We start from the raw sequence: 230,686 nt of genomic DNA, 5'->3' as shown, positions 1-230,686 counted from the left end.
TAGACCGTTTTTTTAAGACTTTTACATCAAGTTATGTAACAATTTTTCAAATTACTGCCAGCTCTTTACAGACATTAGAAAGAAGAGCTTTCAACTCTTCCAAACACAACGACCACCTGTGCATTTAACGAAAGAGCAAAAAAACAGAGTAACAAATTCATCTGCTACTCTGTCTTTAAATTATTATTTTGTTAACTCGTCAACTCCTTAACTCGTTAACTTGTAAACTCGTCAACTTGATTTACTACTTCTTGACAACTTTCACTGTCTTGTAAATCTTACCATCTTTGAGCACCTGCACGAGGTACATACCCTTTGCACCAGTGATAGCTACGTTTACTACCTGCCCCTGTGCAGCTTCAAAGCTATTGCTTTGGAGGAGTGCGCCAGTTGTACCGAGCACGTTGATAGTGTAACGACCATAGTCAGCAAAGCGCAGATTTACGCTCTCTACGAATGGGTTAGGATAAACAGAGAAGCCGAGCTGTGCATCAACATCATTGATAGCATTTGCCTCAGAAGTAATCTCAACGATTTCCTCAACGGTCTTCTCAGCCTCACCCCAGCCGTTCTTCAGCTTCAAGGTTACGTTCTTCTTACCAGGAGCAGCGTAGGTTACTACAGCTGTCTTATCTGTAGAAGAAGAAATCTGACCATCACCCAAAGTCCAAGTAGGAACAGTCTTGATATCATATGTACCTACAATACCAGGGAAACCCAAAACATTGTTGTTAGGCTGCTGGTCTACGTAAGAAGCACCAGATGTATTCTCACCACCGCTACCATCGACAACGACAACAGAACCATCGTATTCACTACCAGCTTTACCCATATTCTTAAACTTCATGCCGTTAGCTTCCTCGAAGGTGAAGTAAGCCTGCAATCCATCAGGAATCTCATCTGCCTTATAGCCCTTCATCGCTTGCAATACTTCCTCGTCAGAGAGTGGCTTATTCCATACCTGAACCTCATCAATGACACCATTGAATCCGCTCTTGTAAACACCACCACCGCCAATGAAGATGTCAGCTACCTTATTAGCATCGATACGTGTATCAGTCTGTGCAACATCCTCACGACGCTTAGAGTTTGCAAAGCTGTGGCTTGCTACCTGACGACCATTGAAGTAAATCTTCTGGATATTACCATCAGTATGTGTTACCACAATGTGATTCCAAACACCAGGAGTTACGTTATAACCAGTAGACATCACATCCTCGTAAGGATTGTCGTGAGCTGTCCAACCCATAGTGTTGAATGAGATTTCATTAGCTTTGTGCAACTTACTTTGACCCTGCCACTCTGGACGGATTGTTACCCAAAGGTCGCCCCAGTTATTGTGAGGCCACTTATCGTGGATAGAGTTCTTATTGATAAGGTTCGTACCCTGCTTATCGTGATTGAACTTGTCAGCCTTGAACCAAAGCGCGTAAGAATAAGACTTACCCTGCTGAACATTACCAGGGATGCGGAACATCTTAGGGTCGGTGATTTCAAGACCACGTGATGCCTTACCCTCTCCGAGACGACCGTCGTAAGTGTAAGTTACGTTCTGCCCTGTCTTCTCTGTTGTCTTGTCAGCTGTGATGTTGTTAATCTGAGGAACAGCTCCTGTAGCCTCTGGTGTAATCTTCACCTTACCACGTACAATCGTCTCCTGACCCTTGCTATCAACAACAACAAGGTCGTATGTTCCTTCTTTAGCAACCGTAAGCTTAGCACTTGTACCGCTTGCAGCTTGTGCGGCAACAGTTCCTGTAACAGCATCCTGCAACTTCCATTCCTTAGCAGCAGGAACCATCTCGTCCAAATACTTGAGAGTGAACTCCTCGTTTGGTTTAATAACTGGACGGTCTGCAACAACATCGCTCAATGGCTGGTTGTAATCTACATTCATATACTCTGACCAAACAATCTCAGAACCCTTCTTGCCATCAGGAGAAACGGCACGTACACCGAAACGGCACTGGCGTTTGTCAGCACCTGATACCATTGGAGCATCTACAACATAGGCAGCCCAAGAAGTAGTAGCGGTAAGTAGTTGCTGCTTCTGTCCCTTCTGCTGGAAGTAGATTTCATAATACCATGTACCTACCTCGTCGTTGTAAGTCTTATCCCATCCTGACTCTTCCTTAGAAGCATACTGCATCTTGAAGTCGCAAGCATTGTAACGACCACGGAGTATCTCAACCTTCTTGATAGTAGGAGCTACAGTAGCAAAGCTCTTCGCATTGTCACGGAGAGCCATCTCACCAACACGCAACTCATAGTTAGCAGGAGTCTTCTCAACAACGAGACCCATCATAGCAACCTTATCACCAGCAGCCAATCCGAGTTCAGAAGCCTTTACTGTGAAGGTCTTCCACTTACCTTCAGCCTCAACAGCTGGCAATGCTACCTCTTTGTATTCGGTAACGTGGTCCTTCAAAGCAACAAAGAACTTAGCATGAGAATCCATGCCTGCGACAGTCTTATAGGTAACAGAGAACTCATAATCAGGCTTTACCTCAAGCATTGTCTTGAAGAGCTTTACTCGTGAGAAGTCAGTCTGACCAGAGATTGACAGACATGAGCCACCCCAGTAAGCATCATCAAAGGTTAGTTCTGCCTTTGCAAGACCGTTGATATTACCAGTATTCACTTGATCGGTGCGGTCAGTAATCCACCAACGCCAAGTTGGCATATAGTCCTGTGTATTGAGGTTATACCACTTGTGGTCGAAAGTAACCTCACCATCCTTACGGAAGCTCAAACCATTACCAAGATTAAAACGTGAAACGAATGGAACCTGCTGGATAGTGGACTTCGCTGAAAGGAAAGTTGCAAGACCGTGGAAATTCTTCAAACTTGCATTAGCCAAATTACAATCAGTGTTGATAGCTGGCAACAAAGCTGGGTTGTTGTTACCGCCACTGAAGATAAGCTCCTGCTTCTTCAGATAAGTCTTCTGAATAGCAATGTCAGATGTACCATCGTCTGTTGCACTCTGGTGGATAAGACTCTGTGAGTGAGCACCCCAGAAACCAATAGAGATATTGTTGTTCAACAGTGCGCTCCAACTTGCTTGCCTCAAGCCACGTCCTTGAATATCAAAGCCTGCATAATAGTCGAAACTGCTACGTCCTAAGCTATTAGCTGTAGTTACAGAACGACGCAAAAGTTCGCCATCCCAGTTGTAGTTAGCAAAGAGCATATCGGTAGCAATATTGTCCTTATTACCGAAAATCTTCTGGTTATGGTTTCCCAAACCACCATCAAAATGGATATAACCATTATCTGAAGTACCATCATACCAGTGTACTTCAAACTTCCACTTGATAGCCTCTGCTTCCTTATGACATGCAACAAAGAACTCGGTCAACTGTGACATAACAGTAGAGCTTGTACGGAACTCAGAGTTAAAACCGATACCATTGATACCGTAATATTTCATCATACGAACCAATGGCTCTGCATAGATATACTTACCGTCCTTCTTTTGGATAAGCTTGTACAATATTCTTCCGTAGATATCAGAAGTCCAACCACTTGGGTAAACAGTCTGACCATAAGGGATAGACATCACACAACCCACAGTAACACCGTTCTTATGAGCAACGTCAGTCAGACCTGCAGTAGAACGAACCCAAGGTGAAGTCCAGTTTCCGTGAATATCAATGTATGACCACAAACTGAAGTTATCACCCTCAAAGCAATAACGAGGAAGAGCCTTCCACTTAGAGGTAGGGTCGTCAAGCGGTGTCCAAAGACACATCTTACGCTCGCTATTCACCTCTGAACGTACCTTATAGTCGCCGTCTTTGATACGGTCGAGTGGACGAACACGAGAGATGAAGAACTGGTCGTCAATCTCGCTGACGTCCTGTGGTTGCTTCTTCTCGCCTTTCAACCATGCTTCAAGGTAGTTAGGCAGGTTCTCAAACTTAGCATCTTGGATGTCCAATGGATGTGTTGGCGTACGCTGTGCACTCATGCTGAGACAGCTCGCCAATGCCAAAGATGCAAACAAAGTAATCCTTTTCATAATAATAATTGTTTAGTTGATAAATGATTTTAGGTATATACAGCCATACACATACAGCCATATAAGGTTTGTTTATTTCTGTTTAGCAATAATGCTATTTAGTTATAATTCTTTTATGTACCCAAAGTTTAGATGCTTTTATAAGCAATAAGATCAGGTTAAAAACATAAGTGCCAGAGGAGTAGAGCTCCTTCCAGCACTTACAGAATTATTTACTTACAGATAAATTTCACTGTACGGAGTGTCTTACCGTCCTTCTTGACATTCACGACGTAAACGCCCTGAACACCAAGATGGAGACGTACAGACTCTGCACCATTCACTGAAACAGCCTTACTTGCAACCATCTGACCATTGGTAGAGAATACCTGAACAAGGTAGTTGCCCGGTGTCTCAACATCAAACAATACGTCACGGTCGATAGCGTAAACCTTCATGTCAGCAGCCTCAGTGCCGTTGATACCTGTTGGATCAGCCTTCACCTTAATTACCTTGAAGGTACGAGTGTCAGAACCGTGAGCATTGGTCAAGGTCAATGTAACCTCATAGTCACCAGCCTTAGCATACTTCAACTTCGCTGTACCAGCCTGATCGTTACCTGACTGTGAAGTGATAGTAGCCTTCTTAGCTGTCCACTCTGCAGTAGTTGTCACTTGGAAATTACCAGAAACGAATGCACTACCAGCATCATAAGTTGGAGCATCTGGAACAAGCGTTGTAACACCCTCACCAGTACCTGCCTTCAACTCACCGTGAGCAATCTTAGCAGTACCAACCTTACTTGCGAAGTAGTGGTCTGCAGCTGCATCAGACTCGAAGTCCCAGTAAGCCTTCATACCTGCATCTGTAGTAGCTGTAGACATCATTGTTTTTGTAGCCTCAGCCTCAGAGATAGCCTTGTCGAAGAACTTAACATCATCAACAGTACCATTAATAGCAGCTGCTCCGGCACGACCAAAGCCAATACCGAGAATATTCTCTTCCCACCATGCATTGTTTGCAAAACGAGCTGTATTAAGACCATCGCCCTGCTGACCATTATACTCCCAGTTATGAGCCTTAGCAGCCTTACCATTGATATAAACCATAGGCTTGGTATCTGTACCGTTACCTTCCATAGCCAAAACGAAGTGTGTCCAAGCACCCGGAACGAAGTCAACCTTCCAACGCTGCTTGTACTCCTTAGCACCACCAGCATTCTTCTCACGGAGTGTCACCTCATAAACACCTGTGTTAGGATCGTATGTAGTCCACATAGAACCCCAGTTATTCTGTGGCCAGTCAGTACCAGGATGACGCATATCTACAATCTGAGTACCACCAGTGAAGCCATTGAACTTAACCCAGAATGCGAGTGACCAAGCCTGATTGTTCTTGCTTGTATTATTAAAGCCGAGCTCAGAAACCTTAACACCTACTGGTTTCTCAAGGAGTTTAACACCTCTTGAGCCTGAACCGTCAGCCTTCTTACCCTCGTACTTCATTGTTACCTCCTTATTGGCAACAACCTCAATGCTTGTCTCGCTATCATCAGCTGTCAGCTTATTGATGTGAGGAACAGCACCTACTGCATTAGAAGTAATCTGAACATAGTTAGAGTAAGTTACTTCCTTGTCTACACGACCAGAAGTTGAAGCTACCTTACCATTGAGAATGAGGTTATAGAAACCTACATTAGCAATGCCAGTCACCTTAATCTCTGTAGCGTTGTTTGCCTGAGCAACGACGTTACCAGAACCATCAACAATCTTCCAGTTACCAGCCTCGTGACGTGGGTCAACATAAGCGATAGTGAACTCCTCGTTTGGCTTAATCACAGACTTGTCTGCCTTGATTTCGTCGTTGTAGTCATAGTTTGTGAAGATTTCGTGATCCTCGCCCCAAGCGATAGCACTTTCCTTCTTCATATCAAGAGATACTGCAGACACACCGAACTTAACCTTGCCCTGACCCTTGAGGTCAACAGGAACAGAATAGAACATACCTGCCCATGAAGTGGTTACACCCATGAGGATAGGCTCCTTGCCCTCCTGCTGTGCCCAGAGCTTAAAGAGAGAAGTCTTCACGTCTGTGTTGTAGCAAGGCTCGCCCTTTGCCTTAGTGTTAGGCATGTTGAAGATAATCTTAGCATCAACGCCATTCTTTGCAGCGTGCAACAAGGTTGTCTTTACATCGATTGGCTGTGCTGGAGCATCGAAGCTACCACGAACGATTGAGAACTCACCGAGGTAGAGATTCAAGTCGGCAGCATTCTCCATCTTGAGTGCAACGAGTGCAAGTGTCTTACCGTTCAAGTCGCCACCAACAGTGATAGTCTTCTCAACCCACTTATCCTCATCAGCCTCATCAGCAGTTGTCAATACTGGATAAGCCTTCTCTGCGTTTACATTATCTTCTGTAGCGAATACCAAAGAAGCATCAGCCTTACCACCCTTAACCTTATAACGGAAGGTGATAACGTCGCCTGTCTTCAAAGCATACTTTGTCTTGAAGAGGTGGAGATACTCCTTAGGAGTAGAACCATGTACACGAACAGTAGAACCACCCATGTAAGCATCGTCCCATACGAACTCTGCATCAAGACCAGTTGCAGGAACATCAGCCGCGGTACGACCGAGCAACTTGCTTGCAAACCACCAACGCCATGTTGGCAAGTAATCCTGTACACCTACGTTAGCCCATGGGCGATCGTTCTGACGAACACCACCATAGTTGAAGAACTTACCGTTACCGAGGTTGAAGTAAGTAATCAATGGCTCCTGTGTCAAGTCCCAAGACATAGAACTACGTGCGGTCATCATAGCTGACATACCGTGGAAATCTGTGTTATCAGCATTGTACTGCATGCTGTGTGAAATCTCAGGAGTAGTAACAGGGTTACGTGAACCGCTTGAGAACCAACGTTCTGTACGCAACATATAAGTACGCTGCTGTGTCTCTGGGTCACTACCCTTCTCACCACGACTCTCAAAGAACATGTTCTGTGAGTGAGCACCCCAAAGACCGATTGAGATTGGGTACTTCTTCAAAAGCGGCCAACGTACAGTACTATATGTTTTTGGTTCGCCTCCCTGCATATTGAAACCTGCGTAGAGGTCCAATGGGTTACGGTGAAGTTCCTCAGCCTTAGCTACTGAATTCTCCAATAACCAAGAACGGTTCCAGTTATAGTTGAAGAAAAGGTCTGCAGCCTCGCTACCACTTTCACCGAAGATAGTCTTGTTATGATCGCCCAGACCTTGGTCGAAAGTAACACGACCTTGATCATTAGTACCATCATACCAAATATTTTCAAAAATAGGATTATAAGGTCTGATTGCTTTGTTGAGTTTTACGTGGAAATCTCTAACTGCTTTTGTAACACGACCTGCAGTATAATACTCAGAAAACTCAGAGTTATAACCGAAACCGTCATAACCGTAGTACTTCATATAGTCAGCTACAGTCTGAATATCAGAACCTGCGAGTGTAGTCAGTGATCTACTCCACTCACCTTTAAGCTGACCATCAGGAATACCAGCAACAGAAGATACAGCTACACCATTCTTATGTGCAACGTCCAACAAAGCTGCAGGAATACGACCTAAGCCGCAGTTCCAGTCACCCCAGTGAGTTACGTAAGGCCACATTGAGAATACCTCAGAGTCGAAGACACCATCAGGGAGAGCGTTCTTACTTGGCACGTTCCATGGCAGCCAAGCAAGGAGCTTCTTGTCGTTTGTCTCTGTAAGGTCCGTACGAACCTGTGTTCCTTCGTAACGGAAACGCTGCTTTGGTTTTACACGAGAGATGAAGAAGTTATCATCATCATTGATTTTAGGGTTAGACTTTGACCAACTGCGAAGTTTGTTTGGAAACTGCAGAGATTCAAAGCCCCACTGAATATAGTTGCTCTTAAGTTCCTGCGCCATCAAAGTAGATGGAATCAGGCAGCAACCAAAAAGAAGTAAATGAATTCTTCTCATAATTGATTTGGGTTTTGTTATTGAATAATTGTAAATCTAATTACGACTTATACCTGCTTTCTCCCTTTAAGGAGTATAGCTTATGTCCAAGGACAAGATTCTAAAGCAGTGCTGTCTGCTCTTATTTCCCACATGAGTTATTCACTATTGACTTACAACGTAATCCTAATGAATTCCTCTTACCGTCTTCATCTGATGTGCTAACGCCCCGCACGTGTTGTGCTAATGGTAAACACCACTCGTGTTGATGCCTTATAACTTTTCAAAATGTAGCTTGGCTATGAGTAATTAGTTGTTAAAAGACAGCTAAAAACTTTACCTATAAAAGCGGAACAAGGTTACCCGACTCGATGAAATCAAGCCAGATAACCTTATTCTTAAGAGATTACTTATTACTTAATAGTAACTTTCTGTGTACGGATAACATTATTGTTCTGCATCTTAACGAGGTAAACACCTGCTGGCAACTCATTTGTGTTGAAAGACTTTGGATTAACCAAGCTCTTCACAGTCTGACCATCAACAGAGAATACCCATGCACGCTCAACATTCTCGAAGATTACCTTACCACCAGCAACTGTGAGCTGTGAAGCAGCACCTACACCAGCTGATGCGATGTTAGTAGAACCGCCCTCGAGCATCTCTGGCTGTTCAGCTTCACCCTTATCGTGAGTATCAGCCTTAGCACCACGACCTGGATTTGTACCTGTGATGGTTACACCGAAGTCAATAGCGAAGCCCTTGTTAAACTTACCTGTTGGTGTTAAACCACCCTGGAACCATGCATCACAGAATACGAGACGGATACGGCTCTTACCTGGCTTAGCATCATCAGGCACTTTGAATGTGTATTCATTCAGCTGCTGAACTTGTTCAGGAGATCCTGCACGAACCTTTCCGAAGAACAAGATACACTCACCAGCTTCTTTATTTTCTGTTATTTTATCAGGATTAAACTGGTAATCACCATTCAAGTCCATCCACGCCTTACCCATACAGTAGCGGAGGTCATCATGGCTGTGATCTATGCCATCAAATGCTTCATGACCCTTAATCTTAACAGTAACAGTAGTACCCTGTTTAACTTCCAATACCTGATCAGTTGCATCAACATAGTTTTCCTTGTTTCCTGCGGGTCCCTTTGCTGTGTAATCAATATTCTTGGTACCACCTTCTGTCTGGAATTTCTCTACATAGCGAATCTTTCTTGCAGTTTCAGCACCAGCAGCAGACTCGTCAAGTTCAACCTTGCCATACTCTTCCTTCTTAGGCTCTGGCAATTTGCTTTGGTTAGCACGTGGAACAGCAACCCACTGTATCTTTGAATAAGTCTTCAAGTCGGTACTTACTGAACGAACACCAATGAATGGTTTGTCATTAACATCTTTGAACTGGATGTTAGGGATGTAAGTAGCCCACTGTGAAGTACGACCTACCTCAGAAACCTTACCATTCTCACCATTCTTATAGAGTATCTCGAAGTGGTCGATGTTAGCCTCGTCATTGTAAACAGTCGGCTTGTCACCGACCTCCTTATCAATTCCCCATACTGCCTTAACAGAGAGAGAAGACTTTGTCTCTTCCTTCACCTGGATAGTCAAATCCTTAACAGCTGCAGGAGTAGCCTGTACATCGTCATTCAACTCAATCTTACCAACGAGAACGTTATAGTTAGCATCTGAGTTCTTCACACGCAGACCGATACGCTCAATCTTCTGGCCAGCAGTAATATCGTTCAGCTCAACCTTTTTCTCTGCCCAGTTTGCGTTCTCAGTGTCACCCAGTGCGTAAGCCTTCCATGAACCGTTTACACGAACGATGAGAGAGAGTTTGCTCTCAGTTTCACCCTCTTTGCCAGTCTTGATAGCCACCTTTGCTACCACCTTACCCTTTGAAGGAGTTAGGTTAGTCTTAAAGAGAATGACGTCTGTACCATTGGCATTGTTTACACCCTTCAGACGCAGACAAGCGCCACCCGTGTAAGCATCCTCATTTGTCAATGAAGGCTGTACTGCAGTACTTGCAGTTTCCGTATTCTCGTTAACAACCATCCAACGATAAGTTGGAACAACGTCCTGGCTACTCATATTATACCATGAACCAGCTGTTCTCTTACCCTTATAGTTGTAGCGATCACCATTACCCATATTAAAGTGGGTCGCGAATGGAAGGTTACCAGAGATAGCAGTACGCTCTGGAATCCAAGATGCAAGACCAGCGAACTTGCTCAATGCGGGTGTGCTACCCTGTGCCTCCATTTCGTTACCAGTGTCACTGATTGCAGGACGAGACAATGGGTTACGATTACCACCAGAGAAAGCACGCTCAAGAGATGCCTGATAGTTACTCATACGCTCCATTGCGTCACCACCTGTATTGTAGCTCCAGAAACGACTTTCAGCATGCTCACCCCAAAGACAGATACCACAACGCTTAGCATCCTCATTCTTGTTAAGTCTGCTCCATCCTCTGTTCATGGTTACAATCCATACACCTGCATAAAGCCCGTCAGCAGAACCCATCGTTCTTTCAGCTTCCTTTACAGAGCTGTCCATATACCAACTGAAGTCATTATTTGAATAATTTAACATTAATTCGGAGATTCGCTTATCCTTTCTTGGTCCCCATATATGATCAGAATTATGCTGAGTCAATCTTGAGCTATTCGTATAGTACATGACCTTGAAGTCATCAAATCCTTCTTCTTTCGCTATCTGATAAAGCTCTTGATGGAATGCGATATTGTCTGCCTTTGTATAATTGCTTGTGCTCTCCCAGTTATAATTAATACCATCAAAACCGAGGAAGCGCATACAGTTGATGAGCGGATGTGTATAAAGGAACTTGCCGTTAGCATCCTTTTGCATGATAAAGCTTTCCCAGCTATCTGCAGCACCACCTGTTGTATGATCGAAGAACTTAATACCAGCAAAGATGCTTGTACCGTTACGGTGAGCAGCATCCGCCCATGAACCTGGAGCTTGGAACAAACCATAGTTCCATGCACCGAAGAGGTTGGTATAGTTCCACATTGAAAAGTTATCATTAGCAAATGTGCTTGAAGGATAACCACCGAGATTCTTACCTGCACCACCAGGAATATTCATAAAGAGGTTACGATTCTCGTAGGTGTCTTTGATAAGACGGTCAGCACGTGACTCAATAGCACGCTTCTTTACGTGGGTACGGATAAACTCAACCTCATCCTTGATACCCCATGCTTTAAGGTCAGCGTCAGTAGGATACTTACGTCCCTGCTTTATAAGCTCTGCAAAATGCTTTAGCAAAGTCTGGTCACCAAGTTTAGAAAGGTCATAAACCTGCGTAGAAGCAGTAGGAGACATCTCTGTCTGTGCAGCAGCACCCATTGGTGACATAGCCAACATAGCAGCTACTACCCACGCACTAAGAGTAATTCTTTTGTTCATAAAAATGTTTATTTAGTTATTTTATTAAATTGGTAATCCCAGTAGTGAAAAAACTACTCTCTCCACCACTGGGATTAAACTCTATTCTAATTCAAAAACATCGTTTAGAAATTTGATGTAGTCTTATCCCAGAAGAGACGAGTTGCCATCTTGTCAGGACCGCCCAACGCTGGGATACCAGTGTTGTCAACATCCTGCTTGGTAGCAATGTCCTGTGTACCTGGGAAAGGCAGACGGTGCATGATGTCACCAGAAGAGAGACTACCATCAGCCTCATCGATATTCAGGACATTTAACTTACGTGGATAGCCTGTGCGACGAAGATCGTTCCAAGCCTCGAAACCATTAGGATAAGTTGCAATATACTTCTGGGTGATAATCTTCTCAAGCTTTGTCTCCTGTGAATCGCTATCGTTCCATTTTACACCGATAGTAATTGGAGAAGCAGCATCAGGCGTATCACCTGTAGGATCCTTGTAAACGTAAGCTACAGGGTTCTCCTGTGCCATGTAGGTATTAATCCATGCGTCATACCAGTTAACACCAGTTGTACCATCAGGAGCAGTACCATCCATTGACTTCATCTCTGGGTCCTCACAGTTACCATTGCGGATACCAAGCTCATAGAAGTGCTGTGCGCTACCACCCATGTTCCAACCACGGAGTGCACCCTCAGCACGGAGGAAGCAAACCTCTGCATACTTCATAATCTCCAGTGGTGCATTGTCGAAATATTGTGCACTCAATTTACTGAAAGCGATATACTGGTTCTCGTCATATCCCTGACCTTCACCAGGGTGTGTACCTGTACGGATACCACAGATACGTGTGCCTGCTGCCGTAATCTCACCTGTCTTATTGTTTACAATCTGGTTAGAGTTCTTCTCAAAGAGATACTTCAACCATGGATGATTAAAGCTCTTGAGGATAATTTCCATTGTTGCACTCATACGCGCATCACCCCAGTTTTCAACTCCTGGCAATGGGTGAGAGAAACCTAAAACACCTGGACGGATAGATACCTCCTGGCTTACGTTCTCGATAACGCCATCAGCAACAGCCTCTTCAGCTAATTTCTTTGCACGAGCAGGGTCACTCTTAACCATGTGCATAGCAAGACGAAGCTTGAGAGAGTTAGCAAAGCGTGCCCAGTTCTTCATTGTACCATCAGAAACACCACCCTCATTCATCACGAGGAAGCGAGACTTGAACTCTTCAACGAGTTTCTGCTTGTAAGCAGCTGGTTTCTGATCAAAATAATGGAAGCAAGCAATCGCAGTGTCAAGGTTATTGATAACATCATCATAGACATCTTCAACCTTATTATAAGTATATGGACCTACCTGGAGGTTGGTCTTCAATTCACGGTAAGGCATAGGGCCATAAACATCGGCAACCTCAACAGCCTGGAAGTTGAAGAGTGTAAGGTAAGCAGCCTTCATCTCAGGGATAGCGTTTATCTTATCATGGTTAAGGATTGGCACCACTGCGGTCTTCATCTCAGTGAATGAGCCCCAAGCACCACCATAGCACTTCTGGTCAATAGCATAAGAAGATGCAAGACGAATCTTAGAATACTGGAAGAAGGTATGAGGAATAACTGTATATTCAGCATAGTTGTCAACACCGAGAGAGTACTGATACTGATAAGCATGAGCACCTGGGTGCTCACCTCTCTTACCACCACGCATAGAGAACTGACCGCCTGCACCAGCATCAAGAAGATCCTGCATCGCTGTCATAGCCTCGCCAGCTGCTGCAGCGTCAGCAGCCGTACGATAAGGAATGCTGTCTACCACACCACGAGAAGTAACTTTATCAACATTCTTGGTTGTAGAGTTGAACTCATCACCAGGATTGTCATAATCGAGACAAGATTGTAGTCCCAGTGTAGGCAATGCCATCGCCATGAGTACGATTATATGTTTACTTTTCATTGTCTTATTTCTTTAGATTGTTTAATATTGAATTACCTTTTCTTCACTACAACCTTCAGGTTTAGAAGTTAGCCTTCAGTGAGAAACCGAATGAGCGTGAAGATGGCATATTGAAGCTCTCAAACGCTCCGAGACCATTCTGTGTAGACAGAGATACGTCTGGGTCTGTTGGTGCATCCTTGTAGATGAAGAACAAGTTACGAGCGATGAATGAGAGGGTCAAGTTACGGTTCTGACCGAAGAGGTCACGGAAGGTATAACCCAATGAAAGTTCACGCAGACGGAAGTTTGTTCCGTTGTAGAGATAGCTTGATGGGTTGCTTGATGCACCAAGTGCCTGATAATAAGACTGGATAGGAACAATTCTTCCGCTACCATCGTTAAGAACCATACCCGGAACATTACCATAGTCAGAAGCAACAATGTTATTCTTCTCAGCATTTAGACGAGCCTCAGCTGTACGCTTAGAAGCACCAATATAGTCAAGATAAGCTTCTGTCAGAGAGAGTACCTTACCACCGATACGACCATTGATGAGGAATGAAAGCTGGAACTCCTTATAGTTAAAGGTATTGGTCCAACCCATCTGCCACTTAGAGTTCATGTTGCCAAGGAAGCGATCGTTAGAACCAGTCTTGTCAAACATTGGCTCACCCTTAGCGGTCAGCTTGATATGTCCTTTCTCGTCACGGAGGAAATCGCCAGCATAGATGTCACCAATAGAGCCACCTTTCTTATAGATGACCTTAGCCTCACCGACCGTCTGCTGATACTTACGTGATGTACCATCCTTGTCATAACCAGTCTCAAGAATCTTGTTATCATTAAATGAGAGGTTATAAGATGTACGCCAACGGAAGTTTCTACCGAACTTGAAGTCATAACCGATAGTTGCCTCGAAACCAGTATTGCGAACCTTAGCAGAGTTCAACAGCTCTGTGTTACCACCGAGAGAACCCAACTCCATGTAGAGGTTCTTCACAATTGTATTATAGAAGGTGAAGTCAAAGCTCAAACGGTTGTTCAAGAACAATGACTCAATACCTGTCTCGAATGAACCAGTCTCCTCTGGTACTGGTGAGAAGTCGAGTAGCTTATTACCTGACAATGCACCAGTCTGAAGGTTACGACTCATTGCACCGTATGCCTTGTTAGGAATAGAGTTACCTACTGAAGAGTAAGAAACACGATACTTCAAGAAGTTAAACCAATCTGGCAACTTAACCAACTGGCTAACTATAGCATTCGCACCAACACCGAAGTAGCCATAGTTATCGGTATTAATTTTACCGAGCTGCTTGAAGTAACGGAAAGGACGATACCAGTCACGACGATAAGATGCATCGAGGTAAATAGTCTCCTTCCAACCTACCTGACCTGTGAAGAGATAAGAACGGTCCCAGTTAGAGCTCTTGTCTGTGTTTGTTACACCGTAGCCACCTGCACTGGTATCAAAGTAGTTGACCAATGTTGGGAGCTTACGCATAAGGCGATCATAGTAAGTAGCGACAGCATCAGTACCCTTATACTCTCCCTTAACGGTGTGACCTACGAAACCTGCAGTTGCAGATACAGAGTAGTCACCCAATGTCTTGTTATATGACAAGAGGTAGTCAGTATAAAGTTCTGTGGTCTTGTCATCTGAATCCCAGAAGTGTCCATAGTCATCCATTGAAGCAGGAAGGAAAGTTGTAGCGTAACGTGTACTACGACTCTTATAACGCAACTGGCTATAGTTAACGCGTGCTTGGAATGTCAAGCCGTCATAGATATCAACGTTTGCCTGCAAGGTTCCAAAGATACGGCTCTCCTTCTGCTGGCTGTTAGCCATGTTCAGCAACCAGTATGGGTTGTTGTTTGGATGAGAGAGGAATGCCCACTCCTGTTGAGGACCTGTCAGGGTAGTGCGTGCACCTGATGTCCATGTAAAGTTAGAACCATTAAGCTTATAATAAGATGACGGGTTTGACAACCACTTACCCTCAGCATTTATATAATGATTACGGTAGTAATCCATGTCGATATTCTGTGGTGCAGTGTAGAGATGGTAAAGGGGGTTACCAACTGTACCACCACCAGGACGGTTCTTCGTCTTAGACTCAGTATAATTCAATGAAGCATCAATGTGGAGACGCTTGAAGAAGTTATATGTCTGACGGAAACTGATTGAGTTACGGTTGTAAGAGTTGTTACGCATCATACCTGTTGCATGGCTATTTGCCAGAGAAACGTATGTGCGTGAAATCTCTGTACCACCTGACAGCGAGATAGAGTTGTTGGTTGTCACACCTGTACGGAAGAAGTCTGCCACATCATCGCCAGCATGATTACGGAGGTAAACATTATGACGACGTGCCATAATAGGATTCTTCTGTGCATCAAGACCGATCTGCTCCTCAGGATAACCTACCCAACGCTCATCCAGCGGAGAACGTACGACGAGGTCGTTACTTGAGCGATCAGCAAGCTTGCCTCCCCAGTTGTTCAATGATAACGCACCAGTTGTTGCATCAACTGTTGAACCGTAAACTTTCTGAATCTTTGGAGTCAATAATGGTGAGTCGAAAGTGACGTTTGATGTAACGTTGATATCAACCTTACCCTCACGACCCTTCTTTGTGGTAATCATGATAACACCATTGGCTGCACGTGAACCGTAAAGCGCAGCAGCGTTAGCACCCTTGAGGACGTTGATTGACTCAATATCGTCTGGGTTAATCAATGACAATGGGTCAGAACCCTCAGACATACCTGTTGAACCGAAGCCCTCGCCACTCATATCCTTCTGACCACGAATACCGTTACTCATTGGCACACCGTCAACAACGATGAGAGGAGAACTGTTACCGAGGATAGAGCGGTTACCACGAAGAACAATCTTTGAAGCACCACCAGCACCACCAGCACTTGGCGTAATAGTAATACCTGCAACCTTACCCTCGAGTGAGTTAGCAGCATTAGGGTCCTGCACTTTCATGAGGTCTTCTGCCTTCACCTGCTGGGTAGCATAGGTAAGAGACTTCTCCTTACGCATAATACCCATAGCGGTAACAACGACCTCGTTCATGGTGTTAGCTTCCTCCTTCAATGTAACATTGACTGTGCCCTTACCACCAACAGGGATGGTCTGTGCAGCATAGCCGATGTAAGAGAAGACGAGCTTCGCGTTAGCTGTGGTATTGAGGGTATAGTTACCATCAATATCCGTTACTGTGCCATTGGTGGTACCCTCAACGAGGATAGTAGCACCAATAAGCGGTTCGCCGGTTGAGTCAACGACACGACCGGTCACTTTGTGATTGCCATTCTGCTGTACAGACTGCACTGCAGCTTTAGCGTTTGTACCTGCGTAGACACCTGTAGGCGCCAATGCCAATGATAGAGCAAAGGCAGCCGAGAAGTACAGATGCTTCTGCTTTGATTCTTTAAAGATTCTCATCAGGTTTAGGTTTTAAACTTTTAATTTATTTATTTTCCTAATTTTATTTCAATTGATTTTGGATAATGCCAAAGGCTTCATCTTTATACAGCCCTATATAATAAGGTGTAATTGACTTGGTTTTTTGTTTATATCCTTTAGGCACATTATTATGTATTACCATCTTTAACTCGTGGAGTTTTATCTGAAGAATGTGTCAACACTTAATCCTCTGATAGTAAAGATGTTAAATCTTGTTCAGTTCACAATTCATAAAGTTGCGCCTGAGGGCATCTACAAAACAAACAACTTTAATATTAATAATACTTACTTTAATGTTGATATTTAACATATATAAACATATAAAGGGCACGACACCGGCATCCCCTCCCCCAACCTGCCCCCCATAGGGAGGGGAGTGAAATGCGAGATACCCAAAAATTAAGGGAATAAAGCTAAAGAACTACGAATTGCAAGAAAAGCCTCACCCCCTTACCCCTCTCCGATTGGAGAGGGGAGTAATTAGCGAGATACCCCAAAAATTAAGAGAATAAATCTACAGAACTAAGAATGTCAAGAATGAATGTATAAAAGAGTCGGTGACAGGACAAGCAACTTGTTTACTCGTTAACCCGTTAACAGAAAGATTAATCTATAAATATAAAGGAGTTTGAGTTAAACAAGCTTCTGTACACCTTCGGTTTATTCTTAGTATTACAACGTTTTGCTCACAATTCACCCCCTGTCATCCATAATCATAGTGAATTTAACCCTCCGCACCATATGTGTTAACCCTCCGCACCACATGTGCAGAGTACCAGCACCACTGTAAATGATGGTAAACATTCACACAAACATTATATGAAATAAAACCTTAAAACATCCTATTTCGTTGGCAAAAGTGTTAAAGTGTAAAACGCTAAAACTAAACTGAACAAATAACTTCTTTCTATGGTTAGCAAATTATTAGCAAATTAGTCCCCCTCCCCTTTCGGGGAGGGTCGGGGTGGGGCTTTGACCGTCAGGTCTCTGTGAGGTTCGTTAGCAAAAATGAAATCTGTTACATCTGTGAATTCTGTGAGAAAACAGAATTAATTCATAATTCATAATTCACAATTCATAATTATGATTACCATTGTTTGCTGTGTTTTATCTCAACAAGCAACTTATTCACTCGTCAACCCGTTAACTTGTCAACTCGCCAATTGAAAAAGCAACTTGTTCATATGTTACTCTGTCTTATCTCGCAAGCAACTTGTTCACTTGTCAACTTGCTCACTTGTCAACTTACCAATTGAAAAAGCAACTTGTTCATATGTTACTCTGTCTTATCTCGCAAGCAACTTGTTCACTTGTCAACTTGTTCACTTGTCAACTTGCTCACTTGTCAACTTGCCAATTGAAAAAGCAACTTGTTCATATTTTACCCTGTCTTATCTCGCAAGCAACTTGTTCACTTGTCAACTTGTTAACTTGTCAACTCGCAAAGCTTGTCAACTTGCAAAGCTCGTTAACTAAAAAAGCGCCAAGACCCGAAAGGTCTTGGCGCTGTGTGACTAACGCTTTGGAATTATTATTGCGCTGATTTAGTAGTTTGACTCCTCAACCTGGAAGAAGCTCTGTGGGTGGTTGCAAACAGGGCAAACAGCTGGAGCCTTCTTGCCGATAACGATGTGACCACAGTTGCGGCACTGCCAGATGCAGTCGCCATCACGTGAGAATACCACGCTGTCCTCGATGTTCTTCAAGAGCTTGCGGTAACGCTCCTCGTGGTGCTTCTCAACCTTACCAACGCCACGGAACTTAACAGCCAACTCTGGGAAGCCCTCTTCGATAGCGTCCTTTGCCATCTGCTCGTACATATCAGTCCACTCGTAGTTCTCACCAGCTGCTGCGTCAGCAAGGTTCTGAGTAGTTGTTGGGATGTTACCCTCGTGGAGGAACTTGAACCAAATCTTAGCGTGCTCCTTCTCATTGCGTGCAGTTTCCTCGAAGAAACCTGCAATCTGCTCATAGCCGTCCTTCTTAGCCTTTGAAGCATAGTAAAGATACTTAGTGTGAGCCTGACTCTCGCCTGCGAAAGCGTTCTTAAGGTTCTGCTCAGTCTTAGTACCCTTCAAAGCTGCTGGGTTGAACTCCTTGAACTTCTCTGCTTTAACGTGGCATACTGGGCACTCTGCTGGAGCCTCTGTTCCCTCGTGGATATAACCACAAACGGTGCAAATAAATTGTTTCTTCATAATGTTCTTGTATTATAATGTTTTGTATAAATCAATAATCCCGAATGAATAGTCTAAAAAAAAATGTACTGATAATCAGTTTAATATGGGATATCTCTTACCCTGTAATAATTTCATTTTTGTGTTTGCAAAGGTATTAATTATTTCTTGAACGTTCAATCTTTATCGCCGCTTTTTTGTTTGAAAAGGTCTATTTAGACGATGGATAATTAGTAAAAGACCTACTGGTCTATCAACTAACCAATCCTATCAACCATGTGTTTATTTGTGCGATTCTCCATCAGTCACAACATTAACAATGGGGCTACGCCCTACTGGTCGGCTACAAGTTCAAAACATAACCCTGACCGTTCTTTTAGTCTGAACTTTTCTTCTTCTTCAATCTCTCTTGGCAGCAACTACCAATTCTATGGTTTCTCTGAGGAACTGAAATGGTAGTTGAAACGAGGTTCAACGGCATGGGAGGGGCAGACTGACTATTCATGTTCTGCCCCCTCTCTGTCCTCAATATTCTGAAAAGTCAGAGAATATTTTGTCATTTAAGGTGGAAAGTGGTGCAGATACAGATTTTAACTAAACAAGGTAATTCCGTAAAATAAACATGCCCACTTGTTAGAAGTTATATTTTGTCACGACAACATTTTTCTTCATTCGAAAATGTTTCTATTATGAGGGTGTGTCAAAATATAAATAATAACTTGACAACTTTCAAAGTATAAGTATTCTTTTTCTAAAAGCAAAGAAAAGACCATCTCTTTACTCAAAAATGAGTACAGAAATGGTCTTTTTTTATTGGAGTGTGTCAAACTGTAAGATTATCAAAATGGTAATTGCATTTTGACACACCCTCTTATTTTTATTGTTAGTTTTTGGCACAATAAATATCACCCAATATTCAACACCCAACACACCTCCCCAATCTTTCAAGAGCCCTTCTTCCTTATGATTAAAACTACTTGACTTTCTTGTGATTAATCCGTATCTTTGTAGCTGAAAGAACAAATAGAAGACTTAAAGAAGATGGAAATAATTAGAAAAGAAGCATATAAAACCACGACATGGAAAGGTGGTATCACTCGTCAGATTTTTATCTCACCTACTGATGGCGACCTCGCTGCACGCCGTTTCGACCTGCGCATATCCTCTGCCATCATTGACAATACAGAGAGTGACTTCTCCGATTTCAGGGGCTTCACACGTTACATCCTACCTTTGGAGGGTGAGATTACCTTATTCAAGAACGATGAATACATACCGCTATCGCACAATTCCTTTTACCAGTTTGAGGGTAATGAGAAAGTCCGTTCTGAGAATACGCAGGGTGCCATCGACTTCAATATCATCGTGCGCCATGGTATCACCGTTGAACTGGGCATCTTTCACAACACCCAATTCACGGACAGCCGCCCAAGACTCGTCTTTGCCCTCGATGACTGCATGATTGACGACACTTCCCTCGCCAAGCACGATACCGCCCTCCTCACAGAGTCCTTTCAACTAAAAGGGGAAGCAGTCGTAGTTGAATAGTTAACGAGCGAACGACTTTCAGTGGACGAGTAGACGGGTGAACGAGTGGACGAGTGAACAAGTAAACAAGTGAACAAGTGGACGAGTTATCCCACCATACATATAACTCGTTCACTCGTAAACTTGTAAACCCGTCAACTTGAAGGAAACCCGTCAACTCAAAGGACTCACCTTATGCCCCTTACCGTTTCTATCTTTAACAATTACAACCTGCTTGGTAGCTGTGCGACTATTCGCGGTCTTCACGCCAGAGAGCGTATAGGTCTCGGCAGGCTGTTGAGGAGTAGCAGAGAGACTACTGATGCCTGTTGACGACTGCAACGGTGTATAACTAAAGGAAATCGTGTTATCGCTATTACGGACGATACCCTTGACACCAGCCTGATCACTTACATTATAGTTCGTATAGAAATTCAGACGAGGGTCGGTACTCTTCGTCAGACTATTATTCAAATCAGTTGGGAAAGGGTCATTGTTCTGGGTGTCGTTATCAAGCTGACCATCCACAGGAACAATCGTGAAGCGTGGATGACGCTGTGCCGAAGCAGTGTTGAGGTTATTCATCATCCATGAACGAGCATCGAAATCAACGTGGAACATCATCAATCCGTGTCCGGGCAGTTCGCTATCCCAACGATGAGGAGTGCGATTTTCGAGGATATAGTATTCGTTCTTCGTGTCTGGATTATAGAGGAAGTAGGCATCACCACCCTCAGAGAGTCCTTTCATATTCTTCACTTCCATAGCCTTATCGTCAAGTGTGATAAGTTTCAGCCAACCCATATATGCCTTTTCGTAAGCATCATAGCCAGCTGGGACTGTACCGATACCAGTACCGTTATAAGCATTCATAATACTCTCTGGACCACCATTATAGCTACCGGCACACATCAAGTCATATCGACCAGAACCAACGTTATTGCCGCCACGTGTATCGTAAAAGTCGGGCAGACCGAGACAGTGAGAGAACTCATGACAAATGGTTCCGATTCCTGAGTAGAAGACACGTTCCTTGCCATTGAGCTGCGCACGGATAATCTCGTTGCTACAAGCATAGGTATTAATGGTTATTCCGTTAAAAGTCAGCGCATCCAGTCCTGCATCCGAGAGCGAATACTTATGTGGCCAGATGGTATTAGCATTACCGCCAGTCGCCTCACCCTCACCAGCATAGACGACATAAACCTGCTCAACCTCGCCATCGCCGTCCCAGTCGTATTGACGGAAGTCTACCTGCTCCTTGATAGCATTGCAAGCATCAATAATCATCTGCGGCGCATTCGCATCATTTTGACGACTTGTACGCTCACCATAATATTTATACGGATGCTTGAGCTTTACGGGTCCGATGACATCGAAAGTGAGGTCGAACTTACCGTTGCTCTGGTCGAGGAAATAATCATGTACACTACCAATAGCACCGTTATTATTCGTATATCCCACCTTGTTAAGCATATTCTCATAGAGCGACTTGACATCATTCTCACGTGGTCGGAGTGTCAATACGTCCTTAGGATTCTTGAAAGCCATATCCTCAAACTCAACCAAGACAACAAGTCCTTTCTTTTTACCTTCCCAAGTCGTACCGAAACCCTGCCCGAAAGGCTTTGAGCTCACGTGTATCTCTTTCTGTCTTTGCAGTTGTCTTACCTGTTGAAGGGCAGCTGCCACAAGTTCCTCTCTATCCTTGCGCAATCCTTTTTCATGTGCCAGCACCGACGTAGCCACTAACTGATTATCCTCAATGCGAGCATAATAGTAATTACCATCGTGTGGCAGCAAGGGTATGCCGTCATCAGTCAGCGCATAATTAAAATGCTCATCACCCACGGTCATAACCTTCAGTACCGTTCCATCCACTTGTTTAATACTCCGCCACATTCGCATAGCTGGAATGGCAAAAGATGACGTAGCAAGCATGCCACTTACCAAAAGGGTTATAATTTTCTTCATACAACTGCTTTTTAATAATAATTATATAGTTTTCAATCGACAAGATCTTATCTTTTGAAAGAAAATGCAAAGATAAAGAAAAAAAGAAGAGGGAAAAGGAAAGCATTAAAAAAAGACAGAATGTACAGAAGAACATATAGTAGAATGACAGACAGAATGTACATAGACAGAATGACATAAGGACATTTGTTATAAATGACATATAGATACCAACTTGAAACAAACTCATCAACTAAAACATGTTCCTATGTTACTTTGTCTTTAACTACCCTGTCTACAAGCAACTTGTTCACTCGTCAACTCGTTAACCCGTCAACTCGTACAAAAACGTTCCTATGTTACTTTGTCTTTAACTACCCTGTCTACAAGCAACTTGTTCACTCGTCAACTCGTTAACCCGTCAACTCGTACAAAAACGTTCCTATGTTACTTTGTCTTTAATTACCCTGCCTACAAGCAACTTGTTCACTTGTCAACTCGTTAACCCGTCAACTCGTACAAAAACCCTTTGTTTAAACAAAAGAATATATATTTATATAATTCGGCGACAAAAAAGTGTAAAGTTTAATTATTTCAGCAATCTACTTATTTGTCGCAGCTTAGCAATCATTTGCAAACAAGGAAAGTTACTAATTTGTCGCCACGCCTTACAAACTACTGATTTACACAACATTACAAACAAAGAAAATCAAGCGAAATAAAGTAGGCAACAAATTAGTAACGATAAAAACAAAAGAAAAAGAACACAAACAAGTAATATTTGTAAAGAAAAGAGAAAGATAAGGCAACAACCTTCCTTATACGTCTCTCCGTACTTCCCTATCCGTCGAACAATCTGGAAAAAGACTCCCTTTTTGTCGCACAGAACCTACCATTCCGTCAGGGAACACCTCCCATGGAGTCGTACGAAGCTTACTTATTCGTCGCCATCTTATGACGTAAGTGTCTGTGTGTTAAAGAAGTATCATTCCCTAAACAAGTCTAAACAAGAGACCAACAATGATTGTCTAAGTACAAGACGGATGTTTGTGAGAGAGTTTTACAAACAAGAACTGACTCCCAAGCTGGTTGCCAATGCTGTCAGTACGGTTACGAGAATCTGCAAAATATGTTTCCAAATAGGTTTATTCATAAGTTCTAAATTAATTATAGTGGGTTCTATCAACTAACTTTGTCATACTTCGCGACTACCTTCGATGGCAAAGTGCTATTGAACGCAGAAGTTATACGAGCATAACAACTGCGCGAACTGACAATATGAGCCAAAGAGAGTCCGATAGATGACAAAACGTAACCCATGATTTAATGATTTGATTTCGGTGGTAATTAATAGAACTCACCTTACCCCAATCGCTCCATAGCTCGTAAAACATTATTACAATGAATTCTATTGCGCCCAAACCGACTTAGGGTAAAGGTGAATACTAAATGGAGAGCAGAGAGTGCAACATTGACACTCCCTTACTCTCACTGTTCAAAACGCACGACTATGCATGAGCCTCAGTAGACGGAGTATTCGCTTCAGGCTCTGGACCAGCTGAAGGCTTATTATCCTTCTTCTTGCCCTTGTCCTTAGCCTTATCGGCAGCCTTTGGCGCATCATACTGAACAGCCTCCTGAATGCGCAGACCGCTGATGAGGTTCTTCACACGACGATGCATGGCATCAACGGTCACCGTTGGCGCAAAGAGCACGTGCGCACCATAGATGTCTCGCTGTGCATTGAAGTCCTTAGCCTTCTCAACCCCCTGAGAATGAATACCTACACGGAAAGTTCCCAATCCGTCGAGCTTCACACGGTTACCATCCTTGAGGACTTGGTTCATCTCGAACACCAACGCACTGATAACAGCCAGAATGTCTGGCTCTGTAACAGTACAACGTTCACTGATACGCTGAGCGAGATCCTTAACACCAACAAGGTCTGGAGATACCGCACGGGCATACCAAAAACCCTTGCGCTTGCTGTTCTTACGATTGTCCTGATACATACGAAATTTGATTGACATAACTTGAAAAATTAAAAAGTGAAACAAAGAAATTATTGAAATAAAAAAAATGAAATCTTAACTCAATGCTCTAATAAGACAGAGGCAAATCCTCTCCGTGGCTCCACGCACGACGGTGCCTCCGTGACTTACATCGCTTTATTTTTATTACTCCTCCGTGTCCTGCTTTTCTCTGTGTGATACTACCTTTAAACTAAGTGGCAAACCTATTACTGAAGACCCTTCTTCCCACTCCTCATCGCCCTTGCCGTTCGCCAGTCCTCACCCCCTCCCCACACAAAAAGAAGGGGGAGGGACAACTACCTAAAAGACATACTGCGACAAAAAAGTGTAAAAATATGTAAACGAGTAAACAAGTAAATAAATGAACACGTAAACAGATAAAAAGATAAACAAACAAATAACTAAAAACACAAAAGAGCAAAAACGTATAAAAATATAAAGGTAAAAGTTGGAAAACACAAAAACGTAAAAACATACTTCATCATAAATATAAACAACTAAAAATATGAAAAGATATTCACGTAAATAATTAAAATATTTACTATCAATAACTTAAAGAGCATTTTCCGCACTCACAGCGACAAAAAAGTGAAAACTTCAACCCTCGCCACTACCCTATTTATCCCCAAGAATCTGGTGTCTATTCTTCCCATCACGCTTATAACTGATATGAATCCACCGCTTTTTTACCGACTCCTGCGGCTCAAGAATCATCTGATCGAAGTTTGTTTTGGCAAGGACAGCCGCATATTTCCGACACATTTCCAGTCCTGTGACATGAATATCAACCGCCTCACCCCGCAAATGTTGCGAATGTTCAGCCCCATGAACAGCCTTATTGAGTGCCTCACAGCGATAACCTCCAACGACTATCACACGTCCTACACGCCTTCTGAGCGGCTCTAAAACACTTTTACAAAGTGCCCGAAGATTCTCCATCACCTCCTCTCGTGAGCTCTCACCTTCTGCAGGAACTACCGCTGGCACATTCTTAATACACATGCTCACCGCCGTCCCCGAACGCAGCATCTCGCCCACCGTGAAATGAGGAGAGAGCCGCTCCTCAAAATCTATTTCAGCAGAATGACTATCGTTTATCATACACATTAATTATAGATTATTTGGTTTATAAAAATTCCCTTTCGTCATCCCTTTATTTCTGATGACGATGCAAAGGTACAACACTAAAATGCCGATTGCAAGAAAGATATATGTAGTAATATAAGTAGATGGGTGGACAAGTTAACAAGTGGATGGGTGGACAAGTTGACAAGGTACTTGTAAAGACTGGGTAAAGGAAAGACTGGGTAAGAGAAGACGAGATAAGAGAAGACAAAGTAACAAAGGAACAGCTGTTGGGTTATAACTCAGAATTTGTAAGACAGAATGTACACATTCCATATATAATAAACGTATGTAGACACAAGACCCCAGTAAGAGGGCATACAACAGTCAACCCATTCTCTCGTTCACCTGTTAACTAACCAATAAGGTACAGGATTACACGTTAATTAATAAATTGAGCAGGTTCAAAAATAGATAGAAAAAATAGTTTGTCGAATTGTTTTTGTAAATTAGTAATCACTAAACAACTGATTTTAAAGACAAAATAACAAAACTGTTATGGAAGCAAAATAGAGAAAACAAGTGAGTTATCCAAACTTTTGAGTGTTAAAACTCGAATGAGTGATGATTTATTTCATCTTTCTGGCAAGTTTGGCATCGGTCACCTGTTTTCTCTGCTGTCATTGGAGAAACAGGAAGGAGCTTCGGCTTCGGAATTGATCCTTTCTCTTTGCCTCTTCCGCATTGTGGATGAAAGAATTCACAGTATATGCAAACATAAGATATATGAGCTTTCAAATCATGGTAAGAACTGTTTCTATCGGATGATGATTCGCCCACAGATGGATTTGGAGACACTTGATGAAACACTTTACCCTGCGTTATGAAACTCAACATGGAATGGCTGAAGCATTGAAAAATGGAATAAAGTATGTGGACAGACTGATTAACTTCTATTATACATGTGTTAAAACTCAATGGATATGGAGGACGACAAGCAAAGGTGTATGAGAGAAAACAGTGTTTCAAGGGGTGGGAAAGTTTAGTAAAATAATGCCTCCCCACGCGTGCTCTGCAAGTAATGTCTCGTGAAAACGACTTATCTCAAAATTCAAACCCACGTATCAATTCTGCTTGCCCTCTCTCGTAAGAACAAGCATAGCTCCGTGTCATCACCACGGCAAAAGCCACACGGTCGAAACCCCAGACCAAGCACGACTGATAGCAATCGCCAACCACCATACGAGATTGATTACACTTACCACTTCAAGACCCAACGGAGGCTCACTCCTCCTCCCTCGGACATATCAACAATGGGCAGTGGCCAACCACTGGGCGACAGGGTGTCCGCCATAGCAAAGCGACTACCGATAAAAAGAAAGCAAGCCTTGGTGCCACACTATGGTGAATCCAAGACTTGCTTGTAAGTATAAGTTAGGGGTTGAAGCCGAATGTTCGAGATTATAAGTTCGATTCACGAAAGCCTGCCCCATGGGGGGAACTTCTTAAATGATTAAGTTATGTTTCGCTTATACCATTTAACCAAATGACAGCTAATAACAAAAATGTAAATCAGAGAAACAAGCATATATACATCGCTTAATAGCGATACCCATATCTTGAAACAATTGATTTCGCAAAGTATCTGTGCTATAAGGACTATGCAAAAGAACAAATTTACATAGAACCAATGCAAGCTATATTTAGCAATCCACTGCATTAACATGGTTGCATTGCTGCTTTTTTTATATTTAGAGCCACTGCTAATAGAAACACCTTTGCTTTTAATCTGCTCTCTGAGGTCATCTTTAGATGTTTTACCAGACACAACAAAAGCCACACTTAGAGTAAGCAACGATAAAGAAATACCCAACATCGCTATACCCCAAGTAAGGATAACAATTAACGAATCTTTCGAAAATGTTAGTTGCAGAATAAGTCCTTCAATAGACATTCTATATTGGCTTTGATGGTCTCGGTTTCGAATAATTTATGATTTACAATATCATTTTCTTCTACCTCCAACTCGAAATTAAAGCTATCCTCAAAGGCTTGCTCTAAAGATACCTTCGCATCTTTTACTCGTTCTGTTATTTTCGCTGTCAATTTTCGTTTATCAGTGGCAAAGATACGAAAAATTCTTTGTGCATATCCATCAAAAGAATTATCTGTAATCAAATCTTCAGCGTCAGATGAAGCCACATTCTCTAAACTTATAGTGGTTTCTTTTCTATTCTTCGCACTATAAGTGTAAGATGCGAGTTTAGGCGGCAGAGTAACATCAGTTCCGTCTTCAAAATTTGAAAGGAGTATTTCTATACGAACAAGTTTTTGAGCAGTTCTAATCTCTTCTTTGAATTTATCTTCCTTTATATTGCGAATTGGGGCATCAAAAACAGTTTTGAGCATATTACGTGCCAGCTGACTCATATCAAGATTTAACTTTGACGGGTCTTCGTATATGAAGACATACAAGAACCAATGCCCTTTTGTTGTCCTATCTTTAGGAAAAACTATTCTGGGATAGAGTAAAACTATGTTTGTAGAAATTGTAAGTTTATCTGCATAGTCAACATGTGTAGGATTCTCTTTATCGTTGTCATGGCGAAGAAAACCGCCACACAAATTAGTTCTTTCCGTAGAAACACGCAACAAAAGAGCATGGTCTTCTCCAAACTTTATGTCCTCTGCTTGTATTTCTGCAACAGAAACAGATTCACTCTTTCCTTTCTTTCCAAACTGACAAAGATTAGAGTTCTGCTCGTTATATGTATTGATATCTCTTTTGAGTTTATCAATAATATCTTGCTCTTTCAAGTCAAAAAGTGTTCCTGTATCATACTCTTTCATCTCAGAAAGATAAACAGGAATCTTCAATAGTAATTTCTTTGGTTTCTGATTTTTCGCCATTGTTTCAGATGTAAAAGAGAAATTTTGTTATAGAAATAACTCTTACTTGTTTAAAGTGAATGTACATTTGGGATAGTTTGAGCATCCATAGAAACGACCATATTTTCCACGTCGTTCAACAAGCATACCTCCGCATCTTGGGCATACACCATGTTGAATCTTATTTCGGGTGTCATATCGCTTGCTTTTTGCGTTGTACTTGTGTTCACGTATAGCTCCTTTCTCTTGTGTCCAACTGCTCGCTTCAATACGGCTGATGATTTTCGTTTTGAGTTCCTGACTAATTACAGTGTCTTTATATTGTAAGAAGGTATCTTTCAAATAATATCGGTTAACCACAATGTGGTTGTTGACATTGACTTTGAGGTCTGCCTCGTTATTGAATACAACGATAGGCACAAATGGAATATTGCCTAAATCCTTCAGCATGAACTTCAAGAAACGAATATGCCCATCATTTTGCAGAAGTGGGCTGTAAAAGGCTGACTTGTGTCCGTATATGCTTTGCGTCCAATATTCGGTGCTCTCCCCACCGAAAATCCAACCTTTATAGCCTTTGGTCTCAATTACAAACACGGCATAGGGTGATACCACAATATGATCAATTTGTGTTGACCTACCATTGCTCATGAAGAGAACATTGTCTATGACATGATACTCTTCAGGTAGTTGCATTAGCTTATGATGCACCATTTTCTCTGCAATCTTACCTTTGTTGAAACGAAGGTAAAGGATTGCGAAGAAAATTAGCAGTGGTATGAGTGTAACTATTATCATATTGTTACAGAGGGTGTACTATCTGTTTTATATCACAAGGTTTATGTCTGTACTACTAATATGTGGAATAGGCTCATTTGTCCCTTCTAACATATACACCAAAGACGGTTTCTTGCTCTTTGTGCCTTTTGCTTTGTCAAGTCCAACAGACTCTACAATATAGTAGCCGATAACTCGCTCCTTGTCGTGCAAAACCAAGCGACTAATACTGAGCAATTCAGGATGCTCTTCTATGTCAGAATCGCTAATTCCATATTTGAACTGCATGTACCTGAAGATATTTTTGTTTTCGGCCTTGCTACAATATGCAATCAAAGTGCCTCGATTATGCTTTGAGAAGTATAGAGCTTTCGGCTCAAAGAGGGACAATTGAATCCATTCTCCATTTGTTTCTTCCTCTTCTAAACTTTGGTATTTGTGAACTAAAGGTAAGGGGGCTTGCTTTGAAACACATTTAACAAGAGTATGGGCTATGTGCCACATCATAACTGGTGGCACTGCATTACCGATTGCCTTGTATTGTCTTATCTGTGACACAGAATCAAACAGGAAAGTGTCGGGGAACGACTGTATACGTGCCGCCTCACGAGAAGAGAATCTTCTGTAACGCTCACCAACCATATAGACGGGGTCTGTGCTGTTTAGGCTTACTTTTGCAAGGTGTGCACTTATCGTATTACACGGCTCATCAAGTTGCATGGCTCGTCCTTTGTTCATCTTTTGACGAACAGCCATCATGCCAGCAACAGCCTTTTCACTGAAGAATAATGATTCGTCGGTGTCGGATTCTTGCGAAATGACATCACGCAAAACCTTTCTGTCTGCCTGTTTGACTTTTGCTGGATAGGAAAATTTATGGTAGTCTTCAAAATCCCGAAAACCAATGATGATGACACGCTCTCGTTTTTGAGGAACGCCATATTCCGAAGCATTGAGCAGTTTATGTACAACGGTATAGCCAGCTGCCTTAAACTCGCTCATAATCATAGGGAAGGCTTGTCCTTTATTAGCAGAGAGTAATCCCTTGACATTCTCTGCAATAAAGAAACGAGGTTGACGCTCCTTTAAGATTTTTACCATCTCAAAGAAGAGCATTCCCCTTTCATCCTTATATCCCAAGCGTGGCGGATTTTGTGCAGAAATAGAAAATGACTGACAAGGAAAACCGCCAATAAGCATATCGAAGTCTGGTATCTCGTTGATGTCAATATCGCGTACATCTTTAACGATGCACTTATGTTCAAAGTTGGCATTATATATTTGAGTACAGTAATTGTCGTTGTCAACAGAGTAGACAATTTCAAACGGATTCTTCTTATACTCTTTTCCAAGATAAGAGAAACCGCCCAACACGCCTAAGTCCATGCCACCACATCCACAAAACAGCGAGGCTACTTTTATCTTTTCCATGCTAAAATTTCTGTTGGTTCAAACATGTTTGAGTCGAAAGAAACTTCCATACCATCACGTGGCATCGCTTCAATCTTATCTGTCTTGTATAAAGCAACTGGGTTCCTGAGAACAATCAGTACCTTGCTATGCGCACTAAGCATCAAGCGATAGACACAGTAATGCTCTTTGATTGTATTGGCAACTCGCCACTCGTTTGGCGACATGTGGAAGCCGTACATCTGGATTTTCTGTTTGCTCACAGTTGTCTTTACTTCAATATAGCGGTGGTCCTCGGTTCCGTCACCCTCAAAGCTATCTATGTCAAAGCCCGGACGGTATGATGGGCTGTCAACAATTTGGACGAGTTTAATGAATTGCTCGCCGTAGCCATTGATTTTCAAACGCATCTTTTCATGACCACAAATAATTGCTTCGCCAAGGTTTCCTATGTCCTTTGTCGTTCTATCGCCAGAGACAACATCCTGTATTCTCTCACCGAATACAATATCTATTTCATCATCTTGTTGCAGCAGACTTCTGATGTCGGTCTTGAACATATCTGGCTTCATGGAGTCGTTGACGTATGCAAACCAATTTGGCTCTACAGCTGAAAGACTTGCGGTGTCGAGGTCATTCTGACCATAGAAAGATTCATATCCCTTAAACCAAGTTTTATCCTTGGCAAAGGCCTGAATAGCTTGGAGCTCATTGCCTTTCAGATAAAAGTAGCTGCCATTTTTGGTAAGCAAATCGGCAAGCTCCATGTAATCAAGAATGTCTCCAGCATACCTTGTCATATCACCCTTTGTGCGTGAAGCACCTGTGAGTGACTTCGTATGTGGGTCGGCTGGGTTATAGTATTTGATTTGATTCTTACGGTTGTCAAGGATGGTCTTGGCAACTTGCTTAGGAGAAATCTGCCCACTGGTTACTCGAACATCGTTAAATATGCAGTAGGTGGCTTCCTCGGCAGACAAAGACATCTCCTTTACGCTGTTTTCGGAACTCAACAGCTCATTACCTGCCAATAATACCTGAATGATGGTCTTGGCTGGTTTGAATCGTATATTCAAATAGATAATGTCCTTCAAGTCCTGTGGCTTCATGTGCCCACCAGGGAATTGAAATGACATAAGGAAAAGTCTGAAAAACTGAGTGAGGTCTTGGTTCTCGTACAAGAACGTTGCCATTTTGGATGTACGAGTAATGTCAGCCTCCTTGTCTTCTACATAGAAGCCAAAGAGTGCTGGGATTTCTGTTCGCCAATTATGTAAAGTCTTTTCTGCCATATCAATGTTACCAGGGAACATCCTTATGGCATTCAAGTACTTCTTATTATAATCCTCACAACTACAATCTGGAATGCGGCAACATTCTCCAGCCATATAAAGAAGAACATTCTCAATATTGCTTTTGAAGCGTGGTCGTACAAAATGGATTCTATGCCAGTATTTGTCTGGCAGATTATAGTATTTTATTTCTTGCTTGGCCATAATGTTTCTTTCAAATGTTTAGCAATAGCGTTCGCCATCAATGGGGGGACGGCATTGCCGACCTGTTTGTATTGGCTCGTTTTACTGCATGTGAACACAAACGTGTCTGGAAATGATTGTATTCTTGCACTCTCTCTAACTGTTGGAACTCTATTCCATTTGTAGTGAAAGTGATGTCTGTGTCCTGTATCAATGGTTATACTTGGTGCTTTACTGTTTAAGCGTGTCCATGCGATATGAACTTTTCTTATACCCTGTAAAGATTCGGGCAGGTCTTTGTAGTTGCCGCCGTCAGGAACAAGGTTGATAATGTCTATTGTCTTTTGGTTGTGTTCGGTAGTCTCATGATTAAAAACACCACTGCTGTTTGCACGGATAAATTTTTGATAATCGTTCTGAGGCTCTACCGCATACTTGTCGCCATCTGTCATAGAGCATTCAGGCAAGTCTGACAATGCTTCACCTGTTGTAACCTTATGCTCTACCTCTGGCAGATTAAAGTCGAACTCGCCATTTTTCAAGCCAACGAAAACAGCTCTTCTTCTATTTTGAGGTACGCCATAATTCGAGGCAGTAAGCACCTTGCATTGAACATTGTATCCCAATGCCTCAAAATCATCAAGGATTGCCTTTTTGATAACACCCTCTCCCATTGACAATATGTTAGGCACATTTTCCATGACAAAAGCCTTGGGCTGGAAATGAGCCACCATTGCAACAAACCTTTTATAGAGTTGGTTTCGCTCGTCCTCTATTATTCTTTTTCCTGCAACAGAAAAACCCTGACAAGGAGGTCCACCGATAATGACATCTACATTATTCGTTTGTATCGCCTCTTCAACTTCTTGTGGTGTCAATGCCAAAAGGTCTGCACACAAGGTTTTCGCACCAGGACGATTATATGCGTAGGTCCTCAGTGCATCTTGCCAATGGTCTATGGCAATAAGACTTTCAAAACCTGCCATTTCAAATCCAAGCGACAAACCGCCACATCCTGAAAAGAGGTCAATGAATGTATGTTTCTTGTTCATTCAGTTTCTCTTTATTATTTAATTTCTTTGAGGTTGTCACGAACAATAGTCAAGAAATTCGTCTCGTCATCCAAATCTTCTCCTTGAAATTGTTGGTTGAGTGTGGCGATTACATCCTCAATTTTATTTATTTGCTCTTGAAGCAGCATCTGTTTTTCTTCACTCATAAAGCTAATCTATTTTCTTCATTATGGTTTATCTCCAAAAGGTCTTTAATATCGACCTTTAATATTTCGGCCAACTCTACCAACTGCAACACAGATGGTTGTATTCTGTTTGAACGCCAACGTGATATGGTAACCTCAGATAGATTCATCTTTGTTGCCAAGTCGCTATTGGTTAAATATTTGTCAGCCATAAAAACACGCAATCGGTTTCTGCACGTAGTCTTTGCCATGTCATTTATGATTTTATCTATGCGTCAAAGTTACCACTTTTTTTATACTTTGGTCATTTTATGATAACCATTTGTCATAAACGTGCATTTTTGAATAAAATAGAGGGCAAATAATAAGAAAAACGAGGGTGTGTCAAAATGCAAATACTATTTTGATAATCTTACAGTTTGAAACAATCCAATAAAGAATGACCATTTCTGTACTCGATTTTGAGTAAAGAAATGGTCTTTTCTTTGCTTTAAGAAAAAATACTTATAGTTTGAAAGATGTCAAGTTATTAATTTGCATTTTGACACACCCTCGTTTATGAGGGATTTTAGACTACATCACACCACTAACAGGTACGTTCACGATGTTGTGAACGGGGAACTTCTCGCAACCGATATAGAGGGTATCGAAAGTGTCGGAGCCGTCGGTGCGGTGTTCGAGGAAGTCTTCTTCACTCTCTGAGAGCTTTTCGCCTGACTTGTCCTTACGGAAGCCGTTGCGCCTTCGGCTGACACCTGCCGAATGGATGGCAAGAATAAGGTCGGAGTTGTTGGAGCGGTTGAAGAATAGCATGAGTCGCAGCTTGCCCACAAAGCCTTGGTTGATGAGGAAATATTTCTCGTTGTGGCACATCGGGTTGCCGAGATAGACAGCCTCCACCTGCCAGCCGTGGCGTTCATCTGCGAGTCGAGAGTAAAGGGTTGAGAGAGATTTGGGATAATGGGAAGTTCTTATCGATATAGTCGTAGTCCGTGGCATCGTACTTGTGCGCCTCGCGCATGGATGAATAGAAACCGTCCTTGGCAATTCCAATCCTCTGACACTGGATAGAGGTTTGGAAGGTCAGGGACGTTAGGTCGCGCTTCATCTGCTTGATGTAGTCCTCGCCGAGGAGCTGCAGGTTCTCGATGCACTATACGTGAATCATATCTTCTTCCCATTTTCTTATTCCATGCATTTACTTGCCGAGTCGCTCTGTATGACTTTCCATTTTTAGCAATCATGCCACCACTTATACCTGTTTTAACAACTCTACCTACCGTAAACATTTTTTAAGTAAGTATTAACGGCTCACGTTCATGGGCATTCACAAAGCAATTTGGCTAAAATAGCCATGAAATAGAGGGGTGGGAAACTTTAGTAAATGATATATTTAGTTTCGCTGCTGATGCAGCATAATATTTAACGGACTATTGTATTAAGCAACTTGTTTGTTCATCAACTCACTAATACCCCCATATCATCAGTGAGAAAATGAAAAGGCTATTTGTCTTGATGTCATTCTGTCTAATATTAGAACTTGACACCTCTTATTTGACACCTCTTACTTGCTTATCAAGTAGATTGTTTATCTTTGTAACAAAAGTGTAACAGGCTACGTCAAGTTGAAAGACAAACAAGATGAAGACAAGCAAATAAGAGATTCAGGCTCTAACGTCCTATAGGAGTTAAAAAGTTATAAATTGTCGTATACGTCTTCTTTCTCCCAGAAGTCGAAATTATATTCCTTTGCCCCAGCTTCTGTGTCGTTAGGGGCTTCGGGAGCTGTAATAGTGTTCTCTGAAAAACTATCCAATAGGCTTTCAGTCGTTATCGTATAAATATCGATTATAGGATTTAAGTATTGTTTTTTCATCATCTTATTATTTTATAAATATCTTTTTTCCTTTGTAGATGTATATACCCATGGGGAGTTTTGATTGTGCGAAACGCTTTCCAAGACATAAACCATTCAGGGTATAGATGTCGTCATCACTGTCTAAGGTGAGTGTACTTAAGCCAGTGGTTTCATCGGCAATCTGCATCTTGGCAGGTGCTATTGCATTTGATTTTGTTTGGAAATAACAGCGATAGGCAGGGATAACGACACCACCATCGTTGTTAGCCTTTACAAAGCTACCATTGGCTGCAGAATAGATATAATAGGATGTTTCGACTGTTGAGACCTTCTTTACCTTGCTCATTGTACCCACAAAGCTGTATTCGCCTATCGTTACAGGAATGGCATTGCCAGAGAGGAGTGCCTTATTTTGGAAAGGATGAAGGCTTTTCTCGGTGCTGTTGGCAATAAAGACATAAGGCTTAAAAGCCTCGATTGAGTTGCACGATTTTAAGGTAAAGATGCCGTTTGCAGCACCTGTCAGCTGATAGAGCTTTCCATTGAGCTGTGCAGCTTCTGTCGGACTGATGTTGAAAGGCAGACAGAGCGTACTCTTCACATTCTCCTTAAATTCACGTTCAAAGATATTGTCGGTGTTGCTGCCAGTACTGGTCATTGCCGTCATCGTGTAATAGCCGCCATTGGTGAAGGCATATTCATTGCTTTTCTGTGTACCTGTGGCTACTCCGTTATTAAACATAATCATTGTAGGTACGCCCGTAGCATTGCAGGTCCACTTCCATATTTTGTTGCCATTGGCAGCCTTTCCGATGTATTCACACTGCTGTCCCGGCCAGCTTCCACCTGTATAATTTGAATGGCTATCCCATGCCCAGCAAGCAACCTTGCTCCATGATGCAGGCGACTCAAAGAAAGCTACGGTTTCGTTGTTCTTAAAGGTGAGCAAATCAACTTCTCCAGCTACGTCTTCTTTCTCATATTGTGCGGTGTTATCCGTAGCATTGTTGTTGCTGTAGGTATAGAAGACATCCTTCGTAATACCTTTAATATCGCCTGTCTTCGTAGCATCGCCACCTTTATTGAGCAGGAAGTTGAGTCGGTCGGTCTTGAAGGTCATATAATAGAAAACCTTATCACCCACCATTCTTTTCTGTGTCAACAGACTTCCCGGATAACCATCAGTGAGCGGACTATTATCGTCCTGCCACGCATAGAGATAAAGTGGTTGCTCATTTGCTTCCACATAAACCGTGACATCCTTGGTAGGATTCGTTTCCTTATAGAAAGCATAGTTTGGGTTTTCTGCCGTTCCTGCTGATACGAGTGTGTAGCCTTCAGTGTTAACTCCCTGTGGATAACCACTGATAACCATAATCTTACTCTTCTCACCCTGCACGATTGTCACATATCCACCATCGTAGTACTTGCCAGAAACAATCCGACTCTGATTGGTGATACCAGCCTCGTTACGTGCAGCAATCATCTTCTGCAGCTCCGTTTGATAGGCTTTCCAATGAGGAAGGAAGATGCAAGGTGTACCCGGCATTGCCAAGATGAAAGCATTGGCAGCTAAAATATTGTTCTGCAGTTTCTCACCGTTTTCGTTGCGATAAGTATCGTGATTGTCAATAAAAGTCACCGCATAGCGACTCATATTTGGGTCGCCAGCCACACCCTTATTGGTCAGTGCACCCCAATTACCGTTTCCGAAGGCGTTGTTAATGATATATTTCAAAGGGAAATCGAAGGCTGCTGAGGTGTATCCTGTGCCCTTAATCCAGCCTACCACGTTATTATAATCGGCGTCCCAATACTCTCCAACAGAAAATTCCGGATTGGCATCTTCGTTGTATATCTTGATAAACTCCGCACCATAGCCCTTCACCATATCGTATCTGAAACCCTTATAGCCCATTTCTTCCTTGAGAAACTGCAGATAGGTTTTTACGTTCTTCTGCACATTCTCGCTCGTATGATCTAAGTCACGATAACCAAAATGGTCGCCTGTATCGTAATTGCCAGAAACTGGGAACTTGTCTTTAGCCTCGTCATCTCGACAGATATCAGCCAATGACCATTTAAGTTTCTTCCCATTCCATTCCTCTTCTGGGAAGTCGCACCAGTCTGTGTTACCGCTCTTATGATTTATCACCACGTCCTCTATCACGGCTACATTTTTAGCATTAAATGTGGCAATCATCTGTTTAAGTTCGTCCTGCGTACCGAAAGAGCTGTTCTGCTTGAACCACCATACAGGGTTATAGCCCATACTCTTGCCATCACCAAAGGTGTTACAGAAACCACTCTGTGGTACCCAGATAGAATTGAAACTCTGGCTGATAACATCGGCTTGTGATTGCAGTTTCGTCCATTGGCTGTCTTCGTAAGAGTCCCAATAGAACGCTTGTAGCATAACTCCTTGATACTTAGCAGGCCATCCCTGACTAAATCCCTGCAGCAACGTCAGCAGGAATGAAAATAGTAAAAGTAATCGTTTCATTTTTAATTATATATTAGGTTTTATTTGCAAATATAACGTTTTAAAGCATATTACTCCGAGTCGATGAAGTTATTCTATACTTTATATTGCGCAAACGTTTGCAGGACAAAGAAAGCACAACACATGTCATTCCCTCTGTTTATCATATACATTCTGTCTCTTTTTACCTTCCTATCCTTTTAGCTTTTTTCCAGTCTATGCCTCATCTATACGTCAATGCAATAAAGCTCTGTGTGTTTCGTAGCCCTTTAGCTCTCTGTGCTGCATCGTATCTGTTCATCTGTGAGAGAGAATAATTTGAGCATTAACCTTTAGGAAGTGTACTCTGTGAGAAAACATAATAAGCTTACTTTATCACTCCAAATCACGGATGAACCCAATAGTAATCACAAATAAGTTTTTGAAAAATCATTACATAATTTCAAAGAAAACATATATAAGTTAAGGCAAAAACACATATAAAAAGCAAGGTTGCAACCAACAGTAAATCAATTAGTTATAAAGTCATGCAAGAAAAGGTGCTTAGTTAGACTTCAAAAGGGCGTTAGTAAGAGCTCAAAAGGGCATCTGTTGCAAGTCAATTGGGCGTTAATTGCAAGCCATTTCATGCCCTTTTAATTCACAATCTTTGAATTTTATTTACAACACGAAGAACTTTGAACATAGAACTTTGAGGTTTTAATTTTGAGCTTTAATATCCTTTTATACCTTCCGTTTTTTCTCTTTCATTGCAATAACGTTCTGTGCAACCTCTAACCTTTAGGTCTCTGTGAGCGTAAGCAATCTGTATATCTGTGGCATCTGTGAGAAGATAAAATGATTAATTATTTCTTGTACTTTCTATCTTCTGTTCCTTTTGTGCTTCCGTCTTTTACTCTTTCATTGCAATAACGTTCTGTGCTATCTCTAACCTTTAGGTTTCTGTGAGCATAAGCAATCTGTATATCTGTGGCATCTGTGAGAAGATAAAATGATTAATTATTTCTTGTACTTTCTATCGTCTGGTCCTTTTGTGCTTCTGTCTTTCTCTCTTTCATTGCAATAACGTTCTGTGCTATCTCCGACCTTTAGGTCTCTGTGAGCATAAGCAATCTGTATATCTGTGGCATCTGTGAGAGGATAAAATGATTAATTATTTCTTGTTCTTTCTATCATCTGGTCCTTTTGTGCTTCTGTCTTTTTCTCTTTCATTGCAATAACGTTCTGTGCTATCTCTAACCTTTAGGTCTCTGTGAGCATAAGCAATCTGTATATCTGTGGCATCTGTGAGAAGATAAAATGATTAATTATTTCTTGTACTTTCTATCATCTGGTCCTTTTGTGCTTCTGTCTTTTTCTCTTTCATTGCAATAACGTTCTGTGCTATCTCTAACCTTTAGGTTTCTGTGAGCATAAGCAATCTGTATATCTGTGGCATCTGTGAGAGGATAAAATGATTAATTATTTCTTGTACTTTCTATCTTCTTTCTTTTTGCATTATGTTCAGAATGTCTTTCCCACTCCTACTATACCTTTATTCATCTGTTACCCTGTCTCTGTACCTGCTGTTCATCATGTCTTTCATGACCTCAAACCACGTCTTAATGTAAATTATTTTCAAAAACTTACTATTTTGTCGGTAAATACAAGAGACCATAGTACACAAAATCTTCCCTTTTTGTCTCGCACTTTTCACCATAATGTTATAACAATCTATAATATAATGTATTATGATATTTAAGACCATTTAGAAAACAACGACAATACATCATACTTTTATTAAGCTTTAGCTTTATCAATCATAGAAACGCTCGTTATTTTGTCTTATATAACACCTTTTTGTATGAATTATTCATAAACATAGCTTACTCCTTCCCTATTCGTCGCACCTAACCTCCTAAGTTGTCGACTACCCCACCCTTTTAGCTACTAAAGTGTCGCACCATCCTTACTAATTAGTCGCACCATTCTTCCCTATCTGTCGTCACAAACTTCCTAAAGTGTCGCCGATTAACCTTGTAACTACTTAAAGAACAATAAGTTGAAAGTCCTCTACTAATATCTAATAATGATTACATAACGATATTCTAAGTTAAGAAGATGTGTTTTGTTTTAAGAAAATATATATTTTTTCGGTGGGGGAAGAAGACTTTAAACAAAGCTTTTGGGCGCAACCTCCCTTTTTGTCGCACATACGTTTTAGGAACGGTGCAGGCGTTTTCTGTTTTGCTGTAGGCTTGGAGGACGAGCGTTTTGAGTCGGGTTTTCATTTCCGTTTCATGGTTTTGTGGTTTTTTAGTCGGCGGTTTCGGGTAGGAAATTTTGGTGAGATTCATGTCGGGTTGGCAGTAGGTTTTGTTTCGTTTTCTTATTTTTATTACCGTTGATCTTTGCTTTATTCGGTTGTTTTTTAGGCGGTTACACAGGATTCTTATTATCTTCAAATATGTTTTTATATATTTGTGTATCAGTATATTATCGCTTTTTAATTTTCTTAGAGGTTATTATTTACTTCTTCGTATTCAATGATTAAAGTGCGGAGATGCGTCAGGACGTTTGTATGTTTTTCTTTGTTATCAGCTTGTCGGTATTCGTATCGAATTTAGAAGGATTATTTCTTCTTTTCATTGTTCAAACTTTTCGGTTTTTATGTTCATATTTTAGGAAGGTTATTCGCATTGAGTTTTCTTCTTTTCATGACTTTGTCGACATCCTTTTTACGTGTTTTGACGTGAGAGTTTTTCCTCCTTTTTTGTCGCACTTGAGCCCTTTTTCGTTCTTAATCATTCACAAAATGCTGTTTTATCGCTTAAAGATAACGGAGACAAATAGGGAAGCTATTTTCGATACTACCCTACTCTATTTGTTCGATAAAGCATTGATATTAATGAAGTTATGGATATTTTTTTTCTCTTTTACGTTCGAAAAGTACCAAAACTTGTCACTTTTTTGTCGCACTTTACTTTTATCAATATTTATTTTCTATTGATATTCAGTTTATTATGTTGCTTTCTTAAGTCAATAAAGAATATTCCTTTTTTGTCGTTTTATGCTCTCAAAGCATGGTAATTTTGATTTATAACACAGCTATCGACTGTTATTTTTCTCCTATTAAATCTATAAGTAGTAAGAATGTTCCTATTTTGTCGACTCTCACAATTGCTTTTTATTCAGTTTTCTCTCCCTATTTGTCGCACCATTCACCATAGGCTTGCTGAGGTTTTTCCTATTCTTGTAATGTTATATGCCTTTCGCACCATATGTGCGGAGCCTTAGTAAGATAATAAATAATGTGCGCAGAGACTTATCATGAGTTTATGATATTTCCATAACAGAATGCTTTGCCGCTACTTCCACGTTTGCCCAATACAGATTCGGTAAGTTTTTCAAAGCCCAACTTTGAGAAAACGTCCATAATGTGATAAATTCCACCGTAAGAAGTGATATTCTCGTTTTTAATTGCTATCTTTGCCATGTCAGTTTTTTGCTTACTTGTTATGTCTGCAGCACCAAGATAGGTGAAATTTCTGACATATCCAGGTGTTTTGAGAACTTTATTTCTCAGGAACTTGGATTTCTTACAAGAATTTATGCTGCGGGATTAAGGATCTTATTAAATTTCAGGAAAAAATCTATTTTTCTATCATGCTTTCATAATTTAGCATTACTTTTGCAGTTATATTAATAGAACTAACATTATAATTACATATGGCAATATTACCACAAGCCCCTCTTGTAGAGGTTATATTTGAAATTAGATGGAATGCAAACAATTCTGTTGACTTGCAAAAATATCAGATTGTGGTTGGCACTCTTTCTGCAGCTCTTACCGATAAGTTTGAATTACCTTCTGCATTGCTGCCTATCGGTAACATCCCGCTTCAGGCTATGCTTGGGCAAGTTGTATACCGGTCTAAGAATAAAGAGAATAAAAATCTTCTATATCAGACAGGGCCAGGAGTAGTTAGTGTTAATTATGCAGGTAATCAGTATGATTGGGATTTATTCAAGCCTCAGATAATAAATGTTATAGACAAGTTTGCGCAGTTATATCATTTTAATGATAACACAACGCTTACTATGCAACTGCGTTATCTAGATTTTTTCGATAAAGATCCGGCTGACGACACAATGGATTTTGTTAAACGATATTTCCATCTCAACATCAATGCTGATTATATTGACCATCCTCAGGGTTTAGGTTTCTCATGTGAGGAGCAGAAAGATGCTGGCATTTTCAGATTTGCATTGAACCGTGGGCAAAAAGATGGTCGTAGAGATGGCTTTATACTGGAGAGCAGTATCCAAAATACAATTAAAGCAAATATGCTTTTAGAAACAGATGATAAAGAGAGATTCTTGGGTATTCTTGATAATTCTCACGTTTTCCTAAGCAATTTCTTTAAGAATATCACGAGAGGATCACTTTATGAATCATTCAAAGTAAAAAAGGGAAAGAAGGATGAACAATAACGATTATTTCAAGACTGATCTTCGCACTTCGGTGGTCTTTCATGAGAGCAAAAAAAATCATGGGCTGACACACGTTGATGGGCTTCAGAAAGTAGTACGTACGTTAGTGCTTACTGCATTAATGTCTTCAGTTGGTGTAGCTGGAGCAAATTCTATTTGCTATGTAGATGAGAGGTCAACATCATCTGTAAGCTTATCTTCTTTTAATGAAAATTTCATAGTTAAGTCTTCTTTTTCTTCAGTTACACCTATCGAGGACACGTTTGTCAATGTTGTTGATGATGAGGAATATGATGATGTAGAAGCAATACTTTATTTTGCACATTCTGAAGGAATGGCTAGAGATGCAAAAATGAAAATCATTAGCCGTGACAAAGGCTACATTAGTTTGACTGATGAACTTTTTGAAGATTTCGATTATGAATAAAGATGACACTTCTTGGTATGAAAAAATAGAGTATAGTGAAGGTATGGCAATAGAACAAGGAGACATTTTGTTTGATTGTCCATATTATGATGTACTAAGTGATGGTATTAATGAGGAGATACATGCAAAGGTTGTAGAATATAATGTCGTAATTGTGACACAATCGTGTGACATTGCAAACAATAAGGTAGATAAGATATTTGTAGCTCCTTGGACATATATATCTGAAGTTATTTCCAAACGTTCAGAATTCCTCGAAAGGTCTATGAGTACAAAGGAAAAGAAAAGTCTCTTCAAGCATCTAGCTACTGGTGTTATGCCTAGTTACCATATTCTCGATAAAGATATAGAAAAGGGACTTGGGGATTATCCTGTGATTGATTTTAGTAATGCATTTACTATTTCACAAAAAACTTTGAAAAGTACTATTGCTAAACGTGGCTATGTCATTCGTCTAATCTCTCCCTATAAAGAGCATTTATCTCAAGCTTTTGCACGCTTCTTTATGCGTGTTGGTTTACCAAGTAGCCTGACTAACCCTTTTTAAAACGGTTATTATTATCAATAGTCCGTTAAATATTATGCTGCATCAGCAGCGAAACTAAATATATCATTTATCCTTTCTTTATTTAATGGCATGTTCGGACTTTTCTCGACAGGTCAATAATTCGTTGCGCGTAATAGGCATTAATCATCTTCGCTTTAAGGCGACCGATGGACGTACCAAGTTTCTTGCACATAATTTTCGCCACATTGAGTGCTGTGAATGAAGAGTTGAAAGCAAACTCAAGTTTTCTCTTGTCGCGTGCCTGACAAACCCTTGGGATGACCATCAAAAGAAAAAGCATTTCCATGACGTTTGTTTGAATACTTTTGTTTAACTTTGCTCCATCTCCAGTACTAAATGCTGCTTTGCAGAGCTTCATATATCGACTAATCAAGTTGGTTATCAGCATAAACTTTATTGTCTTTTTACATCTATAAAGTTACAGAGATTCAATGAAATAGTCGATTTTATTAAGTTATATTTTGTTACCTAATTATCTCTTTTTTAGAGACCTGTCATGTTTTCTTTCTGCCACAATACCTGTTAGCTTAGGGACGAAAGATTCGTAAACCACAAAATTTTAACGGACTATTGTAATAAGGGAATATTGCTAATAAAAAACCAGAGTAAACACTCTGGCTGGAATGGAGGACGTGTCCTAATAGGGATTAAACGCTCCCTCCACACCACAAAGATAGATATTTGTTTTTATTCCACAAAACAATAGTCCGTTAAATATTATGCTGCATCAGCAGCAAAACTAAATATATCATTTATCCTTTCTTTATTTAATGGCTTGTTCGGGCTCTTCTCGAACACGTCAATAATTCGTTGCGGGTAATAGGCATTGATCATCTTCGCTTTAAGGCGACCGATGGACGTACCAAGTTCCTTGCACATAATTTTTGCCACATTGAGTGCCGTGAATGAAGAAAGAGCCAAAAAATACTTCCATAACAGAATGCTTTGCCGCTACTTCCACGTTTGCTTAATACGGATTCGGTAAGTTTTTCAAAGCCCAACTTTGAGAAAACGTCCATAATGTGATAAATTCCACCGAAAGAAGTGATATTCTCGTTTTTAATTGCTACCTTTGCCATGTCAGATTTTTGCTTACTTGTTATGTTTGCAGCACCAAGATAGGTGAAATTTCTGACATATCCAAGTGTTTTAAGAACTTTATTTCTCAGACACTTGGAGTTCTCACAAGAATTTATGCTGCGGAATTAAGGTATTAATATATTGTCGAAACAGATAGTTAGTTGCTGGCGCATTAAATGGTTGGGGCTTTACGCTTTCTTCTTGTTATCACTTCTGTCATGTGATACGGGATTTATTCTTCCGTTAGATAACAACAAGTTTAGCCATGATATTCATTTATCAGAGAATCGTATGGTTAAGGTCAGCAGTGTGTACTTCGGTGGCTGGTATTACCTTCTCTTTAATTATAACCCCAATCGGTCATTAGACCTCAATATGTATAATTCTTATTACTATGGTATTGTTTCCTAACATCTTTTATTTTCTTATCGGCATCTTGTGTGTCTTTGTAACTTGACGTAGCCCGCTACGCCTGCGTTACAAAGCCAAACAATCTGCTCGATAATAAAACAAAATATGTTTAGGCTCTAATGACCGATTGGGGTTAAAGGGAGAATATGTAATGAATCCTGACTCTTTACAGTTGGACTTTTATGATAAGAATATAAAGGTAGGGAAGTCTTTTTCGTTCTCTGGAACCAATACATATAAAGCCAATAATACGCACGTAAAGAATAGAATCATCTCAGTTCAATTACGTTATGAACACCAAGGCAAAGGGGGCGAAGATTCTTTAGCCTTATCTATTCTACCATCAGATTTTCTTATGTGTAATGAGAAAAGAGTGCTTACTGATTCGTTGAGAATAGTGTTGAGGAAGGCAAAGAGGAAATAGTTCTTTTGTAACTCAGTCTGGCTTATTGTGTAATAGATTCAGATTATCACTCCCTATTGCTGAAGAGCCCAACTTATGGGAATGATATTGCGTATTGCCTCAAGTCACATTGTGGGGTAAGGGGATATTGTAGGCAAAAGTGGGTGCTTCAAGTTCAAATTATCTGCAAATTCAATAATGAGAGGATGTGTACACGCAAGAAGGACGTTGAAAGGCTTAGTTGCGGATTTGAGGCTATACTATATTAAAGTTTCATCTTCACCCCTATCTCTGCCACCTTCGCAGCATCATAATCGGCCTTGATGCGAGCATAATCTCTGCCGCCATACGAGCTTGGAACAAGATAATAGAATGGCTCTCCATACTTCTCCAGCACCACATCGATATATAATATCTCTCCTGTCAGCAGGCGCATCATGGGCAGATGGTCGTATCTGAAGCGTACCTCCATCACTCGACAGTTATACTGACGTGCCTCCTCCAAATGGTCAAACATGCTCAGATCCGTCGTAAAGTAGGCCTCGTCAATACTGCAAAACAAGTGGAATTTGCCCGCAATCATGGTGAAGACTACGCCTTTGAACTTATTGTTTTTATACGCCAAGTAAGAACCATGATACGCAAAAGGCAGGTGGGCGTAAGAGGAAAGTGCCTCTAAATACTCCGCCTCGCTGATGCGTTGGCAGTCTTGGAAGTCGTACAGTCGTGCCACAGCCATCGCCTCATCTTCATGGTACACACTTCTTGCCACACCCTCTTCTTCTCTGAAATCGTGCACCACCTGTCCACCTCTAAGATAGGCATATTCTGGCCAATCATAGCCGTGAATGAGCAAATACGAGTCTAACAGATGCAGATCCCGACGTATGATAATCTCGTGAAGTATATCTTGCATGGGCTTCAACGCTTTCACGGCGTGGGCTACCGGCCCGCAAGCCTCTATCTTGAGCATCAGGCTGCTCTCTGACAACGCATGCGCCGTCTCAAAAACATAGTCTTGCCACATACCCCTCCATACCTTTGCGAGCCTTCTCTCTATCTCTTCCTGCTCCGTCTGCCAGTTGCTGCGACGCAGCGGAATCACCACCGAGAAGCGCATCTGCTCTCCGCTTCCCGTGAGCAATCCTACCTCCGTCAGCTCATAGGCGTACACCATCGAGTCTTCAAAAGCAAGCACTCTATTCTGCCCTGCGGCAATCTCCTGATGCGTCAGTGCCTCTATGGCTGTGGAAAAATTGTCTTCCCGTTCGATGCGATAGCTCTCGGTCGGTGCTTCCTCGCTCGCTGGCAATGCATCCGTGCCGTCCTCCGCCTTATCTGCCGACGTCTCCATCTCCAGCACGTCACGCTTCTCGGCCCGCTTCTCGGTGTAATGCTCTGCCCAGATGAGCGCCCCGCCGATGAGCAGACCTATCACTGTCGGCCCCTTACCGCCATCGGCAACGACCCCTAAGACCAATGCTCCGATTGCTCTCAAGACAATAGCAATGAGCAGCCATTGAAGTATAGAGTTGATAAAATGATGGTTCATATATGGTTTACCTTACCTTAATTCCGCAGCATAAACTCTTGTGAGAACTCCAAGTGCCTGAGAAACAAAGTTCTCAAAACACTTGGATATGTCAGAAATTTCACCTATCTTGATGCTGCAAACATAACAAGTAAGCAAAAATCTGACATGGCAAAGGTAGCAATTAAAAACGTGAATATCACTTCTTTCGGTGGAATTTATCACATTATGGACGTTTTCTCAAAGTTGGGCTTTGAAAAACTTACCGAATCTGTATTGGGTAAACGTGGAAGTAGCGGCAAAGCATTCTGTTATGGAAGTATTTTTTGTGTTTTTTCATACTTCCCCATTGGTTTGGGTGGGGGATTTTATGCTTAGAAAAGAGCCAAGAAACACCGAAGCACCTCATATCAACATATAGAGCCCCAAAATGACGTCTCAACATATAAAATTTTCTCACAAGAAAAAATACTGCGGAATTAAGGATATAAGAGTTTTGTTTTATTCCTCTATATTTCAGATGATCATTGTCTTTCCTTTCATTGTTTTGAAGTATTTTTCGTTTTGCTGTCACTCCTCTCACTCAGTTTTATGTTGTAACCGTTTGGTTTATAGTTGTTTTATTTTAATTGTTAAAAGTGACAGCAACTTTAATCTAAACTCTTCTTGTTAGTCTTTTAAGTCTTTTCATATTTGTTTGTCATCCTTTTTTGCCAACCATCTGTTTTTTGTCTTTTTATCTCCTAATCTTTTTATTTTATATTTTTTTCTTTATGTTACTTTGTCTTTATGTCATTCTGTCTCTCTTATAGCTCTGTCTTTTTTTGTTATTCTGTCTCTTTTTCATCTTTTTGTCGCACATTCTCTCCCCTATTTTTCCTCTCACTTTTAGCTATCTTTTTACGGTTTTATCTCTTTATTTTTTGATATTTTTGCTTGAATATTTAAGTATATAAAAATACTTTTATCGTTTTATTTCTTTGTTTGTTTATCTACTTTATTTTTCTTTTTGTTGTTTATTTATGTAAGTGGATTTTTAGTTTAATGTGTTATAATATAATTCTATATTTATATAAGAATATAATATTATTTTTGTGTGCTTGGTTTTTATAAATATATAAATATGTTTTAGCGTATATAGATACTTAAATAAGGAAGTATATAAATATGTTTATATTTTGTTTTTTGTCCCTTCTTATTCTCAATATACATAATTATATAAAACTATATTGTCTCTTATGCATTTATTTTTTTCTTATATTACTGCTTAATTTTCTCTTTTTCTTTATTCGTGGTTTATTTTTATATTTATCTATTTCTTTTTTACATATTCTTCTTAAATCTTTTTTAATTTGTTGGTACTTTTAATGTTTGGTCTATTTTTCTTTTTCTTAATTGTTTTCATACTTTTCTTTCTTGATTCTTTGTTGTTTTTTGTACTTTAGAAGTTTTTTCTTTGTTTTCAATCTTATTTTGAGTTCTTATTCTTTATATAATTTACTTTCGAGCCATTCTTTTACATCTTAACTACTTGTATATTAATATTCTATATATTTATTGAAATCATTATTTATGTTTTTATTTCCTTTTTTATTTATCTGATTCTTATTTGTTTTATTTTCGAGCGTCTTGTGTCAGCTTTCTAATAGCTTTTTTATTTCTTGTTTTCGATGAAATCATTTTTTTTTAGTGTTTTTCTTTTGTTTTTACTTAGTACTTTCGTATTGCTCTCTTTTTATTCTTTCCCCAATTTCTGTAGTTACCCATTGATTATTAGTATTCTGTATTTTTATATATTCATGTAATTATATTCTTGTATTTTCTTCCATTTCATCGAGTCTTTTTTATTACTTCGTTGTCTGATGTCATGATCTCCTGCTGTTTTTCTTATACGCCATTATCTTTGGCTTGTAATATATTTGTTCTTTTTGTCGTTATTATATTCTTTACTGCTATTTTACGTTTTCTACTTTTTATTCTTGCTTTTTCTGATTTTGCTTAAGTGTTTGCGTAATTATTTTTTTATGTATCTCCTTAATAATATAAATATATAGTTTCTTTTATGCTTTTGTTTATCTTGAAAGTATAGAAATATATAAAAACATAAAAGTATTTTATGGTTAAGTCTCATCCTTTTCTATTTTTGATATTTATTTATTTACATCTTTGTTTATAAATAGTAGTACATAAATACATAAATATATAAAAAGATTAAAGCGTAAAAGGGTAAATATTTTATTGTATTTTTGCTTTCTTATCTTTTTATTTTTCTCATTAAAAATGTTTAGATGTATTTGCTTGTTTCGATAATTAGATGTATATTTGCAAGTATAAAAATATAACCACATCAATATGTGTGTATTTATTTGAACCTATCTTTATATAAATATATATGAAATTAAAGACATTTTCTATTACATCAAAGGCAGGTCAGGTTCTGAATTGGAGTTTGAGTTTGTTTGTTGTTTTTAGTGTCTTCAATTTGGTTGATGGTTGGACATCGACGCCAAATGATGGACAAGGAGTTTTCACTCAGGCTTTCGCTACCCTACAGGGGAATGATTGTATTCGTGCAGTTGAATATTTTATGATTGCAGCAACAAAATTGACGATGCTGGAGACCTTCCGTAGATGTTTAAATAAGAATGGTTACAAAGCGGTTCAGTTGACGCTTACCATTATGATGGCGCTCATATTTAGCCTGGCACTTGCTGACATATTGCCAATGTTCCTTTTTAGCTCAGAAGATCGTGTACAGGCGATACTCAATGGTGGATTGCCTTCACTCTTCACGTCTTTCTCGAAAATTGCTTATTTAGTTCTTGTCCTCACAAAATTTATTTTGTGTGTACAATTGGTGAAGAATTTCGCTGGTAAGATTCGCTTGTTTGGTGTCTCATTGTTTGGCTGTCAGCTGTTGTCATGGGTGATTGATTTGGTTTACTTGTTTGTATATACTTATGTAGGCGGTGTATCGATGGCGGACATATCAACACTTTATACTTTTATCACTCTGTTTAATTTCGTTATTCTTTTACTTCCATTCTGTATATTAAAAACCACGATGGTTAAGAACGATTAAGATGAAGTCATTTCAGATTAATGCACAACCGATGCTCCCCCACCCCATCTGATTAATCTGCCCTCAAGAAACAATTTTCTCAGAGAAGGGAAAAAGGTTGTTTATAATTTGAGATTTTGCGGATAGGGGATTAGAAAACTAAAAAAATCGCAGAAATGAAAGGTCATGGAGTAGGGGAGAGTTGACAGAATGAAAGTGTTATTAGATATAAAACTATTATAATGTAAACACTCTTAGAGTATAAGAAACAATAATGATATAAATTAATATCAATATGATGTTTTTAAAGTTGTCAGAGTTGTTGATGAAAGGAGACAAAATAGCACTTGAAAGGCTTGAAAAAGCTATTGGAAAGGCGAAAACTATAAAAAAGTCCTTTCTTTACACATAAAACGATAAACGTCGCAAAGTAAAGAGTGGGGAGAGGTAGCCAACTCGCATTTATCTGACGATAGGAAAAGCAGAGATGGCAAAATGCGTAAATAGATGAATAAATAAAGATGTAAATATTTAAATACGCAAACACGTATATATGCAAATGAAAATATAAATATTTGAACGTGTAAATAGATAAACAAAGAAATAAACAAGAAAGTAAAAATATAAATATATAAACAATGAAGAATAAGAAAATTGTTTTTGCAAATCAGAAAGGTGGAGTAGGGAAGAGCACGCTGTGCATCCTCTTTGCTAATTATCTTGCTGCAAAGGGTAAGGACGTGTGTATCATTGATACCGACTTGCAGAAGACTATTCTGATGCAGCGCCGAAAGGACAAGCTCATCTATGAGGGCGAAGAAGAGCCATATAACGTGCAGGACTTCGATGTGACAGATGTCGAGACAATGCAGACGCTCGTCGACTCAGCTTCGCAGGTGGAGGGTTACGTGCTGTTCGACTCACCAGGTAACATCAGTGAGGACGGTTTAGCACCGCTCTTCGTGGGTGCCGACTATATTGTTTGTCCTTATGAATACGAGGATAAGGCACTCGATTCAACGGGTGTCTTCGTGCAGGTGCTCAATGTGTTGCGCGAGCATAACCCACAGATGAACGCACAACTCTTCTTCGTTCCTAACCGCATCGACCCTCGTATCGGTACGGCTGAAGAGCAAGAGATGTGGCGCAGAACCGATGAGGTGTTTGGTAACTTCGGACGTGTCACACCCGTTGTCAACAGCCGTGCGACACTTAAGCGTACAAACACTTTTGAATTGCTTGGTACGCAGCGCGATGCAGTGAAGAAAGCGTTTGATTATATGCTGAGGAGGATGAAGTAAAAACCTCCCCCCAGCCCCCTCCGAAAGAGGGGGAGTGCCTAACGGGATGAAGTTGGATAAAACTGGACAAGGTAGGTTAGATAAAAGTCAAGCAGATTAGGTTGGACAAACGATGTTAGACAATGCTAACTGAGAAGACTTCGTGAGGAGCGCAATAGGGGAGAGAGGATGACGAAGGGACACATCAAGAGAAGGGAAATGATAAGGTCCCACGTTTATATATAATAATGTAAAAATAAAGATACAATGGCTAAGAAGAAGAAAACAATGGTTATGATGCCTGGTGCAATGACCGACTTGGCACATAGCGTACAGAAGGGTGCAAGACCAGCTCCTACTACTAACGCAGAGGAGACGACGACGGATGGGCAGGAAGCTAACGAGCCTGTACAGTATGATACAGGCAGTGTTGAGCAGGAGGTGCGTACTCAAGTTGAGGAACAGCAGGCTGCACGGTTTGCTGAACCAGCACAGACTGTTGAAGAACCCATCGCGCCTGCTGCCCAAACAAGTCAGTTCGGACGAGTAGAGCCTAAGCAAGAGGCTACTGACCGTAAGGACCGCACCGCACCAGCTGCAAAGAAGCTCCCAAAGGCGGAGGGCAGACAGTTAGCGCGTGAGTATTCGCTTGCAAAGGATAGCGGTGAGGATAGCTGGCAGATATTCCTCGACTTGGCACGCGACTATAAGGCACGCGACTCTCGTTTAGCAACCGTTTATATCGACTCAGACCTCAAGGGTGTCCTCGATCGTCTGAAGTCTGCAACGAGTGTGAAGCTACCTTCAACAGCCTTGCTGAGTGCCATTGTTGCTCGCTTCGTCTTCGAGCATGAGAAGGACATTAAGAACGCTATTTTCGGAGAGAGCTTGCTGTAAGCAAAAAAACTCCCAACTGGTCCCCACCCCCGACCCCTCCCCCATAGGGAGGGCGTGAAATGCGAGATACCCCCCACGAGTTAAGGCAATGAATGTACGGAACAACGAATTGCATGAATTGCACGAATGAATGTTACAAGACTACGAATGATGCAATTTACACGAAATGAAAAAGGTAAGTAACAGGCAAATAACTTGTTTTCTAAAAACTCGCTTACCCCAACTAAAAAGCGAGATACCCTTATGAATTTTCGACTGATTGCTTGTTGGCAGATTGTTGATAGATTGCTTGCTGGGTCAGATAAAGTACATGATGCACATAACCTTATATGATTTGTACAAATCGTGCGAAGTGATGGACAGATATCGTTAAAAGATTTTTTGAGTAGACACCAATAAATAAAGTATTTAGCTATGGAAGAAAATGAAGCACTTCGACAAAGGACAAGACATAAACGTCTTCGCGTAACCTTCCCAGATGGAAAGGTGTTTTGCTGTATGAGATCTATCGCTACGATGATAGCCACATTGAAAGAGATTGGGTCTGACAGTTTTCCGCAGATAGACATGACGATGTGCCACCTCCCACTCTTGTCAAAGACCGTATATCCTAAGTATGAAGAATGGATGAAGCCCGTCTGCGATGGCTGGTATGTTAACACACAGTCTGATACAGAGACGAAGTATATGCAGCTGCGGTCTATCAGTGATCAGCTCGCCTTGGGACTTGTCGTTGAGGTAGGGACTGATTTTGAGTTGTATAATGACATCGAGACGAAGAGGAAGAAGCGTAATCGTGACAGTCTGCAGGTAACGTTCCCCGATGGGGAGATAATCGACAAAGGTCGTGCTACGGAAACCTATTTTGAGGCGATAAAGAAGATGGGCGTCGACGATGTCATGCGTAAACATATCCCATGGGGCAAATACGATCTGATTACCTCTACACAGCAAACTAAGTATCAGGTGCAGCTCGATGAACACCGTTGGCTTACCACCCCTTCTACAACGAAGGAGAAAGCAAAGATCCTGCGTGTTGTCAGTGCTATGCTTCGCATTAAGATTGATGTTACCTGCGGTTAGACAGAAGCTAAAATGTCAGACGGAATATGCATAACATCCGATGTGATGTAGCTAATCATGCAACACATAGTAAAATGGCTGCATGAATTTTGATGATTTTTGTCATCGCAATCGCCAATAGTTGGGGAGTGTATTTCTACATTCAGGACAAGAAAAATCTAAAGCATAATTTTTTCGGTATTTTTGAGAAGGAGCTGTAGGAACGTATCGGAGGGTGTGTCAAAATGCAAATTCCATTTTGATAATCCTACAGTTTGAAACAATTCATTAAAAAGACCATTTCTGTACTCGATTTTGAGTAAAGAAATGGTCTTTTCTTTGCCTTTAGAAGAACCCTACTTATAGATTGAAAGTTGTCAAGTTATTAATTTGCATTTTGACACACCCTCTTTCTTTCTTCTTTCATACCTTTGTTGTAAAGGTAATTCAAATTCAAAAAGCGGATTATTAAAGAATTAATATGAAAAGGTTTTTTGCATCGGAAGACGATAATAAAGTAGGTAGCCAAGACTGTCTTGACTATCTATTTGTTTAACGCATAACTTCGCTCCTTCCGTTAAAGCTATACGAAAAACATCCACGCATTTAACGGAAGAACTCTATATAACCCCCATTCTCCGTATCATCCGTAAAAGTAGGTGTTCAGCTTCTCTGCTGTGTTGAAACAGTAAGACCTGTCAGATGTTTTTTCAAAACTCAACTTTGAAAAACATCCGTAATATGATAAATTCCTCCGAAAGAAGTGATATTCTCGTTTTTAATTGCTACCTTTGTCATGTCAGATTTTTGTTTATTTGTTAAGTTTGCATCACCAAGATAGGTGAAAATTCTGACATCTCAAAGTGTTTTGAGAACTTTGTTTGTCAGGCACTTGTATTTCCTAAAAGATTTTACGCTGCGGAATTAAGGTATAATAGAATAACATGGCAACAATTCAGATAAAAAATCTTGGACCAATCAAAGATACTGGTCTAATCAATCTAACCGATGTGCTGCTTGTCATCGGTCGCCAAAGTTCTGGTAAGAGCACTTTCATGAAGGTGTTATGCTTCTGCCGTTGGATAGAGAAGAAGATAATGACTTCTTTTGATAACACAATTCAGGCATATACACACAACAAGCGTTTTACCAGGGAGCTGAAACAATTTCACCGTATTGATGAAATGTATTTCAAGGAGGGCACCGAAATCATTTATGACGGTGATATGGTTACTATCTCACTGACAGGTGTTGACCAGAATGCTAAAATCAACCGCAAGTTAGAGGCTTGGGAGGATAGGTATAATTCCAAACTGTCCTATATTCCGGCTGAAAGAAATCTCGTTTCTGCCGTTCAGAACATCAATGACACGTATAAAGCAAAGGAAAGGGATTCCATCTTCAATTTCATACAGGAGTGGTATGAGGCAAAGGATACTTATGGCTCTGATAACAAGTTGAATCTTTCTCTGACAGATGATTTCAAATATTATAGCGATAAAGGACTTGATTATGTGGTGCTGCCAAACGGCAAGCCTATAACTTCTTTCTATGCTTCAAGCGGTGTCCAGTCAATCATGCCTATCGACGTGATGACAGATTATATTATGGGTGTAGTAGGAAAGGTAGTCAAATTCAGTATGACGGATTTGATGAACCGCCTCATGGAGTCGTTAGATACGGATGTACGCAATGAAATCGTACATGGTGCCCATGAGGTCACGGAAGAGGAGTTGGCTCCAATCCGTGAGAAGATGAAATACCAGTCGGCACAACTTTTCATAGAAGAGCCGGAGCAGAACCTCTATCCCGATGCGCAACGTAAACTTGTGCAGAACATCATACGCCATCTGAAAGCTGTGAAGTCAGTTGGCAAGCATCGTTCTATGGTGGTACTCACTACACATAGCCCTTACGTGCTGTCAATACTCAATGTCTTGATAGCAGATGCAGCAGCCGTTGAGAAGAAGCCCGGCGACGAAAGGCTTAAAGATGTGATTGACGAAAGTACGTTGCTTCCAACAGATGCTTTCTCGGCATATTTCATCAACAAAGATGGTGTGTTCGAGGACATCAAAGATATGGAGATACCGATGCTCTCTGGTATAAACTTGGATAGTGTCTCTGATTGGGTCGATGAGCATGTGGGTCGTATCAATGAAATATTATACGCAGAATAGTCATGGGGAAAAGTACATACGAGAACTTGACTCGTGCTGGGTATCAGGCTGAACAGTCCCTCGAAGTACGTAAAACGGTTGCCACACGGGAGCAAGGAAAGAAATACACTCTTGACATTCAAGGGAATCTGCGGTCTGCGGTCTTTCAAGTTGACGGTTACATCATAAAGACTGGTGTCAAATGTGACAAGTTGGTGATGGTACAGACATCGGCAGGGTCTAAGGAAGCATGGACACAGATATTCGTTGAACTGAAAGGGCATGATGCCATTCATGGCATGCAACAGCTGCTTGCAACAGCAAATAATCCTACATTCGACAGCTTTAGCAATCGGCAAAGGAAAGCTCGTCTGGTAGCGACATCATTTCCTACGAACAAGGCGAATCCCAAATTGGAGAAACTGAAGATTGAGTTTGCCAAACTGAATGTCGATTATAAGAACATTAAACCTGGTCAGACAGACCGTTTGTAATAAAGGAGAAACTCAATTCCGCAGCGTTTTTTCTTGTGAGGCGATTTTTATGTTGAGATTTCTTTTAGGGGCTCTATATGTTGTTATGAGGTTTTTCGGTGTTTTTGAGAAGAGCTGTAGGAACGTATCGCCTCTTACGAAAGCGTGAGAAGTTTCTTTCTTCTTTCATACCTCGTGTTGTAAAAATAATTCAAATTCAAAAAAACAATAGGGCGTTTATTGTCTTTCAATTAACGCCCTATTGGCTTCTAAAAGATGCCCTTTTGAGGTCTTACTAACGCCCTTTAAGACCCTTACTAATGCCCTTTTGAAACCGCCTTTGTAATCTGTTGAGAACAAGTAACTTACAAAGGAACTAAAATTACTTCTTTTGATGCCTTTTCCAAGTCTTTGAAGATTTTTTTGTAAAGATAATTCAGCGTGTTTGACCTTCTATTTTTGCCGTTAAAGACATAATGCTCATGCTGAGCGTGCCAACAAAAAAAACCTTGGCGGAGAGCCAAGGTTCTTTTCAGCGGTGCGTACGAGACTCGAACTCGTGACCTCCTGCGTGACAGGCAGGCATTCTAACCAACTGAACTAACGCACCATGCATTACAGATTTGGGGTTTCAGCGGTGCGTACGAGACTCGAACTCGTGACCTCCTGCGTGACAGGCAGGCATTCTAACCAACTGAACTAACGCACCAAAATGGATAATTAAAACCCTTTTTCTGTTTTGCGTGTGCAAAGGTAGTAATAAAAATCTATTCTACCAAAAATTTTATCCTTTTTCTATAAAAAGTTGCATTATCCTTGCATCTTTATATTTCCCATCACAATAAAGCCATTCTTTTAAGATGCTTCCATTTGTAAATCCTATCGAGGAGAGGCAGTGGATTGAGACTTCGTTCTCAACGTCTACGACGGCATAGATTTGTTTCAGATGTAGACCGCTGCGGGTATAGTCGATTAAGGCTGAAATAGCCGCGTGAGCATAGCCTTGTTGGCGGAAGGGTTTCATGATGATGATACCCATTTCAGCCCGCTGGTGCTTCGGGTCGAAGTTGACGAGGTCGATGACGCCAACAATCTTCTGCTCCCAATTCTCAATCATCATACGAAGTTGTCCGTCGATATAGATGTCGTTTTTCGCATCGGCAATGTAATTATGCAGTGCATAACGGCTGTAAGGAACATTCGTAGTACTGATATTCCACAGGCTACGGTCGTTCTCAATATGATAGAGTATATCGAGGTCTTCAGGTTCCATCGCTCTCAATCTTACTTTCACGTGCTGTTTCTTTTCCATATTTTAATCTCCTATCACTTCCATCATGGTGATGATTCTGTTTTCCTTCTTGTGGTAGAAACCAATATGAATATTCTGCAAGGGCTGTTGAGCAAAGACGTTCAGAATGTCTTGATAGCTGAAGAGTTCGGTGTCATAGACGATGCAGTAGTTCTTACCCTTTCCACCAAACTGTTTAATCAGTTCGGTATGCGTTCGTTCTAAATCGTCCTTCTCCGTCACCCGATACTCTGCCACCAAGGCATTATCGGTTGCAAGATGTTGACATTTTTCTACCACGTCTTCACCTACCGCAAATATATAATGAGGGAACGACTTGGCTATTGATATGCGAAATCCCAACTTCTTTCGCGTTGCGCGGATGGTTGTACCTATCAGTGAGCCAAGGGCTTTCATATAGATAGCCGTCTTTATGGGCAGTCGCCACAATGCGTTCATACCGCCATAATGCTTGCGGAAGAAGATGAGCATGGCATCATAGAAGACGTGGACATATCGGAAGCTGGACTTCTGTGTGCTCTCGCCCTTATAGTGCAGGATGCGCACAGGCAGATACCAGTTTTCAAAACCGGCTTTCAGCAGTCGATAGCTCAGGTCGACATCCTCGCCATACATAAAGTAATCCTCATCTAATAATCCTATCTTGTCTAAGGCTGTCTTACGCAGGAAGCAGTAAGCACCACTAATAACCTCAATCTTGCCTGGTTCGTCCCACGGCAGACTACCCATATAATAATGTGCAAAGTGGTCGTTCTGTGGGAAGTGTTTGCAAAGTCCTATCATCTTATAGAACGAAACCAGGGGAGAAGGCAAGCCACGACGGCTCTCCAAAGCACGTTCGCCAATGTGCGTAAGCATCTGTACGCCAAGTCCTCCAGCTTTTGGATGGTTGTCCATAAAGTCAATTGACGCACGGATAACGTCCTCACCCACAACCGTATCGGGGTTTAATAGTAAGACATACTCGCCCTTACTCTGTCGGATAGCAATATTATTGCCACAAGCAAAACCTAAGTTGTGTGCGCTGGCAATAAAATGTACGTCAGGGAAACGGCTGCGAAGATAGGTGACAGAGTCGTCGTGAGAATGATTGTCAACCACAAAAACCTCAGCTTCAACGCCTTTCAAAGCACGCTGAAGACTCTTCAAACACTGTTCGAGATAGTATTTTACGTTATAATTAACGATGACAACGCTTAGCTTCATTTACTCCTGCTTTGAATTATCCATCGCACATTCGTGTTCGCAACGCTTCTTGCTGGGATAGACGAAGCATAGGCTCAATGCCAAGATAACGGCAAGATAGAAGAAACTTACGTTATCCCCGAAGGCATAGTAGAAGAAGGTGTTGAGTATCATCGGTATGCAAAGCATCATCATTCGTACGCTACCCCAAAAGAGGAGCTTGCGACTGACGTGGCTCTCGTCCGTATGCAAGTCGGAACGCACGTATCCAATCTTGAAAAGGAAAAGCGACAGGGGGATGACAGCAAGGGTCAGCAACTGCATTAAGAATTGCGTGGTGACCATATTCGTGCTCTCAATATCTGCCCATCCGCCAGGCAAAAGCAGTTCAAGCTCATACACAGCGATAATCAGTAATGTGATAAACGCAGAGCCAATAAGCTCAGAAAGGAGTATTTTTCTTGTTTTGTCCATAGTCATGATTAAGAGTCAAGCGGTGTACGGTTCAGAATACTTCTGCCCAACGTCACCTCATCAGTATATTCAAGTTCGTCACCAACAGAGATACCACGAGCAATCACCGATAGTTTCACGCCCGTGTCTTTCAGCTTTCGTGAGATATAAAAGTTGGTCGTGTCGCCCTCCATCGTACTGGCAAGGGCAAGGATGACTTCCTTTACGCCTCCCTCCTCCACGCGTCGTACGAGCGAGTCAATCTCTAAGTCGTTCGGTCCGATACCATCCATGGGAGAGATGATACCGCCTAAGACGTGATAGAGTCCGTGAAACTGTTGCGTATTCTCAATTGCCATCACGTCCTGAACGTTCTCTACCACACAAACCAGCGAGGCATCTCGGCGTGCGTCAGAACAGATAGAACATGTCTCATCGTCAGAAATATTATGGCAAACCTTACAATACTTCACATCGTGCTTCACCCGTATGACAGCATCGGCAAAGCTATCCACGTCATCAGTCGACTGGCGTAGCAGATGCAAAACAAGGCGTAGGGCCGTCTTACGCCCCACACCTGGCAACTGTGAGAAAGCCTCTACGGCACGCTCTAAGAGTTGAGAAGGGTATTGTTGCATTTAAAAATTAATTCTCGTAGGCTCGAGATATAGATAAGGAGGATAGTTGTTGCTATCCTCTTTTTAGGACAGTCGTTTCTTGTAGCGATATAGGGATACACCATCTGGTGTATCCCCATTTTAAGACAGCCAGTCCACAAAATAATATCAGTTTTCGTTCTCTTCGATTAATCATCAAAGAGGTAGATGCCAAGACCTAATTTCAAGCCAATTGATGAATAATCATGATCCTTGAATGACTGATCATAATAGATAGCAGGCTCTATCGTTACCGAGCGGTTGATGAAGAAAGCATAACCCAACTCAACACCAGGCAATAGGTCGTTATAGCTGTGATTAGCATGGAGGAGCTTCACATTCGCACCCAAATAGAGTCCGTTTTGTGTGATATAGTAACGTCCACCAACACCCACACTGATATGGTCGGCAACGGTCTCTGAACCATTGTGTGCAGCATCCACCATCGCAAGTACCATCACATCATCCCAAGGGAAGTAACCAGCCTTTGCCTGCAAGCCAATATTTAAGCCATCTTTACCATTATAGTGCAAGTTAAGTCCTGTAAGGGAAGCACCAAAATAACCCTTGCCCTCTTGAAACTGTGCAAATGCACCGACACTCACTACCATTGCTGCAACGAGCAACATAAATCTTTTTATCATAGTAATATAACGATATAAATATAAAATTTGGATTGACAAGTAACCCCATCGGGGTTCTGTCAACATTCTAAGACAAAGGTAAAAATAATATTTGGATTGAGGAAAAAATTGACATTCTTTATAAAATAGATGGTGCCACCAAGGCTTTTGCCTATTATTTCATGGCAAGCAAATTCAGTTCCATTGTCAGTTGTAATAGACTTGACATACTCTTTGAATGGAGATGGCAAATGTATTACAGTGCGTGCCAGCTCTTTGCATTTTTTCCTTTGATATTCTATTATGCCATGCAACATGCATGTTATCTTCTATCTATGATTTGTCTTTGAACAAATAAAGCAGCTATAGGCAAAGTCCCATACTTTCTTCGTTAATTTCTTTTCTACTTCTCTTTATTTAATATTACGACTTTCTTCTATTAGTTTTTCTTTTGATGGTAATTTTTCTACGTTAAGGACGAAGGCTATTTTCTCATCATATATTAAAGTTAAATATCCTTTATGTTCCCATTCTTTTAATACAGGAAGTATTCTTTCCCTTTCTGTATATATAATTGGAGGAAAGCTATCCCATGTCCAGATAGGGCTATATGCAAATGGATCATGACAAATATAAGTTGCCAATACACGAACAATTTTTATTCTCTTCATATTATTTTAATGTTATTGTTCTACCTGTTTTCAAGTTCACCATTCTCATCAATCATTATTTGAAATTCAGGTTCTCTTCTATTAGTTTTTCTTTTGATGGTAATTTCTCTGGAATAAAAGAAAAAACAATGTCGTCATCTTCTATTAATTTTATATATCCATTTTTAGTCGAATATGTTGAAAAATGGGTATGGTTTCTTAGGCTATATATTAGCTTATTGGTTCTTTTATCAAGCTATTTGCTTACTCATAAGTGTATTAAAAGCAAAAGTTCCACCCTGGTACGCATTTAAAAGAGGCATGGTGGAAACTGTCACGACAAAGATAGTTCTTTTATTTTAATCTTGCAAGTCTTTAGAGTAAATCTTTGAAAATCATGGAAAAAGGCAAATTGATATATGAATAGAGTCGATTTTGTTTTCTGCTTTATTTGTGTTTGTAAACTATTTTCACTCATCTCAAAACCAATACATGCTCTTTAGGGCTCTAAAAGATGCTCTTTTGGCTTGCAAAAGATGCCCTTTAAGGTTCTTACTAACGCCCTTTTGAACCCTTACTAAGCACCTTTTGAAATACAGTCTTGCAAATGCTTGATGGCAAGTAACTTACATGGGTGATTTTGATACTCGTTTTTAGGTTTATATTCGGTTTTTTTTACGGCTTGTTTTGTAAATAAAATTCCAATGCTTCAAGTGGCAAAGTCGCAAAGGCACATTTGTCACAAGGGGCGGCAAACCGCATATTCATCGGAAAGAAAGAGAGATAGTTTCCATGAAGAAAGCAGATTTTATTACTCCTCATTCAGCATAAACCGCTTTTTAGAGTGGATTTTAACGTGTATTTCGCCACATTATATTAAAAAACGAATAGAAGTCATCTACCATACGAAATAATTTAGTAATTTTGTCCTCGGTGGCTATTGTGGTTTCTGTTTGTAGTTCTTTAGAGAGCACACGATAAAGGGGTAGAATTACATTATCACTGAATTTACAGATACTTATACCCCATTGAACTCAGATTATTTAGTCCCTCAAATTCACGTATATTATTATTTCATATATGAAGAAGCTTTTTTTATTTACGCTCCTTTGCGTAATAACGATTACAACACACGCACAGACAAATCTTTCTGACTATCTTACGAAGCGGATGCCGAAGCGGGAGACACGTGCCGTTTGGCTGACGACACTGGCTAACCTCGACTGGCCGAAGACTTACGCACGGTCGGCAGAGAGTATTGAACAGCAGAAACAGGAACTGATTGACATCCTCGATAAATACCAGAAAGCAAATATTAACACCGTCCTCTTACAGGCACGTGTGCGTGCAGCAACGATTTATCCGTCGGATATCGAACCATGGGATCGGTGTATCACAGGCATTGAGGGTGGGGCACCGGGTTATGGTTATGACCCGCTTGCCTTTGCCGTGACGGAATGTCACAAACGTGGTATGGAACTCCATGCTTGGATAGCAACGATTCCCGTAGGTGCAAAAAACTCGTTGGGCTGCAGAACGCTGAAACAGAAGGGCTTCCGAATCAGAAACTACGCTACGGGTTCTTATCTCGACCCTGCCGACCCTTCTGTCGCTCCTTACTTGGCGAGTATCTGTGGAGAGATTGTGAGAAAGTATGATGTGGATGGTATCAACCTCGATTATATCCGCTATCCTGATGGATGGCCACGCCCTTCCTATCGTGATGGTGACACACCAGATGAGCGTCGTAGCAATATCACAGCCATTGTGCGTGCTATTCATGACGAGGTGAAAGCTATCAAACCGTGGGTGAAGATGTCGTGCTCACCAATCGGTAAGCATGCTGACCTCAGTCGTTATAGTTCAAAGAATTTCAATGCCCACGATCGTGTTTCACAAGAGGCGCAGGAGTGGATGAGATTAGGGTTGATGGACCAGCTCTATCCGATGCAATACTTCCGTGGCGACAACTATTATCCTTTTGTTGCAGACTGGGTTGAGAATGCTTATAAGCGTGAGATAGTGACAGGTTTGGGTACTTACTTCCTCGATCCACGTGAGGGTAATTGGACGTTGGGCGAACTGACTCGTCAGATGTACGTCAGTCGTGACCTCGGAGTGGGACATGCTCATTTCCGTTCTTACTTCCTCACGGCTAACAAGCAGGGTGTCTACGACTTTGAGAAGCAGTTTAATACTACGCTTTCCCTCCCTCATAAGATGCAGGGTGTTGTGTCAACGGCTGCCATGCCATATGCTGTCAATTCCTCATTAGTAGAACGTCGAGAGGATAAGTCGGTGATTCTGAGGTGGAAGGCGGTCACTCCTTATTATAATATATACGCCAGCTACACCTATCCTGTTGATACTGAGGATGCGCGAAACCTGCTCTTTACACGCTATACTGGGCAGACGCTGCAGTTGAAGAACGTCAATCCTAATCTCTATTTTGCGGTTAGAGGTATGGACCCTTACGGATTAGAAACGCCTGCTTTACAGGAGAATATGAAGTCTTCGACGCTTTCGAAGTCTCCTGCTACACTGCTCGCTAATGATGGAAACGCCCTTACCCTCCCTGCTGCAGCAAAGCTAACGGATGCCGATCGTTATGTAATCCTCTCTTTGCAGGGTGTTATTCTCCGCATCGTTAATGCTAAATCATTAAAAAACAACCAGTTATATATCGGTTCCCTGTCCGACGGTATGTATTCCCTCAAGGTCTACAACCATAAGAAAAAGTCTTTCGCCTTAGGCTCATTCATGGTCAAGAGGACTTCGAAGTAGACGAGTTAACCAGTTGCTTGTAGACAGGGTATGTAAAGACAGAGTAACATAAGAACAAGTTTTTTAGTTAACAAGTTTTTAGTCAACGAATAAACCAGTTGATAAGTAAACAAGTTATATGCTTTGTTTGCTATCAACTGGTTTATTTTTTTTATCTATCAAGTAACATGTCAACTCGTTTACTTGTTCACGTGTCAACTTGTCCATTTGTTACTCGAAAGAACTTTGTTCATCTGTTACTTTGTCTTCAATTACTCTGTCTACAAGCAACTGGTTCACTTGTCCACTTGTTAACTCGTCAACTATAAATCTGTGAATTCTCCGACCTTTAGGTCTCTGAGCCTTTCAGTGTGCAAAAAGGAAATCTGTTCTTTCTGTTCCTCTGTGTCATCTGTGAGAGAATGCTGTGATAGAGTAGCTCTTTATTTTCTCACAGATAGCACAGATAAACAGAGTCCATAGGACACACAGAAACCTAAAGGTTATTGATAACACAGAACGTTAAAACACAAATTCAGCACAAGCAACTCGTTCACTTGCTAACTTGTTACCAAACAGAACTTTGTTCATCTGTTACTTTGTCTTTTATTTTCCCTGTCTACAAGCAACTCGTTAACCTGTCCACCCGTTCACTCTGTCATTTTAAAAGCTGTTCACGTGGAGTTTCAATGATAGTCATCACAAAGACATCATTCACTTTGCGTCGCTCTTCGTTTGAGGCAAGGCGGTCTCTCTCAGCCTTATACAAAGTCTTAACCTTCTCAGGACCCTCCATCAACCTGATGGCAGCATAGCGGTTTATCTCGTGTGCACTATCATGATCTTTCTCATAGAGTCTCTTGAAATTTGCCTCTGCACGCTTGTAGTAGTTCATTGCTTCCTTTTTATTCCCCAACTTCTCATAGAACATACCAGCACCAAGAAGTGTGTAAGGTTCTATTGGATTACGCTTTAGGTAAGCATTTAGCGTCTCTAACGCCTATGTCAATTCACCTTGATTTTTGAGATATTCCGCCTTGTTAGCGTAAGCAAGCTGATAGTCAGGGTCCTTCTCAATAGCACAATCAAGCAGGGTCATCGCCTTCTTCACAGAGTCAGGTGAGTTCGAGTGATTTGTATAAGCGTCTACCGCCTGGTTGTTTAACACGATTACAGCTGAGTCAGGTTTATGACCACAGCAAAGTTTCTCATTGCGTTGTGCGTTGCAGGGTGTCAATGTTAGAAACATGAATAGCGATAATGCCAAAAGAAAATAACGATTCATTGTTTTTAACCTTAATTCCGCAGCACTTTTTCTTGTGAGATGATTTTGTGTATTGAGACATCTTTTTGCCTCTACATGTGATAGGAAGCGACCTTAGGCTGGAATTTGCCCTTACAGGCGCATAAAATCCCCCACCCAAACCAATGGGGAAGTATGAAAAACCACAAAGACATGCTGTTTATTCAAGGAATACTTCAGAGTAGTAGGTTTTATTTGTATATAGGTTCAGAACGTTCTGCCTTCCAGTGCGCACCCATTTTGCTGGCACGCTGACAAAATGTAGGATAAAGGCTTTCAGTCTGCTTGTCTTTTTCAATGGCTTGACCTTCTCGCTGATATGACGGATGAGATAGAGATAGAAGTTCTTCAGCATGGCGGTAACCATCATGAAAACCATGTTCTCAGCCATAAAGGAAAATGGCAGATGCGACCATCCGAAGTCATTGTTCTGTATATCGAAGTTCTTTTCGCTTGCTCCACGCTCATTATAAAATGTAATGATGTCTTTCTCAGTAGATGTCCAGTTATTGGTGAGGATACAGCGGTATGTGTATATTACTCCGAACATATCCGTCTGCTCCCTGCCATCCTTGTCTTTCAAAGGACTACGCTGTACGACAAGCCTGTATGACTTTCCTTCGATGAGGTCGTCCATGCTGACAGAGGTGACATCGCATCTCTCATAACCAACTTCAATGCTCTTCCATTCTTTCAGCTGGTGGAAGTCCTCGCATCGGCTGCCACAGTTGGCAGCACGTATATAGAACGTGTTGCAGCGCTGCTCTACGGTTTGGATGATTTCCTTTGAGAACGACCCGCAGTCAGCACGGAAACGCTCTATTACCACACCAAGTTCTGAGGTCACACGGTCCATAATGCGACGGAGCGTGTCTTCTTGATGGAATCTCACATTGGTGTTTCCGTCACGATTCTCACCTCCGACTATGATTCCCCCAATGGAAGCCCAACCAGGGAAATAGCCAAAATCCTGCTTGTAAGAATACTTTGCATCGAACTTGTGGGCTGGAATAAACTGGCGGTCAAAGTCTAAGTCAACATGGCTACCCACCTTTATAAGCCCCATCCTCCGTATCATTCGTAAAAGTAAGGTATTCAACTTTTCTGCCGTGTTGAAACTATACGACTTGTCGGAAGTCTCGCTCTTATAGACAATATTTTTCTCGGCAAGCTCCTTTAGTCCGCGCCCCACAGTGTCGGCACCGGGTAATAGCGTGTCAGGTCTCTGCTTGAACTGCCCAATAAGCGCATTGATGTCCTCAAGGCATTCTCCACCACAAAGGTAGCTGAAGAAGAGAGAGCCGAAAATACTTCCATGGCTGAATGCTTTGCCACTACTTCCACGTTTACCCAATACAGATTCGGTAAGTTTTTCAAAGCCTAACTTTGAGAAAACGTCCATAATGTGATAAATTCCACCGAAAGAAGTGATATTCTCGTTTTTAATTGCTACCTTTGTCATGTCAGATTTTTGCTTACTTGTTATGTTTGCAGCACCAAGATAGGTGAAAATTCTGACATATCCAAGTGTTTTGAAGACTTTGTTTCTCAGGCACTTGGAGTTCTTACAAGAATTTATGCTGCGGAATTAAGGGAAAGGAAAACTATAATTATAATAGCTCACCGTTTATCAACAATAAAAGCTTCTGAACAAATTATTGTATTGGAGAGTGGAAAAGTTGTGGAACAAGGTTCGCATGAGCAATTATTATCTAATAAAGGGGCTTATCATAAATTGTGGAAAGAACAATTTGAGTATAGTAACTAAAAATATAACTTTGAGGTATATTGTTTATTATGAAGTATTCAAAAAGAAAAAGAATAGTGGCAAGTACTGGTCTTACAAACCTTTATTATATAAAGAAGTTGTTAGGTTTCCTCTTTTACGCATTTTTTATATGTATATTTGCCCTTATTATAAATAATTTGATTTATCAATTTTGCACTCCTAAAACTTTATCTTATGCTCGGTGGATAGCAACACCCATAGGGGAATTGATAGAAATATTTTTTGTATACATAGCATTAGGTCTCTCAGCGATATGTATTGGCAAGGCTAAATTGAACTTAGGAACGATAAAAAGAGAGAAAATAGCCCTTCTTACGCTATTGTGTATACTTGTAGCCTTAACCGAATGCTTACCTGAGGTGAGTCTTATAACAGCTCTATCACAAATTATAGGGGAGGTTCCAGAAACTGATCTTATTAAGAATATTAATGTTGGTACATTTTTTAGTGTTTGTATATTAGCTCCCATTGTGGAAGAGTTGTTTTTCCGTGGAGTAGTAGAAAGGATTTTATTAAAGTTGAAAACTTCTCCATGGGTAGGCATTATCGCATCTGCTATGCTCTTTACTATGATACATGAGTTCCCGTATCAAGCTATAGGCGCTTTTATAGGTGGAGTGATATATGGGTGGGTTTATTATAAAACAAAGAGTATTTATCTCACCTTTAGCATGCATGCGGTTAATAATATCATTGCTTTCATTGGAATTTTTTTGGATGATGGAGTAGGGAGTTCTGACGCATTTCCTCCCATTCTTTATGTCTTTGCAGGGCTTTCTTTGCTGCTTTTCATTTTCTTTATTGTTAAATTATCTTATAAACTAAAAGATTTTTAGAGAGTGAAATAATTTTGCACTCATAGTTAATAGTTTTGTAACGTGACAAGAAAAAATCTTGAAACTATTATTATTAACTTTTAAAACTTAAAATTATGAGTAATCCTAATTTGTATCGTACTCTTTCACAAGAGGAAATGAGGAATATCAATGGTGGTATTCCTTGGAAGGCTATTGGTAAGTTTCTTCTTAAAACTGGTGTTGTAGCAGCAGTTGAAGAATGTGTTTCAGGTGTTATTGATTGGGTGAGAAAACGGCTCTAATTAAAAGAGAAAAGTTATGAAGAATTATTATTTAGAACTTTCTAAAGATGAAATGACCTCTATAAATGGAGGAATTCCGATGCGAAATGGCTTTGAAATATTTAAAAAAATAGCAAAGTCCATTATTGATGCCTTTCGCCACGCAGGTGAGATATGGGCCTAATACAAAATTAAATAAGTAAGTAATGGACTTTTTTGGTTGCAAAATACGAAAGCTATATTTATTTTAGAGATATATTGTACTGAATATTTTTAGAGTCAAGTGTGTTTTTATAAAATGTTTCAGTATTTTTGTAACATAAGGAACTGATACTTACGAAAGTATTAATTAAAGGTGACTATATACGACATTACCCTAAATATACGAAACACCGTTTAACTCAACAGATTAGGCGGTGTTTTATATTGTAATAACATCTATAATCTTATACTTGATATAATAAATCAAATATATAATCGTTATTATAACAAAGTTAATAAAGAAAAGCCGCCGTTACGGTGTCAAAATAACAGCAGCTTTGAGAAGACACATCTATCGTGTTGCCGCACGAATATAGAGTGGGGTGTTACATTACACGGATGTCTAATAATAACGACATCCGTTTTTATCTTAATCCCCTTTCTTATGAATGTGAGGCTTCAAAGATGGTGTATTACCAGGTGTCTGCTTATTGTCTCTTTGACGTCTGTCAGGTTTTCCTGTAGTAACAGCAATTCTTTTTGGTCCAGGTTTAATTCCCATTGAGTAACCATTTTGATTCAACATGTAAACTCCCCTTTTATAATGGAGTTGAAGCTCCACTATCTTATATCGAAAGATTAGTAGAAACGCTGCATCCTATTAGGTTTTCAGCAAGCAAGTGCCTATGACACCTTTTAAATAAATGCAACAATGATACCCCCATAACTGCATTATTGTGGGGATAACCCCACGTTAATATATGAATTAACTAAAGTTTCTCACCCAAATAAATAGATAGAAAAAAAACAGTTTGTCGAATTTTCTTTGTAAATTAGTAATCGCTAAAGAACTGATTTTAAAGACAAGACAACAAAACTGTTATAGAAACAAAAATAGAGAAAATAAGTGAGTTATCCAAACTTTTGAGTGTTAAAACTCGAATGAGTGATGATTTATTTCATCTTTTTGGCATCGGTCACCTGTTATCTCGCCTGTCATAAGAGAAACATGATGGAGTCTCGGCTTCGCAAGCAACTGGTTTACTTGTCCACTCGTTTACTTGTCCACTTACCATGTTACTCTGTCTTTTATTTACCCTGTCTACAAGCAACTTGGTCACTCGTCCACTGGTTGACTCGTCTACTTACCATGTTACTCTGTCTTTTATTTACCCTATCTACAAGCAACTGGTTGACTTGCCTACTTGTTGACTTGTCTACTTTTCAACAAAAAAACTTCACAACCTTGCATTTTCAATAAATTTTGCTATATTTGCAAATTGTTTAATACATATGTATCACATGTTTGTTGAGATTATAGATATTTCATACTATGAGTTTAAGCTGTAGTCACTGTTTATGGAAGGCTCAAGAAGAGTTTTGTCTGTCCTTTTATATGATAGAGAAAGTTTTTCACAATTGGATTTAATAAGATCAGACTAAATATAACAAAGTTTATGAGTAAAAAGTTACTTATGTGTTTTGCCATGCTGTTTATGTGCGTAAGCGCAGCATTGGCACAAACTAAAATTTCGGGTACCGTAGTGTCGGCCGACGATAACGAGCCTGTTATCGGTGCTACCATTATGGTCGTGGGCACCAAGTCGGGTGCAGTAACCGATGTTGATGGTAAGTTTTCGCTTACCACTGACGTTGCTAATCCTCAGATCACTGTGGGCTATATCGGTATGGCATCGCAGACGCTGAAGGGTACTACCGACATGAAGGTGGTGCTTAAGTCAAGCACTCAGACACTGAACGAGGTTGTTGTGACGGGTCTTACCCGCACCGACCGCCGTCTCTTTACGGGTGCAACGGACAAGGTTGATGCTGAGAAGGCGCGCCTGAGTGGTGTGGCAGATATCAGCCGTTCGCTTGAAGGTCAGGCAGCGGGTGTGTCTGTTCAGAACGTCAGCGGAACCTTCGGTACGTCTCCAAAGATTCGTATTCGTGGTGCCACCTCTATCTACGGTAGCAGTAAGCCACTTTGGGTTGTCGATGGTGTGATCATGGAAGATGCAGCCAATGTCGGTGCAGACGACTTAGCTTCGGGTAATCCAGAGACCCTTATCTCTTCTGCAATTGCAGGTCTTAATGCCGATGATATCGAGAGCTTCCAGATTTTGAAGGACGGTTCGGCAACCTCTATCTATGGTGCGCGTGCGATGGCAGGTGTGATTGTTGTTACTACTAAGAAAGGTAAGCAGGGACAGGCACACATCAGCTATACAGGTGAGTTCACCTCTCGCCTTGTACCCTCTTATAGCAACTTCGATATCCTCGACTCAAAGGAGCAGATGGGTATTTATAGAGAGTTGGCAGATAAGGGCTGGTTGAATTTCTCTGAGGTACTCAATGGTAGCGAATATGGTGTGTATGGTAAGATGTACGAGATGATCAACAAGTACAATGCAAGCACAGGTCAATTCGGTTTGGAGAATACCACAGAGGCACGCAACCGCTATCTACAGCGTGCAGAGTTCCGCAATACCAACTGGTTTAAGGAGTTGTTCTCATCTAATATTATGCAAAGCCACTCAATCAGCTTGAGCGGTGGTACACAGAAGTCAAACTACTATGCATCGTTCAGTGCATTGTTAGACCCGGGATGGTATAAACAGAGTAACGTAAACCGTTATACCCTCAACGTGAACCTCACACAGCATTTGACAGAGAAGCTGTCGTTGAACCTCATTGGTGGTGCGGCTTATCGTAAGCAGCGTGCACCGGGAACACTTGGTCAGGACGTTGACGTAGTAGGTGGTGAGGTGAAGCGTGACTTCGACATCAACCCTTACTCATACGCAAGCAACACCTCACGTGTACTTGACCCATCAGCAACATACGTTGCGAACTATGCGCCATTCAACATCTTCAATGAGTTGGATAACAACTATATCGACCTCAACACGATTGATGCTCGTTTCCAGTTGGAATTGAAGTATAAGCCAATCAAGGGCTTAGAGTTATCACTCTTGGGTGCATTTAAGTATATGACTTCTACACAGGAGCATTTTGTAAAGGACAATTCTAATCAGGCATTAGCTTATCGTGCGATGGCTAACGGAATTATCCGCGATGCTAACAAGTATCTTTATAAAGACCCATCAAACCCTTATGTATTGCCAATGACCGTGTTGCCATACGGTGGTTTGTATCATAAAGGTGACAACCGCATGAGCGATTATGACATTCGTGCAACCGCTAACTATAGCCGCACCTTTGCCGATAAGCATATCATGAACCTCTTCGGTGGTATGGAGTTGAAGAGTATTGAACGTCAGCGCAATGCCTTCGAGGGTGCTGGTCTGCGTTATGATGCAGGTATGGTTCCATTCTATATCTATCAGTATTTCAAGCGTGCATTGGAGTCGGGCAATACTTATTATACCATTAACCCAACCAACTCACGCAGTGTAGCCTTCTACGGCAACGCTACTTACAGCTATCAGGGCCGTTACGTCTTCAATGGTACCCTTCGTTATGAGGGCTCAAACCAGATGGGGCGCAATTCAAGCGCACGCTGGATGCCAACATGGAACGTGTCTGGAGCATGGAATGTGCATGAGGAGAACTGGTTTAATAAGCTCTCTCCATTGAATAAGCTTACCTTACGCGCCTCTTACAGTCTTACAGGTACGCCTCCAGATGCTTCTTATAGCAACTCAACCGCTATCATCACAGCCTCAACTCCTTTCCGTCTCTTCGCAGAAGATCAGGAGCCACAGCTTGAGCTTAGCGAGTTGGCAAACTCAACACTTACCTATGAGAAGAAGAACGAGTTGAACCTCGGTTTCGATGCATCTTTGTGGAACAACCGCTTAGGTGTTACTTTCGACTATTATACACGTAGAAACTTCGACGAAATTGGTCCGATGATTACCGCTGGTTTGGGTGGTGAGATTATTCGTGCAGCCAACGTTGCCGAGATGAATTCTAATGGTCTTGAGTTGAGTATCTCTTCTGTTAACATTAAGAAGAAGAACTTCTCTTGGACAACAAGCTTCATCTACTCTTATGCAACGACCGAGATTACAAAGCTCTTCAATCAAGGTAACGTGATGAGCTTGGTGAGCGGTAACGGTTTTGCCAAGAAGGGTTATCCTGCTCGTGCCTTGTTCTCAATCCCATTCATGGGCTTGAACAGCGATGGTATGCCAATGGTTCTCAATGAGAAGGGACAGGTGACAACCGATGATATCAACTTCCAAGAGCGTACAAAGACCGACTTCTTGAAGTATGAAGGTCCAACTGATCCAACGCATACAGGTTCTGTGGGCAATATGTTCAGCTATCATGGTTTCCGTCTGAACGTGTTCTTCACTTACGCTTTCGGTAACGTAGTACGCCTTGATCCTAAGTTCCGTGCACGTTATAACGACCTCGTTTCAATGACTAATGCGTTCAAGAACCGTTGGATGGCAGCTGGTGAGGAGAAAGAAACCAATGTTCCCGGTATTCTTTCTAAGAGCCAGTACATGGCAAACACCAATGTTCGCTTGGGCTACAACGCCTATAACTACAGCGATGCACGTATTGCAAAGGGCGACTTCATCCGCCTCAAGGAGATTTCTTTGGGCTATGACTTCCCTGCACAGATGTTCCAAAACAGCATGATTAAGAATGCATCGTTGAAGCTTCAGGCTACCAACCTCTTCCTTCTCTATGCTGACAAGCGACTCAATGGTCAGGATCCAGAGTTCTATAATGTGGGTGGTGTTGCATCGCCAATGCCAAAACAATTTACGCTAACAGTAAAACTTGGACTTTAAAACTTATGAAGATGAAAGTCAAAAATATATTATATACTTGCCAGTGGCTGCGATTTCGCTTGCACTTACTTCGTGTAACGATTTCCTTAACAAGTATCCAGACAGCCGCATGGACCTTAAGAACCCTACGGAGGTGAGCCAATTGTTGGTAAGCGCTTATCCACAAGCACACCCAGCTTACCTCACTGAGATGTATTCGGACAATACTGACGAGCAACTGCATAGTACATGGAGTGCGTTCGACAGATTCCAAGAGCAGGCTTATCAGTGGAAAGACATTGACGATGTGAGCAATACCGAGACCCCTTATCAGCTCTGGTCAGCGCATTATGCAGCTATATCAGCTTGTAATGAGGCGATTGAATACATTGAGCGTACTGTCAAGGATGCGCAGTCAGAGGAAGACTATCGTGCACAGTTGGGCGAGGCTTTGCTCTGTAGAGCGTTCTCAATGTTCCAGTTATCAACCGTCTTCTGTCAGGCTTACGACAAGACGACGGCTGCCAACCAGTTAGGTTTACCTTATCCAACAGAGCCAGAGAAGGTTGTTGGTCGATTGATAGAGCGTGGTACGCTGGCTGAACTCTATCAGAAGATTGAGGCAGATATGCTGAAGGGTATTGCTCTTGTCGGTACAAAGTATGCGAAGCCTAAGTTCCACTTCACCAAGCAGGCAGCTTACGCTTTCGCAACTCGCTTCTATCTCTATGCACAGCAGTATGACAAGGCAGTGAAGTATGCTAACATGGTATTGGGCGATCAGCCAGCAGATATCCTCCGCAACTGGGCAGAGTGGAACCGCTTAGGTCCAAGTGGTAACGTACAGCCAAACGCCTTTGTAAATGCAAGCAACACTGCCAACATCATGTTGTTGCCAGTTCCTTCACAGTGGGGTGTTATCAGTATTCCTATTCAGGCTGGTAGCAAGTATGCGCATGGCGAATTGATTAGCAAGAACGAAACCTTGCAGGCGCCGGGTCCATGGGGTGACAGCGGTTCAACGCTTAACTATACCGTTCTTTATAATAATGGTGTATCAAAGTACTGCTTGCGTAAAATCCCTTACGTACCTAAGGTGATTGATGCAACAGCAGAGATTGGTATTCCTTACGGTGAGTATGCTGTGTTCAGCACAGACATTACCCTGCTTGAGCGTGCTGAGGCTTATGCGCTCTTAGGTCAATATGACAAGGCATTGAAAGACATCAACACCGAGTTGACCGTCTTCTCAAAGACCAAGAAGCAGCTCACGCTTGCGGATATTCAAGACTTCTATGGTTCGATGGCTTACTACACATCAACAAAACCAACACCAAAGAAGAAGCTGAACCCATTGTTTGCAGTAGAGGCTACCATACAGGAACCTCTTTTGCAGTGTCTCTTACAGTTGAAGCGATTGGTAACCATCCATGAGGGTTTCCGTCTTCAGGATGTTAAACGTTATGGTATCACAATGTATCGTAGAAAGATTGATGTGCAGTCAAACGTTACTGCCGTAACTGACTCTATGAAGGTTGGCGACCCACGCTTAGCTATTCAGTTGCCACAGGACGTAATATCAGCTGGTGTGACACCTAACCCACGTAATAATTAAAACGAGCCGTTATGAAAAAGTATTTATATTTGGTTGCAATCGCTATCGTCAGCTGTGGCGCAATCTTGTCTTCATGTAGTGATGACAAGGTAAGCGGTGATTCGATCTTCTTGACTGAGGCTGTACATCGTAATGCCTTTGACCAGTGGTTGTATAAGAACTACACCATGCCTTATAATATAGAGTTCCAGTATCGTTTGAAGACGGAGGAGACCGAGCAGGCTTATAACTTCGTGCCTGCTGACTCTGCAAAGACTGTTAAGCTTGCTATCCTCACAAAGTATATGTGGTTTGATGCTTATGCCGAGACCGTTGGTCTTGATTTTATTAAGGAGAATGCGCCACGTATCATCGTTGTTACTGGTACACCGGGTTACACACGTTATCGCACAGAGGTAATCGGTAGCGCTGAGGGTGGCTATAAGGTAAGATTAGGTAAGGTAAATGCCCTTACCGATGACCAGCTGAAGGACTATGGTAGTATGAATAACTACTATTTCCACACGATGCACCATGAGTTCATGCACATTCTTAATCAGAAGAAGCCTTACGATGAGTCGTATGATAACATCTCACGTTCTGACTACGTAAGTGGTAACTGGACTTCTATCCCTGACAAGAAAGCGCAGAGCATGGGTTTCGTTTCGGCTTACTCTATGGAGAATCCTGCTGAGGATATTGCTGAACTTTACTCTATCTACGTGACCAGTACGCCAGAGGATTGGGCTACAATCATGAAGAATGCGGGTAACAAGGGCGGTACGATTATCAACAAAAAGCTGAAGATCATTCGCGAGTACATGAGCAATTCATGGAATGTTGACATCGAACTGCTGCGCAATGCAATCCTCAGAAGAGGTGGAAAGATTGGTACACTCGACCTGAACACACTGGAATAAGAGAACGGGCAGTGTACATATTATCAATAAATAAATAAACAAGGGCTTCTGACTTAGGCTGAAACTCCCCATGCAAGGGTGTGAGAGAGCATAAAAGTCTAAGTTCAGAACCTGATAAAAGTAAATGAATACGCAAATGAAAAAGGTATATTTACTATTCATGGCTATCGTACTGACACTTTCTTTGCAATCGTGTCTGCATGACGATAAGACCACTTTCGACCTCCCTGCGGCTGAGCGAATCGAGAAGAAGGTTGCTGACTATAAGGCACTTTTAGAGTCATCAGAGGATGGTTGGGTAATGCAGTATTATACGGGAAAGAACTATAGCTACGGTGGTTACACGCTGTTGCTGAAGTTCAAGAACGGCCATGTTACCGCTATGGGTGACGTGAAGGACGTTGAGGCAAAGGCTACTTCGGGCTACGATGTAGTGAAAGACTTGGGTCCTACCTTGTCATTCAATGAGTATAACGCAGTGATTCACCCACTGGCTGAGACTTGGTTGGGTAGTCCTGACGGTGCGCAGGGCGACTATGAGTTCTCTATCCTCCGTGCTACTAACGACAGCATCTTCGTGCGTGGTCGCAAGTGGCACAATGATATGGTCCTCACACGCCTGCCAAAGGGTACTAACTGGGAAGAGTATATGCTCGGTCTTGTGACGGTAATGGAAGGTATGAATGTTGAGACCTACGACTTTGTCTTGGGTAATGACACCTTAGGACAGGGAACACTCACACAAGAGGTGAGACGTCTTACTGTTACCTTAGGCGATAAGAAGTGGGAGATGCCTTATTGTACAACCAATACAGGTATCGTACTCCGTGAGCCTATCGTCATCGGTAACAAGAAGTATCAACGCTTTACATGGAACGAGGAAGACCACTCGCTGACACAAGACGACCTTAAAATCATTCAGTTCTTGCCTAAGAGCCATAAGAGCATTGACTTCTGGGTTGGCGAATGGCAATTGAAGACCAACCTACGTAAGCGTATTAGGCTTACCTTGGAAAAGGGTTCTGTGGCGAATACGCTGAAGGGTAAGTTGAATATTAACAATATCAATTATGAAATCCTCATGACTTACGACCCTGCAACAGGACACCTTGAGCTTCCTGGACAGCCAGTGACCGACCCTACTTATAAGTATCCAGCAGGTATCGTAATGATTCCAGCATCGCAGAAGGAGGGCAAACTCTTCGGTGAAGGAAAGGGTAGCTTGTTCTTCACATGGGATGAAGATATGCAGCGTGCAAAGGCTGAAGACAGCGGACAGATTACAGGACACGAAGTAGATTCCTTCTTCGGTGTAGCTTACGGCGAAGACTTGCAGCCTATTACCGATGCAAGTGGCAACTATGTATTTGCCTTCACATTGCCAAATATCCAGTACATGACGAAAATTAATTAATTATGAAGAAGTATATTTCAATATTCATGCTCGTTGCAGCTGCCGCTCTCGGAACGGCATGCAGCAACGACAATAACGAACTGCCTGAATATGCTGCGGGATTGAATGTCGTAAAGGCACAGACAGCATTTAACGTGATTGGTGGAACAAACATGGTGAAGATGGCTTCCGAACCTGCCAAGGCTTATGCACAAGATGCGTGGCTTACGGTTACGAAGAAAGCTGAGACACTTGAGTTGACTGCAGCGACAAATACCAGTCCACAGTCGCGCAACACGCTCCTTGTTATTAAGAACCTTCAGGGCGACTCTATCACCCTTAACGTTCAGCAGGAAGGTGTCACCTTCGGTCTGCCTGCTGGTGAGGATATCTTCACCGATGACAAGGCTATTCAGAAGACGCTCATCGCTACGGCTAACGTACCTGTCACCTATGTTACTACGGGCGACTGGATTACCGTTGAGCAGAAAGGTAACGAAGTAGGCGTAAAGGTGGCTGAGAACACGACGGGTAAGGCACGTGTAGGCTGGGTTATCGCTAAGGCAGTGGGCTTAGTTGACTCGTTGAAGGTGGTTCAGGCTTCATTATCAGACTTCGTTGGCGAATACAAGCAGACAGCAAAGATGCGTAACGCTGACCGTAGCTTGTCGAGAAAGACCTCTGACGTGCGTATCGAGGCTGCAGCTGGTACCAACAAGGCTAACTTCATTGTTGATAACAAATACACGTGGCCAGTAGACTTTATCCCTGGTAAGGGATTTAAGATGACCAACGGTAAGGTAGTCTTCAAGAACGAGGTGCAGACAGGTGTTTACGAATACTTTATCTCAGTTATCGTTGCTGACGACTTCAGTAAGGAGCACGAGACAGCCATCAATGGTACGCAGGAGAGCATCCTTCTTTCAATTGATGACACAGGCAACCTCGTATTCAAAGAGGCACAGAAACTTGCCTCTGAGCAAACCTTCTCATCTTACGGCTGGAACCGCTTTTCTGATACCAAACCAGTTATGGGTGCCTATCGTGGAATAGGTGAGGTGTATGTACAACCAAAACTTACACGCAAGTAGATTTTATAGTTGACGAGTTGACAAGTTAACTGCTCTATAACGATTCGTGTGGGTTGTTTGACCTGATTAGAATATCTGTTGTATTTATAAAAGAAGTATTTGTTCAGTTTAGTTTTAGCGTTTTACACTTAAACACTTTAGCCAACGGAAAAGGATGTTTTAAGGTCTTATTTCATACAATGTGTGTGAATGTTTACCATCATTTGCTGTTGTGCTGATACTCTGCACATGTGGTGCGGATGCTTAACACCACATGTGCGGAGGGTTAAATGCACTATGATATATGGATGACAGGGAATGAATAGTGAGCAAAACGTTGTAATACTAAGAATAAACAGGAGGTGTGTAGAAGCTTGTTTAGCGAAAACTCCTTTATATTTGTAGTAATCCGTCTTCTTCTGTCCAGCCATAAAGCCATTAAACATAGGAACACTGGCAAGGAAAAAACTATTCACCCACACGTTTCGTTATAGAGCCGGTATCTCGGTATTCACGCCCTCTCTCCAATCGGAGAGGGGTGGGGGTGAGGCTTCAGAGATGAGGGGGTGGGGGTGAGGATTTCTTTTCCTTCTATCTCTCACAACAAGCAATCTGTTAACTTGAAAACATTCTGTCATTCTTTGTTATTATGAGATAAATTCTGTACTTTTGTATCTATAATAAGATTGAAAAAGATATGGAACCATTGGCAGAACGATTGCGACCGCGCACGCTCGACGATTATATCGGACAGGAACACCTCGTTGGTGAGGGGGCTGTGCTCCGACGTATGATCGATTCGGGACGTATTGCATCGTTTATCCTTTGGGGACCACCAGGCGTGGGGAAGACTACGCTGGCACAGATTATCGCCAACCGCTTAGAGACACCATTCTATACGCTCTCTGCAGTGACGAGTGGCGTAAAGGATGTGCGTGATGTCATCGAAAGGGCACAGAGTGGGCGGTTCTTCAACTCTGCCTCACCGATACTCTTCATTGATGAAATCCATCGTTTCTCAAAGTCGCAACAGGACTCGCTCTTGGGCGCAGTAGAGAAAGGAACAGTGACGCTTATCGGTGCAACGACTGAGAACCCATCCTTTGAAGTAATTCGTCCGTTGCTCTCTCGCTGTCAGCTCTATACGCTGAAATCGTTGGAGAAGGAGGATTTATTGAAACTGTTGCACCGTGCAGTGACACAAGATGTGGAACTGAAGAAGCGGAATATCGAACTGCGTGAGACGGGTGCTCTCCTGCGTTATAGTGGGGGCGATGCACGTAAGTTGCTGAATATCATCGACCTTATCATGGCTGCCGAGTCGGGTAATGATATTGTGATAACGGATAAGATGGTGGAGGAACGCTTGCAGGAGAATCCGTTGGCGTATGATAAGGATGGTGAGATGCACTATGATATCATCTCGGCATTCATCAAGTCTATCCGTGGCTCCGACCCTGATGCAGCCCTCTACTGGATGGCAAGAATGATTGAGGGCGGAGAAGACCCGAAGTTCATTGCGCGCCGTGTCGTCATCAGTGCAGCAGAAGACATCGGGCTTGCTAACCCTAACGCCCTGCTGTTAGCGAATGCAGCCTTTGATGCTGTGACGAAGATTGGTTGGCCTGAAGGTCGAATACCATTAGCGGAGGCGGTAGTCTATCTGGCTCGATCGAAGAAGGATAATTCCGCATACGTAGGCATCAATAATGCGATAGAGTTAGTGAGACAGACAGGCAACTTGCCTGTACCACTTCATCTACGCAATGCACCGACAAAGTTGATGAAGGACCTTGGTTACAGCGATGGATATAAGTATCCGCACGATTACCCAGGACATTACGTAGAGCAGCAGTATATGCCGGATGAGTTGGTACCTCCCCCAACCCCTCCGAAGGAGGGGAGCACCTAACGGAGTGTTATCTCCCTATGTTTCCCCTTATGATAGTAATAATATGTAGCGAAAGCTCACTAAATTGTACCCCAAACCCAACCAAATTGTGCCTCAAACCCAACCAAACTGTACCCCATTAGGCACTCCCCTCCCTTTTGGGGAGGGGAGTGCCTAATGGAGTGTTATCTCCCTATGTTTCCCCTTATGATAGTAATAATATGTAGCGAAAGCTACCAAATCCTACCCCGAACCCAACCAAATTATGCCTCAAACCCTACCAAACTGTGTCCCGTTAGGCACTCCCCTCCCTTTTGGGGAGGGGTTGGGGGAGAGGTTCTAACACCCAACAAACATGAAAATAGCAATTCTCGACTGCCATGCAGTCAACCCTGGCGACCTCTCATGGGAGCCGATAAAGGAAATAGCAGAGTGCGTTATCTATGAACGCACAAGTCAGGAACAAGTTGTTGAACGAGCAAAAGATGCTGATGGTATTCTTATTAATAAGGTGAACATCACACGTGAAGTACTCGAACAGCTACCACGATTGAAGTATATCGGTGAGTTAGCAACGGGTTATAACAATATCGATGTTGCTGCAGCTCACGAACGTGGTATCGTTGTGTGCAATATCCCTGCATATAGCACGGATAGCGTGGCGCAGCACGTCTTTGCCCTGCTCTTGAACGCTACCACACGAGTTGATCATTACGCTGAGGCTGTGCGCCGTGGTGAATGGAGCAAACAGCAAGACTTCTGCTACTGGGACACACCACTCGTGGAACTCGCAGGTAAGACACTCGGTATCGTTGGCTTGGGTAACATCGGAAAGAAGGTAGCAATGATTGCACATGCAATGGGGATGGATATCTCGGCTTGCACGAGTAAGAACAGTAGCGACCTGCCAGAGTGTATTCGTAAGACGACACTCGAAGGTCTGCTCAGTACGTCTGACGTCATCAGCTTGCATTGTCCGCTAACAGATGAGAATACACGTATGATTAATGCCGACACTCTGAAGGGCGTACGTCGTGGTGCCATCCTCATCAATACAGGACGTGGCGGACTCGTCGACGAGCAGGCTGTTGCTGATGCTCTTGAGAGTGGACAACTCGCTGCTTATTGTGCCGACGTGCTGACTGAGGAACCTCCTCGTGCTGACAATCCGCTTTTCCGTCAGCCAAATGCCTTTATCACGCCTCACATCGCTTGGGCAACACGCGACGCACGTGAACGGCTGATGGCAATATGTGTGCAGAATATTAAACAGTTTATAGCAGGGGAGCCACAGAACGAGGTGTGAAGCCCCACCCCGACCCTCCCCGAAGGGGGAGGGAGGAAGCCTCCCCCAACCCCTCCGAAAGGAGGGGAGTGCAGATAACAAAGGGAAGTATTCTAAATGCATGGAGCCAATGAGCATAGCTTACATAGAGGGGTTAAATAATTACAATATGTAAATCAAATTTCTTTGTTGTCTAACAATGAGGAGATACTCTAAGTTCATCGAGGCAATGAGCATAGCTTACATAGAGGGGTTAAGTAATTATAATATGTAAATTAGATTTCTTTATTGTACAACAATGAGGAGATATACTTAATACTTACGAAGAAAGTATAGCGAACCTTATCCTATTTGTCTCCCTCCCCTTTCGGGGAGGGTCGGGGTGGGGCTTTTAATTTTCAAATATGATCTACACTGATCCTCATCTTGTCCGTACGCTTCAGGTGATACTGGAGTTTCTCGGAACATTTGCGTTTGCCATATCAGGCATCCGCCACGCTGCACAGAAACACTTCGACTGGTTCGGAGGGTATGTCTGTGGGTTTGCCGTCGCCATCGGTGGCGGTACGATTCGTGACACGATGTTAGGCGTGCGCCCATTCTGGACCGCAAATATCATGTATGTACTCTGTACTGGTCTTGCGCTTTTCCTCGTCATCTTGTCACGTAGGTGGATACGTCGCCTTAGCAATGCGTGGTTCGTCTTCGATACACTCGGCTTGGCACTCTTCACGATAGCCGGTATTCAAAAGACTATCGCCTTAGGACATCCCTTTTGGGTAGCCATTATCATGGGTTGTATCACTGGTGTGGCAGGCGGTGTAATCCGTGACGTATTGCTCAATAATATCCCTGTTATCTTCCACAAAGAGATTTACGCTATGGCGAGTGTGGCAGGAGGACTCATCTATTGGGCACTCTTCTCATTGGGAGTGTCACTTCCAGTAACTGTCATTGTAACCTTCCTTGCCATCTGTTTAATTCGTTTTATTGCAGTGGGTTACCACATCTCTCTCCCCACGTTGCATGATGACGAAGAAAAAAAATAATAAAAAAGATTGCGAAACATTTGGTGGAACGAATAAAAAGCAATACCTTTGCACTCGCAATTCAGAAATGATTGATTTAATCATCATCTGTTGCAACCATTATTATGGTTCCGTAGCTCAACTGAATAGAGCACTTGACTACGGATCAAGAGGTTACAGGTTTGAATCCTGTCGGAATCACAAAAGGAACATTTGCAAGAGTGTTCCTTTTTTTTGCATTAGCCTATAAACTTTGAAGTTTGAACTTTGAAGTTTGGGGTCAGTCCTAAAATACTTAGTTTTTATCTTGATGAGCATAAGGTTGCGGGGGTCTTCTATCTTCTTGTTTCTTTGTCGTTTGAAATAAAAATCGTACCTTTGCAGCCAAATTATTATATAATAAGGTATTAGAAAAAGATGATTACACTTTCAAACCTTGCTATCCAATTCGGCAAGAGAGTTCTATACAAGGACGTCAACTTAAAGTTTACACCAGGTAATATTTACGGTGTCATTGGTGCTAATGGTGCTGGTAAATCAACCTTGCTCCGCGCCATCTCTGGCGACTTAGAGCCAAACAAGGGAACAGTAGAACTGGGTCCAGGCGAGCGTCTGTCTGTATTGGAACAGGACCACTTCAAATATGATGAGTATAAGGTAATGGATACCGTTCTCATGGGACATGAGGTGCTCTGGCAGAATATGAAAGAGCGTGAGGAACTTTACGCTAAGCCAGAGATGACAGAAGAGGATGGTAATCGTGCTGCCGACTTAGAGTTGAAGTTTGCTGAGATGAACGGATGGGAGGCTGAGAGTAATGCTGCACAACTGCTTCAGAACCTTGGTGTTAAGGAGGATTTGCATGAGAAGCAGATGTCACAGCTCTCAAATACGGAGAAGGTGCGTGTGATGTTGGCTAAGGCTCTCTTTGGTAAGCCTGAGAACTTGTTGCTCGATGAGCCTACTAACGACCTCGACCTTGAGACCGTTGAGTGGTTAGAGGACTATCTCGGTGAGATTGACGAGCATCAGACAGTATTGGTTGTATCGCACGACCGTCACTTCCTCGATTCTGTCAGCACACAGACTATCGACATCGACTTCGGTAAAGTAACGGTCTTTGCGGGTAACTACTCATTCTGGTATGAGAGTTCACAGTTGGCTTTACGTCAGGCTCAGAACCAGAAGATGAAGGCTGAGGAGAAGAAGAAGCAGTTGGAGGAGTTCATCCGCCGATTCTCTGCCAATGTGGCTAAGAGTAAGCAGACAACATCACGTAAGAAGATGTTGGAGCGTCTGAACGTAGAGGAGATTCGTCCATCAAGCCGTAAATATCCGGGTATTATCTTCTCTATGGAGCGCGAACCTGGTAACCAGATTCTTGAGGTTGAGAACTTGAAGGCTGTTGATGAAGATGGAACAGTACTCTTTGATAACGTGAACTTCAATATTGAGAAAGGACAGAAGGTTGTCTTCCTCTCTCGTAACGCAAAGGCTATGACTGCGCTCTTCGAGATTATCAACGGCAATCGCAAGCCTGATGGTGGTACATATAACTGGGGTATAACCATCACCACGGCTTACCTCCCATTGGACAATACCGATTTTTTCAATTGCGATTTGAACCTTGTTGACTGGTTGTCACAGTATGGTCCTGGTAACGAAGTGGCGATGAAAGGCTTCTTGGGTCGTATGTTGTTCAAGCAGGAAGAGGTTGAGAAGAAGGTGAACGTACTCTCTGGAGGCGAGAAGATGCGTTGTATGATTGCACGTATGCAGCTGCAGAACGCAAACTGTTTGATTCTTGACACACCAACCAACCACCTTGACTTGGAGAGTATTCAGGCTTTCAATAACAACCTGATTGGCTTTAAGGGTAACATCCTCTTCAGTTCACACGACCACGAGTTCATCAACACCGTGGCTGACCGTATCATCGAGTTGACGCCAAAGGGTACTATCGACAAGCTGATGAGCTACGATGAATATATCCATGACGAGCAGATTAAGGAACAAAAAGCTGGAATGTACTAAGATTGTTGAAACATGGCATACAATTTGCAAGTGTATACCATAACAAATAGTGCGATTAAATTATGAGTAAGAAAGAAATAAAGGTCGAAGGCGAAGATTTGGAGTTGAACAACGAAGAAACAACCCTAAACGAAGCTGACACACAGACTGATGAGTCAAACGAAGAGAAAGTTCCTGCAGAGGAAGAACTTGATCTACTGACCGCTGCACAGACAGAAGTTGAACAGTGGAAGGATAAGTATGTCCGTCTCGTTGCTGAGTTTGACAACTATAAGAAACGTACGCTGAAGGAGAAGTCTGAACTGATTCTCAACGGAAGTGAGAAGACTGTAGATGCCATTCTACCTATCCTTGACGACTTTGAACGTGCTCTTGCTGACAATACTGAGGATCCACAGGCTATCAAAGAGGGTTTTGAACTTATCTATAAGAAGTTTATGAAGACCTTGGAGACACTCGGTGTTAAGAAGATTAAGACCGATGATGCCGACTTCAACGTTGATTATCACGAAGCGATTGCAATGGTTCCTGGCATGGGAGACGATAAGAAGGGTAAGGTTATTGATTGTGTACAGACGGGTTATACGCTCAACGACAAAGTAATTCGTCACGCAAAGGTAGCAGTAGGACAATAGTAAGATGGCGAAAAGAGATTACTATGAGGTGTTAGGTGTCAGCAAAGATGCCTCTGACAACGAAATAAAGATAGCATACAGAAAACTGGCTATTAAATATCATCCTGACCGTAATCCAGGTGATGAAGAGGCTGAAGCTAAGTTCAAAGAAGCTGCCGAAGCATACGATGTATTACACGATCCACAGAAACGCCAACAGTATGATCAGTTTGGCTTCAATGCCTCTGGTGGCTTTGGTGAAAGTCCGTTCGGTGCAGGTGGTTTTTCTATGGACGACATCTTCTCAATGTTTGGCGATGTGTTCGGTGGACATGGTCGAGGCTTCAGTGGCTTCGGAGGTGGCGGGCATCAGGCTCCTAAATATCGTGGCACCGATCTTCGTTTGAAAGTTCGTCTGTCATTACAAGAGGTTGCTACAGGCGTTACTAAGAAGTTTAAGGTGCGCAAAGATGTGACCTGTGACCACTGTCATGGCTCTGGTGCAGAGAGTGGTAGCGGTACAGAGACTTGTCAGAACTGTCATGGCTCGGGTGTTGAAATCCGAACACAGCAGAGCATCTTTGGTATGATGCAGACCCAAACCGTCTGCCACGTATGTAATGGTGAGGGAACTATCATTAAAAACAAGTGTACTCACTGTCACGGCGAAGGCGTTGTAAAGGGCGAGGAGGTTGTTGAAATCAATATCCCTGCTGGTGTTGCAGAAGGTATGGTCGTCAATGTCCCAGGCAAGGGTAATGCTGGTAAGCACAATGGTGTGGCTGGTAATATCCAAGTTTATATTGAGGAAGAGGATAAAGATACCTTCATTCGTGACGGACAGAACATCATCTATAATCTCTTACTCGACTTCCCTACGGCAACATTAGGTGGTCAGGTTGACATCCCGACCATTGATGGTAGCAATGTGAAGATTAAGATTGAACCAGGAACACAACCTGGTAAAACACTCCGCTTGCGTGGTAAGGGTCTTCCAGCAGTACAAGGCTACGGTAGCGGCGTTGGAGACTTAGTGGTTCACATCAGCGTTTATGTCCCAAAAGAACTGAGCAAGGAAGAAAAGAAAATGATTGAAGAATTGCGTAATAGCGATAACTTCCAAGGCGATAAAAAGACCAAATGCTCTATCTTTGAAAACTTTAAGAAGCTCTTCAGTTAAGCAAGTTGACGAGTTTGACGAGTTGACGAGTGAACAAGTTAAATGAGTTGATAAGTCGAACAAGTTGACGAGTAAACGAGTTTTTAATTAGCAATGAGTTTACAAACAAAATTGAAATAATGATTATATGCCCCATTAGCCTTCATTGGCTAATGGGGCTAAATCGTTTCCTTACATTTCATCAACACCCAACACCCATCACCCATCACCCATCATGACCTACCAAGAAACCGTAAAATATCTATTCAACAGCACCCCCGTCTTCGAACACATCGGGGCATCGGCTTATAAAGAAGGACTTGAAACGACAAAGGCATTAGATGAACATTTCGGGCATCCACATACCCACTTCCTTTCAATCCATATTGCAGGAACCAACGGCAAGGGTTCATGCTCACACACTTTAGCTGCCATCCTCCAAGCTGAAGGATATAAAGTAGGACTCTATACCAGTCCGCACCTCGTTGACTTCCGCGAACGTATCAGAGTCAATGGAGAAATGATATCTGAACAGGAGGTTATTGACTTTGTTGAACAGGAACGCAACTTCTTTGAGCCACTGCACCCCTCGTTTTTTGAACTCACAACAGCATTAGCTTTCAAGCATTTTGCAGAGCAAAAGGTAGATATCGCCATCATTGAGGTGGGCTTAGGCGGTAGACTTGATTGTACAAACATTATCACTCCTATCTTATCAATTATCACCAATATATCACTCGACCATACCCAGTTCCTCGGTAATACGCTCGCAGCTATCGCAGCAGAGAAGGCTGGTATTATCAAACATCGTGTACCTGTCATTATTGGCGAGTCTGTCCCTGAAACAGAGATTGTTTTCAAGGCAAAAGCACAGAAAGAGGATGCCCTCATTGTCTTTGCAGAAGATATCCCAGCCGTACTTTCATCCCACGCTCTCCCCGATGGTGGCATCGCTTATCAAACTCGTTTTTTTGGCGATTTTGTGGGCGAATTAGGTGGTAGCTACCAAGAGAAGAACGCTAACACGGTGCTTATAGCCGTTATGCAGCTGTATAATAACGGTATTATCAAGCGTACTGACAGCATTGCGGAAGGCTTCGCCAATGTCTGTGAAGCAACAGGACTAATGGGAAGATGGCAGAGACTCCAAACGAGTCCATTAGTTATTTGCGACACAGGGCATAACATTGGAGGTTGGACCTATCTCTCACAGCAAATCAAGCGTCAACAATGTAAGCAGAAGCGCATTGTCTTTGGTATGGTGGATGATAAAGACCTACATGCTGTTATGTCTATGCTCTCCGATGATGCCATTTACTATTGGACACAACCAAGTACACATCGTGCTTTCCCTGCAGAGAAAGTTGCCAAAACAGGCGACAACTACGACCTACACGGAAAGGTCTACCCAACCGTCCTTGAAGCCTACCAAGCCGCCCTTCATGATGCCGCCCAATCCGACTTCATCTTCGTTGGTGGCTCCAGCTATGTGGTTGCCGACCTGCTGACAAACCTACAAGGGGAGTAGCATCCCTTCTTTGCAAACATCCTATTACTAAACAAAGTTAGTCTGACGAAACTACTCTACAATAAGCTCACGGAAATATAAAGGTTTTAGATACAATGAACATTTCCATAAGCCAGTGGTAATAGGAAGAAACCATAAGATAGTTCTCATTTAGAATTTTCAGCACGCTACTTCTCATCTACATTCATTTTAACGATCATTGAAATGAGGTTAAGAGCTCAATGTGTTGGATGGTATAGTCAAGCGGCAATATTGGGTCATTTCGATAGAGATTTTGACTATACCAGATTACCGCCTCTTGTAGAGTTTCTATTGGGATGACCTTAGTGGAAAGTAATAACTTGAAAGAATCATTTGAGCCATTATCGCTTTCAATTCTCTTGAGCAACTCTTCTTTATGATGTTTATTCAGACTCAAATTATATGCAACAAGCAGTCTGGCTGTTTCCCAAACAGCCAACCTAGACACATTATCTCTATCATATTCGTCTTCAATGAATACATTTCTAGGCAAGGTGCTTTCTATTTGATTAAGCAATTCTTGTACTGTAATATTCTTACTAACTATTTGGGCATATAAATTGCTATCAGTTGAGCGAAAACATGTTAATATCAAAATAGTACTTGGATTTACATATTGATTTGCCTTAAATGTTAGAAGTACAAGTCTTATATGGGCACATATTTTCTCCATCTGTCGTAAATTTAGATGCATATATTCAAAAAGGATGCGTGCCATTTTTAAGAATTCTTCTTTTTCTTCCAGTAAGTTTTTAGGTCTTAATTCCGATGCAAAGAATATATCAAATTCATATGCTTCATAAAGATATTTCGTGAATTTATCCACATTAGGTTCTGGTAATTTATATTCTATGTCAATAAATCGTTTCAAGTACTCTTCTGCATTTAAGTTATCACTACCATAGTATCCACAAATAGAATGGCATAATTGCTCTTTGTCTATTGAAAGAACAAATACGATATTGGATACAGAGAATAAATGTTTGACACGTTCTAATACTTTGACTGCAAAACGTGGATTACAACGGTCTAATTCATCAATTATAAAAATCAATGGTTTGCCATCCTGTGTGGTGAATTCGACAAGATTTTCAAGAGCCTTACGGAACTCTTCCATTGACTGACATTGCTCAACAAAGTCATCAATTACTTTGTCAAATGAATCTGCTATTTCTTTCATTGCTGATCCAATTAATTCAACGACATCTTCACCTAAACACTTTTTTGTTAATCCTTTGGCTATAGATGGTAACATGCCTGATGCCACTTTCCCTGCAGCTGCAGCAAACTTCGTGAATTTGACTTTGGCATCATCGCCTTCCGCCATATCACGAAACTGACTAATCATACCTATAATTGGGTCAGTGGTAAAATCATGTTCCCATACATTAAAATGTAGGACATTAAAATGTTGATTTTCAAGGCTCTTTTTCCACATTTTTACAAATGTTGTTTTTCCACTTCCCCATTTTCCATCTATTGCCAATACACATCCTTGGTTCTGACTGACAACAGTTGTTAAAATATTCGCATATTGATGACGACCAAGCTTGCAATTTTTGAAGGGGTTATCTTTTTCTATAATTGGTGCAGGTAGTTTAGAAATCATATTTATGTTTAAAGATTTATGCTTGATTACTAAATAAGTTTGGAGTTGTTTGCATATACAACCAATTTTGATATTCTTGTATTTTCTTTTGAGAAATACCTATACTTGAATAATCCACTATTTTGGAAAGTCGATAAAGGTTGATTCTCATTAGTAATTCTCTACTAACTATACGCTTTGCATCCATAAAACAGATATTTTGTATAAACTGTTTAAGCAAATCGCTTTGTAGAATAAAAAGAGTAAGCTTTGCATATTCAATATTTTCAAATCCTAACAGATAGCAAGTGTCATCAACCATTACGGGCTTACCAGCAAAAGGTTCGACTAAAGAAAACATTAAATCTGAATATAAAGCGGAAATTACTATCTTATATGGAGCAAAAGAATAATCTCCTAATCCAAAAACGCTAAACCTCGGTTTATTTTTGTATATGATACTCTTTCTTCCATCTAAATATGTAGCATGTGATAAGAGATAGGAATATGTTTTGGGAGCCCTTTCTTTTAAAATCGAAGTATTTTCAGTAATATTCGTTTGAGGTAGTATTAAATATTTTCTAATACCTTTCAGTCCTTTTCCTATATCAGAACTTTTAAGTAGAGGGAAAATAGTGATGTCATCAACATCAACAATCTCTTTAAGTCCATTTATATAAATAGAATTATTCTTGGAAAGTTCCATGACTTTTGAACAGTCATGTTTTATTCCTGAACGCCATATTAATGGGGATTGACCGTCAAGGAAACTTGTTTGTCCATAATCTTTAATATTGGATACAAAAGCTTCATTTACCCATCCAAAAGAATGGGTAATTTGTTTTGTGTAAAAGTTATATGATATACATTCTTTTTGACAATGGCTTCCAATATGACACTCAAATAAAGATGCCGGAACAGAGACGTTGAATTCTTTTTTTGCATCGAAAACAAGTTGTCTAACATCTTGTATATGACGAGGATAGAAATATTGTCTATGCATAATATTCTTTATAACCGAGTTTTTTACAAGCAACGCTATATGTGTATCACTATGATATGAAAAAGCGTCAATTATCTGATTGCAAATACTTTCTGCAATATCAAAATTTCCTTTACCTGTGATAGCTTCTATTCCCTTTGTCTTTTTTATGTTTCCTTTTATAGGCAGATTCATTCCATCATTTTTCCCTAAACCACTATTTGTTACCCAAGGCGGATTACCTATAACTAAGATGTTTTGATTCTGATTCCGAATGGCTATTTCTCTAAAATCGAAAGTGAACACATCTGTATTGTAGAGTTCATAGCTGACAATGAGCTTGTTCGTTTGGTATTCTTGAAGTTTTCTTTCTGCTTGTTCAATATATCCTTTAAAAATTTCTATTCCGTAAACTTTTTTCACCGTTTGAAATACATCTATGGCTGCCGATATAAAATTACCGACCCCACAAGTAGGCTCCACAATAATATCCGGGGAAATACCTCTATCTTTCAAATATAGGCAAACACTTTTGGCAAACTCATAGCTGGTTTGCCAATCGCCATAATTTTCTCGAATTGTATCCTTTTTTGAAAGTAACGTTTTAGGTGTTTTACTTATTAACATCCGAATATTTAACAATTTGAGTTATACCATCAATATTTTCCACCATATTTACAATTCTTCTATATTGTAATCTCCATTGTAATGCATTGGAAATCGTTAGATAACCAACTTTCGGTGGATTCCTTAGAATATTCTCTGCCATGTTCATTAAAGTTACCTCATCAGAAGGTATTTGATGGTCAATTAAAAATGCAAAAATGTCATCAGCATTCCCATTGTTGTTAATGATATTCAATAAACCTGTTGTTGTCTGGTAATCTGCAGTTCGAGAAGATTCTATAAAAGAGCAGGAAAGGAAATTTAACCCTCCTTTTTTAGTTCTACCGTTGTCCGTCTTTTGATAAACAAAAACGATTAAATTATAACCAAGTCCATAAATTTTCTGGTTGCTATCCTTAAATGGACAACTTGACTGTGGCTGTTTAATTGAAGTTACTTTAATATCTGTATTTAAAGATGGCAAATCAAGTCCGTTAGCAGAACTGCCAATTGTAATATCATACTGTTGCTCTAAATATTCTTGGAACAAATGTTCAACAAAAGTTCCTACTGCTTTTCCATCAGTAACGCCAAATAGTTCAGAACGATAATGCCCACTTTCTTTTTCACAAAACTTTTTCGCTGCAATTTGAAGTTCTGCAATATTTAATATTTTCTTAGTCATATCTAAATGTTTTATTTGCTTGGATTAATTAATTCGCGGCGGTCAACCTCTAAAAGTTCAGCAATACGTGTAAGTGTTATCAAATCAGGTTGTTGTACATTAGTACACCATTTTGAAACGGTCGAAGGAACTTTACCCAATTTTTCCGCTAACCATTTACTGGTTCGTTTCTTTTCAACAAGGACAATCTTTAGTCTGTTTATATCATTCATACGCCATATAGTTGATTTGTACGCAAAGATAGTGATTTTTAGTGAAAGTATTTATGTTCCCATGAATTAAAATATTTTATCAGACATTCGGAGTAAAATATTTCAACATATTCTGTTATATATAGTCATTTATCCTCATGTCAGATGCAAAGGTAGCCAGCCTCATTGAATATGGAAAAGTCAAACGGCAAATCGTTAGGAGTAGTTTCTTTCTCTTGTGGAGAGTAAACAGTCCCAGGCTCTTTCTCCTTTCATCTGCTTGGCTTAATAAAGCGTCCGAAAATGGGACAAACGACTGACGAAATAGTAGAAAAATCAACTCAAACAATAGTTCTTTTTTTGAGGAGCTATTACATACGCCATTATTTTTACTAATCTTTCCGACTTTTTAGAAATATTAGACAGGCGTTTTATAGATATTTTTTGCAAAGAGTAGTAAAATAACAGTGGCTTGCACTTTGAAAGTACAAGCCACTATAAAGTTGCATGATAGGCATTTCTATTTTAGTTTATCTTTTATGAACTGCGCCATTTCGTGCATTTGGGTAGCAAAGAGAACAGGAATGCCATTATTATCCTCATTATAATGTTCTAAGCTATTCTTTATACCTTCATCCATATGATTAAAAGCATACTTGCCATTTAGTCCTCCTTTTACAACTTCGTTGCAACACCGCTTGAGTTTTTGACTTCGTTTGTCGGTAGAGGATGTTGTTATACAATCCAAATCAGTTTTAGGAGTATTCTTGTAACAATAGTATAACCATATCTCAAAGCAAGGATTACTTATTATCCATCTTCCAGTATCATCTTTTGACTTAGAAGAAAGAATATCTCTGAGTTGTTTGTAAAACTCGTCAACATCGGTAAGTAGAAAAACATCATCTATTTCGTCTAAACGATATGATTGATTATCGATAATAATTTCACCTTTTTCACGAGTATTCTTCCATATTTCCTGCATTTGAGAAGGATTTAGTCCTTGCTTTTCTTTCGACAAGAATAATGCCTTTAAGATAGAGGATTTATTGCCTTTAATAAGTTCCTTCAAGAAATCCTTTTCTCTTTTTTCTCCACCAGAGATAATAAAGATAAGTGATGGCACACGAAAGCTATCACCCTTTTGGTACTCTGGAGAGACATTAGAAGGTATGATGAAATGGTTAGTTTCATCATCCTCAACCTCAGTTGATATGTTCTCTGCATCTGTATGTCCTTCATTTACTCGAGGACGAATAGGCGTTTCTGGCTCCTGTTTTGATTCATCCTTCTTATATGAAAGCTTTGAAAGGTCCATAAGGCATTAGATTTTTAGCTCTCCTATAAAGGGAATGGCACCATAACGTCCTTCCATATACCCATTTGCAATATTAATGGTATTATGGATTTTGAAATCATTTAATGAGTACATGTGGGTACTACCTTCTTTTTTCTCGACCATCCAAACTTCATCTGTTCGGATAAATTTTTGATCCAGCAAACATGTCTCATGGGTTGTAAATATCAGTTGACCCGTTGTGTCTTGGCTTGAAAAGATTTTTACTAATTCTCTTATAAGATATGGATGGATACTATGTTCAATTTCATCAATCAAGACGGTTTTGCCTTCCCTTATTGCATCATAAAAGGCAGGCGCAAGATTGAATAGGCGAACAGTTCCATCTGACTGCGCCTCAATATCCATATCTTTTGAAAAGCCGTTTTTCCCAAACTGTTCAAACATCATCTGGCTAATCTTTCTAACCCCATCTTCAATGGTGATATTTCGTCTAATTCTGTTGTCCTTTGTTATTTGAGATATTCCACCAGATTGCATTTTGTTTAATTTCTCTATTAACGATTCGGCCTCATTGTGAGAACGAATCCATTCATCAAAATCCTCTGTTTGAACTTTGACCGTATTGATTCCTAAATCAACAGCCTTGAATAGAGCCGATGTAAACTCAGTGATTTCTTTATTTCTTCTAAAAAGTTCAATTAAGCCAGGAATGAACGAATGAAAGCCGATTAGTAATAATTCTTCGTGAAACCAATTCTTCGCAATAACAATGTTCTTATCTGATAAAACAGGCATATCATCATTAATTGTCAATAAACTGGCAAAAGGATTTTTTTCTAACCATGCTTTAATCATTTTGTCCACCTCATCTGATGGTTTTACTGCAAAAGACAAAATGTTGCCTTCTCTTGTAAATACATCTTTATTCTCTTTAACACCAAGTCCAGATTCCATTAGAGTCTCAGATCTAATCCCCTCTTCACCAATTCCAACAGAATAGATAAACGCTTTTCCTGCTTTTGTAACAAACTCTATAGCCAGATTTATTGGTTGAGAAGCAGGATTCTTCTTTAAAGCATAAAAATATCTTGAAACTTTAGATTGATTTAAAAATTCTTTATTAGTCACTAATAACTTGATAAAGTCAACAGCTTTCAGCATATTGGATTTTCCAGCACCATTGGCACCATATATAGCAGCCATTCTTAGTGTTGGTAATCCTGCAGCCATAGTAATATGATTGGGGAGAGACTCCTTTCTCATATTAGGGAACATATCAAATTGAACCTTATCTTCAAAAGACAGGAAATTCTCTATTATTACTCTGAGTAACATAACGTACAAATTTAAATGATCATAAATGATAAAATACAGATAGCATCTAAATGTATCTGTTATTTTATAGGTGCAAATATACAAAAAAATATATATATGCCGTGAAAAATTCACGCAAATTAACTGCATACAATATTCTCATTCACCTCACGGCTCGCCCAAAGTCTCGACAATCATTGGCACTTGTCGTGGTTTGAAGACACGCTGGTGGAATGTGTAGCCGATTGCAGAAAGCCACTCGGACAAGCCGGGATAGAGATTTATATCACCAAAAAGTTACATTGGGATATTTTTGTAAAAAAGACTTTTAAGGAAAGACTATGTAATCTTTTAGGGGTATAAGGTAATTGCTTTGCTATTGCTAAAATGTACGTAGGTTAATTCAGCGTAGGGGAATCATTGTGTTCATATTCCCGTCTGGAGGAGATAAAGGAGATGGGAGAGGGTCAGCTTTGTTTGTTTTGTTTTTTTTCTACTTTGTCTATTTTCTTTACCGCTTATTCTTTACTTGATGCTTAATTGGCTTCAAAAAGACACCTAATTAGCTTTCAAAAGATGCCCTTTAAGGCTTCAAAAGATGCCCTTTTGGAGGCTTAAAGGGCACCTATTGAAATACTGTTCTGTAGTAGCCTGATAATCAATGCGTTGTTGGTGTACTGAAAATCTTATTTTCTCTTTGATTTTAGGTATAGCAAGATGTATTTTATGTAAATAAAATTCGCAATACGTTTGGGGTATTTCCTTCTATATTGGTTTGATGGTTTAGATATAAATAAGTGCCAAGCCCGTGAAGGCTTAGCACTTATTTATGTCGTATGATGCTACTACTATGGTATGACGATAAGTTCAAGGCTGTCAGATTTGACTTTCACTTTCAGCCAGTCATAAAGTTGTTTTTTATTGTTGTTAGCAAGTGGTTTTGAAGTCTTTACTACTGCGACAATATGATTATCAATCAATGTTGTGTCGGTGAATGATTCAGAAGCCTTTGAAAGTATAATGCTCTTTGCAGTAGGACAGATAACCTTAAGCTCGTCTTTCATGTCGTTTGCCAGAACAGGATAATGCGTATAGGAAGTTAGCTCCTTCTTTAGCACATCGTTGTTATATATAAGTTCTTGCCATTCAGACGTATTCTTATCTCCTACGAATAACTGATCTTTCTTCTTGTGTTTCAGAATCAATAAACTGTCAGAGGTTGTACCTTGTATGACTTTTAGTTTATAACCTTCAAGCTGATAGTCTGTCATTGTTTTTTGTGCTTTTGCTATTGTGTCCGCAGGGATAGGATTACCCACAGCCACTACATGAAGCGTTTTGGTTTGGAGGTCATATTCATGTGAGAGGATATTAGTTCCGTTATACTGAAGTTCCTTTGCTATGAACTGTTCTATATTATTTTCAAAGACACTTTGTTTGATAATGTTCCATGTCATGTAGCTGGCAGGAATAATCGTGATAATGATGATACTAATGATGTAATAATTTACTCGTTTCATTTGCTCACGATTAACAAACTCTTTTCTGCGAAACTTCATGAAATGTGCGCCCAAGCAGGTTGTAAAAGCGATGAACACTGTATTGATGAAATATAGATAGAAGGCGCCAAAGAAGTAGGAAGTGTTGTGCACAGCCAGTCCGTAACCTGCTGTACAGAGGGGTGGCATCAGGGCTGTTGCAATGGCAACACCTGGCAACACGTTGTTTTTACCTCTTGTCGCTAATGCTAAGAAGCCAGCAGCACCACCGAAAAGAGCGATTAGCACGTCGTAAAGAGTTGGTGAAGTGCGTGCTAAGAGTTCCGATTGTGCATCTGTGATAGGCGAGATGGTAAAATAGGTCATTGCAGTGATGACACTGATGAACGTACTTACCAAATAGTTTTTTATAGACTGTCTGAAAAGAGTTAGGTCTGCTATCCCTATTGCCAATCCCATACCAATGATAGGTCCCATTAATGGAGAGATGAGCATGGCGCCAATAATTACAGCTGTTGAATTGACGTTCAGACCTAATGATGCAATAAAAATGGCGAAGATGAGTATCCAGAGATTAGAACCTTGAAAGTTGATTCCGTCAGTTATTTGTTTAACAACATCTTTCTCGCTGTCCTTGTCAGGCAAGACGTTGAAATAACTCTTAATTACTTGCCATAATGTCTGTTTGTTATATTGCTGCATTTTTTTACTTTCTTACAAAGATACTTATTTAATGGAATATATCAAGCGCTTTCTTAGATTACTGGTAATTAGTTGGTTGGTATCGTAACTTATTGCCTTTTGCCTTTGTCTTTTGATATTTGCCCTTTGCCTTTTGTTTTTATTTTTCTTTTGTACATTCTTTCCTTTTTACAATGGCGTCAGCCTTCTGTGCATTCCCCGACCTTTAGGTCTCTGAGCGTTTCGACACTCAAAAGAAAATCTGTTCTTTCTGTTCGACACTCAAAAGAAAATCTGTTTAGGCTCTAATGACCGATATGGTTTTAAAGTTATAAAAGTCAAAAGACAAACTTTCCACTCCGAATTTATGAAGACAAAAAAAGAGTACCAAGAAAACTTGATACTCTTTTTTAATTATGTTAGATTTTAGTGTGCAAATTACTTGCCACCCTCCATCTTCTTCTTCAAGTCAGCGAGAACACCGAGGTCGCCGAGAGATGTACCTGCTGCAACGTTGTTGATAGCAGCTGCATCATTCTTTTGCTTGCCCTGGTTTGCTGAACGCTGGCGACGTGGCTCTTCCTTAACCTCCTCGAATGTGCGAGAGTGAGAGAGGATGATACGCTTAGTGTCCTTAACGAACTCGATTACCATGAATGGAAGAACCTCACCAAGCTGTGCCTGTGTGCCGTCCTGCTTAACAAGGTGCTTTGGAGTTGCGAAGCCCTCACCACCCTCAGCGAGTGAGATAACGGCACCCTTGTCCATTGACTCAGTAATCTTACCCTCGTGGATTGAACCAGGAGTGTAGATTGCCTCGTACTCATCCCAAGGATTAGTCTCGAGCTGCTTGTGACCAAGGCTCAAACGACGGTTCTCCTTGTCGATTTCGAGAACTATAACCTCAATCTCTGCACCCTGTGAGGTGAACTCTGATGGATGCTTAACCTTCTTAGTCCAAGAGAGGTCGCTGATGTGGATAAGACCGTCAACACCTTCCTCAAGCTCTACGAAGATACCGAAGTTAGTGAAGTTGCGAACCTTAGCAATGTGCTTAGAGCCTACTGGATACTTAACCTCGATAGACTCCCATGGGTCTTCCTTGAGCTGCTTGATGCCGAGAGACATCTTACGCTCGTCGCGGTCGAGTGTGAGGATAACTGCCTCAACCTCGTCGCCAACCTTCATGAACTCCTGTGCTGAACGCAGGTGCTGGCTCCAGCTCATCTCTGAAACGTGGATCAAGCCCTCTACGCCTGGCTGAATCTCAACGAATGCACCATAGTCGGCCATAACAACTACCTTACCCTTCACGTGGTCGCCAACCTTGAGGTTTGGATCCAGTGAATCCCATGGGTGTTGAGTGAGCTGCTTGATACCGAGAGCGATACGCTTCTTCTCCTCATCGAAGTCGAGGATAACAACGTTAATCTTCTGGTCGAGTGCAACAACCTCGTGTGGATCGCTTACGCGACCCCAAGAGAGGTCAGTGATATGTACGAGTCCGTCAACACCACCGAGGTCAACGAATACACCGTAAGAGGTGATGTTCTTAACAGTACCCTCGAGAATCTGACCCTTCTCAAGGTGAGAGATAATCTCCTTGCGCTGTGCTTCAAGCTCAGCCTCGATGAGTGCTTTGTGTGAAACGACTACGTTACGGAACTCCTGGTTAATCTTAACAACCTTGAACTCCATTGTCTTACCAACGAATAAGTCGTAGTCGCGTATAGGGTGAACGTCAATCTGGCTGCCTGGAAGGAATGCCTCAATACCGAATACGTCAACAATCATACCACCCTTAGTGCGGCTCTTGATGTAACCCTGGATAACCTCGTCGTTCTCCAGTGCCTTGTTGATATTTTCCCAGCTCTTCTGGAGGCGTGCCTTCTTGTGAGAAAGAACGAGCTGACCGCTCTTGTCCTCTTGGTTCTCAACGTAAACCTCTACCTTGTCACCAGCCTTGAGCTCTGGGTTGTAACGGAATTCAGAAGCAGGGATGATACCATCGCTCTTGTAGCCGATGTTAACAACTACTTCCTTCTTGTCAACTGAAATAACAGTACCTTCAACTACCTGATGCTCCTGGATTTTGTTAAGAGTTTCGTCATAAGCCTTAGTAAGATCGTTCTTACTTGCCTCAGCGTGTGCGCCGTTCTCGAACTCATCCCAGTTGAAGTCAGCTAAAGGCTGTACATTCTGGACGTCTTTGAAATTTGTCATAAAGTGTTTAAAAAATAATTTAATTAATAAAGTTCGACTTTATATTATCTGTAATATGGGCGTAGTTCGCCCAAATCGGGTGCAAAGTTACGAATAATATTCTGTATATTAGTGCTTTGCTTCTCTTTTTTGTTTTTTTCTTTCTACTTCCGAAGATATCGCTTACTCTGTTGAAATCCTTCTTCAAAATCAAGCCTATGCCCTGCGTTGTCAGTGAGTTACGTGTGAAGTAACGGTCGTTGGTTTGATTATAGAAACGGAAAGCTACGTTACCGCTTGGTAGGAGGAGGTAACGGATGTCGAAATCGCCGATGAAGGATGATTTATCCTTTGCTACATTGTTTCGATAACCGAACTGCCCGTTGAAGAGCAGGCGGTTGTTGAGCATACTTCCTGAGAGCATTCCCTCGTACTCAGCATTGTCGAAGCCTTCGTTACCTGTGGCAATATTAGCACCAAAGTTCCAGTTATTATCTTTCACAACGTTGGATAATACGGTGTTGATTTGTTGTGAAATCGTACCAGAAAGTAGACTCTGCATAGCAAGGGATGTACGACTTGGTGCCTCACTGTTGCGTGCCGTATTGTTATTATTGCTCTGCGGATAGAAGCGTCCAACAGCCAACAGGTAGAGTACTTGCTGGTTAAGTTCTTGCTCTGAGTTCAGGATAGAGCGTATCATCTGTTGGGCATCAGGCGAGAGTGTTGGGAGGTCGAGACCGAAGGAGACGGTTGGTGCGCCTGGCGTTCCTTCAATGTTAAGCAGACAGTTTACCTTTGTGTTGTTTGCCGTGAATGATTTTCCGAGTCCGAGGTCGCCCAATGGAACAGAGTTGATGATATAGTTTGCTTTCAGATTTAATGCAGCATTGAATGGGTCGCCGCCGAAGGCTATTGTTGAGCCAGGCTGGAAGATAAACTGCTTCTTGATAATGTTTTGAATTGTGAGGTTATACTGTCCGTGGTCCACGTTGTAGTTTCCAAAGAGCTGGAAGGCACCCTTATTATAATAGGTAGCACGAATCATTCCCGAACCGTTCAGCTGGATATTATCACCAGTGGCTTCATCAAGCAGTACTCCGAGCGTAAGATTAGGATTGGTGCGTAGGAGGAAGTTGATGTGCAGGTCGCTTGGTATGTCTCTGAATTTCACAATGTTTGTTGCCTTTTTAGGGGCATGTTTCGCTGCAAAGCTTAGTGTGTCAGCAGCTTCAGGAGTTAATACGCCAATGCTATCCTTGGGCACGTTAATCCATCGTATGAAGTTGTTTGTACCCGCATCATTGGTAGAGCTGGCATCGTATGTTATATAGGTATTTCTCTCAGGTTCCATGTCAATATTCATGGTTGTTGAGCCAGGTTCACCTTTTATATTACATTTACCAGTACCATATACTACGCCCCAGAAAGCATCCTTACCTTGCTTCTTTGGGAAGTTATAGGCGAGGAGGTTACGTGCGAAGATATTGATGTCGTAGGTAAGATGGGTAAGATACTTATGGTGTAATCCACCTGTGACGATACCAATGTGTCCGTGAGGGTCGGTGATGGTGTCATTGCCAAAGATAATCTCGTTTGGAATCATGCGTACACGTGCGTCACGCATCTTATAGGTAACTCCTATTGGTTTTACATATACGCTTCCGTTCACCTGCATATCACCTTCAAGATTGATGGCGCTAAGGGGTCCGACAACTTTACACCAGCCATTTCCTTGCACTTGAATCTTATCCATAAAGGAGCCACAGAAGCTCTTTAGGAAGTAGAGAGGCGTGTTATGGGCAAAGATAGGTAGGTTGATATAGCTCTTTTTAATGTCTACATAGCCGTTGATGTCAGTGCGTGCGCCATCGCCAGCATCGGCATATGCATCAATATTGATTTTACCTTCCTTGTCATTATAGTTAGCTTCTGCATAGAGTGTACCCATGTCGCCCTCTTCAAACTGGAAGTCTTGTACCTCGAGGTTCGCTTGTAGCTGTGGGTGATGGAAGAATGATTTGATAGAAGCTGTGCCCGAAGCCGTTCCTGCAAATGAAACACTATGGAAATTGACAAGGTTAAGAATATATGGAACGTTGATATCCTTAAATCTTACAAGGATCGAATCGCTTTGATTACCAGAGGTTTGTCCGTTGGCAATGATATGCTGATTGTTGTTAGAAAGTTCAAAGTGGTCAATGATGAGATTGTTCCGATGATAGGAAATATCAGAAGGTTGCACTTGCAGAGCTATGGAGTCAAAGTTGATTTCAGATGGGTTGAGGTGTAAGTGGGTCTCTAAGTCGCCATGACGACGTGAGAAAGAAGCAATGCTATTAACATTACCATATATCGCAGAAAGCCCTGGTAGGCGGAAAGAAATGTCTGAACTTATAGCGTTGTTAGCGATAAGTCCTTGTGCATTAATAATAACATGAGGTCCTTTCTCTCCCTTTCGTTCGGCAGAGATATTCGTCTGCAAACCTTGTGGTTCACTCTTGATGTTCAGAATGAGGTTGTTAATCTGTTGTCCTGCATAGGTCACGTCAGGTGCGTTGATATGCAAATCAATTTCGTTTTGACGTTCTCGTACAAGTCCTGTAAGCCTCATAGCGTGAGAAGAAGTGATTTTTGTTTTAAGCAGACTGTTTATAAACTTCGTGTCATTCAGGCGTAAAGTGAAGGCATAATTAGCCTTTCCACGCCCAAAGTTATAGTGTGGAGTCGGTTGGAAAAGACTCGGGATATAATGCTCTAATATGCGCCTTATGCTTTGTGGAAGTTGGCTATAATCATATTGTCCAGCAAGGTGCAGCTCGCCAAAGTCGGTCTGTGCATCAAGTGACTTACCTAATAGTCCGTTGTTAGCCTTGATGTTTAACTGGTTAAGAGCGATGTTCTGTCCTTCGCCAGACATAGAGAAGTTGTTGACATCGAGGTTTCCTATGACATCATTTAGGCTTGCGCCCTGTCCTTTTATCTTAGAAGTAAAAGAGATTGTTCTATTGCCCAAAGCCTCCGTCAGTTGAAGTTTGTGCAAGTTGACGGCATCAGCAATAATAGAGATGTCAGTAGACAGTTTCCCTTTTCGTTGTAGAAAAGCCATAATATTGGTCGCTTTGCCGTCAATAGTCAGCTTTCCGTTAGGATCGTTGATGGCTGTCTTGCCTGTGAAAATGTCGTTCTGATAGCTTCCGTCAAGGTGGATATTCTTGTAGGTATAACCCTTATAATAGAAGGAAGAGACGTCGCCCATTGCGGTGAGAGAAGATAGGTCGGTGTTGCCTTCTACCTTAATATTCGTGCTTACTATGCCAAAGTCATTATTGTCAAGTACTTTCGCAAGGTTTAAGTCGGTTGTATTGATAGATCCTTGAATGTTCTTTCCGTGAAGAATTGTAGCTAATTGAACATTTCCGGCATCTGTGTTCAGCTGTCCTTTTGCAGTATATTTTCCCATGTTATGCGCAAAGGTGCCAAGATAGTGGATATCACCCATGTTACTCAAAGGCTTAGGGAGGGACTGATGAGTAACTTTGGCAATGGATTGAAGGACGTTTTTACTAACCTTCAGCGGACTGAAAGTGATGTCCCATGTAGGCTTCTTTTGAATGTTTTTTACCCAACCTTTTGCCTTTATCTGGGTTGAAAGTGTTGGGTCGGAAATGTTAAGTTGCTTTACCAATACTGACTGGCTCGTACCCTCAGCATCAACATTAGCTGTGTAGTTAGTCGTTATGGACTTTAACTCGGGTAGGATAGGGGAGAAGTCGGAAGGCTTTACGGAGGCTTTAAATCCATTTATTGCGTAGCGCAAAGTGCTGAAATCTAACTTCTTGTTGTTGAACTTGTAAGTTGTAAGTAACTCTTTTAGGGCAATCTTACTATTAGCTCCTTCGAAAACGAAGTCACGTAAGTTGGCTTGCTTTTGATTAGCTCTCAAATCAAAGGCTAACTGCTTAACTTCTAAGCCTGATGACTCTTTGAAAGCCAATGTCCTTAGGTCTGCCCATACACTTGTGTCATCTAACTTGTGAAGAATAATATAAGACGAAATGTTGTAGAGGTTGATATGATTCAGGTTCAGACGTTTAGGCGTTGTTGGAGCATCCAAACAGTCGTACTTTATGCTACCATGTCGGATAACAAGGCTGTTGATGGATAAATGCAATGGAGTGTGACTTGTAGTGTCCTTAGATGCTAATGAGTCCAAGACAAACTGGAAGTTTGCTTTGGCATTTTTGCTTGTTTTATAGAGTTCTGCTTGCAAACCAAATATCTGTGCAGAGGAGATATTAATCTCTCCTGTGCGTAGAAGATGCCAGATGTCGACTCTTGCTCCAACACGTGATGCCGATAGCATCTTCTTATGACTTTGGTCATAGATGAGGATATCGTCCAATACAAAGCGGTTGATAAAACCTAAATCAATCCGCCCTACGTGCACTTCTGTGCCTAATTTGTTACCTGCTACATCACCTACTTTTTGGGCAAGAAAACCCTGTACTGCTGGTATGTGCAGCAGTACGATTGTGGTTATGTAAAGACCCGCTATGGTCCATATAACCCATCGTATAATTGTCCTAAGTTTCTTCAATGCGTCTACAAAACTACTAAAAAAACGTTTTATACTGAAATTATTATATCTAAATGTGCCAAATCTGCTTAAATTTTGCTACATTTGCAGAAAATAAGTTGCGTTCGGCAAATTGAAAATAAGTTTTCTTTGCCCTCACTTGCATTATTTTTGCAGAAAATAAGCTGCGTTCGGCAAATTGAAAATAAGTTTTCTTTGCTCTCACTTGCGTTATTTTTGCAGAAAATAAGCTGCGTTCGGCAAAGCGAAGGTCCGTTTACTTTATGCTTTGTCCAGCTTATTCAGGACGGAAAAGATTAGAATGAAATAATATAAAATCTGGTATGGCAAATGTAATTAAGTTACGAAAGGGCTTAGACATTAACCTTACAGGACGCGCGCAGGAACAGATGTTGCCTGTGAAATCATCTACGGAATACGCATTGGTTCCAGATGACTTCCCAGGATTGACACCTAAGGTAACCGTTCGTGAAGGTGATCATGTCCGAGCTGGTGACCCATTGTTTGTTGACAAAGGGTGCACTGAAGTTAGCTTCGCTTCTCCTGTGAGCGGTACCGTCACAGCTGTTGAGCGCGGAGAAAGACGTAAGGTGTTGCGTGTGAAGATTGCTGCCGATGCGCAGCAGGAATATGCTGACTTCGGCGTGAAGGACGTGGCGGGCTTATCCGCTGATGATGTCAAGGCTTCATTGCTGCAGGCGGGATTGTTTGGTTATATCAACCAGCTACCTTATGCTGTTGCTACACGTCCAGACACAGAACCAAAGGCTATCTTTGTGTCTGCACTTCGTGATAAACCTTTGCAAGGCGACTTTGAGTTTGAGTTGAATGGTCAGGAGAAAGACTTCCAGACTGGTTTGACAGCTCTCGCCAAGATTGCAAAGGTTTATTTGGGTATTGGTGCTAAGCAGTCGGCTACTGCGCTGACCGGAGCAAAGAACGTTGAGGTAACTGTGTTTGATGGTCCTTGCCCAGCAGGTAATGTTGGTGTACAGGTAAATCATATTAATCCAGTTAATAAGGGCGAAGTGGTATGGACTGTTGATCCAACAGCTGTTATCTTCTTCGGTCGTTTGTTCAACACTGGTAAGGTAAACCTCACTCGTCGTGTTGCCATTGCTGGTAGCATGGTAAAGCAGACAGGCTATGTTGATGCCCTTGTTGGTACTCCTTTGAAGCAAATCCTTGCAGATAACGTTGCTGACGGTTGTCATGTTCGTATTCTCAATGGTAATCCTCTCACTGGCGTTATTGCCAATGACGAGACAGTGCTCGGTGCTCATACTTCTGAGGTAACTTTGATTCCAGAGGGTGATGACGTGCACGAAATCTTTGGTTGGATGCTCCCTCGTCTCAATGACTTCTCAACCTCTCACAGCTATTTCAGCTGGTTGCAGGGCAAGAAGACGTACAACCTCGATGCACGTCTCAAGGGTGGCGAACGTCACATGATTATGAGTGGCGAGTACGACAAAGTGTTACCAATGGATATCTATAGCGAGTACCTTATCAAGTCAATTCTCTCAGGCAATATTGATAGCCAAGAGCAGTTGGGTATCTACGAGGTAAGTCCAGAGGACTTTGCGCTCGCTGAGTTCGTTGACAGTTCCAAGTTGCCTTTGCAGAAGATAGTTCGTGAGGGCTTGGATATCCTAAGAAAAGAGAATGCATAGGGGTCTTATGAGCCCACAATAACTTTAACTATGGTTTCAAATAAAGTTTCTCAGAATGTCATCAGCAGTCAGTCAACAATCGGTTATGGACCTGCAAGAATGTTGCCAATGCCTTTTCGACGTATTACAAACGCTTTGTAATAGTTGTACAAAGGGCTTGTAATAACATTACAAAGCCTTTGTAACCATTCTGGAAACAGAAACTTTGGACTTTAAGAACCCTATAATAAAAGTAATATGAGTTTAAGAAATTATCTCGATAAGATACGCCCGAACTTTGAAAAGGGCGGAAAGCTTCACGCTTTCAAGAGTGTCTACGATGGTTTCGAGACGTTCCTTTATGTTCCTAATGAGACATCAAAGAGCGGAACTTCTATCCACGACGCAATTGATTCGAAGCGAATTATGAGTATAGTCGTACTGGCAGTAGTACCTGCTATGCTCTTCGGTATGTATAATATCGGTTATCAGAATGCCTTAGCAGCTGGCAAGTTGGCTGATGCTACTTGCTGGGGTATGTTCCTTTATGGTCTGCTTGCGCTGTTGCCAAATATCCTCGTGTCCTACATTGTCGGCTTAGGCATTGAGTTTGCTTGGGCACAGATGAAGGGTGAGGAGATACAGGAAGGTTACCTTGTATCAGGTATTCTGATTCCATTGATTATCCCTGTGACCACACCACTTTGGATACTCGTGCTTGCAGTAGCCTTTGCGGTAATCTTTACGAAGGAAATCTTCGGTGGAACAGGTATGAACCTCTTTAACGTTGCTTTGGCTGCACGTGCCTTCCTCTTCTTCTCTTATCCAAGTAAGATGACAGGTGATAGCATCTGGGTAGCACATAATTCAATCTGCGGTCTTGGCTATAACCTGCCTGACGGTTTCACAATGGCAACCCCATTGGGCGAGATAGCGCAGGGAACAACAGTGAATACTTCTGTATGCGATATGATAGTTGGTCTTATCCCAGGCTCTGTTGGTGAGACATCAGTTATCGCTATCGCTATCGGTGCTGTTATCCTTCTTTGGACGAACATCGCCAGCTGGAAGACAATGTTGAGCGTATTCCTCGGTGGTACCGTGATGGGACTTATCTTCCATTCAACGGGTGCAACACCAATTCAGTGGTATGAACACCTCGTCTTAGGTGGTTTCTGCTTCGGTGCAGTCTTCATGGCAACCGACCCAGTGACATCAGCACGTACAGAGACAGGTAAGTGGGTATATGGTTTCTTTATTGGTGCGATGGCAATTATTATCCGTGTGATGAACCCAGGTTATCCAGAGGGTATGATGCTCGCCATCCTCTTTGGTAATATGTTTGCTCCACTCATTGACTACTGTGTAGTTCAGTCAAACATCAGCAAGCGCGCAAAGCGTGCTAAATAAATAAGGAGGACGAAGAAATGAAAACAAATAGTAATTCTTATACAATTATCTATTCTGCCATCCTCGTGCTGATAGTAGCCTTTTTGCTTGCATTCGTGTTCAAAGCATTGAAGCCAATGCAGGATGCTAATGTACAGCTTGATCAGCAGAAGCAGATTCTCTTTGCGCTCAATCAGAATCGTGATATGAGCAATGAGGAGGCACTTAAACTTTGGAAGAAGATTATCGTGGCAGATGATATCATCAATGCTGACGGTAAGGTTGTTGAGGCTGGAAAGCAAGGTGGTGTTGATGCTGGCTTTAAGTTGAATAGTAAGGATGCCAAGGAAGGCAAACTCGCATTGTTCCGTTGCAAGGTAGATGGTCAGGATAAGTATGTTATCCCTGTTTATGGTAACGGTCTTTGGGGTCCTATCAACGGTTTCATCGCTATCAATGGTGATAAGCGAACGGTCTTCGGTGCTTACTTCAACCACGAGAGTGAGACAGCTGGTCTCGGTGCTGAAATCAAAGACAACAAGGCATGGCAGGATTTGTTCAAGGGTAAGCATCTCTTTAGTGGAAACGATACTCAGAATATAGCACTTGCTGTTGAAAAGAAGATCAAAGACCCATCTACGCAGGTAGATGCCGTAACAGGTGCTACGCTTACCAGTAATGGTGTGACAGAGATGCTTCAGACAAAGAAGGGTGGACTTCAACCTTACGTTAAATTTCTGAACAGCAAATAACATTCTAATCTTTTAGAACAATAAGAATATGGATTTATTCTCAAAACAAAATAGAGAGGTGTTCAGTAATCCACTGAACCTGGACAACCCAATTTTGGTTCAGGTCCTTGGTATCTGTTCTGCCCTTGCCGTAACTTCACAGCTGAAGCCGGCGATTGTTATGGGACTTGCCGTTACTATTATTACGGCATTCTCTAATGTTATTATCTCACTTATCCGCAACACCATTCCTAACCGTATTCGTATTATCGTGCAGTTGGTCGTTGTGGCAGCTTTGGTAACTGTTGTTAGTCAGGTGCTTAAGGCCGTAGCTTACGATGTGAGTGTAGAGCTTTCTGTCTATGTCGGACTGATTATTACCAATTGTATCCTTATGGGACGTCTTGAGGCTTTCGCTATGACCAACAAGCCTTGGCCAAGTTTCCTTGATGGTATTGGTAACGGACTCGGTTATGCGCTGATTCTTGTTATCGTAGGTGCTGTTCGTGAATTCTTCGGTCGTGGCTCATTGCTTGGCTTTAAGATTATCCCACAGAGCTTCTATGATGCTGGTTATATGGATAACGGAATGATGTCAATGCCAGCAATGGCACTCATCCTCCTTGGTTGTGTTATTTGGATTCATCGTGCATATTTCTATAAAGAAGACAAGAAGTAATTATGGAACATCTTATTAGTTTATTCTTCCGGTCCATCTTTGTGGACAATATGATATTTGCGTTCTTCCTCGGTATGTGTTCATACCTTGCTGTTTCAAAGAGCGTGAAGACGTCATTGGGACTTGGTGTGGCTGTAACATTCGTGTTACTTGTTACTACACCAGTCAACTATCTCTTGCTGACAAAGGTTCTCGGACCTGACTGTCTGGCAGAGGGAGTAGACCTTACCTATCTTAGTTTTATCCTCTTTATTGCTGTCATTGCTGGTATCGTACAGATTGTGGAGATGGCAGTTGAGAAGTTTTCACCTTCACTTTACGGTGCGTTGGGTATCTTCCTTCCACTGATTGCCGTTAACTGTGCAATCATGGGTGCATCACTCTTTATGCAGCAGCGTATTGGTCTTGACCCAGCAAGCACACAGTATATCGGTAGTGTATGGGATGCACTTGTCTATGGTACAGGTTCTGGTCTTGGCTGGACATTGGCTATCGTGGCAATGGGTGCTATTCGTGAGAAGATGGAATATTCTGATGTACCAAAGCCTTTGCAGGGTCTTGGCATCACATTTATTACAGTAGGACTGATGGCAATGGCAATGATGTGCTTCTCAGGTCTTAAAATCTAAGTAAACAATGGGACAATTCATAACAATAAGTATTGTGGTATTCCTTATCACCATCCTTGTGTTGGTGATTCTCCTGCTTGTGTCTAAGAAGTATCTCAGCCCAAGCGGAAAGGTAAAGATAACAATTAACGGTGACAAGGAGATGACCGTTGATCAGGGTAGCTCAGTATTGTCTACACTGAACGAGAACGGGGTGTTCCTCCCTTCTGCTTGTGGTGGTAAGGGCAGCTGTGGCCAGTGTAAGCTGCAGGTAGTAGAAGGTGGCGGTGAGATTCTCGACTCTGAGCGTCCTCACTTCAGCCGTAAGGATGTCAAAGACCATTGGCGTTTGGGATGTCAGTGTAAGGTAAAGGGTGATATGTCACTCAAGGTTCCTGAGTCTGTTATGGGCGTTAAGGAGTGGGAGTGTACTGTTATCTCTAACAAGAACGTATCAAGCTTTATCAAAGAGTTCAAGGTTGCCTTACCTCCGGGTGAGCACATGGACTTCGTTCCGGGTTCTTATGCACAGATTTCTATTCCAGCTTACGACTGCATCGACTATGACAAGGATTTCGATAAGAACGATATTGGCGAGGAATACCTCGGACCTTGGAAGCAGTTTAACCTTCTTTCTTTGAAGGGAAAGAACCCAGAGCCAACTGTTCGTGCTTACTCTATGGCGAACTATCCAGCTGAGGGTGATATCATCACACTGACTGTTCGTATTGCAACACCTCCATTCTTGCCACGTCCGCAGGTTGGTTTCCAGAACGTACCAACTGGTATAGGTTCTACTTATATCTTCTCTCTCAAAGAGGGCGATAAGGTGATGATGAGTGGACCTTATGGTGACTTCCATCCAAACTTCACTTCTGGTAAGGAGATGATTTGGATTGGTGGTGGTGCTGGTATGGCTCCTTTGCGTGCACAGATTATGCACATGACGAAGACCCTCCACACTCGCGACCGTGAAATGCACTTCTTCTATGGTGCCCGTTCACTCAGTGAGGCGTTCTTCCTTGAGGATTTCTGGGAGTTGGAGAAGGAATATCCTAACTTCCACTTCCACCTCTCTCTCGACCGTCAAGACCCTAAGGCTGATGAGGCTGGCGTGAAGTATTACACTGGTTTTGCAGTAAACTGCATCCGTGATGAGTATCTAAAGGATCACGAGGCACCAGAGGATTGTGAGTACTACCTCTGTGGACCTCCAATGCTCATCAAGACCGTTACTGATTATCTTGACAGCATCGGTGTTGACCAGGATGCAATTATGTATGATAACTTCGGATAATAATCAGCCCCTCCTTAGAGGGTGTGTCAAAATGAAAATGCCATTTTGATAACCTTACAGTTTGAAACAATTCATTAAAAAAGACCATTTCTGTACTCGATTTTGAGTAAAGAAATGGTCTTTTCTTTGCTTTAAGAAAAAACACTTATAGTTTGAAAGTTGTCAAGTTATTAATTTGCATTTTGACCCACCCTCCGTGATTACCGAGATACCCTGTTTTTAGTTGACAAGTTTTTGTAGACGAGTTAACGAGGTGCTTGTTGCGATAAACCACAGTAAATAATGGTAATCACAATTATGAATTATGAATTATGAATTATGAATTGTGAATTGAGAATATTTTTGTTTCAGTTTGCTGTCATTTTTAACATTTCATATATCTTGCTGTGATATAACAAGTTATGTGTCTACTACAAATGACAGGAGTGACAGGAAATTAAGTTAAGGTGGGTTCTGTTAATTAAAAAGAGGATGTATCAGCTTGACACACCCTCTGCTTTAGATGAATAATCTAATAATCCATCAGATGAAACCTTTTTATTATTGGATTAGTTTCTTTCTCCAAAGTCAGTTTGCTGTTGTTCTACTTCTTTAAGCTTTTTATCGTTTTCTTTTTTAGTACGAAGCTCTGCCTCTAAGTCGATGGTGTTTTTGCCGTTGTTGCTGTGTTCATTAGTCTGGTTTGGTATGAGTGCAGCTTCACTTTTCATGTAAATCATAGGGTGTTCTGCAGGTTTACTTTCAAGGTCCAGTACTGCACTGGTAGGCATTTGTGAGCCTTTCCACCAAATGCTTGCAATGATACGTATCTTTCCAGACTTTGTTGTTGATTGGATGAGTACAGGTGCCGTACCCCATTTTACTGAAGCAGGATTTGCACCGATACTTTCATCACCAATGATACGTCCTTCTCCTTCTATTTGGAAATAGATATTATAATTGTTTAGACGCTTGATATTTCCGTTTTTGTCAGCAACAGCAGCAATGACAGTAGCCACGTCAGAGCCATTAGCCTTTATGTCTTGATTTTCATGATCAAGCCATAGGAGTAGTTTCTCGGGTCGGCGTGCAGGATAAACCTCATCTGTTGCAACAACCTTTCCATTAATAAGTCCTTCTGCACGTAAGAAAACATCTGACTGCTGATTCTTTCTTGACATGTTTTTATCTGTCATGAAATCATAGACATCCTTAAAAGTAATAATAGGTGAAGGCATACCCTTTTTGTCATTTGGACGAACGTAAGTCCATGTTTTTCCACCTTTATTATAGGTGAGTCTCACTTCGTCACAGTTAGAATAGACGGTGACATCTTTAGGTGAGAATGGTGTCATCTCATGCGCTATATAAACCATCGGTCCTGTTTCAAACAATCTATCTTCAACAGCTGCACTGCGTTGCGCTTTGAACATATAGTAAGAATACTTTGGTTGGCGGAAGGCATCCATTAATCCTCCATAGAAGGGGTCCGGATGATAACCACGCTGATGGTCGAACGAGTGCCATAGACAGCCTCCTATATGTTGTTTGGACGTACGATAGAGCGCATCGTAGCTGGTATAAGGATAGTTGGGAGCAGCATAATGCTGTGCTTGTACAAGCATTGCATGTTCCCCCCAGTTGCGAGCTACACGACTTGGGGAATTATGAGAATTCCAATCATCAACGTTATCACCCCACTCACGTGTAAAGTATGTCACTTTTGGATCAAGATTTGTTTTTGCTTCTTCTTTGTCAGTATTTGATGGATGACAGAATTGGACAGGGTATATCTCATGTCCGCGAGCCTCGCTATCACAGCCTGAATAGCAATAGGAGTAAGGGTATTCTTCACTGACAATATTTAAAGTCCTTTTTGCAAAGTCGGCAGGATACCAAGTCTCGTTTAGAATGGGTTCCCAAAGCCAAACGCAAGGATGATTACGGTCACGACGAACCAACTGTCGAATGTCATTGTAAACTCTCTCGGCAAAGATAGGATTATCGTTCCAGAATTGCCAGCCGGGTGTGTTCACGATAACGAATAGTCCCAATTCATCACAGGCATCCATAAAGGCTGGGTCTTGTGGGCAATGGGCATTGCGGATAACCTTCAGTCCTGCATCGCGTAGCTTTTAGCATCTCGCCAGTGCAAGCCATTTGATACAGCATTGCCAATAATGGCATAGTCCTGATGGCGGTTTGCACCAATAAGCGGCGCATTATAGGGTTTACCATTAAGCCAAAAACCATCCTTGCCCTTGAATTCAATACTACGTATGCCGATGCGGCGGCGGTAGCCATCCACCACTTGTCCTTTATTGTTGCGAATACGGACTATGAGATTGTAGAGATTGGGTTGTTCAGGACTCCACAGCCATGGCTTTTTAAGTGTTACTTCGTTTTTCGTTGTTAGGGCTTTACCTGAGAGTATTTGTAATTTAGTATTTATTAATGCAGCTCGTTGTCCATCGGGGCGTTGTAATTCATATTCTATGAAACCTTGGAATTTCTGACGACTATCATTGCGGACTTGGGTTTGTAACAGAATGTTAGCTGAAGCCTCTGAAACTTTATCGTAAGCTACAAATAATCCGCCACCTGCCTTTTCTTGTTCATAATTCGGGTCTGTGATATAGACGTTGTGATGAGCAATGAGCCAGCAGTCACGATAGATACCACCAAAATAACAAAAATCAAGCATTTCCTGTGGCTTTCCTAGAGGATAAGTTGGGTCATTGCTGTTGTCTGCCCATACTGCGATAACATTCTCTTTATTCCACTGAATAGCCTCTGTTACATCTATTACTATGGGTAAATAACCCCCGAAATGTTCTGCTAAAAGTTTTCCATTGACATAGATTTTGCTTTTGCCCATGATAGCCTCAAAATGCAAAAACAATTTTTGTCCTTTCAAATTATTATTTGGGATGAAATGCTTACGATACCATGCCTCACCTTGATAGTTGATGCTTCCACTGGCTTCCGCTGGTAGATACTCTAATCCGTGAGGAAATGAAACAACTTTCCATTTGCTATCATCAAAATTAATTGCTTCTGCACCAGTAATACTTCCTTTGTAAAACCTCCATGCAGGGTTCATAGAATAGACCGTTCTGCCCGAATTAGGTAACTCGTAGAATCCAGCAGTAGAAAATTGCGGCTGATGATCAGCTTTTATTATTCCAACTGTAAAGCAGAACAACATCAATAGTAATAGTTTGATTTTTATTTTCATAATCAATAAGTGATATAAATTGTTTCAAGGACTTGAAGAGGCTATTTGCTTTCGGTGGTAATTCATAGAACCCACCGTAAGATAAAAAGATTTATATGTGTTTGTTAAACACTAAACTTGCTTATAGCGCAAAGGTAACTAATTTTATTCAAATAATTCAACAATAACAAATAAAGTATGACATATTATTCTTGTCCTTATCTGTTCTTCTTACTTTGCATTCTAACAATGTAAAGAAAATTCAGAAGATTAAAAGTAGTTGATGCTCTTTTGGCTTTGAAAAGACGCCCAATTGAATTTTTCGGCTCTGAACTATCTCATTGGATAATAGAGTGTTACCGTTTTAGGATAGATGAATAGGTAACGATTTGGAAATGAGCGGAGTGCTTTGAGGCACATTGTTTTGAATAGCCAAAGAACGCTCATTTTCACTTGCAAAGGTACACATTTGCGAGTGAAAATGAGCGTTCTTGCGTGATTTTCTTCTTAAAAGTTTTGTCAAGGCTGAAATATTACGATGAAAGAGAAAGTGTATTTCGGTTTTACAGTCGTTGAGAGCGGTTACGGTTGATGAGCTGATTCCATTTCACCCAAGTTTAACTGGCAAAAATATTTTCATAAATATTCGGGATGTTTTGTGTAGTATCAATTTTATAAATGATTGATAATCAAGCATAGGGTATTGTAACGAGGTGTAAAATCTGATTTGTAGGACACCGTCATATCAAAATTATTTTGTTACTTTGCACTCATGCACGCAAATGTACAGACACGATTCAACCCTGCAACAGGCGACATGGCTCCTTATTATCGCATCAAGGAGTCATATCGTGACGTGCAGGGTCATGTACATTCGCTAATTTTGTTGAACATCGGTTTTGAACCTTCACTTACTGCCGTACAGGTTCGAAAAATTGCATACGCACTTACCGAACGCTTCAAAAACAGAAGTACACCCTCGCTTTTCAAGGAACATCTTGACGGACTTACTCCTATTGAACAGGCAAAGGCTGACGAATGGTGGAGCCGTATGGAGAAAGAAGGTGGAATCGATAGGTTTAACAAGGAAGAGCAGAAGTCGCTGAGAAAATATGAGAACTACGTTGACCTTGAGACGGCAAAATATACTGACGCAAGGAATGTCGGTGCTGAGTGGCTCTGCAAGCAGACGATAGACAAGCTGCAATTAGAGGGTTTCCTGCGCAGAAATGGCTGGACGGAGAATACGATACACACGGCTTTGTCAGCATTGATAGTTCGCACAGTATATGCAGTTTCTGAACGTTCGTCTTATTATTATTTGCGCGATAACTCAGCTGCTGGTGAACTTTATAGTGGAGTTCCTGGCTGGACACCAGGAATCAATTCTCTGTATAAAGTCACTGACAAATTATATGAACTAAAGGAACAGTTAGAGCGTCATCTGTGCAACGTTACTGACGACCTCTTTAAGATAGACAACAAGTTGATGCTCTTCGACTTAACCAACTTCTATTTCGAGGGCAGCAAGCGTAACAGCAACAAGGCCAAGTTCGGCCGGTCAAAAGAAAAACGCTCTGACTGTAAGCTACTTGTACTTGCACTATGTATCAATAAAGAAGGTTTTATACGTTATTCTTCTATCTTGGAGGGTAATACAGCAGACCCCAAGTCTCTGCCCGATATGATTGACACGCTGGCAAAGAGGAAGCCATCACGGACAAAGGATACGCTCGTTGTCATGGATGCAGGTGTTGCCACGGAAGAGAACTTGGAGCTGATTAAAAGAAAAGGTTACAATTATCTCTGCGTATCTCGTACGAAAATGAAGGACTATACGCTCAGTGATGATAATAGGAGTGTTACGGTAATGGATGCCCGTCGGCAGAAGATAACGCTGAAAGAGGTTAAGACAGAGGATGACAAGGATTATTATCTCGAAATAACATCTCCTTCGAAAGCTATGACAGAGTCGTCCATGAACAGGGTCTGGAGAGAGCGTTTTGAGATGGAACTGCAGAGAATAAACGATGGAATCTCCAAGAAAGGTGGAACGAAAACCTATGAAAAGGTTGTTGAACGTACAGAACGTGCCATACAGAAGTACCCATCTATAGCGAAGTTCTATCAGATAAGCTACATAAAAGATGAGAAGAAACCCAAGCAGATGCTGCGCATAGACTGGGAGATAAAAGACCTCTCCGCAATGGAATCTGGTCACGGAGTATACTTCCTCCGCAGCAATGTCAGGACACTTGATGAGCGCATGACATGGGAATACTACAATCTCATTCGTGAGATAGAATGCACGAACAGGCAACTAAAGAATGATCTCAACCTCCGTCCTATCTATCATCAGAAAGATGAGAGAAGCGACGCACACCTCTTCTTCGGTTTATTAGCCTATTGGGTGGTAAACACCATCCGTTGTCAATTAAAACGAGAAGGAGAATCCTGTTACTGGACCGAGATTGTACGACGTATGAGCACCCAAAAGCTCGTCACAACAAAAGGGAAGAATCCATTAGGTGAAACTATCGAGATGCGCCAATGTAGTAGTCCTTCGAAGCAAGCAAAACAGATATACGATAAGTTGAACTTAAAACACTCACCATACAAAAAGAATAAAATTTGTAGGACACAGAGCCCATAAGAAAAACGAGGAAAGTACGGTCACTGCAAGAAATAGGCGAATGTGGGGGTTAAACTTGGGTTCAGTTCACACCAATCAGTTATGGGAATCCCATTGATAGTTAGGAGTGGTCGCTTCTTCTCGTCCTTGGTGATACGGATTTCACTGTCCTCTTCCGTAAATTCTCTCTTGTATAATCCCGAATAGGCTTTAGCCGTTCCTCGCGGGGAGTCTCCGTGCGATACATCTCCGCTATTCTGTCGTCAGAGAAATCCATCTTTCGGAGCATCAGACGAATGTTCAGCAGTTGATAGAACCCACTGAAGAAATGTTTTATCCAATTCCGCTCTTCCTCATAAACCTGCACGGTTTCTTTCAATTCGGCAATGGCTCTGTCCCTTCCCTTGACCGTGTCCTGCAAGAGAACGACTTCCTTTCGGATTTCGTTTTTCTCCTTTTCCGAAAGATACTGTTGCCGTTCGGCTTCCTGCTCCAAGTCTGCAATACGCTTCTCCGCCTTGTCGAGTTCGGAGTTGCCAAAGAGGGAGTACAGCGTGCCTTTCATTCGGAGCTTGCCTGCCTGCTTTCCAGCTCCTTTATCTTGGCTGTGAGTTCCGCCTTTTGAGCTTCCTTCTCTTTCATGGATTTGAGTATTTCCTTGTAATACTCCATCGTGGTGCGGTGCTTGGCTTCCGAGCCGTGTACGCCCCGTTCCAATCCGAATCGTTGCATCCGCTTGGCATAGTCCGTCTGATACTGCTCCAGCTTCTTAGGCGTAAGCACATCATCGGCACAAAGCCGTACTTTGTTCTTCTTCGTCTTATACTTCCGCTTGCCATTTTCGGCTTCCTCCTTGGCTTTCCGTCTTTCTCCCGTGACAATGGGGACGACTGTGGCGTGAATATGCGGAGTCTCCTCGTCGGTGTGGAGTGTCGCTGCGACTACGTTGTCCGCCCCGAAAGTGGAGCGAAGCCAATCCATCGATTCATCACACCACTCGTACAGGCCTCCTTCCTGCTCTATGCAAGCCATATCCTTTGGTGAACTTGACAGAATAAAGCGCAAGGCTTTGACTTGGTTCTTTGCAACCTTTCGGTAGATATCGGCCGTGGCGATGCGATGCTCTATCGCATCGCTACGGTTGGTTACATTTGCGAGGAATTGCACCAATTCCCTGTTCAGGTGCGTGCGAGAAGGATCGACGTTACTCGGGGTATATGTCCGCGCTATATGAGCGGTATTTCCCGAGTCGTTGCTTCTCGCCTTGTCTATATGTAATACGGCGTAGCCCATAAGATGAATATTGCTTTAAGGGGTATCCAAAGGGGGCGAAATCCCTTGGCTCAGGAGGGTATTTTTAGCGATAACGAAGTGCAGCGTGAAGAAAATACCCTAATGAGCTATGGCATTTCTCGAAATGTCCGCTCCGCCCTGCTCGTACTTCTTTCTTGTTGCGTTGCATTCTGTGAATGCCTGCACGCTTTGTTTCTAAGTTTGGCTCTGCAAACTTGCTGTTCTGAGGAACTGCCGTAGCTATCGAAACAAAGCCGTTTATTCGCATACATTTTATTTCCTGCATCTTTGAATGCCTGATGATAGAATAATGTTATTTGCTTTCTTTTGCCTTATCGTCTAAGTCCTCGTTTGCGATGTGGTATCACCTGCTTTAGTTCTGTTCTTTGGGCGACGTGATAGTCGTTGAGGTCTTTATATCGGGAATAGTGTCGGCTCATATCTTCCACGTTGATACCTGCTGATTGTAAAGATTGGAGGGTTTGTCGTCCTGCTGGGTCGTTGTCAAAGAAAGCCCGAACGGAGTCAATGTCGTTCTCGTGAAGATAGGCAATGGCTCGTGAAAGATTACTGACTGAGTTCAGTACAAGGCAGGGAGCGATTTCTTTCCCTTTCATTGTGAGAAGAGAAAGGAAATCGATAAAGCCCTCGAAGAGGCAATGAGAGGCGTTGTTCGCTTTTCCTGCAATCACAGATATATCCTTCGGGGCAATCGTTCCCTTGAATGTTTTGTCGTCCCGAAGCTCATACCCTCCTGCACGATTAGCAAAACCGATGGCGGAGTACTCTCGTCCTCCTACCTCGTAGCGAACGTGGCGGAGATAAGGGCTTGCCACGGCAAGATCTATCTTGCGTACTTCTCGGAGATAGTTTTGCAGATGCAGAGGCAATTCTTCACTAATGGAGAGAATACGCCTTGTATTATTTGGTCGCTGTTCTTTCCTTTTCTGCTCTATGTGAGCTTCACGATGAAAGGAAGAGGGTGTGAGGATTTGTGCTTTGCCTTCGGCAAGATGTACCATTGCTTCGTAGACACTGTACCCACGCATACGCATTACAAGGTCGATGATGCTTCCACCTTGGCTCGTGCCATAGTCGTGCCACAGGTTTTGTCGAAAGTCCACTTTCAGGCTGGCATTGGGATCTTCTCGGTAGGGTGCGTGATAGAGGGCATAGCCGTTGTAACGCTTGGCTGGCTCGATACCGCAAGCGTGCAGGTAGTCGGCTATCGGTATCGCTTTGATGTTTTGTAAGTCGTAATATTCGTTGTTCATTGCTGTTATCGTTGGATTGGGATTATTCATATTCATTATTCGCTCTGTTTTCTCTTTTGGGAATTTTCCTCTTTTTATCTTACTACTCTTCTACATTCAGATAAGAGATTGACAGTGAAAGAGAAAAGTGTAACACTTCATTCGGTTTTATCCTTCTACGTCTCCTGTCTACACCTTTTCTCATTCATTCTGCCGTAGAAGCGTAGAAAGATGGTAGTAAGCCGTTTCGCAAGATGGACACCTCCTGCAATCCTTTCTCTTTCACTGTATTATCCTTAGTTGTAGTAACGTAGTAAGGAGAATAGGAAAGAAAAGAGAAAGGAGTATTACAAAGAGGTTGGTAACAACAGGGTGCTATGGCGGTGCTCGGGGTAAAGCTTACGGACGGCATAGACATATACGGGGTTGCCGTTTATCCTGCGACACTCTCTCGTATAGCCTGCCTTTCGCAAGGCTTCGCCCATCCGCTTGGGAGAGAGGGATTGTCGGGTATAGCAGGAGAGGTAACCTACTATCTCCGAATTGGTCATATAGAAGCGTTTCGTTGCCGTCTCTGCCTCCGTGGGAAAGGTAAAATAGCGGAGCAACAGTTCCATCTCTGTCGTATAGGCTTGGAAGGCTTCGCTGTTTCTATGCAATTCAATAATTTCTTCATCATTGAACCAATAGCGAAACCCTTCATTCAAACGTGTCTTGGCTTCGCTGTAAACGGCATCCATCGGAATGCTCTTGGCTCTGTCTATCTCTATCGCCAGCACCTCAAAAGGGAGGAAGCGTCTGCTTCCTGTCGGGTCGGTGAGGAAATCATTGCCATTGACCGATGCCACGAAATTTGCCAAGTGCGGTCGCTCTTCGATGTGTTTCTCATAAGGCATACGGTACTTCACCTGTGGGCAGGTAATCAGGTTCTTCAGTTCGTTCTCGTCTCGTTTGTTGAGGGCTTTGAGCTGGTCATCAATATTGATGATGAGGTTTTGACCGATAAGGCTCAGCACATCCTTTTCCTGCGGATATATCTTTCCCGTATATTGATAGTCTGACAGTGCAGGTGGGCAGAGCAGGTCAAGAAATGTGGTTTTGAATTTCCCTTGCTCACCTGTCAGTACAAGGCAGGTGTGGTTACGACACTGCCTGTCGTCCATCGCATTGGCGACCACTGCAACCAGCCACTTGGTGAGGTATTCCCTCCATTTCTCAGGATTGGCTACGCTCACACAGTCGGCAAGGGCGGTGATAGCTTCCGCATTCCCTTTCGTCAGCGGTAACGCTTGGAAATAGGCTTGTACGGGATTGACACGTGGGGAGAAATCGCTTTCGATGATGCTGTACAAGTTCTCGGGTGAGGTCTGTACATCGGCTTCCTTGTCCAAGGCTCTTTTGAGGGTATTGATGCGGTAGCGGTCTATGGCTGTATAATCGCCCGTTTCTCGTGGACGGTACTCTGCTCGGTGCAACACGGTGTTGTATCGAAACTCATACCGAGCCGAAAGGAACTCTTCTATTTGAGCGTTCTTGGATGGGGTGTCATGCTCTTCTTTTTTCATTGTTTGTACTTCTTCTATTTGCTTGGTTTTGAACTTTCATCCGAAAACGGATGCTGAAACCAAATTAGTGAGCCGAACTCACAATGCCAAGGTTTGCGAGGCTGTTGCTTCGGGGAACACAAAAATGCTCCGAAAATGGGCGAGATAAAAGGGAGAAATCAGAGCGAACCCGTTCAAAAAGCAAAAACAGAGAGGAGAACGGCTTAGTAAGCGACTTCATCGGATTGCCAACGTCTGCACACTTTTTCTTCGAGAGAGAAAGGGGCGGGTGTGTTCATTGGTAAGAGAGCCACTTCTATCTATATCAGAGTCACAAGTACGCACTTAGGAAAAAGTGGGAGAAATAGGTGCTGTTCTCTTGTACATTTACCTGCGACTTCCTTTTGTTTCCCTTGATTTCATCGAGGCTTGGGACAAGGATTTCGCCTGCGTACATTTGCACCGAACGAAGTAAAAATGACAATTAAAACGATATTGATATGAGATTTACCGCCATCGACACCTCTGCTTGGGAGGAACTGAAAAAGAGCATCGAAGAGTTGGCTCTTTGTATGCGAGAACACTTTGGCACGAAGCCCGAAGTCCCCGACCTGTTGCACAATGGGGACGTGTGCCGAATACTGAACATCAGCAAACGGACACTCCAGCACTATCGGGACACGTCCGTGCTGCCCTTTATTCAAATCGGGCATAAGTGCTATTACAAACGTGAGGATATGGAAGCACTCCTTGAAAAGTCGAACTGAAAAATACAATGACTATGGAACACGAGATTGTAAACAGAGAAACGCCCGAAATGAAACAGCTCATTTCGGGCATTCAAGAAGTAAGCAAGCGTATTCGGGAGATTGCCCAAACGCACCGTCCACTCTTCGGGGGAGAAATCTACCTTACTGGGCGAGAGGTTTGCGAACACCTTTTCATCAGCCCTCGCACCTTGCAAGACTATCGGGACAAGGGCATTATTCCTTACACCCAAATCGCAGGGAAAATACTCTATCGTCTCTCCGACATCAACCGACTACTGCAAGAGAACTATCGGAGATAAAGCATTTGCAAGAAGCGTTTTCCTGCCGTTTGGCAACCACACAGAAAGAGCCTGCCGAATGGTCATCCAAAAGATACCGAGCAATCTCGCCATCGCTCGGTATCTTTTTGCTGATTACTCGCTATCTTTTCGCAATAAATCAAGTACATTTGCGTTATTGGTTCAAGAAATCTCTCCCGTGAGCGAAATCCTCCGACTTCGAGAGAGAATACAAAGGAGGAAACACTATTGAATTATGGCAAATTAACTATTTAAATTCAGTTTTATGGAATGCAAGATAAATGTTGTCTCTGGTTGGAAAGACTGTACAAGTAGTCCTACTACGCTTACCGTCGTGACCTACGAGCGACATAACCCCCAAGCCAAGAAAGGCACCACAAAACCAACACCAAAGTCCATGAAGACGGAGTTTCAAGCGGTGAAGACTACCTTTAATCCATTTAATAAAAATGAAGAAGGATATATTTAACTAATATTTCGAGAATTAAAAGATAGATAAATGGCATACAAGAGTAAACATATAATAATAAATGGCGATAGCCGACAGATGAACGAACTCCCTAACGAGAGCGTTCATTTGATAGTGACGTCTCCTCCTTATTGGCAGTTGAAAGATTATGGCACAAATAATCAGATTGGTTTTCACGATGAATACGAAACCTATATTAACCATTTGAATTTGGTTTGGAAAGAATGTTTCAGAGTTCTCCATAAAGGCTGTCGTCTCTGCATTAATATAGGCGACCAATTTGCTCGTTCAACATATTATGGACGCTACAAAGTTATTCCCATTCATACGGAAATCATTAAGTTTTGTGAAATGATTGGGTTTGACTTTATGGGGCAAATTATTTGGCAAAAAACAACAACGATGAACACTTCTGGAGGAGCAAGCATTATGGGAAGTTATCCCAATCCCAGAAACGGAATTGTAAAGTTGGATTTTGAGTATATCTTGTTATTTAAAAAACAGGGAAATGCTCCAAAGCCTAGTAAAGAACAGAAAGAAAAATCAACAATGACCAATAAAGAATGGAATACCTACTTCAATGGACATTGGTATTTCTCGGGAGCAAAACAGGATAAACATTTAGCTATGTTTCCAGAAGAGTTGCCACATCGGTTAATCAAGATGTTTTCATTTACAGGAGAGACAGTATTGGATCCTTTTTTAGGGAGTGGCACAACTGCCTTGGCTGCAAAAAACTTGGATAGATCCTCTATCGGATATGAGATTAACCAAGATTTCATCCCAATTATCAAGGACAAAATTAGGATACATGATGCCTTTACAAAAGTAGAATTTGAGGTTTTCAAGCAGCCAGCAGCTATTGTAGATTTTGAAGAGCAAATCAGTGAATTGCCTTATCGTTTTGTAGATATACACAAGTTAGAAAAAAAAATAGATATTAAGAAATTGCAATATGGCTCTAAGATAGATGCAAACAGTACTGGGAAACGTGAGGATTTCTTTTCTGTAAAAGCAATAATCAGCCCCGAACTACTACTGCTCAATAATGATTTGACAGTCCGTTTGATAGGCATCAAACAAAATCCAGCAATAAATGGAAAAGCTATTGAGTATTTAGCTAATAAACTTCAGGGGAAACAAGTGTTTCTAAGATACGATGAAGTCAAATATGACCAAGAAAACAACCTAATGGTTTATCTCTATCTTAAAAACAAGACCTTTATCAATGCGCATCTACTAAAAGAAAAATTGGCATTGGTAGATGATTCACGACACTTTAAGTACAAGACAAAATTTTTCAACCTCTTAAATCAAAAATAATGATTACAATTCAACAATTGGTTCAATACCTAAGACAAAACAATCATACTAGTAAAGCCAATCCTATTACTGCCACAGATTTGGCTATTCATTTTGGAATCTCTGATGGCGGAGTAGAAGTAGAAATGCGTAATGTTATTAGAGAAGCCATAGCACAAAATGAACTTATTGGAAGTAATAGTCGAGGATTTTACTTGATTGGAAATTTGTCAGAACTTGAAGAAAATCTCGATTCCTTGGAAAGTAGAGCAAATAATATATTAGAGCGGAGAAGAAATATGATGAATAGTTGGAACTCTATAAACCCCAATAATACTACTTCAAAAACAGATTTGAACGTGCGATAAAATGGCTAAAAAGGAAATTAAAAGGTATTCAATGGAGTTTGGCAAAAAAGAGAAAGTTCTGAATTATGCCACTCAGACATATCAACTTTCAAGACCCAATAAGGTTGGTGCTGTAATGGCTCTCATTAGAGAATGCCAACCTAGTACAATTGAGGAATGGGAACAATGGTATTTCGATAATGCTAAAACAGCAGGTAAAAATAACTTCAAAATCACTCGCGAAAGTTTGCAAGAGTTAGGAGAAAGATTATATGAAAAGATCACAGAAGTAGTTATTCCCGAATGGCAGGAAGCATTTCACAATCTCACCAAACAGGATTGTTACGACTACATCTATAATTTAACTATTAATCGCACTTATGATGGTTATTTGAGAGAAAAATCAGTAGTAAATGATGGTTTGGTCAAAGTCTTTCCAGATATCCGCTTCGAAGAGAGTCCAGAGGAATTAGACCATGCTGGCGATATTGACTACCTTGGATATGTAACAGAAGAAAAAGCCTTCGGGATTCAAATCAAACCAGTTACAGCTCAATCAAATTTTGGCAATTACTCCGTATCGGAAAGGATGAAGGCAAGTTTTGATAACTTCAATAAAGACTTTGGAGGTAAGGTCTTTATCGTTTTCAGTTTAGATGGAGAAATAGCAAACAAACAAGTTGTCAACGAAATAAAAAATGAAATAGAACGATTAAAACAATAAAAAAATCATATTCCCTATCGGTTCAATTTACACCACCTGTCTAATATAGAAACAAGCTTGTCCCTGCAATGGAATAAGCTTGTTTTTATATCATATCTACACATCTCTTTGTTGCATCAGCCTCTCCATATCCGAGGAAATCTTCTGGTCGGTGATTTGGGCGTAGATTTGCGTGCTGGCAATGGATGAATGTCTCATCATCTTGGCAATGCTCTCTATCGGAATGCCTGCTTCCAACGTCAGCGTGCCGAACGAATGCCTCCCGATATGGTAGGTCAGCGGAGTACGAATGCCACACGCCAAGCCTACGGCTTTAAGGCAGTCAATCAGTTTTCCCTTGCTCACAGTATCGGGAAATATCTTGTAATCTCCTTTGCTATTCTCTTTCGTGTAAAGTGAAAGTATCTGCTCCGCTATCGGATGCAGGGGTATCAAACTCTCCACTTCCGTTTTCTGTCTTGCCTTGCGGACATACCGCTTCCCCTCGCTGTTCGTTTCGATTTGCGAAGCTCGCAGGCTCTGCAAGTCGGCAAAAGCCAAACCCGTAAAGACGGAGAAAAGAAACATTCTTTGGCTCAGTTCCGCCCCTTCCTCCTGCAACGGGAATGCCAAGAGCTTTGCCACATCGCCCTTGCTCAGGAAACGAGGCTTACGCTCCACGGCTTCATACTTCACCTCCTCAAACGGATTGAAGCGGATTGTCCCCTGACTGACGGCTCGATACATCAACCGACTCAACCAACACAAATGCCTGTTTATCGTTGCAGGGGCATAGCCCTCTTTCTTCAAATAGAAACGGTAATCATCAAAGAAGCCTATCGTAAGAGTCGTTAGAGAAATATCTTCCTCGCCACGACTTCGCACAAAGGCGTTTAGTAGCCTGTCGGAATACCGATTGTTGCTATACGTTCCCTCGCTCTTGCTTTCTCGTTGGGCTTTGAGTTCTTCCCCACTAAGGGCAAGAAGTGTCGTTGGAGTTCTCCCGATGCCTTGCAGGTGGTTCTTCAGAAGCTCGGCACTCACTGCTCCATATTTGTAGAGCAAGGTATTGTACCCTTGTTCGATTTCCTCCCGAAAGGTTTGCAGGCGTTGGTTGGTCTTCTTGTCCGTTGTTTCCCCTCGCTTCACGCTCCAATCGTGAGGAATTGTGCTTTCGCCTGTGGTTATTACCACGTTTGAGCCATCAATGGTGATGCGACAAAGGATTGTCGTTGTACCGTCTGCTTTAGTCTTGTTCTTATTGATATAAAATAAGATTTTGAATGTACTGCGCATAATCTTTTCATGTGCTATGTAAATGGTAATTACTTTTTGCCCCAAGGCTCCTAAACTTTTGGGCAAAAGCTTTATTGCTTTCTCGGAAAAGCTTAGGTGCTTTTGAGAGCATATTTTTGAATGTCACAAAGAGAGTTGTAAATCTTCGGTGAAAGAGAGAAATCGCTCGAACTCGTTGAAGAGCTTCTTCGGGGTAACGTGGGCGTATCGCTCGGTCGTTTGGATATTGCTATGCCCCAACATTCGGCTCACCGTTTCGATGGGAACCCCTCGTTCCAAAGTAATCAACGTCGCAAAGGTGTGGCGACCAACGTGTGCCGAAAGGGGGATGGAGATACTCGCCCGAAGTTGCAGAGCTTTGAGCTGAACAAGGTAAGCCGAATAGGCTATGGGAGCAAAGAGCGTGCTACGCTCCTCAGACTGATACCGCTCTATCAAACGCACCGCTTCGGATAGGAGCTTCACACGGCAAAGTATATTGGTCTTTTGTCTGCGGAACTTCAACCACAACGCCCCCTCATCGTCCGTAAAGAGGTGTTCTTGATTAAGAACAACCATATCACAATAGGCTACGCCCGTAAAGCAAGAAAAGAGAAAGAGATTGCGTGCGGTTTCCAACTCCACTTCATACGGCTCAAAGGTCAAGGCTTGCAACTTATCCAATGAAGCTCTGTCCAATGCACGAGGTTGTTTATTCTTGTATGTGAGCAAACAGTTGTCGCTCTGTCAAGCCCTCATGATACGCCAAGCGACAGGCTTTCTTAACCGCCAAAGCCATCTTACGATAATAACCTTGCGAATGTCTCAACTTTCCGACAGAGTAATGTTGCAAGCACTCCAAGAAATCTTCTTCCATTTGTCCGAAAGAAATATCTGTCGTGTGGTACTTCTCCCCTATAAAGGCTTGCAGATGCTTGCGAATAGTATAGTAACTATTCAAAGACGCTGCCTTTATTTCGATGCCTACCTTTTGTGCCATATCTTCAACCATTCGGTTGTATCGTTCCAAAAAGGTGATTTGAGTTTGCATATTTCCTTGGAACTGCTCTTTGATATCAGTTGCCGTAAAGACTTTTCCTCGCTCGCAAAGGACTCGATAAGCTGACTGTACCGAGAGAAGCAAGCGTTCCAACTTGCCATTCGTTGCCACTGCTTCACGGCTCTTGCCATTCAATCTGCTCTCACGAGCGTTCCACAACTTGGGATCACACGAGAGCTTACAACTAAATTGGGCTATAGTTCGCTCGTAGGTTATCCGACCCATGATCGGAGCTTGCCCCGACTTGTCCAATCCGCTCTTTTTCAGGTAGAGCACAACCTTCATTTTGTCTTTTTCCATACGCTTCTTTTTATGGGCAAACTTACCTGATTTTGAAGCGTTTTCAGCTACGCAAAACATTGTGGTACAGAGCATAAGAACCGTAATCGCAGAAAAATGAGTTACCGAATACTCTTCTGTCGATTACCTTCTCCTACCTCTTCGTTACCATTCGAGGAATGGACTAACGGTTTGGTAACGGAACTTCTGCATAAATCCACATATTCTGCTCTTTATCTCAATACGCAAACCATAGAGATATAGCGTAAATTCCTCTCATTTCCATCTACTTACCTCTCATCCTCTCTATAATGTCCTTTCCTCGAATAGTTCTTCTTCGCTTGCAAAAGATGCCCTTTAAGCCTCTTACTAACGCCCTTTAAGCGTTCAATTGAGCATCTCTTGTTACGCCGTTTCACAACTGATTGATTATAAGATACTTGCCGGTGTAATAAAAATGCTCGTTTTTCTGTGTTTTTCAAGTTTTTGAAGCGATTGTTTTGTAATAATATTTCAAAGTTTAATAATCAATTTTCCAACCTCAAACTTCCAACCTCAACCTTCCAACTTCCAACTTCCAAGTGTCTAATTGCTAAATCGTGTATTTGCACGATATAAAAATATGTACATTAAAATATTCTGTACATTGTGTACATTCAATAATATTTGACTATATTAGTTATCTCCAAAGTGGTTCACTTTCCCACTCTTGTGGGAAGCCAAGTGCATTCAAATCTATTTCAGGGTAATTTGCAAAAAGTGTCTTCATCTTTTGGAGCATATCATTATTTGGAGAAATGATATCCAAGAAATACTTGATGATACATATATTATAGTATACACGAAGAGGATCCGTCTGAAGTGTAATCCAAGGATAGGTCATCTTTTTAGGGGACATCGGACGGATTGTATTTTGCTTGTTCCATACACGTGAGTGGTGGCAACATGTATTTCTTGTCAGAGTTACAATGGTCAACCAAGATTGGAAAGGTGCTATTTGTAGTCCAAATGATTGGGAGATTTTTTCTTGATTTTCTTGTCCTTGATATTGTTGTATATGTTTGTGATGATTCCAAATGGAAGTACCTCTGAAACAATCCATGCTGGTGGGTATGGGTCAGAATATGTTTTCTTAAAATGGATGATGAAGTCTTCTTTTGATTTGTAAAGCTCCTGATTTATCAAGTTCATTGTTTTATGAAACTTGGGCAAGTTGACAAAGTTTGCAGAATCTGTCATCCAGAAAGGATTTCCTGTAATAGAACAGCCTATGTTGACAATTGCACAGCGAATAGCGACTTCTATTTTTTCAAGTTCGTTGAATAGAAAAAGACGCAACTTCTTGTCAAATCGATATAGCATCATTACTTTGCTGAATGTTGCACCTTGCTTGTACAAATGATTTTCTTTTGGTATCTTGAGTAATGGGTACATATAAGCAGACAGACGATAATAACCGATATGCTCTAAGTAATGCTCTGCCTTCAAAGTATCGGAAATAGAAAGACCTCTTAATTGTAGCAAAGAAACGAGGTCGTGAGGTGATGTATATCCTTTGCCGAAAGGTATTGTGTTTGACATATAGTATAAAAAACGACCCGCACATTTGAGCATCGTTGAGAGGCTTGGCGGGTTCTAGCAATACAAAAGTATAAATATTAATTGGATAATACAAGCTTTTTGTAGAAAAAAAGGTGTTTGTTTAGTGCGTACGTTCCATAACTCATGTGTTATTTAAAGTTTATGACTTCTCCAGTTTTCAAGTTTATCATTCTTTAGTTCTGTTATTAGACTGACAAGACATTATACTCGATGGCAAATTCGTTATTTTAAACTTGTTGTCTTCGATAATTTTTACGATACCCTTTTCTTCAAGAACCAATAAATAATCTTTTAAGAGACTCTGAACATTTCTATCGTTTGTAAAGTCTTCTACAGACCAAATGCTACCCAAATTTCTATAGAAAAACTCCAGTTTGTGTAGAAACTCCTTTTTGATTTTATTTTTTTTCATAAATATCAGTGACTAAATTGAATTGTTTTTCCAGTTTCCAAATGAATGAGTCGGTTGACTTTTATTTGGCTATTGGTTATAAATTGTGAACCACCTCCTTTCAATTTTAAACCTTTTATTTCTGGAGAACTTTTACATAAGACTTCTTTATATTCTGCACTCATGTATTTACCATTAAGCAAAAATTCTTATCTTCGTATTTATCAAAACTGAATGTTCTTTTTTGTCAAAGCTGAATTTTCTTTCAAGGCAAAGATAATTAATTTTATTTATAAAGCCTGATAATAGTAGCAAAACTGTAATAAGTCCCTATTGTTTCTATGTGTTATTCTTGTTTAGTGTTTAGATTCTGTAAAGAAAATTCGTTAGATGAAAAATCGTTGATGCTCTTTTAGCTTTGAAAAGACGCCCAATTGGCTTGTAAAAGATGCCCTTTAAGCCTCTTACTAACGCCCTTTAAGCGTTCAATTGAGCATCTCTTGTTACGCCGTTTCACAACTAATTGATTATAAGATACTTGCCGGTGTAATAAAAATGCTCGTTTTTCTGTGTTTTTCAAGTTTTTGAAGCGATTGTTTTGTAATAATATTTCAAAGTTTAATAATCAATCTTCCAACCTCAAACTTCCAACTTCCAACTTCAAATTTCCAACTTCAAATTTCCAAGTGTCTAATTGTCTTTACAAATCAAGTGCTATAAACGAAAAAGGGATGTGTCATAGACACATCCCTTTTATGTTGTTTATGCCTTTGGTGGCGTTTTACGTTCATGTTCAGTAAGGAAACCGCAACGGTAAGCATAGAGAAGTTCTTTGAGTGCTTCAATCTGCAACCGTAGTTCTGCACCCTTGTCGGTGTCCTCAACACGCAGCCGCTGTTGGTTCATCTCAACAATCTGAATGGTTGAAACAATGTCAGTACCTCGCTTGATAGCATCTTCTGTTGATGTGAAAGGCTCATGCTGTACGAGCTGGAAACCACGTGAGTGATAGACGAGGGTGTAACCAGCGATACCCGTTTCCTTGTGGTAAGCTTGTGAGAAACCGCCATCAATCACCATCAGTTTGCCATTTGCCTTAATTGGGTTCTCACCTTTAGCGACGTGGACGGGAACGTGACCATTGATGATGTGACGGTTAGGTTGTGGCACATCGAACTCGTCTAAAATCATATCCGCAATCTCTTCATTGTCGCGCATACTGAAATAGTAACCTTTCTCTTCATGGTGCGTTTCCTTGTCTGCAATGAAGTAGCGTTCGAACGTTGCCATCTTTGCTTTGTCGAAGAGTGGACTATCAGGTCCGCACCATAGGAAGAGGAAGAAGTCGATAGCATCTTGACGTTCTTCTTCTGTCTGCAGTTCGTTGTTTGTCTGGAAGGCAGAACGAATCTTCATACCAGTCTGATAAAGCAACTCCTTACCCTTCAACTTCACACCAGGACCAATCTCAACCTCTTTTAGTTTGCCCTCTTTTGTGAGTGGGATAGAGGCATGATAAAGGAGATTATGGTTGAAGACGTTATACATACAGCCATGGCGGAGTAGAGAACGGATATGACTACGCAACTTCTCACTGCCAGTAAACGACTGATGAAGACGATCGATGAGTGCCTGCTCAGCCTCTGTAAGCTGCTCTGGATTCTTTGGATCAATGGTTGGGAAGTTGCATGAACGCATCTTGTATTCCTTGCCATCGACAACAATCGTTCCTTTTTTATAGTCGATTGCTTTAAGCAGACGGCGGTCGTCCATCTTCCAAAGTGGATGACGGCTAATCATCTGTGATTCGAGTTTGAACTGAAGAATACTGATAGCCTTGTGCATCTGCGCTGTCAGTGCCTTGCTCCGCTCATCGAGTGGGTTGTCTTTCGATACCTTTGGCATAAACTCCTCGCATGGGTCATCACCATACACGTCCATCGCAAAGGTAGCCAACTGAATAAGGTTGATGCCATATCCATCCTCAATAGTAGCCATATTGGCATAACGCAGGGCTATGCGAATAACATTACAGATACAAGCATCATTACCAGCGCAGGCTCCCATCCATAGAATATCATGGTTTCCCCATGTGATATCCCAGTTATGATAGTTCTTTAAGGTATCCATAACGATGTGTGCACCCGGTCCACGGTCGTACACGTCACCTAAGATATGCAGCTGGTCGATGACTAATCGCTGGATTACCTCACAGATAGCAATAATGAAGTCATCAGCCCGTCCAGTAGAGATAATCGTCTTGATAATAGCACTTACATAGTCGGTTTTATCCTTATCGTCAGCATGTTCGTGCAACAACTCTTGAATGATATAAGAGAAGTCAGCGGGCAAAGACTTCCGAACCTTTGAGCGTGTATATTTGCTGGACACATCACGGCATACCTCAATGAGTCGGTGTATGGTGATATGATACCAGTCTTTGATATCTTTTTCCTCTTTCTTGACGAGTTCTAACTTCTGTTCTGGATAATATATCAGTGTACAAAGCTCTCGCTTTTCGATGTTTCTAAGTCTTTCACCGAAGAGCTCATTAACCTTTCTTTTGATATTACCAGAGGCATTTTTAAGCACGTGCTGGAATGCTTGATACTCACCATGAATGTCGGCAAGGAAGTGTTCTGTACCCTTTGGGAGGTGTGCGATAGCCTCAAGGTTTATAATCTCAGTTGCAGCGTCAGCAATATTTGGGAACGATGTTGCTAATAGTCGTAGATATCGTTCATCCTTTTTTAAATCGTATTTCTTTTTTGCCATATGTTAATGTCTTTGTGCGAAATTACTCTTTTTGATGCCCTTAGTTTTTCTATCATTACGAGGAGGGAAGGGCATAAATCCCTCTTTTAGAAGCACCTTCTCCGCAAGGAGTTGTATCATACGACGTGAATAACGATAGAGGCGGAGGTGGCGGAGCACGTCAGCAAGTCGGTCTTCGTCGTAATCATTATATTTTATAGCTTTGTATAAATCAGCCAATAGCCGTAGAGAGAGCTTTTTCTTTCGTTCTGCCTGTCGTGTGTTAGCGATGATTATGGCAATCTTCTTGATGATAGCATCATCCTCGTTTTGATAATCACTGAGTCGTTGGCGTGTCATGGGCTGGTTTCCTATCAGCTTCTGCGTGTCAACTGATGTTGTTTCCTTCGGTGACAACAGTGGAAAACGTTGTATGGTAGCGGTGTCAATAGTGGGTGCATTGAGTTGTAGACGGCTGATACAGTGGTCCACAATCTCTCTTATTCCCTCGTCATCGGCATAGAGGAAGATTCTTCTCCATTGTTCTGGATTAAGACTTCGCAGGTTTAGAAGCTGGTCGCTGGGCAAGAGGTTGTGGATTGTCTCTTGTGCCAAGCCAGCGTGTAACAAACTTGGAATAGCATCCTTCTCCATCGCTGTCATAGCAAATTGATAGCGTGTGTCAAGTACTTTACGATAGAACGAAATCGTTTGCAATGCCATCTCGTCATCGCTCAACGAACTGTTTAGGACGCTATCCTGCACAATATTAATACGCTTGGTCCATCCTAAGCGCAGAATGCCTTGTCTTTCTTGCTCGGTAGTCACAAGGAGTGCATCCATCTTCTGGACCATTTTTTCCTGATAGAGTAGGGTCTTCACCCTCTTAGTAGACTTCTGTTCCGTCGTTCTGGCTCTCTCATCAAGTGCCCAATGTGGTGAGAACACTACTGCACAATGCTTCTTTGCAACCCAATTAGCGTGTTGGGCAGCTTGATGTTCCCAACAGGTGTGAATATGAACGATGTCAGGTTGGAAGTCAGCAAAGATCTTTTTGAAGTCGCCCTGTTGTGTAATCGTCTTGACATCAGCATACTCTTTCTGCGCTGCAGTGAGTCGTAGAAGGTAATCAGATAGCAGATAGCCTGCTTTTATGCTGTCTATATAATGGATGATGCGCATTTATAGTTTGTGAGAGATGAAGTCATATTTGTTTGCACGATGGTATTTTAGCTTGTAACCAAGGAACTTCCATGCGATAGCAATCTCGTATGGGATAATTTTCCATGCCGGAATATCAATGTCGAAACGCCTCAGTGCTTTCTTCGCCATGACTAAACGTAGGATGATTGTGATGATAAGCGATAGTCCGGCAGCAACAGCGATAGTCCACATACCGAGGAGGAGTGAGCCAGCAAGTGCAATACATTGCAGGAGATAGTTGCCATGCAGAGCCGTTTGGTCGATATATGGGAGGAAACGATGTTGTGTTGTTCGTTTTAAGTGTTGGCGGTTCTCCATATAAAAAAGGTGGGTGTTGAGCCAAACTTTCTCTGTTGGTGTCTCTTCTATGAGTGTTCCTTCAGGAGAATTTTCAAAGGCAAGGTTGTTGCCCTTGGCGTATTTGTTCACCATGAAATTGTATTCACCACGTATATACTTGAGGTTTCCACGGAATCCCTCTTCACGTAAGAAAGTGGCTTTGCGAAAAGCTAAAGCGTTAAACGGACAAGCGTAAGCCTTATTACGCTGATATTCACGCATGAAATAGCGTGCCAAATAATGTCGTTCAAAGTGTCGATAGGCTGGTGTTTCTTCCTCATAACGTGTGTAACCCACAACGAGTTCTTTGTCTTCCTGACAGTTTTTAGCAATGACTTGCAGCCAATTATCACTCGTTGGATAACAACATATATCAGCCATTATGACCCAATCATACTTCGCAGCCTTCACACCTAAGGTAATAGCAAGCTTCTTCTTGCTCATATAACGTGATGACTCGGGAATGAAAGTGGTGTATAGGTGGGCGTTAGATGCAAAGCGTTTCAGCACATCACTTGTCTCATGATCATTCTGAGGAGCCACAACAATCACCTGAAAGTCGGTTGGGTAGTCCTGATTCAGATAGAGTGGGAGGTTCTTTGCCAGTTCCTGTGCATTGTCATGTGGGGTAAGGATAATTGAGATTTGGGGGAAGTTTGGACGTTGTTCTTCAGTGACAACAGGTTCTGCTAATGCTTCATCCTCTTCCTCTACATGCTGCTCTTCTTCGCTTGTTTCTTCACTTTCGGTAGTGGAAGTTGGCACGCCATATTCTGTAATCCTTACTTTTCGGAAGAAAGGATTGAGTAATGAGGTCAGCAATGCGATGAGGAGCAACACTACTGAGATGATGATGGTCGTATTATCAAAGGTGAACATTTATTCGTTTTCTTATTAATTAAAGTTCGTCAGAGGTATAACCTACGGGCAGTTTTCTACAGTTATATTGCGAAGCCATGATTTCTCCGTATGCTCCAGCAGAACGCATCGCAATCAAATCACCCCGATGAACGGTATTAAGTTCGATGTCTTTTGCGAAGACATCACTCGATTCGCAAATCGGTCCTACCACATCATAAGCGTGTAACGGACCCTCACTTGACAGATTTTCTATCTTATGGCTCGCCTGATAGAGGGCAGGACGAATTAAGTCGGTCATTCCTGCATCGACAATCGCAAACTGTTTTACTGTTCCTTGCTTCACATAAAGGGTGCGAGTGATGAGGCTTCCCATCTGTCCTACTACTGCACGACCCAATTCAAAGTGGAGCTTCTGTCCCTCTCTTAGTTTCAGATAGCGTGCGAAGGTATAGAAATAAGATTTGAAGTCAGGGATGGGGTGAGCGTCAGGATTGTAGTAATCGATGCCCAAACCACCACCAACATTGATGTTCTTAATCTTTATATTCTCCTGCTCCAAGCCGTCTTGTATCTCGTTGATACGGCTGCAAAGGTGACGGAAATCAGTCATTTCAAGCAGCTGTGAACCGATATGAAAGTGCAAACCGATAAAGTGGATATTCTCCATTTTACTTGCTGCTAAGATGGTAGGCAGCATGTCTTGCATGGCAATACCAAACTTATTCTCAGCCAATCCAGTGGTAATCTTCGCATGTGTATGTGCACTCACATCAGGATTGATACGGAAACATACGTTTGCTATCTTACCCTTTCTCGCAGCCAGCTCGTTGATAACCTCTAACTCCGCAACGCTCTCTACGTTAAAGCAGAAGATGTCATGGTCTAATCCGAGGTTGATTTCCCAGTCGGCTTTACCCACACCAGCATAGACAATCTTGTCTGCAGGGAAGCCACAGTCTAAGCAACGCTGTATCTCTCCACCACTCACACAGTCAGCTCCCATACCGGTCTGCTGTATAACATTCAGCACCTTAGCGTTCGCATTGGCTTTAACAGCATAGTGGACGATGAAGTTCTCATATTTTTTCAATTCATTATTAATCGTCTGTAAAGTCTCTCTCAGGAGGTCACAGTCGTAATAATAAAAAGGAGTTTCAATCTTCTCAAACTTATTTATAGGGAATTTTTGTATCATGTGTGTTGTGTCGTGAAGTAGTTTTTATCTGAGTTGTAGAGGTGACATACGCCCTCGTATGTCCAGTTGTTTGCTTCCAGTAATGAACAGGCGAGAGCGTTCGTCCCTACAATAAATATTTCTTTTAGTTAAAGAGTACGTTTGACAGTGACAGCAAAGCACGCTGCTTGTCAGCCTCACGAATCAAGAAAGAGATGTTGTAGTTGCTGCCACCATAGCTAATCATACGTACTGGGATGTCCTTCATTGCGTCAGTTGCCAATGTTTCAAAGCCAACGTTGCTCCAATCAAGGTCGCCAACAACGCAGACAATACACATCTCTGTGTCAACAGTTACAGTGCCATACTTCTTCAACTCATCAACAATCTCAGCCAAATGGCTGTTGTTCTCGATGGTCATTGACACACCCACCTCGCTGGTAGTAATCATGTCAATAGGCGTCTGATAGCTCTCGAAGATTTCAAACACCTTACGCAAGAAGCCTGACGCACCCAACATACGACTTGACTTAATCTTAATAGCCGTGATATTGTCTTTGGCTGCAACAGCCTTAATCTTTCTTCTCACCAATGTGTTGTTGATGATTGTACCCTCTGCATCTGGGTCCATCGTGTTCTTCAGACGAACAGGAATACTCGCATACTTAGCTGGTTGAACGCAAGTAGGGTGGAGAATCTTTGCTCCGAAGTAAGCCAACTCTGATGCTTCCTCAAAGTTCAGCTGATGTACAGCCTCTGTCTTCTCAACGACACGTGGGTCATTGTTGTGCATTCCGTCAATATCTGTCCATATCTGAATCTCCTCTGCATTGATGGCAGCACCCACGAGAGAAGCGGTATAGTCAGAACCACCACGCAACAAGTTGTCTACCTCTCCGTAAGCGTTACGGCAGATGAAACCCTGTGTGATATAAATCTGATAGCCCTGATTTTCTTCCATGATAGCTGTCAGATGCTCTTTGATATACTGACCGTCAGGCTCTCCATTCTTATCGGTGCGCATGAAGTCGAGTGCAGAAAGTAATGTCGCTTTGATGCCCTGCTCCTGCAGATAGTTCACAACCATATTGGTTGAGAGAATCTCACCCTGTGCAACGATGCTCTTCTCCTCAAATGAAGTGAACAAATCCTTTGTGAAGGTACGCAGATAGTTGAACTCCTCACTCAGGAACTGGCGTGTCTTCTGCTTGTATTCCTCAGTAGAGTAAAGTTCCTCAACGTGGCGGAGATATTTCTGTTCGAGGTTGTTGATAAGTTCGTTTGCTCCCTCTGGATTCTTACGATAGAGGTAGTCAGATATTTCAATCAATGTGTTTGTCGTTCCACTCATTGCGGAGAGCACGATGAATGTGGGTTCTCCAGACTTTGTTATCAAGGAAGCAACACCCTTCATGCGTTCTGGTGAGCCAACGGATGTACCTCCAAATTTCATTACTTTCATCATCTTCAATCTTTCTAAATGTGGATTTATGCTGGGTTCTATGCACTTAGTCGTTCTGTGTGGGCTCGTCGATTGTCTCCACAGGGGTTGTCTCCTCTGCTAATTCGCTCACTTCTTTTTTGTCTGTAAGCAGGTGGAGCTCGTTGTCCTTGCAGCGATAAACCTTACCCGGGAACTTGTCCAGGAGGTTGATGTTATGGGTAGACATGATAACCGTCGTACCCCGCTCGCACGAGTCTTTAAGTATGCTAACAATGTTCTCAGCTGTCTCTGGGTCAAGATTACCCGTAGGCTCATCGGCAATGATAATCTTTGGATTGTTCAGCAAAGCACGTGCGATAGCTATACGTTGCTGTTCGCCACCAGAGAGTTCGCTTGGCATCTTGTTCTTCTTGTCGGTCATACCCACCTGTGCCAACACTTCCTCAATGCGACGGTCAATCTTCTGGCTACTGGTCCAACCTGTTGCCTGCAAGACAAACTTGAGGTTTTTCGCTACAGAGCGGTCATGCAAGAGTTGGAAGTCTTGGAAGATAATACCCATCTGCTTGCGGAGAGCAGGGATACGACTGCGCTTGATATTAGGCATACTCTCACCGAGAACGACAGCCTTCTCAGCATCTTCGCTATCAATATCCAATTCGCCATAGATAGTCTTTAACAGCGAACTCTTGCCCGAACCAACACGACCGATGAGATAGATAAACTCTCCTGTTTCTGCCTGAAAGTCAACATCTTTCAGAATTAAGCGCTCGTCTTGATATATGTTTACCTTCTTGTAGTCTATTAACATGATTATCTCTGTATGATTTATTATTGTCAATTGATACTTATGTCCATTGCCTATTGGCAAGGATTTATTCTGCAAAGATACAAAAAAACACTTTAATAGATGCAGGAAGTAAGAGGTTTAACGCATTTACACTTTATTCATACTTGGCTGCAGCGTACTGCGCAGCTCGGAATTATGCTCAGATGGGAAAGGTTCTGAAAATAAGTACGTATAAAGCTGATGATAAAAAATCCCTTACCGATTTTGGAATGATAGGTATTCGCTAAGAAGAAAAGTTTTATGACATAAAACACAAGAGTAGTTTTGTTTTAAGTTGCTGTCATTTTTAACATTTCATGTATCGTGTTGTTAGATAGAAAGTTAAGTATCGAGGAACTGTGACAGGAATGACAGGAAAATGAATTAGTCTTATATATTCTGATGTAATAATTATAATGACATAAGAACATATTCTTACAATGACATATTTTTATATCGTGCAAATGCACGATTTATCAATCAAATACAATCTCGCCAGTTGTGCCAGTTGTACCGCTTTTAGTGAAGGTATAATTCCTTTAACTCTTTTGTAAAGTCAACCGAACGCGCCGAGTCTTTGAAATTGATGTATATATCTTCGTTGTCCCTTGTTTTGATGTGCGTTACATTCGTCTCGTCAGAATGTAAATACAATAAAATATCCTTCTCATCTTTTGTTCGGAAATGCCCAACATTATATGCACCAAATGATATTCCATTTGTCCTCATTTCGATTGGAGGTACTATTGCATTTCCTTTTATATAGATTATGCTTGATATTGGTATTTCTTTTGCGTATGACCCTTTTATAAACAAAGTGTCTTTTTTGATGATAGTATCGTTGTCATTTTCAGTCTTTGGAAGTATTATCGATAAGGGAAGAATGATAAGGAAACCGATGAAAACCAATGTGATAATGGTATATGCTTTTTTATTCTTTTGTATCATACACAGTTGTAACAGCATGTAAATGACAGCTATAGTTACTGGGATAAGCATAATCCAAAAGAGAAGCTCTTCCCAATCGAAAATGATACATGATATACCGCCGGCAAGAGTTATGCCTCCTGCCAGCATCAGTGCAATCTTTATTCTCTTTAATCTTCTGATACCCTCTTCACTCTTGAGTTCAGATTGGGGTATTCTTGTCCCCAAATTAATTGGAGTATCTGGACTGATAGTGCATCCGACGATAATCAGTGGTAAACTAATCAGTAGTATTACAATGAACTCTATCATATCTCAACTTATGTTAAGTTTATTTATGCAGTATCAAACAACTTAGTTATCAAGGTTTATAATAGAAACTAAGCATCAGCTCTCTACCTCTAATGTCTTGATTGCTAAAGCTACTTGAAAGCGTATTATTAATTCCATAGCTATAGCTTTTATTATTAAAGACATTATTCCAAGCAAGACTTAAGTCAAAGTGTTTGGCTTTAAATATCAAAGTGAAGTCTTGAAAGAACATATCCTTAAACTCCTTTTGTGCTATCTCGTTATGATAGTATTCCGTCAAAGTTTCCAAACTTAAAACCTTACAAAGAGGTAGTCTAAGGCTTCCCTCATGCTTCCAACTATTTAGATTAGACGTTTTTCCGAAAGCAGGCATCTTCATCTGATGAAAGCCATAAGTAAGTTTATAAGTTAAATCGATACCCTTTATTAAACCAACATCAAGGTTAGAGGTTATATTTAAGTTCTTTGTGTCGTAAGGCATTCGTTGGCTATTCTGAACCAAATAACTATTCATGGCATTATATAAAGCCTTTACATTTAGCTTTCCTTTTAAGAAGCCTATGCCTTGTGAACCCATTAGGAACATACTCCAGCTATTGTATTTTGTTTCTTCTGGAGTCAATGATTCTACGATATAGTTGCCCACATAATCTTGGGTTGATGTATAAGGAGAGATTCCAAACGACCTTGTTATGCGTAATCGTATAGAAGTACCTTTCAGCGCATCGCTATAAACAACTCCTATTCCTACGCTTTTCTCTTTGTTTAGATTATAGCCTGCCAGACCTTTATTCATATATTGATAATCTTGCAGTACCAAAGTTGGATAAAATTGGGCAGCATTTATCTGCATTGTATTAATGGATGCATCAGCCGAGAAAGTCCATGATGCTGTGGCTTTCCATCTTATACGGAGGTTAGGAGAGAGTAAGAATTTAGACTGACCATTATCTAAACTATACTTATAATGGTTGTACGACATATCGCCAGATAATGTGAAGTCAAAGTCCTTCACCATATATTCAATGCTCGGATTGGCATATAACCTTGCAAATGTAAAGCTGCTTTTACCCATCAGTAGTCCGATACTATCTGGAACTCCCACTAAATCAGAAGTGAAGCGGTGTTCTCCTGCATTTACCCCTATTTGTCCTGAAAGAATAAATCTACCTATTCTAAAACTTCCTCTTACATCCGTATTCGTTTCATAGTAATGTTGATTAATAGACTGCACCAGCGAATCGACATATAGTTGTTGCGGACGTATATCCATTATATTCTTTGATTGCAGAGTAACAAGGCGTTTGCCATATTTCTTCATTATACTAAAATTATCTTTTAATGTATAAATCGGAAGATTACCCATCATCTTATGAGGATGAGTCCCCTGTTCATTCAGCCATTGTTTGTTCCAAGAAAAGTCACCAGAAAGCTCATTTTTAAGATAGTGGTTTTTAGCGTTATTCTCGTATTTTATCTTTGCAAAGAGATCGTTACTTTTCTCCAAATACTGTTTTCTGTTTTCTATTGTCTTTATACCGCTATTCGTATAAAAGTCTGAATGGCGCAAAGAGGTAGCCTCATTACGGTCATTGGCAAATGTAATTTGCACGTTTACCTGAGAATTTTCATCTATACGCTGTAGTGCATTCAAACTAACAGCATGTGAGCGGTTAAATAATGAACGTCCTTTGAGCAATAAAGGCGATGGAGAAGGAAGGGCAAGCATAGCTGACAAAGGACTTTGTAGCTCATCAAAACTTAAAAGTTTGTCCGTCTCTCTCCTTATATTCTTACCTATATTATTTGTCTTATAAGTAAGAAATGTCTGAAAATTAGGCTTTAAGCGCATGGCAAAGGTTTCAAAATTCCACAATCCTCCATGACTCTTTAGTCCTATGCCACCGCTATAGGTCGTCATCCAGCGTGCCTTAGCCCCTTGCTTCATCCTGATATTGATAGCGTTATCGTCAGAATAAGTAAAATCATCTAACACACGGATAGGTTGATGATGCTTCATTACTTCTACTGTTGCTACATCATCTTGAGGCAATGACTTTGTTGCCAAGCCATATTTTCCTCCCATCAGATTCATACCTTCTATATAGAAGTTGCTGATAGACTTTCCTTCGTATTGTATCTCGCCATTCTCTTTATTCACCTCAAAACCAGGGACACGTGCAAGAACATCAGCTAATGTTCGGTCTCCAGCTTTCTTATAGGTAGTGAGCAGATATTGAATCGTATCGCCTTTTATCTTAATTGGTTTTGCTTTCACCGTTATCTCTGATAACGTTTTCGTATCTTCCTCTAATGTGATATGCTGTGCAGGCATATCCATTGTAACCTTTAGTTCCTGCTTTTTATAGCTTATTGCAGAAATAGATAGAATATTACCTTCTTGTGCTGTAATGGTAAACTTCCCCTTAGCATCTGTCTGACAGAAATGTAATGTCTTTTTTGTGGTTGCATCTACAGTCTTGATAATAGCTGCAGACACAGGGTGTCCTCCTACGTCAGTAACGACACCTTCCACGATCCTCTGTGCACTTATTGACTGTACAAGTAGGATAAGCAAACATAAGATAATATATTTCTTCATTAGTAATATCTTATTCTAACTCCATTTTGGGAGTCATGGTTGTATTCTTTGGGTAGATCGTAGGGTCTGAAGCCTTTTTTAAATAAGAGAGTCGGTCTATATCCTTATACTTTTTCTCCCAGAAATTATAAAACTTGACAGGTGACAACTGTTCTCTTTTAATGTTACTTGCAATTATGTCTAAAAAGCCATCGCAATGTGCAGCTAAGATTAAACCGGGTAGTCCACCTAATTTCCACGGACCGAGCGGTAAAGGAATCTCCTCACTGAACCACACCTTCCAGTCTCGTCCACGGAAATGTGTGGTCGCCATCGTGCAATTAAAGCCTATGATACTTCGTGTACTGTCTTCGTGAATAGACCATTCTGGTGTGGGTATGTCTTCTGTTATCTTATAATAAGAGTCCCAGACTTGTGTGTAAGTTGTCATTTTTCCTTCTTCAAGATTTCTGTAAAGATAATCACGACAATTAGGACTTTCTACCTTATGGGTAGTCTTATTATTATTGCGAGCAGCTTTTATCTTTTCATTAATTATCGCCAAAGCTGTCTCAGGGTTACTTCCTAAGGAATCGAAGCGCAAAGTATGATAGCTAAAGTATTCACTTACATTTTTCCCTATCCTAAGTGCATAGTCATCATAACTGTTAAGATACTTTGTGTGATAACAGATTTCGAGAATGCTCGGTTCGATGATATGTGTCTCTTGTCCAAAGCAACTAAGCAGTGACAACATAAATGTGATACAGACGGAGTATAATTTCATAATCATTAATTTTTGATTGACTTGTATACGGAAAACCCTCTATGCATTAGTCTTTTTCCTTTATAGGTTTCGTTAATTAAGATATTGCAAATATATAGAAATATTCAATAGAGCGCAACTATTTGGCTCAATAATTTGCTGCGTATTATGTGAGGGGGATAGTAGTTGTATTTATAGCTTTTGTGGTTAATGTAAAATAAATTCACAAAGTGCTTTTTTATTGATGCTCTTTTGTCTTCTAAAAGACGCCCTTTTGGCTTTTAAAAGGGCGTTAATTGAAGTGTTACTAACGCCCTTTTGGAGTCCAAGTAAGCACCTTTTACTTTCGTGTTTTGTAAGTGTTTGATTCTCTGTGGGTTATAAATGTGTTAAGTACGGTTGCTTTTTTTGTTTTTAGAGGGATTTCTAATGATTTTATGTCAACATTTTTCGCATCCGATGAGGCTTTGTTTTTTAGGAAAGAAGCAAAAGAAAAAGCGGTATAAAGACGTCGCAAAAGTTCGTCTTATACCGCTTTGTAAGATGAGGCTATACCAATGTCTCGTTAGGGAAAGGGATATCCTTTTCTGCGATTTACGCTTGATAGCATCGTTGGTATAGCTGATTTATGTGCTGGGAGAGCTTACTTCTCGCAGCTGCAGCCCGTCCAAGGCTTCAACTCTTTGAAGAAGTCGTGACCCTTATCGTCAACAAGGATGAAGGCTGGGAAGTCCTCAACGGTAATCTTCCAAACGGCTTCCATACCCAGTTCTGGATACTCTACGCACTCAATACTCTTGATGCTGCTCTGTGAGAGAACGGCAGCCACACCACCGATAGTACCGAGATAGAAACCACCATGCTTCTGGCAGGCATCTGTCACAGCCTGTGTACGGTTACCCTTAGCAATCATCACGAGTGAACCACCATGCTCCTGGAACTCGTCAACGTATGGGTCCATACGGTTGGCAGTAGTTGGTCCCATTGAACCACATGGGTAGCCCTCTGGAGTCTTGGCTGGTCCTGCATAGAGGACAGGGTAATTCTTAATGTAATCAGGCAATTCCTCGCCAGCATCCAAACGAGCCTTGAGCTTAGCGTGAGCAATGTCACGTGCCACGATGATAGTACCCTTGAGGTTAACACGTGTTGAAACAGGATACTTTGTCAGCTCAGCACGAACAGCATCCATACCCTTATCGAGGTCGATCTCTACGCCCTTCGCGCCTTCTCCTGGCTTGCGGAACTCCTCTGGAATTAACTCGCTTGGGTTGGTGTCCATCTTCTCCAACCAAATACCGTCCTTGTTGATCTTTGCTTTGATGTTACGGTCAGCAGAACAGCTCACACCCATACCTATAGGGCAGCTTGCACCGTGACGTGGCAGACGGATGATGCGGATGTCGTGAGCAAGATACTTACCACCAAACTGTGCACCGAGACCAATCTTATAAGCCTCTTTGAGAATCTTCTTCTCGAGGTCGATGTCGCGGAAAGCACGTCCTGTCTCGTCGCCAGTAGTAGGAAGATTATCGTAATACTTGATACTTCCGAGCTTTACAGTGAGGAGATTCTTCTCTGCAGAAGTACCACCAATCACGAAGCAGATGTGATAAGGAGGACAAGCAGCAGTACCAAGGCTCTTCATTTTCTCAACGAGGAAAGGAATGAGCGTACCCTCATTCTGTATAGTAGCTTTGGTCATTGGGTAGAAGTAGGTCTTATTAGCAGAGCCACCACCCTTTGCTACCATTACGAAACGATATTCTGCGCCCTCAACAGCCTCGATGTCAATCTGTGCAGGGAGGTTACACTTAGTATTCACCTCATCGTACATATTGAGCGGAGCGTTCTGTGAGTAGCGGAGATTCTCCTCTGTAAAGGTGTTGAACACACCACGAGAGAGTGCCTCCTCGTCCTCGAAACCAGTCCAAACCTGCTGACCCTTCTCACCGTGAATGATAGCAGTACCCGTGTCCTGGCAGAAAGGCAGTACACCCTTCACAGCTGTCTCAGCATTGCGTAGGAACTGGAGAGCTACGTACTTGTCGTTCTCTGATGCCTCTGGGTCGGTCAGAATCTTTGCAACTTGCTCGTTGTGTGCACGACGGAGCATGAACTCACAATCGTGGAAAGCCTCCTGTGCTAATAAAGTAAGTGCTTCTTTGCTCACCTTTAGGATTTCGTTACCTTCAAACTCACCTACGCTGATACCTTCCTTTGATACCAGACGATACTCGGTGTCATCTTTGCCCAATTGGAACATGGGTGCATACTTGAATTCTGCCATAATGTTTTGTTTACCTGTCTGCCCTTTGTCAGTAGGGCAGACAGGGTTTTTACTTTTTGTTTATACTATGTTTTTGTATTTTCTTTCTACTGCCGATTAATAGCCGAAGATTTCATCTGTTGTCACTTTTCTGATAGGTGCAATCTTTTCCAATGCTTTGAGGTCAAGCTCTTTTTCGTCACCGAGGATAATATACTTGAATGGCTTGTTTGCAATGTACTCCTTCTCGAAGTTGATAACATCCTGCAGTTGCAGACTTGGAAGGGCGTTGTAAATCTTCTCACTCAATGAGTAGTCGAGACCTAAACGCTGTGCTGCAAGATAAGAGGTGAGGATAGCGTACTTTGTTGTACGAGCGGAAGCAAGGCTCTTCATCAGACTCTGCTTTGCAAGGTCGAAACCACTTTGGCGTACTGGTACGTTGTTGAGGAGCTTGTTGAACTCTCTTACACAGTCCATCATCTTGTCGTTCTGTGTGATGATATAGGTGTAGAAACTCTCATTGTCTCCTAAACGGTATGGTGAATCATACTTTGCAAAAGCGGAATAAGCCAAGCCCCGTGCCTCACGTAGCTCCTGGAAGACGATGGCGTTCATACCACCTCCGAAGTACTCGTTGAAGAGGGCGATGATAGGTGCACGGTCAGCTGACCATTTCTGGTCGTCGTTATGGAGCTGTATCATATAGATATTCTTTGCATCATAAGGTGCAATGATGACCTCATTCTTTGGTGTTGTCTCCTCTTTATAACGCTTAATAGCTGGTACTGCAGCGAACTTCTTTGGTGAAAGGATAGTCTTGCTGACAAGCTGGTCGATGTCTTTCAGACTTGAAGGACCATAGTAAAGAACTGTCAATTTGTAGTTCTTCAAGTTCTTCAAAAGAGTAAGTAGTTCCTGTGGGTTCATCGCCTTCAACGCTTGTTCGCTTGGAACGTTGCGTGTAGGGTTATACTTTCCGTAAGTAGCATAGTTTCTGAGGGCAGCGAAGTTAGCCTTCTGGTTAGCCTTGTTGTCGCTGCGTGACTTCAAAATCTGCTCAACATAGAGGTCGTATGCCTCCTTGTCAACCTTTGCATTGCTGAGTAAGTTGTTCAATAGTGCAAGTGCCTGAGGGAGGTTAGAGTTGAGACCACTTAATGTGATGTACGAAACCTCGTTTCTTTCAGAGAAGCTGTAGTCGCAAGCTAACTTGTAGAACTGCTGCTTAATCTGCTCGTTGCTGAGCTTATTAGTACCTAAGTAATCAAGATAACCAGCTGCATAGCTGAGCATTGGGTTATGTTCGTCACCGTAAGGCACTACGAAACAAAGTGTAAAGAGGTCGTTTGAAGTGTCCTGCTTGTAGAGAACAGGCAGCCCCTTCTTTGTTGTAGCCTTGGTAAGGTCACGCTTATAGTCAACAAACTGTGGCTGGATAGGAGTTGACTTTGTGTTCACAATCTCCTTAAGGAAGTCACTCTGCTTGTCGTTGTTCGTTGGGATAGGGGTGATAGATGGCTTCTCCACCTTTTTAATAGTGGTATCGTTGCCTTGCTCCTTATAGACACAAGCGAAGTCGTTGCCGAGGAAATGGTTCGCAAATCTCACAAGTTCTGGCTTAGTGAGCTTAGAAATGCGATTGAGTTTATCCACCTCTTGCTTCCAATCTTTATGATTGATGAAAGCATCCACATACTGCTTAGCACGGAACTGGTTCTTGTCAAGTTCTGTGTAGTAGTAACGCTTGTAGTTGTTGATGATAGATGGCAAGAGGTCATCAGAGAACTCGCCCTTCTTGAGCTTCTCAATTTCTGACAAAGCGAGGGCACGTGCCTCTTGTAAAGTTTGTCCATTCTTTGGCTGTCCATAGATGTAGAAGACAGAATAGTCGTTCATATCGCTCACACCTGCACCAACATCCTGTACTTTCAGCTTTTGGTTAAGGTCGAGGTCGAAGAGTCCTGCTTGTCCGTTTGAAAGCAGTTGCGCAACAATCTCTAATGTATCCATTTGCAGGGAATTACCTGCCTCTGCACGCCAACCCATGAAGAAGGTTGGAGCTTCCTTACCAATAACGGTCGTGTCGACTGGTGCTGTGAGGGCTGGTTGTGCTGGGAACTGTGGTACGTCGATATGTGCACTTGGCTTCCAGTTGCCGAAATACTTCTCAATGGCAGCCACTGTCTCGTCAGGGTTAAGGTCACCAGAAAGACAGATTGCTACGTTGTTTGGTACGTAATACTTATTAAAATAGTTCTTGATGTTGGTGATGGAAGGGTTCTTCAAATGTTCACCAAGACCGATAGTGGTCTGTGTTCCATACGGATGGGTTGGGAAGAGCTTTGCAAAGAGTGCTGCATACATCTTGCGCCAGTCGCTGGTAAGACCGATGTTATACTCTTCATAAACCGCCTCCAACTCTGTGTGGAAGCCACGGATAACCATGTTCTGGAAACGGTCACCCTGAACCTTTGCCCAAGTATCAATCTCGTTAGATGGAATATTCTCTACATAGCATGTTACGTCATTAGAAGTGTAGGCGTTGGTTCCCTCACTACCGATGGCAGTCATCATCTTGTCATACTCGTTTGGAATGTTATAACGAGCTGCGAGTTGTGAGATAGAGTCAATCTGGTGGTACCACTGCTTGCGAGCAGCTGGGTCAGTGATGTGACGATACTGCTCGAAACGAGCCTCAATAGAGTCAAGGTAAGGACGTTCAACCGCTACATTAGAAGAGCCGAAGTGGGTTGTACCCTTGAACATAAGGTGCTCTAAGTAATGAGCTAATCCCGTAGTCTCCTTTGGGTCATTGCGAGAACCCGTGCGCACAGCGATATAAGTCTGTACACGTGGTTTCTCTTTGTTGACTGAAAGATAGATTTTCAGACCGTTCTTCAGTGTGTAGATACGTGTCTTCATAGGGTCATTCGGTACGCTTTCATAGCTGTAACGCTGTGCGTAAGCCATTGTTGTTGTCAATAGGAGCAAGAGCCCTAAGCAAAGTCCCTTCAAAAGGGGGCGGTTAATGGAATGTTTTCTCATAATAATCAGTTGTTTTTATGATTTCTATGTATGTGAAATATTTTCTTTAATTCTCAAAATCGACCTCGTGATCAAGGCTATTAACGAACGATTCAAAGACCTCTCTGTCTACATCGCCCATCTCAAACTCTTTCTCTGCATCCTTATGTATCTCTGCAATCCATGCACGACGTGCCTCAATATAATCTCGTTTGATGCGAGCATCGTCCTCGGGTGTAATCTCGTCAATGCCATAGTATTCCAGAATCATGCGATAAGTCCATGCCCATTGATAGACACGATAATTGTCATTAATCTCTCGGAAGCGTTCTACAACCTCTTGGATGGTCTCAAGACTACCGTTCTTGATATCCTCAATGAGGCGTCGTTCTTCTGATACTGGAAGCAGAAGACCAGAGAGGTCGTCCCATCGTCCGAGTCCCACTTCGGTTTGTGGCTTACCAAAGAAGCCCCATTTGTGCGCCCGTTTCAGTACGGCACCCATATAGATACGCAATGCAATGTCATAGTATTTGATACCTTTTCGCAGACTGGTAGCATTGATAACGTATTCATGATAGTTATAGGACGAAACATTATCGCCACTTGCTTGGCGCAGATTCTCAAGTATCTTCTTACCCTGCAAAATCTCACCAACAGAATAAGGCGATAGCCAATCGAAGTTGACAATGCTCTTCTGCGTCTGCTGTGGGCGCATGTCACGCTTCGGCCACTTGCGTATGTCGCGATAAAGACCTACGGTTGTGATGTTACGACCTGGTACGAGATACATCTTGTCAGCCTCGGCAATGAGGTAAGAGAAGGGTAGGGCAGTCGTATTCGGGTGGTGCATCAGCTTACCAAAACATACGGAGAACGTACCAATCGTTGCTGGCATGAGTAGATAACTACCACTTGCTGTCTTCGTTCCACGCTCCAAGATACCCCAGTGCATTGGTCCCATCTTATACGCATGGTTAGAGAAGTTGGTGCCAGAACCTGCGTTATAGAAAGAGAACATACCACCGATAAGCAGCGAACTCTTATGATGTGAAGCGCAGAACGGACCGCAGAAGGCTGCGCATGCCTCACCATTTGCCATGAATGAATTAGCGAAGAAGACACTCTGTGAGGCTGTGAAGCCATTGCTTATCTGACAGGCTTCACCTACGAAGCAGTCTTGCATCTTCACACTGTTCACAATGCTGGAGCCATCTGATATGATAGAGTTCTCGCAGATGACACCTGTGCCAATGTAGACACTGGCATGTTCAGAGCTGAGAATGGTACAATCGCTCAATCGACTTGCACCAGAAATCTCGCAATCGTCCTGAATGATGGTGTTGGTAATCTCCTTTGTATTGACAATCTTCACTTTATTGCCAATCGTTCCACGTTCAGGATTTGTGCGGGCAATCTCCTCTTTAATCAGTCTCCGGATAGCATTCTTGAGGTCTTTGTCGTTGAAATGCTTCACCATAAAGGCTGCAAACTGGCTGTTGAGGTCGTGGAAGAAAATCACATTGCCGTCGCCCACCTCGTTCAGCACCGAGATAAGATTACCTTCTCCATAGGTTGCACCCTCCGTTGTCTCCATGACAGAGATGTTTGAGATGAGGCAGTCGTCGCCAATCGTATAGTTATTGATATAGTTACCCACCTTCTCAATCAGGCAGTCGTTGCCAACTGTCACATTGCGAAGGGTCGCATCATTGATACCAGAATGCTTGACAAAGCCCTTTGTTATCTCAACTTCTTTCTGGACACTACCTAACTGTATGTCGCCATAGAACATGACACGATGAAAGAATTTCGCTTGAAATCCGTCCTCGGCAACCTCTACTCGGCTCCAATCTTCTGCCCAGCAGCTGTTGTTCTCGAGTATTTCAATCTCTTCAAAAGTAAGGGAACGATATTGCATAAGCCTTTTCTTTTAGTTGTTGTTATTAGCTTATTAGCCTTATTAGCCTTATTAGCCTTATTGGGCTTATTAGCCCCATTAGCCTTATTAGCCTAATAAGCCCAATATGCCCAATAATCTTTATTCCTCCTCAATATTGTAAAGGAAGTCGTTATAAGGATACTTCTGTACATGGAGTTCGCGCACTTTCTTGTAAAGTACTTCCTTAAACTCGTCGATATTCTCCTTTTTCTTGGCAGAAATGAATAGACAATTATCATGCTCTTTAGCCATCCACGTCTTCTTCAATTCGTCCAAAGTGATATTCTCCTTGGTGGCTGGTGTGAGGTCGTCTTCCTCTTTCTCCACCCAATGATAGTTATCAATCTTATTGAAGATAATCATGGAAGGCTTGTCAGCACAACCCAATTCGGACAATGTTTGGTTGACAACCTGTATCTGTTCCTCAAAGTCAGGATGTGAGATGTCCACAACGTGCAAGAGAAGGTCGGCTTCGCGCACCTCGTCGAGTGTTGACTTAAACGAATCAACCAAGTCGGTTGGCAACTTACGGATAAATCCAACGGTGTCAGCTAACAGGAAAGGAAGATTGTCTACAACCACTTTGCGCACGGTTGTGTCGAGTGTTGCGAAGAGTTTGTTCTCAGCAAATACCTCGCTCTTAGCCAAGAGGTTCATGATAGTTGACTTACCCACGTTCGTGTAACCCACCAAGGCAACACGAATCATACGGCCACGGTTCTTACGTTGTGTCACCTTCTGCTTGTCAATCTCAGCAAGTCTTTGCTTCAAAAGGGTCATACGCTGCAAGATGATACGGCGGTCCATCTCCAACTGGGTCTCACCCGGACCACGCAAACCTACCGAACCTTTACCGCCACCAGAGCCTGAACCACCACCCTGACGCTCCAAGTGAGTCCACAGACGTTGCAGACGTGGAAGCATATAGCGATACTGTGCCAACTCAACCTGTGTCTTTGCGTTGGCTGTCTGGGCGCGCATAGCAAAGATATCGAGGATGAGAGAGGTACGGTCTAATATCTTTACACCGAGTTCCTGTTCGATATTGCGCATCTGCTTTGCCGACAATTCGTCGTCGAAGATAACCATACCGATAGGCTCCTCCTCGTCTTCTTTCATCTTGATGTAATCTCTTATCTCTTCAAGTTTACCCTTGCCGACATAGGTAACAGCACTTGGACCTGTCACCCTCTGTGTGAATCGCTTCACAGTGATAGCACCAGCTGTATCAGCGAGGAACTCTAATTCGTCAAGATACTCCTTTGTCTTCTCCTCGTCCTGGTCCTTTGTGATAAGACCAACAAGGATGGCTGTTTCCGCCTTGACGTCAGATATGATAAATTCTTTCATTCAGTAATTTCTATTATTGCTTGTTTTTGTGTTGAAAAGTGTACTTTTCTACCGTTCGAGTAGGTACACACTGCCACATGGCAAAGTTACTCATAAAATCTGAAAAAAGCTAATGATAAACTCCGTTTTTATGTCCTTTAAGAAAACTCTTTTTGTGTTTTTTTGTTCTTCCGTCCAATGCGTAGTCGCCTGTTATGTATAGAAGAACTGAAAACCTTCCCTTTCTAATGTCTAAAAATAGTTAGTAGGAGTTTGAAATATTATTACAAAATTTGAAGAAAAGTCTTTTAGAAACGGTCCAAAATATGCGTGAAAATCGGCTTTGTAACTATCATAGAATCAAGATGTTACAAAGGCGATTTTAAAAGGGCGTTAATACGAGTCTTAAAGGGCGTTAGTAAGATCTCAAAAGGGCATCTTTTCGAAGCCAAAAGAGCATGTGTTGAATTTAAGGAGTACGAAAATATTTTACATACTTCTTGCAAATTACTTCTCTACATGTAAGTAATTTGAAGTCTACCGTTACGTTACCGCTTAGATATTGATTTTCAATCCGTCGTAAGCAAAGAAAACACCTTCAGGGAGTTGTCTTTGTGCCGCTTCGTGTAAACCAATTTTGTGGGTGAGATGGGTTAAGTAAGTGCGTTTAGCTCCAATCTTCCGACTGAAAGCGATGGCTTCTGATATGAGTTGGTGAGAGTGGTGCGGACGTTCCCATCGCAACGCATTTACCACCAGTGTCTCAACGCCTTCGAGATAAGGAAGTTCCTCATCCTCAATAGTTTTCATATCCGTAATGTAGGCGAGCTTCCCAAAACGATAGCCTAAGATGGGAAGTTTTCCATGCATCACAGAAATAGGCATCACCTCAATGTCTCCAATACAGATGCGGGCATGGGACTGAATACTATGGAGGTTTAGTTTTGGTACTCCTGGGTAGGGGTTTTCTGTGAAACAATAAGGGAAATTATGGCGTAAACCATTGCAGGTGTTAGCATTGGCATAGACATCTATGTCGCCCAACGCACAATAGGGGCGCACATCGTCAATGCCTCCTACGTGGTCATAGTGGATATGTGTAATCAGTAAGCCGTCAATCTTGCGGAAGGGTTGTGGCAACATCTGTTGGCGAAAGTCAGGACCGCAGTCGATGACGATACGTGTCTTTGCCGTTTCCAATAAAGCAGCGGTACGCAGTCGGTTGTCGCGTGGGTCTTTACTCTTACATACCTCGCAGTTGCAGCCAAGTACTGGGACACCGTTAGACGTGCCAGTGCCCAGGAAAGTTAAGACCTCCCCCAACCCCTCCAAAGGAGGGGAGTACCTAACGGAATGCTCGTTGTTTATGAGTTCTTCTTGCTTCAAAGGGAATGTTCTTAAAAGCTGATTCATAGCTTGGATATATGTTTTTATTGAGATTATTAATACATAAAGCTGTCATCTATTAATACATAAAGCTGTCATCTATTAATACATAAATTCGAGCGGAAGTCGTTCCGTATCAATCGTTTCTTTCGGTATCTTTGTGTGCCATATTGTCGTTTTATCCATCTTTTGTTTGATTTCTACCACAAAGGTACGACTTTTCCCTGAATTATGAAAGTAACCTGTTGACTATTAATATTTTAATTTATAGAACCTGTCTAAAGAAACAAGTTGTTTGTTGATGGATGTAAAAACGTTGTAATGGAACAAGCATCGCACCTATTATGTTGCTCTATCTTTTCACTTTCTTTTGTATTTTTTGGATGGGTAGCAACCTTTTACTCGTAAAGTACTACAACCGCCATGTTAAAACCACCTCTCTCTTCGTTTTCCACGCTATAAAATTGTATATTTGCAGATTAAATCAGTCAAGAACAAAACCTAATTTATAATAATGACAAATATAAAGCAAAGAGACGAACTACAAGCTACGATATGGAAGATAGCCAACGAGGTGCGTGGCGCAGTGGATGGTTGGGATTTTAAGCAGTTTGTTTTGGGAACGCTTTTCTATCGTTTTATCAGTGAGAATTTTACTAACTTTATTGAAGCGGGAGACGAGAGTGTTGACTATGCTAACCTTTCCGACGATGTTATTACGCCAGAGATAAAGGACGATGCTGTCAGAACGAAGGGCTACTTTATTTATCCCAGTCAACTCTTTGTGAACCTTGCTAAGAATGCAAATACGAATCCTAATCTGAATACTGATTTAGCGGCTATCTTTGATGCGATAGAAAGTTCGGCTAACGGTTATGCATCAGAACATGACATCAAAGGACTCTTTGCTGACTTCGACACAACGAGCAACCGATTGGGAAATACGGTTGAGGAGAAAAATAGACGTTTGGCAGCCGTCATCAAGGGCGTAGAGAGCTTGGATTTCGGTAAGTTTGAGGACAATGAGATTGACCTTTTTGGCGATGCATACGAGTTCCTGATTTCTAATTATGCAGCCAATGCGGGTAAGTCTGGAGGCGAATTCTTTACGCCTCAGAATGTGTCTAACCTCATAGCACGCCTTGCGATGTTGGGGCAAAGCTCTGTCAACAAAATCTACGACCCTGCTTGTGGTTCTGGTTCATTGCTTTTACAAGCGAAAAAGCATTTTGACGACCACGTTATTGAGGATGGATTCTTTGGGCAGGAAATCAATCATACGACCTATAACTTGGCACGTATGAATATGTTTCTGCACAACATCAATTATGACAAGTTTGATATTAGTTTAGGCGATACGCTCATCAATCCTCAATATGGCGACCAAAAGCCTTTTGATGCCATTGTGTCTAACCCGCCTTATTCTGTCAACTGGGTGGGTAGTGACGACCCAACGTTGATTAATGACGACCGTTTTGCTCCTGCTGGTGTGTTGGCTCCTAAGTCGAAAGCCGACTTTGCTTTTGTGCTTCACGTCCTTAGCTACCTCTCTGCTCGTGGTCGTGCAGCCATTGTTTGCTTCCCCGGTATCTTCTATCGTGGTGGAGCGGAACAGAAGATAAGGAAGTATTTGGTAGATAACAACTTTGTTGAGACGGTTATCTCGCTACCTTCCAATCTGTTTTATGGTACGAGCATAGCTGTGAATATCCTTGTTTTGTCAAAGCATAAGTCTGAGGCTACGACACAGTTTATTGATGCCAGCGGTGAAGACTTCTTTAAGAAAGAAACGAATAACAATGTTCTGTTGCCTGAGCATATCGAACGTATTGTGGACATCTTTGGAAACAAAGAGGAGGTGCAGTATGTTGCTACGTCCGTAGACAATGCAAAGATTGCCGAGAATGATTATAACCTTTCTGTGAGCTCATACGTTGAGGCGGAAGACAAACGAGAGGTTATCGACATCAATAAGCTCAATGCCGATGTCGCCAAAACCGTTAAGCGAATAGATAGTTTGCGGGCGGATATTGATGAGATTATAAAGGAGTTAGAGCGATGAGTAACATTCAGCTATTTGAAAACCGACAGGTACGCTCGCATTGGGATGCAGAGCAGGAGAAGTGGTATTTCTCTATTGTAGATGTTGTGGCTATTCTTACGGATAGTCCTAACCCCCGTAAGTACTGGAGTGTCTTAAAGACAAGGCTAAAGAAAGAAGGAAGTGAGTTGGCTACAAATTGTAGTCAACTGAAAATGCAGTCTGCCGACGGTAAATATTACAAGACCGATGTGGCTGACACAGAGCAGCTTCTCCGCCCTTAAAAACAACAACAACAAAATGAAGAATAAAGAACAACATATATTTCCGTTTTTAGAACGACTGCTGCAAGGACATGAAGTGGTGTGGAAACCGTTGGGGGAAGTAGCGGAATTGAAGAGAGGACGTGTCTTATCTAAAACTTTTCTTCAAGATAACAAGGGTAATTATCCTGTATATAGTTCGCAGACTGCTTTAAATGGGGAAATAGGAAGAATCTCAACCTATGATTTTAATCAGGAAGCACTCACTTGGACTACTGATGGGGCAAATGCTGGTACCGTTTTTTATCGCAAGGGAAAGTTTTCAATAACAAACGTTTGTGGTTTAATAACTATAGACGATACAAATGAATTAAATTATAAATTTCTTTTTTATTGGCTAAGTGTTGAAGCTCAAAAGTATGTTTATGCAGGAATGGGAAATCCTAAGTTGATGAGCAATCAGGTAGCAAAAATCCTTATCCCTCTCCCTCCTCTTTCCGTTCAAGAGGAAATAGTTCGTATTCTTGATAAGTTTACTACGCTGGAAGCGGAGCTGGAAGCGGAGCTGGAAGCGGAGCTGGACTGCCGCAAGCGGCAGTATGAGTATTATCGTAACCAGTTGCTGTCCTTTGATTTGTTAAATAGCAAAGGTCAAAGGCTAAATAATGTTTCTGTTATGGCGTTAGGAGAAGTTGGCGAGTTCATTCGTGGCAAGCGATTTGTAAAAACAGATATTACTACTCAAGGATGTCCATGTATTCATTATGGTGAGATGTATACTTACTATGGAATATGGGCTAATAAAAGTAAGTCTTTTATCTCGCAAACATTAGTTAATAAAAAGAATTTAAGGCAGGCTTTGACGAATGATGTTATTATAGTGGGGGCTGGTGAGACTATCGAAGATTTGGGAGTAGGTACAGCATGGCTGTCTCAAACTCCGGTGGTGATACATGATGCTTGTTTTATCTTTAGGAGTAGTCTGAATCCAAAGTATGTGGCATATTTTACAAGAACAAATAATTTTCATGACCAGCTAAGACGGCATGTTTCTTCAGGCAAGATTTCTGCTGTTAACGCTAAGGGATTGTCAAAAATAGAAATCCCTGTCCCTCCCCTCTCCGAGCAAGAACGTATAGTTTCTATCCTCGATAAGTTCGACACGCTAACGAACTCAATCTCAGAAGGACTGCCAAAGGAAATAGAGCTTCGGAGAAAGCAATATGAATATTATCGGGAGCAACTACTCTCGTTCAGACATTAAGAGCGTGGACTAAACAAAGAAAAGAAATATAATGCCTATGGAGAATCACAAACCGCAGGTGCTGCGTAGCGGCACAGACTGGAAGACGTTGCACTTCTTTCAAAAAGCCGATGCGCTCTACCAAATGACGTTCGTCTTTTGCAAACGCTTCCTGCCAACCTATGGCGACCGCACTGTTGACCAAATGATTCAGGCGGCACGCTCGGGAAAACAAAACATTGTGGAGGGAAAGGAAGACGGTATGACCTCTACGGAAATGGAACTGAAGTTGCTCAACGTAGCACGTAGTAGCTTGCAGGAGCTTCGACAAGACTATGAGGACTATCTCCATACCCGTGGGCTGAGGCTTTGGGAGAGCAGTCATCCGCGTTACAACGCCCTCTTGACGTTCTGCCGAGTGCATAACAGCTATGCTGACTATGCCCCCTTTGTAAACAGATGGACGGCTGAGGAGTTTTGCAATACTGCGCTCTCACTGTGCCATATCACGGATAGGATGATGTGCCGTTACCTTGACTTCCTGCAAAAACGCTTCGTAACAGAAGGAGGAATTAAGGAGCGTATGTATGCTGCCCGCACTGGCTATCGAAAGGAGCAAGACCGTATGGCGGAAGCCCTCAAGGCTGAGAACGCTGCACTGAAAGCGGAGATGGCAAGGCTGAAAAGGCTGCTGGGAGATAAACGCAAGGAAGGGTAGGGGGCTTCTTAGCTGTTCTAATGGTCCTATGTATCCTAGCTGCCCTAGCTGTCCTAGTAATCCTAGGCTCCCTAGGTTTCCTAGCTATCCTATCCTCCCTCTAAAATAAAAACCAATCAAAACAATGACCCAATACAACACTATCGCTGAACTGCAGAACTTCATAGTTCTTGACAGTTACACAAAGGACTTTCTGATTAACGAGCCGCCTGCTGGCTATCAAAGTGAGGCTGCTCTCGAATACGAGTTGATTAAGGATTTGCAGGGACAGGGATATGAATATCTCCCTAACCTTGTTACTCCCGAAGCATTGTTGGCAAACGTTAGGAAGCAACTACAAACACTTAATAACGTTGCCTTTACTGATGCAGAATGGAAACGCTTCCTTGATGAGTATTTAGATAAGTCCAGCGACAGCATTACTGACAGAACACGAAAGATACAGGATGATTATATCTATGACTTTGTGTTTGACGATGGTCATATCCAAAATATCTATTTGGTAGACAAGCAGAATGTTGCTCGCAATAAAGTGCAGGTAATTAATCAGTTTGAACAGATGGGCACGCACGCTAATCGCTATGATGTGACCATCTTGGTCAATGGCTTGCCAATGGTACACGTGGAACTGAAAAAGCGTGGCGTGGCTATCCGTGAAGCATTCAACCAAGTACATCGATACAGTAAAGAAAGTTTTAATAGTGAGAGTTCGCTCTATAAGTACTTGCAAATCTTCGTTATTTCTAACGGAACAGATACACGCTATTTTGCCAATACTACGAAACGAAACAAAAATAGTTTCGACTTTACAATGAATTGGGCTAAGTCTGATAATACGCTGATAAAGGACTTAAAAGACTTCACGGCAACCTTTTTCCAAAAGAATACACTGCTACATGTGTTGTTTACGTATGCTGTGTTTGATAGTAGTGACACGTTACTTATCATGCGCCCCTATCAGATTGCTGCAACGGAACGACTGATATGGAAGATCAAGAGTTCTTATCAGGCTAAAAAATGGAGTAAGCCCGAGGGTGGAGGATATATCTGGCATACGACAGGGTCTGGTAAGACATTGACCAGTTTTAAGGCTGCTCGATTGGCAACGCAATTAAACTTTATTGATAAGGTGTTCTTTGTAGTCGACCGTAAGGACTTAGATTACCAAACGATGAAGGAATATCAACGTTTCTCTCCTGATAGTGTAAATGGTTCGGAAAGCACTGCGGGGTTAAAGCGAAACCTTGAAAAGGATGATAATAAGATTATCGTAACGACGATTCAGAAGCTAAACAACCTGATGAAGGCAGAGGCAACCTTGCCTGTCTATGAGCAACAGGTAGTCTTTATCTTTGATGAATGTCACCGCTCGCAGTTTGGTGAAGCACAAAAGAATCTTCGGAAGAAGTTCAAGCGATATTATCAGTTTGGTTTTACAGGTACGCCTATCTTCCCAGAGAACGCTTTAGGAGCAGAGACCACGGCCCATGTGTTTGGACGAGAACTGCATTCGTATGTCATTACGGATGCTATCCGAGATGAGAAAGTATTGAAGTTTAAGGTAGACTATAATGATGTTCGTCCGCAATTCAAGGCTTTGGAAAAGGAAACGGATGAAATAAAGTTGACAGCAGCAGAGAACAAACGGCTCTTGCTTCATCCTGACAGAATCAAGGAGGTGTCACAATATATTTTGAAGAACTTCAGGTTAAAGACGCATAGAAACCAAGGAGGTGGGAAAGGCTTTAATGCCATGTTTGCTGTGAATAGCGTGGAGGCAGCTAAACTCTATTATGAGGAGTTGAATAAGTTGCAGAAAGAGAGTGAGAAAAAGCTGAAGATTGCCACAATCTTCTCTTATGCTGCTAACGAGGAACAGAATGCTATTGGAGAAATTCAAGAAGAGAACTTTGAGCCATCGGCAATGGATAGTAGTGCCAAAGAGTTTCTGACAAAAGCCATCAAAGATTATAATGCGATGTTTAGAACAAGTTTTGGTGTAGATAGTAAAGATTTCCAAAACTATTATCGTGACTTGGCGAAACGTGTGAAGTGTCAGGATGTTGACCTTATTATTGTGGTGGGAATGTTCCTTACAGGTTTTGATGCTCCTACGCTTAACACCTTGTTTGTGGATAAGAACCTGCGTTATCATGGGTTGATGCAGGCTTTCTCACGCACTAATCGTATCTATGATGCTACGAAGACATTCGGTAATATTGTAACATTCCGCGATTTAGAGAAGCCAACAATTGATGCTATCACGCTGTTTGGTGATAAGAATACAAAGAATGTAGTGCTCGAAAAGAGTTATGAGGAATACCTCAAAGGCTTCACTGATATTGCAACGGGTGAAGCGCGTAGAGGCTATATAGACATCGTAAAGGAGCTTAAAGAGAAGTTCCCACAGCCAGATGAGATTGTTACAGAGGCAGATAAGAAAGCATTTGTAAAAATCTTTGGTGATTACTTGAAGGTAGAGAATATCTTGCAAAACTATGATGAATTTACAAATCTCAAAGAGTTGCAGAAGATAGACAGAACTAATTCTGATGCACTTGAAGCTTTCAGAGACTCACATTTCTTGACGGATGAGGAAGTAAAAGAAATGTTAGAGACGGATGTCTTGCAAGACCGTGCCGCACAAGACTATCGTTCAACCTACAATGATATCCGTGACTGGTTCAGAAGAGAGAAAGAAGGGAAAGCTTCTGAAGAGTCAAAGATAGACTGGGATGATGTTGTATTTGAGATAGACTTGCTCAAATCGCAGGAAATCGACCTTGATTATATTCTTGAACTTGTGTTTGAACATAATAAGAAAACGAAAGATAAGGACTCTCTCATAGAAGAGGTGCGCAGAATAATCAGGTCGAGCATAGGCAATAGAGCCAAAGAGGGACTTATCGTTGACTTTATTCATGAAACCAACTTAGAACCTATTCAAGATAAGTCTGGTATTATCTCAGCCTTCTTTGTGTATGCACAACAGAAACAAAAGGAAGAGGCGGCAGACTTGATAAGCGAAGAGAAACTGAATGAGGAAGCGGCAAAACGTTATATCCAAACGTCGTTAAAGCATGAATATGCCAGTGATAATGGTACCGACTTGAATGCTATCCTTCCTAAGATGAGTCCACTCAATCCGCAATATCTTACGAAGAAACAAAGTGTCTTCCAAAGGATATCGGCTTTCATAGATAAGTTTAAGGGTGTTGGTGGAAATCTTTAAGTCACATTATCGGTATAAAGGGAAATGGTTGAAGAGGGTACTCTCTGTTCGTAGGCAGCTCTGCGAGATTGTGTTACCTCCATCTTCTCCATTTCTCTGTGTACCATATATAGCGTTTTACCCTTTAACACTTTAGCCAACGGAAAAGGATGTTTTAAGGTCTTATTTCATACAATATTCGTGAATGTTTACCATCATTTGCTGTTGTGCTGATACTCTGCATATGTTGTGCTGATGCTTAACACATATGGTGCGGAGGGTTAAATTCACTATGATATAAGGATGACAGGGGATGAATTGTGAGCAAAACGTTGTAATACTAAGAATAAACAGGAGGTGTGTAGAAGCTTGTTTAGCGAAAACTCCTTTATACTTTGTAGATTAATTCGTCTTCATCTGTTCAGTCATAAAGCCATTAAACATAGGAACGCTGGCAAGGAAAAAACTATTCACCCACACGATTCGTTATAGAACCCATATATATCGGGGACTTACTTGATCATTCCACATTTCGGATGAACCCATAAGACGCTCATTATATATAGGTATTTATGGTAGTTATATATGTAGATGTTTTAGTAAATACTTGACATTACGATTTATTTTATCTAACTTTGTCCCCGGTAATTAGTAATGCTCAATTGATATGACAATATGCAAGCATATCAATTAAAGTTTCACACAATAAAAAAATTAGACACTCATGAAAAAAGCATGGAGAGGATTTACTGGAACCAAGTGGCTTGATGAAGTCAATATGCGTCAGTTTATCCAAGATAATTATGACAGTTATGATGGCGATGCCTCATTCCTTGAGGCACCAACCGAGGCAACCAACAAACTTTGGGGTATGCTCAAAGAACTGCAGAAGCAGGAACGTGCCAAAGGTGGAGTCTTAGACATGGAAACCGAAGTTGTATCGAGTATGACAGCTTACGGTCCTGGCTATATCGGTGACGGAACAAAAGAACTGGAGAAAGTCGTTGGTTTGCAGACTGATAAGCCTCTGAAGCGTGCCTTTATGCCTTATGGTGGTATAAAGATGGCTGAGCAGGCTTGTACAACCTACGGTTATGAGCCATCAGATAAACTTCATGAGATTTTCACGAAGTATTGCAAGACACACAATGATGGTGTTTTCGATGCTTATACTGACGAGATGAAACTTGTCAGACACAACCATATCCTTACGGGTCTTCCAGATACCTATGGTCGTGGCCGTATCGTTGGTGACTACCGTCGTGTAGCACTTTACGGCGTTGACTTCCTTATCAACGAGAAAGCAAAGGACCTGCGCAATTGCGGTGATGGAACAATGACCGAAGAGATTATCCGTCAGCGTGAGGAAATCTCTATGCAAATCAAGGCTTTGAAGGAGATGAAGGAGATGGCAGCCATCTATGGTTATGACATCTCTGAGCCAGCTAACAACGCACGTGAGGCGGTACAGTGGCTTTACTTTGGCTATCTGTCTGCTATCAAGACACAGAATGGTGCAGCAATGTCAGTAGGTCGTATCTCTACTTTCCTTGATATCTATATTCAGCGTGACTTCAAAGAAGGAACACTCACAGAGGCAGAAGCACAGGAACTTATCGACCACTTGGTAATGAAGTTCCGTATGGTTAAGTTTGCACGAATCCCTTCTTACAACCAACTCTTCTCTGGTGACCCTGTTTGGGCTACCCTCGAAGTTGCGGGATTGGGTATGGATGGTCGCTCAATGGTGACTAAGAACGACTTCCGTTTCCTCCATACACTTGAGAATATGGGACCTTCGCCAGAGCCTAACCTCACTGTATTGTATAGCTCACGCCTGCCAAAGCATTTCAAGGACTATGCAGCAAAGATATCAATTGATACAAGCTCTATCCAATATGAGAATGATGACGTGATGCGTCCAATATGGGGCGATGACTATTCTATCTGCTGCTGTGTATCTGCAACACAGACGGGTAAGGAGATGCAGTTCTTTGGTGCACGTGCAAACCTCGCTAAATGTCTTACCTACGCAATCAGCGGTGGTGTTGACAGCAAGACACGTGAACAGTGTGGGCCTGCTTATCGTCCAATAGAGGGTGATGTGGTAACATACGATGAGTTTATGCCTCGCTTCATGGATATGATGGAGTGGTTGGCAGGTGTCTATGTAAACACATTGAACCTCATCCATTACATGCACGATAAGTACTTCTATGAGGCTGCAGAGCTTGCACTCATTGACACTGACGTACGTCGTACTTTTGCAACGGGTATTGCTGGTTTCAGCCATGTGGTTGACTCTATTTCAGCTATCAAGTATGCTAAGGTGAGCATCATTCGTGACGAGACAGGCTTCCCAATCGAGTACAAGACAGAGGGCGACTTCCCACGTTATGGTAACGATGATGACCGTGCTGACGATATCGCTGTATGGTTGTTGAAGACCTTTATGAATATGATTCGCAAGCATCATACCTATCGTAATTCAGAGCCTACAACCAGTATCCTTACGATTACTTCAAACGTTGTATATGGTAAATTTACTGGTAACATGCCTGATGGACGTCCTGCTGGTGCACCACTTGCTCCCGGTGCTAACCCATCTTATGGCGCAGAGCAGAATGGTTTGCTGGCTTCGTTGAATTCAACAGCCAAACTCCCATACGAGTATGCGCTCGATGGTATTTCTAACACACAGACTATCAGTCCAGAGGCACTCGGACACAATGACGAGGAGCGTATCAGTACACTCGTTGGTGTCATGGATGGCTACTTCAATCGCGGTGCACACCACTTGAATGTCAATGTCTTTGGTGTTGACAAACTGATTGACTGTATGGAACATCCAGAGAAAGAAGAGTATGCTAACTTCACCATCCGTGTGAGCGGTTATGCTGTGAAGTTCATCGACCTTACTCGTGAGCAGCAGCTGGATGTTATCGCACGTCGTGCACATGGTTCAATGTAAAGTGGATAATACGCAAAAGGAATTTTCCAAATTACAAGATAGTATGCTTCAGGTCCATTCCATCGAATCTTTTGGTTCGGTGGATGGACCCGGAATACGCTTTGTGATTTTCCTCAAAGGGTGCACAATGCGGTGCCAGTACTGTCACAACCCAGATACATGGAGCAGAGCGGGGGGACAACTCCGCTCTGTTGATGATGTCTTGACACAAGCCCAACGTTATCGAAGTTATTGGGGAGAGAAAGGCGGTATCACCCTGAGTGGGGGTGAGGCTTTGTTGCAAATACAACCTCTTACTGAACTGTTTCGTAAAGCTAAGGAATTAGGAATCAATACCTGCCTTGATACTTCAGCCCAACCTTTCAATCGGGAGTCGAGTAGCTTCTCTGCTTTTGAGGAGTTAATGAAATATACCGATTTAGTATTGTTGGACATAAAGCATATTGATAGCGATGCTCATAAGCAATTGACTGGTTGGAAAAACGAGAATATCCTCGACTGTGCTCGCTATCTCTCGGATATTGGGAAGCCTGTATGGATAAGACACGTCTTGGTTCCTGGTATCAATGATGATGACACATCACTACACAAACTTCGTGCTTTCATAGACACATTAAGCAATGTCGAACGTGTTGATGTACTGCCTTATCATTCGTTAGGAGTGTATAAATGGGAGCAATTAGGAATCCCATATGCACTCACTGATGTCAAATCGCCTACGGAGGAAGGCGTTCTTCATGCACGAAAGGTGTTAACAGAGTAATATTTCCCACAAATAATGCGTACAAACACGAAGTGTCAGAATCTCACGTTTGTACATATTTCCCTCTCTTATTAAGGCTTAATAGCATTCAAATTAAGCCTTAATAGACTTCTAACAAACCAAAAGTGAGCTTATATATACCGCTTATAGCTGTTGGGAATAAAGCTGAATGCCAGCCAACGAGCCCCTCCCTGTGGGGGAGGGACCAGTTGGCTGGCTATTGTTTTATTACAACTCCAACTGATTTAACTGCTTATCCACCAATAAGCCCTTTGCTGCTTGCGGCTTAACGGTGAACGGGTTGAGAGCCTTCATACGGATGACGAGCAAGTCGGCATCGCCATTGATTGTGTGGTGGTCGCCAACGTTCACGAAGGTTGGGTAGAGCACTTGCGAACCATCGCTATGACGACGGTCGTAGGTGAGGTTGCGCATCACCATTGATGGGTCGGTCTCAACCTTAACAAACCGCAACTCCTTCGGACTGTATGGGAAGATGAGGTTGAAGGCGTTGACAGCCTGCAAGTCCTTACCCTTCACCTTGATGATGACATCATCGCCTGCTGCGTATGACTTACGATTATATTCGTAGTAAACCTTACCGCCAACTGGTGCTACCTCATCGTCGTTGCAACCACCCTCAAGCTGTACGGCAACATTCGAGATGTCGTAAGCATCAATGAGTCCGTTGCCGTTGAGATCACCACCGGAGATATAACCATCGAAGTCGGCATCACCCTTTCTGAGTCCGGTATAGTTCATATAAGAGGTGAAATCGTTCTCATCAATCTTACCATCAAGGTTGATATCGCCCGGGAGGATAGACTTTGTGCCTGGCACCTTGAAGACATAGAACTCACGACCAGAGCCGAAGTTGCCGACAGCCTCCTTCACACTTACTTTCACATAGCGTGCCACAGGGTGAGAGCTTAGCGTCACCTCCTTCGTTCTACCATCACGTGCCCACTGCTGTGGACCGATTTCTATCCAGTTCCTGCCGTCCTTGCTGACAGCGATGTCACACTTCGTAATCGTTCCGTTACCACCATTTGCACGTGGCACATATTGCAACTTGTCGAGTGTGTTGGTGCTATGGAGGTCGACCGTGAAGTCGAATGGTACAGCCTTCGTATAATAATCGGTGTGCCAGATGTCACCTGTCGTATTGAAGTCGAAGAGATGCCAGATACCGAAGCCGTCCATGTCACGGGCAGTTGAGGTAGCTGTAAGTCCCTTGATGGCGTACTCCAATGGGTTGACAGCTGTCTTCACATGCAACGGTGTCCACGCTCCTGCGCCATCGCTATTCACTGCACGCACCTTAAAGTCGTAGTCGGTTGCTGGCTGCAAGTCCTCGAAGAGGAGCGAGTTATGACGGATTGTCGTATAAGTATGCCCGTTAAAGTCTATCTCATAGTAGTCAGCATTCTGCACAGGCTTCCACTTCGGCGTAACGCTATAAGGCTGAACATCAGCAGCAAGCAACTCAGGAGCAGTCAGTGTGCCTTTCTTGCGCAAGGTTTCATTCGACTTGTTCAGACGTGTGAAGCCATCAATGCGGAGTTCAACGGCCTCCTTCGTGATATCACATGATGCCAAACGTACGATGATTTGTGCATTCTTTGCGACCAACAACCGTTCCATCTCACTGCCTGCGGTTGAGAAGCGGTTGATATTCGATGCCTGAACATACTGCCATGTGTTATCGCCCTGCTCAGCTTCTGTGAGTCGAATCTTCCTGCCACCGACAACGGCTGTGAGCTTCTTTGGCTTCGCATTGGTGTTCAGATAGAAGGTTGTAGACTGATTTTTCACCATTCCATCGAACGTTCCTTCGGTCTTGTCGATACTTATGGTCAGCACCTGCTTATTGTTGAGGTCGGAGGTGATGAGCGTTGTAGCCTTCTCATTAGAGAGATATTTCTGTGTCGTACCATCGTCGTCATAGAGTCTGAACTCAGTTTTCCCATCTGGATAGAACTCAAACACGCGACGGCTCTTGTCAATCTCTGAAGGGTTGTTATTCGGATTGACCATCGGAATGATAGCACCTGCCTTCACCAAGACCGGTAACTTCCAAATGGGTGCGAAGTAATCGTTGAGTATGCAACCACCTTCGTAAGTAGCACCCGTGAAGTAATCGTACCATGTTCCCTTTGGCAGATAGATGCCATTGCGCACATCGTTGCCCTCCTTGTCGGCTGCCGTGTTCTGATAAACAGGTGCAACGAGGAACGAAGGACCGTACATATACTGATAGCGTGTAGCACTGCTGTGGGTGTAATCGTTGCTATCATCGAGGAACATTGCACGTATCAATGGCTTACCTGTCACTGCCTCATGGGCACATGAGTAGGTGTAAGGCAAGAGCATGGACTTGAGTTTGAGGTAAGAACGATTGATACTTGTTGCTGGTTCGCCCAAGGCTTGTGGATACTTAGGATTGCTACCCCATCCATCCATATTCAACTGCATAGGCGTAAAGGTCTTCCACTGGAAGTCGCGGATGTTCACCGAGAGGTTCTTTCCACCGAAGATACCGTCCATATCACTGGTGATATTACCCATTCCGGAGAGTCCAGAACCAATATAGGTTGGGATGTGGAAACGGATATATTCCCACTCGCCACCCGTCTGGTCGCCCGACCATACACCACCATAACGCTGTGTACCTGCCCAACCGTCGAGGGTAATAATGAATGGACGTGCGTCGCTGCCATAGTAAGGCATGATGTTAGCCACGTCAGCAATACCATTGAGTCCGAAGGAATAGCCTGCACCAACCCATGCTACATCGGTCTTCAACACACGCACACCTGCATCACGCACCTCTTTGACGATGTCGCGTTGCAAGAGTGCTGGAATGCTGTCGACTGGGTGAAGGTTTGACTGGGTCCATAGACCTATCTCTACACCGTTCTTACGCGCATAGTCGCCAAGGCTCTTAAGGTTGGCTATATTACCATCGAGGGTAGTTGTCTGACCATAGCCAGCTCCGTAACCATCGTTAGGGAGAATCCAACCCAATGGCATATCGTTCTTCTTATATCTGTCGATAACGGCACGAGCAGAGAACTGATAGTTCTGCTTTTCGCCATTAAGACTTTCCTTGATACCGCCATTGTCCTTCTGACTTTCCACATATCGCTTGCCGTCTTCAAAGAGGATGCCCTTGCCCTCTTCCTTCGTCTCCTTCCAATAGTCACGGTTGTAGGCATTAAGATGACCCTCATAGAAAGCAAACTTTGGCAACAAGACAGGGTTACCAGTAAGCTGATAATAATCTTGAAGCAAAGAAACGGGAGTCGTGTCGACCATCAGGAAGAGGTCGAGATAAGGCATATCGTGACTAATCGTCACCGTATGCTTGCCTGCACTACCAAAGTCGTAAGCACCAGGCGCAAAGGTGTAAGGCATGGCTGCATAACCGCCTGTTGACCAATAGAACGGAGCTGGCGAAGCAACGCCACCATCGGTCCAACTATTGGTGTTGACAATCTCAATGCGCTTGCCACGATGAGAGAAGCGACCGTTCTGCACGCCACCCCCATAGAAATACTCTCCCGATGCATTGGCGAGGGTAACAGTGGTGCGGTTCTTCTGGAAGTCTACTCCCTTCACCTCTTTAACTACCTCCTTACCATTTCGAAGGTCGGTGACGCTCATCAAACCCGTACTGCGGTCGAAGCGCACACGCACCTCAGCAGTTGAGACAGCCACATCAGCATCGGTCTCATTAACGCTCAAACGTCCCGCGCTCTTGCGTGGATTGTCAAGGAGAATACGTGCTGGAGGATTGCTCGCAGGGTCACGAACGATGCCACCCTTTGGGTCGCGGAAAAGACGGAAGACATTCTGACCATAGAAGTCTACCGTCATCACGCCACCATCGCTATAAGTAATCTCTACCGTTGTTGGATTGATTTGTCGAATACCATTCACTGCCTTTCCATCAGCAAATGCACTCTCTCCCACTGCCAATAACAAGGCAGCAAGTAAAATCTTTGCTTTATTCTTTCTCATTTTATAGATCTCCTAAACAGTTCCCTGTCTTCCGTTCCCAAGCTTAGGTCTCCTTGGTTTCTGAACGTCTTTTGGTTTTTAGCTTATTATTCTTTTCTAACTGAGTGGCAAAGATACACTATATTTTGTAAATGACAATGCTTTAAGCAAATATTTTTGAAATTTGAACTTGAAACTCTGGTTAACTTGAAGACAGAATGACATAACGACATACTTTTTCAATGACATATTTTCTCGAGCAGTACGCTCGGATTTAGTCTAATGAATGTATAAGGACTACGAATGGCACGAATTACACGAATGATTGAAGCGAAAGAACAAACGACAGAGTAAGTAATAGGGTCAGCAACTTGTAAATTTTTAAACTTGTAACAACTTGTCAACTAACTAAAAGGGGTATCTCGCATTTCACTCCCCTCTCCAATCGGAGAGGGGTTGGGGGTGAGGCTTTTTTTCTTCTTTTCGGGTTGGGGGTGAGGCTTCTATTTTACTTTCTTCTCCTTATTTCCAACCTCATTGGGTCTTGGATATTAGCATTCCTGATAAGTTGCAGGTAACGTTCGCGGAGTGGTCCCACCCTTACATTCTTTCGTGCACGGACGGAGGAGATGACGGATGAGGGGTTGCGTGGCTCGTGCACGTGGAGCACTCGACAGATATGGTGCACTATCGTTTGGAAGTCCATTGGCTTACCGTATGCATCCATCAGCGTTCCTCTCTCCCAAACCATGTGTGCAAGGTCGATGAGGTCACACTTCAAGCCAATCCAATACAATCCTTCCTCTTCGTCTCGATTGATTAGGTCATAGAAGTTATCAACAATCTTCTTTGTCAGTCGGTCTTCTTCCTCATTTGTCCAGAGTTGAGTAGCCTTTATTACGATATTTATTTTCTTCGTCATTGGTCTTAGTGTTTTTTTGTTATATAATAATAATGTGTTTCAATTAGCTACCACCTTGTTTAGTCGTGACGCATAGCGGTCAGAAGGAGAAGTCATCGGGTGGCATTCGCATCGAGCCTCTACCGAGATGGTCTACTGGGTAGAAGACTATCTCTTGAGGTTGCTGCAAAGATAAAACTGTATTGTGCAGTATATGTTCAATTGCAAAAAATTTTTCTTTAAATAATTCTAACAAAAAGACCCTAAAATTCATTGGGAGGAATAAGTTCAACATGTTACCACAAATCCTTCTGAATAGTCTATAAAAACTGGTTATCCTCAAAAGAGGAGGATAACTAAATTCTATGAATTATAAACAAGTAATGGGAGTAAAATACAAGGATATAAAAACTTCAATATTAAAGAATGGCATTGCATACCATCTGTGTCTTTGTTTGTCATTCAATTCTTTATGTTGTGCTGCATGAATATCAGTCCTTTCGTATTATGCGTGAGAAAACGACTTTTTAATAAGAACGCATAATTGCGAATATCTTGAAGAATATTCTTTTTTAACAAGAAAATTTTATGAGTAAACGAGGTGCTTAATCAGTTGCTTGTCCTGTCTATTCAACCATTCGTGTAATTCGCATAATTCGTAGTTTTATGTAATCATTCGTGTAATTCGCGTAATTCGTAGTTTTGTGTAATCATTCGTGTAATTCGCGTAATTCGTAGTTTTGTTCTTTGCTTCTGAACTACTATATTACTATGTCTTTTTATCTTATTTTGTAAATAAAATTTATAGATTGAAAATTCGTTGATGCTTTTTTGGTTTCTAAAAGACGCCCAATTGACTTGCAAAAGATGCCCTTTAAGGACCTTACTAACGCCCTTTTGAACCCTTATTAATGCCCTTTTAAAAAACTATATCGCAAGTATTTGATAGTGAGAAACTTATAAGGGGACTGAAATTATGTGTTTTTATCCTATTTCCGAGTTTATTTATAGGATATTTTGTAATAATATTTCAAAGTTAAAACCTCAATTTCAAAGTTTATCACACGGAGGGACGAAGAGTGCTGAGGTTTATGGAGTGTCGAGGTTTGCCACCCACAGAAGCCCCCCTGGTGCGTGGAGAAACAGAGGATAGCCGCACCACTTCATATCTTGGATAAATCAATTTTCACCGAAAGTGATAGTATTTATAATAAAAGTTGTATTTTTGCAGTGGTAACAGTTTGGTCCCCTTGTCCTTTCCATCTTCCTGAATGGCATTAGGATTTTGTTATGGTAGCTTGAAGATAGTTAGCAGACAACACAACGATTCTTGTCGTTTTGAAGAATTGTTCTTCATACTGCTCTTTCTTGAAATAGCCGATTCGATGTTAGAAATAAAAACAGTGTCAAGCACAGGAAGAAGGAAACAAGATTGAAGATAGAAAGATAACATCTTTTCTTAGACGCATAGGCGAATTATCATTTCCTCTCGTAATATCTATAATGACATCTGTGAGAGAGGTCTCAACCCTATAGTTGAGACAGCAGATTACATTCTCGTACATATATCTAAGAAAAAAGATAACTGGAAGATACCTCACAACATAATTTAAAATCACACAGCTTATCTATAGAAGGCTTTGTCTATGGATAACAATTATTGCTTTTATCTAATAGAAAAGGAACAATGAACAAGCAAGTTTTTCAAACAGACTCCCGTCAGCGCTGGAGTTATTTCAAATGGACCTTACGCGTGATTCTAACGATTCTCTCTCTCTTGGGAATCGTTTTCTTAGCAATGTTCGCCTTGGAAGGAAGTCCACAGATGCCTTTCCGTCACGACTATCGAAACGCGATATCAGCATCATCGGCTTATACGAAAGACAATAAGACTGCAAAACTTTATAAGTCCTTTCGCGACTTCTTTAAGGAGAAGAAGATGCACAATAACTATGCAAAGGTCACCATTAAGAAGCAACGTTTTATAGGGGAGGCAGACGGTCTGACGCAGAAATACTTCAGCGAGTGGAACGACCCACGCATCGGTGTCCGTTCGGCATGGTATGTCAACTGGGATAAGCATGCTTATATCTCTCTGAAGAATAACATCAAACATCTGAACATGGTGTTGCCAGAGTGGTTCTTTATCAATCCTAAGACCGACAAGGTGGAATATCGGATTGACAAAAAGGCACTACGGCTGATGCAGCGGGTGGGAATTCCGATTCTCCCAATGCTCACAAATAACTATGACTCCGACTTCCATTCCGAAGCCATTGGGCGTATCATGCGCGACGAAAAGAAACGTATGGCACTCATCAATGAGATGGTTGTAAGGTGTAAGCAATATGGTTTTGCAGGTGTCAATCTTGACTTAGAGGAACTTAACATTGCTGATAACGAACAACTCAACCAGTTGGTCAGAGACTTCTCACGCATCTTCCATGCGCACGGACTCTATGTCACGCAAGCCGTAGCCCCTTTCAACGAAGATTATAACATGCAGGAACTGGCGAAATATAACGATTACCTCTTCCTCATGGCTTACGACGAACATAACATCGAAAGTCAGCCGGGTGCTGTTAGCTCACAACGATGGGTAGAAAAGGCTACCGACTGGGCTGCAAAGAATGTTCCTAATGACAAGATTGTCCTTGGTATGGCTACCTATGGTTATGACTGGGCTAACAAGGAGGGTGGAACGACTGTATCCTTTGATCAGACGATGGCTATCGCACAGGATGCAGGTGCTAACGTAAGGTTCAATGACGACACCTATAACCTTAACTTCTCTTATCAGAACACTGATGACAGGAAGATTCATCAGGTATTCTTTACCGATGCCGCCACCACCTTTAACATCATGCGCTTTGGCGCAGAATACCATCTTGCAGGCTTTGGTCTGTGGCGATTGGGAACAGAAGACAAACGTATATGGCGTTTCTATGGGAAAGATATGTCATGGGAGAGCGTGGCAAGGATGTCAATTGCGAAGCTGATGCAACCCAATGGTACCGATGATGTCAACTTCGTTGGTGCTGGTGAGGTTCTCAGCGTGACGTCAGAGCCTCATCCTGGACGCATCGCTGTGATGATAGATAGGGATAACCGTCTTATCTCTGAGGAATATTATCATGCCCTCCCATCCACCTATACGATACAACGATTAGGAACATGTAAAAACAAACAACTTGTTATCACCTTCGATGATGGACCTGACAGCCGTTGGACACCCACTGTGCTAAGTACGCTGAAGAAGTATAATGTGCCTGCTGCCTTCTTTATGGTAGGACTGCAGATGGAGAAGAACCTGCCCTTGGTAAAGAAAGTCTATGACGCTGGTCATACCATTGGTAACCACACCTTTACCCATCATAACATGATCGAGAACTCTGACGACCGCTCTTATGCAGAGTTGAAGTTGACGAGAATGCTCATTGAGAGTGTTACTGGACATAGCACCATCCTCTTCCGTGCACCTTATAATGCTGATGCTGACCCAACGGAGCATGAAGAGATATGGCCAATGATTGTGGCAGCGCGTCGGAATTATCTCTTCGTCGGAGAATCTATCGACCCGAACGACTGGGAACCGAATGTCACTGCTGACCAGATTTACCAGCGTGTCATCGATGGCGTGCACCATGAGGACGGACATATCATTCTGCTTCACGATGCTGGTGGTAACTCACGTAAGCCTACCCTAAATGCCCTGCCTCGTATCATAGAAACACTGCAGCAGGAAGGCTACCAGTTTATCTCTCTCGAACAATATTTGAGAATGAACCGACAGACCCTCATGCCAGCTATCAACAAGGGGAAGGCTTACTATGCGATGCAGACAAACCTCTGGTTAGCAGAAATGATCTACCATGTGTCCGATTTCCTTACTGCGCTCTTCCTGGTCTTCCTCATCTTGGGGTTGATGCGCCTAATCTTTATGTATGTCTTGATGATTAGAGAGAAACGCGTGGAGAACCGACGCCACTATGCCCCGATTGACGCTGCCACAGCACCTGCCGTCGCAATCATCGTACCGGGTTATAATGAAGAGGTGAATGTCGTGCGCACAATCACAGCTCTCAAACAGCAGGACTATCCTAACCTGCAAATCTACTTCGTTGATGATGGTAGTAAGGACCATACGCTCGAACGTGTGCGTGCGGCTTTCGACAATGATGATATGGTCACGGTGCTTGCTAAGAAGAATGGCGGAAAGGCCTCTGCGCTTAACTATGGTGTCGCTGCCTGCCCCGCAGAATATGTTGTTTGTATTGATGCCGATACACAACTAAAAAATGATGCCGTGAGCCGACTGATGAGGCATTTTATTGCTGATAAGGAGAAACGTATCGGAGCAGTTGCAGGAAATGTAAAGGTAGGTAACCAACGAAATATGCTTACCTACTGGCAGGCTATCGAGTATACGAGTAGTCAGAACTTCGACCGTATGGCTTACTCTAATATCAACGCCATAACCGTCGTTCCGGGTGCCATCGGGGCTTTCCGCAAGAAGGTGATTGAGGAAGTGGGTGGCTTTACCACCGATACCTTAGCCGAAGACTGCGACCTGACAATGAGTATCAACGAACATGGTTATATCATTGAAAACGAAAATTATGCCGTGGCTATGACGGAAGCACCAGAGACCCTCCGCCAGTTCGTAAAACAACGTATTCGTTGGTGCTTTGGTGTGATGCAGGTCTTTTGGAAACATCGCTCATCGCTCTTTGCTCCTTCCAAGAAAGGATTCGGACTTTGGGCTATGCCTAATATGCTCATCTTCCAATATATCATCCCAACGTTCTCGCCATTGGCCGATGTGCTGATGCTGCTCGGCCTCTTTTCAGGTAACGCCTTACAGATTTTCTTCTATTACCTTATCTTCCTCGTCATCGATGCAAGTGTGTCAATTATGGCTTACATATTTGAAGGCGAACAGTTATGGGTACTTCTGTGGATAATACTTCAGCGTTTCTTCTATCGTTGGATTATGTATTATGTTCTTTTTAAGAGCTATCTCAAAGCTATCAAAGGTGAATTGCAGACGTGGGGCGTTTTGAAGCGTACTGGTCATGTTGGTGAATAGATAAGTAGCCCACAAACAAGCAAGTCACTGGTCTCACCTCCAACCCCTTTCCTCGTAGGGAGGGGGGATGCTTCTTTTGAGTAGTAAAGGAGTTGATGGGTAGACAAGTGAACACGTTATGTGCTCATTCACTTATTCTTTTTACACTATTCTTTTTGTCTAATAGTTCTGTACATTGTACATCCTGTGTCTCTACAAGTAATCTGTCAACTAAAGTCTGTGTGTTCCAAGACCTTTAGGTCTCTGGGCGTTACGTCAAGCAAGAGGGAGTTCTGTTTCTTCTGCTTATCTGTGTCGTCTGTGAGAAAAGACACTTAATCCAGATTTACAATTATGATTACCGCAGTGGGTAAAGTAAAATATAAAAAAGTCAAACCGCAAAGTTCAAAGTCCAAAAGGGGACTGTTAGTTCTTGTGGTTTTTGATATATATCAAGAATTAACCGACAGATTAATATTTTTCCTCGTTTAATTTTGATAATATGAATATTATCCATACCTTTGCATTGTAATTCAAGGGAAGCATATCTAGTTACAAGGTTTTAGACTTTATAGGTACTTAAGATTGCTCAGGATTATAATTCAAAAAAGAAGATTTGTTTAGGTTAGTAATAGATTTAGGTTTTTAGTTATATTTTAGGTAAAGATTGTAGAAATATTATCGTCGTGAGACGGTGATTATTCGGAGATAACGGAAGAGCAATTGCTCTGCCGTTTCTTTTTTTATACCCCCCTTACTTTCAAATAGAAATTAAGTGCATCATCATATCTATTTTAGGTAAAACTTCTTAGTTAAACCATATCATACCCTTCAACTGCGCAAGATATTTATCAAGGTCTTTGGCATTATCATCTGTCAAGAAGAAATACATAAAGATGAATCTGTAATCTTTTCCTATCAACACACAACGACAACGAGTGAACTTACCTCTACATTCCTGTCGTTTTGTGTCGATAGGGTACATTAGCATATAATCAGCATTAAAGTACTTTTTGGCAAGTGTTACAGGATAATCTGTTAAAAGCATCTTTATTTCGTCAACCTCGCATGGTTCAGCATATAGACAAGTATCACCTATTACCTGCCACTTCAGGTCACTTTTGATGTAGCCATAGATATCCACACTCATTTTCCCGCCCGTAGGGAGGGAAATTGTTTTAGAACTACCATTCACATTCCAAATCGATGTTTTCAAATATACCTCGCAGTTCTTGTCTTGATAGACTAAGCTGGCATATGAATATAATATATGCTTTCTAAATACACATCCCTTCGCAGCACAGGGTAGTTGTTGGGGAACGTAACCTTTATTCCTTGTCAGCGTGTAGGGAGGTTTGATATTAAATCTGATGTTTTGCTGTTGGCATTTCCCTTCTATCGTTGGTGGGTTCCATTTAAAAAGCTCAGTAGTATCAATGTCTTCCACTGTTACCTGTGCAGATATAGTCTGGACGAACAAGAATAAAAATAAATAAAGACAGCTCTTTTTCATAATTCTTTCATTATGTAAGTGTAATCCACCTTGGTATTCTGTTTCTCCAGAATATGGATTTCCACGATTATTAAAATATTCCTCGAAATGTGTTCCGCCAGCATACTTAAGAATGTCTGAACTGATATAAGTTGAATGCGTTCCTCCGTTGTATCTGTTCATCTGTGAGAGAGCAATTAGAGCATTGACTTTTCTTCTTTACACTCTTTATTTCTATGGTTTATATGAAAGAACTTTTTGCCCTTTAAGACGAGGGCTTTGCCATTCTCAAAGTGACGATAGTTGGCAATACTATCATACTCCAAAGGAATAACCTCTTTTCCCTGCTTATTAATAAATCCCCACTTACCACCAACAACATACTCGTGCTCTGGGTCGTCTTGTGGTCTCACTGTCTTGCAACCTACTGCCACAGCAGCCAATCCCTCATAGTATGGGAAGATAGCATCATACTTCGGTTTGACAATAACCTGTCCTTTCATATTGGCAATGCCCATCTTCGTACCGCTCTTATCTAAGATTCTAAAGAGTCCATCCTTTGGGTAGTCATTCCCATTATTAGCCATAAATACATTGAATAATTCTTTGCCCTTCTTGTTGATAGCTACACAGCCGACATTCGGTTTAAACACAAAGCCAATAGTACGGATTGTGTCGGTATAACACAGCAAGTATCGATTATAAGGCACAACGGTTTGCCCATCCTGATTAACATATGCATATTGCTCATATTTTGCAGTCGTATCAACCTCTAAAACTAAATACATGTCTTTTACGTCTTTCGTAGACGAACAAGACAATACTAAACTGCATGACAGAGCGAGTATCAAAAGCTTTAAGTTATTCATATTCATTTTAAGTTTCACGATTTTTAGGTATAGTCATATTTGTGTACAAATGTACAATTAATTATAATACAAAAGTGTAGAGGTTCGTTTTTTAACTTTTATTATAATTATGTTTTGTTTGTGGCTAAGTATTTATCAAATAATAATAAAGTAAGATTTTGATGCTGTCTGCATTTTTAAGATTCTGAATTATCTTTACATAATTTTCTGTTGTCAGTCCTTTAAAAACACAAATAAAGCCTTTATTCTTCGCCTCTGTAACTATCAGTAGTTCAGTTTGTTATGATATTGTGCAAGAAAAGATGCTTAATTGGACTTCAAAAGGGCGTTACTTCACCTTCAAGTAACGCCCTTTTCAGATGTATTTAACGCCCTTTTCAAACCGTAAAGAGCGTAGATTGAAAAGGAAGAGTTGAAAAAAACGGACAAAATTTTATTATTGCAAGGGGCGATTGGGATTTAAATTGTAAACCTTGTCCCTCTCTTTTTGGTCGATGATGGAAAAGTAAACCCGATTGTTGAACAATTACTTATTTGCGTAAGAGGAAAGTATAAATTTGCATCATCAAAGTTAACGCTTTTATAAAAATATTGCCTAATTTTGCACTTGCTTGTTCAATCTGACTAACTTAAGCTCAATTTTCTATTAAATATTGTTAATAAATAATTGTACCGAGTACATATCTTAAAATAAATATCTAAATTTGTCGCTCTACGAAGATAAAGTGTACTGACATTTACCTATAGAAATAAATATTAATTAAAAACAATAATCAATTTAACTAAACCATTTCTATGAAGAGACTTTTCAAATCTTATTTGTGGATGGTCTTGATGGGCTCGCTCGCATGGGTTTCCTGCTCTGATAAAGAGACAGGAGGCACAGCTGGTACAGCTTTTGACCCATCACAACCAATTGTCATTAGTGACTTTTATCCCGACAGTGGTGGTATTGCTACCCCAATGATTATCACTGGTAAGAACTTTGGTACTGATACCACAGGTCTTGCACTTTGGTATGTTGACGAAGATGGCAGACGCCACCGTGGTGGTCTTGTATCATCTAATGGCGAGAAACTTTATTGCTATGTGCCAGCCGGTTTGACTTACAAGCGTAACATCAAACTTGAGGTGACACGTGCTAACGGTGCTGACACTATTAAGGGTGCTGGTAGCCGCGACTTTAAGTACATCACACAGACTGCTGTTACAACAATTGTTGGAACACAGACAAGTGATGCACACGCTACAAAGATTGACAAACTGTTGACATCAAACCTCTCAGCTCCGGGTTACCTTTGTGTTGACAATGAAAACAATATCTTTATCGTACAGCATAGATTTGATGATAGATTTAATGCTAATGGAAGTGATGCTTTTATCGAATGCCGTGACGAGAAGAATGAGAATGTCGGAGGTATGGTGTTAAAAGCTGACTTGAAGAGAGATCAGTTGTCTATTCTTCAGGTGAATAGTAAACAAGACGAGAAAATTAATGCACCAGCTTACTCAACACTTGATGGTTATGAGGGTGTGTATGTACCAGACGATAACGGACGTAAGTATTACAGTCTGTTGAAGGATCAGGGCTATGCTGTTCACAAGCAGCAGTTCATCAATCCTAACGGTTATGCAAACCTTGATACTAAAAACTGGAAGTATTGCTTCGTGATTAACAAGAATGACCAGATGATTTACTCTGTGATGTTTAAGGGGCAGCTCATCCGTATTAATCCTAAGACTCGTAAGGCAGAGTTGCTCTTGAAACGTGTTGGTAAGGATGGTCCTAAGGGAGACGGTGGTTCAGATGCTTTCTGTACATTCAGCCCTACACAGCCTAACCGTTTGTTCATCTCATTCACCGATGCACACCAGATTTGGTATGTTGACGTTGACCAGTTGTCAGACAAGGATTCTCTGACTTACGCAGGTGAGCCATACGCAGGTATTTCTTCTTTCGGTACTGTAAACGTAACTGAAGGTAAGGGATGGGAAGACGGAGCGTTGAAGAACGCTAAGTTCTGCTACCCACGTCAGATGACCTTCACCAAGGACGGTAAGCTTTATATTGCCGACTCTGGTAACCACTGTATTCGTATGATTGATACCACTCAAGGTAAGAACGCACGTGTTACCACACCTATTGGTGTACCACAGAGCGCAGGTTTCCAAGATGGTGGTGTCGAGTTAGCCAAGTTTAATTGGCCGACGGGTGTCGCCGTGAGTGCAGACGGAAGTACGGTTTATGTCGCCGATTCAAAGAATCAGGTGATACGAGAGTTGTCAATTAAATAGCTATTACCTAATAATACTATAAACATAGATTTATGAGAAGAACATTATATGTCTTGTGTCTCATGGTGGCTCTGTTGACCTATGGAGTTCAAGCCTACTCACAAGATAATGGTACTGCAAAGCAGTTCTCGGTAGCGGGTGTCATCTATGATGATTCGGGTGAACCCTGTATTGGTGCTACCGTTCGTGTTAAGAACGAGCCGGGTGTAGGAACTGTTTCCGACCTTGATGGTAAGTTCGAGATTAAGGTTAAGCCGGGTGCAACGCTCTTGTTCGAGTACGTCGGTATGGAGACCGTACAGCGCACCATTCTTAAGGATGAGCCTTCCCTTTCAGTTAAGTTCAAGGTAGCCAAGACAAATGCTATCGACGAGGTTGTCGTGACAGGTCTTGTCTCTCAGAAGAAGGTATCGGTGGTAGGTGCTGTATCTACTATTAATATGGAAGAGTTGCGTACCCCGGGTACTTCACTTGTGAACATGATTGGTGGTCGTATGCCGGGTGTTATCACCATGCAGATTTCTGGTGAGCCGGGACAGAACCTTTCAAACTTCTGGGTGCGTGGTGTGTCGACCTTCGGTGCTGGTGCAAGTGCGTTGGTTCTCATCGACGGTATCGAGGGCAGTCTCAATGATATTGATGTAGACGACGTTGAGAGCATCTCTGTATTAAAGGATGCTGCTGCAACAGCTGTCTATGGTGTGCGTGGTGCTAACGGTGTTGTATTGGTTACTACCAAGCGCGGTTCTAAGGAGAAGATTCAGATTACAGCTCGTGCGACAGTGAAGTTGTCACAGATTAAGCGTCTGCCTGAGTATCTGTCATCTTACGACTATGCAAGACTTGCTAATGAGGCACGTGCAATGTCAGGTGAGTCAGATCTCTATACGCCAATTCAGTTGGATATCATCAAGAACAATCTTGACCCAGAGCTTTATCCAAACGTAAACTGGATTGACCAGATTATGAAGAAGACCTCTTTGCAGGAGAACTACTATGCCAGTGCGCGTGGTGGTGGTGATGTTGCACAGTACTTCGTTTCTGTAGGTTATCGCCATGAAGGTGCAGCCTATAAGCAGAAGGAGAACCAGTTCCATCGTCCATTGTCTTACGACCAGTTGACTTATCGTGCAAATATCAACATGAACCTTACAAAGCGTTCTGAGCTTTACTTTGGTGTTGATGGTAGCATCACTAACTACACAACTCCGGGTGGTAAGAATACCAACCAAGTGTGGGAGGATGTCCTCCAGTTGAATCCATTGATGTTCCCTGTTACATATGCTGACGGAACATTGCCAACTTATGGTCAGAACGACCTTATCTCTCCATTTGCAGCGCTTAACTATCAGGGTTACAACTCAGCTGATAACACTCGTAACATGATTACCTTGAAGTTCACACACCGCTTTGGTGGTATTCTCAAGGGACTCGTGGGTTCTGTTCAGGCTGTTAATGACCGCACATCAGGTTTCAGCGAGCGTCGTTTCGTTAAGCCAGACTACTATCGCGCTACGGGTCGTACCTCTACGGGTGACCTTATCAAGACACTGCGTTCTAAGCAGCAAGATATGTCGTACTCTTCAAACAATGAATCTTGGAGAAAGTACTACATGGAGGCTAAGTTAGACTATAATACAAGTATCGGTGCTCACAACCTCGGTGCTCTCCTCTTCTATTATATGGAAGATACAAAGGGTTCTAAATGGGGCAATGGTGATGCACTCGGTATCGCAGCTATTCCTAAGCGTCGTCAGAATGTGTCAGGTCGTTTGTCATGGGGTTATAACTCTACTTATTTTGTAGATGCTAACTTCGGTTACACTGGTTCAGACATCTTCCCTAAGGGTGAGCGTTTCGGCTTCTTCCCATCAGTAGCTGTAGGTTGGGCTCCAACTTCATACAAGTGGGTACAGAAGCATCTTCCATTCGTAAACTTCTTCAAGATTCGTGGTTCTTACGGTCTTGCAGGTAACGACCAGATTGCAGATAAGGATTCTCGTTTCCCATACTTGACAATTATCAACAACCACGCTGGTACCACATGGGGTTATACCGGTCAGGGTATTGTTGAGAAGCAGCAGGGTGCTGACAACTTGAAGTGGGAGGTTGCTAAGAAGTTGAACGTCGGTATCGATGCTAACTTCTTCAACGATGCTATCAAGGTGACAGTTGACTTCTTCCGTGACACACGTGACCACATCTTCCAAGACCGTGTTACATTGCCAGAGTTTGCTGGTATGGTTACTTATCCTAAGTCTAACGTGGGTCGTATGCACTCATTCGGTTCAGATGGTAACATCTCTTATTTCCACAAGATTAACAAGGAGATGAACTTTACCGTTCGCGCCAACTATACATGGTCACAGAACATTGTTGACTACTTCGAGGAGAATAAGCTTGCTTACGATTATCAGAGTGTGACAGGTATGCCATACGGTGTATTGCGTGGTTACATTGCTGAGGGTCTCTTCAAGGATGAGGCTGATATCCGTCAGAGTCCAGACCAGACAGGAGCTTTCGGTGTTGTTCGTCCTGGTGATATCAAGTATCGTGATGTCAATGGTGATGGTGTCATCAACGGTGATGACCGTGTGCCATTGTCATATGGTAACAACGTTCCTCGTGTAATGTTCGGTCTTGGTGGTGAGTTCAACTATAAGGACTTTACTGTAAGTTTGCTCTTCAAGGGTAATACAGGTGTTAACTACTACCGTGTAGGTATGGGTCACGATGCAGGTTGGATTCCATTCTATAATGGTGAGATGGGTAATGTGTTGAAGATGGTTAACAATCCAAAGAATCGTTGGATTCCATCATGGTACTCTGGTGATCCGTCAACAGAGAATCCTAACGCAATGTTCCCACGTCTCTCTTACGGTTCAAATACCAACAACTCACAGCTTTCTACTTTCTGGAAGCAGAATGGTTCATTCCTCCGTTTTCAGGAGTTGAACTTCCGATATGTCTTCCGTCATCGTAAGTGGCTGCGTGCTGCTGGTCTTAGCTCGCTGGAGTGTGACTTCGTTATCAACAACCTCTTCACTATCGACAGCGCAAAGTACTTCGACCCAGAGCAGGCTTGGTACAATGGTGCGGCTTATCCAATCCCAACCACCTATTCATTGCAGATGTACTTTAGATTCTAAGGTTTCACCTCTTAATTAGATTGTAATAATGAAAAAACATATTTTAGCTTTGGGCGCTGTTGCAGCTCTGTTCTCAGGCATGACATTCACATCATGTAACTTCTTGGATCAGGACGACAACTTTAATGCTATCTTCAAGGAGGATTCTATCTTCCACTCAGCCCAGAATGCAAATGGCTATCTCTATGCTACTCCAACGATGTTCCCATCAGCTGGTAACATTTGGGGTAACTCATGGACTCCGGGTGAGACAGCATCAGACGAGATTTGTGTACGCTGGCAGACGAACGAGTTCTGGGGTGCAAAGTTCACAGTAGGTAATGTTAATGCTGAGAACGTTCCTAACTGGGGACAGTGGTACCAGATGTATAAGATTATCAAGCGATGCAACCTTATGTTGCAGAAGGTTGACAAGGTTGGTGATATGTCTAACAATGATAAGGCAGACTATAAGGCAATGGTTCACTTCATCCGTGGTTATGCTTACTACGTATTGTTGCAGAACTGGGGTCCTTGTCTGATTGTCGGTGACGAGGTTATCTCAACCAGTGAAAAGGCTGATTACTATGACCGCGAGCGTGCAACAATGGATGAGTCTATTGACTATATCTGTAATGAGTTTGCACAGTCACTTCCGGGTTTGAAACGTCCAAGCGAGCAGTCAACTGCTTACTTCGGTCGTCCAACAAAGGGTACTGCGTTGGCACTTATCGCACGTCTTCGCCTTATTCAGGCTTCACCAACCTTCAATGGTGGTACTTATGCAAAGCGTTGCTTTGGTGAATGGAAGCGTAAGAGCGATGGTAAGTATTATGTAAATCAGGACTACGATGCAAAGCGTTGGGCTGTTGCTGCAGCTGCTGCTAAGCAGGTAATCGATCTCAACTACTATACACTCTTCACAGTTGATGCCGATAAGGATAACCCATATCCACTCGATGCATCTGTTCCAACAGCGAAGTTCCCTGATGGTGCAGGCGGTATTGACCCATATCACTCTTTTGCTGATATGTTCAATGGTGAAGGTACAGCAAAGGTGAACAGAGAGCTTATCTGGGCTGATGAGTACTCAGGTCCTGTAATGGAGTATACCCATCACTCATTCCCAGTGAACTATGGTGGATGGGGTGGTATGTCAGTTCCACAGCGTGTAATCGACTGCTTCTTGATGAAAGATGGTAAGAAGCCAGCAGAGTCTCCACTCTATGAGGCAGACTTGACCAAGCACGTGAACCAGAAGAAGTCTATCGGTGATTGCGATATGGCAAATGGTACACCATTGGCTTACACGAACCGTTCAGCTCGCTTCTATGCAAGTATTGGCTTCCCGGGTCGTATCTGGAAGATGAACTCTACTACCGATGGTAGTTTTAACAACCAGACTTTCTGGTACTCTATTGATGATTCTAAGGCTGGTAAGAATGCAGCTGGTAACAACCCTAATGACTACTGTATCAGTGGTTACGTACCATTTAAGTACATCCACCCAGATGACTCTTGGCATGGTAAGGATGGTGCTGCTGTTATTCCTAAACCATTCCCAATCATCCGTTATGCTGAAATCTTGTTGGCTTACTGTGAGGCAGCTAACCATGTTCAGGGTTCAGAGACAGTGAAGACATGGGATGCAAGCGGCAGATTAGTTGATGTTGCTGTAAGTCGTGATGAGGCTGCTATGGCACGTTACTTCAATATGATTCGTTATCGTGTTGGTCTCCCGGGCGTAGAAGCTGCAACACTCAGCGCAGAGAATGCCTTCGATGAGGTAATCAAGAATGAACGTCAGGTTGAGCTCTTCAATGAAGGTCATCGCTACTTCGACACACGTCGTTGGGGTACTTACTTCACAGAGGATGCTAACAGCTCTAACTGGCGTGGTCTCGATGTTTACAGCGAGAAGAAGGGTAACAACGATGGTCCATTCTTCAACCTCGTAACAATCAACGAGCAGAATATTCGTGACCGTAAGGCTCTCCCACGTATGGTATTCCTCCCACTCCAGCATCGTGAGTTGGTGAAGAGTCCTAAGATGGATCAGAATCCGGGTTGGGATCGTTAATAACGTTAATATTGTAACTATTTATGAAAAAATACAAGTATATTTTAGGATGTGCCTTGGCTGCAGTAGCATTGTCATCATGTAACAATTATGACTTTGAGCAGAACTTCTATCCCCACAAGGTAGGATTGATGGCAGGTTCCAATCGTATCTATGATCGTACCACGGTAGAGCTTTCTGCCGTGGAGAACGGTACGGCTTCTATCAAGTTGGTAGCAAATCTGAGTGGTTCGCAGATGGCAGACCGTGACTATCACGTGACTATTGCTCATGATGATTCACTCTTCAATGCTTATAACAAGTCTAACTTCGATATCGACAGCACAAAGTTTGCACGTCTTCTGCCACAGAACTGCTATGAAGACCCTGCTTTGACGGGTACTATCCCTTCAGGTACAAACAAGTGCCTCTTTGATATCAAGTTGAAGAATCTTGGAACTTTGTCACCTGACAGTACTTACTTCCTCGACTACAAGATTGTTAGCCACGATGCAAGTGCACTCGCAACTGACAATAACAAGTTAGGTGTTAAGTTGAATCACGTATTGATAAAGGTTACATGGAAGAATGCCTACGGCTCTACAGCTGAGGGTTGGAACTATCAGTTGGTGTCTTCACAGGTTACTAACCTTGAAACAAAGTCAACGACTCGTCCAACCAATACTGTTCGTGCGTTCCCAGTAGCATCTAATGCTGTTCGTTTCCTTGCTGGTGATGAGAAGTGGGATAACTACGAAAAGGCATTGCATGACATCAATGTGAAGAGTATCATTGCTACTATCGGTTCGCAGACCGTTACAAATCCATCAGCTTACAACGTAATGCTGAAGCCTTACAAGCAGGATTCTATAGAGGTAGAAATGCTTACCCCTGTTGGTGAGTATAACAATACTTTCTTGCTCAATGAGTTAGGAGGTAGTGCATCAACTAACCCTACTTACTTCAAGGAGTTCCGTCTCCACTATCGTTACCGTGTGATGAAGAATACCAAGCAGAACGATGGTACATGGAAGGAAGGTCCATGGAAAGAAGTGTTGTCTAAGCTGCGCTATCAGTATAATCCAAGAGCAGATAAACTTTAACGATAAATAACTACGAATAATGAAACTTAAGATTAATTTCCTATTCATGCTGTCAGTGCTATTCGTGGGCACCTTAGGGCTCGCATCCTGTGCAGCTGACTATGACACCGACTTTACTGGTAAGGAGCTTGAGGTTCCTCATTCTTCTCAGCGAATGATTTCATTCAATAAGGAGGGTGGCGAACAGCAGATTGTTGTTGAAACGAATGTTCCTCTTGATGAGTGGAAGGCTGTGAGTAATGCTGAATGGCTCACTGTTACCAAGAATGCTGATGGTAAGGGTGTAACTGTAAAGGCACCAGCTTACAATGGCTTCAAGGCTCGTGAGGCTAAGATTACTATTTCTCATGGTGAGCACGCATCTTACGATATTAAAGTATCACAGATGGGCTTTGAGAGTGTGCTTCGTATTCCAGAGGAAAATCCATTCTTCAATCGTGAGGGTACATTCTACTCTCTCCTTGAGAGCAATGTGACAAGTATCGACGTACCAGTTGAGACCAACCTCAACCTTGACAACATCGTTATCCCTGACACTGTGTCTTTCGTTCGTTTGGATGCAAGCAAGACAGTAAAGCAAAATGGTATTGTTAAGCTCCACTTCGATATGGATCCTAATACAACTTCAGAGAAACGCTACTGTACAGTACGTCTGAAGAGTTCTGACAACTGGGATGCTTCTATCGAGTATGTCATCGAGCAGGCTGCTAAGGGTTATAAGGTTCGTCCTATCTATCCAATGGCATCTAAGCAGGCTTCTGTTGAGATGGTAGACCTCGGTCGTACTTATCGTGTGCCATTCCAGCGTGCTGCTTCTGATGGTAACTATGAGATTATCATTCCAGAGGATGCTAAGGGCTGGTTGTCAACAACTAAGAAGTTTATTGCTGGTTCTGAGGCTGTCTTCACAGCAACTCTCAATGCTACAGATAATCCTCGTTCTTGTGACGTGGTTTGTAAGCCTTCTAACAGTAGCGCACAGCCATTTACAATCCACGTAACACAACAGGCATTCCAAGATATTGTTCCTACTGGTGTGAGCGATGTAAACGTAACACCGGGTAAGGGCCAGTTCAACGTAACATGGAAGGCACCAGACGAGGTGAACTATGAGAAGGTTATCATCAGAGCGAAGAGCAATATGGCTGGCGTTCCTGAGTCAGTGAAGGAGGTTGCTGCAACTGAGACATCTTGTGTTCTCAATGATGTATTCAACTTTGCAGGCAACTACACTATCACCGTAACGACTCAGGGTCTCAGAGGTAAGAACACGAATGCTCCTGCAACAGCAACGGCTCAGGCTAATGAGTGGTCAGAGGCTGTTGAGATTCCTCTCAATGCAAGTATGGTTTCTTCTAACTCAATGCAGCCAGGTCATGAGATTGGTTCTGCGGTTGATGGTAATAAGACTACTTACTTCCAGACAAAGAGCAACGGTAGCACCAGTGACCCACGTCCACACATTGATATCACACTTAATGAGGGTATCAACGGTACTTTCTACATTGGCTTCGATGAGAACAAGGTGACAAGCAATGACCGTAACCCTAAGAAGGTAAATATCTATGCTTCTTCTGACGTTATCACATCTGCTACTCCTGTATCAACTCACGTAACTTATCGTTCTACGAATGCAGTGAGTGAGCCTCTCTCTTACACAAAGACAAATGGTGCAACTATCACCCATATCCGCTTTGAGCCTACACAGCGCAAGAACGGTACAAATATCAATAATGGTGGTGGTTCTTCATATTGGTACCTCGCTGAGCTTCACCTCTACGTTTATCACGATGAGGCTTGGAAAAAGCAACAGTTAGGTCTTTAATCCCTCTATCTCAATCCGCTGGCATAGGAAGCCTATGCCAGCAGATTTCTCCCGTTAAAAAAACAACTACTACTTATTTAATTAATCTATGTTATTTGAAAGATTTTTACGTAACAAGGCGCTGATGGCTGCAATGGCATTGACCGCCGTTATACCAAGTGTTGCGAAGGCATCGCCTCTCTCTCCTGCACCAAAGGCAGAAGGAGAGAATCAGCAAATCAAGACTGGCGTTTACTATATTGTAAACGATAAGCGACAGCTGGGCACTGACCTTTATGTCTATGCAAATGCTAATGGACAGTTGCATGGTAAGAGCTTTACATCAACAGCAACAGACTATTCTAACGTGTTTATCCTCCATTCAAAGGGTGGTGACAACTATACCATTCAGAGTTTGAAAGATGGTAAGTATATTCAGACTGTGTCAGGAAACAATCAAGCCTACGAAACAGGCGCAGGTGCTTATAAGTTCCAGGTTGTTTATCAGACAGAGTCGGCTGGTACTGGCAAGTCTTATTTCAACATCTATAATGATCGTGTGAAAGACGATTGGTGTTGGCATCTTGATGGGCAGAAAGTTGTCGTACGCTGGCATCCATTGAGGGACAATGGCAAAACAGCGCTCGGACCAAGTGAGTTCCGTTTAGTTCCTGTAACAAACCTTAGCGATGAGCAGGTTCATTCGAGACTTGCTGAGTTAACAAAGATAGTTGACCCAACAAAGGACTTGACAAAGTATTATGAGATTGTCTCTGAACCTTATGGCAGAGCTATGCGTGAGGACTATATTGAAGGTTCACTCTCAACACGTAGCTTTAGCGATAATGACTATAGTTATTGTTGGAAGTTAGTGAAGTTAGACAATAGTCGTTATGCATTCCAGAACGCTGTTACGGGTAAGTATATCGTTCCACAGAATGGTGCTACAAGTTGTACCTATACCACTTCAGAGGCTAAGGGTAATGGCTTCGATTTCCAGCGTAACCAAGATGATGCTTACGTGTTGGCTTTCGAGATGATTGATGGTAACAATGTTGGTATCCACTGTGCAGAGAGTCAGGGTTATCGTCCTGTAGGATGGTACACCAGTAATGAGGCTAACAAGTGGCTTTTCAAAGAGGCTACCATTGATCAGGCAAAGCTCAAGGAGCAGCAGGATGCTTATAAGGCACGTGTTGACTTGACTAAGAATATAGACAAGTATGCAACAGCTGTTGCAACTTACTTCACCAATAGCGCAGCTACTGAAGTAACAGCAGAGGTGAAGGCTATGACTGATGAGGCTTTGAAGGCTAAGATGACTACTGATGGCGTTCCACAAGGCTTGCAAGATGTTGTTTTAAAGATTAAGAACCAGAGTTGGAAGAGTTATCCAAGTGGTCGCAATTGGGAGCAAAAGTTCCGTATTGCTAACTACAAGGCTTATAGCGAGAATGAGTATGGTGCGTGGGCAAAATCTATGGGTATCGGCTACAACTATGGTAGTATGACTAATCCAACAGGTATCACTGTTTCTGATGGTGAGGACCTCTTCGTCTTCCTTGGTGATGAAATTCCTGATAAGGCAACTGTGCAGATTGAATTGGTACCATTAGGTACACGTAGTGCAGGTAAGTACTATAACTTAAAGAAGGGTTTGAACATCATTCTTAACCAAGGTGAGAACAATGTCTTTGTAAACTATATTGGTCGTACCTTTAACAATGGTAAGACGCTTAAGAGTTATCAGCCAATTAACATCCACATCGAAGGTGGTAAGGTGAATGGTTACTTCGACCTCACGAAGGGCGATACTAACGAGGATTGGCAGAAGATGCAGTCTGATGGTCTTGTTTGGGCAAAGGCTTTCAACATGAAGGGCGAGTTGATTGTTATGCACATGCCAAGCGATGCTTGCAAGCAGTACACTCCTGTTCACATGAAGGAACTTGTTGAAATTTGGAACAGCATCGTACAGCGCGAGGACGACCTCATGGGCTTCCGTTCCGCTAAGCGTGATAAGTGCAACAATGTTCTCAATGCTACTGCCGTCGACCATGGTTATATGTATGCTACAACAGGTGGTACCTATTATAATTACAACACTTTGGGCGACGTACTCAACTACGACAAGATGAAGTGGGGTAACGGTACACTCTGGGGACCTGCACACGAGTTCGGTCATAACCACCAGCAGCTTTTTAACACTGCAGGTATGACTGAGATTTCTGTGAATATGTACTCTAACATGATTATGTTTACCTGTGGTCGTGTAACCAGTCGTTCTGAGAGATGCTCTTACAACGATGTTGACGGTAAGAGATATGACGGTGTTTGCGAGAGTGCTGTATCAACATACGCTGACCGCTTCGCTAACAAGCAAAAGTGGTTTGAATATGGTACATGGGGAACAACCCAGATGTACTACAAGCTCTATTTGATGTTCCATGCAACAGGTCTTGACAATCAGTTCTGGCACAAGTGTCTTGATTATCTCCGCACCCACCGTCTCGAAGGTCAGGGTACAGCAAACTGTCAGGGTGATAAGGACTACTTGCTCTTTGCTATGGCATGTTCTTATGCAGCTAAGCAGGACCTCTCAAGCTTCTTCGAAGCGTGGGGTCACTTCTATAACGTGAATGGTTCTGTAATCGGTGACTACAGCAATACAACCATGTATACTACACAGGCACAGTGGATGAAAGCAAAGAAATTTATGCAACAGTTCCCTAAGGGTCCTGCTAACAATATGATTTTCATCGACGATCATATCCGTCCTACTCAAGCTATCTATCCAGGTGCTGCTCCTGATGCAAAACGTACAGACTTCAACGATGCTGTACGTGTAGGTACTATGGGTGACTTCGGTTCATGGGATCAGTTCAAGACAGACAGCCTCGGTCAGGGTTATGCAATTATCAAGACACAGAAAGATATCAATGGTAAGCGCACCTATACTATGGAGGCTAAGAACAACCATGTTGTTGGTTTCAAGATTTATAACAGCAAGAACCAGCTTATCTACTTCGCTAACACCAAGACTTTCACTATCCCTAAGAAGGTGATGGAGGATGCAGGTAACAACATCGTTGTTAAGGTTTGTGGTTCTGACGGTTCTGAGGTTGACCCGGGCGTTGTTCCAACAGGTATCAAGACCTTCACTGCTCAGCCACACGATGGCAAGGTAGACGTTTATAGCATCTATGGTGTCCTCGTTCGCAGCAAGGTGAATGCAGATACAGCCCTCAACGGCTTACCTAACGGCGTTTATGTTGTTGGTGGTAAGAAGGTGGTTGTAGGGAAATAAGCAGCCCAAGCAGCCCCACCCCCAGCGCCTCCCCCATAGGGAGGGGAGAGAAATGCGGGATACCCCTAAAAGTTTAAAAGACAGAGTAGCAGGAGAACTTGTTACTCTGTTTTTTTTAGAATGATTATTAGCCCCAATTAGCCCATTAGCCTAATTAGTAGTTCTTATTTTCTTATAAGAATTCCAACACCAAGCTTTTTTCTAATAATTCCTTTCCTCATATTTGTAGAAAAAGTAGTAATTTTGTAGCGACTAATTTTCAGATGATTTCTTTTACAAAGCCCATTGAGGAAAGATGAATTGTTTTAAGGAATTCCTTTTTATATTGATGCCATTCGTATGTCTTTGCCATCAAGCAAAGGCAGCTGTTGCATTGGAAGATACCATACAGCATACACGTTCAATAAAATTTATTGATAGTTTAGGTGTCGTTGCCGATACCAGTACCGTTCTAAAGCGAGTAGGGGAACGGTCGGGCAGTGTTAACAAAACTCGTTTTGATGTGATGGCATATACTTGTGCACCACTTATTATAAACGGTCTTATCATGAAAGGGCAGAGCAGGAGTTTTCGTGGGTTAAGAAATGATTATATACCAAGGTTTGATAAAAGTTTAGATAACTATACGCAGTATCTTCCTGCAGCCGTTATGTTAGGATTGAAGATAGGGGGCGTGAAGGGTAGAAGTAGTTGGGGGCGTATGCTTGCCTCTGACGCCATGTCAGTGGCACTGATGGCGGGTATTGTCAACTCGTTGAAGTATTCTGCCCAAGTCGAACGCCCTGATGGTACTGATCTACGCTCTTTCCCATCAGGTCATACAGCAACGGCTTTTATGACGGCAACAATGTTGACGAAAGAGTATGGTTATAGGAGTCCTTGGATTGGCATTGGTGCTTATACCATAGCCTCTGCAACAGGTTTTATGCGCATGGCAAATAATAAACACTGGCTGAGTGACGTACTAACAGGGGCAGGAATCGGTATTGTATCAACGGAATTAGGCTACTATTTTACTGATTTGATCTTTAAGAAACATGGGTTGAGAACATCGAACGTAGAAGAAACTTTTGACAAGAAGCATAAACCATCGTTCTTGGGTATTAATTTCCTTATCAATGAACCGTTAGGATCATTTCGCAATGAGAAAGACGCACCCATTAAGGTATCACGTGGCTGTACCTCTGCTGTTGAGGGTGCCTACTTCTTTAATCCCTATATCGGTATCGGTGGCCGATTCTCGGTAACGCGCACTTCGGTTATCGTGGAAGATGTCAAGGCTGAAGATTATGTCTTCGATACATGGAAGTTGGGTGGTGGTCCTTTTTTCTCTTATCCGCTATCAGAGCGTTGGCTTATCGGGAGTAAACTTTTGGCATCATCTGTATTTTTTCCGAACATAAAGTTAACAGGCGATTTAATTAATTCGCACCATAGAATAGGTTTTGGTACAGGTCTTTCGCTAACATTCAGAGCTCGTCAGCATTATAGTGTTCGCTTCCTTATTGATTACAACCTCCAGCCTTATCGTACATCACTCATGCGCACTCATTTCCACTCCTTGGGGGTAGGCTCTTCCTTTGGCATTAGTTTTTAGGAAAAAGAGAACTCATAATTATGATTAGCGATAAGGAAAAGTAAAAAGATAAAGCTCAATGTTCATCACACGTAGTAGCCAAAAGAACGTAGAGACTGGATGATCAGAAAATATAAAATATAAAATATAAAAAAGACAGAGTAGCAAGTTTCCCCTGTTACTCTGTCCTTTTTTGTGTTACTTTGCCTTATCAAGCGACTTGTTAACTCGGTCGCCAAAACATGTTCTTATGTTACTATGTCTTATTTTACAAGCAACTCATCAACTTATAAACTCTCAATCACTTCACGAGCAATTTCTTGCCACCACGGATAACGAGACCCTTATGGTTCTTGCTAACCATCTTGCCAGAGAGATCGTAGGTGGTGTCGGTATTGCGTTGCAGTGTCAAGCTGTTGATACCTGTGGTACTAACCATCTTAGGAACGAAGGTTGAACCGCCATCCTTACCACCCGTCCAATAAGCGAGGTTATAATCGGAACGATAGTTCAAGCCGAAGCCTTCAGGATTACAGATATAAAAACCGTTATCGTCATTAGGACTTATCGTTATTGTCCAGTCGCTTGTGTAACCTGCTGGGAGGTTGTCAACAGGCTGAAGGGTAGCGTAGGTATTACCACCAGCATTGGCTGAGCCTTTCGGAGATGGCGAAGCGAGAACCTGCTTTGGACCCATTGCCTTATTAATAAGGTGGAAACCGCCGTAAGGATTACCTGTCAATGCCCAAAGTGCAGCATCGTCGTTTTCGTCTAACGAGGTTGCGAAGTAAACGTTAGGAGTATAGGTTCTTGATGATACCCATCTCTCCTGACTGCTCACTTTCAGACTGTACCAAGTGGTGTCAGTAGGGTTTACCACCTTCATCGGTGCTATCCATACGGCATTAACACGTACGGTAGCAGGGAGTTCTGTGATGGTCTGTTTGTCAGCTGTCAGTTCAACAAAGTCTCTGTTAAGACTTTCTGGAATTGTCACGGCACCAATCTTGGCACCATTGACAACGGTTGAATGAACAAACTCGTTGTTAAAGTAAACCTCGTAGGTCAAAGTTGTCTTCGCATCAATGAAGATACCCTCAAGTGATACGTCGCCATCCACCATCTCTGCAGGGAGAGTAAAGGTGCCGTCAGCATTGAAACGCTCACGTGGGATGAGCTCGTCAACATACTGATAGGTACCATGGCTGAGGCTGTCACCATTGAGGTTGTAGCCGTGGCGCACCTTCAGACCGCTGAAGTTAAAGCCATGTTCAGGCTTCATCTTGATAGTATAAGGCTTACCGAATGGGATGCTGATATCGTTCAGTTCTGTACCATCTTCTGCAACGACCTTACCATTGAGTGCACCTTGGTTAATCTTAACATTGTCACCATGTACGTTGAGGCGGACATCGATGGCACCACCACCATTGTTGATGATATTGTTGTTGTTGTCGATGCAACCTCCTGCATCAGCAGAGTTCCAATCCACCTTGTAACGCATACGGTAGAAACCGTGCTGAAGGTCGCTTGGAAGGGTAAATTCAGGCATAACAAGTGTGTTGCGACCATTGCCAGAAATCTCTGTTCCAGCACTGTTGAAGCCAGAATTCTCATCCTCTCCACCGAGGAAAGAGTAAGCTAACAACTCATTACCAGCATTTTGAACAATCTTACCACCTTCTACCTTTGGCTCAAAGCGACCATTGTTGTTCAAGTCAAGATAAACATAGCTATGCATCCAGATACCTTTGTACTGAACAGCTGGGCTTAGCGTCTCGCCCGGTTTAGCCAAGAACGCCTGTTTGCTGAGGTAGGTGTAGGCTGGGGTAGAAGTGGTAATGTCACCATAGACATTGAAAGATTGGTCTCCAAGGCTGATACCCTTGAGTCCACGGTCGGTACGTGTGCACTTCTGATCCTTGTTATAGTTCATCGGATAGTCCTCACGATTGGTCGTTGTGAAGGCCTCGTTGTTTACTACGATATTGTCGATATAAGCAAGGAAATCATCGGTCATGCCGTTAGTGTCTTCGCAGTCGACAACAACCACAAGGCTATGGATTTCGATACCACCAGCTCCCTTAACAGGGAAAACAGCATCTACCCACTTGTTTGGCTCAACCTCTCTCGTCGAAAGCTCCCAAAACTGCTCTGTCTCTGCGCTCTGACCAGCACGATCCGTACGCTTTCCAAGTCCGATGAGCATCGTACGACCTGCCTTTGGCTTGTGAATCATCACGTGTACGTACTTTGTCTCTTTGGTCAAAGCGAATGGCTGTTTAAGGTCGATGCGTGCACCGAAGGTGTTTGAACCAAAGCGTGAACGCTGGAAGCCCAACACATTCTCTGAATTATTTGGGATGCTCTTCAGTATCTCGTCATACTTCTTGTCAATGTTGCTTACCACCTGCACGTTTCCTTTCAGTACAGGCACCTGCTTGTTTTGGCTGCGGAAAGGCGATTTCTGCCAAGAGTCGTAGACACCAACCGACTTATAATCCTGATTTTCAAAATCTATTCTAACCTCTTGTGTGGTCTGTGCATGGAGCAAAGTGGTGCAGAACAACAAACCACAGGTAGCTAATATATTCTTTTTCATATTGTTTCTCAAGTCAAACGATTAATAAATTGCAATCTCACTCATTACAGGACAAGCCTTAGCATCCTTGATATGAACGCGTATAGCCTTAGCCTCAAAGCCTGAACCATAGCTGCTCACGGTGCTTCCGTTGAGCGGAATGATACGCTTATAGCCGATAGTGGTCTGCTTTACCTTGTTAGCAAGCGGCTTCCATGTGCTGCCATCAGTGGTATATTCGATTGAGAAACCCTTTACGCGCTGTCCGAGTCTAACGTACTCTTGCAAAGTCACGTAGCGAACCTTCTGAATGTTGTTCCATTTGAAGGTGAGGGTAACATCCTTTACGTTGTCCTCTGCTGCCCAGTAAGTGTCTGGGTTTTCGTCAATGAGGTTGTTAACAACATAGGTACGTGTTGCTCCATTGCTGCGTGTGCTGGTAGCTTCAACAGTGGCTGTCTTAGCAAGATTGGTCTTGAAGCGCTCCTTCAACATTGTTCCGAACTCCTTCAGACGGTTCACTTGGTTCTGTGGTATTCGTCCACTTCTGTCTGGAGGACAGTTCAGAATGAGGGTTGCATTGCGACCAACCGTCTCTAAATACATCTGGAAGGTGCGTTCTGCCGACATTGGCTCACAACCCGGATGCCAGAACCAGCCTTTGTCGGTGAACTTAGCATCGCTCTCACCGGGGAGCCAGAACCAGCCGTTCTCCGTTCCATACATGCCATTACGTTCAGGAGCATAGCCACGGTTCTCATTACACCAGTTGGTTTCGCCTGCCCATCCGTCTTCGTTACCAATCCAACGTGCCTCACCACCGACACCCCAAAGGATGATATTAGGGCTAAGCTTATGGATGGAATCACGGAGGTTAGGTACGTCGTAGTAGGTTGCACGGTCAATATTGATTGTCTTATTCTGACCACCATAGTAGCCATTACCACCATTTGCCCCATCAAACCACATCTCAAACTGGTCAGAACCATATTTTGCAAGCTCGGCACACTGCTTCAAGAAGACGTCCTTCACGTAACTGTCCGTACCGTAAAGACCACTGTTGCGGTCCCAAGGAGACACGTAGAAGCCATATTTCATATTCAACTCCTGTGCTGCTTTCGCAAAGAGATCAGCAATATTCACCTGCGCATTAGGGCTTGATGAGTTCATGCTTTTATGATTTGTTGTTTCTGTTGGCCACAGGCAGAAGCCATCGTGATGCTTCACAACAGCAATACCGCCCTTCATACCCGCCTCTTTCACAGCCTCTAACCACTGTCGTGGGTCAGGCTTTGCTGTTGGCGCAAAGGTATTTACATCTTCATCACCATTACCCCATTCCTTATTGGTATAGGTATTCATGCCATAATGGAAGAAGGCATAGAACTCTGTTTGTTGCCATTTCCACTGACGGTCAGTGGGAATAGGGAACACTGGGCGCGGCTCGTTCTCTGGGTTAGGAGCGATTTGCGTCTGAAGAGTCATAACGGTATTGGTCTGAGCAAAGCTCGTAGCCGATGCCGTTAAGGCAAGTGCAGTAAGCACACCGTGTAGAAATCGGTTATTCATATTAGGTTTTTTAGTTTAGCAGCACTTTTAGACGTAACTGTTTATAAGTATTTGATTGACAATGTATAGTTTAGGTTTTATTGTCATCACGAGCCACTCGAATGCCCCTGTGCTGCAATATCAAGGCACCAAGAACTCAGAAGTTGGTCACAAATATACGAATTAATTTGGAAATACGTGTAATTAGGACTATAATTTATTTTTGTGAGCATAAGTTTCTGCCTACTTATTAGTTGATTAGGTGTGTTATTTCTTGTTTTCCCGATTACTTTTTATTGCCCTGTTGTGCTGATTTTTCTTTACATTATTTCTTTGTTTCTATGTCTAAAAAGAACGAAAAATCGTCTTTTCAGTGCCCTTTGTAACTAACAGTGTGTCAGGTGATTGTGTGACCGTGTAAGAAAAGGTGCTTACTTCGACTTCAAAAGGGCGTTAGTAACAGGCTAAAAGGACATCTATTGCAAGTTAATTAGGCATCTTTTAGAAGCTAAAAGAGCATGTATTGGTTTTGAAGTGTATGAAAATAGTTTACAAACATCGTGTTGTTGGGGATAAATTACTTGTAGAAGACGTAAAGGCATGCTAATGAATAGACATAATATTTATGGTCAAACAAATTTTTTCTATGAAATATGGCGAATAATATCACTCCTTATTCCTGATGAATCGTACTTACTTGCCTTTTCTGTATTTTATCTTGCAGTTTATGCCCCTTTGTAAGACTATCTAATTTTGAATGGTCATATCATGCAAGTATAGAAGCTTTTATGCAATGTTCCAATCTATGCATTTAACGAAAGAACCATTTTAGGCGTAGGAGAAGAGGGTAGGGATGGGGATTTCATAACGATAGGGAAGATGATTTAAGACGGTAATGATACGCAAAAGTGTTAAAAATATTAAATATTGTATTTGGAACAATGAATATTTAAAAGAATATGTTTATATTTGCCATCGACTTTAAGAGGTAAACGACTCCTTATTAATATAACCTAATAGGAAGACCTAAAAGTATAAACTAACATCTATTTATAAAATAAAACAAAAACCAATTATTTATTACAGATTATGAAGAAAATTTTTACTCTACTTTCATTGTGCATGGTCGCAATGACAACTTTCGCTCAGTGGGTTTCTGCTCCTGAGAGTGGTAAGAAGTATTACATCAGTGTTGGTTCCAACAAGGTGGGTTACGTTACTGCCAATGGCGATGGCGAGAAGTTGACTTCTAAGGTAGCTTCTCAGGGTGATATTGAAAAGCAGGCTTGGACTTGTACAAAGGGTGCTGATGACAAGTGGACATTCACGCTTACGGTAGAAGGTCAGACTTGGACAATGTTTACCAATGCAGATAAGCGTCTTGCAGCAGGTACAGACCCAGGTGAAAATCTCAAGGCTTACACTGTTCTCAATCACGATGATGATCCTACTGCAGCTTATGGTGCTATTAAGATGCTTGATGGTGAGGATGCAAACTCTTACGTAAATATCTATGGTGGTCAGTATTTGGGCAGAGAGTATGGTCCTTGGGCTGATGGTGACAATGGCTCTAAGGTTTACTTTATGGAGGCTTCTGAGGTTGAGATTCCACATTGGAACTATGATTTCACTACCTTCGAAAAGGGTAACAACGATTCTCGTTACTTCATCCAGTTCAATACTGTAGCATCAAACTTCCCACAGAATGGTCCTACTGGTTTGAATGGTCTTACTGGTGAGAAGTTAATCCTCTCTGTAGATAACGATACATTGATTGCTGACTCTCTTGTTGAGGGTGACGTAAACTTCCGCTATAAGGTATGGCACGTAACAAGTTTCGATGCTGGTACAAACGAGATTGTTCTTGTTAATGAGGCTGGTCAGTACATTACATATAAGGAGTTCGATACTGAGCTTGCTGGTGGTTCAAATGCTCTCTACGTAAAGAATGAGGCTGGCGAGTGGGTACGCAACGGCAAGAGCGGTGGCGGTGTTATGAAGGGTGGCTTCATGGCTACTACAGAGCCAAAGACTCTCTACATCTTCGATAGCAACAAGGGTAGCGAGGTTTACTCTATCGGTGATAGCAGTGATAGAACTTCAAGAAACTTCCTCAACGCATGGGGTAACGTAGGATGGCACCACTTTATGGGTAAGTGGGAGGTTAACGATCCTAACAACGCCCTCAAGTTCATTCCAATCACTGAGATTTTGAGCGATGAGCAGATTAAGGAGATGGATAAGGCTACTGGCATCTCTAACGTTAAGGTACAGGAGAAGCAGGCTGACGGTTATGTTTATACCCTTGATGGTCGCTTGGTAGCTAAGAGTCTCAATGGTCTTGCTAAAGGCTTGTACATTGTAAATGGTAAGAAGGTTGTTGTGAAGTAATTCGCAATAAATAACTTAAGGGGGCTGTATCAAAAGAAAGGCGCACACGTGTGCGCCTGCCAGCAGGCTAAGATAGATGCACGACAAGTGTCATGCAATAACTTTCCACTGACACAATTTTGATGCAACCCCTTTTCAGCTTATAATCAAACATCTTTTTTTCGATTAATCTATTCTTTATATCCCATGAATATCTGTAAGAGTATTTGCGCTTCCTTACTTTTGTCGGTCGTTAGTATCGGGCAAGGTTTTGCGCAGAGTCTTCCTCGTATCAGTACCAATGAGAATGAATATTGGTATTATGTCAAGTATCTTCGTTCTAATAATGTGTTAGAAGAGAAAGGCAATCAGGCTAATTGTCGTACTGCTGTTCCACAGGTCATGAATGGTGACAAACAGTTGTGGAAGGTTGTTGCTGCTGAAGGCTTCGCTACCAATAGGAAGTATAAGTTGGTGAGTAAGAGTGGGCGTACTCTTTATATCAAGGGGACTAATCCCTCAAGCTCACGCTTTAAGGCGGCTACATCGCCTACAGATATTACAGATATTACTTCGTTCCATATCTTCCAGAGCATGAACAATAGCTTTGGTGTGGGTTCGTTTGAGTTGGCACCAGACTCTACTGGCAGCTATGCGATGAACCAAGTGGGTGAAATCAAGGTAGGACAGGAAATCGGATTATGGGATAAGGGAGACATCAACAACGTCTTGACCTTTGTTAGCAAGGATGAGATGGAGTTCCCATACTATATGCCAGTCATCTCAACAGCTGCAAATCCTGTTTATTATTACATTCAGTTTCAGACTGGTAACTGGCTTTTGAGTGCCAAGGGCGATAAGGCAACCTGCCAGACAGCATCATTGCATAATGGTAATCTTGATGACATGCTATGGCGTGTATCAGAGAAAGACGGCAAATACTCTTTTGTAAGCAAGAGTGGAAAGATACTTTATATCAACGCCTCATATCTCAACGCATCAAAGGAGCGCATTTCTAAAGATACGCTCTTCACGATGGTTGAATCAAAGAACGCATTGGGTGGCTTCGAGATTGGTAAGTCAACCTATGGTCGTAACTTTTTTAATATGTTCCAAGGTGCTGGTGAAGGCAAATATATCAGCTTCTGGGACTTGGGCGATGGGGGCAATGTAGTGTGCTTTGTACCAGCAGAAGAATTGGTTCCTGTAACAGGTATTGATACATTCAACCCAGCCAATAAATATACGCTTTGGTACACAAAGCCCGCAACTAACTGGATGACCTCTTGTTTGCCAATCGGTAATGGTCAGTTTGGTGCCACTTTGATGGGCGATGTTTCCATTGATGACGTACAGTTTAACGATAAGACCCTTTGGAGCGGTAAGCTCGGTGGTCTGACAAGCACTGCTGCTTATGGCTATTACCTTAACTTTGGCAACCTTTATATCCGCAGTCGTGGAATGTCAAAGGTGACTGACTATGTGCGTTACCTCGATATCAACGATGCCGTAGCAGGTGTGAAATATACGATGGATGGCGTAGCATACAGTCGTACTTACTTCGCAAGCAATCCTGACAGTTGTGTGGTAGTTCGTTATACAGCCTCACAGGGTGGTAAGATTAATACAACGCTTACACTGAAGAATCAGAATGGAAGAAACGTAAGCTATACCGTAGATAACAATAATCAGGCAACAATCACCTTCGATGGTCAGGTAGGTCGTCAGAATGATTATGGTGCAACAACACCAGAGAGCTATTATTGTGCAGCGCGCATCGTGACAGATGGCGGTACGATTACTAAGAATGCAAAGGGCATTATTGAGGTAAATGGTGCCAATAGCATGACTGTTTATCTCCGTGGTTTGACCGACTTCGACCCCGATGCACCAACATATGTGTCTGGAGCTAACCTCCTTGCAGGTCGTGCAACAGCGACAGTGAATGGTGCACAGAACAAGGGTTACGATGCTTTGTTTGCAGCACATAAGACCGATTATAAGTCGCTCTTCGATCGTTGTCAGCTGACCCTCGGTGACATTAAGAACAATATTCCAACCCCACAGCTCATCAGCAGCTATCGTGACAACCAGCATGACAACCTCTTCTTAGAGGAACTCTACTTCAATTATGGTCGTTACCTCCTTATCAGTTCGAGCCGTGGCGTATCGCTCCCAGCTAACTTACAGGGTATTTGGAATGACAACAATACACCAGCATGGCACTCTGATATCCATGCGAATATCAATGTACAGATGAACTACTGGCCTGCAGAGCCAACCAACCTCTCTGAACTTCACCGTCCATTCCTCGATTATATCTATCGTGAGGCGTGTGTGAAGCCTACATGGCGTCGCTTTGCACAGGACATGGGTCACGTGAATACAGGTTGGACCTTACCAACAGAGAACAATATCTATGGCTCTGGTACTACCTTTGCCAATACCTATACCGTTGCTAATGCGTGGTATTGCCAGCACTTGTGGCAGCACTACACCTACACAATGGATAAGGACTTCCTGCGTACAAAGGCTTTCCCAGCCATGAAATCGGCTGTTGACTATTGGTTTAAGAAGCTCGTGAAGGCTGCTGATGGCACCTACGAGTGTCCTAATGAGTGGTCGCCAGAGCACGGACCAACAGAGAATGCTACCGCACACAGCCAGCAGTTGGTTTGGGACTTGTTCAATAACACACGCAAGGCTATTGATATTCTTGGCGACGATGTGGTGTCAAAGACTTTCCGTGATTCGCTTGCAAGCTATTTTGCTAAGCTCGACGATGGTTGCCATACAGAGGTGAACCCTGCCGACGGACAGACTTATCTCCGTGAATGGAAATACTCTTCACAGTTTAATAACCCAAGCAAAATCGGTGTAAACGAGTATAAGGCACACCGCCATATCTCTCATTTGATGGGACTTTATCCTTGTACGCAGATCAGTGAAGATGCCGATAATACCGTCTTCCAGGCAGCACGTCAGTCGCTGATAGCTCGTGGCGATGGTCATGGAACGGGTTGGTCGCTCGGTCATAAGATTAATCTCAATGCCCGCGCCTACGAAGGTCTCCACTGTCATAACCTTATCAAGCGTGCTTTACAGCAGACTTGGGACACCGGAACAAACGAGGCTGCAGGTGGTATCTATGAAAATCTATGGGATGCTCATGCACCTTATCAGATTGATGGTAACTTCGGTTATACAGCCGGTGTAGCCGAGATGCTCCTGCAGAGTCATAATGATAAACTCGTGATTCTCCCTGCCTTGCCAACAACATTCTGGCAGAAGGGTTCTGTAAAGGGCTTGAAGGCAGTGGGCAACTTCACCGTTGACATTGATTGGGCTGCTGCGAAGGCTACGAAGGTACAGATTGTTTCAAACATGGGTACAACCTGTATTGTGAAATATACTAACGTAGCAAAGGATTATAAGGTGACTACTGCTGACGGAAAGGCGGTTAAGGCAAAGCGTATCAATGATGACGAAATCAGCTTCCCAACAGTGAAGGACGGCGTATATGTCATTGTTTCTAATACTCCAGACGCTATTGCAGCCGTAAAGGATAAACAATATGGCAACATTGCTTCCGTAAGCTATTACAGTCTTAATGGTACAAAGGCCAATCAGGCACAAGGACATGGCGTATATATCAAGCAGATGAAGTACAGCAACGGTACAACAAGCACAACGAAAGTAATCAACTAATCACAAGTTATACATCTTACCCACACTTCGGCTTAGGCTGAGGTGTGGGTTCAACTCAGCATAAATATTTACTCTCATTTATATGAAAACTATCAGAAACATTGGTCTTTTCGTATTCTTACTGACCTTAGCACCATCCGTGCTAAGGGCGGGCACATGGGGTGTGAAGCCTGAACACGGCAAGACCTATTTAATTTCAGTAGGGCAAGACACCAAGAACGTCCTTACTCCCTACAAGTATTCTTGGCAAAGAGACACGGGACTTGCGTTTGACTCTTATACCGAAGGCAATGACACACAGAAGTGGAAGCTCATTGCTGTAGCGGGTAAGGAAAACTGTTTCCAGCTTGTAAACGCAGAGGGGGAGTATGCCTTTGACATGGCACTCAATAGTTTCAACCTGCAATCTGGCTTCCCTTGTATGTGGTCGCAGAATATTACAAATCCTAATCAGCAGATTTACATCACAAAGAAAGGCAATGGCTATCAGCTGAGTGCAGTGTCTGCTAAGAACAATAAGACCTATTATGTCTCTACGGGTTCCTTTGGTGCGCGTGAGCCACTTTACTGTGGTTATGAGGATAATGCTGCAGCGGCTGTTATAACACAGTTCAAAGAGGTTCCTGCAGTGGTTATTCCTGAGGGTGCCGACTGGGAGAATGCAAAGGTCTATGAGCGTAACAAGGAGACAGCGCACGCCACCTATATGCCTTATCCATCGACAAGATCGATGAAGGCTGATGCCCAGCGTTATGATAAGCCATGGTTGGAGCCAACAGGTGCAAACTATCTTAGCCTGAATGGAACATGGAAGTTGCGTTGGAGTGAGGGTCCTAAGCCAGTGTTATTAGGTAAGGATGACTTTTGGGGTGATAACGTTAGCACTGACGGTTCAGCATGGAATGAGATCACTGTTCCTTCTTGTTTGGAGATGAACGGCTATGGTGAGCCAATGTACGTGAACGTAGACTATCCGTTTGAGGATAATCAACCGCACATCAAAATGAAGGGTGATTTGAAGAACTCTGTGGGTTCTTATCGTCGCGATTTCACCTTGCCAGAGGGCTGGGAGAACAAGCGTGTCTTCCTTCACTTTGATGGTATCTACTCTGCTGCTTACGTTTATGTAAACGGCAATGAGATAGGTTATACCGAAGGAGCAAATAACGTCAGTGAGTTTGATATAACAAAATATGTACGTACAGGCAAGAACAACGTTGCTGTACAGGTAATTCGTTGGACTGATGGCTCTTATCTTGAGGGTCAGGACATGTGGCACATGAGTGGTATTCATCGTGATGTTTACCTCGTGGCTACACCAAAGACTTATTTGGCAGACCATTATATTAAGTCTACTGTTACCCCAGGTGCTACAACGGCTGCTATGGGTAGTGCTGCCACATCAGTAGAGCTTACCGTCTGCAACCGCGATAAGACAGCAGCGAAGAAGACCGTAACTGTTACGCTCTTTGACCCAAATGGCAAGGAAATAAAGAAACTGAAGGCTGACTTTGTCTTTGCTGCTGGCGATAGCTTGAAGACACAGACCGTTGATTTTGGAACTCTTTCTGGTGTAAAGCTTTGGTCAGCAGAGACCCCAACCCTCTATACTTTCACTTTCAGCCAGTCGCAGGACGGCAATGAAGAGGAGGCTTTCTCTACTAAATATGGCTTCAGAAAGATTGATCTTAGTAAGGGTTATCTTGAGGTGAACGGCCGTCGTACCTACCTCAAGGGTGCTAACACACAGGACACTGACCCATTGCATGGTCGCAGCATCAGCACCGACCTTATGTTAAAAGACATAGCAATGATGAAGCAGTCTAATATGAATACGGTTCGTACCAGCCACTATCCACGTCATGCAAAGATGATGGCAATGTTCGATTACTTCGGTCTCTTCGTTGTTGATGAGGCTGATATGGAACTTCACAAGAACTGGGACGGACCAAAGACTATCATCAATAACACGGATTGGACAGGTGCTATCGTTGACCGTAACGTACGTAATACGCTCCGCGACCGCAACCATCCGAGTGTTGTCTTCTGGAGTTTGGGTAACGAGAGTGGCTCTGGTCTGAACATCATGGCGGCTTACAACGCTGTGAAAGAACTTGATAACCGTTATATCCACTATGAAGGATCCACACGAGATAAGGCTGAAGGCACTGATATCCACTCTGTAATGTATCCTGCTATGGATGCTTGGCGCAGCGGAACAACGGGTCCGGTGACCTCTGATGTGAACCATCCGAACACGAATAAGCCTTACTTCATGTGCGAGTATGCCCATGCTATGGGTAACGCTGTGGGCAACCTTCGTGAGTACTGGGAGGCAATGGAAGGCTCTCAGATGGGTGTTGGTGGTTGTATCTGGGACTGGGTGGATCAGAGTATCTACTCTTATGATGCGATTAAAAACAACCAATTGACAAAGAATGGATTCCCTGCTTATATCACAGGATATGACTGTCCGGGTCCTCATCAGTATAACTTCGTTAACAACGGACTTGTCAATGCCGACCGTGCATGGAGTGCTGAGCTTGACGAGGTGAAGCGTGTTTACCAGTGGGTGGGCTTCAATCTGAATAAAGACAGCCGTCAGGTGAAGTTGACGAATAAGTATCTTGACCGCAATCTCGACCAGTTCTATCTTAAGTGGACTCTCCTTGCCGACGGTAAGCCTGTACAGGATGGTATCGTTAAGAAGCTGAATTGCGCTGCTGGTGGTACTGAAACCGTTGACTTGAAGTATAACCCTACAGCCTTTGCTGGTAAGGAACTCTTCCTCAATATCGGACTTTATACGAAGGAGGCAACGAACTGGTGCGACCGTGACTATCCTGTAGCTGAGTTCCAGCAGCAGTTGGCACAGCGCACAGAGGTCCTCGATAAGGTGGATAACACAAAGGCTGATGCCCTTCATGCAACGAAGAATAGCGATGGTGGTTATACCTACGCGAACGGTAAGCAGAAAGTAACATTCGACGGACAGGGCAATATCACCCTTTGGGCATACGAGGGTAAGGACCTCTTTATGCAGAACAATGGTCCACGTTTCGACCGCTACCGTTGGATTGAAAACGATAACCCGATGGAGGCTTATGGTAATGATCCTACCGATAATGGCGTGAAGTCGCAGACAGCTACCTTCCAACTCTCTGACGATGGTAAGACGGCAACTGTGAATGTTACGCAGAACGGCAACTATGGTAAGGCTACTTATAAGTACACAATCAATGCAAACGGTACGATAGACCTCGCCAGTTCGTTTGAGGCACAGGGCAATGGCGCAAGACGTTTAGGCTTTAGTCTGAACTTCCCAGAGGAACTCTCTAAGGTTCGCTATTATGCTCGTGGTCCATTGGCAAACTATGTTGACCGTCTCGATGGTTCAGACTTCGGTATCTATGAGACTTCTGTTAAGGATATGTATGAGCCATTCGCACACCCACAGAGCAACGGCAACCGCGTTGGTCTTCGTTGGCTCACCTTCACTAACAACGAGGGAACAGGTGTGAAGGTAGAGACAGCGGGCGATGTAGCCTTCTCTCTGACTCCTTGGACAGATGCCGAGTTGCGTACTGCACGCCATGAGTGGGAATTGCCAGCAAGCAATCGCACCGTAGCTCACTTCGATGCTGTTCAGCGTGGTCTTGGTAATGCCTCTTGTGGTCCTGGTCCATTGCCACAGTATGAGATTGAAAAGGGTAAAACATACTCAAACATCGTGCGTTTCATCCCTTTTTCAGAAGCGGCAGATGATAACGCAAACGGAATCTCTGCCGTAGTAAACCCAGCAACAACAACTACACAAGTCTACGACCTCTCTGGTCGTAGACTCCCTGAAGCTCCTGCCAAAGGACTCTATATTCAGGGTGGTAAGGTTCATGTTAACTAACGCCTTGCAGTCTTCAGTGCTTATGATTTGACTGTAGGGTAGGGGCGCACGTGGTATTCTTCATTCTAAGGAATGGGTGCCTTGTACGCCTTTATATTTCAAAATGGCAATTACAATGGTTGACTAAAAATATCCTTCCCCCCATGTATGGAGCGATAATAAAGTAAGCCAAAGCTATAATAATGTGCACTTCTTTCCGTTTTCAAAGCGTGTGCGGAGGCTTAGCACATGGCGTGTTGATGGTAAACACCATTGGTGCGGAGCCTTAGTAAGCTCACTGAAGTCCTCTCTGAGGGGGGAGAAACGGTTAAACCCAAATCGTTCATTAGAGCCTAAACATATTTTGTTTTATTATCGAACAGATTGTTTGGCTTTGTAACGCAGGCGTAGCGGGCTACGTCAAGTGACAAAGACGGACAAGATGCCGATAAGCAAATAAAAGATGTTAGGAAACAATAGCATAATAATAAGAATTATACATATTGTGGTCTAATGACCGATTGGGATTAAACCCTTGTTATGAAGTAGTAAATAAAAAATATCTTTATTATGAAACAAAAAACTAACTATCTATTTCCTTTAGCCATTATCGGCTTATTCTTCTTCTCTCTTGGCTTTGCCTTGGGTATCAACTCTTATCTGATGCCAGTATTAGAGAAGTCAATGCACATCTCTGGTGCAGCTTCAAGTCTGTTGCTTGCAGCGACTTTCATACCGTTCCTCTTGTTCGGTATTCCTGCAACCCATTGTATTAAGGCAATCGGTTATAAGCGTACGATGGCTTTGTCGTTCGCTATCTTCGCAGCAGCCTTTGGACTTTTCATCCTCGCAGCGAAGCAGAACTCACTGACATGGTTCCTCATTGCGAGTTTCGTCAGTGGTGCAGCCAATGCTGTTTTACAGGCATCTGTCAATCCATATGTGACAATTCTGGGTCCGATGGATTCGGCAGCACGTCGTATCTCTTGCATGGGTATCAGCAATAAGTTGGCTTGGCCAGTGACGACACTCTTCATTACTTTGGTGATTGGTAAGGGTATTGGCGATACGCAACTCAGCGATCTTTACGTGCCATTCACTATCATCATCGGTATCTTCTTGCTCTTGGGTGTTATCGCATTGATGGCTCCACTGCCAGATGTGAAGGCTGCAGGTGAGGACGAGAGTGAGCGTGGCGATGAGGCAGCAGTCAGTTCATACGCTGACGGTAAGACAAGTATTCTGCAGTTCCCACATTTGTTGTTGGGCTGTTTGGCACTCTTCCTCTATGTTGGTGTAGAGACCATCTCCCTCGCTACGGCAACAGGTTATGCACAGTCGTTAGGTTTGGAGGGTGATAACTACGGATTTATCCCTTCTGTGGGTATGATTGTGGGTTATATCTGTGGTGTAATCTTCATTCCACGTTACCTCTCTCAGGCTGCTGCAATGCGTATCTGTGCTATCATTGCCCTCGTTGGTAGTGTGGCTGTAGCAGTTGTGCCAGACCCAGTTATCTCCGTTTATTGCATCTTCTTGATGGCTTTAGGCTGTTCTTTGATGTGGCCTGCGTTGTGGCCTTTGGCAATGGCAGACCTTGGCAAGTTTACAAAGTCGGGTGCTTCCTTGCTGACAATGGCGATGGCAGGTGGTGCTGTTATGCCTTGGTTGCGTGGTTTGGTACAGGATGCTACCTCTTTCCAGACCTCTTACTGGGTGAGCGTTCCTTGTTTCCTCTTCATCCTTTACTACGGACTCGCAGGCTACAAGATTCGTACGAAGAAGGAATAAGAGGAGGAGTTAAGGAGAGAAAGGGAGTTAGAGGAGTTAAGACAACAGCGTTTACACTTGCTTCTTTGCCTAATATAATATTCTGCTTTTCCCCTTTCACTACCTCCATATTGTAAATAAAAATCAAGTCTTAAAAATAAAAGAGCATGAATTGGCTTTCAATTCATGCTCTTTTCGCTTCTAAAAGATGCCCTTTTGCGCCCTTACTAACGCCCTTTTGAAGACCTATTAAGCCCCTGTTCTCACACGACTTTATAATTGGTTGATTTATAGGTAGTTGTATTTTTGTTTTCTTACACGTATTTTTACCCTTTATTTTAGGAGTTTAATTCAAATTTGTGTAATAATTATTCAATGTCTTATCTGCGATTTTTTCGAAGTATTAAGATGAAAAGGTTTACTGTGTAGGAGGATAAAAAAGACAGTTGACAATCTTGACTATTTTTGGAAATAACTTTACCTTTCTCGTTAAAGCGAAACAAAGTGAGCCCTGCATTTAATTGAAGAACATGGTTTTCTATTGGGTAATTCTTTTGATTCTTCCGAAATATGGAGTGGTAAAGTAAGCCTACTACATATAAAAGGCACACAGAGAGGGAGAGAACACGGAGGTGCCGAAGGCACAAAAAGTGACAGAGGCGTAGTGTCCGTATTGCTGATAGCTTTGATAATAAACCTTGCAAACCATTGTTTTAGAATGAAATACACCAAAGGATTAATAAAACTTGCAAATATCCTCTGTTGCTTCACGCACCAACGGTGCCTCTGTGTTCTCCATTTCTCTGTGTGACGTTTCTTCGAAGTTTTTAATCTCAAAGAGTATCACTCCAAATTGCTGAAGACTCATTCTTTTTTATTTAAGTCTATAATAATTATATTTCATCCTTTAAAATTATATTTATTTATAACTAAAGTTTCCTACCCCTCTGTTTCATGGGTATTTCAACCAAACTGCTTTGCGAATACCCATGAACGTGAGTCGTTAACACTTGTCTAAAATATGTTTACGGTTGTGAGCTTTTCTTGTTGCCTGTCTTCCAATGCTTTGACCATAATCTCAAAGTTGTTCCGCATTTCTGAGTCGGTGACTATTAACTGCCCTATCTCACTAACAGAGAACCCAAGAACGTCACAAAGAGTAGCAAGCAACCTCTCTATGCACTTCAGCACACGATGCCATAACGTAAGTGCCATGACATCTTCTTCCATGTCAGCAAACAATTCACCCATGGTCTCATACTCTGACATCCGTTTTTCTAACGACATCACGATATATGTAATGTAGCAGAGCGTTGCATCAGCAATCTGACCATCAAAGTCTCTCCCCATGTATGAGCCGAGTCCGAGATGTCCCTTTGTCTCCTTGTTGACCACTTCAATGTTCCATCGTATCTGGTATAACTCGAAGGCACGCACAAAGCTCATCGATAGATCCGTACTAAGCATGATATTCCAAGTCTGTCGACGTCCATATCTAATCAGGTATATCCTGACTGGTATATTCCCCAGACAGCCCCTCAACTCAATGTACTGACACTTGTACTTCCGGCAGCATTTGGTACGTCTTGCATACATTGCTACGAGCTCAGCGGCATTGTGTCGCTTATTCTCCACAAAGTACTTTGTCTTTCCCATCTTTGCAAGACCGATGTAGTGTATAGCTCCGTTGCCTACTCTCCTGATTTCCTCAATGAACTTCTCGCAGGCAAACCAACTATCCGCCAAGGCATAATAGGGATGAATACCACTCTTCCACATGCGCTGGAGCATCCTTATGGCTGAGTCCCTCTTGCTCATACCGCACTCTTGATTCCGCTCATACGCTGGGCTCTCTTTCATGCGTCTCTTGGAGAATCTACTGCGGAGTGCCCTCTTGCCAAGTCCGCCGTCCCCTTTCTTTCCTAGTTCCTCATGGATGGAGAAGTCGAACGGCAGAGAGGACTTACCATCGAAGAACAGGCACAAAAGAAGCTTGTAGCCCAGAACATAGTTCATTCGCACATGGTCGAAAACCTTGGTAATATGCTCAAGCTTCCTACCAGTCTTTTCCAAGGTTGTATCGTCAAATATAACACAGGAGTTCTCGCTCTCTGTCTGAATGCCATTCTTCCGGAGAATGCATTCAAAACGAAGAACAGTATAGCTAAGCAAACGATGCCAATTCATTGTCTGCCTGACCATCATACGATAATAGCAGTTCTTTCCAGTGGTGAGAAGATGGTAGAAATTCTTCTTGTATATGGAGTGTATCGTCTCACCATTAATACGGAAAAGACAAAGGGAAAGAATCAGTTGAACAGCGGAGATACCATCGTGTTTCTCCAAAGAAAGCCTACAGAGTAGACGTCCAAGACCAAATTTTGAGAAAAGTGAGAGAATATCGCTACTCATCTTACTTTTAACACTTAAAAGCTTGGATATCTCACTGAAATTGTCTAATTTTGCATCCATAACAGTTACTCTTTAATTTATTGATAATCAATGTAATAAAGCACCAAAAAGTTACCAATAATTATTGAGAAACTGTTATTTTAAGCCAACTTTTTGAGGGTGGGAAACTTTAGAATAAAATTTGTAGGACACAGAGCCCATAAGAAAAACGAGGAAAGTACGGTCACTGCAAGAAATAGGCGAAAGTGGGGGTTAAACTTGGGTTAAGCTCCATGTCTTTCTGCTCAAGAAGATTTATAACATCTTCTCGAGTTAAAAAATGATAGTTAGACGCAGTCTTATTGTTGGATGTATTCATCAGAAAACCAGTTATTTATATGATACAAAGGTACGAAAAATATATGGATTTTGCAAGATATTTCTAAGGTTTATTGTAACGTTTCCTTCGATAACAATGAGGATTTATACCTTCTATATAAAGGACCAATTCATCCCATCGAAGTTCATAAAATCCCTTGGTTTGCTGCATGATTTTACCACTTAAACAACCCTGTGCCATCTGCTTGTGGTATACGACAAAACCACATCGTCCCCAATGAAGCAGCTTGATACGATTGCGAGAACGATTATAAAACACATAGACACAACCATCAGATGGATTAAAATCGTTACCACGGACGAATTGACATAATCGAAGCATCCCCTGGCGCATATCCACAGGAGAACAACAAACCCGATAAACATTTGTTTCATTCAGTGCAAACATCTTTTTTGTGCAAAGGTAGCAACAATGCGGTATCCACAAAAGACGGCTAATTTTGGATGCTTACGCTGTAGTTGATTCCGTTTTATATATTTGAATAGTTGGTAATAGGTTAAGTGGAAATATATGTTAGAAGAAATAATAGCGAGAGGTTGAAGCAAGCTTATCCTAACTCAGAGGAACGTATCCGCCACATCTTTAAGCATTAAGTGTATGGATTGGCTCCAACGGAGTGTATCTATCGTATCGCATTACGTTATATCCTTGGTTTCGGCGAAGACATTCATATCGCAGAGGCTGACCATCATTTGCGTCAAGCTGATAGTCTGCCAGTTGCTAAAGATGGCACAATGGGAGAGTTCTTGGATAAAGTGTTTTAGCTAAATTGGTTCTTGCAGGGATAGGCTCTAACCGACTTGTTTTTGAAGTTGCTGTCACTGCTGTCATACTTCAGGTGGTTGTAATATGCTGAGAAAGAGTTTATTCCTGCAAATGTTAAAAGTGACATTAAACAAAAATATAATTAAAAACCTTATGAATAAACGTTCTATTTTAGTTGTTTTGTGGAGCCTCACAACTATTTCGTGGGCTTCAAAGACATCATCGTTGCCAATTGCTGGTAGTCCTAATGCACAGCATCCTGTTGTGACAAAAGTAAAGGTCAAGGGTAAAACCTCAAAGGTAAAAGCTCAAACCTCAATGTTCAATGCTCAAAGTTCCCTTCATCCTTTTGTAGCAACAACCATCGTTAGTGGTCAGTTTGCAGAAGGAACACGCTGGTACACCTTGAAGTTTAAGAACACTACCTTGGCTGCAGCAGCCGCTGACGGTACGATTAGCGAGGTGGCAGTAATGGCAGGACGAGCCGACCGCACGATGCCTGCACAACCCGATAACCAGCTGTGGTGCTTCATAGGAAATGAGACAGAGGGTTATAGGGTGTACAACAAGGCACTCGGAACGTCGAAGGCACTTGTGGCTACTGACCCTGCAATGAATACAGTAGAGCCTACTATGGAGACTTTGGAAGACAATCAGAAGTGTGCTAAGTGGTGGTTCTCACCCTCAACTAATCTTACATCTCCCTACACTGACCCTGTCTATATGCAGCTAAAGAATGCTGATGGTTACGCTTTGAATCTCAGCGGACAGACGGGTCAGATATGTTTTTGGAGGGGTGGTAAAGATAATGGTTCAACAGTCCTTATCGAGCCAGCTTATTCGACCGTTCTCAAGCCTTGTACTCTCTACCCTGACAACGCTACGTTCTATCGGCAAGACAAGAAGACAATGGGACAGAAGTGGAATACCTATCTGATTTCAAACTACACTGATCCAGTCGTTACGTTGGCAAATGCTGATGGTAAGAATAATATCGGTTTCAACAATACAACAAGTCCAAAGACGGTTGTTATAGCCAGTGTGAACAGCCAAAACTATACGCTTTCTGTGGAGAAGGGTTATATCATTACGGGTTATTCCTTCACGTTCAAGGGCGGTTCTGGTAATACAACGGTGAAGGATGTCACTACTTCTAAGACAGAGACAGCAGATGCTGTAACGATGAAGACCTTCTCTGTGACAGGTTTGACCCACCAGTCTGTACCTTTCCAAGTCCTAACCGACTTTGCACATGTACAGAACCTCACTGTTAATATCGCACCTGCTTCTGTCGAAATATTGAAACAACAACTTGCAGATAACGCAAAGTATCAGACCGCTGTTGTCTTCGATAACACCAAGTCGCGCTATGGCTATCGTATTCCAGCATTGGGGCAGGACACCAATGGCAAGCTTTTCGTAGCAGTAGACCTTCGTCGTACGGGTGCGGATATTGGTATGGGTAATGGTCATAACGACATCGTGATGAAGACCAGCAACGACCACGGAGCAACGTGGGATGCGAACTATACAACCATTGCAGCAGGCGACCAGACACAAAATCATAGTTCTAAGCAGTGGACTTACAGCTTCGGCGATCCTTCAATCGTTGTTGATCGCAACAATCCACAGAATGTCCTCGTGATGTGTGTGGGTGGTCATACAAGCTTCTTTGCAAGTAAGTATGAGGAGCCACAGCACGTGGTTCGATTGCTAAGTACCGATGGCGGACAAACTTGGTCAAAGGATTCGCTGACCTATCAGATATATAATCTGACAAAGAACAGCGTGGGTGGACAGACTTACGGTCTATTCCTCACCAGCGGAAAGATTATGCAGAGCCGTTATATCAAGCAGGGAACTTATAACCGTTTGTATATCGCTTATCCTACGAACAACACAAAGCAGAACGCTACTTTTGTGATTTATTCTGACGACTTCGGTGCTACATGGAAGTTGCTTGGTGGTGATATGCAGTTGCCAAGTTCGGGAGCTGACGAGTCAAAGGTGGAAGAAATGCCAGACGGTAGTGTGTTGGTAAGTGTGCGTAACCGCGGTTCTAACACACGTGGATATAGTCTTTTCACCTATACCGATATTGCTAAGGGCGAGGGAAAATGGGAATTCCAGACCAACGCCACAGCTATGAATAACGCCGTGAATGCCGTGAATGGTGAGATTCTCATTGTTCCAGCACGTCGCAAGGCAGATGGTAAGCAACTCTTTGTTGCCCTTCAGAGTATCACACTCTCTAAGGCACGTGAGAAGGTGGGTGTGTACTTTAAGGAACTCACAGACTATAACAGCTATGCTTCAGCAGAGGCATTGGCAGCTGATTGGCAGAAGGGTATGCAGGTGAGCTTGATGGGTTCTTGCTATACAGGTATGGAACTGCTCAACAATGGCAAGATTGGTTATATCTATGAGGAGGATGCACCGGGTGGTATCGGTGGTTATAACATTATGTTCAAGCAGATTGCTTTGGAGGATTTGACCAACGGAATGTATGAACTTGACCGCACTGCCGACCGTACACCATACGTGAAGCAGGCGGCTGAGGCGCTTCGCACACGTGTGCAGAGCTATAAAGATGCTAATGGGAAGTATGTTGGTATGCTCAAAGCAGAGAGCTTATCGGCTGTAGAAACAGCACTGAACGGTGCTGAGGCTGCTGTTGCATCAGCTGAGGCAACACCTAATGCGGTGGCTGTCTATGCAGCGCAGGAGAAGTTAGCGAATGCTTATGACGTGCTTTTCAATGGTGTTGAGCGTGTGAAGATAGAGGATGGTAAGTGGTATCGTTTGAAGAACAAGTTTAAGACCAATGTGATGTTGTCATCTGATGGTAATATTCTTAGACCAGCACCTGTCAATGAGACGACTGTTGATCCAGCCTTGCTCTTCCAGTTCTGTCGTACTGATGAGGACAGTTGGACGCTAAAGAACGCAAAGAATAAGGTCTTTGCAAAGGTAACGCCTATAACGAATACATCGGTGTCGGTGACTGCCAATCGGGAAGAAGCAGGAAAGTATAATGTTGTTTCAACGATTGAGGGACTCAGTTATTTGCAGTGTCTAAACCCTACACGTCCTGCTCAGCCTGCTCTCCACGCTGATAACAACGGTAAGATTGTGGCATGGACCATCACCTCTGATGCCTCACAGTGGTTTGTCGAACCTGTTGACTACTCCGAAGATACAAACGGTATCAAATCCCTTACCCCTGCTAAGGTAGCAACACAGGAGGTCTATAACCTCAATGGTCAGCGCATCTCTAACCTCTCACAGCAGAAGGGTGGAGTGTATATCGTAAATGGAAAGAAGGTGGTGAGGTAAGAGCAGAAACCAGCATCAGTCAACCAGCCTCTCCCCCAAAGGGAGAAAGTCTCACCCCCAACCCCTCTCCGATTGGAGAGAGGAGTGAAATGCGAGATACCCCTATTGGTTGGTTGACGAATTCTTAGTTGACAAGTTGCTTGTCCTGTTGCATGTATGCAGGGCATTCGTACAATTCGTGTAATTCGTAGTCCTGTACATTACATCGTTTGTGTGTTTTTGTACTTTCTGTCTTCCACAATACAACGAATAAGGCTGTGTCAAAATAGGGTTACTCCTATTTTAATACAGCCTTATTACTTTTTTCTTTTACCTTTTTGTTTTTTACAATTTTACCCTTTTACTTTTTACCTTTACTTTATTGCGTTCCCCTTTTCGTCTTTTCTCGATAGCGAAGCGACTTTTACTTCAAAGTCGGCAGTTGTGTTGTTGTCATCCACGAACTTCTTTCCGTCCCACTTTCTCATCAGTGCAAGACCAGAAGAGATGGGATAATCGCTTTGTTTCAGGCTGGAGAAAGAGACGTCTGTAACAGCGTTGTAGCCTCTGTCTAACTTACTTGGGCGCATTTGGAACATACGACGAGGACAGATGGTAATGCAGTCGATTACGCACTCAAAGGGTACTTCGATGGCATAGAAGTCGCCGAAGGCACTGCTGGTAACGGTGATGTAATGCAGATAACCTTTGCCATCCTTTGTGTCGGCATAGTTCTTCTTAAATTCCTCTGGTGTCCAAGGCAGTTTTATCAGTGCGATACCATTACTTTCAGACACATGAGAGAACTCGTAAGAAGGACCAATATTGCCACTGGCATCGGTTGATGTCAGGATAGCATTCATGTCTGGAACGTTAGGATTGTTTTTCCGTCCGGGATCATAGTTACTGTTTGTCCACTCGAAATCAGCCTTACTTAGGTCCAAAAAGGCATTCAGTCCACCATACATACTCAGGTCCTCGCCCTCCAATTCAGCCTCAAACTTAGCCTTATGGTCGATGGCATATTTTGCAACGATGATGGTTTGCCCCGGTTTCACAGGATAGTCATTGCCCTTGCCGGGGAAGTAAGAGATGCCTGATGCACCATAATAACGATTAACAAAATCGTCTTTCGGTGCGAACTGGATGGCTTTGCTTGGTTCAATGGCATTGACACACAAAGCCAATCCGTCAAGATATTTCACCTCGTCCGTAGGGTTAAAGATGGTGATATACTGATCGTCATTGTACATCTGGTTCAAATTCTTCATACCCCAAGCACGTACATCACGATACCAATAATGACCAACATAGAATACCTCCTTGATAATCAAGTGGTCTAACTTCGTCTTGGAAGTAGATTGCTTCACGGGCATTTCATTACGCGTGCAACTATTCAAACCTAAAAGGATTAGGCTAAAAAGCACGCATGCAGCTATCTTCTTTTGTATCATTTGTTTTCTTCTTTTTATGTTTATATAATTGCTGTGCAGTGGGAGGGACAGTTTTCACGATGGAATTGATTGTGAGTTACAGACGTATTGATGATTCCTTAGCGCTGACTCCGTCCTCTCCCTCTGCCCATGTTACAAGAACCAGTTACCGAAACCAGAACCTCCACCGATGCCGTGGGTCTGGACATTCTGTGAAGCCTCCAACGCATCTAATGAAGACAAGCCTATTTCATGACCTAAGTAGAAATAAAGTGGGTCGTTCGGGTCGATGGTCGTTGGGTCAGTGTCAAAGCTACTGCAAAATACCTTGATAGGGATATTAAAGCGGAAAAGCTCCTTCCATTCTGAATCAGCACCATACTCCTTTGGCTCGTCAGGGTTATAAGCCTCTGAACAGATGAACGGACTGCGGAAGACGTAGGTTGAATGGCGATTGAGATACTCATCTTTCGGTATCAATGCCTTTTTCCTTTCGGGCATTTCATCACTCTTATTGACAGATAGAACTTTGGCAAGAGATATGACGGACGTGTATAACGCCCCGCTTCACCCGTTGCAGGGTCTAAACGGCGTGTAATCTCTAATGGCCACTCTTGATGAAGTGCATCGTTCTCATCGGCTTCAATGTCAAAGTTGAAATGCCCCTTCAGTCCTACACGGTCTTGGTCGTAAGGCGCAACAGCCCAGTCTGCATCCTCACGTGTCAATGGTGGGAGAAGACGTTGGTTGAATAACTCACGTGCACCATCAGCCATTGCGTTATGAATCCACGTATCTCGATAGGTATATTCAAATATCTTTGGGGTCAATTCGGCACGTTCTTTCCACGTGGTCTTATTCGCAAAGGTTGGAGAAGGAACTGGTGTCGTATCAACTGTACCGCCTTTTTTCCAGTCACCAAACTTATTCTTGTTTGGTTTCCACGTACCACGACAGTCCATTACTTCGTATGGATTACCCTTATCGTCGACCTCGCTCACCGTGAAGAATATCTGATACTCATCAGAGTGGTCGAGAATATTGTCGTTCATCAGCTTACCCTCTTTGTCAAAGAAGTAGAGACAGAGTCCCCAACGTTTGAGTTTTCCACCAATGATACGGATATAATCAGGTCCTATCTTACCATTGCTCTGTTCAAGATACGTCACCGTACTTTGGCGTTGCACCTCAACCGTAGGCCATTTTGCCGTATTGTTGCGGATAATGACAAACTCCTCCTGCTTCCAAGGGGCGTTATGATAGACGAAGTTACCGTGCATCATACCGTCACCGTGGGAGTGTCCCTCCTTAAACATAGCCAAACAGGTTGCCCAACCATTGAAAGCTCCGTCTGGGTCGGGGTTATTCACCTGCTCAGAGACCTTAACCTTCGACAGACTATCTACATAACGGTCTGCGCCACTACGTGCCAATCCCTTGCTTTCTAAGGGGTTTTCATTATAATCTACATGTACATTGCCAAACACGAAGTCGTCACATGAGGCGAAGAGTGTGGCAACGCATGATAATAAAAGAATGCTCTTGAATATCTTATTCATCTTCCCAATTCGTTTTTACATCAATACTACGTTCTGTCTGTACTGTGTGAAGAAGTCTCGTGGTTGTGTCAGCATACGCCATAATTGTGCCTTGTCGGCAGCTGGATAGAATCGCTTGACATCTTCAAAACACTTGTCTTCACCGTCCTTGGTGTTGGCTATGACACGAACAGACAGCGGATAATCAATATCAAAGCTATCCCAACCGGGTTGTAACTGGTTGAAATCCCATAGGAAACTGTGCTCACTATTGTTCGTATTGCAATACTTTGCAGGCTTTTCTGACTCTCCTACGTGCTGCTGTCCCTTGTTGAGAATATGGCAGATGCGTACCTGTAGCTGGAAAGCAATGTCTGATTTGTGGAACTGCATGATGCCCTTAAAGCCCAAGCGGTCTAAGTCTGAGCCGACGTCTAAGCTGCGTTTCTGATGCAGTAAACCCACGGTATGACCATAACGCTGGCGTGGTGACTCTGTGTCTGGGTCGGTGAAGTCATCGTTATAAGCTTCTGTAAAAAGTTTTCCGAGTTCTTCTTCCACTGGATCTGTGTCACGATACTCATAGGTAAAGACCTCTGGAGTAATCTTATTTAGCTCCATTGGATCAATAGTTTTGTAGAGATGATAGGTCTTTCCACCGAAGTTATAAGGCTGCAAAGCCTCTGGTTTTCCCGATACTTCAATCGACTTCCATGCCAACTCACTATCGAATGGCACCAAATTTTGTCCCAATGTGTAGCCATCAGGGACATAGATGTTAGAAGTTGAGAATTTTGTGGCAGCTTCCAGTGCTCCACCTTTCTCTTTAAAGGTGTATCGGTCATAATAAGTAGGTAGTGAAGCCAACGAACGTGGGTATGCCATTTGCAATCCACGCACCTCCTGTCCGTGTCCTGCAGAGCTACTATCTGCCACTGCTTTGTTCAAAGATGCGTTACCAATACCGAAGAAGTGTTGGTGAACAAGGAGGGTTGCGTTGTCTTCATCAGGAACGTTATAACCGTCTTTATCCTTCATGAAGGGATAACCTGAGAACTGATGGTTGATGAGCATACCGTTTTGATCGTAGTATTTCAGCTCCAATCCATAGTAGATATCGTCTGAAGCAATCACATCAAAGCAGTCGCGTTCGGTCGTAATCGTCATCTGTCCGTCGTCATCCTTAGCGATATCAATCTCCTGCATGACAGGGATAGAGGTCGAGCCACTGACGAGATGATAGGTGTTATAGGCTTGAATAGAGTCGTTTCCGTCTGGTCCAACACCAATCATTCCCCCCTTATAGCCCATTCTCAAGATGGCATGAACCGCATAAATCTGCTCATGTCCCTTCACATCTCGCTCAATAGAGGAAGGAGGAGCTTGTATAATCTTCTTGAAGAAATCGTCAACTTGGTCGTTAGAGCAACTTCCGAAGAGAAGTCCCACTGCTGCCGTGGCAAGTATGAGGCGTATGTCTTTATATAGTTTCATATTCTTTTTCAGCTAATTAGAACTTAAACAATGTGCGTAAAGAGAAGTTTGATCCGCGCTCATGGGCGTAGTATCTGAAGCGGTCGGTGTACTCCTTATAGAGTGCGTTGAGGATGTTATCACCGACAATCATAAACTTCAACTCTCTATTCTGTGGTAACGCGATGCGGAACTCAGCCGTACCATTCAGTAGGAAATAGGCTGGTGGCGAGTCGGGTACGAGGTCTTTATCGGGATCAAAGCGGGTCTGCTTTGTCACATAGATACCTGAGAGCGACAGCGACGAACGATACTTATGATTCTTTGTCAGCGGTAGGTCGTAGGTAGCTGATAGTCCATAACGGTCTGATGGCATGAAAGGTAGCCAGTCGTTATGGGTCAGGTTGCGTGCAAACATCCATTCTCCCTTGCCGACAAAGGTCAGTCCTTGCAGTGGCTTCACGGTTGCTTCGATATCACCACCATAGAGTTTCACATCGTCTTGGTCGTAGATAAACTTCGGATACTTACCACTCGGATGGTTGTGGAAGCGGTCTTTACCTGTTCCGATGTGGTCGTAGATATAACTGTTGATACGCTGGAAGAAGACACTTGGCTCTACAGAGAACCATGTGTTCCTATACTTCGTACCTAACACGAGTTTATAACCACGCTCGCTGGCAAGATTCTTGTTGCCTACTACCCAATAGGAACCGTCTTGCAAGCCAATGGCATAGAGCTCGTTGATATCTGGTGGACGCCATGACCAACCGATATTCGCACGTGCATCCCACTTGTCACTGAACTGATAGTGGGTGGCAAGGCTCATGGTGAAGTTACTATAGAGTTTGAAGTCGTCGTAGTAGGTATAGTTGCTGAGGCTGCTATAGCCATTAACCGACAACACACGGAAGTCGTAACGCATACCGAGGGCGCACTGCAACCTGCCAAACTCTGCCTTATGAAGGAAATAACCACCCATCGACAGGGCTGCAAAGTTAGGAACGAAAGCAGGCTGTTTAGTACCCGGATAGTTGAAGTTCGTTTGGTAAGTGTTTGAAAGACCAGCGTCAGTCGTCATCTTCCATAGTTTCCATTTCGCTTGCCAAAGTACGTCGAACTTATAGGTTTTCAGCATCAAGTCCTGCATAGGAATCCAGCTCCATTGTGTCTTCTTTCGGTTTTCGAACTCTTGACGGAGATTCTCTTGGAAAGATAGCGTGAAATTGAGGTGATGGTTAGGATTAAGTTCCCATTTCAATTCACCTTTTAACGTCACGTGTTGCGACTGCTGGAACGGCGGTTTGATTTCGTAAGAGAAGGGTTTAACGGTCTCTGGATCAGGTCGTCCGTACTCAAATCGCTTGATTAGCTGTGATAGGTCGGATATCTTACTGGCATAATAGATTCCGCTTCGCTGATAGTAGATACTTGAGAAGAGGGTTGCCGTCAGTTTCTTTCCTTGCCAACCAGCTAAGGCTGAGAAACTTATGGTGTTATATCCTGTGTTGTTCAGTACGTAGTCGGCTGTATGATAGTCGCCTCCTTTGGTGTACATTCCGTGTAGGCGCAGACCAAACTGCTTATAACCCGTCTCAATAGTACCCGACCCACTGAAGCCTCGCGCATTGGTATCGTAACCCATGTTGACGTTTCCATTCAGCTTAATCTTCTTGTTTTCGTAGGGTAGGGGCGCATCATTCAAGAGTACCACACCGCCCATTGCACCGAAACCATAGCGAATACACTCGGCACCCTTCACCACTTCTACCATGCTTGAACCTGTATAGTCGAGCTCTGGTGCGTGGTCGGCACCCCAGCTCTGGCTTTCCAATCGTACGCCATTGTTCATCAAGAGAATACGACTACTGTGCATACCTTGTATAACAGGCTTTGCAATCGTGTTTCCCGTACTAATAGAACTAACGCCGGGGATGGTTTCAAGCAGTTTTGCCAAGGACGTTGCACCGCCTTTCTCCAAAGCTTCCTGACTGATGGCTGACGACTGTTGCAACACACTCGTATGGCGTTTCTGTGCGGTAACAGTAACATTGTCTAATTGTTTAGAATCGTCTTTCAGCTGTACGATTATCATATGGCTGTCGGGAATGCTTATAACTCTCGTCACAGCCTTATAGCCTACGTACGAAACCGTGAGTTTCAAGCGATCGACAGCATGCTTGAGATTAATGACACACCTACCGTCTATGTCCGTAACAGAGGGATTTGAAACCCCTTCGCAACGTACTACAGCACCGATAAGCGGTTCTTGTGACACTTCGGAAACTACCCGAATTGTTACAGATAATTTGGCATCTTTGTCCTCATCCGCTATAACTTCCTGCTCATGCATAGACACAGCATGGACGTAGGTGGGCGAGAACAAGAACAAAGAACTTAAGAGAGTGGCGGACAGGTAATATCTGACACGCCTTCCATTGTTCAAATTTGATTTGTTCATATATACTCAGATTACAAATGGTTAGTTAGCTCATAGGCACACCACCCCCTACTTTCACAGCGAGAGAAGTGAACCTATGGAACTTACCCAGATTATCAGACCAAGTTGCAGGTTTCTGCAGATTAAACTCGGTCTTCCATTTTCATTTTTTACGATTTACGACTGCAAAAGTAAATAAAATCAGCATAATCTCCAATACCTATATTTAGTGAAATTGCAAAATCATTATTTCTTAGTAGAAAAAATAATGACAAGTTTTCTATGTCTTGTTCTTGCGTTTTGTACGAATAAAATCACAAGCGAAAATTAATTGATGCTCTTTTGCCTTTCAATTAACGCCCAATAGGCTTGCAAAAGATGCCCTTTAAGCCCCTTACTAACGCTCTTTTGAACCCTTACTAAGCACCTTTTAAAATGCGCCTTTGCAATTGCCTGATTACAAGTAACTTACAAAGACGCTAAAAATGCTTGTTTTTTGAGTTCTTTCAAGTCTTTGAGTAAGTTTTTTGTAAATATATTTCAGAGTCTTAAACCATCAGTTTTCGATGGTTTAAGACTTTTCACTCTTTTACTTTTTACCATTCCCAAAGTTGTTTTCCTTCTTGCGGATAGGGTCATCATACTGCACTTGTAGCTGGAGGAGTTGCTTCTTTAGGTTCTTTGTGAGCTTCTCCGTGCCTGGTTTTCCATAGATGTTGTGCATCTGTTCTGGGTCTTTCTTTAAGTCGTAAAGCTCCCAAGCGTCAATATCATTGTAGAAGTGCATGAGTGAATAACGCTTTGTACGGATACCATAGTGACGGCAAACAGAGTGCTCGGCTGGGTATTCGTAGTAGTGATAGTAGAGCGACTGACGCCAATCAGCTGGTTTCTTACCCTGCAAGAGTGGCAGGAAAGAACGACCCTGAATGTCGGAAGGAATCTTTGCACCGGCTACATCGAGGAAGGTTGGGGCATAGTCTATATTCTGCACCATCTGATTGATAACGCCATGCTTGCCACCTGGATAGTAAATCAAGAGCGGTGTGCGGAATGACTCCTCATACATAAAACGCTTGTCGAACCATCCATGTTCGCCCATATAGAAACCTTGGTCAGAGGTGTAGACAATCATCGTGTTCTCCAAGAGTCCGTGCTGGCGCAGATACTCAATGACACGACCCACGTTGCGGTCAACAGAATGAATCACACGCATATAGTCGTGCATATAACGTTGATACTTCCATTCAGCGAGTGTCTTACCAGATAGTTTGTCCTCCTTAAACTTCTTGATGATAGGGTCATAGTAGCTATCCCACTGTGCACGCTGTGAAGGCGACATTCGTTTGTAGTTAGCTCGCCCCCATTCTTCAAGACCAGTCGTGGTATGAATCTCATTCTCCTTATCAGCCATCTTGTTGTCATAGACGAGGTCCATATCCTTTATGATACTCATCTTCTGCTTCTGTGCCGCAAGACGACCAGCATAGTCGTCATAGAAAGTCTTTGGCAACGGATAGGTCACGTCATCGTAGAGACGAAGGTCGCAGGTATCAGGGTTCCACACACGGTGAGGAGCCTTGTTGTGCATCAGCAGACAGAACGGCTTGTTCTTGTCGCGTTTGTTCTCCATCCAGTCTATTGCCAAGTCAGCAATGATGTTCGTCACATAGCCTGGACGACGCAACTTCTTACCATTGTTGAGGAAGTCAGGGTTATAGTAGTCGCCCTGTCCGATAAGGATATCCCAGTAGTTGAAGCCTGTTGGTAGAGACGTGAGGTGCCACTTACCAATCATAGCGGTCTGATATCCCTGCTTTTGGAGCAACTTAGGGAAGGTTTGTTGACCACCATCAAAGGTCTTAGAATTGTCCGTAAAGCCATTAGCATGGCTATGCTTACCCGTAAGCATACAAGCACGTGACGGACCGCTGAGGGAGTTGGCAACGAAGCTCTCTTGGAACTTTACACCATTGTCAGCTAACCAGTCGATGTTTGGTGTGCTGATGAAACGCTTGTCGTAAGCACTAATTGTCTGATACGAATGGTCATCGCTCATGATGAAGACGATGTTCATCGGTTTCTTCTGTGCCTGAGCAGGAACGACTGCACCCATTGCAAGTGCTCCTGTCAAGCCGTATAAAACTTTTGTTTGCATATATGATAAATTGGTTTATATCAATCAATTAGTTCCATTCTTACAATCAAGAAGACAGTAGTAGATTTAGACATAATTACATTGATTTAGGTTTACGCGTGCAAATATAACACTTTATTCTATATTGCACAAAAAGATTGTAAAGAATAAGGTTGTTATTTCTTATGGCTGGTTCTAAAAATTACAGCCTCCTTTCTTAATTACCCATATTAGTATCTATCTCCAATTCGTTCTATGGTAATGTCATACTTTTTGCAAAGTTCAACAAAGTGTCTCCAAGTCAAGTCTGTTGAACGTCATTGTGTGTAAGTATATATCGTGACTTTTTGGGTTGGAAGTAGAATTTGTGTGTTTCGACATCTTCTTTTTTCTACATAGTCAGATACAATAGTTAACTTTTCATCAAATTCTTTCTTTATCGCAAGCACCTTGTTAACTCGTTAAACCGTCCACTAAACGCTAATTGCGCCAGCTCATTCCCAGTAACATTACAAACGTGAAGAGTGCAACAAATACGTCGATAAGCACACCAACTAAAAACATCAGTATGCCAAGAACCTTTCCTTTCTCTGAACCAAATTTGTAAGAACAAAAGATAATTACCACTACTGATATTAGGAAAAGCGTTATGAGATATTCTTCTGACGTAGAAGTCATTTTGAGGTAGGCAGGATACATCTGAAAGATATACCAAACTAACACGTAAGCAAGCCATCTATATGGTCTGAGTTTTTCCTTCATAATCACTTGTTTTTAGGATTACACTTACCTAAGTTAGAGGATAAACATCCCTGTCTATGGGTGTTTGAAAATAGGTAAACATAAGAATGTTCCGTGTTTTTATTGCAGTGTGACAATATACTACGTAAATTCTCAGTTCATGATTTCTCTGCAAAGATAAACATTATTCTGAAATATCAATGAAGCCTACAAGTTTTTTATTGACTCAGTAGGAAAATGGTAGGAAAACAGGTACATAAAAAACTAATTCTAAAAAAGTCATTCCAAACTTTTGGAATAATGAGTATTTCCAAATAAGAAGATATTATCATATAAAACCCAAGGATAGTTTTGTTTTAGTTTGCTGTCATTTTTAACATTTCTTGTATCTTACTGTAATATAACAAGTTAAATGTCTACTACGAATGACGGGAATGACAGGAAATGAAGTTTATGGATAGAACTGTAAAATGGAATCAGTCCCTCCCCCATAGGGGAAAGCCTCACCCCCAACCCCTCCCTTATAGGGGGGTGAAATGCGAGATACACCTATTGGTTCGTTGATGAGTAAAACGTTCTTCTGTTACTTTGTCTTAATTTATCCTGTCTGTAATTACCTTGTCCACTCGTTAACTCATCTACTCGTCAACTCAATCTTTGATTTGTTAGTATGAATTATTTTCGTTATCTTTGCGTACAAAACAAACGAAAGAATAAATGGCAACAGTAGACGACAAGAAGATTATCTTCTCAATGGTGGGTGTATCGAAGATTATCCCACAGAACCAGAAACAGATTCTGAAGAACATTTACCTCTCGTTCTTCTATGGTGCAAAGATAGGTATTATTGGTCTCAACGGCGCAGGTAAGTCTACGCTGATGAAGATTATCGCTGGTCTTGTGGAACCAACACAGGGCGAAGTGGTATGGAGTCCGGGCTACTCTGTGGGCTATCTGCCACAGGATCCACCGCTCGATGAGGCTAAGACCGTGAAGGAGAATGTTATGGAGGGTGTGCAGCATATCTATGATGCACTGAAGGAATACGACGATATCAACGTTAAGTTCGGATTGGAGGAGTATTACTCTGATGCTGACAAGATGGATAAGTTGATGCAGCGTCAAGCTGAGTTGCAGGATATCATTGATGCAACAGACGCTTGGAACATTGATTCACGACTCGAAAGGGCGATGGATGCACTGCGTTGTCCTAAGGGCGATTTGCCAGTGACTAACCTCTCTGGAGGTGAGCGTCGTCGTGTTGCCCTCTGCCGTCTGCTCCTTCAGAAGCCAGATGTGTTGTTGCTCGATGAGCCTACCAACCACCTTGATGCTGAGAGTATCGACTGGTTGGAGCAGCACTTGCAGCAGTATGAGGGTACTGTTATCGCTGTTACCCACGACCGTTACTTCTTGGATGATGTGAGCGAGTGGATTCTTGAACTCGACCGTGGTGAGGGTATTCCATGGAAGGGTAACTACTCTTCATGGCTCGATCAGAAGACAAAACGCATGGAGCAGGAAGAGAAGTCGGCTTCTAAGCGTCGCAAGACTTTGCAGCGTGAGTTGGAGTGGGTGCGTATGGCTCCGAAGGCTCGTCAGGCAAAGGGTAAGGCTCGTCTGAACTCTTACGAGCAGATGCTCAACGAGGAGCAGAAGCAGCGTGAGGAGAAGCTCGAAATCTTCATTCCAAATGGTCCACGTTTGGGTAATAAGGTTATCGAAGCGCAGCACGTGCAGAAGGCTTTCGGTGAGAAGGTACTCTTCAACGACCTCAACTTCATGTTGCCACCTAACGGCATCGTCGGTGTTATCGGTCCTAACGGTGCTGGTAAGACAACGCTCTTCCGCCTTATCATGGGCTTGGAGCAGGCAGATGGTGGTACGTTTGCAGTGGGTGAGACCGTTAAGCTCGCTTACGTTGACCAGCAGCATAAGGATATCGACCTTAACAAGACAGTATATGATGTAGTGTCACAGGGCAACGAGACAATCCGCATGGGTGGTCGTGATATCAATTCACGTGCTTATCTCTCACGTTTCAACTTCTCAGGTACCGACCAGAGCAAGCTCTGTTCAGTACTCTCAGGTGGTGAGCGTAACCGTCTTCAGTTGGCTATGGCATTGAAGCAGGAAGGTAATGTCCTCCTCCTCGATGAGCCTACCAATGACATCGACGTGAACACACTCCGTGCATTGGAGGAAGGTCTTGAGGCATTCGCAGGTTGTGCGGTTGTCATCAGCCACGACCGTTGGTTCCTCGACCGTATCTGTACCCACATCCTCGCCTTTGAGGCTAACGGTGAAGTTGTCTACTTCGAAGGTGGCTTCTCTGATTACGAAATCAACAAGGCACGCCGTCTTGGCAATGAGGAGATTAAGAAGGGTAGATATAGAAAGTTGATGGAGGAGTAAAACCCCACCAATCAGCCAACCAACTGGCCCCTCCCCCGACCCCTCCCCCCATAGGGAGGGGAGTGATTACCGAGATACCCCTGTATCACCTCCAAGTTCTCTTTGGACTAATGGTCTATGAGCGAATAAGGAGTGATTACTGATGGTGGATATATTATTATTGAATAAAGCCCTGCAATAAAAGATTGCAAGACTTTATATAGAGAAAAGAGGATGTGTCATCTTTGGACATCCTCTTTCAAAATCATTATCTTCAGGCGGATTCTATTAATTACCACCGAAATTAACTCATAAAATTATGGGTTACGTTTTGTCGTCTTTTGAACTCTCTTCGACTCAAAAATCCAGTTCATTCAGTCGTTATGCCTGCATAACTCTCTTCATTTACCGTCAATTTACCCTCGAAGATAGTCTCGAAATATGACAAAGCTAATTGATAAAACCCACCTTAATCTTTTCTTTTTTAGCCTAAGTACTTCATGAGTACACGTGCATTGCCACTCTCACGAATTTTCTCGATAGCCTTCTCACGAATCTGGCGAACACGTTCACGGGTAAGTCCCATCTCTGTTCCAATCTCTTCCAAACCTTTCTCTTGGCAGCCGATACCAAAACATTCGGTGACAATCTTTATCTCACGATCTTTCAATGTGTTCTGAAGAACAGCACGAAGATCGTCTGACATTGATTCAAAGTCTACACCACGGTCGGTACGTGAGTCGTCACCAGAAGACAACATGTCGCTCATTGAGTTGTCATCGTCATCGCTGAACGGTGCGTCGATACTCATGTGGTGATTGTCTGCACTCTGACTTTGGCGGATGCGTGCCTCGTCGATACCTGTCAACTCTGCCAACTCATGGATAGAAGGACGACGGTTGTGCTGCTGCACAAACTCGTTCGTTACCTGATTAATCTTTGAGATAGCACCCACCTGATTCAGCGGAAGACGCACGATGCGACTCTGTTCAGCGATAGCCTGCAAAATACTCTGACGAATCCACCAAACGGCGTATGAGATAAACTTAAAACCACGGGTCTCATCAAATTTCTCAGCAGCTTTTACCAAACCAATGTTTCCCTCATCGATAAGGTCGGTGAGAGAGAGTCCTTGGTGCTGATACTGTTTAGCCACAGAAACGACGAAACGGAGGTTAGCCTTAATCAGTTTCTCCTTAGCGCGCTCGCCCTTGCGCCCGCCCTTATGGATTTCCTGTGCCAGCTCAATCTCTTCGTCAACGGTAATCATCGGTTCACGACCAATCTCAACGAGATACTTATCCAGTGCCTCACTTGATCGGTTGGTGATACTTTTTGAAATCTTAAGTTGTCTCATGAATTGTTTACTATTTCCTCCTTAAAATATAGCAGTTTTCCGTTATCCAAAATTGATACGGCGTGCAAAGGTACATATAATTATGTGAATAACCAAATTTAGATACGTTTGGTTGTGTCTTTTTATGTTTTTTTATACGATTAGACGCTGCAATAGGCTGTTGTAGTAGATAAAATCAATGTGTTGTGCGTTAAACCTGTCCTCTTGTGGGTAAATAAACAATGCCTTGTAATGAATTATGACATAAAAGAAAGACTCTTTTTTCCTCTCTTTAATTGATGTGCGGACGCTCCGCACATGTGGTGCGGATGCCTTGCACAGGTGGTGCTAAGCATCCGCACGAAGTTAATATAGGTGTGTTCTGTTTTGTCAATACTTGTCAGTAATAATAAAGATGCTGATAAAAGATGGAGTGATAAAGTAAGTATTCTTCATATTAAGACATATAGGGAAACCTTTAATTACATTTTTTATACTTAGAAAGTGATAATTCTGTCACATAATACATCTTGACATAATATGAAAGATATTTTGACAATGAGATGTTTAGTCCCAAATCCTTATAACTAAAATATAACGTATAGAATAGAGATTATGTTGTAAGGTTGATAATTATATAGAAGAATGAGAAATCTTTAGTATTTTTTTAATACAAAGAATGATTTTAAAATAAAAATAGTATCTTTACACTCTATTTGTTTTATAAAGGGTTGTGGTTGGCTGAAAGATTAGTTGTGTCTAAAAGCTGTGATAATAATTGCCATGGCTTCATAGCTTTTATCTATCATATTACCTCTTTAAACTTTGTATTTATGATGAATCTCTAAGATTATAGATATATATGTTAATTAAATAAACTATTATTGATATATGAGTAATAAAAGTAATAATCACGGTCGGGCTTATGAGTTTATATGTTTGCATTCATTACATGAAGCTATTGAGGCTATTCGTCCTGCACAGATAATACAAAATAGTAGTTATAAGGCAGCTGCGGTGGCATGGGACACATTGAGTGATGCTCAACAAATAATCTATATGCTTAGTGCTAAATCTACCATTGAAACTATATTTGCATTAGAGCCAAACATTGTAGAAGTTGATAATAATAGTGTAGATTTATTCATACAGAGTGATCAGCATGGTAAAGTAGCGGATGTTCGTGATATCATCATACAACGTAATAATATTATATGGGAAATAGGTTTGAGCATCAAACACAATCACATGGCTGTTAAACACAGTCGTCTTTCACGTAAACTTGATTTTGGAGAGAAATGGTATGGAAAGAAATGTTCTAAAACTTATTGGGATGATATTGAACCTATTTTTACCTTTCTGGAAGCTGAAAAGAAAAAGGGGACATACTTTTGTGAGTTGAATTCAAAAGAGGAAGATGTTTATATTCCCTTACTCAAAGCTTTTATGGCAGAAATTAAGAAACAGATTGAAAAGGATAATACTATTCCTCGTAAGTTAGTAGCATACCTGTTAAGTAAATATGATTTCTACAAAGTTATAAGCATTGATAATAAGCGACTAACAACTATACAATCCTTTAATATGTATGGCACCTTAAATCTTTCAAGTAAGGAAACTGCCCCCGCACTTAAAGTGCCTATGATAGAGCTTCCAAACTCGTTACTGTATATTGGCTTAAAGCCAAACAGTAAAACAACTGTTATAATGAGTTTTGACGAAGGTTGGCAATTCTCTTTCCGTATTCATAACGCAAAGGATTTGGTAGAACCTTCCTTGAAGTTTGATATTCAAATTTTAGGGATGCCAGTAGATGTAAATATAAAGTATAATTGTAAATGGTAAAATATAAATGAGATTGATAAGTCTTTTTTCTGGCGCAGGAGGGCTTGATAAAGGCTTCCATAATGCTGGCTTCCGTACTATAGTTGCTAACGAGTTTGATAAAAAAATTTGCCCCACATTCAGAGCAAACTTTCCAGGTACGAAACTTATAGAAGGTGATATACGTAATATTTCTTCTGACGCTTTTCCTATGAATCCAGTAGGTATTATTGGCGGTCCTCCTTGTCAATCATGGAGTGAGGCTGGGACTTTGAAAGGTATCGAAGATGCTCGAGGACAATTATTTTATGAGTATATCCGTATTCTACGTGATACTCAACCATTGTTTTTTGTAGCAGAGAATGTTCCTGGTATGCTTGCAAAACGACATGCTGATGCAGTAAGAGGATTCATGAACCTATTTGATCAAGCTGGCTATGATGTGAATTTAAAGATGCTTAATGCGAATGACTTTGACGTTCCTGAGGACCGAAACCGTGTGTTCTATATTGGTTTTCGAAAGGATTTACATATCAATGATTATGAATTTCCTCTCCCACAAAAGCATAAGCTAACACTTCGAGAAGCAATTTGGGATTTACAAGAGACTGCAATCCCAGCACGCGAGAAGAATCACACGAATGGAGATGTTTGTATAGTTCCTAATAATGAATATTTTATAGGAGCATATTCCCCTATCTTTATGTCACGAAATCGCGTACGTTCTTGGGATGAACCTGGCTTTACTGTTCAAGCAAGTGGTCGTCAATGTCAACTGCATCCACAAGCCCCTAAAATGGAAAAAATAGGAAAAAATCTTCAACGCTTTGTTCCTGGTAAAGAGCATCTTTATCGAAGGATGACTGTTCGAGAAGTTGCACGTGTACAGAGTTTTCCTGATGACTATTGTTTCCTATACGACGATGTTAACTATGGGTACAAGATGATTGGTAATGCAGTGCCTGTAAACCTTGCTTATTATGTGGCAATGAGTATAATAGAAACATTAAAAGGAATAGTATTAATTTTACGGATTGAAATAAATAAGGTGGTGTTAGGATTGCCTACACCACCTTTATATCTTATAAACACGCTAAGATTACTTCCAGCTCTTCTCCACCAATTTAGTAACAGTGTTGATGGTCATTTCCATTCCCATCATCTTTGTTTTCACGTCCGTACTGTATTCAGTAGCCCAACCAGTGTTGAGGAGTTTGGTAGTAGAAGTACCGTCGAGATCCATTTTTGCCATACCCATCTTCTGCAGCTGTCCCCAGTTAGCATCGAGTTTTGAAACCATAGCTTCGTCAGCACCCATCTGCTTCATCTTGTCAATAAAGAAGGCTTTGACATCATCTTCTGTCATATTGCCCTTAATCTTACCAATGATATTGAGTGCGTTTGGTTCCTTGTTTACCTCATAGGTTACAGAGGTTTTGATGCCTTGCTTATTCATATCTTCTTTGTCACCCGTCTTGAGTGTCTTACCAAAAAGGATAAAGAAAGAATTGTTTTCAGCAGACTCGATGAAAGATTCTTTGGTGAGTAGGCTGTTGGTAGACATAGCCATCTTATACTTAGGCAGTGTCTTCTCCATTTCAGGTTTGGCCTTATAGAGCGAGTCAATGAATGCCATTGCAAACTTACTTACCTTTGTTTGGACTTCAGTGTAGTTCAAGAGGTCCTTCACCTTTCCGTTGGCATCCGTCTTTAAGAGCATTGGTACATTGCTGAGGTATTGGTTCAGCATGTTTCCTGTCTGCTGAACAACCTCCTGATTGCCTTCCATCTTCATGTTGGTTGTCGTCATTTCGATGACATAACCATCTGCAGTAGCATCTTTTACAATAATCTTTGTTTTGCTGTTTGTCTTTATGCTTTCGGAGTTTCCAGCCATCGGAACACTGAGTTTAATATCAGCTACGCTCTCATAGGTAGCTTGGTCGCCCTTTTGGAAGTTAGCCTTGATTAAGGTCTGGGCGTTCAACGCTGTTACAGCGAGGAGTAAAACGAAAGTAAGAAATGATTTTTTCATAAGGCAAATGTTATTTAATTAGTATTTTATACTTTAGGATAAAAAGATTAACGGCTCCAGAATTTATAAGCATTCGTTGTTAGTCCTGCATTTATAAATATCCTGAAGCCGTTAAATCTGTGAGTATTATTAACTATTAATATGATCTTGCGATGATGACACGATACTTAGCAGGCTTGCCGCTTACCATGTCAACGCCCGGTGTCTGCTCGAACATATAAGGGACACAACGGATGGTTGCCTGCGTGTCTTCCTTAATCTTAGCCTCAGTCTCCTCAGTACCATCCCAGTGGCAGAGGAAGAAACCACCGTCCTTCACCTTCTCTTTGAACTCCTCATAGTTCTCGCACTCGTAGATATGAGCATCACGGAAGTCCTTAGCCTTCTTGAAGATGTTGTCCTGAATCTCGTCGAGAAGGTTCTTGATACGCTCAACAATACCGTCGAAACTTACGCTCTCTTTCTCCAAGGTGTCACGACGCATCACCTCAATAGTGTTGTTCTCCAAGTCACGACCACCCATAGCGAGACGTACAGGCACACCCTTCAATTCGTAGTCAGCGAATTTAAAGCCCGGACGCTTGTTGTCGGCATCGTCATACTTGACTGTGATTCCCAACGCACGGAGCTGATCAATAACTGGTTGCAACTTGTCTGTGAGCTCCTTCAACTGCTCCTCACCCTTGAAGATAGGTACGATAACCACCTGAATAGGGGCAATCTTTGGAGGAAGAACGAGACCGTTATCGTCAGAGTGGGTCATGATGAGCGCACCGATAAGACGAGTACTAACACCCCAAGAGGTAGCCCATACATACTCTGGTTTGTTCTCCTTGTTAAGGAAGGTAACGTCGAATGACTTTGCGAAGTTCTGACCTAAGAAGTGAGAAGTACCACTCTGGAGAGCCTTACCGTCCTGCATCATTGCCTCGATAGTATAAGTATCTAACGCACCAGCGAAACGTTCTGTCTCACTTTTCACACCCTGTACAACAGGAACAGCGAGCCACTTCTCAGCGAAATCAGCGTAAACACGCAACATGGTCTGTGCCTCCTTCTCAGCCTCCTCACGTGTAGCGTGAGCGGTGTGACCCTCCTGCCAGAGGAACTCAGATGTGCGGAGGAACGGACGCGTACGCATCTCCCAACGCATAACATTACACCACTGGTTGCACATCAATGGCAGATCGCGCCAAGAGTGAATCCAGTTCTTATAAGTGTTCCAGATGATTGTCTCACTGGTAGGGCGGATAATCAATTCCTCCTCTAACTTTGCGTTAGGGTCAACCTCAACAGCATTACCATCTTCTGTAGCCTTTAAGCGGTAGTGAGTAACCACGGCACACTCCTTGGCAAATCCCTTTACGTGCTCAGCCTCACGAGAGAGGAAGCTCTTAGGAATCAACATTGGGAAGTAAGCATTCTGTACACCTGTCTCCTTAAACAT

144 protein-coding genes, 3 tRNA genes and 11 pseudogenes (1 of these 158 only partly in view) are annotated in these 230,686 nt (G+C 42.3%); 70 read left to right on the top strand and 88 right to left on the bottom strand.

Translation table 11 applies throughout. From position 1 onward, the window contains the following. Nucleotides 1-244: 244 nt before the first annotated feature. From J5A56_RS03240 to rbr, 6 genes are all read right to left on the bottom strand, one after another. The gene (locus J5A56_RS03240; protein ID WP_036919718.1) at nt 245-4,024 is read right to left on the bottom strand and encodes an endo-beta-N-acetylglucosaminidase; all 3,780 of its coding nucleotides are present in this window, start codon (nt 4,022-4,024) and stop codon (nt 245-247) included. Nucleotides 4,025-4,236: 212 nt separating this feature from the next. After that, nucleotides 4,237-7,989: an endo-beta-N-acetylglucosaminidase gene (locus J5A56_RS03235; RefSeq protein ID WP_036919715.1), complete on the bottom strand. Its 3,753-nt coding sequence runs from the start codon at nt 7,987-7,989 to the stop codon at nt 4,237-4,239. A 392-nt stretch (nt 7,990-8,381) separates the two neighbouring features. Further along, complete coding sequence (locus J5A56_RS03230) at nt 8,382-11,417, bottom strand: endo-beta-N-acetylglucosaminidase (protein WP_021671779.1); 3,036 nt, start codon at nt 11,415-11,417, stop codon at nt 8,382-8,384. Between the two features lie 104 nt (nt 11,418-11,521). Continuing rightward, a complete protein-coding gene (locus J5A56_RS03225) occupies nt 11,522-13,354 on the bottom strand; it encodes a SusD/RagB family nutrient-binding outer membrane lipoprotein (RefSeq protein WP_021671778.1) in 1,833 nt (610 codons plus the stop codon). Between the two features lie 61 nt (nt 13,355-13,415). Next, the gene (locus J5A56_RS03220) at nt 13,416-16,793 is read right to left on the bottom strand and encodes a SusC/RagA family TonB-linked outer membrane protein (RefSeq protein ID WP_021671777.1); all 3,378 of its coding nucleotides are present in this window, start codon (nt 16,791-16,793) and stop codon (nt 13,416-13,418) included. A gap of 1,565 nt (nt 16,794-18,358) precedes the next feature. Beyond that, entirely contained in the window at nt 18,359-19,012 is a 654-nt protein-coding gene (gene rbr, locus J5A56_RS03215) for a rubrerythrin (RefSeq protein ID WP_021671773.1), read from the bottom strand. Nucleotides 19,013-19,267: 255 nt separating this feature from the next. Here rbr and J5A56_RS03210 point away from each other — a divergent pair, with 255 nt between their 5' ends. Both J5A56_RS03210 and J5A56_RS03205 read left to right on the top strand, forming a co-directional pair. Beyond that, nucleotides 19,268-19,450, top strand: a complete 183-nt coding sequence (locus J5A56_RS03210; protein ID WP_081691286.1) for a hypothetical protein — start codon at nt 19,268-19,270, stop codon at nt 19,448-19,450. Between the two features lie 582 nt (nt 19,451-20,032). Then, nucleotides 20,033-20,539: a HutD family protein gene (locus tag J5A56_RS03205; RefSeq protein WP_021671771.1), complete on the top strand. Its 507-nt coding sequence runs from the start codon at nt 20,033-20,035 to the stop codon at nt 20,537-20,539. Between the two features lie 153 nt (nt 20,540-20,692). On the opposite strand, the gene J5A56_RS03200 is transcribed toward J5A56_RS03205, so the two are convergent. From J5A56_RS03200 to J5A56_RS03185, 4 genes are all read right to left on the bottom strand, one after another. After that, the gene (locus tag J5A56_RS03200; protein ID WP_021671770.1) at nt 20,693-22,492 is read right to left on the bottom strand and encodes a M6 family metalloprotease domain-containing protein; all 1,800 of its coding nucleotides are present in this window, start codon (nt 22,490-22,492) and stop codon (nt 20,693-20,695) included. Between the two features lie 1,039 nt (nt 22,493-23,531). After that, nucleotides 23,532-23,624, bottom strand: coding sequence for a smalltalk protein (locus tag J5A56_RS03195; RefSeq protein ID WP_155945343.1), 93 nt, complete (start codon nt 23,622-23,624; stop codon nt 23,532-23,534). 355 nt (nt 23,625-23,979) lie between these two features. After that, nucleotides 23,980-24,501 (bottom strand): HU family DNA-binding protein, encoded by a 522-nt coding sequence (locus J5A56_RS03190; RefSeq protein ID WP_021671766.1) that lies wholly within the window; start codon nt 24,499-24,501, stop codon nt 23,980-23,982. A gap of 618 nt (nt 24,502-25,119) precedes the next feature. Continuing rightward, on the bottom strand, nt 25,120-25,605 hold the full coding sequence (locus J5A56_RS03185) for a D-Ala-D-Ala carboxypeptidase family metallohydrolase (RefSeq protein ID WP_021671765.1): 486 nt from the start codon (nt 25,603-25,605) through the stop codon (nt 25,120-25,122). A 581-nt stretch (nt 25,606-26,186) separates the two neighbouring features. Between J5A56_RS03185 and J5A56_RS03180 the strand changes: the two are divergent. Beyond that, nucleotides 26,187-26,454, top strand: a pseudogene (locus tag J5A56_RS03180) (IS4 family transposase); the annotation flags it as partial. 203 nt (nt 26,455-26,657) lie between these two features. Further along, nucleotides 26,658-26,996, top strand: a complete 339-nt coding sequence (locus J5A56_RS03175; protein ID WP_155945342.1) for a hypothetical protein — start codon at nt 26,658-26,660, stop codon at nt 26,994-26,996. A gap of 496 nt (nt 26,997-27,492) precedes the next feature. Here J5A56_RS03175 and J5A56_RS03170 read toward each other — a convergent pair whose 3' ends face one another. The 12 genes from J5A56_RS03170 to J5A56_RS03120 all read right to left on the bottom strand — a co-directional run bounded on the left by J5A56_RS03170 (nt 27,493) and on the right by J5A56_RS03120 (nt 41,133). Continuing rightward, on the bottom strand, nt 27,493-28,446 hold the full coding sequence (locus J5A56_RS03170; RefSeq protein WP_155945341.1) for a hypothetical protein: 954 nt from the start codon (nt 28,444-28,446) through the stop codon (nt 27,493-27,495). A gap of 75 nt (nt 28,447-28,521) precedes the next feature. Then, entirely contained in the window at nt 28,522-29,256 is a 735-nt protein-coding gene (locus tag J5A56_RS03165) for an NERD domain-containing protein (protein ID WP_021671760.1), read from the bottom strand. 27 nt (nt 29,257-29,283) lie between these two features. After that, complete coding sequence (gene dcm, locus J5A56_RS03160) at nt 29,284-30,666, bottom strand: DNA (cytosine-5-)-methyltransferase (RefSeq protein ID WP_021671759.1); 1,383 nt, start codon at nt 30,664-30,666, stop codon at nt 29,284-29,286. Continuing rightward, complete coding sequence (locus J5A56_RS03155) at nt 30,654-32,141, bottom strand: protein NO VEIN domain-containing protein (protein ID WP_021671758.1); 1,488 nt, start codon at nt 32,139-32,141, stop codon at nt 30,654-30,656. The genes dcm and J5A56_RS03155 overlap by 13 nt, the downstream gene beginning before the upstream one ends. Continuing rightward, a complete protein-coding gene (locus tag J5A56_RS03150; RefSeq protein ID WP_021671757.1) occupies nt 32,123-33,172 on the bottom strand; it encodes a DNA cytosine methyltransferase in 1,050 nt (349 codons plus the stop codon). The genes J5A56_RS03155 and J5A56_RS03150 overlap by 19 nt, the downstream gene beginning before the upstream one ends. A 14-nt stretch (nt 33,173-33,186) precedes the next feature. Further along, nucleotides 33,187-33,339 carry a hypothetical protein gene (locus J5A56_RS03145; protein ID WP_021671756.1) on the bottom strand — a complete coding sequence of 51 codons (153 nt, stop codon included), beginning with the start codon at nt 33,337-33,339 and terminating at the stop codon, nt 33,187-33,189. After that, on the bottom strand, nt 33,336-33,569 hold the full coding sequence (locus J5A56_RS03140) for a helix-turn-helix domain-containing protein (protein WP_036919710.1): 234 nt from the start codon (nt 33,567-33,569) through the stop codon (nt 33,336-33,338). The genes J5A56_RS03145 and J5A56_RS03140 overlap by 4 nt, the downstream gene beginning before the upstream one ends. A gap of 322 nt (nt 33,570-33,891) precedes the next feature. Next, entirely contained in the window at nt 33,892-34,317 is a 426-nt protein-coding gene (locus tag J5A56_RS03135; protein ID WP_155945340.1) for a hypothetical protein, read from the bottom strand. Next, on the bottom strand, nt 34,290-34,499 hold the full coding sequence (locus tag J5A56_RS13405) for a hypothetical protein (RefSeq protein ID WP_231370810.1): 210 nt from the start codon (nt 34,497-34,499) through the stop codon (nt 34,290-34,292). Before J5A56_RS13405 ends, J5A56_RS03135 begins: the two co-directional genes overlap by 28 nt. A 515-nt stretch (nt 34,500-35,014) precedes the next feature. Continuing rightward, entirely contained in the window at nt 35,015-35,197 is a 183-nt protein-coding gene (locus tag J5A56_RS03130) for a hypothetical protein (RefSeq protein ID WP_021671752.1), read from the bottom strand. A 4-nt stretch (nt 35,198-35,201) separates the two neighbouring features. Then, nucleotides 35,202-37,679, bottom strand: coding sequence for an alpha-amylase family glycosyl hydrolase (locus tag J5A56_RS03125; RefSeq protein ID WP_021671751.1), 2,478 nt, complete (start codon nt 37,677-37,679; stop codon nt 35,202-35,204). 3,286 nt (nt 37,680-40,965) lie between these two features. Next, nucleotides 40,966-41,133, bottom strand: a complete 168-nt coding sequence (locus J5A56_RS03120) for a hypothetical protein (RefSeq protein WP_211815438.1) — start codon at nt 41,131-41,133, stop codon at nt 40,966-40,968. 233 nt (nt 41,134-41,366) lie between these two features. Here J5A56_RS03120 and J5A56_RS03115 point away from each other — a divergent pair, with 233 nt between their 5' ends. Genes J5A56_RS03115 through J5A56_RS03105 form a run of 3 tightly spaced genes read left to right on the top strand, consistent with a single transcriptional unit; the run spans nt 41,367 to nt 43,105 of the window. Beyond that, entirely contained in the window at nt 41,367-42,131 is a 765-nt protein-coding gene (locus J5A56_RS03115) for a TIGR04255 family protein (protein WP_021672773.1), read from the top strand. Further along, on the top strand, nt 42,121-42,558 hold the full coding sequence (locus J5A56_RS03110) for a hypothetical protein (protein WP_021672772.1): 438 nt from the start codon (nt 42,121-42,123) through the stop codon (nt 42,556-42,558). The genes J5A56_RS03115 and J5A56_RS03110 overlap by 11 nt, the downstream gene beginning before the upstream one ends. After that, a complete protein-coding gene (locus J5A56_RS03105; protein ID WP_021672771.1) occupies nt 42,551-43,105 on the top strand; it encodes a hypothetical protein in 555 nt (184 codons plus the stop codon). The genes J5A56_RS03110 and J5A56_RS03105 overlap by 8 nt, the downstream gene beginning before the upstream one ends. A gap of 82 nt (nt 43,106-43,187) precedes the next feature. Here J5A56_RS03105 and J5A56_RS13400 read toward each other — a convergent pair whose 3' ends face one another. From J5A56_RS13400 to J5A56_RS13825, 3 genes are all read right to left on the bottom strand, one after another. Continuing rightward, complete coding sequence (locus J5A56_RS13400) at nt 43,188-43,514, bottom strand: hypothetical protein (protein WP_249112006.1); 327 nt, start codon at nt 43,512-43,514, stop codon at nt 43,188-43,190. Nucleotides 43,515-43,843: 329 nt separating this feature from the next. Further along, nucleotides 43,844-44,005: a hypothetical protein gene (locus J5A56_RS03095; RefSeq protein WP_211815437.1), complete on the bottom strand. Its 162-nt coding sequence runs from the start codon at nt 44,003-44,005 to the stop codon at nt 43,844-43,846. Continuing rightward, complete coding sequence (locus tag J5A56_RS13825; RefSeq protein WP_314500534.1) at nt 43,957-44,205, bottom strand: hypothetical protein; 249 nt, start codon at nt 44,203-44,205, stop codon at nt 43,957-43,959. Before J5A56_RS13825 ends, J5A56_RS03095 begins: the two co-directional genes overlap by 49 nt. 142 nt (nt 44,206-44,347) lie before the next feature. Here J5A56_RS13825 and J5A56_RS03090 point away from each other — a divergent pair, with 142 nt between their 5' ends. Then, nucleotides 44,348-44,617 carry a hypothetical protein gene (locus tag J5A56_RS03090; RefSeq protein ID WP_021671519.1) on the top strand — a complete coding sequence of 90 codons (270 nt, stop codon included), beginning with the start codon at nt 44,348-44,350 and terminating at the stop codon, nt 44,615-44,617. 499 nt (nt 44,618-45,116) lie between these two features. After that, nucleotides 45,117-45,344: pseudogene (locus tag J5A56_RS13395) on the top strand (hypothetical protein). Here J5A56_RS13395 and J5A56_RS03085 read toward each other — a convergent pair. Then, complete coding sequence (locus tag J5A56_RS03085) at nt 45,286-46,197, bottom strand: hypothetical protein (RefSeq protein ID WP_249112004.1); 912 nt, start codon at nt 46,195-46,197, stop codon at nt 45,286-45,288. The pseudogene J5A56_RS13395 and the gene J5A56_RS03085 overlap by 59 nt on opposite strands. A 522-nt stretch (nt 46,198-46,719) precedes the next feature. Between J5A56_RS03085 and J5A56_RS03080 the strand changes: the two are divergent. The 7 genes and pseudogenes from J5A56_RS03080 to J5A56_RS03050 all read left to right on the top strand — a co-directional run. Beyond that, nucleotides 46,720-46,920: pseudogene (locus J5A56_RS03080) on the top strand (hypothetical protein); the annotation flags it as partial. Nucleotides 46,921-48,943: 2,023 nt separating this feature from the next. Next, entirely contained in the window at nt 48,944-49,633 is a 690-nt protein-coding gene (locus tag J5A56_RS03075) for a hypothetical protein (RefSeq protein ID WP_021671717.1), read from the top strand. A gap of 617 nt (nt 49,634-50,250) precedes the next feature. Continuing rightward, entirely contained in the window at nt 50,251-50,913 is a 663-nt protein-coding gene (locus tag J5A56_RS03070; protein WP_021671716.1) for a ParA family protein, read from the top strand. Between the two features lie 246 nt (nt 50,914-51,159). Further along, on the top strand, nt 51,160-51,789 hold the full coding sequence (locus J5A56_RS03065) for a hypothetical protein (RefSeq protein ID WP_021671715.1): 630 nt from the start codon (nt 51,160-51,162) through the stop codon (nt 51,787-51,789). A gap of 414 nt (nt 51,790-52,203) precedes the next feature. Beyond that, complete coding sequence (locus J5A56_RS03060) at nt 52,204-52,872, top strand: hypothetical protein (protein ID WP_021671714.1); 669 nt, start codon at nt 52,204-52,206, stop codon at nt 52,870-52,872. A 923-nt stretch (nt 52,873-53,795) separates the two neighbouring features. After that, nucleotides 53,796-55,031 (top strand): AAA family ATPase, encoded by a 1,236-nt coding sequence (locus J5A56_RS03055; protein WP_021671712.1) that lies wholly within the window; start codon nt 53,796-53,798, stop codon nt 55,029-55,031. A 2-nt stretch (nt 55,032-55,033) separates the two neighbouring features. Beyond that, a complete protein-coding gene (locus J5A56_RS03050) occupies nt 55,034-55,504 on the top strand; it encodes a hypothetical protein (protein WP_021671711.1) in 471 nt (156 codons plus the stop codon). A 515-nt stretch (nt 55,505-56,019) separates the two neighbouring features. On the opposite strand, the gene J5A56_RS03045 is transcribed toward J5A56_RS03050, so the two are convergent. From J5A56_RS03045 to J5A56_RS03010, 9 genes and pseudogenes are all read right to left on the bottom strand, one after another. Further along, nucleotides 56,020-56,093: transfer RNA gene (locus J5A56_RS03045), tRNA-Asp, on the bottom strand. A gap of 25 nt (nt 56,094-56,118) precedes the next feature. Further along, nucleotides 56,119-56,192: transfer RNA gene (locus J5A56_RS03040), tRNA-Asp, on the bottom strand. A 75-nt stretch (nt 56,193-56,267) separates the two neighbouring features. Then, complete coding sequence (locus J5A56_RS03035; protein WP_021671709.1) at nt 56,268-56,795, bottom strand: GNAT family N-acetyltransferase; 528 nt, start codon at nt 56,793-56,795, stop codon at nt 56,268-56,270. 3 nt (nt 56,796-56,798) lie between these two features. After that, the gene (locus tag J5A56_RS03030) at nt 56,799-58,001 is read right to left on the bottom strand and encodes a glycosyltransferase family 2 protein (RefSeq protein WP_021671708.1); all 1,203 of its coding nucleotides are present in this window, start codon (nt 57,999-58,001) and stop codon (nt 56,799-56,801) included. Continuing rightward, on the bottom strand, nt 58,002-58,454 hold the full coding sequence (locus J5A56_RS03025) for a hypothetical protein (RefSeq protein WP_036919669.1): 453 nt from the start codon (nt 58,452-58,454) through the stop codon (nt 58,002-58,004). 8 nt (nt 58,455-58,462) lie between these two features. Next, the gene (gene recR / locus J5A56_RS03020) at nt 58,463-59,071 is read right to left on the bottom strand and encodes a recombination mediator RecR (RefSeq protein ID WP_021671706.1); all 609 of its coding nucleotides are present in this window, start codon (nt 59,069-59,071) and stop codon (nt 58,463-58,465) included. Between the two features lie 167 nt (nt 59,072-59,238). Further along, complete coding sequence (locus J5A56_RS03015) at nt 59,239-59,718, bottom strand: outer membrane beta-barrel protein (protein ID WP_081691282.1); 480 nt, start codon at nt 59,716-59,718, stop codon at nt 59,239-59,241. A 137-nt stretch (nt 59,719-59,855) separates the two neighbouring features. Further along, nucleotides 59,856-59,999: pseudogene (locus J5A56_RS13820) on the bottom strand (IS30 family transposase); the annotation flags it as partial. A gap of 126 nt (nt 60,000-60,125) precedes the next feature. Next, complete coding sequence (locus tag J5A56_RS03010) at nt 60,126-60,383, bottom strand: hypothetical protein (protein ID WP_021671703.1); 258 nt, start codon at nt 60,381-60,383, stop codon at nt 60,126-60,128. Between the two features lie 1,059 nt (nt 60,384-61,442). Between J5A56_RS03010 and J5A56_RS03005 the strand changes: the two genes are divergently transcribed. Then, nucleotides 61,443-63,146, top strand: a complete 1,704-nt coding sequence (locus tag J5A56_RS03005) for a glycoside hydrolase family 10 protein (protein WP_021671701.1) — start codon at nt 61,443-61,445, stop codon at nt 63,144-63,146. Between the two features lie 637 nt (nt 63,147-63,783). On the opposite strand, the gene J5A56_RS13390 is transcribed toward J5A56_RS03005, so the two are convergent. The 3 genes from J5A56_RS13390 to J5A56_RS02995 all read right to left on the bottom strand — a co-directional run bounded on the left by J5A56_RS13390 (nt 63,784) and on the right by J5A56_RS02995 (nt 65,890). Continuing rightward, nucleotides 63,784-64,020 (bottom strand): hypothetical protein, encoded by a 237-nt coding sequence (locus tag J5A56_RS13390; RefSeq protein WP_231370807.1) that lies wholly within the window; start codon nt 64,018-64,020, stop codon nt 63,784-63,786. Between the two features lie 105 nt (nt 64,021-64,125). Next, nucleotides 64,126-64,410, bottom strand: a complete 285-nt coding sequence (locus J5A56_RS13385; protein WP_021671698.1) for a hypothetical protein — start codon at nt 64,408-64,410, stop codon at nt 64,126-64,128. Between the two features lie 178 nt (nt 64,411-64,588). Next, the gene (locus J5A56_RS02995; protein WP_211815494.1) at nt 64,589-65,890 is read right to left on the bottom strand and encodes an IS1380 family transposase; all 1,302 of its coding nucleotides are present in this window, start codon (nt 65,888-65,890) and stop codon (nt 64,589-64,591) included. 335 nt (nt 65,891-66,225) lie between these two features. Here J5A56_RS02995 and J5A56_RS02990 point away from each other — a divergent pair, with 335 nt between their 5' ends. The 16 genes from J5A56_RS02990 to J5A56_RS02915 all read left to right on the top strand — a co-directional run bounded on the left by J5A56_RS02990 (nt 66,226) and on the right by J5A56_RS02915 (nt 86,763). After that, the gene (locus tag J5A56_RS02990) at nt 66,226-67,053 is read left to right on the top strand and encodes a CPBP family intramembrane glutamic endopeptidase (RefSeq protein ID WP_021670814.1); all 828 of its coding nucleotides are present in this window, start codon (nt 66,226-66,228) and stop codon (nt 67,051-67,053) included. A 95-nt stretch (nt 67,054-67,148) separates the two neighbouring features. Next, a complete protein-coding gene (locus J5A56_RS02985) occupies nt 67,149-67,316 on the top strand; it encodes a hypothetical protein (RefSeq protein WP_021670815.1) in 168 nt (55 codons plus the stop codon). Nucleotides 67,317-67,332: 16 nt separating this feature from the next. After that, nucleotides 67,333-67,479, top strand: coding sequence for a hypothetical protein (locus tag J5A56_RS02980; RefSeq protein ID WP_021670816.1), 147 nt, complete (start codon nt 67,333-67,335; stop codon nt 67,477-67,479). A 1,474-nt stretch (nt 67,480-68,953) separates the two neighbouring features. After that, nucleotides 68,954-72,268 (top strand): SusC/RagA family TonB-linked outer membrane protein, encoded by a 3,315-nt coding sequence (locus tag J5A56_RS02975; RefSeq protein ID WP_021670818.1) that lies wholly within the window; start codon nt 68,954-68,956, stop codon nt 72,266-72,268. A 109-nt stretch (nt 72,269-72,377) separates the two neighbouring features. After that, the gene (locus J5A56_RS02970; RefSeq protein WP_249112059.1) at nt 72,378-73,862 is read left to right on the top strand and encodes a RagB/SusD family nutrient uptake outer membrane protein; all 1,485 of its coding nucleotides are present in this window, start codon (nt 72,378-72,380) and stop codon (nt 73,860-73,862) included. Between the two features lie 11 nt (nt 73,863-73,873). Then, complete coding sequence (locus J5A56_RS02965; protein WP_021670820.1) at nt 73,874-74,761, top strand: zinc-binding metallopeptidase; 888 nt, start codon at nt 73,874-73,876, stop codon at nt 74,759-74,761. A gap of 136 nt (nt 74,762-74,897) precedes the next feature. Then, nucleotides 74,898-76,175, top strand: a complete 1,278-nt coding sequence (locus J5A56_RS02960; RefSeq protein ID WP_036918759.1) for a DUF4302 domain-containing protein — start codon at nt 74,898-74,900, stop codon at nt 76,173-76,175. A gap of 2 nt (nt 76,176-76,177) precedes the next feature. Continuing rightward, nucleotides 76,178-77,245: a BACON domain-containing protein gene (locus J5A56_RS02955; protein ID WP_021670822.1), complete on the top strand. Its 1,068-nt coding sequence runs from the start codon at nt 76,178-76,180 to the stop codon at nt 77,243-77,245. A 676-nt stretch (nt 77,246-77,921) separates the two neighbouring features. Beyond that, entirely contained in the window at nt 77,922-79,136 is a 1,215-nt protein-coding gene (locus J5A56_RS02950) for a replication-associated recombination protein A (RefSeq protein WP_021670824.1), read from the top strand. 334 nt (nt 79,137-79,470) lie between these two features. Beyond that, nucleotides 79,471-80,421: a D-2-hydroxyacid dehydrogenase gene (locus J5A56_RS02945; protein ID WP_021670825.1), complete on the top strand. Its 951-nt coding sequence runs from the start codon at nt 79,471-79,473 to the stop codon at nt 80,419-80,421. A gap of 383 nt (nt 80,422-80,804) precedes the next feature. Further along, nucleotides 80,805-81,449, top strand: coding sequence for a trimeric intracellular cation channel family protein (locus J5A56_RS02940; RefSeq protein WP_021670826.1), 645 nt, complete (start codon nt 80,805-80,807; stop codon nt 81,447-81,449). A gap of 106 nt (nt 81,450-81,555) precedes the next feature. Next, nucleotides 81,556-81,629: transfer RNA gene (locus tag J5A56_RS02935), tRNA-Arg, on the top strand. A gap of 216 nt (nt 81,630-81,845) precedes the next feature. After that, on the top strand, nt 81,846-83,462 hold the full coding sequence (locus tag J5A56_RS02930) for an ABC-F family ATP-binding cassette domain-containing protein (protein WP_021670827.1): 1,617 nt from the start codon (nt 81,846-81,848) through the stop codon (nt 83,460-83,462). A gap of 62 nt (nt 83,463-83,524) precedes the next feature. Then, nucleotides 83,525-84,097 (top strand): nucleotide exchange factor GrpE, encoded by a 573-nt coding sequence (locus J5A56_RS02925; RefSeq protein ID WP_021670828.1) that lies wholly within the window; start codon nt 83,525-83,527, stop codon nt 84,095-84,097. Nucleotides 84,098-84,101: 4 nt separating this feature from the next. Next, entirely contained in the window at nt 84,102-85,256 is a 1,155-nt protein-coding gene (gene dnaJ, locus J5A56_RS02920; RefSeq protein ID WP_021670829.1) for a molecular chaperone DnaJ, read from the top strand. 214 nt (nt 85,257-85,470) lie between these two features. Next, the gene (locus tag J5A56_RS02915; RefSeq protein ID WP_021670830.1) at nt 85,471-86,763 is read left to right on the top strand and encodes a bifunctional folylpolyglutamate synthase/dihydrofolate synthase; all 1,293 of its coding nucleotides are present in this window, start codon (nt 85,471-85,473) and stop codon (nt 86,761-86,763) included. 196 nt (nt 86,764-86,959) lie between these two features. On the opposite strand, the gene J5A56_RS02910 is transcribed toward J5A56_RS02915, so the two are convergent. The 10 genes from J5A56_RS02910 to J5A56_RS02865 all read right to left on the bottom strand — a co-directional run bounded on the left by J5A56_RS02910 (nt 86,960) and on the right by J5A56_RS02865 (nt 102,432). Beyond that, nucleotides 86,960-88,393 carry a KAP family P-loop NTPase fold protein gene (locus J5A56_RS02910; protein WP_021670831.1) on the bottom strand — a complete coding sequence of 478 codons (1,434 nt, stop codon included), beginning with the start codon at nt 88,391-88,393 and terminating at the stop codon, nt 86,960-86,962. Nucleotides 88,394-88,409: 16 nt separating this feature from the next. Further along, nucleotides 88,410-89,981, bottom strand: a complete 1,572-nt coding sequence (locus J5A56_RS02905; RefSeq protein ID WP_021670832.1) for an SAM-dependent methyltransferase — start codon at nt 89,979-89,981, stop codon at nt 88,410-88,412. Further along, nucleotides 89,968-90,645 carry a hypothetical protein gene (locus J5A56_RS02900; protein WP_021670833.1) on the bottom strand — a complete coding sequence of 226 codons (678 nt, stop codon included), beginning with the start codon at nt 90,643-90,645 and terminating at the stop codon, nt 89,968-89,970. The genes J5A56_RS02905 and J5A56_RS02900 overlap by 14 nt, the downstream gene beginning before the upstream one ends. A gap of 11 nt (nt 90,646-90,656) precedes the next feature. Continuing rightward, nucleotides 90,657-90,857 carry a helix-turn-helix transcriptional regulator gene (locus J5A56_RS02895; protein ID WP_021670834.1) on the bottom strand — a complete coding sequence of 67 codons (201 nt, stop codon included), beginning with the start codon at nt 90,855-90,857 and terminating at the stop codon, nt 90,657-90,659. 499 nt (nt 90,858-91,356) lie between these two features. Continuing rightward, nucleotides 91,357-92,154: an RloB family protein gene (locus tag J5A56_RS02890; protein ID WP_021670835.1), complete on the bottom strand. Its 798-nt coding sequence runs from the start codon at nt 92,152-92,154 to the stop codon at nt 91,357-91,359. A 6-nt stretch (nt 92,155-92,160) separates the two neighbouring features. Beyond that, entirely contained in the window at nt 92,161-93,471 is a 1,311-nt protein-coding gene (locus tag J5A56_RS02885) for an AAA family ATPase (protein WP_021670836.1), read from the bottom strand. A 147-nt stretch (nt 93,472-93,618) separates the two neighbouring features. Beyond that, nucleotides 93,619-93,717: a DUF4248 domain-containing protein gene (locus J5A56_RS13905; protein WP_196801643.1), complete on the bottom strand. Its 99-nt coding sequence runs from the start codon at nt 93,715-93,717 to the stop codon at nt 93,619-93,621. Between the two features lie 581 nt (nt 93,718-94,298). After that, nucleotides 94,299-95,651: a TIGR00341 family protein gene (locus J5A56_RS02875; protein WP_021670839.1), complete on the bottom strand. Its 1,353-nt coding sequence runs from the start codon at nt 95,649-95,651 to the stop codon at nt 94,299-94,301. Between the two features lie 417 nt (nt 95,652-96,068). Next, nucleotides 96,069-97,853 (bottom strand): 30S ribosomal protein S1, encoded by a 1,785-nt coding sequence (gene rpsA / locus J5A56_RS02870; RefSeq protein ID WP_021670841.1) that lies wholly within the window; start codon nt 97,851-97,853, stop codon nt 96,069-96,071. Between the two features lie 19 nt (nt 97,854-97,872). Beyond that, the gene (locus tag J5A56_RS02865; RefSeq protein WP_211815492.1) at nt 97,873-102,432 is read right to left on the bottom strand and encodes a translocation/assembly module TamB domain-containing protein; all 4,560 of its coding nucleotides are present in this window, start codon (nt 102,430-102,432) and stop codon (nt 97,873-97,875) included. Between the two features lie 323 nt (nt 102,433-102,755). Here J5A56_RS02865 and J5A56_RS02860 point away from each other — a divergent pair, with 323 nt between their 5' ends. The 6 genes from J5A56_RS02860 to nqrF all read left to right on the top strand — a co-directional run bounded on the left by J5A56_RS02860 (nt 102,756) and on the right by nqrF (nt 108,788). Beyond that, entirely contained in the window at nt 102,756-104,105 is a 1,350-nt protein-coding gene (locus tag J5A56_RS02860; RefSeq protein ID WP_021670844.1) for a Na(+)-translocating NADH-quinone reductase subunit A, read from the top strand. 237 nt (nt 104,106-104,342) lie between these two features. Then, nucleotides 104,343-105,494, top strand: a complete 1,152-nt coding sequence (locus J5A56_RS02855) for an NADH:ubiquinone reductase (Na(+)-transporting) subunit B (RefSeq protein ID WP_021670845.1) — start codon at nt 104,343-104,345, stop codon at nt 105,492-105,494. 17 nt (nt 105,495-105,511) lie between these two features. Then, on the top strand, nt 105,512-106,225 hold the full coding sequence (gene nqrC / locus J5A56_RS02850; protein WP_021670846.1) for an NADH:ubiquinone reductase (Na(+)-transporting) subunit C: 714 nt from the start codon (nt 105,512-105,514) through the stop codon (nt 106,223-106,225). A gap of 28 nt (nt 106,226-106,253) precedes the next feature. Next, on the top strand, nt 106,254-106,883 hold the full coding sequence (locus J5A56_RS02845) for an NADH:ubiquinone reductase (Na(+)-transporting) subunit D (protein WP_021670847.1): 630 nt from the start codon (nt 106,254-106,256) through the stop codon (nt 106,881-106,883). 2 nt (nt 106,884-106,885) lie between these two features. Beyond that, nucleotides 106,886-107,512: an NADH:ubiquinone reductase (Na(+)-transporting) subunit E gene (nqrE, locus tag J5A56_RS02840; RefSeq protein WP_021670848.1), complete on the top strand. Its 627-nt coding sequence runs from the start codon at nt 106,886-106,888 to the stop codon at nt 107,510-107,512. Between the two features lie 7 nt (nt 107,513-107,519). Further along, nucleotides 107,520-108,788, top strand: a complete 1,269-nt coding sequence (gene nqrF / locus J5A56_RS02835) for an NADH:ubiquinone reductase (Na(+)-transporting) subunit F (RefSeq protein WP_021670849.1) — start codon at nt 107,520-107,522, stop codon at nt 108,786-108,788. 548 nt (nt 108,789-109,336) lie between these two features. Here the strand turns inward: nqrF and J5A56_RS02830 are convergent. Then, a pseudogene (locus J5A56_RS02830) lies at nt 109,337-112,005 on the bottom strand (glycoside hydrolase family 2 TIM barrel-domain containing protein). Between the two features lie 751 nt (nt 112,006-112,756). Between J5A56_RS02830 and J5A56_RS02825 the strand changes: the two are divergent. After that, on the top strand, nt 112,757-114,637 hold the full coding sequence (locus tag J5A56_RS02825; RefSeq protein WP_211815491.1) for an IS1634 family transposase: 1,881 nt from the start codon (nt 112,757-112,759) through the stop codon (nt 114,635-114,637). Nucleotides 114,638-114,657: 20 nt separating this feature from the next. Here the strand turns inward: J5A56_RS02825 and mobV are convergent. The 4 genes and pseudogenes from mobV to J5A56_RS02805 all read right to left on the bottom strand — a co-directional run bounded on the left by mobV (nt 114,658) and on the right by J5A56_RS02805 (nt 118,727). Beyond that, nucleotides 114,658-115,909, bottom strand: a pseudogene (gene mobV, locus J5A56_RS02820) (MobV family relaxase). A 64-nt stretch (nt 115,910-115,973) separates the two neighbouring features. Further along, a complete protein-coding gene (locus J5A56_RS02815) occupies nt 115,974-116,195 on the bottom strand; it encodes a hypothetical protein (RefSeq protein ID WP_249112055.1) in 222 nt (73 codons plus the stop codon). Nucleotides 116,196-116,241: 46 nt separating this feature from the next. Continuing rightward, entirely contained in the window at nt 116,242-117,183 is a 942-nt protein-coding gene (locus J5A56_RS02810; protein WP_036919041.1) for a toprim domain-containing protein, read from the bottom strand. A gap of 326 nt (nt 117,184-117,509) precedes the next feature. Continuing rightward, a complete protein-coding gene (locus tag J5A56_RS02805) occupies nt 117,510-118,727 on the bottom strand; it encodes a VapE domain-containing protein (protein ID WP_021671080.1) in 1,218 nt (405 codons plus the stop codon). A 479-nt stretch (nt 118,728-119,206) separates the two neighbouring features. Between J5A56_RS02805 and J5A56_RS02800 the strand changes: the two genes are divergently transcribed. From J5A56_RS02800 to J5A56_RS02775, 6 genes are all read left to right on the top strand, one after another. Further along, a complete protein-coding gene (locus tag J5A56_RS02800; protein WP_081691266.1) occupies nt 119,207-119,473 on the top strand; it encodes a helix-turn-helix domain-containing protein in 267 nt (88 codons plus the stop codon). A gap of 14 nt (nt 119,474-119,487) precedes the next feature. Further along, the gene (locus J5A56_RS02795) at nt 119,488-119,775 is read left to right on the top strand and encodes a helix-turn-helix domain-containing protein (RefSeq protein WP_036919049.1); all 288 of its coding nucleotides are present in this window, start codon (nt 119,488-119,490) and stop codon (nt 119,773-119,775) included. 265 nt (nt 119,776-120,040) lie between these two features. Continuing rightward, nucleotides 120,041-120,244 carry a hypothetical protein gene (locus tag J5A56_RS02790; protein ID WP_021671084.1) on the top strand — a complete coding sequence of 68 codons (204 nt, stop codon included), beginning with the start codon at nt 120,041-120,043 and terminating at the stop codon, nt 120,242-120,244. 30 nt (nt 120,245-120,274) lie between these two features. Beyond that, nucleotides 120,275-121,567 (top strand): DNA methyltransferase, encoded by a 1,293-nt coding sequence (locus J5A56_RS02785; RefSeq protein WP_021671085.1) that lies wholly within the window; start codon nt 120,275-120,277, stop codon nt 121,565-121,567. Next, nucleotides 121,567-121,914, top strand: a complete 348-nt coding sequence (locus J5A56_RS02780; RefSeq protein ID WP_021671086.1) for a hypothetical protein — start codon at nt 121,567-121,569, stop codon at nt 121,912-121,914. Before J5A56_RS02785 ends, J5A56_RS02780 begins: the two co-directional genes overlap by 1 nt. A gap of 1 nt (nt 121,915) precedes the next feature. Next, nucleotides 121,916-122,617 carry an MjaI family restriction endonuclease gene (locus J5A56_RS02775; RefSeq protein ID WP_021671087.1) on the top strand — a complete coding sequence of 234 codons (702 nt, stop codon included), beginning with the start codon at nt 121,916-121,918 and terminating at the stop codon, nt 122,615-122,617. Nucleotides 122,618-122,713: 96 nt separating this feature from the next. Here J5A56_RS02775 and J5A56_RS02770 read toward each other — a convergent pair whose 3' ends face one another. The 18 genes and pseudogenes from J5A56_RS02770 to J5A56_RS02690 all read right to left on the bottom strand — a co-directional run bounded on the left by J5A56_RS02770 (nt 122,714) and on the right by J5A56_RS02690 (nt 150,346). Further along, on the bottom strand, nt 122,714-123,892 hold the full coding sequence (locus J5A56_RS02770) for a site-specific integrase (protein ID WP_036919057.1): 1,179 nt from the start codon (nt 123,890-123,892) through the stop codon (nt 122,714-122,716). A 123-nt stretch (nt 123,893-124,015) separates the two neighbouring features. Then, nucleotides 124,016-125,231, bottom strand: a pseudogene (locus tag J5A56_RS02765) (tyrosine-type recombinase/integrase). 658 nt (nt 125,232-125,889) lie between these two features. After that, a complete protein-coding gene (locus J5A56_RS13900; protein WP_432757714.1) occupies nt 125,890-126,093 on the bottom strand; it encodes a hypothetical protein in 204 nt (67 codons plus the stop codon). Nucleotides 126,094-126,189: 96 nt separating this feature from the next. Beyond that, nucleotides 126,190-126,644, bottom strand: a pseudogene (locus J5A56_RS13895) (Abi family protein); the annotation flags it as partial. Between the two features lie 1,321 nt (nt 126,645-127,965). Continuing rightward, nucleotides 127,966-129,978, bottom strand: coding sequence for a fructose-bisphosphatase class III (locus J5A56_RS02755; protein ID WP_021670414.1), 2,013 nt, complete (start codon nt 129,976-129,978; stop codon nt 127,966-127,968). Nucleotides 129,979-129,981: 3 nt separating this feature from the next. Continuing rightward, complete coding sequence (locus J5A56_RS02750) at nt 129,982-131,139, bottom strand: glycosyltransferase (RefSeq protein ID WP_021670413.1); 1,158 nt, start codon at nt 131,137-131,139, stop codon at nt 129,982-129,984. Continuing rightward, nucleotides 131,140-132,378: a glycosyltransferase gene (locus J5A56_RS02745; protein ID WP_021670412.1), complete on the bottom strand. Its 1,239-nt coding sequence runs from the start codon at nt 132,376-132,378 to the stop codon at nt 131,140-131,142. It abuts the gene before it with no gap. Nucleotides 132,379-132,397: 19 nt separating this feature from the next. Further along, on the bottom strand, nt 132,398-133,555 hold the full coding sequence (gene lysA / locus J5A56_RS02740) for a diaminopimelate decarboxylase (RefSeq protein ID WP_021670411.1): 1,158 nt from the start codon (nt 133,553-133,555) through the stop codon (nt 132,398-132,400). A gap of 124 nt (nt 133,556-133,679) precedes the next feature. Then, entirely contained in the window at nt 133,680-134,996 is a 1,317-nt protein-coding gene (locus tag J5A56_RS02735; protein WP_036918336.1) for an aspartate kinase, read from the bottom strand. A gap of 46 nt (nt 134,997-135,042) precedes the next feature. Continuing rightward, on the bottom strand, nt 135,043-135,789 hold the full coding sequence (locus tag J5A56_RS02730) for a cell division ATP-binding protein FtsE (protein WP_036918332.1): 747 nt from the start codon (nt 135,787-135,789) through the stop codon (nt 135,043-135,045). A gap of 537 nt (nt 135,790-136,326) precedes the next feature. Continuing rightward, nucleotides 136,327-137,046, bottom strand: a complete 720-nt coding sequence (locus J5A56_RS02725) for a PH domain-containing protein (protein WP_021670407.1) — start codon at nt 137,044-137,046, stop codon at nt 136,327-136,329. Nucleotides 137,047-137,095: 49 nt separating this feature from the next. Continuing rightward, nucleotides 137,096-139,648 (bottom strand): carboxypeptidase-like regulatory domain-containing protein, encoded by a 2,553-nt coding sequence (locus tag J5A56_RS02720; protein WP_211815490.1) that lies wholly within the window; start codon nt 139,646-139,648, stop codon nt 137,096-137,098. 10 nt (nt 139,649-139,658) lie between these two features. After that, nucleotides 139,659-140,420: a GLPGLI family protein gene (locus J5A56_RS02715; protein ID WP_249112054.1), complete on the bottom strand. Its 762-nt coding sequence runs from the start codon at nt 140,418-140,420 to the stop codon at nt 139,659-139,661. Between the two features lie 616 nt (nt 140,421-141,036). Then, nucleotides 141,037-142,683 carry a fumarate hydratase gene (locus tag J5A56_RS02710; RefSeq protein WP_021672159.1) on the bottom strand — a complete coding sequence of 549 codons (1,647 nt, stop codon included), beginning with the start codon at nt 142,681-142,683 and terminating at the stop codon, nt 141,037-141,039. 96 nt (nt 142,684-142,779) lie between these two features. Beyond that, entirely contained in the window at nt 142,780-145,710 is a 2,931-nt protein-coding gene (locus tag J5A56_RS02705; RefSeq protein WP_036919996.1) for a M16 family metallopeptidase, read from the bottom strand. A 46-nt stretch (nt 145,711-145,756) separates the two neighbouring features. Continuing rightward, nucleotides 145,757-147,610, bottom strand: coding sequence for a DUF4954 family protein (locus J5A56_RS02700; RefSeq protein WP_021672156.1), 1,854 nt, complete (start codon nt 147,608-147,610; stop codon nt 145,757-145,759). Between the two features lie 120 nt (nt 147,611-147,730). Next, the gene (hflX, locus tag J5A56_RS02695; RefSeq protein ID WP_021672155.1) at nt 147,731-148,981 is read right to left on the bottom strand and encodes a GTPase HflX; all 1,251 of its coding nucleotides are present in this window, start codon (nt 148,979-148,981) and stop codon (nt 147,731-147,733) included. A gap of 534 nt (nt 148,982-149,515) precedes the next feature. Next, nucleotides 149,516-150,346 carry an MBL fold metallo-hydrolase gene (locus J5A56_RS02690; protein WP_231370816.1) on the bottom strand — a complete coding sequence of 277 codons (831 nt, stop codon included), beginning with the start codon at nt 150,344-150,346 and terminating at the stop codon, nt 149,516-149,518. 514 nt (nt 150,347-150,860) lie between these two features. On the opposite strand from J5A56_RS02690, the gene J5A56_RS02685 reads away from it, so the two are divergent. The 7 genes and pseudogenes from J5A56_RS02685 (at nt 150,861) to pflA (ending at nt 161,556) form a co-directional block, all read left to right on the top strand. Continuing rightward, complete coding sequence (locus J5A56_RS02685) at nt 150,861-152,408, top strand: type I restriction-modification system subunit M (RefSeq protein ID WP_021672153.1); 1,548 nt, start codon at nt 150,861-150,863, stop codon at nt 152,406-152,408. After that, nucleotides 152,405-152,665 (top strand): annotated as a pseudogene (locus J5A56_RS02680) (hypothetical protein); the annotation flags it as partial. The gene J5A56_RS02685 and the pseudogene J5A56_RS02680, both read left to right, overlap by 4 nt. Nucleotides 152,666-152,687: 22 nt before the next feature. Next, nucleotides 152,688-153,914 carry a restriction endonuclease subunit S gene (locus J5A56_RS02675; RefSeq protein ID WP_021672151.1) on the top strand — a complete coding sequence of 409 codons (1,227 nt, stop codon included), beginning with the start codon at nt 152,688-152,690 and terminating at the stop codon, nt 153,912-153,914. Between the two features lie 37 nt (nt 153,915-153,951). Beyond that, nucleotides 153,952-154,611: a four helix bundle suffix domain-containing protein gene (locus J5A56_RS02670; RefSeq protein WP_231370815.1), complete on the top strand. Its 660-nt coding sequence runs from the start codon at nt 153,952-153,954 to the stop codon at nt 154,609-154,611. A gap of 124 nt (nt 154,612-154,735) precedes the next feature. Then, the gene (locus tag J5A56_RS02665) at nt 154,736-157,843 is read left to right on the top strand and encodes an HsdR family type I site-specific deoxyribonuclease (RefSeq protein ID WP_021672149.1); all 3,108 of its coding nucleotides are present in this window, start codon (nt 154,736-154,738) and stop codon (nt 157,841-157,843) included. Nucleotides 157,844-158,546: 703 nt separating this feature from the next. Beyond that, complete coding sequence (gene pflB / locus J5A56_RS02660) at nt 158,547-160,793, top strand: formate C-acetyltransferase (protein WP_021670605.1); 2,247 nt, start codon at nt 158,547-158,549, stop codon at nt 160,791-160,793. Further along, a complete protein-coding gene (gene pflA / locus J5A56_RS02655; protein ID WP_021670606.1) occupies nt 160,780-161,556 on the top strand; it encodes a pyruvate formate-lyase-activating protein in 777 nt (258 codons plus the stop codon). Before pflB ends, pflA begins: the two co-directional genes overlap by 14 nt. A 228-nt stretch (nt 161,557-161,784) precedes the next feature. On the opposite strand, the gene J5A56_RS02650 is transcribed toward pflA, so the two are convergent. Next, the gene (locus J5A56_RS02650; RefSeq protein WP_021670607.1) at nt 161,785-165,579 is read right to left on the bottom strand and encodes a TIM-barrel domain-containing protein; all 3,795 of its coding nucleotides are present in this window, start codon (nt 165,577-165,579) and stop codon (nt 161,785-161,787) included. 487 nt (nt 165,580-166,066) lie between these two features. Continuing rightward, nucleotides 166,067-166,480 (bottom strand): hypothetical protein, encoded by a 414-nt coding sequence (locus tag J5A56_RS02645; protein ID WP_021670608.1) that lies wholly within the window; start codon nt 166,478-166,480, stop codon nt 166,067-166,069. Nucleotides 166,481-168,146: 1,666 nt separating this feature from the next. Between J5A56_RS02645 and J5A56_RS02640 the strand changes: the two genes are divergently transcribed. Then, entirely contained in the window at nt 168,147-171,548 is a 3,402-nt protein-coding gene (locus J5A56_RS02640) for a glycosyltransferase (protein WP_021670613.1), read from the top strand. 787 nt (nt 171,549-172,335) lie between these two features. Here J5A56_RS02640 and J5A56_RS02635 read toward each other — a convergent pair. Both J5A56_RS02635 and J5A56_RS02630 read right to left on the bottom strand, forming a co-directional pair. Next, a complete protein-coding gene (locus J5A56_RS02635) occupies nt 172,336-173,202 on the bottom strand; it encodes a hypothetical protein (RefSeq protein ID WP_021670615.1) in 867 nt (288 codons plus the stop codon). 14 nt (nt 173,203-173,216) lie between these two features. Beyond that, nucleotides 173,217-173,807 carry a WG repeat-containing protein gene (locus J5A56_RS02630; protein WP_051305122.1) on the bottom strand — a complete coding sequence of 197 codons (591 nt, stop codon included), beginning with the start codon at nt 173,805-173,807 and terminating at the stop codon, nt 173,217-173,219. Nucleotides 173,808-174,683: 876 nt separating this feature from the next. Here J5A56_RS02630 and J5A56_RS02625 point away from each other — a divergent pair. The 7 genes from J5A56_RS02625 to J5A56_RS02595 all read left to right on the top strand — a co-directional run bounded on the left by J5A56_RS02625 (nt 174,684) and on the right by J5A56_RS02595 (nt 189,181). Beyond that, the gene (locus J5A56_RS02625) at nt 174,684-176,183 is read left to right on the top strand and encodes an IPT/TIG domain-containing protein (RefSeq protein ID WP_021670617.1); all 1,500 of its coding nucleotides are present in this window, start codon (nt 174,684-174,686) and stop codon (nt 176,181-176,183) included. Nucleotides 176,184-176,215: 32 nt separating this feature from the next. Next, the gene (locus J5A56_RS02620; protein WP_036918500.1) at nt 176,216-179,332 is read left to right on the top strand and encodes a SusC/RagA family TonB-linked outer membrane protein; all 3,117 of its coding nucleotides are present in this window, start codon (nt 176,216-176,218) and stop codon (nt 179,330-179,332) included. Between the two features lie 28 nt (nt 179,333-179,360). Next, on the top strand, nt 179,361-181,391 hold the full coding sequence (locus J5A56_RS02615; protein ID WP_021670619.1) for a RagB/SusD family nutrient uptake outer membrane protein: 2,031 nt from the start codon (nt 179,361-179,363) through the stop codon (nt 181,389-181,391). Nucleotides 181,392-181,414: 23 nt separating this feature from the next. Next, the gene (locus tag J5A56_RS02610) at nt 181,415-182,473 is read left to right on the top strand and encodes a DUF1735 domain-containing protein (protein WP_021670620.1); all 1,059 of its coding nucleotides are present in this window, start codon (nt 181,415-181,417) and stop codon (nt 182,471-182,473) included. A 19-nt stretch (nt 182,474-182,492) separates the two neighbouring features. Further along, complete coding sequence (locus J5A56_RS02605; protein WP_021670621.1) at nt 182,493-184,298, top strand: BACON domain-containing protein; 1,806 nt, start codon at nt 182,493-182,495, stop codon at nt 184,296-184,298. Between the two features lie 88 nt (nt 184,299-184,386). Continuing rightward, nucleotides 184,387-187,584: a M60 family metallopeptidase gene (locus J5A56_RS02600; RefSeq protein ID WP_021670622.1), complete on the top strand. Its 3,198-nt coding sequence runs from the start codon at nt 184,387-184,389 to the stop codon at nt 187,582-187,584. 295 nt (nt 187,585-187,879) lie between these two features. Beyond that, nucleotides 187,880-189,181 carry a phosphatase PAP2 family protein gene (locus J5A56_RS02595; protein ID WP_021670623.1) on the top strand — a complete coding sequence of 434 codons (1,302 nt, stop codon included), beginning with the start codon at nt 187,880-187,882 and terminating at the stop codon, nt 189,179-189,181. Between the two features lie 280 nt (nt 189,182-189,461). On the opposite strand, the gene J5A56_RS02590 is transcribed toward J5A56_RS02595, so the two are convergent. After that, nucleotides 189,462-191,762: a GEVED domain-containing protein gene (locus tag J5A56_RS02590; protein WP_021670625.1), complete on the bottom strand. Its 2,301-nt coding sequence runs from the start codon at nt 191,760-191,762 to the stop codon at nt 189,462-189,464. A 21-nt stretch (nt 191,763-191,783) separates the two neighbouring features. Further along, nucleotides 191,784-193,310: an alpha-L-fucosidase gene (locus tag J5A56_RS02585; RefSeq protein ID WP_021670626.1), complete on the bottom strand. Its 1,527-nt coding sequence runs from the start codon at nt 193,308-193,310 to the stop codon at nt 191,784-191,786. 1,068 nt (nt 193,311-194,378) lie between these two features. Between J5A56_RS02585 and J5A56_RS02580 the strand changes: the two genes are divergently transcribed. From J5A56_RS02580 to J5A56_RS02565, 4 genes are all read left to right on the top strand, one after another. Further along, nucleotides 194,379-195,680 carry a hypothetical protein gene (locus J5A56_RS02580; protein ID WP_021670628.1) on the top strand — a complete coding sequence of 434 codons (1,302 nt, stop codon included), beginning with the start codon at nt 194,379-194,381 and terminating at the stop codon, nt 195,678-195,680. A gap of 186 nt (nt 195,681-195,866) precedes the next feature. Continuing rightward, nucleotides 195,867-199,367, top strand: a complete 3,501-nt coding sequence (locus J5A56_RS02575; protein ID WP_021670629.1) for a glycosyl hydrolase family 95 catalytic domain-containing protein — start codon at nt 195,867-195,869, stop codon at nt 199,365-199,367. A gap of 82 nt (nt 199,368-199,449) precedes the next feature. Continuing rightward, entirely contained in the window at nt 199,450-203,268 is a 3,819-nt protein-coding gene (locus J5A56_RS02570) for a glycoside hydrolase family 2 TIM barrel-domain containing protein (protein WP_021670630.1), read from the top strand. 549 nt (nt 203,269-203,817) lie between these two features. Then, nucleotides 203,818-205,038 carry an MFS transporter gene (locus J5A56_RS02565; protein ID WP_021670631.1) on the top strand — a complete coding sequence of 407 codons (1,221 nt, stop codon included), beginning with the start codon at nt 203,818-203,820 and terminating at the stop codon, nt 205,036-205,038. A 993-nt stretch (nt 205,039-206,031) separates the two neighbouring features. On the opposite strand, the gene J5A56_RS02560 is transcribed toward J5A56_RS02565, so the two are convergent. Both J5A56_RS02560 and tnpB read right to left on the bottom strand, forming a co-directional pair. Continuing rightward, on the bottom strand, nt 206,032-207,489 hold the full coding sequence (locus tag J5A56_RS02560) for an IS4 family transposase (RefSeq protein WP_211815489.1): 1,458 nt from the start codon (nt 207,487-207,489) through the stop codon (nt 206,032-206,034). A gap of 361 nt (nt 207,490-207,850) precedes the next feature. After that, nucleotides 207,851-208,195: an IS66 family insertion sequence element accessory protein TnpB gene (gene tnpB, locus J5A56_RS02555; RefSeq protein ID WP_211815488.1), complete on the bottom strand. Its 345-nt coding sequence runs from the start codon at nt 208,193-208,195 to the stop codon at nt 207,851-207,853. Between the two features lie 215 nt (nt 208,196-208,410). Between tnpB and J5A56_RS02550 the strand changes: the two genes are divergently transcribed. Both J5A56_RS02550 and J5A56_RS02545 read left to right on the top strand, forming a co-directional pair. After that, on the top strand, nt 208,411-208,572 hold the full coding sequence (locus J5A56_RS02550; protein ID WP_231370822.1) for a hypothetical protein: 162 nt from the start codon (nt 208,411-208,413) through the stop codon (nt 208,570-208,572). Between the two features lie 154 nt (nt 208,573-208,726). Further along, nucleotides 208,727-211,909 (top strand): sialidase family protein, encoded by a 3,183-nt coding sequence (locus J5A56_RS02545; protein ID WP_196801658.1) that lies wholly within the window; start codon nt 208,727-208,729, stop codon nt 211,907-211,909. A 353-nt stretch (nt 211,910-212,262) separates the two neighbouring features. On the opposite strand, the gene J5A56_RS02540 is transcribed toward J5A56_RS02545, so the two are convergent. The 6 genes and pseudogenes from J5A56_RS02540 to J5A56_RS02515 all read right to left on the bottom strand — a co-directional run bounded on the left by J5A56_RS02540 (nt 212,263) and on the right by J5A56_RS02515 (nt 221,671). Beyond that, entirely contained in the window at nt 212,263-213,342 is a 1,080-nt protein-coding gene (locus J5A56_RS02540) for a DUF4876 domain-containing protein (protein ID WP_021672444.1), read from the bottom strand. A 132-nt stretch (nt 213,343-213,474) separates the two neighbouring features. Further along, nucleotides 213,475-214,880, bottom strand: a pseudogene (locus J5A56_RS02535) (hypothetical protein). A gap of 15 nt (nt 214,881-214,895) precedes the next feature. Further along, complete coding sequence (locus J5A56_RS02530) at nt 214,896-216,353, bottom strand: hypothetical protein (protein ID WP_021672442.1); 1,458 nt, start codon at nt 216,351-216,353, stop codon at nt 214,896-214,898. Nucleotides 216,354-216,369: 16 nt separating this feature from the next. Then, nucleotides 216,370-218,793, bottom strand: a complete 2,424-nt coding sequence (locus J5A56_RS02525) for a TonB-dependent receptor (protein WP_155945357.1) — start codon at nt 218,791-218,793, stop codon at nt 216,370-216,372. A gap of 568 nt (nt 218,794-219,361) precedes the next feature. Continuing rightward, nucleotides 219,362-220,930, bottom strand: coding sequence for a sulfatase family protein (locus tag J5A56_RS02520; protein WP_021672440.1), 1,569 nt, complete (start codon nt 220,928-220,930; stop codon nt 219,362-219,364). 459 nt (nt 220,931-221,389) lie between these two features. Continuing rightward, a complete protein-coding gene (locus tag J5A56_RS02515; protein ID WP_021672438.1) occupies nt 221,390-221,671 on the bottom strand; it encodes a hypothetical protein in 282 nt (93 codons plus the stop codon). Between the two features lie 696 nt (nt 221,672-222,367). Here J5A56_RS02515 and ettA point away from each other — a divergent pair. Further along, a complete protein-coding gene (gene ettA, locus J5A56_RS02510; RefSeq protein WP_021672437.1) occupies nt 222,368-224,065 on the top strand; it encodes an energy-dependent translational throttle protein EttA in 1,698 nt (565 codons plus the stop codon). Between the two features lie 463 nt (nt 224,066-224,528). On the opposite strand, the gene J5A56_RS02505 is transcribed toward ettA, so the two are convergent. Next, on the bottom strand, nt 224,529-225,401 hold the full coding sequence (locus tag J5A56_RS02505; RefSeq protein WP_004359180.1) for a sigma-70 family RNA polymerase sigma factor: 873 nt from the start codon (nt 225,399-225,401) through the stop codon (nt 224,529-224,531). An 870-nt stretch (nt 225,402-226,271) separates the two neighbouring features. On the opposite strand from J5A56_RS02505, the gene J5A56_RS02500 reads away from it, so the two are divergent. Both J5A56_RS02500 and J5A56_RS02495 read left to right on the top strand, forming a co-directional pair. Continuing rightward, nucleotides 226,272-227,225 carry a HaeIII family restriction endonuclease gene (locus J5A56_RS02500; protein WP_021672435.1) on the top strand — a complete coding sequence of 318 codons (954 nt, stop codon included), beginning with the start codon at nt 226,272-226,274 and terminating at the stop codon, nt 227,223-227,225. A 7-nt stretch (nt 227,226-227,232) separates the two neighbouring features. Further along, nucleotides 227,233-228,228: pseudogene (locus J5A56_RS02495) on the top strand (DNA cytosine methyltransferase); the annotation flags it as partial. Nucleotides 228,229-228,303: 75 nt separating this feature from the next. On the opposite strand, the gene J5A56_RS02490 reads toward J5A56_RS02495, so the two are convergent. After that, nucleotides 228,304-229,239, bottom strand: a complete 936-nt coding sequence (locus tag J5A56_RS02490) for a hypothetical protein (protein WP_021672433.1) — start codon at nt 229,237-229,239, stop codon at nt 228,304-228,306. 136 nt (nt 229,240-229,375) lie between these two features. Continuing rightward, nucleotides 229,376-230,686, bottom strand: partial view of a proline--tRNA ligase gene (gene proS, locus J5A56_RS02485; protein WP_021672432.1) — the 3' portion only. 171 nt of this gene lie beyond the right edge of the window; 1,311 of the gene's 1,482 nt are visible here — the last part of the coding sequence; its start codon lies beyond the right edge, outside the window; its stop codon occupies nt 229,376-229,378.

Origin of the sequence: Prevotella melaninogenica (assembly GCF_018128065.1) — a bacterium.
Classification (GTDB): Bacteria; Bacteroidota; Bacteroidia; order Bacteroidales; family Bacteroidaceae; genus Prevotella.
The sequence above is the reverse complement of the archived record's forward strand: the minus strand, read 5'-3'. Positions and strand labels throughout refer to the sequence as shown.

Bases quoted from the DNA above. Each gene is read 5' to 3' on its own strand.
- J5A56_RS03240 (WP_036919718.1), bottom strand. From the start codon at position 4,024: ATGAAAAGGATTACTTTGTTTGCATCTTTGGCATTGGCGAGCTGTCTC.
- J5A56_RS03235 (WP_036919715.1), bottom strand. From the start codon at position 7,989: ATGAGAAGAATTCATTTACTTCTTTTTGGTTGCTGCCTGATTCCATCT.
- J5A56_RS03230 (WP_021671779.1), bottom strand. From the start codon at position 11,417: ATGAACAAAAGAATTACTCTTAGTGCGTGGGTAGTAGCTGCTATGTTG.
- J5A56_RS03225 (WP_021671778.1), bottom strand. From the start codon at position 13,354: ATGAAAAGTAAACATATAATCGTACTCATGGCGATGGCATTGCCTACA.
- J5A56_RS03220 (WP_021671777.1), bottom strand. From the start codon at position 16,793: ATGAGAATCTTTAAAGAATCAAAGCAGAAGCATCTGTACTTCTCGGCT.
- rbr (WP_021671773.1), bottom strand. From the start codon at position 19,012: ATGAAGAAACAATTTATTTGCACCGTTTGTGGTTATATCCACGAGGGA.
- J5A56_RS03210 (WP_081691286.1), top strand. From the start codon at position 19,268: ATGTGTTTATTTGTGCGATTCTCCATCAGTCACAACATTAACAATGGG.
- J5A56_RS03205 (WP_021671771.1), top strand. From the start codon at position 20,033: ATGGAAATAATTAGAAAAGAAGCATATAAAACCACGACATGGAAAGGT.
- J5A56_RS03200 (WP_021671770.1), bottom strand. From the start codon at position 22,492: ATGAAGAAAATTATAACCCTTTTGGTAAGTGGCATGCTTGCTACGTCA.
- J5A56_RS03195 (WP_155945343.1), bottom strand. From the start codon at position 23,624: ATGAATAAACCTATTTGGAAACATATTTTGCAGATTCTCGTAACCGTA.
- J5A56_RS03190 (WP_021671766.1), bottom strand. From the start codon at position 24,501: ATGTCAATCAAATTTCGTATGTATCAGGACAATCGTAAGAACAGCAAG.
- J5A56_RS03185 (WP_021671765.1), bottom strand. From the start codon at position 25,605: ATGATAAACGATAGTCATTCTGCTGAAATAGATTTTGAGGAGCGGCTC.
- J5A56_RS03165 (WP_021671760.1), bottom strand. From the start codon at position 29,256: ATGATAATAGTTACACTCATACCACTGCTAATTTTCTTCGCAATCCTT.
- dcm (WP_021671759.1), bottom strand. From the start codon at position 30,666: ATGGAAAAGATAAAAGTAGCCTCGCTGTTTTGTGGATGTGGTGGCATG.
- J5A56_RS03155 (WP_021671758.1), bottom strand. From the start codon at position 32,141: ATGGCCAAGCAAGAAATAAAATACTATAATCTGCCAGACAAATACTGG.
- J5A56_RS03150 (WP_021671757.1), bottom strand. From the start codon at position 33,172: ATGAACAAGAAACATACATTCATTGACCTCTTTTCAGGATGTGGCGGT.
- J5A56_RS03145 (WP_021671756.1), bottom strand. From the start codon at position 33,339: ATGAGTGAAGAAAAACAGATGCTGCTTCAAGAGCAAATAAATAAAATT.
- J5A56_RS03140 (WP_036919710.1), bottom strand. From the start codon at position 33,569: ATGGCAAAGACTACGTGCAGAAACCGATTGCGTGTTTTTATGGCTGAC.
- J5A56_RS03135 (WP_155945340.1), bottom strand. From the start codon at position 34,317: ATGCCACGGACTACGACTATATCGATAAGAACTTCCCATTATCCCAAA.
- J5A56_RS13405 (WP_231370810.1), bottom strand. From the start codon at position 34,499: ATGGGAAGAAGATATGATTCACGTATAGTGCATCGAGAACCTGCAGCT.
- J5A56_RS03130 (WP_021671752.1), bottom strand. From the start codon at position 35,197: ATGATGAAAAAACAATACTTAAATCCTATAATCGATATTTATACGATA.
- J5A56_RS03125 (WP_021671751.1), bottom strand. From the start codon at position 37,679: ATGAAACGATTACTTTTACTATTTTCATTCCTGCTGACGTTGCTGCAG.
- J5A56_RS03120 (WP_211815438.1), bottom strand. From the start codon at position 41,133: ATGGCAAAGATAGCAATTAAAAACGAGAATATCACTTCTTACGGTGGA.
- J5A56_RS03115 (WP_021672773.1), top strand. From the start codon at position 41,367: ATGGCAATATTACCACAAGCCCCTCTTGTAGAGGTTATATTTGAAATT.
- J5A56_RS03110 (WP_021672772.1), top strand. From the start codon at position 42,121: ATGAACAATAACGATTATTTCAAGACTGATCTTCGCACTTCGGTGGTC.
- J5A56_RS03105 (WP_021672771.1), top strand. From the start codon at position 42,551: ATGAATAAAGATGACACTTCTTGGTATGAAAAAATAGAGTATAGTGAA.
- J5A56_RS13400 (WP_249112006.1), bottom strand. From the start codon at position 43,514: ATGCTGATAACCAACTTGATTAGTCGATATATGAAGCTCTGCAAAGCA.
- J5A56_RS03095 (WP_211815437.1), bottom strand. From the start codon at position 44,005: ATGTGCAAGGAACTTGGTACGTCCATCGGTCGCCTTAAAGCGAAGATG.
- J5A56_RS13825 (WP_314500534.1), bottom strand. From the start codon at position 44,205: ATGGCAAAGGTAGCAATTAAAAACGAGAATATCACTTCTTTCGGTGGA.
- J5A56_RS03085 (WP_249112004.1), bottom strand. From the start codon at position 46,197: ATGGTGTACGCCTATGAGCTGACGGAGGTAGGATTGCTCACGGGAAGC.
- J5A56_RS03075 (WP_021671717.1), top strand. From the start codon at position 48,944: ATGAAATTAAAGACATTTTCTATTACATCAAAGGCAGGTCAGGTTCTG.
- J5A56_RS03070 (WP_021671716.1), top strand. From the start codon at position 50,251: ATGAAGAATAAGAAAATTGTTTTTGCAAATCAGAAAGGTGGAGTAGGG.
- J5A56_RS03065 (WP_021671715.1), top strand. From the start codon at position 51,160: ATGGCTAAGAAGAAGAAAACAATGGTTATGATGCCTGGTGCAATGACC.
- J5A56_RS03060 (WP_021671714.1), top strand. From the start codon at position 52,204: ATGGAAGAAAATGAAGCACTTCGACAAAGGACAAGACATAAACGTCTT.
- J5A56_RS03055 (WP_021671712.1), top strand. From the start codon at position 53,796: ATGGCAACAATTCAGATAAAAAATCTTGGACCAATCAAAGATACTGGT.
- J5A56_RS03050 (WP_021671711.1), top strand. From the start codon at position 55,034: ATGGGGAAAAGTACATACGAGAACTTGACTCGTGCTGGGTATCAGGCT.
- J5A56_RS03035 (WP_021671709.1), bottom strand. From the start codon at position 56,795: ATGGAAAAGAAACAGCACGTGAAAGTAAGATTGAGAGCGATGGAACCT.
- J5A56_RS03030 (WP_021671708.1), bottom strand. From the start codon at position 58,001: ATGAAGCTAAGCGTTGTCATCGTTAATTATAACGTAAAATACTATCTC.
- J5A56_RS03025 (WP_036919669.1), bottom strand. From the start codon at position 58,454: ATGGACAAAACAAGAAAAATACTCCTTTCTGAGCTTATTGGCTCTGCG.
- recR (WP_021671706.1), bottom strand. From the start codon at position 59,071: ATGCAACAATACCCTTCTCAACTCTTAGAGCGTGCCGTAGAGGCTTTC.
- J5A56_RS03015 (WP_081691282.1), bottom strand. From the start codon at position 59,718: ATGTTGCTCGTTGCAGCAATGGTAGTGAGTGTCGGTGCATTTGCACAG.
- J5A56_RS03010 (WP_021671703.1), bottom strand. From the start codon at position 60,383: ATGAAGAGAATAAAAATTGTTCGTGTATTGGCAACTTATATTTGTCAT.
- J5A56_RS03005 (WP_021671701.1), top strand. From the start codon at position 61,443: ATGAAGAAGCTTTTTTTATTTACGCTCCTTTGCGTAATAACGATTACA.
- J5A56_RS13390 (WP_231370807.1), bottom strand. From the start codon at position 64,020: ATGAACTACTACAAGCGTGCAGAGGCAAATTTCAAGAGACTCTATGAG.
- J5A56_RS13385 (WP_021671698.1), bottom strand. From the start codon at position 64,410: ATGAATCGTTATTTTCTTTTGGCATTATCGCTATTCATGTTTCTAACA.
- J5A56_RS02995 (WP_211815494.1), bottom strand. From the start codon at position 65,890: ATGACAAAGGTAGCAATTAAAAACGAGAATATCACTTCTTTCGGTGGA.
- J5A56_RS02990 (WP_021670814.1), top strand. From the start codon at position 66,226: ATGAAGTATTCAAAAAGAAAAAGAATAGTGGCAAGTACTGGTCTTACA.
- J5A56_RS02985 (WP_021670815.1), top strand. From the start codon at position 67,149: ATGAGTAATCCTAATTTGTATCGTACTCTTTCACAAGAGGAAATGAGG.
- J5A56_RS02980 (WP_021670816.1), top strand. From the start codon at position 67,333: ATGAAGAATTATTATTTAGAACTTTCTAAAGATGAAATGACCTCTATA.
- J5A56_RS02975 (WP_021670818.1), top strand. From the start codon at position 68,954: ATGAGTAAAAAGTTACTTATGTGTTTTGCCATGCTGTTTATGTGCGTA.
- J5A56_RS02970 (WP_249112059.1), top strand. From the start codon at position 72,378: ATGGACCTTAAGAACCCTACGGAGGTGAGCCAATTGTTGGTAAGCGCT.
- J5A56_RS02965 (WP_021670820.1), top strand. From the start codon at position 73,874: ATGAAAAAGTATTTATATTTGGTTGCAATCGCTATCGTCAGCTGTGGC.
- J5A56_RS02960 (WP_036918759.1), top strand. From the start codon at position 74,898: ATGAAAAAGGTATATTTACTATTCATGGCTATCGTACTGACACTTTCT.
- J5A56_RS02955 (WP_021670822.1), top strand. From the start codon at position 76,178: ATGAAGAAGTATATTTCAATATTCATGCTCGTTGCAGCTGCCGCTCTC.
- J5A56_RS02950 (WP_021670824.1), top strand. From the start codon at position 77,922: ATGGAACCATTGGCAGAACGATTGCGACCGCGCACGCTCGACGATTAT.
- J5A56_RS02945 (WP_021670825.1), top strand. From the start codon at position 79,471: ATGAAAATAGCAATTCTCGACTGCCATGCAGTCAACCCTGGCGACCTC.
- J5A56_RS02940 (WP_021670826.1), top strand. From the start codon at position 80,805: ATGATCTACACTGATCCTCATCTTGTCCGTACGCTTCAGGTGATACTG.
- J5A56_RS02930 (WP_021670827.1), top strand. From the start codon at position 81,846: ATGATTACACTTTCAAACCTTGCTATCCAATTCGGCAAGAGAGTTCTA.
- J5A56_RS02925 (WP_021670828.1), top strand. From the start codon at position 83,525: ATGAGTAAGAAAGAAATAAAGGTCGAAGGCGAAGATTTGGAGTTGAAC.
- dnaJ (WP_021670829.1), top strand. From the start codon at position 84,102: ATGGCGAAAAGAGATTACTATGAGGTGTTAGGTGTCAGCAAAGATGCC.
- J5A56_RS02915 (WP_021670830.1), top strand. From the start codon at position 85,471: ATGACCTACCAAGAAACCGTAAAATATCTATTCAACAGCACCCCCGTC.
- J5A56_RS02910 (WP_021670831.1), bottom strand. From the start codon at position 88,393: ATGATTTCTAAACTACCTGCACCAATTATAGAAAAAGATAACCCCTTC.
- J5A56_RS02905 (WP_021670832.1), bottom strand. From the start codon at position 89,981: ATGTTAATAAGTAAAACACCTAAAACGTTACTTTCAAAAAAGGATACA.
- J5A56_RS02900 (WP_021670833.1), bottom strand. From the start codon at position 90,645: ATGACTAAGAAAATATTAAATATTGCAGAACTTCAAATTGCAGCGAAA.
- J5A56_RS02895 (WP_021670834.1), bottom strand. From the start codon at position 90,857: ATGAATGATATAAACAGACTAAAGATTGTCCTTGTTGAAAAGAAACGA.
- J5A56_RS02890 (WP_021670835.1), bottom strand. From the start codon at position 92,154: ATGGACCTTTCAAAGCTTTCATATAAGAAGGATGAATCAAAACAGGAG.
- J5A56_RS02885 (WP_021670836.1), bottom strand. From the start codon at position 93,471: ATGTTACTCAGAGTAATAATAGAGAATTTCCTGTCTTTTGAAGATAAG.
- J5A56_RS02875 (WP_021670839.1), bottom strand. From the start codon at position 95,651: ATGCAGCAATATAACAAACAGACATTATGGCAAGTAATTAAGAGTTAT.
- rpsA (WP_021670841.1), bottom strand. From the start codon at position 97,853: ATGACAAATTTCAAAGACGTCCAGAATGTACAGCCTTTAGCTGACTTC.
- J5A56_RS02860 (WP_021670844.1), top strand. From the start codon at position 102,756: ATGGCAAATGTAATTAAGTTACGAAAGGGCTTAGACATTAACCTTACA.
- J5A56_RS02855 (WP_021670845.1), top strand. From the start codon at position 104,343: ATGAGTTTAAGAAATTATCTCGATAAGATACGCCCGAACTTTGAAAAG.
- nqrC (WP_021670846.1), top strand. From the start codon at position 105,512: ATGAAAACAAATAGTAATTCTTATACAATTATCTATTCTGCCATCCTC.
- J5A56_RS02845 (WP_021670847.1), top strand. From the start codon at position 106,254: ATGGATTTATTCTCAAAACAAAATAGAGAGGTGTTCAGTAATCCACTG.
- nqrE (WP_021670848.1), top strand. From the start codon at position 106,886: ATGGAACATCTTATTAGTTTATTCTTCCGGTCCATCTTTGTGGACAAT.
- nqrF (WP_021670849.1), top strand. From the start codon at position 107,520: ATGGGACAATTCATAACAATAAGTATTGTGGTATTCCTTATCACCATC.
- J5A56_RS02825 (WP_211815491.1), top strand. From the start codon at position 112,757: ATGCACGCAAATGTACAGACACGATTCAACCCTGCAACAGGCGACATG.
- J5A56_RS02815 (WP_249112055.1), bottom strand. From the start codon at position 116,195: ATGCAGGAAATAAAATGTATGCGAATAAACGGCTTTGTTTCGATAGCT.
- J5A56_RS02810 (WP_036919041.1), bottom strand. From the start codon at position 117,183: ATGAACAACGAATATTACGACTTACAAAACATCAAAGCGATACCGATA.
- J5A56_RS02805 (WP_021671080.1), bottom strand. From the start codon at position 118,727: ATGAAAAAAGAAGAGCATGACACCCCATCCAAGAACGCTCAAATAGAA.
- J5A56_RS02800 (WP_081691266.1), top strand. From the start codon at position 119,207: ATGAGATTTACCGCCATCGACACCTCTGCTTGGGAGGAACTGAAAAAG.
- J5A56_RS02795 (WP_036919049.1), top strand. From the start codon at position 119,488: ATGGAACACGAGATTGTAAACAGAGAAACGCCCGAAATGAAACAGCTC.
- J5A56_RS02790 (WP_021671084.1), top strand. From the start codon at position 120,041: ATGGAATGCAAGATAAATGTTGTCTCTGGTTGGAAAGACTGTACAAGT.
- J5A56_RS02785 (WP_021671085.1), top strand. From the start codon at position 120,275: ATGGCATACAAGAGTAAACATATAATAATAAATGGCGATAGCCGACAG.
- J5A56_RS02780 (WP_021671086.1), top strand. From the start codon at position 121,567: ATGATTACAATTCAACAATTGGTTCAATACCTAAGACAAAACAATCAT.
- J5A56_RS02775 (WP_021671087.1), top strand. From the start codon at position 121,916: ATGGCTAAAAAGGAAATTAAAAGGTATTCAATGGAGTTTGGCAAAAAA.
- J5A56_RS02770 (WP_036919057.1), bottom strand. From the start codon at position 123,892: ATGCGCAGTACATTCAAAATCTTATTTTATATCAATAAGAACAAGACT.
- J5A56_RS13900 (WP_432757714.1), bottom strand. From the start codon at position 126,093: ATGACCTATCCTTGGATTACACTTCAGACGGATCCTCTTCGTGTATAC.
- J5A56_RS02755 (WP_021670414.1), bottom strand. From the start codon at position 129,978: ATGGCAAAAAAGAAATACGATTTAAAAAAGGATGAACGATATCTACGA.
- J5A56_RS02750 (WP_021670413.1), bottom strand. From the start codon at position 131,139: ATGCGCATCATCCATTATATAGACAGCATAAAAGCAGGCTATCTGCTA.
- J5A56_RS02745 (WP_021670412.1), bottom strand. From the start codon at position 132,378: ATGTTCACCTTTGATAATACGACCATCATCATCTCAGTAGTGTTGCTC.
- lysA (WP_021670411.1), bottom strand. From the start codon at position 133,555: ATGATACAAAAATTCCCTATAAATAAGTTTGAGAAGATTGAAACTCCT.
- J5A56_RS02735 (WP_036918336.1), bottom strand. From the start codon at position 134,996: ATGAAAGTAATGAAATTTGGAGGTACATCCGTTGGCTCACCAGAACGC.
- J5A56_RS02730 (WP_036918332.1), bottom strand. From the start codon at position 135,789: ATGTTAATAGACTACAAGAAGGTAAACATATATCAAGACGAGCGCTTA.
- J5A56_RS02725 (WP_021670407.1), bottom strand. From the start codon at position 137,046: ATGATAGAGTTCATTGTAATACTACTGATTAGTTTACCACTGATTATC.
- J5A56_RS02720 (WP_211815490.1), bottom strand. From the start codon at position 139,648: ATGAAGAAATATATTATCTTATGTTTGCTTATCCTACTTGTACAGTCA.
- J5A56_RS02715 (WP_249112054.1), bottom strand. From the start codon at position 140,420: ATGATTATGAAATTATACTCCGTCTGTATCACATTTATGTTGTCACTG.
- J5A56_RS02710 (WP_021672159.1), bottom strand. From the start codon at position 142,683: ATGGCAGAATTCAAGTATGCACCCATGTTCCAATTGGGCAAAGATGAC.
- J5A56_RS02705 (WP_036919996.1), bottom strand. From the start codon at position 145,710: ATGAGAAAACATTCCATTAACCGCCCCCTTTTGAAGGGACTTTGCTTA.
- J5A56_RS02700 (WP_021672156.1), bottom strand. From the start codon at position 147,610: ATGCAATATCGTTCCCTTACTTTTGAAGAGATTGAAATACTCGAGAAC.
- hflX (WP_021672155.1), bottom strand. From the start codon at position 148,981: ATGAAAGAATTTATCATATCTGACGTCAAGGCGGAAACAGCCATCCTT.
- J5A56_RS02685 (WP_021672153.1), top strand. From the start codon at position 150,861: ATGACAAATATAAAGCAAAGAGACGAACTACAAGCTACGATATGGAAG.
- J5A56_RS02675 (WP_021672151.1), top strand. From the start codon at position 152,688: ATGAAGAATAAAGAACAACATATATTTCCGTTTTTAGAACGACTGCTG.
- J5A56_RS02670 (WP_231370815.1), top strand. From the start codon at position 153,952: ATGGAGAATCACAAACCGCAGGTGCTGCGTAGCGGCACAGACTGGAAG.
- J5A56_RS02665 (WP_021672149.1), top strand. From the start codon at position 154,736: ATGACCCAATACAACACTATCGCTGAACTGCAGAACTTCATAGTTCTT.
- pflB (WP_021670605.1), top strand. From the start codon at position 158,547: ATGAAAAAAGCATGGAGAGGATTTACTGGAACCAAGTGGCTTGATGAA.
- pflA (WP_021670606.1), top strand. From the start codon at position 160,780: ATGGTTCAATGTAAAGTGGATAATACGCAAAAGGAATTTTCCAAATTA.
- J5A56_RS02650 (WP_021670607.1), bottom strand. From the start codon at position 165,579: ATGAGAAAGAATAAAGCAAAGATTTTACTTGCTGCCTTGTTATTGGCA.
- J5A56_RS02645 (WP_021670608.1), bottom strand. From the start codon at position 166,480: ATGACGAAGAAAATAAATATCGTAATAAAGGCTACTCAACTCTGGACA.
- J5A56_RS02640 (WP_021670613.1), top strand. From the start codon at position 168,147: ATGAACAAGCAAGTTTTTCAAACAGACTCCCGTCAGCGCTGGAGTTAT.
- J5A56_RS02635 (WP_021670615.1), bottom strand. From the start codon at position 173,202: ATGAACAGATACAACGGAGGAACGCATTCAACTTATATCAGTTCAGAC.
- J5A56_RS02630 (WP_051305122.1), bottom strand. From the start codon at position 173,807: ATGTATTTAGTTTTAGAGGTTGATACGACTGCAAAATATGAGCAATAT.
- J5A56_RS02625 (WP_021670617.1), top strand. From the start codon at position 174,684: ATGAAGAGACTTTTCAAATCTTATTTGTGGATGGTCTTGATGGGCTCG.
- J5A56_RS02620 (WP_036918500.1), top strand. From the start codon at position 176,216: ATGAGAAGAACATTATATGTCTTGTGTCTCATGGTGGCTCTGTTGACC.
- J5A56_RS02615 (WP_021670619.1), top strand. From the start codon at position 179,361: ATGAAAAAACATATTTTAGCTTTGGGCGCTGTTGCAGCTCTGTTCTCA.
- J5A56_RS02610 (WP_021670620.1), top strand. From the start codon at position 181,415: ATGAAAAAATACAAGTATATTTTAGGATGTGCCTTGGCTGCAGTAGCA.
- J5A56_RS02605 (WP_021670621.1), top strand. From the start codon at position 182,493: ATGAAACTTAAGATTAATTTCCTATTCATGCTGTCAGTGCTATTCGTG.
- J5A56_RS02600 (WP_021670622.1), top strand. From the start codon at position 184,387: ATGTTATTTGAAAGATTTTTACGTAACAAGGCGCTGATGGCTGCAATG.
- J5A56_RS02595 (WP_021670623.1), top strand. From the start codon at position 187,880: ATGAATTGTTTTAAGGAATTCCTTTTTATATTGATGCCATTCGTATGT.
- J5A56_RS02590 (WP_021670625.1), bottom strand. From the start codon at position 191,762: ATGAAAAAGAATATATTAGCTACCTGTGGTTTGTTGTTCTGCACCACT.
- J5A56_RS02585 (WP_021670626.1), bottom strand. From the start codon at position 193,310: ATGAATAACCGATTTCTACACGGTGTGCTTACTGCACTTGCCTTAACG.
- J5A56_RS02580 (WP_021670628.1), top strand. From the start codon at position 194,379: ATGAAGAAAATTTTTACTCTACTTTCATTGTGCATGGTCGCAATGACA.
- J5A56_RS02575 (WP_021670629.1), top strand. From the start codon at position 195,867: ATGAATATCTGTAAGAGTATTTGCGCTTCCTTACTTTTGTCGGTCGTT.
- J5A56_RS02570 (WP_021670630.1), top strand. From the start codon at position 199,450: ATGAAAACTATCAGAAACATTGGTCTTTTCGTATTCTTACTGACCTTA.
- J5A56_RS02565 (WP_021670631.1), top strand. From the start codon at position 203,818: ATGAAACAAAAAACTAACTATCTATTTCCTTTAGCCATTATCGGCTTA.
- J5A56_RS02560 (WP_211815489.1), bottom strand. From the start codon at position 207,489: ATGGATGCAAAATTAGACAATTTCAGTGAGATATCCAAGCTTTTAAGT.
- tnpB (WP_211815488.1), bottom strand. From the start codon at position 208,195: ATGTTTGCACTGAATGAAACAAATGTTTATCGGGTTTGTTGTTCTCCT.
- J5A56_RS02545 (WP_196801658.1), top strand. From the start codon at position 208,727: ATGAATAAACGTTCTATTTTAGTTGTTTTGTGGAGCCTCACAACTATT.
- J5A56_RS02540 (WP_021672444.1), bottom strand. From the start codon at position 213,342: ATGATACAAAAGAAGATAGCTGCATGCGTGCTTTTTAGCCTAATCCTT.
- J5A56_RS02530 (WP_021672442.1), bottom strand. From the start codon at position 216,353: ATGAAACTATATAAAGACATACGCCTCATACTTGCCACGGCAGCAGTG.
- J5A56_RS02525 (WP_155945357.1), bottom strand. From the start codon at position 218,793: ATGAACAAATCAAATTTGAACAATGGAAGGCGTGTCAGATATTACCTG.
- J5A56_RS02520 (WP_021672440.1), bottom strand. From the start codon at position 220,930: ATGCAAACAAAAGTTTTATACGGCTTGACAGGAGCACTTGCAATGGGT.
- J5A56_RS02515 (WP_021672438.1), bottom strand. From the start codon at position 221,671: ATGAAGGAAAAACTCAGACCATATAGATGGCTTGCTTACGTGTTAGTT.
- ettA (WP_021672437.1), top strand. From the start codon at position 222,368: ATGGCAACAGTAGACGACAAGAAGATTATCTTCTCAATGGTGGGTGTA.
- J5A56_RS02505 (WP_004359180.1), bottom strand. From the start codon at position 225,401: ATGAGACAACTTAAGATTTCAAAAAGTATCACCAACCGATCAAGTGAG.
- J5A56_RS02500 (WP_021672435.1), top strand. From the start codon at position 226,272: ATGAGTAATAAAAGTAATAATCACGGTCGGGCTTATGAGTTTATATGT.
- J5A56_RS02490 (WP_021672433.1), bottom strand. From the start codon at position 229,239: ATGAAAAAATCATTTCTTACTTTCGTTTTACTCCTCGCTGTAACAGCG.